This is a genomic window from Escherichia sp. KTE31 (assembly GCF_000407925.1).
GTDB lineage: Bacteria > Pseudomonadota > Gammaproteobacteria > Enterobacterales > Enterobacteriaceae > Escherichia > Escherichia ruysiae.
Window position 1 is genome coordinate 798,117 of the sequence record NZ_KE136722.1, and the last position, 230,686, is coordinate 1,028,802.

Sequence of the window (230,686 nt, forward strand, 5' to 3'; positions counted from 1 at the left end):
CAGGCGCGTCGTTCGATTGGTTCACTGGCAAAACCGGCGACTTATCTGACGGCCTTAAGCCAGCCGAAAATCTATCGCCTGAATACGTGGATTGCCGATGCGCCCATCGCGCTGCGTCAGCCGAACGGTCAGGTCTGGTCACCGCAGAACGATGATCGTCGTTATAGCGAAAGCGGTAGAGTGATGCTGGTGGATGCGCTGACGCGTTCGATGAACGTGCCAACGGTAAATCTGGGGATGGCGCTGGGGCTGCCTGCGGTTACGGACACCTGGATTAAGCTGGGCGTGCCGAAAGATCAGCTGAATCCGGTTCCGGCGATGCTGCTGGGGGCGTTGAACCTGACGCCAATCGAAGTGGCACAGGCATTCCAGACTATCGCCAGCGGCGGTAACCGCGCACCGCTTTCTGCACTGCGTTCAGTGATTGCTGAAGATGGTAAAGTGCTCTATCAGAGCTTCCCGCAGGCGGAACGCGCTGTTCCGGCGCAGGCGGCGTATCTGACACTATGGACCATGCAACAGGTTGTGCAGCGTGGTACGGGTCGTCAGCTTGGGGCTAAATATCCAAATCTGCATCTGGCAGGGAAAACAGGGACTACCAATAACAACGTTGATACTTGGTTTGCGGGCATTGACGGCAGCACGGTGACCATCACCTGGGTAGGCCGCGATAACAACCAGCCAACTAAGCTGTATGGTGCCAGCGGGGCAATGTCGATTTACCAGCGTTATCTGGCTAACCAGACGCCAACGCCGCTGAATCTTGTACCGCCGGAGGATATTGTGGATATGGGCGTAGACTACGACGGTAACTTTGTTTGCAGCGGTGGTATGAGAACTTTGCCAGTATGGACCAGCGATCCAGATTCGTTGTGCCAGCAAAGCGAGATTCAACAGCAGCCGTCGGGCAATCCGTTTGATCAGTCTTCTCAGCCGCAGCAGCCTGCGCAACAGGAGCAGAAAGACAGCGACGGCGTAGCAGGCTGGATCAAGGATATGTTTGGCAGTAATTAACGTTCTCAGGCAGTAATGCGTTGATACTAATGGCAGGTTCTCTGTTGATACAGGGAACCTGCTAAATTTAGTGGGATGCAAATATCAGAAGAAATTGACCTGTTTAATATTCAACGCAATGAATTTAAATATTTTTTGCGTGAAGCATTCTTCCTTTGATGCCAAAAGACATCCTCTCAGAATGGTCGATGAAAGCGTATCGACACAGCCTTTGCCGGACTTAATGAGAAAGCGAATCAAAAAGGTAAATAGTGAATGACTATAGCAGTGCACGCTAATGAGGTATCTCTCAACGTTGTTATTGGTATTAATGAGGGGGGCAAAAGATGATGCGCTCTGGTCAGCAAGTATCACATCCTGAGAATCACTATCAGGCATTATTGCAGGAAATTATGGCATTAAGTGGCCTGGATCCGAAAGGCGTGGCGCAGTATCTCGGCACTTCTTACATTGCAGTTACTCGCTGGATTCGCGGAGATATTGAACCCAGTGCCGATACGATAAAAGAATTGCATGAGCTACTTGCGAAGCTCAATGCGGGTCTGGCGATCGATCTTGCAAATCTGAATACGACACGAACATTCGCCTCTCGTGGGATACGTAAAAAAACCACAGCCGACAAATATGAAGGCACGATTGTGCTGCGCGATGAGCCGGGCCCGGCTCTGCTCTCCCGACTTAAAAAAGGAGAACTTTGGGGCAATGGTGAATACCAGTTGGCTGAAATTCTTTCATCGCATCCTGAAGCCGCGCAGACCGTGAAAGAGGCTGTAGCGGAGGGCGTTTCAGCAGGAAAGAATACGTATACTTATGACGCGCATACATATCACACCAAAGTTCCGCCTCAAGGGATTGCCCAGGTGCTGCAAAAATATTTGCCCGAAGGCGGACTGGTGCTTGATCCCTTTGCGGGAAGCGGTATGACAGGGGTTGCGGCGCTGACGACCGGCCATGATGTCATTCTCAATGAACTGTCACCTGCAGCCAGTTTTATCGCTAATCGATTTACATCGCAATGCGATCCCGCTGCGCTCGCGGCGGCGGTAAAAGTAGTTACTGAGAGTCTGGCGGATCTGCGCAAAACCCTTTACACAACGCAATGCCGTACCTGTGGAAAAGAGGCGGAGTTGCTCTTTACTGTCTGGTCATACAAAGTCATTTGCAGCGAGTGTAGTAAGGAGTTTGTGCTTTGGGACGAATGCCGTAGCTACGGTAACACTGTGCGTGAACATAAATTTTTGCGCGAGTTCCCGTGCCCTCATTGCCATCATCAGGTCAAAAAATCGCGCCTTGCCCGAACGACGCCTGTGCCGGTTCTTGTGGGGTACAAATGCTGCGGTAAAGTTCAGTCTGAGGTGCCGCCTGTGGAGGCCGATCTTAAGCTCATTGCCGCAATTGACGCAGGCAAATATCTTGCTGAGGAGTTCATCCCGGATTTCGAGCTGCCAGATGGGGTGAATCTGGCACAGCCCAAGCGTCATGGTCTGACTAACATAAAACATTTTTATACTGCCAGAAATCTGGCGGCGATGAGCCAGTTGTGGAAAGCGATTCATCGCGTTGAAGATACCAATATTGCCGCATTTCTCGGCTTTGTTTTCACTTCGCTCTATCAGCGAGTGACCCGGCTTTCTGAGTACCGTTTTTGGGGCGGCAGCGGTAATACGGCAAATTTTAATGTCCCGTATATTTTTAATGAAGCGAATATCTTTTTGACCTTCGAACGCAAGGCCAGATCAATTATTGATCACCTTGAAACCACGGCTAAAGCCTACGTTGGTCGTTGTCAGGTTAAAACGGGTTCTGCGACCGATCTTTCGTTTCTGCCGGATAATAGTGTTGATTTAATTTTCACCGATCCGCCGTTTGGAGCCAACATTAACTATAGCGAAATGAATATGTTGTGGGAGTCCTGGTTAATGTCCTATACGGATGCCACGGATGAAGCCATAGTTAATCGCGTACAAAAAAAGGATGCCAACAGATATCAGGAATTAATGACGCAGAGTCTGGCTGAAAGTTATCGTGTGCTAAGACCTGGACACTGGATGGTGTTGGTATTTATGAACTCTTCGGAAGATATCTGGAATCGTCTGCGTAATGCCGTGCTGGATGCTGGTTTTACCATTGAAAGGATCGATATTTTCGACAAGCAGCACGGTACGTTTAAGCAATTTGTTAGCGATAACACCGCAGGTGCTGATCTCATGCTGCATTGTCGTAAAGTTGAAAATGGCAACAAGCGGGCAGTGTCAACGGCGGAGGCGAAAACTATTTCAGTTAAGGAATTTCTGAGCCAGCGAAATGGTACGATCCCCGTACTTCCTTATCTGCACGTTAAACGTGAGGCTGATATCGACTATCGCACTCTCTACAGCGAATATCTGGCTGAAAGTCTTTTACTGCATGGGAAAATGTTGGACTTCGCGACCTTCAGGTCTCAGGCAATTGCTCTTTTGGAAGGTAATAAGGACCCGTTGTAATGGCATACTTACAAGCATTTACTGATACTGAAAAGGTATTTGCTAAACGGTGGTTGGCAACTCAGGTTGCCGCCATGATGGGCAGAAAGCTGGAGGAAGGCGACTGGAGCCGCGTTTACTGCCTGGCAAAAAATATTCCCGATGGTGGCTGGAGCAATTTACATATTGATGTCAATTATCAGGGATTGGGGCTGGAGATGAAACTCTTGCGCATAGCAGGCCTGCGGGACAGACCGATCAAGTCAGTCTGCGGTACTACGCTTATGCACCCAGCTGCAACGCGTTCGATCCGTATTGATGATACCACTCGTGATGCTAACGATGTGATGCATGACGTCTTCCAGCAATACGCAGAGCTTATTGAACGTCGAACGCAAACGGTAAGAGATGCCGCACCTCATAAGACCCCTGATATGCGTACAGGCTGGCTGCTATGGGAGGATAGTCTGACGGAATTCCTCTATTTTGAAGAGCGGATGATCCCACCAAATCCGGAGCAGTACACAGCAGTATGGAATGTTACTCCAGCTAAAGGGGCACGTAAGGCCAGCAAAAGTTTATGGATATATGACCGGGATACAAAGCAGAAACGCTATTCTGTGACGACGAGTGCGGGTATCAAGATCCAGCCATATTTTGACGTGCCGCTGCCGTCAGACGAGAATCTTTGCTATTTTCGCGTGCAGAGTGAACCGGTGAATGAAGAGATCGTCCGCATGTGGGTTTCTGCCTCTACGGCTCAGGCACTAAAAAGCCGTCTGGGTTCGCTCGATACCGCCACCATGAATGAAGCAATTTTCCGTGCCATTGAACAGAGTGAGAACAACACTCAGGCGCCGGAAGTTGATGAAGGACTGGCGGTTTCTATAGATATCAGTAAACAAGCGCACGTTCAGCTCGCGGAAGCCTGGGAGGCCGTGAGCGATGAGCACCGCGCGCAGCTTCTTCTGAAAGCGCTATCCTGACGCTGCTTGTGTAGACTGGGGAATAAATCACTACGCCTTGTGGAGTGAATGAACACAGGGCGTAGATAAGTCAAGTTCAGTAACATCCCGCCTAAACAATTAACCCTTTCTTTTCATCTGATTGTTTATTGACCCTTCAGGGGCGCGCATATTGCGTACCGCTTGCGAACCCGTCAGCCTTTCGAATATTATCTTATCTTTATAATAATCATTCTCGTTTACGTTATCATTCACTTTACATCAGAGATATACCAATGGCGCGTTACAAAACTGCTCAGCCAAAACACTCGCTGCGTAAAATCGCAGTTGTAGTAGCCACAGCGGTTAGCGGCATGTCTGTTTATGCACAGGCAGCGGTTGAACCGAAAGAAGACACTATCACCGTTACCGCAGCACCTGCACCGCAAGAAAGCGCGTGGGGGCCGGCGGCTACCATAGCAGCGCGACAATCCGCTACCGGCACCAAAACAGATACGCCGATTCAAAAAGTGCCACAGTCTATTTCTGTTGTAACTGCCGAAGAGATGGCGCTGCATCAGCCTAAGTCAGTCAAAGAGGCACTTAGCTACACGCCGGGTGTCTCTGTTGGTACGCGTGGCGCATCCAACACCTATGACCACCTGATCATTCGCGGTTTTGCCGCAGAAGGCCAAAGCCAGAATAACTATCTGAACGGTCTGAAGTTGCAGGGTAACTTCTATAACGATGCGGTCATTGACCCGTATATGCTGGAACGTGCTGAAATTATGCGTGGCCCGGTTTCCGTGCTTTACGGTAAAAGCAGCCCTGGCGGCCTGTTGAACATGGTCAGCAAACGCCCGACTACCGAACCTCTGAAAGAAGTTCAGTTTAAAGCCGGTACTGACAGCCTGTTCCAGACCGGTTTTGACTTTAGTGATGCGCTGGATGATGACGGCGTTTACTCTTATCGCCTGACCGGTCTTGCGCGTTCTGCCAATGCTCAGCAGAAAGGGTCAGAAGAGCAGCGTTATGCTATTGCACCGGCGTTCACCTGGCGTCCGGACGATAAAACCAATTTCACCTTCCTTTCTTACTTCCAGAACGAGCCGGAAACCGGTTATTACGGCTGGTTGCCAAAAGAGGGAACCGTTGAGCCGCTGCCGAACGGTAAGCGTCTGCCGACGGACTTTAACGAAGGCGCGAAAAACAACACCTATTCTCGTAATGAGAAGATGGTAGGGTACAGCTTCGACCACGAATTTAACGATACCTTTACCGTGCGTCAGAACCTGCGCTTTGCGGAAAACAAAACCTCGCAAAACAGCGTTTATGGTTACGGTGTCTGCTCCGATCCGGCGAATGCTTACAGCCAACAATGTGCGGCATTAGCGCCTGCGGACAAAGGCCATTATCTGGCACGTAAATACGTCGTTGATGATGAGAAACTGCAAAACTTCTCTGTTGATACCCAGTTGCAGAGCAAGTTTGCCACTGGCGATATCGACCACACCCTGCTGACCGGTGTTGATTTCATGCGTATGCGTAATGACATCAACGCCTGGTTTGGTTACGACGACTCCGTACCGCTGCTCGATCTGTACAATCCAGTGAATACCGATTTCGACTTCAATGCGAAAGATCCGGCAAACTCCGGCCCTTACCGCATTCTGAATAAGCAGAAACAAACGGGTGTTTATGTTCAGGATCAGGCGCAGTGGGATAAAGTGCTGGTCACCCTGGGCGGTCGTTATGACTGGGCGGATCAAGAGTCTCTTAACCGCGTTGCCGGGACGACCGATAAACGTGATGACAAACAGTTTACCTGGCGTGGTGGTGTTAACTACCTGTTTGATAATGGTGTAACACCTTACTTCAGCTATAGCGAATCGTTTGAACCTTCTTCCCAGGTCGGAAAGGATGGTAATATTTTCGCACCGTCTAAAGGTAAGCAGTACGAAGTCGGCGTGAAATATGTACCGGACGATCGCCCAATTGTGGTGACGGGGGCACTGTATAATCTCACCAAAACCAATAACCTGATGGCGGACCCTGAGGGTTCCTTCTTCTCGGTTGAAGGTGGCGAGATCCGCGCACGTGGCGTAGAAATCGAAGCAAAAGCGGCATTGTCGGCGAGTGTTAACGTGGTGGGTTCTTATACCTACACCGATGCGGAATACACCACCGATACTACCTACAAAGGCAATACGCCAGCGCAAGTGCCAAAACACATGGCTTCTCTGTGGGCTGACTACACCTTCTTTGACGGCCCACTTTCAGGTCTGACGCTGGGCACCGGTGGTCGTTATACTGGCTCCAGCTATGGTGATCCGGCTAACTCCTTTAAAGTGGGAAGTTATACGGTCGTGGATGCGTTAGTGCGTTATGATCTGGCGCGAGTCGGTATGGCTGGCTCCAACGTGGCGCTGCATGTTAACAACCTGTTCGATCGTGAATATGTCGCCAGCTGCTTTAATACCTATGGCTGCTTCTGGGGCGCAGAACGTCAGGTCGTTGCAACCGCAACCTTCCGTTTCTAATTTCTCTTTTGGGGCACGGATTTCCGTGCCCGTTTCACAAGTTGGCTGTTATGCAGGAATACACGAATCATTCCGATACCACTTTTGCACTGCGTAATATCTCCTTTCGTGTGCCCGGGCGCACGCTTTTGCATCCTCTGTCGTTAACCTTTCCTGCCGGGAAAGTGACCGGTCTGATTGGTCACAACGGTTCTGGTAAATCCACTCTGCTCAAAATGCTTGGCCGTCATCAGCCACCGTCGGAAGGTGAGATTCTTCTTGATGCCCAGCCGCTGGAAAGCTGGAGCAGCAAAGCCTTCGCCCGCAAAGTGGCTTATTTGCCGCAGCAGCTTCCTCCGGCAGAAGGGATGACCGTGCGTGAACTGGTGGCGATTGGTCGTTACCCGTGGCATGGCGCGCTGGGGCGCTTTGGTGCGGCAGATCGCGAAAAGGTCGAGGAAGCTATCTCGCTGGTTGGTTTAAAACCGCTGGCGCATCGTCTGGTCGATAGTCTCTCTGGCGGCGAACGTCAGCGGGCGTGGATCGCCATGCTGGTGGCGCAGGATAGCCGCTGTCTGTTGCTGGACGAACCGACCTCGGCGCTGGATATCGCGCACCAGGTTGACGTACTGGCGCTGGTGCATCGTTTAAGTCAGGAACGTGGTCTGACGGTCATTGCCGTGCTGCACGATATCAATATGGCAGCGCGTTACTGTGATTATCTGGTCGCCCTGCGCGGCGGTGAAATGATTGCTCAGGGAACGCCTGCGGAAATTATGCGTGGCGAAACCCTCGAAATGATTTATGGCATCCCGATGGGTATTTTGCCGCATCCGGCGGGTGCAGCACCTGTGAGTTTTGTTTATTAATGAGCGGCTTACCTCTTATTTCGCGCCGCCGACTGTTAACGGCGATGGCGCTTTCTCCGTTGTTATGGCAGATGAATACCGCCCGTGCGGCGGCTATTGATCCAAATCGTATTGTGGCACTGGAGTGGTTGCCGGTGGAGTTACTACTGGCGCTCGGCATCGTGCCTTACGGTGTGGCGGACACCATCAATTATCGTCTGTGGGTCAGCGAACCGCCGTTGCCGGAGTCGGTGATTGACGTTGGTTTGCGTACAGAACCTAACCTCGAACTGCTGACCGAAATGAAACCGTCGTTTATGGTCTGGTCGGCGGGATATGGTCCTTCACCAGAAATGTTGGCTCGTATTGCGCCGGGACGCGGATTTAACTTCAGCGACGGCAAACAGCCGCTGGCGATGGCGCGTAAATCGCTGACGGAAATGGCCGATTTACTTAACCTGCAAAATGCAGCAGAAACGCATTTAGCGCAATATGAAGACTTTATCCGCAGCATGAAACCCCGCTTTGTGAAGCGAGGAGCGCGTCCATTATTGCTGACAACATTGATCGATCCGCGCCATATGCTGGTCTTCGGTCCAAACAGCCTGTTCCAGGAAATTCTCGATGAATACGGCATCCCAAATGCCTGGCAGGGTGAAACCAACTTCTGGGGCAGTATCGCCGTCAGTATCGATCGTCTGGCAGCGTATAAAGACGTTGATGTGCTCTGTTTTGATCACGATAACAGCAAAGAGATGGACGCGTTAATAGCGACGCCGCTGTGGCAGGCCATGCCGTTTGTCCGTGCCGGACGCTTTCAGCGCGTACCCGCAGTCTGGTTCTATGGTGCGACGCTTTCAGCAATGCACTTTGTGCGGATTCTGGATAACGCCATTGGAGGTAAAGCGTGAGTAAACGTATTGCGCTTTTCCCGGTGTTATTGCTGGTGCTGTTGGTGATTGCCGCTGCGGCGTTGACCTGGATGAACTTCTCGCAGGCGCTGCCGCGTAGTCAGTGGGCGCAGGCTGCCTGGTCGCCGGATATCGATGTCATTGAACAGATGATTTTTCACTACAGCTTGCTGCCGCGTCTGGCTATTTCGCTGTTGGTTGGCGCAGGTCTGGGGCTGGTGGGCGTGCTGTTTCAGCAAGTGTTGCGTAACCCTTTGGCAGAACCGACCACGCTGGGCGTCGCAACGGGCGCGCAACTGGGAATTACCGTCACCACGCTCTGGGCGATCCCCGGCGCGATGGCGAGCCAGTTTGCCGCGTTGGCAGGGGCTTGTGTCGTTGGCTTAATTGTCTTTGGCGTCGCGTGGGGGAAACGGCTTTCGCCGGTAACGCTGATCCTCGCGGGGCTGGTGGTGAGCCTTTATTGTGGAGCCATCAACCAGTTACTGGTTATCTTCCATCACGACCAGTTGCAAAGCATGTTCCTGTGGAGCACCGGAACGCTGACGCAAACCGACTGGGGCGGCGTTGAGCGTTTATGGCCGCAGCTGCTGGGTGGCGTGATGCTGACGTTACTGCTATTGCGTCCGTTAACCCTGATGGGGCTTGATGATGGCGTGGCGCGCAATCTCGGGCTGGCCTTGTCGCTCGCGCGTCTGGCGGCGCTGTCGCTGGCGATTGTCATCAGTGCTCTGCTGGTGAACGCGGTAGGGATTATCGGCTTTATCGGCTTGTTCGCGCCACTGCTGGCAAAAATGCTGGGGGCGCGGCGTTTGCTGCCACGACTGCTGCTGGCGTCGCTGATTGGTGCGTTGATCCTCTGGCTTTCCGATCAAATCATCCTCTGGCTGACTCGCGTGTGGATGGAAGTTTCCACCGGATCGGTGACTGCGTTGATAGGTGCACCGCTGCTGCTGTGGCTGCTGCCCCGTTTACGCAGTATTAGCGCGCCGGATATGAAGGTGAACGATCGTGTCGCGACTGAACGCCAACATGTGCTGGCGTTTGCCCTCGCTGGCGGCGTGCTGCTGTTGATTGCAGTGGTGATGGCGTTGTCGTTTGGCCGTGATGCGCACGGCTGGTCGTGGGCGAGCGGGGCGCTGCTTGATGATTTAATGCCCTGGCGTTGGCCGCGAATTATGGCGGCGCTGTTTGCGGGCGTAATGCTGGCGGTGGCGGGCTGCATTATTCAGCGGCTGACCGGAAACCCGATGGCAAGCCCGGAAGTGCTGGGGATTAGTTCCGGTGCGGCGTTTGGTGTAGTGTTGATGCTGTTTCTGGTGCCGGGCAACGCCTTTGGCTGGCTGTTGCCTGCGGGAAGTCTCGGCGCGGCGGTGACCTTGTTAATCATTATGATCGCTGCCGGTCGCGGAGGTTTTTCCCCACACCGGATGTTGCTTGCGGGGATGGCGTTAAGCACCGCGTTCACCATGCTTTTGATGATGTTGCAGGCGAGTGGTGACCCGCGAATGGCGCAAGTGCTGACCTGGATTTCCGGTTCGACCTACAACGCGACCGATGCACAGGTCTGGCGCACCGGAATTGTGATGGTGATTTTGCTGGCGATTACCCCGCTGTGCCGCCGCTGGCTGACCATTTTGCCGCTGGGTGGCGATACCGCACGAGCTGTGGGAATGGCGCTGACGCCGACGCGAATTGCGTTGCTGATGCTGGCGGCCTGTCTGACAGCGACCGCGACGATGACTATTGGACCGTTGAGTTTTGTTGGTCTGATGGCACCGCATATCGCGCGGATGATGGGCTTTCGACGGACGATGCCGCACATTGTGATTTCGGCGTTGGTGGGAGGTTTATTGCTGGTATTCGCTGACTGGTGTGGGCGGATGGTGCTGTTTCCGTTCCAGATCCCAGCGGGGCTGCTATCGACGTTTATTGGCGCGCCGTACTTTATCTATTTGTTGAGAAAGCAGAGCCGTTAATTGAATGCCTCGCCCGGTGGGCGAGGCAAAATCATCACAATTTCGCAAACACCCGACGCGCAGCATCGATGGTGTTGTTGATATCTTCCATGCTGTGCGCCACAGACATAAAGCCCGCTTCAAACGCTGACGGTGCCAGATATACACCTTCATCCAGCATCATATGGAAGAAACGCTTAAAGCGTTCCACGTCACAGGCCATCACGTCCTGGTAGCACGTCACGGACTCGGCGTCGGTAAAGAAAATACCGAACATGCCGCCAACATGGTTAACGACCAGCGGAATTCCCGCTTCTTCTGCCGCTTCCAGCAGGCCTTCCGCCAGACGCGTGGTTAACTCGTTCAGTGTTTCGTGAACGCCCGGTTGCGCAACTTCATTCAGACAGGCGAAACCTGCTGCCATCGCAATTGGGTTACCGGAAAGCGTACCAGCCTGATAGACCGGGCCGGTCGGAGCCAGTGCATCCATTACATCACGACGACCGCCGAATGCGCCTACTGGCATCCCACCGCCGATGATTTTGCCCAGGCAGGTGAGATCCGGCACCACGCCGTAATAATCCTGTGCGCCTGCCAGCGCCACGCGGAAGCCGGTCATAACTTCATCTATGATCAGCAATGCGCCAAACTCGTCACACAGCGCGCGCAGACCCGGCAGGAACTCTGGCAGCGGAGGAACACAGTTCATGTTGCCTGCCACTGGCTCGACGATAATGCAGGCAATCTCTTGCGGATACTGTTCAAACGCGGCGCGTACAGACGCCAGATCGTTATAGGTACAGGTTAAGGTATGTTTGGCGAAATCTGCCGGAACGCCCGGAGAGTTTGGCTGACCTAACGTGAGCGCACCAGAACCGGCTTTCACCAGCAGGCAGTCAGCGTGGCCGTGGTAACAACCTTCAAATTTAATGATTTTGTCGCGACCGGTAAAACCACGCGCCAGGCGGATGGCGCTCATCGTTGCTTCGGTGCCGGAGTTCACCATGCGCACCATATCCATCGTCGGCACGAGTTCGGTCACCAGCTCCGCCATTTTTACTTCCATTTCGGTCGGCGCGCCAAAGCTCAGACCACGTTCAGCGGCTTCAATCACTGCATTGCGGATCGCCGGATGATTATGACCCAGCACCATCGGCCCCCAGGAACCGACATAATCGATATAGGCTTTGCCATCAACGTCGTACAGATAAGCACCGTCCGCTTTTTCGATAAACAGTGGAGTGCCGCCCACGCCGGTAAAGGCGCGAACAGGAGAGTTCACACCGCCAGGGATCAGCTCGCGCGCTGCGCTGTAAAGGTTTTCAGACTTACTCATGGAGGGTTCCTGATTCGTAGAAAAAGTGAATGGCTGCTATTCTATGTTATTCATAACAAGTTAAATACTCGTCAAACATCAGGTTGCTTATACTGCTGCAACCTGGATTTCTAAGAGTATAAAAGTTTTGAGTATTTGAAACATTACGCTTTGCAAAGGATTTTCATGGAACGAGCGAGTAAAATGCCGTCATCTTATTTGTATGACCAATATGTGATCATTGGATGAAAACCGAAACTCCTTCTTATGAAATACCGCAGGCCGCGCGTCTGCGACGCAGACAACTGATTCGCCAACTTCTTGAGCGCGACAAAACGCCATTAGCCATTTTGTTTATGGCGGCGGTCGTCGGCACCCTTGTCGGGCTGGCGGCAGTTGCTTTTGACAAAGGCGTCGCCTGGTTGCAAAACCAACGTATGGGCGCGCTGGTACATACCGCTGATAATTACCCACTTCTGTTAACCGTCGCTTTTCTTTGTTCGGCGGTGCTGGCAATGTTCGGCTATTTTCTGGTGCGTAAATACGCGCCCGAAGCAGGTGGTTCAGGGATTCCTGAAATTGAAGGGGCGCTGGAAGATCAACGTCCCGTTCGCTGGTGGCGTGTATTGCCGGTGAAATTCTTTGGCGGGTTGGGGACACTCGGTGGTGGCATGGTTCTTGGGCGTGAAGGACCAACCGTGCAAATCGGCGGTAACATTGGCCGTATGGTGCTTGATATTTTCCGCATGAAAGGTGATGAAGCTCGCCACACGTTGCTGGCAACCGGTGCAGCGGCTGGTCTGGCGGCGGCCTTTAACGCGCCGCTGGCGGGTATTCTATTTATTATCGAAGAGATGCGTCCGCAATTTCGCTATACGCTGATTTCGATTAAGGCTGTATTTATTGGCGTCATTATGTCGACCATTATGTACCGGATATTTAATCACGAAGTCGCGTTAATTGACGTCGGTAAACTTTCTGACGCGCCGCTCAATACGCTGTGGCTTTATCTGATCCTCGGTATTATTTTTGGTATTTTCGGCCCTATTTTTAATAAATGGGTGCTGGGGATGCAGGATTTACTGCACCGTGTGCACGGCGGCAATATCACTAAATGGGTGCTGATGGGCGGTGCGATTGGCGGTCTGTGCGGTTTGCTGGGGTTCGTTGCGCCAGAAACTTCAGGCGGCGGTTTTAACCTGATTCCTATCGCCACAGCGGGGAATTTCAGCATGGGAATGCTGATTTTTATTTTTGTCGCACGGGTGATCACTACGCTGCTTTGCTTCTCTTCCGGTGCGCCGGGCGGTATTTTCGCTCCGATGCTGGCGCTCGGTACGGTTTTGGGAACGGCATTTGGCATGGCTGCCACGGAGATATTTCCGCAATACCACCTTGAAGCAGGGACATTTGCTATTGCTGGAATGGGGGCGTTACTGGCGGCCTCTGTTCGTGCGCCGTTGACCGGGATCATCCTGGTACTTGAGATGACAGATAACTATCAGCTCATTTTGCCAATGATTATTACTGGTCTTGGCGCAACACTATTAGCACAATTTACTGGTGGGAAACCGTTATACTCGGCGATTCTTGCCCGCACGCTGGCAAAACAGGAAGCGGAGCAGCTGGCGCGAAGCAAGGCCGTGGCTGCCAGCGAGAATACTTGAACGAAATACCAGGGTATTAGATAATGGCAGTTATTATTGGGTTAGAATTTGCCCAATTGCCGATGTCGTTTGGAGCAAAATATGAGTGATGACGTAGCACTGCCGCTGGAGTTTACCGACGCAGCAGCCAACAAAGTTAAAAGCCTGATCGCTGACGAAGATAACCCGAATCTGAAATTACGCGTGTATATCACCGGTGGCGGTTGCAGCGGCTTCCAGTATGGTTTCACCTTTGATGATCAGGTGAACGAAGGCGATATGACCATCGAAAAACAGGGCGTTGGCCTGGTGGTTGACCCGATGAGCCTGCAATATCTGGTCGGCGGTTCCGTTGATTATACCGAAGGTCTGGAAGGTTCACGCTTCATCGTAACCAACCCGAATGCGAAAAGCACCTGCGGTTGCGGTTCTTCCTTCAGCATCTAATCTGCTGTTAATGTGCCGGATAAACTATCCGGCACATCTTCTCTCTTCAACGCCCATTCTCATCCAGCGCAAACGTCGGCAATTTCAGATGCCACCGAATAGCCGCCAGCCGTATCAATAGCGTTACAACCATTCCCATCATACTGGCTGTTTCCAGCGGTACGGAGAAGGTGTAATGAGCTGTAGCATGGACAATACCGCCGATAATACAGGCCGTCGCGTAGATTTCTGTGCGTAATATCATGGGGATTTCGCGCGCCAGTACATCGCGGATGATCCCGCCGCCAACGCCGGTGATCACACCCATACAAACCGCGATTAACGGACCGGCTTCCGCATTAAAGGCTTTGTTGACGCCAATACCAACGAACACTGCCAGACCAACAGCATCCAGCACTGGCAGCATCCATTTGGGTAAGCGCCTTGGCTGGCGTACCAGAACGATAGTCAGCATACTGGTCACCATCGCGACAACCAGATCGGTGGGATCTTTCACCCAAAATACCGGACCGTGATCCAGCGCCATGTCACGAATTGTCCCGCCACCTACTGCGGTAACCACGCCCAGAACCAGGACGCCAAAAGGGTCCATACGCAATTTTCCGGCCAGCAAAACGCCGGAGATGGCAAATACCGCTGTACCGACTATATCCAGCCAATAGACGAGCATTTTTCAATCCCCACTGAGCACCTGAAAGGTCAGGCGCTAATCCACTTGTGAAAGCGCATTACAGAGTTGTTGTGCAGCGAGGATAATACGTGGGCTTGCGCGTTCAAACCAGTCACTTGTGAGAGGAATAACGGGAATTTTGAGTTGTTCGCCCCAGTATTGCTTTATTTTAGGAATTTTATCCGCTCCGCCAGTGATGACAATGGCCTGCGGCGCGCGTGCTAATACTTGTTCACGGCTAACCTGCGGCCAGGGAACTCGACTGTCTTTAAAGATGTTTTCTCCGCCGCAAACTTCCAGTATCTGGTTCTGAATCGACTCTTTTCCGCTGGTGAATGGCGGATTAATGCCGAATTGTAAGAAAACACGTTTTTTCGGTTTATCAGCATATTGCGCTTTCAGTTGCGCATACTGTTCCAGTAAGGTTTGCGCGGCTTTTCCGGCCTTGTCAGGTTGCGGACTCCAGGGAGCCAGTTGACGTAACGCATCGGCAATTTGTTCAATGCTTGTCGCATCGACCCACATGACTTTTATTCCCAGCGAAGCAAGCTGGTCAACCTGCCGCTCGGCATTGCCTCCGCGCCAGGCAACCACCAAATCGGGTTTCAGCGCCACGATGCGTTCCAGATTCATCCCTTGCCAGGTGGAAACCTGCTCAATCTTCTGTGCTTCTGGCGGGTAGTCGGAATAACTGCTGACCCCTACCGGCGTGATCCCGGCGGCAAAGGCAAGTTCAGTGTTGGCGGGAGAAAGCGTGATAACGCGCGGCGCGGCGTTGAGCCACAGCGGCGCGAGAAAAGACAGGGCGACCAGCGCCCTGAACAGTGACTTAGCCATGTGCCAGTTTCTGCACCAGTGACTCAACCATCAGGCTGGACTGTTTGGCTGCAACGGCCAGAAATTCGTCGAAGCTGAGATGAGACTGTTGATCGGCCACGTCGGAGATGGCGCGTACCACCACAAACGGTACATTAAAATTGTGGCAGACATGAGCGATAGCTGTCGCTTCCATCTCTACCGCAATGGCCTGCGGGAAATTGTGGCGGATTTTCGCCAGACCAACAGAGCCGTTGATGAACGCGTCGCCGCTGACAATCAGGCCACGTACAGCGTTAAGATTCAGTTCGGCAATGCAGGACTCGGCGGCAGCGATCAGTTTATCATCAGCTTTGAAGCCTGCCGGACAGCCAGGTAACTGACCATATTCATAACCAAATGCCGTGACATCCGCGTCGTGATAGCGTGCTTCGTCAGAGACAACGATATCGCCCACTTTCAGCGTTGGCGCCAGGCCCCCTGCAGAACCGGTGTTAATAATCACATCTGGTTTGCAGTGTTCCAGCAGCAGAGTCGCACCCAGCGCCGCAGCGACTTTACCGATGCCCGATTTCAGAAGCGCAACCTCGGTTCCGTTCAGTTGACCTGTGTAGATTTCACAGCCACCCAGACGGAGAGTTTGACGGTTTTCGATTTTGTCACGCAGCAGCGTAACTTCTTCTTCCATTGCACCAATGATGCCGATTTTCATAGATTTACTCGCGATAAGCCCGATTTGAGGGCATAGTTTATCATGCGCTTACGGGGAAGCGTATTTCTCACGCGGGAGAGGACATGGCACAGATTGATTTCCGAAAAAAAATAAACTGGCATCGTCGTTATCGTTCACCGCAGGGTGTTAAAACCGAACATGAGATCTTGCGGATCTTCGAAAGCGATCGCGGACGTATTATTAACTCTCCGGCGATTCGTCGTCTGCAACAAAAGACCCAGGTTTTTCCACTTGAGCGCAATGCTGCTGTACGCACGCGTCTTACCCATTCAATGGAAGTTCAGCAGGTGGGGCGCTATATCGCCAAAGAGATTTTAAGTCGTCTGAAAGAACTTAAATTGCTGGAGGAGTACGGCCTGGATGAACTGACCGGGCCGTTTGAAAGCATTGTCGAGATGTCATGCCTGATGCACGATATCGGTAATCCACCGTTTGGTCATTTTGGCGAAGCGGCTATAAATGACTGGTTTCGCCAGCGTTTGTACCCAGCGGATGCCGAAAGTCAGCCGCTGACCGACGATCGCTGTAGCGTGACAGCGTTGCGATTGCGGGAAGGGGAGGAACAACTTAACGAGCTGCGGCGCAAAATTCGTCAGGACTTATGTCATTTTGAAGGTAATGCACAAGGTATTCGTCTGGTGCATACATTGATGCGGATGAATCTCACCTGGGCGCAGGTTGGCGGTATTTTAAAATATACTCGTCCGGCGTGGTGGCGTGGTGAAACGCCTGAGACTCACCACTATTTAATGAAAAAACCGGGCTATTATCTTTCTGAAGAAGCCTATATTGCCCGTTTGCGTAAAGAACTTAATTTGGCGATTTACAGTCGTTTTCCATTAACGTGGATTATGGAAGCAGCTGACGATATCTCTTATTGTGTGGCTGATCTTGAAGATGCGGTAGAGAAAAGAATATTTACCGTTGAGCAGCTTTATCATCATTTGCATGATGCGTGGGGTCAGCATGAGAAAGGTTCTCTGTTTGCACAAGTGGTAGAAAATGCCTGGGAAAAATCGCGCTCAAATAGTTTAAGCCGCAGTACGGAAGATCAGTTTTTTATGTATTTACGGGTGAACACCCTCAATAAGCTGGTGCCCTATGCGGCACAACGATTTATTGATAATTTGCCGACGATTTTTGCCGGAACGTTTAATCATGCCCTGTTAGAAGATGCCAGTGAATGTAGTGAACTTTTGAAGTTATATAAAAATGTCGCCGTAAAACATGTGTTTAGCCATCCAGATGTCGAGCAGCTTGAGTTGCAGGGGTATCGGGTGATTAGCGGGTTATTAGAGATTTATCGTCCTTTATTAAGCATGTCATTATCAGACTTTGCTGAACTGGTAGAAAAAGAGCGAGTAAAACGTTTCCCCATTGAATCACGCTTATTCCATAAGCTCTCAACGCGCCATCGGCTGGCCTATGTCGAGGCTGTCAGTAAATTATCGTCAGATTCTCCTGAGTTCCCGTTATGGGAATATTATTATCGTTGTCGGCTGTTACAGGATTATATCAGTGGCATGACGGACCTTTATGCGTGGGATGAATATCGGCGGCTGATGGCGGTAGAACAATAACCAGGCTTTTGTAAAGACGGACAATAAATTTTTACTTTTTGCAGAAACTTTAGTTCGGAACTTCGCGCTATAAAACGAATCTGAAGAACACAGCAATTTTGCGTTATCTGTTAATCGAGACTGAAATACATGAAAAAAACCACATTAGCACTGAGTGCACTGGCTCTGAGTTTAGGTTTGGCGTTATCTCCGCTCTCTGCAACGGCGGCTGAGACTTCTTCAGCAACGACAGCCCAGCAGATGCCAAGCCTTGCACCGATGCTCGAAAAGGTGATGCCTTCAGTGGTCAGCATTAACGTAGAAGGTAGCACAACCGTTAATACGCCGCGTATGCCGCGTAATTTCCAGCAGTTCTTCGGTGATGATTCTCCGTTCTGCCAGGACGGTTCTCCGTTCCAGAGCTCTCCGTTCTGCCAGGGCGGGCAGGGCGGTAACGGCGGCGGCCAGCAACAAAAATTTATGGCGCTGGGGTCTGGCGTTATTATTGATGCCGATAAAGGCTATGTCGTCACCAACAACCACGTTGTCGATAACGCGACAGTCATTAAAGTTCAGTTAAGTGATGGTCGTAAGTTCGACGCGAAAATGGTCGGCAAAGATCCGCGTTCTGATATCGCGCTGATCCAAATCCAGAACCCGAAAAACCTGACTGCAATTAAGATGGCGGATTCCGACGCGCTGCGCGTGGGGGATTACACCGTCGCTATCGGTAACCCGTTTGGTCTGGGCGAGACGGTAACTTCCGGTATCGTCTCTGCGTTGGGGCGTAGCGGCCTGAATGCCGAAAACTACGAAAACTTCATCCAGACCGATGCGGCGATCAACCGTGGTAACTCCGGTGGTGCGCTGGTTAACCTGAACGGCGAACTGATCGGTATCAACACCGCGATCCTCGCACCGGACGGCGGCAACATCGGTATCGGTTTTGCTATCCCGAGCAACATGGTGAAAAACCTGACCTCGCAGATGGTGGAATACGGCCAGGTGAAACGCGGTGAGCTGGGTATTATGGGAACCGAACTGAACTCCGAACTGGCGAAAGCGATGAAAGTTGACGCCCAGCGCGGTGCATTCGTAAGTCAGGTTCTGCCGAATTCTTCTGCCGCGAAAGCTGGTATTAAAGCAGGTGATGTGATCACCTCCCTGAACGGTAAGCCAATCAGCAGCTTTGCCGCGCTGCGAGCTCAGGTTGGCACTATGCCAGTGGGCAGCAAACTGACTCTGGGCTTACTGCGCGACGGTAAGCAGGTTAACGTGAACCTGGAACTGCAGCAGAGCAGCCAGAATCAGGTTGATTCCAGCTCCATCTTCAACGGCATTGAAGGCGCTGAGATGAGCAACAAAGGCAAAGATCAGGGCGTCGTCGTGAACAACGTGAAAACGGGCACCCCGGCTGCACAGATTGGCCTGAAAAAAGGTGATGTGATTATTGGCGCGAACCAGCAGGCAGTGAAAAACATCGCTGAACTGCGTAAAGTTCTCGACAGCAAACCGTCCGTGCTGGCACTGAACATTCAGCGCGGTGACAGCACCATCTACCTGTTAATGCAGTAATCTCCCTTAACCCCTTCCCGCCCAGGGAAGGGGGTCTTCATGCAATCTGTGAACTACCCCACAACTCCATATATATCTTCGTTCCTTTGGGCATTTGCACAATGCCGCGCTTCCCTCACTTCCTTATGCTAAACCGTGCACAACGGAGGGCTTATGGCTGGCTGGCATCTTGATACCAAAATGGCGCAGGACATTGTGGCGCGCACCATGCGCATTATCGATACCAATATCAATGTAATGGATGCTCGCGGGCGCATTATTGGCAGCGGCGATCGTGAACGTATTGGTGAATTGCACGAAGGTGCGTTGCTGGTACTTTCGCAGGGACGAGTAGTCGATATCGATGACGCGGTAGCACGTCATCTGCACGGTGTGCGGCAGGGGATTAATCTACCGTTACGGCTGGAAGGTGAGATTGTCGGCGTAATTGGCCTGACTGGTGAACCAGAGAATCTGCGCAAATATGGCGAACTGGTCTGTATGACGGCTGAAATGATGCTGGAACAGTCGCGGTTGATGCACCTGCTGGCGCAGGATAGCCGTTTGCGGGAAGAACTGGTGATGAACCTGATTCAGGCCGAGGAGAATACTCCCGCACTCACTGAATGGGCGCAACGGCTGGGGATCGACCTCAATCAACCGCGAGTGGTGGCTATTGTCGAGGTCGATAGCGGTCAGCTTGGCGTAGATAGCGCAATGGCGGAGTTACAGCAATTGCAAAACGCGCTGATTACACCCGAGCGTAATAATCTGGTGGCGATTGTCTCGCTGACCGAAATGGTGGTGTTGAAACCGGCGTTGAATCCGTTTGGGCGCTGGGATGCAGAAGAACATTGTAAGCGAGTTGAGCAGCTCATTACTCGTATGAAAGAGTACGGGCAGCTGCGATTTCGCGTTTCGTTGGGTAATTATTTTACCGGACCTGGCAGTATTGCTCGCTCTTACCGCACGGCGAAAACAACGATGGTGGTTGGTAAACAGCGAATGCCCGAAAATCGCTGCTATTTTTATCAGGATTTGATGCTGCCAGTCTTACTTGATAGTTTGCGCGGCGACTGGCAGGCCAACGAACTGGCGCGACCGCTGGCGCGATTGAAAGCGATGGACACTAACGGCTTGCTGCGGCGAACGCTGGCAGCGTGGTTTCGCCATAATGTGCAACCGCTGGCAACGTCAAAGGCGCTGTTTATCCATCGAAATACGCTGGAGTATCGACTTAATCGCATCTCTGAATTAACCGGGCTGGATTTGGGCAATTTTGATGACAGGTTGCTGCTGTATGTGGCGCTGCAACTGGATGAAGAGCGGTAGGTTCATAACAAAATTAAAGCCGGGTGATACTTTACCCGGCTCGCAGAATGACATCAGTTACTATTATTTGCGTGTCAGCTTTTCCAGATCCGCTTCAATCTCACTGATCTTATTGGTTACCACTGACTCCAGGTGACGCAAGTCATCGAGGATCTTACGCTTAAGATCAACTTCGCTACGGTCACGCTGGCAGATTTGATCAAGCTCATCAATGATATAACGAAGATTCGGGCTGATTTCCTGCACTTCTTTATAACCCTGACCCACACCATCGGCGACCACCGTTTTGCGCTGACGCGGATATTTAAACTTCACGCTCTTGGCGAAAAACTCACCTTTGTCTTTCTGAAAATAGATTTTCAGAATATCGTTGTTGGCTTCCTGCCGGAGGCTGTAACGATCAATTTCTTCAGGATTGGTAATACCCAGACTTTTCAGATTGTCGTACATAGCGTTACCTCAAAATGAGTCAGTAAATTGTGCTTATTTTAGCATTTGGCCTGGCCCGCCCGGCTCGACTGTGATCGCAGAAAGCCTTTTTCTTCCAGACTTCTATCATGGCGTAAAAATCAAAAAATTACCTGCTTTATTCTGGCGATATTCCATGGGATGGATTAGCACATTTATCTTCGTTTTGCGAATTACATTACAGTCCGAAACAAGATGAAAAAGTATTTAAAAAAGGGGGGGAGGAAGAATGAGTAGGACGAATTATTCTGAGCCAGAAAGCACACGGGCAGCATCATGCTGCCCGTGTACGTACTCTTAATCGATGGTACGCAGCAGTTCGTTAATGCCGACTTTGCCGCGAGTTTTCGCGTCAACTTTCTTAACGATAACCGCACAGTAGAGGCTGTATTTGCCATCTTTCGACGGCAGGTTGCCAGAAACAACCACAGAACCTGCCGGAACGCGGCCGTAGTGGATTTCGCCGGTTTCACGGTCGTAAATACGGGTGCTCTGACCGATATATACACCCATGGAAATGACGGAGCCTTCTTCGACAATCACCCCTTCAACCACTTCAGAGCGTGCGCCGATGAAGCAGTTATCTTCAATAATGGTCGGGTTAGCCTGCAGCGGCTCCAGCACGCCGCCGATACCCACGCCACCGGAAAGGTGGACGTTTTTACCAATCTGCGCACAGGAACCGACGGTCGCCCAGGTATCAACCATGGTGCCTTCATCAACGTATGCGCCGATGTTGACGTAAGACGGCATCAGCACGGTGTTACGGGCAATAAACGCACCCTGACGCACTGCCGCTGGCGGTACTACGCGGAAACCTTCTTTCTGGAAACGCGCTTCGTCGTAGTTGGCGAATTTCATCGGCACTTTATCGAAGTAGCGGCTTTCTGCCCCTTCGATCACCTGATTATCATTAATACGGAAAGAGAGCAGCACCGCTTTTTTCAACCACTGATGCGTCACCCACTGACCGTCGATTTTTTCCGCAACACGCAGAGCGCCGGAGTCCAGCAGCGAGATCACCTGATTTACCGCTTCGCGGGTAACGGTGTCTGCATTGGCTGGCGTGATTTCGGCACGGCGTTCAAAAGCGGTTTCAATAATGTTCTGTAACTGCTGCATTGTTAAACTCTTTTCATATCAGTAAACACATCACCCTTTATCGTTTGGATTGAGGGCCTCTGTCAACCGCTGATGCACTTCCTGCTGCAACTCATTATTAAGTGCACGTCGGTCGGCGGTGGCGATTATGAATAAATCTTCTACTCGCTCACCAATAGTTGTAATTCGGGCGCCATGAAGCGAAATTCCCAGATCGGCAAAAATTTTCCCCACCCTCGCCAGCAGTCCTGGCTGGTCGAGCGCGATAAGCTCAAGGAACGATTTGCGGTCGGTATGGGTTGGCAAAAACGTCACTTCGGTTTCAACAGTAAAGTGACGTAGTTTAGCCGGTTGACGACGCGGCTGTGGTGGCTGCCAGCTACTTTGTGTCAGTACTTGCTCCAGACCAAACCGAATAACCTCATGACGATCTGCGGATAGCGGGCTACCATCGGGTTCCAGCACGATGAAGGTATCCATCGCCATACCGTCGCGAGTGGTGAAAATTTGTGCGTCGTGGACACTTAAATTGCGGCGGTCTAATTCGGCACAGACGGCGGCAAACAGATAGGGGCGGTCCGGGCTCCAGATAAAAATCTCGGTGCCGCCGCGCGTAGCCTGTGGGCTAAGTAATACCAGTGGCTTGCTTAAATCATGCTGTAATAAATGGCGAGCGTGCCAGGCCAGTTGATTTGGACTATGGCGGACAAAATAGTTAGCGCGACAGCGAGACCAGATCTGGTGTAGCGCCTCTTCGTCGATATTGTCCATACGCAGCAGCGCCAGTGCCTGAAGCTGGTGATGGCGAACCCGTTCGCGCATATCTGGCGTGTTTTGCATTCCGCGTCGTAGCTGTTTTTCGGTGGCAAAATAGAGTTCGCGCAACAGACTTTGCTTCCAGCTATTCCACAGTGTTTCGTTAGTGGCGCAAATATCGGCTACCGTTAAACAGACCAGAAAACGCAGTCGATTTTCCGTTTGTACTTCTTCGGCGAATTGTTTGATGACTTCCGGATCCTGAATATCGCGGCGCTGGGCGGTGACCGACATCAGCAAGTGCTGGCGAACCAGCCAGGCGACCAGTTGCGTTTCGCGTGAGTTCAGACCGTGGAGTTCGGCAAAATGCACCACGTCTTGTGCGCCGAGTATGGAGTGGTCGCCGCCGCGCCCTTTGGCGATATCGTGAAACAGTGCGGCGATGAAAATCAGCTCCGGTGACGGCAGGCGCGGCCAGACGTCCACACACAACGGATGGCGCTGGCGCGTTTCTTCACTGGCAAAACTCTCCAGTTTCAACATCACGCGAATGGTATGTTCATCCACTGTGTAAGCGTGGAACAGGTCAAACTGCATCTGCCCGACGATATGCGACCATTGCGGCATATAGGCGCCCAGCACGCTATGGCGATGCATCGGCAGTAACCCGCGACGCATTGCGCCGGGGTGACGCAGAATGCTCAAAAATAGCTTTCGCGCTTCAGGAATGTTGCACAGTGGTTGTTGCAGATGACGGCGGGCGTGACGTAACTGGCGCAGCGTGGTGGAGTAAATGCCGGTGATCGCGCTATTACGCACCATGGTGTAGAACATACGCAAGATGGCTTCTGGCTGGCGCATAAACAGCGTTTCATCGCGCAGGTCGATAAGCGTACCGCGTAGCTGAAACTCATCGTCAATCGGACGGGGCTTTTCGTCGGCGGGAAGGGCGAGGATGGCTTCATCGAACAGTTGCAGCAGCATCTGGTTGAGTTCACTGACGCGGCGTGTAACGCGGAAGTAATCCTTCATCATCCGCTCGACCGGTTCGTTACCTTCACCACTGTAATTCAGACGCTGGGCGACGCTAAGCTGGCGATCAAACAACAGGCGGTTATCGTAACGGCTGACGACCAGATGCAGGGCAAAGCGAATACGCCACAAAATATGCAGGCACTCGTTTAATTCTGCTCGTTCCGCTGAGGTTAAGAAGCCAAACCCGACCATTTCATCCAGCGATGTTGCGCCAAAATGGCGGCGGGCCACCCACTGTAAAGTGTGTATATCACGTAAGCCACCGGGGCTGCTTTTGATGTCTGGCTCAAGGTTGTAGCTGGTTCCGTGGTAACGCTGATGGCGCTGGTTCTGTTCTTCAACTTTCGCCGCGTAGAACTTGTCGGAAGGCCAGAATCCTTCGCTGAAAATGTGTTTTTGCAGTTCGAGAAATAGCGCCACATCGCCAATCAACAGGCGTGATTCAATTAAATTGGTGGCGACGGTTAAATCCGATAACCCTTCCAGGATGCATTCTTCAAGCGTACGTACGCTATGACCAACTTCCAGTTTCACATCCCAGAGCAGCGTTAACAGCTCGCCTACTTTTTGTGCCTGGTCGTCCGGGAGTTTCTTACGGCTTAAGATCAGTAAATCGACGTCTGAAAGCGGATGCAGCTCGCCACGACCATAGCCACCGACAGCGACCAGCGCCAGGTCGGCAATCTGGCTGAAACCGGCTTCAATCCATAACCGTTGCAGGAGTTGGTCGGTAAACTCGGTACGGGCTTCAATCAATTGTTCTGCGGAGATCCCGCTATCAAAGGCATCGCCCAGCCAACGCTGGAAGGTATCAATATGGGCTTTTATCCCAGAGACGGTTAATTCGTCACGGGGCCAGACGCATGGATTTTGCGGTTGACCGGGCAGGGTGGGGAGAGCGGTATTTGCGTACTGTTCTGGAAGGGTATTCATTGTGCGCCACCCATAGGATTAAATTATCGCATTAAAAAAGCCGGCATTCGCCGGCTTCAGATTGTTGACAAAGTACGCTTTGTTCATGCCGGGTGCTCCAGCCTACAACTCCTTGCAAATGGAGAAGGTAGGCCTCCTGATAAGCGTTGCACATCAGGCATTTTTGCGTTTGTCTGCCTCTTATTCGTCGTGCGAGATTATCGCCGGGATGGTGTCATCCTTGCGTAGCGTCAGAATTTCGCAGCCGTTATCAGTCACCACAATAGTATGCTCGTATTGTGCAGACAAGCTGCGATCTTTGGTTTTTACCGTCCAGCCATCTTTCATGGTGCGGATCTCTTTTTTACCCGCGTTGACCATTGGCTCGATGGTGAACGTCATCCCCGGTTTCAGCACGACATTGGTTTCAGGAGAGTCATAGTGCAGCACCTGCGGTTCTTCATGGAAGCCGCGACCAATACCGTGACCGCAATATTCTCGAACGACGGAGAAGCCTTCTGCTTCGACAAATTTCTGAATCGCCGCGCCGATTTCGCGCAAATTGATGCCTGGTTTTACCATACGCAGCGCCAGGTACAGGCTCTCTTGCGTGATGCGGCACAGGCGTTCTCCCATGATGGTTGGCTTACCGACGATAAACATTTTCGAGGTGTCGCCGTGGAAACCGTCTTTAATTACGGTGACGTCAATGTTAACGATATCGCCGTCTTTCAGCAGCTTGGCGTCGTCCGGGATACCGTGGCACACCACTTCATTAATAGAGATGCAAACGGATTTCGGATAACCGTGATAGCCGAGGCAGGCAGAAACCGCGTGTTGTTTATTCACAATGTAATCATTACAGATGCGATCCAGCTCGCCGGTGCTGACGCCCGGTTTAACATAGGGTTCGATCATTTCCAGCACTTCGGCAGCCAGGCGGCCAGCGACGCGCATTTTTTCGATATCTTCAGGGGTCTTGATTGAGATAGCCATTAATTCTGTCCATCAGCGTCGGTGATACCGACAATATATATGTAAGTGCTGTCAATGGTATCACACCCTGTCAAATTGAGAATCATTCTGAACTTCGCGAAACGTGCCACCGAGGGTTTTCTATAATAGAAAATTCAGCGTCTGATGCTGTACACGGCGCCAACAATTATTGGAGTCCACGGCGTATTTGTGGTATAAAGCGCGCCGGACTTCCGATCCATTTCGTATACACAGACTGGACGGAAGCGACAATCTCACTTTGTGTAACAACACACACGTATCGGCACATATTCCGGGGTGCCCTTTGGGGTCGGTAATATGGGATACGTGGAGGCATAACCCCAACTTTTATATAGAGGTTTTAATCATGGCAACTGTTTCCATGCGCGACATGCTCAAGGCTGGTGTTCACTTTGGTCACCAGACCCGTTACTGGAACCCGAAAATGAAGCCGTTCATCTTCGGTGCGCGTAACAAAGTTCACATCATCAACCTTGAGAAAACTGTACCGATGTTCAACGAAGCTCTGGCTGAACTGAACAAGATTGCTTCTCGCAAAGGTAAAATCCTTTTCGTTGGTACTAAACGCGCTGCAAGCGAAGCGGTGAAAGACGCTGCTCTGAGCTGCGACCAGTTCTTCGTGAACCATCGCTGGCTGGGCGGTATGCTGACTAACTGGAAAACCGTTCGTCAGTCCATCAAACGTCTGAAAGACCTGGAAACTCAGTCTCAGGACGGTACTTTCGACAAGCTGACCAAGAAAGAAGCGCTGATGCGCACTCGTGAGCTGGAGAAACTGGAAAACAGCCTGGGCGGTATCAAAGACATGGGCGGTCTGCCGGACGCTCTGTTTGTAATCGATGCTGACCACGAACACATTGCTATCAAAGAAGCAAACAACCTGGGTATTCCGGTATTTGCTATCGTTGATACCAACTCTGATCCGGACGGTGTTGACTTCGTTATCCCGGGTAACGACGACGCAATCCGTGCTGTGACCCTGTACCTGGGCGCTGTTGCTGCAACCGTACGTGAAGGCCGTTCTCAGGATCTGGCTTCCCAGGCGGAAGAAAGCTTCGTAGAAGCTGAGTAATAAGGCACGCTCGTACGAGCCCTTATAGACCAGGTAGTACACGTTTGGTTAGGGGGCCTGCATATGGCCCCCTTTTTCACTTTTATATCTGTGCGGTTTAATGCCGGGCAGATCACATCTCCGAGGATTTTAGAATGGCTGAAATTACCGCATCCCTGGTAAAAGAGCTGCGTGAGCGTACTGGCGCAGGCATGATGGATTGCAAAAAAGCACTGACTGAAGCTAACGGCGACATCGAGCTGGCAATCGAAAACATGCGTAAGTCCGGTGCTATCAAAGCAGCGAAAAAAGCAGGCAACGTTGCTGCTGACGGCGTGATCAAAACCAAAATCGACGGCAACTACGGCATCATTCTGGAAGTTAACTGCCAGACTGACTTCGTAGCAAAAGACGCTGGTTTCCAGGCGTTCGCAGACAAAGTTCTGGACGCAGCTGTAGCTGGCAAAATCACTGACGTTGAAGTTCTGAAAGCACAGTTCGAAGAAGAACGCGTTGCGCTGGTAGCGAAAATCGGTGAAAACATCAACATTCGCCGCGTTGCTGCGCTGGAAGGCGACGTTCTGGGTTCTTATCAGCACGGTGCGCGTATCGGCGTTCTGGTTGCTGCTAAAGGCGCTGACGAAGAGCTGGTTAAACACATCGCTATGCACGTTGCTGCAAGCAAGCCGGAATTCATCAAGCCGGAAGACGTATCTGCTGAAGTGGTAGAGAAAGAATACCAGGTACAGCTGGATATCGCGATGCAGTCTGGTAAGCCGAAAGAAATCGCAGAGAAAATGGTTGAAGGCCGCATGAAGAAATTCACCGGCGAAGTTTCTCTGACCGGTCAGCCGTTCGTAATGGAACCGGCAAAAACTGTTGGTCAGCTGCTGAAAGAGCATAACGCTGAAGTGACTGGCTTCATCCGCTTCGAAGTGGGTGAAGGCATCGAGAAAGTTGAGACTGACTTTGCAGCAGAAGTTGCTGCGATGTCCAAGCAGTCTTAATTATCGAAAAGGAGCCGCCTGAGGGCGGCTTCTTTTTGCGCCCATCTTGTAAATTCAGCTAACCCTTATGGGGCTGCGCTGAAAAGCGACGTACAATGTCGCTAGTATTAATTCATTTCAATCGTTGACAGTCTCAGGAAAGAAACATGGCTACCAATGCAAAACCCGTCTATAAACGCATTCTGCTTAAGTTGAGTGGCGAAGCTCTGCAGGGCACTGAAGGCTTCGGTATTGATGCAAGCATACTGGATCGCATGGCTCAGGAAATCAAAGAACTGGTTGAACTGGGTATTCAGGTTGGTGTGGTGATTGGTGGGGGTAACCTGTTCCGTGGCGCTGGTCTGGCGAAAGCGGGTATGAACCGCGTTGTGGGCGACCACATGGGGATGCTGGCTACCGTAATGAACGGTCTGGCAATGCGTGATGCACTGCACCGCGCCTATGTGAACGCTCGTCTGATGTCCGCTATTCCATTGAATGGCGTATGCGACAGCTACAGCTGGGCAGAAGCTATCAGTCTGTTGCGCAACAACCGTGTGGTGATCCTCTCCGCCGGTACTGGTAATCCATTCTTTACCACTGACTCCGCAGCTTGCCTGCGTGGTATCGAAATTGAAGCCGATGTGGTGCTGAAAGCAACCAAAGTTGACGGTGTGTTTACCGCTGACCCGGCGAAAGATCCAACTGCAACTATGTACGAGCAGCTGACCTACAGTGAAGTTCTGGAAAAAGAGCTGAAAGTAATGGACCTGGCGGCCTTCACGCTGGCTCGTGACCACAAATTACCGATTCGTGTTTTCAACATGAATAAACCGGGTGCGCTGCGCCGTGTGGTAATGGGTGAAAAAGAAGGGACTTTAATCACGGAATAATTCCCGTGATGGATAAATAAGGGTAAGATTCCGCATAAGTATCGCGGGGGCGTAAGTCTGGTTATAAGACGTTATTGTTGCAGGCAGTTTGGTCACGGTCAGCGCGCAGCAACCGGAGCGTACATAAGTACGTGAGGATGGCGAGCACTGCCCGGGGGCAAAATGGCAAATAAAATAGCCTAATAATCCAGACGATTACCCGTAATATGTTTAATCAGGGCTATACTTAGCACACTTCCACTGTGTGTGACTGTCTGGTCTGACTGAGACAAGTTTTCAAGGATTCGTAACGTGATTAGCGATATCAGAAAAGATGCTGAAGTACGCATGGACAAATGCGTCGAAGCGTTCAAAACCCAAATCAGCAAAATACGCACGGGTCGTGCTTCTCCCAGCCTGCTGGATGGCATTGTCGTGGAATATTACGGCACGCCGACGCCGCTGCGTCAGCTGGCAAGCGTAACGGTAGAAGATTCCCGCACTCTGAAAATCAACGTGTTTGATCGTTCAATGTCTCCGGCCGTTGAAAAAGCGATTATGGCGTCCGATCTCGGCCTGAACCCGAACTCTGCAGGTAGCGACATCCGTGTTCCGCTGCCGCCGCTGACGGAAGAACGTCGTAAAGATCTGACTAAAATCGTTCGTGGTGAAGCTGAACAGGCGCGTGTTGCAGTACGTAACGTGCGTCGTGATGCGAACGATAAAGTGAAAGCACTGTTGAAAGATAAAGAGATCAGCGAAGACGACGATCGCCGTTCTCAGGACGATGTACAGAAACTGACTGATGCTGCAATCAAGAAAATTGAAGCGGCGCTGGCAGACAAAGAAGCAGAACTGATGCAGTTCTGATTTCTTGAACGACAAAAAACGCCGCTCAGTAGATCCTTGCGGATCGGCTGGCGGCGTTTTGCTTTTTATTCTGTCTCAACTCTGGATGTTTCATGAAGCAACTCACCATTCTGGGCTCGACCGGCTCGATTGGTTGCAGCACGCTGGACGTGGTGCGCCATAATCCCGAACACTTCCGCGTAGTTGCGCTGGTGGCAGGCAAAAATGTCACTCGCATGGTAGAACAGTGCCTGGAATTCTCTCCCCGTTATGCCGTAATGGACGATGAAGCGAGTGCGAAACTTCTTAAAACGACGCTACAACAACATGGTAGTTGCACCGAAGTCTTAAGCGGTCAGCAGGCTGCCTGTGATATGGCGGCGCTTGAAGATGTTGATCAGGTGATGGCTGCGATTGTCGGTGCTGCAGGCCTGTTACCTACGCTTGCCGCTATCCGCGCGGGTAAAACCATACTGCTGGCCAACAAAGAATCACTGGTCACCTGTGGACGTCTGTTTATGGACGCCGTAAAGCAGAGTAAAGCGCAGTTATTACCGGTCGATAGCGAACATAACGCCATTTTTCAGAGTTTACCGCAACCTATCCAGCACAATCTGGGATACGCTGACCTTGAGCAAAATGGCGTGGTGTCCATTTTGCTTACCGGGTCTGGTGGCCCTTTCCGTGAGACGCCATTGCACGATTTGGCAACAATGACGCCCGATCAAGCCTGCCGTCATCCGAACTGGTCGATGGGACGTAAAATTTCTGTCGATTCGGCTACCATGATGAACAAAGGTCTGGAATACATTGAAGCGCGCTGGTTGTTTAACGCCAGTGCCAGCCAGATGGAAGTGCTGATTCACCCGCAGTCAGTGATTCACTCAATGGTGCGTTATCAGGACGGCAGCGTTCTGGCGCAACTGGGAGAACCCGATATGCGTACGCCAATTGCCCACACCATGGCATGGCCGAATCGCGTGAACTCTGGCGTGAAGCCGCTCGACTTTTGCAAACTGAGTGCGTTGACATTTGCCGCACCGGATTATGATCGCTATCCATGCCTGAAACTGGCGATGGATGCTTTCGAACAAGGCCAGGCTGCGACGACCGCATTGAATGCCGCAAACGAAATCACCGTTGCTGCGTTTCTTGCGCAACAAATCCGCTTTACGGATATCGCCGCATTGAATTTATCCGTTCTGGAAAATATGGATATGCGCGAACCACAATGCGTGGACGATGTGTTGTCTGTCGATGCCTGCGCGCGTGAGGTCGCCAGAAAAGAGGTGATGCGTCTCGCAAGCTGAGGATAATCCGGCTACAGAGAGTCGTGCTATTTGTTAGCGTAGGGCTTCAGTGATATAGTCTGCGCCATCTGATCGTAAGTAGTTGGCTTTCTAAGGTCAGGTATGCCGTGGTTTTACACGGCTTTTTTTTGTATAGGCTTCAGTATTCCTGAGTACCGTAAACCCTGTCAGGGAATAAGAAACGCGTGATGTTGTCTGCTACTCAACCACTTAGCGAAAAATTGCCAGTTCATGGCTGTCGCCATGTCGCGATCATTATGGATGGCAACGGGCGCTGGGCAAAAAAGCAAGGGAAGATTCGTGCCTTTGGGCATAAAGCCGGGGCTAAATCGGTCCGCCGGGCGGTCTCTTTTGCGGCCAACAACGGTATTGAGGCGTTAACGCTGTATGCCTTTAGTAGTGAAAACTGGAACCGACCAGCGCAGGAAGTCAGTGCGTTAATGGAACTGTTTGTGTGGGCGCTCGATAGCGAAGTAAAAAGCCTGCACCGACATAACGTGCGTCTGCGTATTATTGGCGATACCAGTCGTTTTAACTCGCGTTTGCAAGAACGTATTCGTAAATCTGAAGCGTTAACTGCCGGGAATACCGGTCTGACGTTGAATATTGCGGCGAACTACGGTGGACGTTGGGATATAGTCCAGGGCGTCAGGCAACTGGCTGAAAAGGTGCAGCAAGGAAACCTGCAACCGGATCAGATAGATGAAGAGATGCTAAACCAGCATGTCTGTATGCATGAACTGGCCCCTGTAGATTTAGTAATTAGGACTGGGGGGGAGCATCGCATTAGTAACTTTTTGCTTTGGCAAATTGCCTATGCCGAACTTTACTTTACAGATGTTCTCTGGCCCGATTTCGATGAACAAGACTTTGAAGGGGCACTAAATGCCTTTGCTAATCGAGAGCGTCGTTTCGGCGGCACCGAGCCCGGTGATGAAACAGCCTGATGGGGGTCGCTTTTGCTGAAGTATCGCCTGATATCTGCTTTTGTTTTAATACCTGTCGTCATCGCGGCGCTATTTTTATTGCCGCCGGTGGGGTTCGCTATTGTTACGCTGGTAGTCTGTATGCTGGCAGCGTGGGAATGGGGACAGCTTAGCGGTTTTACCTCTCGCTCGCAGCGGGTATGGCTGGCGGTGCTGTGCGGGTTATTGTTGGCGCTGATGCTTTTTCTGTTGCCGGAATATCACCGAAATATCCATCAACCACTGGTTGAGGTCTCACTTTGGGCTTCGCTTGGCTGGTGGGTTGTCGCGTTATTGCTGGTGTTATTCTATCCCGGTTCCGCGACAATATGGCGTAAATCCAAAACATTGCGCATTATCTTTGGCGTGCTAACTATTGTTCCCTTCTTTTGGGGCATGTTGGCGTTACGAGCCTGGCACTATGACGAGAATCATTACAGTGGCGCGATATGGCTGCTCTATGTCATGATCCTGGTCTGGGGCGCTGACTCTGGCGCATATATGTTTGGCAAATTGTTTGGCAAACATAAGCTGGCACCGAAGGTTTCCCCGGGTAAAACCTGGCAAGGCTTTATTGGCGGACTCGCGACCGCAGCGGTAATCTCATGGGGTTATGGCATGTGGGCGAATCTGGACGTTGCACCCGTCACCTTACTCATTTGCTCTATTGTCGCAGCGTTAGCCTCAGTGCTCGGCGATCTGACCGAGAGCATGTTTAAGCGTGAAGCAGGAATTAAGGACAGCGGTCATTTAATTCCAGGACATGGCGGTATTTTGGATCGTATTGATAGCCTGACGGCTGCTGTACCGGTCTTTGCTTGCCTGCTGTTGCTGGTATTCAGGACGCTTTAACGGAAGGTATTATGCTGAGTTTTCTCTGGGATTTGGCTTCGTTCATCGTTGCATTGGGTGTACTTATCACCGTGCATGAATTTGGTCATTTCTGGGTTGCCCGGCGTTGCGGTGTTCGCGTTGAGCGTTTCTCTATAGGTTTTGGTAAGGCGCTCTGGCGCCGAACTGATAAGCTAGGCACCGAATATGTCATCGCCCTGATCCCTTTGGGCGGTTATGTCAAAATGCTGGATGAGCGTGCTGAACCGGTTGTTCCGGAGCTTCGCCACCATGCCTTCAATAATAAATCTGTTGGCCAACGTGCGGCGATCATTGCCGCAGGTCCGGTTGCAAACTTCATTTTTGCTATCTTTGCTTACTGGCTGGTTTTTATCATTGGTGTGCCTGGCGTACGCCCGGTGGTTGGTGAAATATCAGCCAATTCGATAGCTGCACAAGCACAAATTGCACCAGGAACGGAACTAAAAGCCGTAGATGGTATCGAAACGCCTGATTGGGATGCCGTGCGTTTGCAGTTGGTCGATAAAATTGGTGATGAAAGCACCATCATTACCGTAGCACCATTTGGTAGCGACCAGCGGCGAGATGTAAAGCTCGATTTACGTCAGTGGGCGTTTGAGCCTGATAAAGAAGATCCAGTATCTTCTTTGGGGATTCGTCCCCGTGGGCCGCAAATTGAACCTGTAGTGGAAAATGTGCAGCCAAATTCGGCGGCAAACAAGGCGGGTTTGCAAGCAGGCGACAGGATCGTTAAAGTCGATGGTCAGCCATTAACGCAATGGGTGACCTTTGTGATGCTTGTCCGGGATAATCCGGGTAAATCCTTAGCGTTGGAAATCGAAAGGCAGGGGAGTCCCTTGTCTTTAACATTAGTCCCGGAGAGCAAACCGGGCAATGGTAAGGCGATTGGTTTTGTCGGCATTGAGCCGAAAGTCATTCCTTTGCCAGATGAGTATAAAGTTGTACGCCAGTATGGGCCGTTCAACGCTATCGTCGAAGCCACGGACAAAACGTGGCAGTTGATGAAGCTGACGGTCAGTATGCTGGGAAAATTGATCACCGGTGATGTGAAACTGAACAACCTCAGTGGGCCGATCTCTATCGCCAAGGGGGCTGGGATGACAGCGGAACTCGGGGTTGTTTATTATCTACCGTTTCTTGCGCTTATTAGCGTGAACTTAGGGATAATTAACCTGTTTCCGTTGCCCGTACTTGACGGGGGGCATCTGCTGTTCCTTGCGATCGAAAAGATCAAGGGCGGACCGGTATCCGAGCGGGTTCAAGACTTTTGTTATCGCATTGGCTCGATTCTGCTGGTGCTGTTAATGGGGCTTGCACTTTTCAATGATTTCTCTCGGTTATGAGAGTTAGTTAGGAAGAACGCATAATAACGATGGCGATGAAAAAGTTGCTCATAGCGTCGCTGCTGTTTAGCAGCGCCACCGTATACGGTGCTGAAGGGTTCGTAGTGAAAGATATTCATTTCGAAGGCCTTCAGCGTGTCGCCGTTGGTGCGGCCCTCCTCAGTATGCCGGTGCGCACAGGCGACACGGTTAATGATGAAGATATCAGTAATACCATTCGCGCTCTGTTTGCTACCGGCAACTTTGAGGATGTTCGCGTCCTTCGTGATGGTGATACCCTTCTGGTTCAGGTAAAAGAACGTCCGACCATTGCCAGCATTACTTTCTCCGGTAACAAATCGGTGAAAGATGACATGCTGAAGCAAAACCTCGAGGCTTCTGGTGTGCGTGTGGGCGAATCTCTTGATCGCACCACCATTGCTGATATCGAAAAAGGTCTGGAAGACTTCTACTACAGCGTCGGTAAATATAGCGCCAGCGTAAAAGCTGTCGTGACTCCACTGCCGCGTAACCGTGTTGACCTTAAACTGGTGTTCCAGGAAGGTGTGTCAGCAGAAATCCAACAAATCAATATTGTTGGTAACCATGCTTTCACCACCGACGAACTGATCTCTCATTTCCAGCTGCGTGACGAAGTGCCGTGGTGGAACGTGGTAGGCGATCGTAAATACCAGAAACAGAAACTGGCGGGCGACCTTGAAACCCTGCGCAGTTACTATCTGGATCGCGGTTATGCCCGTTTCAACATCGACTCGACCCAGGTCAGTCTGACGCCGGATAAAAAAGGTATCTACGTCACGGTGAACATCACCGAAGGCGATCAGTACAAGCTTTCTGGCGTTGAAGTGAGCGGTAACCTTGCCGGGCACTCCGCTGAAATTGAGCAGTTGACTAAGATCGAGCCGGGCGAGCTGTATAACGGCACCAAAGTGACCAAAATGGAAGATGACATTAAAAAGCTTCTCGGTCGCTATGGTTATGCCTATCCGCGCGTACAGTCGATGCCTGAAATTAACGATGCCGACAAGACCGTTAAATTACGTGTGAACGTTGATGCGGGTAACCGTTTCTATGTGCGTAAGATCCGTTTTGAAGGTAACGACACGTCGAAAGATGCTGTTCTGCGCCGTGAAATGCGCCAGATGGAAGGGGCATGGCTGGGTAGCGATCTGGTCGATCAGGGTAAAGAGCGTCTGAATCGTCTGGGCTTCTTTGAAACAGTCGACACTGACACTCAGCGTGTTCCGGGTAGCCCGGATCAGGTTGATGTGGTCTACAAGGTCAAAGAACGTAACACCGGTAGCTTCAACTTTGGTATTGGTTACGGTACTGAAAGTGGCGTGAGCTTCCAGGCTGGCGTGCAACAGGATAACTGGTTAGGTACGGGTTATGCTGTTGGTATCAACGGAACCAAAAACGATTACCAGACCTATGCTGAACTGTCGGTAACCAACCCGTACTTCACCGTAGATGGCGTAAGCCTCGGTGGCCGTCTCTTCTATAATGACTTCCAGGCAGATGACGCCGACCTGTCCGACTATACCAACAAGAGTTATGGTACAGACGTGACGTTGGGCTTCCCGATCAACGAATATAACTCGTTGCGTGCAGGTCTGGGTTATGTGCATAACTCCCTGTCCAACATGCAGCCGCAGGTTGCGATGTGGCGTTATCTGTACTCTATGGGTGAACATCCGAGCACCTCTGATCAGGATAATAGCTTCAAAACGGACGACTTCACGTTCAACTATGGTTGGACCTATAACAAGCTTGACCGTGGTTACTTCCCGACAGATGGTTCACGTGTCAACCTGACCGGTAAAGTGACCATTCCGGGATCGGATAACGAATACTACAAAGTGACGTTAGACACAGCGACCTATGTGCCGATTGATGACGATCACAAATGGGTTGTTCTGGGTCGTACTCGTTGGGGTTACGGTGATGGTTTAGGCGGCAAAGAGATGCCGTTCTACGAGAACTTCTATGCCGGTGGTTCCAGCACCGTGCGTGGCTTCCAGTCCAACACCATTGGTCCGAAAGCAGTTTACTTCCCGCATCAGGCCAGTAATTATGATCCGGACTACGATTACGAATGTGCGACTCAGGACGGAGCGAAAGACCTGTGTAAATCGGATGATGCTGTAGGTGGTAACGCCATGGCGGTTGCCAGCCTCGAACTCATCACCCCGACGCCGTTCATTAGCGACAAGTATGCTAACTCGGTTCGTACTTCCTTCTTCTGGGATATGGGCACCGTTTGGGATACAAACTGGGATTCCAGCCAATATTCTGGATATCCGGACTATAGTGATCCAAGCAATATCCGTATGTCTGCGGGTATCGCATTGCAATGGATGTCCCCATTGGGGCCGTTGGTGTTCTCCTACGCCCAGCCGTTCAAAAAGTACGATGGAGACAAGGCAGAACAGTTCCAGTTTAACATCGGTAAAACCTGGTAAGTGTTCTCCACAAAGGAATGTAGTGGTAGTGTAGCGATGACTTTAGGCGATCAATATAAGATCGCCGGGCGACGCAAAGAACTGCACCCTCCGGTGCAAATGGGATGGTAAGGAGTTTATTGTGAAAAAGTGGTTATTAGCTGCAGGTCTCGGTTTAGCACTGGCAACTTCTGCTCAGGCGGCTGACAAAATTGCAATCGTCAATATGGGCAGCCTGTTCCAGCAGGTAGCACAGAAAACCGGTGTTTCTAACACGCTGGAAAATGAGTTCAAAGGCCGTGCCAGCGAACTGCAGCGTATGGAAACCGATCTGCAAGCTAAAATGAAAAAGCTGCAGTCTATGAAAGCCGGTAGCGATCGTACTAAGCTGGAAAAAGACGTGATGGCTCAGCGCCAGACTTTTGCTCAGAAAGCGCAGGCTTTTGAGCAGGATCGCGCACGTCGTTCCAACGAAGAACGCGGCAAACTGGTTACTCGTATCCAGACTGCTGTGAAATCCGTTGCCAACAGCCAGGATATCGATCTGGTTGTTGATGCAAACGCCGTTGCTTACAACAGCAGCGATGTAAAAGACATCACTGCCGACGTACTGAAACAGGTTAAATAAGTAATGCCTTCAATTCGACTGGCTGATTTAGCGCAGCAGTTGGATGCAGAACTACACGGTGATGGCGATATCGTCATCACCGGCGTTGCGTCCATGCAATCTGCACAAACAGGTCACATCACGTTCATGGTTAACCCAAAATACCGTGAGCATTTAGGCTTGTGCCAGGCGTCTGCGGTTGTCATGACCCAGGACGATCTTCCTTTCGCGAAAAGTGCCGCGCTGGTAGTGAAGAATCCCTACCTGACTTACGCGCGCATGGCGCAAATTTTAGATACCACGCCGCAGCCCGCGCAGGACATTGCACCCAGTGCAGTGATCGACGCGACGGCGAAGCTGGGTAACAACGTTTCGATTGGCGCGAACGCGGTGATTGAGTCCGGTGTTGAGCTGGGCGATAACGTGATTATTGGTGCCGGTTGCTTCGTTGGTAAAAACAGCAAAATCGGCGCAGGTTCGCGCCTTTGGGCGAACGTAACCATTTACCATGAGATCCAGATCGGTCAGAATTGCCTGATCCAATCCGGAACGGTGGTAGGCGCGGACGGTTTTGGCTATGCCAACGATCGTGGTAACTGGGTGAAGATCCCTCAGATTGGTCGCGTGATTATTGGCGATCGCGTGGAGATCGGCGCCTGTACTACCATCGATCGTGGTGCTCTGGATGACACTATTATCGGTAATGGCGTGATCATTGATAACCAGTGCCAGATTGCACATAACGTTGTGATTGGCGACAATACGGCGGTTGCCGGTGGCGTCATTATGGCGGGCAGCCTGAAAATTGGTCGTTACTGCATGATCGGCGGTGCCAGCGTAATCAACGGGCATATGGAAATATGCGATAAAGTGACGGTTACGGGCATGGGTATGGTGATGCGTCCTATCACTGAACCTGGCGTCTATTCCTCAGGCATTCCGCTGCAACCCAACAAAGTCTGGCGCAAAACCGCTGCACTGGTGATGAACATTGATGATATGAGCAAGCGTCTGAAATCGCTTGAGCGCAAGGTTAATCAACAAGACTAACGTTCCATCTTTTGTTCGCCAAACTTTACGGCCTGTCTCATTCTTACGATTGCGGCAGGCCGTGTTATTATTGTCGTTTCTTATATTTTGACAGGAAGAGTATCTTGACTACTAACACTCATACTCTGCAGATTGAAGAGATTTTAGAACTTCTGCCACACCGTTTCCCGTTCTTACTGGTGGATCGCGTGCTGGATTTTGAAGAAGGTCGTTTTCTGCGCGCAGTAAAAAATGTCTCTGTCAATGAGCCATTCTTCCAGGGCCATTTCCCTGGAAAACCGATTTTCCCGGGTGTGCTGATTCTGGAAGCAATGGCACAGGCAACAGGTATTCTGGCGTTTAAAAGCGTAGGAAAACTGGAACCGGGTGAGCTGTACTACTTCGCCGGTATTGACGAAGCGCGCTTTAAGCGCCCGGTCGTGCCAGGCGATCAAATGATCATGGAAGTCACTTTCGAAAAAACGCGCCGTGGCCTGACCCGTTTTAAAGGGGTTGCTCTGGTCGACGGTAAAGTAGTTTGCGAAGCAACGATGATGTGTGCTCGTAGCCGGGAGGCCTGATACGTGATTGATAAATCCGCCTTTGTGCATCCAACCGCCATTGTGGAAGAGGGCGCGTCGATTGGCGCCAATGCTCACATTGGTCCTTTTTGTATCGTTGGACCCCATGTCGAAATTGGTGAGGGTACCGTACTGAAATCTCACGTTGTCGTGAATGGCCATACTAAAATTGGTCGCGACAATGAGATTTATCAGTTCGCCTCCATCGGCGAAGTTAACCAGGATCTGAAATATGCTGGCGAACCGACCCGTGTGGAAATCGGCGATCGTAACCGCATTCGCGAAAGCGTCACCATTCATCGTGGCACAGTCCAGGGCGGTGGATTGACGAAGGTGGGCAGCGACAACTTACTGATGATCAATGCTCACATTGCGCACGATTGTACGGTAGGTAACCGCTGTATTCTCGCCAACAACGCAACGCTGGCGGGGCACGTATCGGTAGATGACTTCGCGATCATCGGCGGCATGACCGCAGTCCATCAGTTCTGCATCATTGGTGCGCACGTGATGGTTGGCGGTTGCTCCGGTGTGGCGCAGGACGTCCCTCCTTATGTTATTGCGCAGGGTAACCACGCAACGCCGTTCGGTGTCAATATCGAAGGGCTGAAGCGTCGCGGTTTTAGCCGTGAGGCGATTACCGCTATCCGCAATGCGTATAAGCTGATTTATCGCAGCGGAAAAACGCTCGATGAAGTGAAACCGGAAATTGCTGAACTGGCGGAAACTTATCCGGAAGTGAAAGCGTTTACCGATTTCTTTGCACGCTCAACGCGCGGTCTGATTCGTTAATGGCTGAGCAGCGTCCATTAACGATTGCCCTGGTCGCCGGAGAAACCTCCGGCGATATCCTGGGGGCCGGTTTAATCCGCGCTCTGAAAGAACGTGTGCCCAACGCCCGTTTTGTTGGTGTTGCCGGGCCACGGATGCAGGCTGAAGGCTGCGAAGCCTGGTACGAAATGGAAGAGCTGGCGGTGATGGGCATTGTTGAAGTGCTCGGTCGTTTGCGTCGCTTACTGCATATTCGAGCCGATCTGACGAAACGTTTTGGTGAGCTAAAGCCAGATGTTTTTGTCGGCATTGATGCGCCTGACTTCAATATTACCCTCGAAGGTAATCTCAAAAAGCAGGGTATCAAAACTATTCATTACGTCAGTCCGTCCGTGTGGGCGTGGCGACAGAAACGCGTTTTCAAAATAGGCAGAGCTACCGATCTGGTGCTCGCATTTCTGCCTTTCGAAAAAGCGTTTTATGACAAATACAACGTGCCGTGCCGTTTTATCGGTCACACCATGGCTGATGCAATGCCGTTAGATCCAGATAAAAACGCCGCCCGTGATGTGTTGGGTATCCCTCACGATGCCCACTGCCTGGCGTTGCTGCCTGGCAGTCGTGGCGCGGAAGTTGGGATGCTTAGCGCCGATTTCCTGAAAACGGCCCAGCTTTTGCGCCAGACATATCCCGATCTTGAGATTGTGGTGCCGCTGGTGAATGCCAAACGCCGCGAGCAGTTTGAACGCATCAAAGCTGAAGTTGCGCCAGACCTTGCCGTTCATCTCTTAGATGGATTGGGGCGTGAGGCGATGGTGGCAAGCGATGCGGCGTTACTGGCGTCGGGCACGGCGGCACTCGAGTGTATGCTGGCGAAATGCCCGATGGTGGTTGGGTATCGCATGAAGCCTTTCACCTTCTGGCTGGCGAAGCGACTGGTGAAAACTGATTATGTCTCTCTACCCAATTTGCTGGCGGGCAGAGAGTTAGTCAAAGAGTTATTGCAGGAAGAGTGTGAGCCGCAAAAACTGGCTGCGGCGCTGTTACCGTTGTTGGCGGATGGTAAAACCAGCCACGTAATGCACGACACCTTCCGCGAACTGCATCAGCAGATCCGCTGCAATGCCGATGAGCAGGCGGCACAAGCCGTTCTGGAGTTAGCACAATGATCGAATTTGTTTATCCGCACACGCAGCTTGTTGCGGGTGTGGATGAAGTCGGGCGCGGGCCGTTGGTTGGCGCGGTTGTCACCGCTGCCGTGATCCTCGACCCGGCGCGTCCGATTGTCGGGCTGAATGATTCCAAAAAGCTGAGCGAAAAACGCCGTCTGGCGCTGTATGAAGAGATTAAAGAGAAAGCGTTAAGCTGGAGTCTGGGTCGCGCGGAACCCCATGAAATCGACGAACTGAATATTCTACACGCGACCATGCTGGCGATGCAGCGTGCGGTTGCGGGGCTGCATATCGTCCCGGAATATGTGTTGATTGATGGTAACCGCTGCCCGAAATTACCGATGCCTGCGATGGCTGTGGTGAAAGGCGATAGCCGCGTACCAGAAATCAGTGCCGCGTCTATCCTGGCGAAAGTGACGCGTGACGCCGAAATGGCGGCGCTGGATATTGTTTTCCCGCAATATGGTTTTGCCCAACATAAAGGGTATCCAACCGCTTTTCATCTGGAAAAACTGGCTGAATATGGCGCGACTGAACATCATCGTCGCAGCTTTGGGCCTGTCAAACGCGCACTGGGACTTGCGTCCTGATTCTTGTGTCGAGATTAAGTAAACCGGAATCTGAAGATGTCTGAACCACGTTTCGTTCACCTGCGGGTGCACAGCGACTACTCGATGATCGATGGCCTGGCAAAAACCGCGCCGCTGGTAAAAAAGGCGGCGACGTTGGGTATGCCAGCACTGGCGATCACCGATTTCACCAACCTTTGCGGTCTGGTGAAGTTCTACGGAGCGGGACATGGCGCAGGGATTAAACCCATCGTCGGGGCGGATTTTAACGTCCAGTGCGATCTGTTGGGGGATGAGTTAACTCACCTGACGGTACTGGCGGCTAACAATACCGGCTATCAGAATCTGACGTTGCTGATCTCAAAAGCGTATCAGCGCGGGTACGGTGCAGCCGGGCCAATCATCGATCGCGACTGGCTTATCGAATTAAACGAAGGGCTGATTTTGCTCTCTGGCGGGCGCATGGGCGACGTCGGACGCAGCCTTTTGCGTGGTAACAGCGCGCTGGTAGATGAGTGTGTCGCGTTTTATGAAGAACACTTCCCGGATCGCTATTTTCTCGAATTGATTCGCACCGGCAGGCCGGACGAAGAAAGCTATCTGCACGCGGCGGTAGAACTGGCGGAAGCGCGGGGTTTGCCCGTCGTGGCGACCAACGACGTGCGCTTTATCGACAGCAGCGACTTTGACGCGCACGAAATCCGCGTCGCGATCCACGACGGCTTTACCCTCGATGATCCTAAACGCCCACGTAACTATTCGCCGCAGCAATATATGCGTAGCGAAGAGGAGATGTGCGAGCTGTTTGCCGACATCCCCGAAGCCCTTGCCAACACCGTTGAGATCGCCAAACGTTGTAACGTGACTGTGCGTCTTGGCGAATACTTCCTGCCACAGTTCCCGACCGGGGACATGAGCACCGAAGATTATCTGGTCAAGCGCGCAAAAGAAGGGCTGGAAGAGCGTCTGGCATTTTTATTCCCTGACGAGGAAGAACGTCTTAAGCGTCGCCCGGAATATGACGAACGTCTGGAGACTGAACTACAGGTTATCAACCAGATGGGCTTCCCCGGCTACTTCCTCATCGTTATGGAATTTATCCAGTGGTCGAAAGATAACGGCGTACCGGTAGGGCCAGGTCGTGGCTCCGGTGCGGGTTCTCTGGTGGCTTATGCGCTGAAAATCACCGACCTCGATCCGCTGGAATTTGACCTGCTGTTCGAACGTTTCCTTAACCCGGAACGTGTCTCCATGCCTGACTTCGACGTTGACTTCTGTATGGAGAAACGCGACCAGGTTATCGAACACGTGGCGGACATGTACGGTCGTGATGCGGTATCGCAGATCATCACCTTCGGTACGATGGCGGCAAAAGCGGTGATCCGCGACGTAGGCCGCGTGCTGGGACATCCGTACGGCTTTGTCGATCGTATCTCGAAACTGATCCCGCCCGATCCGGGGATGACGCTGGCGAAAGCATTTGAAGCAGAGCCGCAACTGCCGGAAATCTACGAAGCGGACGAAGAAGTTAAGGCGCTGATCGACATGGCGCGCAAACTGGAAGGGGTCACCCGTAACGCTGGTAAACACGCCGGTGGGGTGGTTATCGCGCCGACCAAAATTACCGATTTTGCGCCACTTTATTGCGATGAAGAGGGCAAACATCCGGTCACGCAGTTTGATAAAAGCGACGTTGAATACGCCGGGCTGGTGAAGTTCGACTTCCTCGGTTTGCGTACGCTCACCATCATCAACTGGGCGCTGGAGATGATCAACAAGCGGCGGGCGAAGAATGGCGAGCCGCCACTGGATATCGCTGCGATCCCGCTGGATGACAAGAAAAGTTTTGACATGCTGCAACGCTCGGAAACCACGGCGGTATTCCAGCTTGAATCGCGCGGCATGAAGGACCTGATCAAGCGTCTGCAACCTGACTGCTTCGAAGATATGATCGCACTGGTGGCACTATTCCGCCCCGGTCCGTTGCAATCAGGGATGGTGGATAACTTTATCGACCGTAAACATGGTCGCGAAGAGATCTCCTATCCGGACGTGCAGTGGCAGCATGAAAGTCTGAAACCAGTACTGGAACCGACTTACGGCATTATCCTGTATCAGGAACAGGTAATGCAGATTGCCCAGGTACTTTCTGGTTATACCCTCGGCGGTGCAGATATGTTGCGTCGTGCGATGGGTAAGAAAAAGCCGGAAGAGATGGCTAAGCAGCGTTCTGTTTTTGCTGAAGGTGCAGAAAAGAACGGGATCAACGCCGAACTGGCGATGAAAATCTTCGACCTGGTGGAGAAATTCGCCGGTTACGGATTTAACAAATCGCACTCTGCGGCCTATGCTTTGGTGTCATATCAAACGTTATGGCTGAAAGCGCACTATCCGGCAGAGTTTATGGCGGCGGTGATGACCGCCGATATGGATAATACCGAGAAGGTGGTTGGCCTGGTGGATGAGTGCTGGCGGATGGGGCTGAAAATCCTGCCACCAGATATAAACTCCGGTCTTTACCATTTCCACGTCAACGATGACGGCGAAATCGTGTATGGTATTGGCGCCATCAAAGGGGTAGGTGAGGGGCCAATTGAGGCCATCATCGAAGCTCGTAATAAAGGCGGCTACTTTCGCGAACTGTTTGATCTCTGTGCCCGTACCGACACCAAAAAGTTGAACCGTCGCGTGCTGGAAAAACTGATCATGTCCGGGGCGTTTGACCGTCTGGGGCCACACCGCGCGGCGCTGATGAACTCGCTGGGCGATGCGTTAAAAGCGGCAGATCAACACGCGAAAGCAGAAGCCATCGGCCAGGCCGATATGTTTGGCGTACTGGCGGAAGAGCCGGAGCAAATTGAACAATCTTACGCTAGCTGCCAGCCGTGGCCGGAACAGGTGGTGTTAGATGGGGAACGTGAAACGTTAGGTCTGTACCTGACGGGCCACCCTATCAACCAGTATTTAAAAGAGATTGAGCGTTATGTCGGAGGCGTAAGGCTGAAAGACATGCACCCGACAGAACGTGGTAAAGTCACCACGGCTGCGGGGCTCGTTATTGCCGCGCGGGTTATGGTCACCAAGCGCGGCAATCGTATCGGTATCTGCACGCTGGATGACCGTTCCGGGCGGCTGGAAGTCATGTTGTTTACTGACGCCCTGGATAAATACCAGCAATTGCTGGAAAAAGACCGCATACTTATCGTCAGCGGACAGGTCAGCTTTGATGACTTCAGCGGTGGGCTTAAAATGACCGCTCGCGAAGTGATGGATATTGACGAAGCCCGGGAAAAATATGCTCGCGGGCTTGCTATCTCGCTGACGGACAGGCAAATTGATGACCAGCTTTTAAACCGACTCCGTCAGTCTCTGGAACCCCACCGCTCTGGGACAATTCCAGTACATCTCTACTATCAGAGGGCGGATGCACGTGCGCGGTTGCGTTTTGGCGCGACGTGGCGTGTCTCTCCGAGCGATCGTTTATTAAACGATCTCCGTGGCCTCATTGGTTCGGAGCAGGTGGAACTGGAGTTTGACTAATACAGGAATACTATGAGTCTGAATTTCCTTGATTTTGAACAGCCGATTGCAGAGCTGGAAGCGAAAATCGATTCTCTGACTGCGGTTAGCCGCCAGGATGAGAAACTGGATATTAACATCGATGAAGAAGTGCATCGTCTGCGTGAAAAAAGCGTAGAACTGACGCGTAAAATCTTCGCCGATCTCGGTGCATGGCAAATTGCGCAACTGGCTCGCCATCCACAGCGTCCTTATACCCTGGATTACGTTCGCCTGGCATTTGATGAATTTGACGAACTGGCAGGTGACCGCGCGTATGCAGATGACAAAGCTATCGTTGGTGGTATCGCCCGTCTCGATGGTCGTCCGGTGATGATTATTGGTCACCAGAAAGGTCGTGAAACCAAAGAGAAAATTCGCCGTAACTTTGGTATGCCAGCGCCAGAAGGTTACCGCAAAGCACTGCGTCTGATGCAAATGGCTGAACGCTTTAAGATGCCAATCATCACCTTTATCGACACACCGGGGGCATATCCAGGCGTGGGCGCAGAAGAGCGTGGTCAGTCTGAAGCCATCGCGCGTAACCTGCGTGAAATGTCTCGCCTGAGCGTACCGACTATTTGTACCGTTATTGGTGAAGGTGGTTCTGGTGGCGCGCTGGCGATTGGCGTGGGTGATAAAGTGAATATGCTGCAATACAGCACCTATTCCGTTATCTCGCCGGAAGGGTGTGCTTCCATTCTGTGGAAGAGCGCCGATAAAGCGCCGCTGGCGGCTGAAGCGATGGGCATCATCGCTCCGCGTCTGAAAGAACTGAAATTGATCGACTCCATCATCCCGGAACCGCTGGGCGGCGCTCACCGTAACCCGGAAGCGATGGCGGCGTCTTTGAAAGCGCAACTGCTGGCGGATCTGGCCGATCTCGACGTGTTAAGCACTGAAGATTTAAAAAATCGTCGTTATCAGCGCCTGATGAGCTACGGCTACGCGTAATCAGCAAATGTTCTGAAAAGGGTCACTTCGGTGACCTTTTTTGTATGTGGTTTATTTAGTCATATTATAAATACATTTAGATAATCTTACTTTCATTTCCCTCATCCCAAAAACGCTTAAACTCATGTTGATAACTCCGATTTCGGAGGCATATACCAATATACACAGTAGTTAGAAATAATATAAATTTATCAGGCTAATAGAATTTTTAAGGATAAAATATGAAAGCAATTTTAGGATTTGATCGTCTTCTTATGCCGCGTGTACTGGTGTTTTTTTACTGGCTGGCTATGGTGCTGACACTGATAGGCGGTGTCTTCTCCATATTTAGCGGAAACTTTCTCTTAGGGTTAGCTTATACCGTCATTGGTCTTATAAGCTGTCGTATGACTTTCGAATTAATTATGATAGCGTTTAAGAATAACGAATATTTGCGCCGCATTGCTGAGAGTGTTAGCAAGAATAGCGCAGAGTAATCTCCCGTAAAACGCTTCACCAAACCGCATCTCAACCGCTATTACAGGCGTTTGAGATGTTGTTTTAAAGTCAGTGTAAATGTCTGATTCATCTTTCCTGCAATTTATGCGTATTATCAATATATCGCGATGCACGTGCGTATCATATCAATGCAGGAGATTCTATGTTGGGTTTAAAACAGGTTCACCATATTGCGATTATTGCGACGGATTATGCGGTGAGCAAAGCTTTCTACTGCGATATTCTCGGCTTCACGCTGCAAAGTGAAGTCTATCGTGAAGAGCGCGATTCGTGGAAAGGAGATTTGGCGCTTAACGGACAATATGTGATTGAACTTTTCTCATTTCCGTTCCCGCCGGAGCGCCCCAGCCGACCGGAAGCCTGCGGCCTGCGGCATCTGGCGTTTAGCGTTGATGATATCGATGCGGCAGTGGTGCACTTGCAAAGCCATAACGTGAAGTGTGAAGCCATCCGTGTCGATCCATACACGCAAAGACGCTTCACGTTCTTTAACGATCCTGACGGGCTGCCGCTGGAACTGTATGAGCAGTAAGGCTTGTCATCGCCGCATTTGCCCGGTAACGTGCCGGGCATTGCTACTGTAAAATCGCACCATCATGACACTCACGCTGAATAGACAACTTCTCACCTCACGCCAGATTCTGGTGGCCTTTAGCGGCGGGCTTGACTCCACCGTTCTGCTGCATCAGCTGGTGCAGTGGCGGGTGGAAAATCCGGACGTCACTCTGCGCGCTATCCATGTGCATCACGGTTTAAGTGCCAATGCCGATGCCTGGGTTACGCATTGCGAAAATATTTGCCAACAGTGGCAGGTGCCACTGGTGGTTGAGCGCGTACAACTTGCGCAAGAGGGGCTAGGTATTGAGGCCCAGGCACGGCAGGCGCGTTATCAGGCATTTGCTCGTACCTTGTTACCTGGCGAAGTGCTGGTTACCGCGCAGCATCTTGACGATCAATGTGAAACCTTTCTGCTGGCGCTAAAACGCGGTAGCGGCCCTGCCGGGCTTTCGGCTATGGGGGAAGTCGCCGATTTTGCCGGAACGCGGCTTATCCGCCCGTTGCTCGCCCGCACGCGGGGAGAACTGGAGCTGTGGGCGCATGAGCATGATTTACGCTGGATTGAAGACGAAAGTAATCAGGATGATTCCTACGATCGTAATTTCCTGCGCCTGCGCGTGGTGCCGTTATTGCAGCAGCGTTGGCCGCATTTTACCGAAGCAACGGCCCGCAGCGCCGCACTTTGCGCTGAACAAGAGAGCCTGTTAGATGAATTGCTGGCGGATGATTTAGCGCACTGTCAAACGCCGCAGGGGACGTTGCAGATTGCGCCAATGATGACGATGAGCGACGCCCGTCGCGCGGCGATTATCCGCCGCTGGCTGGCAGGGCAGAATGCTCCGATGCCTTCCCGCGACGCGATGGTGCGCATCTGGCAAGAAGTGGCGCTGGCGCGGGAAGATGCTTCTCCTTGCTTGCGATTTGGTGCGTTTGAAATACGTCGCTATCAGTCGCAATTGTGGTGGATTAAATCCGTTGCCGGACAAAGCGAAACGGTTGTGCCGTGGCTGACGTGGCAACAGCCGCTGGAATTACCGGCAAGTCTGGGAAGTGTGCAACTTATTGCGGGTGGAGATATTCGCCCTCCGCGTGCAGACGAAGCGGTCAGCGTGCGTTTTAAAGCGTCGGGATTGCTGCATATTGTCGGGCGCAACGGTGGGCGTAAGTTAAAGAAAATCTGGCAGGAACTGGGCGTGCCGCCGTGGTTGCGCGACACTACGCCGTTGCTGTTTTATGGCGAAACGCTGATTGCGGCGGCGGAGGTTTTTGTGACGCAAGACGGTGTGACTGAAGGTGAGAATGGCGTAAGTTTTGTCTGGCAGAGAAACGCTTAGTTAAGTGAAAGCCGGATAAGACGTATCAAGCGTCGCATCCGGCAAAAGTGAATCAGGACTCGCTCACCACCACCGTACCGATTTCCGGGTGGCTAAAGCTGGTAATTTTATCCAGACGTAGCTCGCGGGTTTCGCCAGCGGCTTCGACGACCAGATACTCCACATTTTTGCGGGAGACTAAATCGCTGGCCTTCCCCTGCAATTTTTCACCATCTTTCATCTCAAGTGTCAGCATTAAATGATGCTGGCAGGCGAGCTCAAGATTATCGTAATCATCACAATTGATTGGTTGATACGTATCATTCATTGACATAATCGCTCACCAGTAAGTTTGCCGCAGCGTATGCTGCTTTTTCCCTGACAGCCTCTGAAAGGGCGTCGTCGGCAGCCATTTCATTCAGCACTTTCAAAACGCAGCCCAGCGCGTCCGGAACGTATCCTAAGTCTCCGCTGGCGATTTCCGCGTACCGCTTGCGTATTAACTCACAATATTTTTCCACATGCCCTCCTGCCAGCACTCTGACTTAACCGTGGATGCAAGTCTAAGCCTACGAAGATAAACTCTGTTTCGCAAGGTGACTATACCACACTCATTTCTGCAATATCAGCGTCGCAACTGCACGTATTCCGTTACAATGGCCTCCTGATTCGAAAGGAGTTTTCTTATGGCGCTTAAAGCGACAATTTATAAAGCGACGGTTAATGTAGCCGATCTCGACCGCAACCAGTTTCTCGATGCCTCTCTGACGCTGGCGCGCCATCCTTCAGAAACCCAGGAGCGTATGATGCTGCGCCTGCTGGCGTGGCTGAAATATGCTGATGAACGTCTGCAATTTACCCGTGGCTTGTGTGCCGATGATGAACCGGAAGCGTGGCTGCGTAACGATCACCTGGGCATTGATTTGTGGATTGAGCTGGGGCTGCCGGATGAGCGGCGGGTTAAGAAAGCCTGCACCCAGGCCGCAGAAGTGGCGCTGTTTGCCTATAATAGTCGGGCGGCGCAAATCTGGTGGCAGCAAAATCAGAACAAATGCGCGCAGTTTGCCAATCTTTCCGTCTGGTATCTGGACGACGAGCAACTGGCAAAAGTGAGCGCCTTTGCCGATCGTACCATGACGCTGCAGGCAACGATTCAGGATGGCGTGATCTGGTTATCGGATGATAAGAATAATCTGGAAGTGAACTTAACCGCCTGGCAACAACCTTCATGATTGTGATTTCCCGACATGTCGCTATCCCCGATGGTGAGCTTGAGATCACCGCCATTCGTGCGCAGGGTGCGGGCGGGCAGCATGTTAATAAGACCTCAACGGCTATTCATCTGCGTTTTGACATTCGGGCGTCCAGCCTGCCAGAGTATTATAAAGAGCGCCTGCTCGCCGCCAGCCATCATTTGATCAGCAGTGATGGAGTGATTGTCATTAAGGCACAGGAATACCGCAGCCAGGAGCTAAACCGTGAAGCGGCGCTGGCCCGGCTGGTGGCTGTGATTAAAGATTTAACAACAGAACAAAAAGCCCGGCGACCCACACGCCCCACCCGTGCATCGAAAGAGCGCAGGCTGGTATCGAAAGCACAAAAATCAAGCGTGAAGGCGATGCGCGGCAAAGTGCGCAGCGGTCGGGAATAAAAAGTAAGGAATGGATGGTGAAAAAAGCGATAGTGACGGCGATGGCTGTAATCAGCCTCTTTACTCTAATGGGATGTAATAATCGGGCCGAAGTCGATACGCTTTCCCCGGCGCAGGCTGCCGAACTGAAACCGATGCCGCAAAGTTGGCGCGGCGTGCTGCCGTGTGCCGATTGCGAAGGAATCGAAACCTCTCTGTTCCTCGAAAAAGACGGAACATGGGTGATGAATGAACGTTATCTGGGGGCGCGTGAAGAGCCTTCCTCTTTCGCTTCCTACGGTACATGGGCGCGAACCGCTGACAAGCTGGTATTAACCGACAGCAAAGGTGAAAAGTCATATTATCGGGCGAAAGGGGATGCGCTGGAGATGCTCGATCGTGAAGGTAATCCGATTGAATCGCAGTTCAACTACACGCTGGAACCTGCAAAGTCCAGCCTCCCCATGACACCGATGACTCTGCGTGGCATGTATTTTTATATGACTGATGCGGCGACCTTTACTGATTGCGCGACCGGAAAACGTTTCATGGTGGCGAATAACGCAGAGCTGGAACGGGGCTACCTGGCTGCGCGCGGTAACAGTGAAAAATCCGTGTTACTGTCTGTAGAAGGTCACTTTACGCTTGAGGCTAACCCGGATACCGGTGCGCCGACCAAAGTATTAGCGCCCGATACGGCGGGTAAATTTTACCCGAACAAGGATTGCAGTAGTTTGAGTCAGTAAATCTGCTTGAGGCAGAAACAAACGCAAAATTGCCTGATGCGCTGCGCTTATCAGGCCTATTACATATAGTACAACATTTTGAATTAGCACGATTTTGTAGGCCGGATAAGGCGTTCACGCCGCATCCGGCATTTTGTGCACGAGGCTGGCTTTTATCACCGAGTCAGCCCAACAAAGCGACCCGCTTTGATATAAATTCCTGGCTTCAGGTGCCCAATATACTGTAACTGTGTTTCTGGCTTAAACGCAGAGACATCACCAGCACGCATATGCATTAGATCGGCAGGGCTAATCCAGCCCGACTGCGCCAGCGTAAGCGGATGCCCGGCTTTGGCAAATGCATCAGTGACAAACTCCGAACAAAACCACGACTTTTTGTCTCCTTCTCCCACACCGCTTAACTGCGCTTTCGCCAGGCCGCTGACGCACTGTTGGCGAAAATCTTCGGAGAAAGGATTTAGTGAGCACATCTGGCGGGTCACCATAAACGGAATGAACTCGACAATGCCGCGATAGTTGTAACCGCTATTTTTGATTTTATTGGCGAACGCGGTGATTTCTGTGGCTTGTTGCGGGGTAAGGTCCGGGACTCGTAAGACGAAAAGCTTATCGCTATGCCTCATGGCTTTTTTAAGGGGAACAATCTGGACGCCATCTCCAGTCGCTTCTGCAACGTTATTTTCACCCAAATAGATTGCAACGTGACTTACAGAGGAAGTGCTGAAGACGCGGATACCAAATGAGGTTACCCCAAGGCTTGAGGAGAACAGCAAATCGCCGGGTTTGAGATCAGGTTCGGTTATTTCTTTTATTGATCGTTCGGTGAAAGAGCTTTGATGCTGGAATTTGACTGCCCATGTTTTCGCCTCGGCATCTACCGCTGCGGCTGATGAGTCTGGCTGGCTGATATCAACTGTACAGGCCGAAAGTAAAAGAAAGCAGGGGAGAAGCAGGCGGCAGTACGCCTTTGGTTTATCCATTTTATACAATCCATGTAAAAAAGGGCCCTGAAATTCAGGACCCTTTCTGGCATCAGCCTTTAATCTGTTTCACCAGATAATCGACGATGTCACCAGTCTTAATTAACTGTTTCTCGCCGTTACGACGATATTTATATTCGATATCGTCGTTGTCGAGGTTACGGTCGCCCAGCACGATAGTGTGTGGAATACCGATCAGTTCCATATCAGCAAACATCACGCCCGGACGCTCTTTGCGGTCATCCAGCAGCACTTCGATACCCTGCGCACGCAGTTCGCTGTACAGTTTCTCAGCCAGCTCTTGTACGCGGAAGGATTTGTGCATGTTCATCGGCAGAATTGCGACCTGGAACGGTGCGATAGCGTCAGGCCATACGATGCCGCGTTCGTCGTAGTTCTGCTCAATTGCCGCAGCCACAACGCGCGTTACCCCGATACCGTAGCAACCCATCGTCAGGATCTGGTTACGACCATCTTCTCCCTGTACGGAGGCTTTCAGTGCTTCGGAGTACTTAGTACCCAGCTGGAAGATGTGACCGACTTCGATACCACGTTTGATCAGCAGCGTACCCTGACCATCCGGGCTTGGATCGCCAGCCACCACGTTACGGATATCAGCAACTTCCGGGGTGGCGACATCGCGATCCCAGTTGATACCGAAGTAGTGTTTGCCATCGATGTTAGCACCGGCAGCAAAATCACTCATTGCCGCAACGGTACGGTCAATCACCACCGGAATCGGCATGTTTACCGGACCCAGTGAGCCTGGGCCTGCTTTAACCACGGCACGAATTTCTTCTTCGGTCGCGAAAGTCAGCGGGCTGGCAACCTGTGGCAGTTTTTCTGCTTTAACTTCGTTCAGCTCGTGGTCACCACGCACCAGCAACGCAACCAGCGGGAAGCTACTGCCTTCAACCGCTTTAACCAGCAGAGTCTTAACCGTTTTCTCAATCGGCAGATTGAACTGTTCAACCAGTTCCGCGATGGTCTTCGCGTTCGGCGTATCAACCAGCGTCATTTCCTGGGTAGCAGCAGCGCGCGGTTCTTTCGGCGCGATAGCTTCTGCCAGTTCAATGTTCGCTGCATAGTCAGAGGTGTCGGAGAAGACCACATCGTCTTCACCGCTCTGCGCCAGCACCTGGAATTCGTGAGAGGCACTGCCGCCGATAGAACCGGTGTCGGCCTGTACGGCGCGGAAATCCAGGCCCATACGACTAAAGATTTTGCTGTAGGCCGCATACATTGCATCGTAGGTTTCCTGCAGGGATTCCTGAGAAGTATGGAAAGAGTAAGCATCTTTCATCAGGAATTCGCGGGAACGCATGACGCCGAAACGCGGACGCACTTCGTCGCGGAACTTGGTCTGGATCTGATAGAAGTTCAGCGGCAGCTGTTTGTAAGAGCTAAGCTCGTTACGAATCAGGTCAGTGATAACTTCTTCATGAGTTGGGCCGAGTACGAACGGACGCTCGCCACGGTCAACAAAACGCAGCAGTTCCGGACCGTACTGTTCCCAACGACCACTCTCTTGCCACAAATCGGCTGGCTGAACCACCGGCATCGACACCTCGATTGCACCGGCGTTGTTCATCTCTTCACGCACGATGTTTTCGACTTTTTTCAGAACGCGCACGCCGGTCGGCAGCCAGGTATATAACCCGGAGGCCAGCTTGCGGATCATCCCGGCGCGCAGCATCAGCTGATGGCTGATCACCTCGGCGTCGGCAGGTGTCTCCTTGAGAGTGGAGAGCAGGTATTGGCTAGTACGCATGTTGTTACGGTTCCAGTTGGAAGGTAGAACAGGCTCAAGGCGAGCCTGGGACAAAAAAAGTGATTTAGTTTACCAGTGCAAAAGAAATGTCAAAAGAGAAGGGCGTGAATTTAACGCGGTTCCAGCGCAAAGACTTCAAAACCTGCGTCGGTGACGCGCCAGCGAACGTTAAAATCATGTAGCCAGACGGCATAGGTTTTGCCCGTTTCCTCACCTTTACGATAGGCCGGGCGCGGGTCCTGCGCCAGTACTTCGCGGATAAACAGCGTTAACTGCGGATAACGCTTCTCCAGCGTCAAAAGTTGCTTTTCGACCTCTGCGGTAAAACTCACCGGCATTTCTGCCGCTGGCGCACTTTGCGCATAGCTGGCACTGGCATCGGGAAGCGATTCGGCAAAGGGGAGATACGGTTTGATATCCACTACCGGCGTACCATCGACCAGATCCAGACTGCCGAGCTTCAGAATCACGCTGTCTTTATGGCAAACAACCTCTTTCAGCTCTACCAGCGACATACCAATTGGGTTAGGGCGGAAAGTAGAGCGTGTGGCGAAAACACCCATTCTGGCGTTACCACCGAGGCGCGGAGGACGCACAGTCGGACGCCAGCCGCCTTCCATCGTTTGATGAAAGACGAAAAGGATCCATAAATGGCTGAACGCTTCCAGGCCGCGCACGGCGTCGGCCTGGTTGTAGGGAGCAATGAGATGCAGTTCGCCGTTGGCGCTTTTTACCAGACCTGGCTGGCGCGGAACGGCGAATTTTTCTTTATAGGGCGAGCGAATAACGCCTATTTGCTCAAACTGGAAACTGCTCATTTTGCCGTAATGTTAAGCGCAGAACCGATACATACAGCCTGACGATAGCAGCCTGGCGTACCGCTGGTGATTTCACAGCTATGCAGTAAAACCGCATTGGCTTTCATTTTAGAGGCGTTGATTTGCATTCGTTTGCGCGCGGTCGGGATGCTCGGCGGAGAATCCTGATTAGAGGCCTGGCAAGAATCACCACTGACTTCCCCAAGATCGCGGAATGGCTTACCGACTAATTCTTCAGCATTAGTATAAATTCGGACCGGCGTGGCGCGCGGTGCTTTCGGTTTTGCTGGCTCCGCTTTTGGCTGGGGTGCGGTGCTTTGAACAGGTTCGACAGGGGATCTGCTTAACATGGAACAGCCGCTCAGCATGAGTGCTAATAAACAGATCGGTAAAGCACGCATAGTATTTCCTCAATGTATGATCAAAACGTCAATATTGAATCAGGCGCTTATAAAAATGACAAGACGGGCAAGCGCCCGTCCTGAATGATATTACAAATTGTGGAAACAGCCTAAAAATTACCAGCCTTTAACTGCACCGCCGTTAAACACTTTGTTTGCCGCTTCATAAACTTCGTCAGACTGATAAGCCTGGACGAATTTCTTCACGTTTTCCGCGTCTTTGTTATCTTCACGAGTCACGATCAGGTTTACGTACGGAGACTCTTTATCTTCGACAAAGATACCGTCTTTCGCCGGAGTCAGGCCAATCTGGCTGGCATAGGTGGTGTTGATAACTGCCAGAGCGATTTGCGCGTCGTCCAGAGAGCGCGGCAGCTGTGGTGCTTCCAGTTCAACAATTTTCAGGTTTTTTGGGTTCTCAACAACATCAAGAACGGTCGGCAGCAGGCCAACGCCATCTTTCAGTTTGATCAAGCCCACTTTTTGCAGCAGCAGCAGTGAACGACCGAGGTTAGTTGGGTCGTTTGGAACTGCAACCTGCGAACCATCCTGCAGTTCATCCAGAGATTTGATCTTCTTGGAGTAACCGGCAATTGGATAAACAAAAGTGTTGCCTACAGCTACCAGTTTGTAGCCACGATCTTTCAGTTGCTGATCAAGATACGGCTTGTGCTGGAAAGCGTTAGCGTCGATATCGCCTTTGCTCAATGCTTCGTTTGGCAGAACATAGTCGTTGAAGGTTACCAGTTCAACGTCCAGACCATATTTGTCTTTCGCGACTTTTTGCGCGACTTCTGCAACCTGCTGTTCGGCACCGACAATGACGCCGACTTTAATGTGGTTCGGATCTTTTTCATCCTGACCGCAACCTACCAGTGCCAGTGATCCAATCAGGGCTCCCACTGCCGCAAAGGTTTTGAATTTGAACGCCATACCTTATTCCTTCTTCAATTATTTATGTTGTGTTGAACGTTACTTGCGAGTGACAGCCCGGACGATGCGGTCGCCTGCGAACTGAATTAAATAAACCAGAATGACCAGCAATACCAGTACCGTATTCATCACCGTCGCGTTATAGCCGATGTAGCCATACTGATAGCCAATCTGACCCAAACCACCGGCACCGACTGCGCCACCCATTGCGGAATAACCGACCAGGGTAATCAGGGTGATAGTTGCGGCGTTTACCAGACCCGGCAACGCTTCCGGTAACAGCACTTTACGGACGATCTGCATCGGCGTGGCACCCATTGCGCGGGAGGCTTCAATTAACCCGGTTGGGATCTCCAGCAGGGCGTTCTCGACCATACGCGCAATAAACGGTGCTGCACCAACGGTCAGTGGAACAATCGCTGCCTGCAAACCAATCGATGTACCGACAATAACGCGAGTAAACGGAATCATCCATACCAGCAAGATAATGAACGGGATGGAACGGAAAATGTTCACAATCGCTGAAACGGTACGATACAACTTCGCGTTAGCAATAATTTGCCCCGGACGCGTGACATAAAGCAGGACGCCAACCGGCAGACCAATCACAAACCCAAAAAAACCGGATACGAAGGTCATTGCCAGCGTTTCCCATACGCCACGAACCAGCAGCCACATCATTGGCTCAGACATAACCCAGTACCTCTACTTTTACATGGTGTTCCTGCAGCCAGGCAATGGCGGCTTGCGTATCTTGTTGTGTGCCGTGCATTTCAGTCAGCATGATGCCGAACTTAACGCCACCGGCGTAATCCATCTGCGCGCTAATAATGTTGTTGTTGACATTGAAACGACGCGCGGTTTCAGAAAGCAGCGGGGCATCGACCGACTGGCCGGTAAACTCAAGGCGCAGCATCGGTACGCAGTCTGCGAATGGCTCCGCTTGCAGACGTTCCTGATAATCTTCCGGGATATCCAGATGCAGGGTTGACTGAATAAACTTCTGCGCCAGCGGCGTTTTCGGATGCGAGAACACTTCGCTTACCGTGTCTTGCTCGATCAGTTCGCCATTGCTGATGACCGCCACACAATCACAAATGCGCTTAACAACGTCCATTTCGTGGGTGATCAACAGAATCGTCAAACCCAGACGGCGGTTGATGTCTTTTAGCAGTTCGAGAATAGAACGCGTGGTTGCCGGGTCCAGCGCGCTGGTGGCTTCATCGCACAGCAATACTTTGGGATTGCTGGCTAATGCACGGGCAATCGCCACACGTTGTTTCTGCCCGCCGGAAAGGTTCGACGGGTAGCTATCATGCTTATCGCCAAGGCCAACCAATGACAGCAATTCTGTCACGCGACGTTTAATCTCGTCTTTCGGCGTGTTGTCCAGCTCCAGCGGCAGCGCCACGTTGCCAAAAACAGTACGCGAAGAGAGCAGGTTAAAATGCTGGAAAATCATACCAATCTGGCGGCGAGCTTTGGTCAACTCGGATTCTGACAGCGTGGTCAGTTCCTGGCCATCGACCAGCACGCTACCCTCGGTTGGGCGCTCCAGCAGGTTTACACAACGTATAAGCGTACTCTTACCCGCGCCTGAGGCACCGATAACGCCATAAATTTGTCCAGCTGGCACATGCAGGCTGACGTTGTTCAACGCCTGGATGGTGCGGGTGCCCTGGTGGAACACTTTGGTGATATTCGAAAGTTTTATCATTGATTATTTATTATCGTCATTAAGTTGGTCGTGGCATTTCGACTGCCTGAAACGGTCAAAGCCGTCAATGAAATGGATGTTAAGGCATCCAGACGTCTAAATCAATCAGGTTTATGCGAAGAGCACTTTCTTGCAGGTCGAAACATGCGATACTAGCGTCACATGCCTTATTAAGGAGCTATAAAAGGTGGCGAAGAGCGTACCCGCAATTTTTCTTGACCGTGATGGCACCATTAATGTCGATCACGGCTATGTCCATGAGATCGACAACTTTGAATTTATCGACGGTGTTATTGACGCCATGCGCGAGCTGAAAAAAATGGGCTTTGCGCTGGTGGTAGTAACCAACCAGTCTGGCATTGCTCGCGGTAAATTTACTGAAGCACAGTTTGAAACGCTGACCGAGTGGATGGACTGGTCGTTGGCGGACCGCGATGTCGATCTGGATGGCATCTATTATTGCCCGCATCATCCGCAGGGTAGTGTTGAAGAGTTTCGCCAGGTCTGCGATTGCCGTAAACCGCATCCGGGGATGCTTTTGTCAGCACGCGATTATTTGCATATTGATATGGCCGCTTCTTATATGGTGGGTGATAAATTAGAAGATATGCAGGCAGCGGCTGCGGCGAACGTGGGAACAAAAGTGCTGGTGCGTACGGGTAAACCTATTACGCCTGAAGCAGAAAACGCGGCGGATTGGGTGTTAAATAGCCTGGCAGACCTGCCGCAAGCGATAAAAAAGCAGCAAAAACCGGCGTAATGATTAAAAGATGAGCGGTTGAAATAAAAATGCATTTTTCCGCTTGTCTTCCTGAAACGACTCCCTATAATGCGCCTCCATCGACACGGCGGATGTGAATCACTTCACACAAACAGCCGGTTCGGTTGAAGAGAAAAATCCTGAAATTCAGGGTTGACTCTGAAAGAGGAAAGCGTAATATACGCCACCTCGCGACAGTGAGCTGAAGGCCGCGTCGCAACTGCTCTTTAACAATTTATCAGACAATCTGTGTGGGCACTCGAAGATACGGATTCTTAACGTCGTCGGACGATAAATGAATACCAAGTCTCAAGAGTGAACACGTAATTCATTACGAAGTTTAATTCTTTGAGCATCAAACTTTTAAATTGAAGAGTTTGATCATGGCTCAGATTGAACGCTGGCGGCAGGCCTAACACATGCAAGTCGAACGGTAACAGGAATCAGCTTGCTGATTTGCTGACGAGTGGCGGACGGGTGAGTAATGTCTGGGAAACTGCCCGATGGAGGGGGATAACTACTGGAAACGGTAGCTAATACCGCATAACGTCGCAAGACCAAAGAGGGGGACCTTCGGGCCTCTTGCCATCGGATGTGCCCAGATGGGATTAGCTAGTAGGTGAGGTAACGGCTCACCTAGGCGACGATCCCTAGCTGGTCTGAGAGGATGACCAGCCACACTGGAACTGAGACACGGTCCAGACTCCTACGGGAGGCAGCAGTGGGGAATATTGCACAATGGGCGCAAGCCTGATGCAGCCATGCCGCGTGTATGAAGAAGGCCTTCGGGTTGTAAAGTACTTTCAGCGGGGAGGAAGGGAGTAAAGTTAATACCTTTGCTCATTGACGTTACCCGCAGAAGAAGCACCGGCTAACTCCGTGCCAGCAGCCGCGGTAATACGGAGGGTGCAAGCGTTAATCGGAATTACTGGGCGTAAAGCGCACGCAGGCGGTCTGTTAAGTCAGATGTGAAATCCCCGGGCTCAACCTGGGAACTGCATCTGATACTGGCAGGCTTGAGTCTCGTAGAGGGGGGTAGAATTCCAGGTGTAGCGGTGAAATGCGTAGAGATCTGGAGGAATACCGGTGGCGAAGGCGGCCCCCTGGACGAAGACTGACGCTCAGGTGCGAAAGCGTGGGGAGCAAACAGGATTAGATACCCTGGTAGTCCACGCCGTAAACGATGTCGACTTGGAGGTTGTGCCCTTGAGGCGTGGCTTCCGGAGCTAACGCGTTAAGTCGACCGCCTGGGGAGTACGGCCGCAAGGTTAAAACTCAAATGAATTGACGGGGGCCCGCACAAGCGGTGGAGCATGTGGTTTAATTCGATGCAACGCGAAGAACCTTACCTGGTCTTGACATCCACAGAACTTTCCAGAGATGGATTGGTGCCTTCGGGAACTGTGAGACAGGTGCTGCATGGCTGTCGTCAGCTCGTGTTGTGAAATGTTGGGTTAAGTCCCGCAACGAGCGCAACCCTTATCCTTTGTTGCCAGCGGTCCGGCCGGGAACTCAAAGGAGACTGCCAGTGATAAACTGGAGGAAGGTGGGGATGACGTCAAGTCATCATGGCCCTTACGACCAGGGCTACACACGTGCTACAATGGCGCATACAAAGAGAAGCGACCTCGCGAGAGCAAGCGGACCTCATAAAGTGCGTCGTAGTCCGGATTGGAGTCTGCAACTCGACTCCATGAAGTCGGAATCGCTAGTAATCGTGGATCAGAATGCCACGGTGAATACGTTCCCGGGCCTTGTACACACCGCCCGTCACACCATGGGAGTGGGTTGCAAAAGAAGTAGGTAGCTTAACCTTCGGGAGGGCGCTTACCACTTTGTGATTCATGACTGGGGTGAAGTCGTAACAAGGTAACCGTAGGGGAACCTGCGGTTGGATCACCTCCTTACCTTAAAGAAGCGTTCTTTGAAGTGCTCACACAGATTGTCTGATGAAAATGAGCAGTAAAACCTCTACAGGCTTGTAGCTCAGGTGGTTAGAGCGCACCCCTGATAAGGGTGAGGTCGGTGGTTCAAGTCCACTCAGGCCTACCAAATTTGCACCGCAAATTTGAAGAGGTTTTAACTACATGTTATGGGGCTATAGCTCAGCTGGGAGAGCGCCTGCTTTGCACGCAGGAGGTCTGCGGTTCGATCCCGCATAGCTCCACCATCTCTGTAGTGATTAAATAAAAAATACTTCAGAGTGTACCTGCAAAGGTTCACTGCGAAGTTTTGCTCTTTAAAAATCTGGATCAAGCTGAAAATTGAAACACTGAACAACGCAAGTTGTTCGTGAGTCTCTCAAATTTTCGCGACACGATGGTGTTTTACGAAACATCTTCGGGTTGTGAGGTTAAGCGACTAAGCGTACACGGTGGATGCCCTGGCAGTCAGAGGCGATGAAGGACGTGCTAATCTGCGATAAGCGTCGGTAAGGTGATATGAACCGTTATAACCGGCGATTTCCGAATGGGGAAACCCAGTGTGTTTCGACACACTATCATTAACTGAATCCATAGGTTAATGAGGCGAACCGGGGGAACTGAAACATCTAAGTACCCCGAGGAAAAGAAATCAACCGAGATTCCCCCAGTAGCGGCGAGCGAACGGGGAGCAGCCCAGAGCCTGAATCAGTGTGTGTGTTAGTGGAAGCGTCTGGAAAGGCGCGCGATACAGGGTGACAGCCCCGTACACAAAAATGCACATGCTGTGAGCTCGATGAGTAGGGCGGGACACGTGGTATCCTGTCTGAATATGGGGGGACCATCCTCCAAGGCTAAATACTCCTGACTGACCGATAGTGAACCAGTACCGTGAGGGAAAGGCGAAAAGAACCCCGGCGAGGGGAGTGAAAAAGAACCTGAAACCGTGTACGTACAAGCAGTGGGAGCCTCTTTATGGGGTGACTGCGTACCTTTTGTATAATGGGTCAGCGACTTATATTCTGTAGCAAGGTTAACCGAATAGGGGAGCCGAAGGGAAACCGAGTCTTAACTGGGCGTTAAGTTGCAGGGTATAGACCCGAAACCCGGTGATCTAGCCATGGGCAGGTTGAAGGTTGGGTAACACTAACTGGAGGACCGAACCGACTAATGTTGAAAAATTAGCGGATGACTTGTGGCTGGGGGTGAAAGGCCAATCAAACCGGGAGATAGCTGGTTCTCCCCGAAAGCTATTTAGGTAGCGCCTCGTGAATTCATCTCCGGGGGTAGAGCACTGTTTCGGCAAGGGGGTCATCCCGACTTACCAACCCGATGCAAACTGCGAATACCGGAGAATGTTATCACGGGAGACACACGGCGGGTGCTAACGTCCGTCGTGAAGAGGGAAACAACCCAGACCGCCAGCTAAGGTCCCAAAGTCATGGTTAAGTGGGAAACGATGTGGGAAGGCCCAGACAGCCAGGATGTTGGCTTAGAAGCAGCCATCATTTAAAGAAAGCGTAATAGCTCACTGGTCGAGTCGGCCTGCGCGGAAGATGTAACGGGGCTAAACCATGCACCGAAGCTGCGGCAGCGACACTATGTGTTGTTGGGTAGGGGAGCGTTCTGTAAGCCTGTGAAGGTGTGCTGTGAGGTATGCTGGAGGTATCAGAAGTGCGAATGCTGACATAAGTAACGATAAAGCGGGTGAAAAGCCCGCTCGCCGGAAGACCAAGGGTTCCTGTCCAACGTTAATCGGGGCAGGGTGAGTCGACCCCTAAGGCGAGGCCGAAAGGCGTAGTCGATGGGAAACAGGTTAATATTCCTGTACTTGGTGTTACTGCGAAGGGGGGACGGAGAAGGCTATGTTGGCCGGGCGACGGTTGTCCCGGTTTAAGCGTGTAGGCTGGTTTTCCAGGCAAATCCGGAAAATTAAGGCTGAGGCGTGATGACGAGGCACTACGGTGCTGAAGCAACAAATGCCCTGCTTCCAGGAAAAGCCTCTAAGCATCAGGTAACATCAAATCGTACCCCAAACCGACACAGGTGGTCAGGTAGAGAATACCAAGGCGCTTGAGAGAACTCGGGTGAAGGAACTAGGCAAAATGGTGCCGTAACTTCGGGAGAAGGCACGCTGATAGGTAGGTGAAGCGACTTGCTCGTGGAGCTGAAATCAGTCGAAGATACCAGCTGGCTGCAACTGTTTATTAAAAACACAGCACTGTGCAAACACGAAAGTGGACGTATACGGTGTGACGCCTGCCCGGTGCCGGAAGGTTAATTGATGGGGTCAGCCGCAAGGCGAAGCTCTTGATCGAAGCCCCGGTAAACGGCGGCCGTAACTATAACGGTCCTAAGGTAGCGAAATTCCTTGTCGGGTAAGTTCCGACCTGCACGAATGGCGTAATGATGGCCAGGCTGTCTCCACCCGAGACTCAGTGAAATTGAACTCGCTGTGAAGATGCAGTGTACCCGCGGCAAGACGGAAAGACCCCGTGAACCTTTACTATAGCTTGACACTGAACATTGAGCCTTGATGTGTAGGATAGGTGGGAGGCTTTGAAGCGTGGACGCCAGTCTGCGTGGAGCCGACCTTGAAATACCACCCTTTAATGTTTGATGTTCTAACGTGGACCCGTGATCCGGGTTGCGGACAGTGTCTGGTGGGTAGTTTGACTGGGGCGGTCTCCTCCTAAAGAGTAACGGAGGAGCACGAAGGTTGGCTAATCCTGGTCGGACATCAGGAGGTTAGTGCAATGGCATAAGCCAGCTTGACTGCGAGCGTGACGGCGCGAGCAGGTGCGAAAGCAGGTCATAGTGATCCGGTGGTTCTGAATGGAAGGGCCATCGCTCAACGGATAAAAGGTACTCCGGGGATAACAGGCTGATACCGCCCAAGAGTTCATATCGACGGCGGTGTTTGGCACCTCGATGTCGGCTCATCACATCCTGGGGCTGAAGTAGGTCCCAAGGGTATGGCTGTTCGCCATTTAAAGTGGTACGCGAGCTGGGTTTAGAACGTCGTGAGACAGTTCGGTCCCTATCTGCCGTGGGCGCTGGAGAACTGAGGGGGGCTGCTCCTAGTACGAGAGGACCGGAGTGGACGCATCACTGGTGTTCGGGTTGTCATGCCAATGGCACTGCCCGGTAGCTAAATGCGGAAGAGATAAGTGCTGAAAGCATCTAAGCACGAAACTTGCCCCGAGATGAGTTCTCCCTGACTCCTTGAGAGTCCTGAAGGAACGTTGAAGACGACGACGTTGATAGGCCGGGTGTGTAAGCGCAGTGATGCGTTGAGCTAACCGGTACTAATGAACCGTGAGGCTTAACCTTACAACGCCGAAGATGTTTTGGCGGATTGAGAGAAGATTTTCAGCCTGATACAGATTAAATCGACAGGTCAGAACATGACGTGTTGATAAAACAGAATTTGCCTGGCGGCCGTAGCGCGGTGGTCCCACCTGACCCCATGCCGAACTCAGAAGTGAAACGCCGTAGCGCCGATGGTAGTGTGGGGTCTCCCCATGCGAGAGTAGGGAACTGCCAGGCATCAAATTTAGCAGTAAGCCGGTCATAAAACCGGTGGTTGTAAAAGAATTCGGTGGAGCGGTAGTTCAGTCGGTTAGAATACCTGCCTGTCACGCAGGGGGTCGCGGGTTCGAGTCCCGTCCGTTCCGCCAATTATTAAGAAGCCTCGAGTTAACGCTCGAGGTTTTTTTTCGTCTGTATTTCTATTTTTGCCAAAATCGCAAAAATCCTCTGCATTTCACGCTCTTTTTCCGCAACAGTCTGAAGCCCATAATCATCTCAGTTAACGAACATAGCATTAGAAGAGGCATATTATGGCTATCCCTGCATTTGGTTTAGGTACTTTCCGTCTTAAAAACGACGTTGTTATTGCATCTGTGAAAACGGCGCTTGAACTTGGCTATCGCGCAATTGATACCGCACAAATCTATGATAACGAAGCTGCCGTAGGTCAGGCGATTACAGAAAGCGGCGTTCCACGTAATGAACTCTATATCACCACTAAAATCTGGATTGAAAATCTCAGCAAAGATAAACTGATCCCGAGTCTGAAAGAGAGCCTGCAAAAATTGCGTACCGATTATGTTGATCTGACGCTAATCCACTGGCCATCACCAAACGATGAAGTCTCTGTTGAAGAGTTTATGCAGGCGTTGCTGGAAGCGAAAAAACAAGGGCTGACGCGTGAAATCGGTATTTCCAACTTCACGATCCCGTTGATGGAAAAGGCAATTGCTGCTGTTGGCGCTGAAAACATCGCTACCAACCAGATTGAACTGTCTCCTTATCTGCAAAACCGTAAAGTGGTCGATTGGGCTAAACAGCACGGCATTCATATTACTTCCTATATGACGCTGGCTTATGGTAATGCACTGAAAGATGAGGTTATTGCTCGCATAGCAGAGAAACACAATGCGACCCCGGCACAAGTAATTCTGGCGTGGGCAATGGGGGAAGGCTACTCAGTAATACCGTCTTCTACTAAACGTGAAAACCTGGAAAGTAACCTTAAGGCACAAAGTTTACAGCTTGATGCAGAAGATAAAAAAGCGATCGCCGCACTGGATTGTAACGACCGCCTGGTTAGTCCGGAAGGTCTGGCTCCTGAATGGGATTAAGCCTCTCTGACAGCTCCTTCGGGAGCTGTTTTTACATGCTCGCTAAGGAAATCGATAAAGGCCCGGATGCGAGTACTTACCGCTCGGTCGCTGTAATAAACGGCACTGAATGGCATTTCCACTGGCAACACTTTATCTGCCATTAACTCCACCAGTTTACCACGAGCAATTTCTCTGTCGATCATATAGTCGGACAAACACGCAATCCCGTTGCCACTCAGGCAAAGCTGTTTCAAGGTTTCCCCGCTATTGGACGACAAACCGTACTTCACTTCATGTAATTGTCCATCGCTACAGGCTATCGGCCAGGTATTGAGGGAAGCGGGTTCAGTGAATCCCAGGCAAACATGTTGCTTTAAATCGTCGATAGTTTCTGGCTTCCCGTAGCGGGCAATATAGTCGGGGGAGGCGATAATTTTTCGATAACTGTTAAATAGCGGCCTGGCTCGTAAGCTGGAATCCGTTAACGTACCGGCGCGAATCGCGACATCCACTTTTCTTTCGATCAAATTAATGATCGTTTCGGAGGAGACTAGCGATAAAGTGACTTCCGGATAGCGTTCACGGAAAGGCTTAATCAACGGCATCAGAAAGTGCAGCACCACAGGAGTTGCGGCATCGATCCGTAACAGTCCGCGCGGTGTATTACGCGTCTCCATAATTTCTGATTCTGCCGCTGCCATCTCCTGCAAAATTGACTGTACGCGACGAAAATAACGCTCGCCTTCTTCCGTCAGGCTAAGTTGTCGCGTGGTCCGATTAAGAAGGCTAACGCCAAGTTTCATCTCCAGCTTTTTCACCGCCCGGCTTACCGCTGAGTTTGCTTGCCCTAATTGTTCCGCTGCCCGGCTAAAGCTGCCGCTTTCGACGACCGAAACAAAAATGGCGAGTTCTTCCGACGTGGCTTTCATTTTTGCTCCTGTTGCAAAATAGAAGAGATATTTTGAATTTATTTGTCATTAAACCATCAGGATACGTGATATGTCATCCGATTTAATGTTCTCAATAATGAGCAAAATTCTGTGCGGTGTAAGCACTTGCTTACATAACAATATACAATTGCTCGTTGAAAGAGTGAGCTAAAATCCCTATAACAGTAGAACCCTCCCGAGTGCGGAAGGGTTGACGTAATAGAGGTTTCAAAGTCAAAAGTGCGAAAAAATACCTATGCCATGCGCTATGTTGCCGGACAACCTGCGGAAAGGATCTTACCGCCGGGGTCATTTGCGAGCATCGGCCAGGCATTACCACCCGGAGAACCGTTAAGTACCGAAGAGCGTATTCGGGTCTTGGTGTGGAACATTTACAAACAGCAACGCGCTGAATGGTTGTCGGTATTAAAGAACTACGGCAAAGATGCGCATCTGGTGTTATTGCAGGAAGCGCAGACAACGCCAGAGTTAGTGCAGTTTGCGACTGCTAACTATCTTGCTGCCGATCAGGTGCCCGCTTTTGTGCTGCCACAACATCCTTCCGGCGTAATGACCCTTTCGGCAGCGCATCCGGTGTATTGCTGCCCGTTACGCGAACGTGAGCCTATTTTACGTCTGGCGAAATCGGCACTGGTGACGGTCTATCCATTACCTGACACCCGCCTGTTGATGGTAGTCAATATACATGCGGTCAACTTCAGTCTGGGCGTGGATGTTTATAGTAAGCAGTTGCTTCCTATTGGCGATCAGATAGCCCACCACAGTGGTCCGGTCATTATGGCGGGAGATTTCAATGCCTGGAGCCGTAGAAGGATGAACGCTTTATATCGCTTTGCGCGAGAAATGTCGCTGCGCCAGGTGCGTTTTACTGATGATCTGCGCCGCCGGGCGTTTGGTCGCCCGCTCGATTTTGTTTTCTACCGTGGTCTGAATGTCAGCGAAGCTTCCGTACTGGTTACGCGCGCTTCTGATCACAATCCGCTACTCGTTGAATTCAGTCCCGGCAAGCCTGATAAATAAGGTATGTCAGGTCTGCCACAGGGCAGACCAACGTTTGGCGCTGCCTTTTTATACTCAAACAACAAAAGGACAGTGCAATGACAACACAATCCCACCATGAGCACGTAGAAAAGCAGTTTAGCTCGCAGGCCAGTGAATATTTTACCAGTACCGTGCATGCATCCGGGCGTGACTTACAGCGCCTGGCGGCGTGTCTGACAGAGTATCCTGACGCTTGCGTACTTGATATGGGCTGTGGAGCAGGACATGCCAGCTTTGTCGCTGCGCAAAATGTGCAGGAAGTGGTGGCGTATGACTTATCTTCCCAAATGCTGGATGTTGTTGCACAGGCTGCAGATACCCGACAACTGAAAAATATCACCACTCGCCAGGGGTATGCCGAAAGCCTGCCTTTTGCCGATCACACCTTTAATATTGTTATTAGTCGTTATTCTGCCCACCACTGGCATGATGTCGGTGCGGCATTGCGTGAAGTGAATCGGGTGCTGAAACCCGGTGGTAGACTGATTGTGATGGACGTCATGTCACCGGGTCACCCGGTACGCGACATTTGGTTACAGACGGTAGAAGCATTGCGCGATGCCTCTCACGTGCGTAATTACGCCAGCGGTGAGTGGTTGACGTTAATCAATGAAGCCTATCTGCTTGTCGATAATTTGATCACCGATAAATTGCCTCTGGAATTCTCTTCGTGGGTTGCGAGAATGCGTACGCCAGAAGTGTTAGTAGATGCTATTCGCGTTTACCAACAGAGCGCATCGACAGAGGTGAAAACGTATTTTGCCTTGCAGAATAATGGCTCTTTCACCAGTGATATCATCATGGTTGAAGCACATAAAGCGGCATAAATAAAAAAGGCACCGGGGGAATCGGTGCCTTTCTGTTATCTGGTTTGTCAGGAATCTGGCATATTGTTGTTTTTCACAAACAACGTCAGCTTATCGCCTGGTTGCAGATTCGCAGTATCACTGTTCCAGCGCATCACATCTTTGATGTTTACGCCGTGACGCTTAGCAATGCTTGAAAGCGAATCACCTTTGCGCACACGATACGTAATACTGTCGCTGTTGTTTGCCAACCGCTGTGCGCTACTACCAGCGCCAATTGTCAGGCTTTGGCCTGGTTTCAGCTTAGAACCGCGCAGATTGTTCCACTGCTGCAAATTCTTTGTGCTTACGCCGAGACGTGAAGCGATGCTTGAAAGCGTGTCGCCAGAGCGTACGGTGTAAACGCGGCTATTAAGCGGCGTATTGTCGGCAACCAGTGTCGACTGTACGGCAGCAATTTCGCCTGAAGCCAGAGATTCACGCAGTTGATCTGCATGTTTCTTTGGCACCATCACGTACTGTGGACCACTTGCGCCCAGCGTGGAGCCTTTCACGCCAGCGTTGAAGGTCTTCAGTTTGCTGACGGAAATTCCCGCCATATCTGCAACCTTCGCCATTTCAACCGGGCTACTCAGGTGTACACGCGCCAGAGCACGGCTTTCATCGGTCGTCGGCAGACGTACACCATAACGCTTGCTGTTTTTGAGAATATCACTCAATGCCAGCATCTTAGGCACGTACTGCTTCGTTTCCTGCGGCAACGGTAACGACCAGAAGTCCGTGGATTTCCCACGCGCTTTGTTCGTTTTAATTGCCTTCATGACCCGACCTTCGCCGCTGTTATAAGCCGCTACGGTCAAAAGCCAGTCGCCATCAAACATCTTGTTCAGACGCTGCATCATGTTCAGCGCGGCAGTTGTTGAAGCAACAACATCGCGACGCGCGTCATAATTGCGGGTCTGTTTCAAACCATAATTGCGCCCCGTGCTTGGAATGATCTGCCAGATGCCTGCGGCATTGGCGCCAGACGTCGCGTGAGGATCAAAAGCGCTCTCCACTATGGGTAGTAGTACCAGTTCCATAGGCATGTTACGTTTTTTAACTTGCCCGGCTATCCAGTACATATACGGCTCTGCCCGTAAAGTTACATCGTGGAGATAGCTCTTATTGCGTAAATATTTCTGTTTCTGTTCGCGAATCCGGTCGTTTTCCGGAATTCCCATCTTTAGCTCGTCGCCTATGAAAGCCCACAAGTCACCATCCGGCGCGATAGACGTCCCATCGTCCATCCATCGTGCCTGACTTGTAAACTTTGCTGCTTCCCCTTGACCAGCTGCAGAAAGGCTCTGTGCGTGCTGTTGAACGTTACCAGTACTCTGGCAACCCACGAGCAGGACAGAGGCGAGTAATATCGCTTTTGCCTTCATGTGTGTGTCAATAGTTGCTTAAAAGACGACCGATCATAACGGTGAACGAAGCCGATGACAAGAAAGTTTTATCAGAATCTATCTTTCTTTGACCTTAACCAGGCAAAACGTTCTTCAGGTTGTTGCAATAATGTTTCTTTATTAATTACATTAATTAAATCAATATCTTCTGTTCTCAAAAAAACATTATTTTGCCGCTCATTTTTCAGAATTACGGGTAGTGTTATTTGATTTTTTGCCCGTAACTCCTTAACTTTACGATAATAATCATTTATAGACAAATCGTGCGGAAGAATGCTCAAAGCAAACTTCATATTTGATAAAGTATATTCGTGAGCGCAACACACCAGGGTATCGTCAGGAAGTTCACTTAATTTTTTAAGTGATTGATACATCTGTGATGCAGTGCCTTCGAATAGTCTACCGCAACCGCCAGAAAACAGAGTGTCGCCACAAAATAGATAAGGTTCACTAAAGTAACAGATGTGTTCTAAAGTGTGACCTGGCGTAGCAATTACACTAAATTCATGCCCCAAAACGAAGGCAGTATCACCATCTTTGACTACCTGCGTTGTTCCCTTATCTTGTGTCTCTTCTGGCCCATACACCACAATTTGCGGATACTTTTCTACCAGTTCTTTTACACCGCCAACGTGATCGTGGTGATGGTGGGTGAGGAAAATCGCTACTGGTTGCCAGTTGTTAGCTGAAATCGCCTTTAATACGGGTTCTGCCTCTCCTGGGTCGACAATCAGGCAACGACCTGCTTCATCAGACAAAACCCAGATGTAATTGTCATCAAAGGCGGAAATACTGTTAAGATTCATATATTACCTCTCAGTGCGAAACGGAAGGTTGTGATGAAACCGGCAAGGACCCCTCAAACTGTCGTGGCTCCTGATTGCTGGGGCGATTTGCCCTGGGGAGAGCTTTATCGCAAGGCGCTGGAACACCAGCTCAACCCGTGGTTCGCTAAAATGTATGGTTTTCATCTGCTTAAGATTGGCAATTTAAGCGCAGAAATCAATTGCGAAGCGTGCGCGGTTTCTCATCAAGTGAATGTTTCTGCGCAAGGAACGCCCGTCCAGGTGCAGGCTGATCCGCTTCACCTTCCTTTTGCCGATAAATCCGTCGATGTTTGTCTACTGGCGCATACATTGCCGTGGTGCACTGATCCGCATCGTTTATTGCGCGAAGCCGATAGGGTATTGATTGATGATGGCTGGCTGGTTATTAGCGGCTTCAATCCCATCAGTTTAATGGGATTACGCAAACTTGTGCCGGTATTGCGAAAAACATCGCCCTATAACAGCCGGATGTTTACTCTGATGCGGCAACTGGACTGGCTCTCTTTGTTGAATTTTGAAGTGCTACACGCCAGCCGTTTCCATGTTCTCCCGTGGAACAAGCACGGTGGAAAACTATTGAGCACGCACATTCCTGCGCTTGGTTGCTTACAACTTATTGTTGCCCGGAAACGGACTATTCCTTTAACGCTAAATCCGATGAAACAGAGTAAAAACAAACCGCGAATTCGCCAGGCAGTCGGCGCCACCCGGCAATGTCGTAAACCACAGGCTTAAACTTCGACTTGATAGCCCGTATCTTCCAGCGTGGGATTCATCGCCGCAGCACGAGCCAGTTCATCACAGCGTTCGTTTTCCGGGTGTCCGGCATGGCCCTTTACCCATTCCCATTTGATTTGATGCTGACCCAGCGCGGCATCAAGACGTTGCCAGAGATCGACATTTTTTACCGGTTTTTTGTCTGCGGTTTTCCAGCCACGTTTTTTCCAGTTATGGATCCACTGGGTAATCCCCTGGCGGACATACTGGCTGTCGGTACTCAAAATGACTTCGCAATGTTCTTTTAACGCTTCCAGCGCGACAATAGCAGCCATCAACTCCATACGGTTATTGGTGGTGCGGGTGTAGCCTGCGCTAAAGGTTTTCTCGCGTCCGCGATAACGTAAAATAGCGCCATAACCCCCAGGTCCAGGATTACCCAGACACGAACCATCGGTGAAAATTTCTACCTGTTTAAGCATCTCTGGTAGACTTCCTGTAATTGAATCGAACTGTAAACGACAAGTCTGACATAAATGACCGCTATGAGCACTGCAATTACACGCCAGATCGTTCTCGATACCGAAACCACCGGTATGAACCAGATTGGTGCGCACTACGAAGGCCACAGGATTATTGAGATTGGTGCCGTTGAAGTGGTGAACCGTCGACTGACGGGCAATAACTTTCACGTTTATCTCAAGCCCGATCGGCTGGTGGACCCGGAAGCCTTTGGCGTACATGGTATTGCCGATGAGTTTTTGCTCGATAAGCCTACGTTTGCCGAAGTAGCTGATGAGTTCATGGATTATATTCGTGGCGCGGAGCTGGTGATCCATAACGCAGCGTTCGATATCGGCTTTATGGACTACGAGTTTTCGATGCTCAAGCGCGATATTCCGAAGACCAATACCTTCTGTAAGGTCACCGATAGCCTTGCGGTAGCGAGGAAAATGTTTCCTGGTAAGCGCAACAGCCTCGATGCGTTATGCGCCCGCTACGAAATAGATAACAGCAAGCGTACGTTGCACGGGGCATTACTCGATGCCCAGATCCTTGCGGAAGTTTATCTGGCGATGACCGGTGGCCAAACGTCGATGGCTTTTGCGATGGAAGGTGAAACACAACAGCAACAAGGTGAAGCAACAATTCAGCGCATTGTGCGCCAGGCAAGTAAATTACGCGTTGTTTTTGCGACTGATGAAGAGCTTGCAGCGCATGAAGCCCGTCTCGATCTGGTGCAGAAGAAGGGCGGAAGTTGCCTTTGGCGGGCATAATTAACCGTTAAAGGCGCTAAAAATAGCGCGTTGGGCGATTTTTGCAGCAAACGATTCAAAAGATGAGAAAAAGCGTTGACGAAGGTCGAGGCAATCCGTAATATTCGCCTCGTTCCCAACGGAACACAACGCGGAGCGGTAGTTCAGTCGGTTAGAATACCTGCCTGTCACGCAGGGGGTCGCGGGTTCGAGTCCCGTCCGTTCCGCCAAATTCACTCATAAAAATGAGTCAGAGAGCCTCAAGATTTTTAATCTTGAGGTTTTTTATATTTAAATCCCGCCATTTCTTCGTTAAATGATTTTTCTCGCATGTATAATGCGTTAACCGCACATTATAGTCCATTCATCATTATTCAAAATTATCCTAACTATCCAATTTAAATATATTCATGCATTATGAGTTTTATTTTTATATTGATTTAATGAATTTGTGTTTATCATTATTTTGGTTTGTTCTGATTCAAGTAGAGTATATAATTAGAACTCGTTATCAGTGCTAAACATTATAATTATTATGACAGGCGAGGGATTGTCCGATTATGAATTCAAAAACGGTTTGTTGCATATGCTTATTGATCTCGCTTCTCGCGGGATGTTCCTCTAAATCTCCTATTGATGCAAAGAAAAAAAACTCCCCAGCTACACAAAGTAATATTAATAAAAACGTTCCTCAACAACTGACAGACAAAGATCTGTTTGGTAATGAAACCACTCTGGCTGTTTCTGAGGAGGACATCCAGGCTGCCCTTCAGGGAGAGGAGTTCCGCGTCCCCCTTAATTCTCCTGTAATTCTTGTTCAATCAGGTAGCCGTGCACCAGAAACCATCATGCAGGAGGAAATGAGAAAATATTATACTGTAGCCACATTTTCTGGCATCCCAGACAGGCAAAAACCTGTGACTTGTAATAAAATTAAAGAAGAAAATCAGGATGCTGTAGATACAGAAAATATGAACTGGATGCAGGCATTACGTTTTGTTGCGGCAAAAGGACATCAGAAAGCGATAATTGTTTACCATGATACTTTGCAAGCTGGAAAATATGACACTGCACTGAAATCAATCGTGTGGTCAGATTATAAAAATCAAAAATTGACTGACACGATGTCACTACGTTATTTGGTTCGTTTCACGCTGGTGGATGTGGCTACAGGTGAGTGGGCTACCTGGTCGCCGGTGAATTATGAATATAAAGTGCTTCCACCGCTGCCCGGCAAGAATGAGGCTGGTACGACTGATGTGACAGAGCAGCAAATTATGCAACTTAAGCAAAAGACATATAAAGTGGTGATAAAAGATTTGGTTAACCGCTATCAATAATAAATTATATCTGCCGCCAATAATTTCTGGCGGCAATGATGCGAAATTCTTTGCATAAGAAATTTTTCCTGACAAAGGAAGTACCACAAATAAGAAAGGATATATAACCCTGAGTTCAAAACTATTTATTTTAAGATGGTTAACTATTTTAAGTTCTTAATCACCTCTGTGAGAAATATATTCATTATTACATTTCATGCCATTTTTAATATAGATTGCACCTGAGAAAATTCCTTTGTTATTACTGCAGGGGTGATAATGAGTATTGACATATCCTGTGACAAAGGGGGCCATTAAAGGTGCTATTGCGATAGCTATTAATAAAAAAATAAGAGTTAATTGCATTGTTATTTCTGTGGCGAAATTGATAACCTTCGTTTTCTTGATTAAGAATGATTTTATTATCGTAATTAAAATTATATTAATATTCAGAAAGGAAAACGATATGAAACCAAAGCATAGAATTAACATTTTCCAGTCGTAAAATATTTCCGTGCAGCCTTTTATTATTGAATATAGAGGTTTAATGCCGGTAAAAAACAAAGATGCATTGAATGCAGGGAAAAATAATATAGCCATAAAAAGCATCGAAAGAAAGTCTTTAAATTTAACATGTAAACGCATAGTTAATCCTCATATTACGGGAGTGTTAAGAATATACATAAATGGAGTCATGTTTTCCCTTTTCCATTTCTCAATTTCCTGTTGCCGTTTTAGTCCATCTCTAATCGCATCTTTTAATTTGTCTGATAAATGGTATCGAGCATCGATGTCATTTAAAACAATTGTACACACTATCCCTGTCAGTAAAATTGCTCCTCCTACAAGAATTACTGGAAAGCCAAAACTAAGACAGGCAAAAGAAGCCAGGCTTCCAATAGCGGTTGCAACACCGCCTGCTATCACTGCTTTGACCACATCCATTGAAATATCGCCAAGAAAATTAACCAGATCTCGCTCTGAACTCATAATAAATTCTATGGTTCTCCAGGCTACTGAAAACCATATACAGAACTTAACTCCTTTTATTGATTCTGATAAAGATCCTCGCCAGCCAACAGCGAGTTCCAGCACTTGAGGTGCTCGTGAAGAGAAAATATATTTACCAAGTTTTTCTAAAAGCCAAGGGCTGGATGTTGTGACTTTTATATATTTCTCCCCAAGTATTTCAAAATAACTTGCTTTTGTATGCTTTAACGCATTAAAGTTAAATATAATTTTCCCATTTTTATCAAGCTCGGTCGTTAATTTACTCGCATTAGTTAACCACGCGAGCACATCTTTTATACCTGAAGGATGTGTAGTAATAAAATGAATGTAGTCAAAAGATGTTATTGAGTTGAGTACTCTTTGGGCAACATCAAATGTCAAGAGAATAACATGATGAGTGTTCTGATGCCTTAACTCATCAATAAGTGGGACGTCGTTAAGATAAGGATGCTGTGGTACTAGCTGGTTTATTGGTTGAGTCCCTCGAAGAATGTCACCTACATAATCAGCCCACTGTGCATTCTGTGTGTTTTTATTATTCCTTAAACCAGCCATTTTATCTCTCCATAAGTAAGTTATTATATTATTACAGTATTTTATTGTATTCGTTCCTCCCATTTACTCATTGCATTTGTCCCGGCCAAAGTATGCTCCCATGAAATTGATTCATAAATGAAAGCAATTCTCTCTTGTGGTTCCAGTTCTTTTTCCAGGACAGCATGTGGTGTGACAAAATCAATGCTTGATATTCTGGCTTTTGATAGATTTATTTTATAGTAAGGTTGGTAAATACCCGCTTTACTGGTTCGGTAGAGTATAAATTCACATGTTGCCATTTTTTCATTGTCACTAAGTGCTTTTGCCAGCAATGGTGAGGATTTATCAACAGGTTTGGTGATAATCAATTCATGATGATTGACATTTTGACTTCTTGACATGGAGTGCATTAACGCATAAACCATGATCTGATCTTTATGTTCTGGCTGCGCTTTGTTTCCGACAGAATCAAGCGTTGAGCAACCCGCTGAAATCAGCCCTTGTGTTTCCCCACTCAAAGATAAATAACTCATATTCGCCATGATAATCTCCTTTAATTACTTTCCGTATGTGGGTTCGGTTGCCGCCTCTGGTATCGCGTTATTTTTTAGCAGTAGCCAGCGACTTAAGGCACTATCCAGGCGCTCATTAATTTGTTTTTCCAGCGCATCTGTATTCTGCTTCTGCGCGCGGGCGTCCTGGTACTGTGTCAGCAAGGATTCTAGCGGCGTTTCCTGTCCCAGTCCCCGCTCCGCCTGCCAGATGACATTTTTAATATAGGAAAGGGTTAATCCCTCTTTCTCGCGCTGCATCACGAGATCCGCAAAGGCGTGTAAGTCCTGGCGGGTCTGCAACCAGCCACGTAACTGCGGGCTACTTTGTGCGCGGGTTTTGAGTGCTTCATTCCATTGTGTCGAGGCCTGCTGCTGTTGCAGACTTTTCGGCCAGCGACTGTCGGCCACACGCATCATCTGCATCCCGGTTTCCAGCGGCTGTGCCGGGGAGACGCCAAGAAGTTGTTGCAGCCTGCGTTCATAGTTTTCGAGTTCAGGTGCCGCCATCCACACCGTTGCTGCGCCCTGAGCGGTGTCGGTAACCTGTAACAGCTGCTGCTGCACTGGATATACCAGCCACCACCACAATGCTGAGGCGACAACCGCTGAACAGACGATCCCTGCGATAAACCCTCTTACTGTGTTGCCTTGTTTCACCACACTCTCTTGTAGAGTACTCTCTGACAGACTGCGAACTTCTACCTTCATCTCAGACAGGTTGGGCACGGGAGGAACTACCGCTTCTGGCGTGGAGAATGCCGTTGTTTCCGGGGCATAAATCAGCGTTCTGACTGTAGTCTGTGCGGCGTTCTCAACGTTACTTTTCGGCTGGGGTTCAAGCCGTTTACGTGTGTTCTGCATAAAATAGAGCAGATTCTCCACGCGAGGAACGCGCTTCAGCTCCACCTGCTGGAGCTTGTCGCAGATAAGCTGCAATGCCCGCTCTGTGCGGTAGAGCTGCGGCAGATCAGATTCCGCAAAGGAGATTTGCTGACGCAGAATATTGCCGGTCCGGGAGTTAAACCAGTCCAGCATTTCAGTACGCGCCGAACCGGCCTGCGGCCAGAACTTATCCCAGTCGTGGTTTACCATTGCCGCCAGCAGTTCCGCACCTTCGCAAAAGCCCGCCAGCCCCTGTGTCCGTGTCCGGGCCAGCGTGTAGTAGGTGGCGGTGTGCAGATCCACGCCGTTGGCTTTAAAAATCGCCAGCGCCAGCGACTCCACCAGTTTCCAGTTCAGCTCCGGCTGTGACGGGTGGCTTGCTTTGTTAATTTCCTCGCGGATGGCGCTGAACTCCGGTAGTCCGCGTGGGTCACTGCCGGTAACGATAGTTTGTGTCAGTCCGTTACTATTCATCCCTGCCTCCTCAGTACAGTGTGTCTGACAGGCCAAACTGGCTGAACAACCCACCGCTGAACGGGTTATCTTCCGTATCGGTATGCACGCGGTAAGTCATTGCGCCACCATCCACACTAAAGCGCACGGTAAAATTGCCATCCTGTATTCCGGTTAACTGTCCAGCTCCGAACAGACGGAACTGCGCCCACGGCCCGCTGAAGCTGATACTGCGTGGCGCGTTGCCTCTGGTGCCGATGAGCGTCAGTTTGCTTTCGTTGCCTTCGCGCATATTGTTAGGCCAGACCAGATGGGCGGTATAGTTACGGCCCTGGCTGTAATCGACTAACTGACCGTCAAGGTTCAGGATGCTGCGGCGTTTGTTGCCAGAAAGCGATACCGTTTCCACGGCAAAGGATGTTCCCAGACCGTTCTGTTTGCTGAAGAAGATGTCACGGATTTTCTGCGCGGTTTCCAGTTGCGCGCGAATATCTTCGCGAATAATGACGTTGTTATCGCCATCCTCCAGGCTCAGGTCATTGTCGATAAACAGCTTCAGGTTCTGCTGGTAGAAGGTATCCAGTATGCCATCCGGTTTAAAGAAGCGTTCGAAGGCATCCAGTGAGGCATCCTGTGCAGAACGCGGATTAAACGGAAAGTTATTTGCCAGTTGCTCGTTAAACGGTTTCACCACACTGTCGCGCCAGTCCACTTCCATATAATGAACGGCCTCCACCATCACCACATGCCAGGCCTGGTCAGCCAGCCTGCCCACCCAGCGGTTGAGCGGAGCAGGCAGTGTTTTTGCCATCTGGCGGGTGGCGAATATCGGGTCGCTGCTGTTCTGATCAAGCCGTAATTGCACGGCTTTCAGCGCCGATTTCCCTGGTACAGGCGCATTCTGGATCGCCAGCAGGTAGCGGTGTAATTCGGTGAGTTGCTGGTACACGGCCTGCATCGTACTTTCTTTGTCTTTCTGCACTGTCAGGATACTGTTTTCCGTGGCGAATTCATGTCCGAGGCGGGTGAGCAATTGGTAGTCCGGCTCTGCGAGGGCTAACTCCCGTTCTTTGTCAGAAAGTTTTTCAGAAAAGACGGCTGGCTGCGTGTTGTCACGCAACGCGGTCAGTGCTCGCTGCAAAGGCTGGTCGCCGCTGATAACCCGCTCCAGAGTCCCGGTCAGTTGCCCAATGGACTCAAAATTGCGGATATTCAGATTGTCCATCCCGGCCCGCCAGGTGGCGGTGTAGTCGCTGATATATTGCTCAGTCATCTGGCGCTGGATTTCCGCGCGGTCGGGAGCACTGTATTTCACGCTACGGGTGAGGTTCAGTACCCAGGAATCCATCGCTGTCAGTTCAACCAGTTCATCACGCTGTTTTACAAAATAGCTTTGCAGGCCGTAGCGGGTGAGAAACTGCGGAACAACCAGTTTGTTATCATCGGCTGACGTAAAGACCAGGTCAAATGTTGGCCCCACTTGGTCACGTAGGTTGAGGTCAGCAGGTAGAACGCCCAGCGCCCGCGTTTTCAGGCTCTGATAAACCCGTTGGTAGACGGGTAGTTTGCTCAGTTCTTTCTGTGCTGACACCACGGGCTTGTCATACGGAGTCCAGCGGCTTATGGCATCACCGTCGCCCGCCTGACGCTCAGCGTGCCAGTCAGTATGAGCCAGCGCGTAATCAAGATGGGACATCAGTTGTACCTGGATATCGCGCTGACCGTGGAACTTTTCGCTCCAGCGTTTTGCCATATACTGCTTCACCACCTCATTGTTGCGTCCGCTTTTGTCCTCCAGCATTCGCATTACGCGCAGTACGGCGAGTTTTTCCTCACTCTCAGGCGGCGCGGCGTTCATCGCTTTGACCAGCCCGTTAAACAGCGAGGGCAGGTAACGCTGCTCCAGAAGTTGCAGATAGGTCTGTTCTACATAAGGCCCGATACGTCGCCCCTGGTACAGTCCCATATCGGCCAGACGGCTGCGGTCGCCCCAGTCACCATAGGCCAGTGTGGCATCGCGTACCGGGTTCAGCAGCGGCAGTTGCAGGTTGCCATAGTCATCTTCCCCTTGTGGCGGCGGCACATCCATAAAGGCTTTCGCCTGCTTAAGCACGGTGATACCGGACTGATAGTTACCGTTGTAATAGTGATGCCAGCCGGTGATGAGCAGCAGTGCCGCCGTGCCGCCTGTGGCAGAGAAAATCGTCAGGCGGCGACGGGAACGCATCAGCCAGGTGCGGCTCTCCGTTGCCAGATTAGGCTCTGCGAGTAATGCCTGCGGGAACAGGCTGCGGGTGAAATAGGGCGCGGTGTCCACCAGGGGCCAGGACGCCAGTGGGTTATTGCCCAGCCGGTACTGGCGGGCGGCAGACTGGGTGAAAATATCATCCATCTGTCCACGCTGAAGCGAGGAAGTGAGGTAAACACCACGCAGCATCACGTTCATATTTTCGCCGTCAAGCAGACCCTCAAGTATTGACACCAGCGGTTCACGGCTTCCCTGCATCTGGCGAGAAAAACTAAATAAAGACGCGCGGGCATGATTCTGAGCGACCATCAGATCCGGCAACGCCAGATTCATTCGCTCCACCCAGGTCTGCCAGAAAGCATTCAACTCTGTTCGCCAGTCCTCATTTTCATGGGCGCGGCGGGTGAACGTGACACCCAGAATCGCATCACGATCCTGCCTGTTCAGTGACTGGAACAGGGCGGCAAAACCCTGCAATAAATCAAGCCGGGTCAGTACCACGTAAACCGGTAACTGGCAGTGAAGATGCTGGCGAATATCCTGCAAACGGCTGCGCAGTGTCTGTAACAGATGCTCGCGGCGGCGTTTGTCTGCGGTCAGCAGATCGGGTAAATCGAGTGTCAGAATAATCCCGTTCAGCGGCTGGCGCGCGCGCTTTTCCTTCAGCCAGCCGAGGGCGTGTTCCCACAGACGGCGATGCAGGATATCCGCATCAGCGGGGGCGCAGAGTGTGCCGTCGATATCAAAGATCACCGCCTGTTTACCGACATGGGGCGTGAGGTACAGGCGTTGTTCTGCGCCGCGTGCGCCCTCCGGGGCATAAATAATGTCTGACGGAAATCCTTCCCGCAGTAACGTGGTTTTACCGCTTCCTGCAGGGCCGATGACCATATACCACGGCAACTGCCACAGGAAACGGCGGTTGTCGAGATGGCGTTGCAGGCGCAGTAGCCAGCGATCAAGGTAACGCTGCTGGGCGTTCAGCTCCACACTGAGCGGATCAACGGCTTCCTGGCGCTGCTGTTTTTGCTGTTTTTCAATCAGTTGCAGACGCCTCATCACCCGGGCAGTAAGCCACACCAGGGCAATAATCCCCCACACCGCCGTTGCCAGCCAGCGGTTAGCCAGTGGTTTGAGCCACTGTTCTTCATACAGCGTCCAGGTCGGGCCTTTCCACCAGATCCACACCAGCAAGAAAACCCACGCCAGCATCAGCAGCAAAAAAGCGGAGACTTTAAACCTGGGCATGGCCGGTCGAAGGGCTGATTTGAGTCCGCTGAAGAGTCGCGGGGTTGGTAATTTGAACACACAAACTCCTGTTATCGCTTAGTATTCTGCCGTGAATTTTTGTTCGAGCTGCGTAAGTAAAGACGGCTCCCAGTCAGTAACCATCATTTTTTCAGCCACCCTGAACAGTATTCGGTACTGCTGTTGTGCAAGCTGTATCAGCCCAGCCTCTTCCATAAGCTGCGCACCAAAATACTGCCGATGAAACTGTTTTCGAGGATCACCAGCGGGCAAAGTGTTTAGATACCTTAAGGCGGCCTCTAGCCCATGTTCATCAAAACACGCCCGCGCAGCCTGAATATCGTCATTACTCTCCTGTATGACCGGAACTGCCGAGGTGCCAGGTGCAAGCCACTGTTTTGTTTTTTCTGAAATAAATGGTGTGCAGTCGTTAAACCGCAGCTCTGCAAGTGCGGGCAAACGCGCCAGAAAGCAGACAACTTCATCACGGATAGCATCAGCCACGGCGGTATAGCCAAGACGTTGCGCCGTTTGTGCAGAAATGTAGTGACCGTCCAGCCAGTAGGGGGCCAGAAGCACACTTTTTTCCACCTGCTGCCACAGCGCCATATCGGCGCTACCGAGCTGAGCATGGTAATCCGCAACCATATCGGCGGAGACCGCAGCCAGCGGAGTGCGTCCATCGCTTTCCGCCTGGGGCGTACTGGTGATGGATTGCCACAGGGCATGGCGGCGCAGGCGATAGCCCTGCGGCGATTCTGGTTGGCGTTCGCATAAAATGGCTGCCACTTTTAACAGCGTGTCACGCCAGGCTTTATCGTCGTAGCTGTCGATGGTGACCAGTGGAACCGGATTGCTGGTTTGCGTCGTGCCGCTTTCAGGCGTAACGGTGGTCTGCGGTGTACTACCGGAGGCCGCAGGAGTGGGGGAGGAAGCAGGTTTCGAACGATTAAAAGCTCGCTGGTACAGGGCAAAAAGATCATCGGTAACTTGTGCCAGTTCCGGGGCGTTATGTGTCTGCCAGCACTGTGCCAGTTTCGCCAGTTCACCCAGCAGCGCATCGCGCTGCGCTGTAGGCGCGTTCTGTGAAAAGCCTTCAATACCTGTTTCAAAGCGTTTAATGACCTGACGGGCAAAGCGTTTTTTATGCGCCATATTCTGTGGCGCGGCCACCGCCCAGTAATGCTCCACATACAGCGCCAGCAGGCGTAATGCGAGATGAGGATCACCGGCGTGTTGCAGGGTTCTGAGCAGGTGTGCCAGTAGCCGGAAGTCTTTGCTTTCAGAGGCCAGAAGTTTTAGCCCCCTGCGTTGTAGTTCGGGAATATCAAGCTGAGTGTGCGCCAGAGACCCTAGCTTGACGATTTCGCCGTCAATATACTCCCAGTCCGGGTTGTCATCTTTCAGCGCCGATGCCAGTTTATCTTCCAGAAGGCTTTCCAGCAGATGTGATATCCAGACACCGGGATTGCGTAAATCCATTGCCATATTCTTATTCTCCTGCCCAGTGGCAGGCGTCGCGAAGGGGAGTGATCATCTTTGCCAGCCCGTCAATATTAAAGGTCAGTTTTCCGGCGGCGTTGTCTGCACTTGTGTCCACAGTCAGCGTTTTTGCGCCAAATAGTTGCTTAATTTCATCAATGCCGGATAACCCCCGGCTGGACTCCAGCAGGGTGCCGTTCTCGCGTACAAACCAGTGGCTGCGCAATGCCCGGCTGTCGGCATTCAGGGTGACGGTGATATCGTGGACATCCAGAGGGTGCATCAGCGCCACCTGCATCCGGGTGATATTGTCCACGCAGCTGAACATCAGCACCGGGCGTGGCGGCACATGACCAATAGCCGGGGTGGTGATCACCACCGTTGGGCGTTCCCCCGGCACCTGCGTCACTAACAGCTCCGTGGTGTTGCCCTGGCGGTGTTTTTCCTGCTCTGTGGCGCGGGTCCAGGCTTCGCCCTGGTAACGAGCTTTAACCAGGGCGGCACCACCAAAGCCAGCCTGTTCCGGCGAAAGGATGCGGTCATAACAATCAAGCCGCTCCAGCGCCGCTGACTTGCGGCGACAGGACTGCATGGCCTCTAATGTGACTGTCGCATCAGGTGGTGTCGCTGTGGCGACGGCGACCGCTACACCGGCTACTGACGATGACTCTGCGGGCGCGGCACTGGCGGGTAAGCCCGCCATCAGGCCCGCGATAAACAATCCTGTCTGCTGCAAACCGCGCAACCTGCTCATAAAACCGTTTCATCCTCTATCTGCGGTGTGACGGCATCATCGGGCAGGGCATCTTCCAGGTCTGCCGTGAACGCACCGTCTGCCGCCGACAGTCGGATACGGGCAATCGCCGTGTTGGCCGCCATTTTCTGCAACAGCAGCAGCGAGAGCGGCGGTAGCATGTCGCCATCGATGACCGATTCCAGCATCCTCGCGCCGTTTTCCGCACGGGTGACACGGCTCATGATTTCGTCCGTCACTTCCGGTTCAATGACGACTTCCGCGCCAAACCGGGTACGCAGCACGTTATCCAGACGGGCCAGTTTCCCGACAATGATGGTGGCAAGCGTCTCTTTCGACAGCGGCAGATACGGCACCACTTCCATACGTGCCAGCAGGGCAGGTTTGAAGAAGTCCGACAGCACCGGATACAGCACTTCCTGCATGGTCTCCGGGTCATCGGCGTGTTCGACAATCACCTGGTAGCCAAGGTTGGAAGTCAGGAAGAAAACGATGTTTTTACAGTCAATCAGGCGGCCTTCGCCGTCTGCCATCTCGCCTTTGTCAAACGCCTGGTAAAACAGGTTGAGCACATCCGGATGCGCTTTTTCCACTTCATCAAGCAGCACCACCGAGTAGGGTTTCTGGCGAATCGCTTCGGTCAGCACGCCGCCTTCACCGTAGCCGACGTAGCCTGGAGGGGAGCCAATCAGCCGCGAGACGGTGTGTTTCTCCTGAAACTCAGACATATTGATAGTGGTCAGGTACTGGCGACCGCCGTAGAGTAATTCCGCCAGTTGCAGGACGGTTTCGGTTTTACCTACGCCGCTGGGGCCAGCGAGCAGGAACGCGCCCAGCGGACGTCCCGGACGGCGCAGGTCAGCGCGCGCGGTCAGCAGGTGTTTATGCAGGCTGGCAATCGCCAGATCCTGGCCTTTGATGGTGTCGCCGAGCCATACCGGCAGGTCGGTGATGACCGACATTTCATTCTGCGACAGGCGGTTAAGCGGTACGCCGGTCCATTCGGCAATCACCGCCGCAATCTGTTTTTTATCGACGTGCGGAGAGACCAGCAACCGGTCGTTATGCAGGGCGTCCAGTTCGGCAGTGAGCTGTGCCAGCCGCTGTACCGGGGAAACTGTTTCAGCGGTCTCTTCCGGCTGTGCGCTGCCAGCATCATCAACCGGTACGGTATCGGTATTATCCTGTTCTGACTTTGGCGGCGTATCCACCACGGCATCCGCGTCGTCTTTCGCCACGCCCAGTAACTGCTGGCGCAGCGCGATAATCTCCTGTACCAATGCCTGTTGTTGATGCCAGGCGGCTTCCAGTTCGTCCAGCGCCGTCAGCGTTTCATCGTACTGCACCAGTACCTCAGTCATCCGGGCGGTGCCGGTACGCAGTCCGATGCGAAGTTCGCGCTCAAGCTGGCAAATTTCCGCCTTCTGCTGGTGGCTCTGGGTGGTCAGCGCCGAGATTTGTTTCGGTGGCGATGAACGGTTGATTGCCACGCGGGCGCAGGCGGTATCCAGCACATCAATGGCTTTGTCCGGCAATTGACGCCCGGAGAGATAACGCTCGCTCAGAGTTGCTGCGGCCTGCAAGGCATCATCGTCAATCAGGACGCCGTGAGACTGTTCATAGACCGCCGACAGACCACGCAGAATAATGGTGGCTTCGGCGGCACTGGGTTCGCTGACCTTCACCAACTGGAAGCGGCGCGACAGGGCGGCGTCTTTCTCGAAGTATTTTTTGTACTCGCTCCAGGTGGTGGCGGCGATGGTTTTCAGTTCGCCACGCGCCAGCGCCGGTTTGAGCAGGTTGGAGATATCCAGCCCGCCCTGCTGGTTGCCCGCCCCAATCAGGGTATGCGCTTCGTCGATAAACAGAATGACCGGCACCGGGGAGGAAATGACCTCCGCCATCAGCCCCTTGAAGCGTTTTTCAAACTCGCCCTTCACTGATGCCCCGGCCTGCAATGCGCCCAGGTCAAGGGTCATGATATCGGTGCTTTTCAGCTTGTCCGGCACCTGGCCTGCCACAATACGTAGCGCCAGCCCTTCAATCAGCGCGCTTTTGCCCACGCCCGCTTCACCCACCACCACCGGGTTATTTTTACGGCGGCGGCAGAGAATGTCGATCATCAGGTCGATTTCGTGGTCGCGGCACAGTACCGGGTCAAGCCTGCCGTTACGGGCATCAGCGGTCATGTTTTTGGCGTAGCGGGCCAGAAGCGTGTCGGCTGCGTCTGTTGCTGTACTGGCGGATTTTCCATCCGCATCCGGCACAACCGATTCTGCTGACTCGCGAGTCCACTGCACAAAGTCCTGTTGCAGACGGTCACGGTTAATGCCGGTCAGCAGGCGGGCGGCGGCAGGCGGCACATAACGCAGCGGTGAATGCAGCAAAGTCAGCAACAGCACACCACCGCGCAGTTCACTGTGCTGCATTTCTGCGGAGGCCAGTAGCCAGCCCTCTTTCAGCCACTCAACCAGCATTGGAGAAAATGCAGGGTAGCTGTCCGCAGAACGGGCGGTTGTGTAGTTCTCCACAGTCAGCGCCTGGCGCAGTTCTTCCATGCCAATATCGCCCTGTTGAGTGATAACCCGCAGGTCACTGCGCGGCATGGCGAGCATCTGAATAAGTACATGGCTGACGGTAATTTCCGCTGCCTGCTGACTCATACACTCAGAGGCGGCCATCTCCAGCGCCTGGCGGGAGAACAGGTTAAGCCGTTTTACCAGCGTGGGAAGATCAATCTGGATCATAAACGTCCTTATCGAAGTAATTTGTTTAGCTGGTGCAGAATGTCCTGCGTCTGGCTGTCCAGCCGCAACAGATAGAACAGGTAAAACAAAGCCAGCGCGACGACGCCACCGAAAAAAATATGTTTAATGGTCAGGCGACTGATTAACTGATAACGCCCGCCCTGGGTTTTTTGGTCCTGGTGTAACAGCGGGAAAGGCGCATCGCCGCGCAGTTTATGCAGGACGTAATACAGGCGGCGGTAGATCTGCTCAAATTCCCCCTGATCCTGTGCTGCCACTTTGTAGCGCCCGCGAAATCCCAGAGAAAAACAGAGCCAGAGAAATTCCAGTAGATCCTGGTAACGTTTGGGTTCACGGATCAGGCGTTCCAGCAGGATGAAAATCTTCTCGCCACCCCAGGCTTCGTTGTGGAAATGGACCAGTAGGGATTGTTTGATCCACTCGTTCTTGTTCGACCAGCCGTTACCGAGCGCAGCTTCATCAATAAAAGTGCAGAGAATATAGCGAAACGAGATAATTACACCCGGTTCGTAGCCCTGCTCCTGAAGCAGTTGCTCCACGGCCTGCACATCCGTTACTACCTGAGCAAAAAGATGCTCCGGCATCGTCTGGCTGTTCATGGTTGAAAGGCGCATCACCATACCGAGGAGCGGGGTGGCCGCGTCGATCATCGGATTCAGGCTGTTACCACGAAGCGCGAGATGATAGTCGCGTAGACCTTTTTCTTCGTATCCGGTAAATGGTGGCAGAGACAGTGACCCCTCATCCATCGCCTTACCCTCTTATCGCCCACAGTTGCATATTCAGATCCGGGAAACTGCCGGATACATGCAGCGCAACAGCACCTGCGGCAGCCATTTCGGCCCAGGCCTGCCCGCTCTTGTCGAGTTCGAAATAGCTGAACCCGGAATGGTAGGGAAGTTGGCGGGGGGCAACCATCAGTGCGCGCAGCGGAATACCGGGGATCTGCACACTGACCATATTGCGGATTTTTTCTGGTGAGGAAATTTTCGACTGCTGGATAAACTGACGTTGGATCTGATCAACGGGCATGTTTGCAGCCACTGCCAGCACAAAGGTAGCGGACTGTAGCAGTTCCGTGTCATGAACATCGGCCTGCCAGATGCCGTCACGCAGATGAAGTGGCAGATTGACGGCTCTGGGTGACAGCACGGTATGCAGCGCACGCTTCACTTCCGGTAACAGCGTTTTAAATGATTTCGTCAGGTCATAATGATCATACACATCAAGCGGGCATGGCAGGCGGGACGGCTCGGTAAAGGTCATTAGTTCTCCCAGCAGCCCGGCAAGATCAAGGTAGAAATTTTCCGGATGGAGTTGGGAGCGGCGGGCACGATGGGTAAACCGGGTCTGGTTACGGTTAAGCAACTGCAACATCATAAATTCCGCCACATCTGCGATGCCGCTCTGTGCCGGAGAGCCTATGCGGTTTGCAAGATCGCTTGCCCGTCCACCAATGGCACCCTGTACCTCTTTGAGATAAACACGCAGTTTCTTACTGACCTGAATATTCTGGCAGGAGGGGATAAAATCGTCATCCAGCGTCAGGGAGCCGTCGGCATGGCGATCGCTGATACGGCAAAGCGGGAGCGTGATATAGGCGCTCATATCTTCTGCTCCGCTCATAATGCGCGGCGTCAGTTGCCCCAGCGTCAATGTTCGCGCGTCACCTTCTTCTGAATGCAAATCCCGGACATCGGCATAATTCAGCCGATAACGCCCGATTTGCCGCCCGTCGCTGATTTCATTTCTCACATCACTGGCGACCGGCAGAGCGAGGTAGATATTGCGGCTTCTTTCGTCCGGAAAATTTTGCGGGTGCAGCGGATCGGGCAGTGCGTCCTGGTCGGGGATAGAAAAGACGGTGCCATCGGGCAGTGTGCCTGACGCGCTGTCAATCATGATCTTACCCTGCGCCAGCAGTTCATTGTTGAGGGTGAGTTCGGTAAATCCCCAGGATAAATCATTCATGGCCCGGAAACGCTGGTTATTCAGGTAGTCGTTGTAACGTTGCTGTTGCTGGAAATGGTGTGGGCGCATCAGCATCCCTTCCTGCCACATCACCTTGTTGCGGGTGGTTGCCATAATTATTCATCCTCTTTTTTCATTTCGATGCTGCTTTGACGTACATGCACCAGCAGGCGGTAATGGTGGCCGGTTCCTTCCACCGTCTCGATTTGTTTCCATTCGGTGGCCTGGTCATCGGAGAAATAGGCCACGACACCAATAAACTGCGTTTTCTCATCCAGCTTTACCGGTGGCAGGGTCTTTATGGTGTCCGGCAACAGGTTGAAATCCTGGTGATCGATATAGTTTTTACCCAACACATCCGGTAACGGCGTACTGGCAATCTGGTCATAGTCGGCTGCCTGCAATTTTGAGTCGTCAGTCAGGTACACTAGCTGTACATCCACGGCGGCTGATTCACCCTCCGCATTGGTATTGGTGTCCGGTTCAGTCAGCAGGGTGATGGTTATTTCCGACGGTTGTTCCTTCAGGCTCCCGACCTGGATATCCGGGTTTTTGATCACCTCACTGATTTTTTTCGCCGTTTCGCAGCCGGTTAATATGGCGCACATTAGCACGCAGGCCAGAAGCGCCTTCCTGTTCATGCTTCCGGCTCCCGTTGTTTTTCACGAAGCACCCGGTCATAGACTTGGGCGTAGACCTCGTTAAACAGCATCTCAAACCCCTGCTGGCGATCGGAGGCCAGTTCGTCGTAATAATGGCTGTACATTTGCCATGCTCCGGCATCATCCAGCGGCTGGCGCAGTTCATGGCTGCGGCGGTACTGCACAAAGCGACGCATAAGATTTTGTGGTGAGAAGGCGTCCAGCAGGACACGAAGTGACTCCACAATCGCAGCCCGGTTAGCCTCTTCATGGTGGCGGACATTGCGCAGGCTTTCACTGACGGCGGCGGGAGCCGCCAGATGTACCGGACTTTTACCTTCGGCAAACATCACGTCGAGCGCGGTGGCGTAATCCATATTCAGGCGCAGCGGGTTATCTTCCAGCGGGCGCAAATGTTTGTCTGAGAGGCTGTTACGCTGCTGCTGCAAATCGAGCAGACCTTTTATTGCGGCCTGTAACGTTCGTCCGGCCTCCTCCAGAAAATCATCCGCATCGTCGGAATTGCTCACGGTAAGCGAGCCGCCAAGACCGCGCAGTAAGGGGGTGACCGCAAGGTGGCGTTGCGCCATTTCTGCCGCAGAGACGTCATCATTACGATCGCCGGGACTGGCATAAATGGGTGGCAGATCCATAAACGGAGTATTGATCCCGCCATTAGTTGCTGGATCGGACAGCGGTGTCGAGGGCCGAACAGCCGCAATACCAGAGAGTGGATCGCTCGTGGTAATCAGACTTTCGGACTGAAGTGCCTGGAGTGGATCGGTAGAAAAACCGTTTACCACGGTGTCTGCAAGCTGGTGCCGGTGAGTCATTCCCGGATAGTGTGGTGTACCCTCCGTTGACAGCAGGGTATCCGTGAGCATATCGCGATTGGTGACAATGGTTTCGGGAGTTGCCATTTCCTCATCGTAATGGAGGGTATCTCCCCGGTTCAGATGAACCCTCACCACCAGCCGTCCTACCTGGATCTCATCGCCCTGACGCAGCTGTACCAGGTCTGATGTTGCTGTGACTTTTGCCTGGTTCAGCCACAGTTGTGCTGTCTGCGGGCGCAGACAAAATGTGCCATCGTGCAGGATAACGGTAAAAGCTTGGGCCGGAATGCTCTGCTGACGATCCTGTACCGACCAGTGGCATTCGCTGCCATGGCCGACATTTCCCTGCTGCGTGAACAGACAGCGCGCCGCCCGCCCGCTTTCCAGTTCACTGCTGTTAATGACCTGCAATGAAAGCGTCTGTTGTTTCTCTTCCGCCATATTCAGCTCCGTGATTATCATAATTTACGACCGTACCCTGATGGTGACTGAGGGGCGTTCTTCCGGTGTGCCGAGGAAGCTGGTCCAGCCCAGCAACGCACTTTTGTTATCGCCCAGACGCATTGCGCCTACCTGCTCCGGCGCCAGCCCCAGATGTAAGTCCCAGGCAAGCTGATCACGCAGGATGAAGGACACAAACATCGTCAGCGGCAGGAAGTTTTCGCCAGATGGCAGAAAAGAGAGGAACTGCTTTCGGGTCAGGCTGGTAATACTGAGCTGGAATTTTCCACTGAGGTCGGGCACCCGTGTACCCAGAACAAAGTTGCCCAGTACTGATCTTCCTGCCAGTTTTTCGCCATTTTTAAGTGAATAACTCCCCAGGCTGTTTTGCTGATCCGGTTCAATATCCACCTTGCGACGTTGCCAGTTTTGCAGTGTCACTTCTGACAAATCAAAGCAGTGGGACACCAGGCCGCAGATAATTTCCGGGGATCGTCCCGGATTAGCCAGGATCCCGGAATACGCCAGCATTTTGCTGTGGTTAATCGCCAGCTTATCGCGAAGCTGTCGATTACCCAGCCCGACAAGGGAGTACATGCGCTGCGAGAACGCATCCACACCGCCGTTACGAAAACAGATGTGATAGCGGTACTTGCGCCAGATATGCCAGACAAACTGGGTCAGGCGGTGGCTGAACATATCCAGAAAATCGCCTACCGGACTTTGTTCATGTACCGCTTTCCAGGCCAGGTGATCGAGGTAATAACCGGGGAGAGGCGACTGGCTCCCCTGTAATCCCATAAAGGTGGTGGTCATCCTGAATGCACCTGACGTATCCCGTTTCAGCGAACTGATATCACTACACGGGAAGGCAAGGCTGGCGTCGGCGCTGAAGCGCAGGGTTTCCTGAACGGGATCATCGCGCAGAGATAATTCTGGCGTCCCCTTTTCACCCTGTGCCAGGCGGTGCAACAACTCCGCCATCGCAAAAAAATTGTAAGAGCAGGCGTTATGGAAAACCTGCGCCAGTTGATCATTCAGCTCTTCATCTGCCGGGGGATTTCCCAACATTAGATGAGGGGATGCTGCCCGGTTCTTTCCGTCCATTTCCATGTCTCCTGGCTTTCCATGTTTACAACGGTCAGCATGTGGAATGAGTTAACGCTGGCGTACAGCGACAGAAAGTGCGAAAGCACCGTACCGAGCAGATACATTTCCCCTTCACAGACAAATGGCTCTGGATGCAAATACAGCGTTGAGGCCAGCCCCCGAACGGGAATGCCCGTAAACAGACGGTCAACGGGGCGGGTCTCCAGACGTTCAATGGCATCCAGCTTTTGCTGTGACAACCGCGCTGTCTGTGGGTGATGAATTGCATGGCGGTCAAAATTGGCGATGACCTGCTTCAGCGCATCCGTATCCAGTAATGACAGATAGTTCAGGTTCATGGCGGAGAGCAGGGACCAGTGCAGGCTGCCATCAATGACCGGCCAGAGTGGTTGCGTCGGGCGGGTAATGTTGCGAAATGAAGCGACAGCCGCATTTTTACCGGTGGTGCCGGTGATATCGCCGGAACGAAGTTGTGATGGAAGCTCCCGGTTGGTACAGGTCAGCGATACCGAAACCACTTCATTACTGAGCAGCGATTCGTCTGACGGATAACTGCCATCGGCATGAATAAAAGCAAGGGTATGATCAAAGCCGCGATGGAACAGGGACGTTTTGGTTCGATGATGCCAGTACACCACTTCCCGCTTCCGGCTGTATTCGATCTGATGGCTGAAACTTTCAAAGGCAGGCCATTGGCGTGCGGCCTGCGTCGAAACAGGACGCCCAAGATCTTTTTTCCTGAACATATCCTGGACCTGGCTCACCACACTGTTAACGGAAAATACATCGTAGTGTTCCGGGTAATGCCGACTGGGAATCAGCGGATAGTCTGCCCGTCGGTTGTCCAGCGTGATGGCTTCTGCATGGTGGTTAAATAAATTAATGGCAGGTGCGCAATACAGGCGCAGAGAATCGCTGCGCAACCGGATGTCCACAGGTAAAGGGCGCGAAAAACGCAGTTGCAGGGTAAAGGATTCAGCCAGCAATCCGTCAGGCAACGCCGGACAGCCACAAAGATCAAAAAAGAGAAATGCATCCGGATAACAGAAATACTCCTGAAGGATCCGGTAGCCGCTGTGGACGTTTTTCGGCCAGGGAAGCATGGCATCCTGCGGCTCAAAACCGACAGCTTTCAGCATAAACTCAGGCAGGCGAATATGCTGTTCGCCCACAGTCAGGTCAGCACCCTGCAAGTATTCACAGAACCATAAATAAAGTTGGTCACGGGTATAGTTGTCATCATTCCCGAGCCAGAAGCGAAGTTTGTTCATATCCAGCGTGCGGAGGTCTGTTCCCGGTGCGACCGAAAAGGTGAGGTTGACAACACCATTACGGGTCGTACTGCGGTTTTCAATCTGCTCCAGGCGAACTGGCATCAGCCAGATATCCCGGCAGAGGGTGAAGATACAGGCAGGTGGCTCCTCCTGTTTATCATCAGAAGGCAAAACTTCATCGACTCTGATTTCCCCTGCGTTGGTTATAAACTGCTCATTGCGGGGGATTAATACCGGAACAGAAGATTTATCCATATCCGGCGTATATTCAATAAGGGTCATTGCCGGAACCGGACGCAGGTAATTTGGCCACAGCATCTTGATAAGCCCGTGCGTCAGTTCTGGAAATTCATCCTCAATTTTCTGGCGGAGATTGCCAGTAAGAAAAGCCACGCCTTCCAGCAGGCGTTCAATGTCTGGATCCGCATCTTTTTCGGCCAGAAAGCGGGCAAGATGGGGTTTTTCTGTTGCCAGCAGTTTGCTCAACTGGCGCAGGTAATCGAGTTCTTCCCTGAAATAGCGTTCTTCAAATTCCATCTTTTAGTCCACCCGATAATGCTGGCTGCCATTTGGTGCCATATCAAATTCAAGCACTTCATGAGTTTCGTTAAATGCCACCCAGGCTGTAATATGAAATGTCATATCCAGCGGGCTGGAGGTGGATGAAATCACCGCCTGCACTTCAGCTTGTGAGATTCGGGGTTCATAGCGTTCTATACATTGCGCTATAGCCCGACTCATTGATTCGCGGAAGTTTTTAGCCCCTTCCTGTTCATCAATCCCCAGTTCAGGCGCACTCCGGCAACTACCGGACCGGGTATTAAGAATGTTTCGCAGGTTCTGGCAAATGGACTGCCTGAGCGTGTGAATACTGCCTCCCTGTCGGTTTCTGGCCGGGTAGGCTTCCATACGCTCAAAAAGAGAACCTTTATTTCTTTCCCGATCCGGTATCATGGCGCGTTACTCCCTGTCTAACCGGCCAACCAGGGAAAGTTCAAAGTTTGCCCCCATAAATTTAAAATGCGGCCTCACACTCAGTGCAACCTGATACCATCCGGGTTCGCCTTCCACATCCATAACCTCAACTTTGGCTGCGCGCAGAGGCTTACGGCTGCGCACGTCCGATGGTGGATTTTCCTGGTCGGCAACATACTGACGGATCCAGGTATTAAGCTCCCTCTCTAAGTCGCTCCTTTCTTTCCATGACCCAAGTTGTTCACGCTGCAACACTTTAATATAGTGCGCTAATCTGTTGATTATGAAGAGATAAGGAAGCTGTGTACCCAGCTTATAGTTGGTTTCTGCGTCTTTGCCCGGAAAGTGTTTCGGTTTTTGTACCGAATTTGCTGAGAAAAAGGCTGCATTATCAGAGTCTTTACGCATGGTCAGGGTAATAAACCCTTCTTCAGCCAGTTCAAATTCGCGACGATCGGTGACCAGCACCTCGGTTGGGATTTTGGCCTGAATATGACCCATTGTTTCGAACAGATGTACCGGCAGATCTTTTACTGCGCCGCCGCTTTGTGGACCGATGATATTTGGACACCAGCGGAATTTGGCAAAACTGTCAGCGACATTGCACGCCAGCATCCAGGCAGTATTTCCCCACAAATAATCTTCGTGATTGTGGCTAACGTCTTCGTGGTAGTTAAAATTCTTAACTGGATTATCTGTTGGTGAATAAGGTTGGCGAAGCAGGAAGCGTGGCGCAGTAAGTCCTAAGTAGCGCGAATCTTCCGAGTCACGCAGGGCGCGCCATTTGGTATAAGCCGGACCTTCAAAGATGGCATAAAGATCCTTGATATTCGGCAGTTCAGTCCAGGAATTCAGCCCCATAAACTCTGGGGAAACGGATGACAGGAACGGTGCGTGCGCCATTGCGCCCACGGCACTGACGTATTGCAGCAGCTTCATGTCAGGCGCGGTATTTTTAAACTCGTAGGCACCCAACACGGCAGCGATGGGTTCACCACCAAACTGTCCGAATCCAGACGAATAAACATGTTTATAAAATCCGGACTGAATAATTTCTGGTGCAAACTCAAAGTCTTCAAGAAGCTCCTGCTTAGTGACATGGAGTACGTTGACCTTGATGTTTTCACGGAAATCAACGCGATCTACCATGGTTTTCAATGAGCGCCAGAACGACTCTACTTGCTGAAATGCAGGCGCATGGATGATGGCATCCATCTGGCGGCTGATGCGTTCATCAATATCTGCAATCATGCTGTCCACGACCAGTTTATTGACTGGTTCGTCAGGTGTAGTGGATTGCAGGATGCTGCTAATAAAGGCTGTCACGCCCTGGCGGGCAACGTCATAACCTTCCGAGCCGGGCTGAATGCGGGTCTGCGCCATGATTTGATCAAGCAGCGACGGCGCCTGATCTGCCTGACTGGAAACAAATTCCTCTTCCTGTAAAGACATACTGAAAATCCTTCTGTTTTGCTGTGTTTCTGAAACCGGGTTCTAACCTTCAGTGAAGTACGCTCCGCCGATACAGTGCGCTCTGCTGAAGTTCACAAAGATAGATAAGCGCATCCATTAGGTCACTGATACGGCGATCCAGTTTTATAGTCAGCGCATCCACGTTATCTCGGTTTAATTCACCTGTCTGGCTAAAGCATACCTGGTACATTGCATATCGTATTTCTTCGTTAGACAGGGAAGTGACCCACAGATATTTTTGTGTGCCGCCATGTCTGGATAACCCTGTTTTTATGAAATTTTTTTGGGTTATTTCCCGCTCACCAGGCCGATTTCTTTTAGTAACTGTTCGCGGGACTCCTCATTTTCCAGCAATGCCTGGAGCTGTGTACGGAAGGCAGGAAGGTTACCCATCGGCCCTTTCAGCGCAGTAAGCGCTTCACGCAGTTCCAGCAATTTGTTTACTTCCGGAACCTGTCGAGCCACGCTATCCGGTGAAAAATCATCCAGTGACTTGATGTTCAGCGCCACATTCAGTTCATCACCAGTTCTACTTTCTTTAAGCGTGGCGGGGACAATGAAATTGAGGCCAATGTTTGCTTCAGCCATCACCGCACCAAAATTGTGTTTGTTAATGGAAACAGCCTGACGTTCATCTAAAGAGGATGTCTCCTGTGTATTTCCGGTATCGCCGACAATGAGCATGTTGAGCGGAAGCTCTACTTCAGCCGTCTGACCGTCCGTTTTTGGGACATACGATATATTTATGCGCTCGCGAGGCGCGACGCTGCCTTCAAATTTTTTGCTCATAAAAGTGATCCGTCATGTTATCTCGTACAGGCCATGAATACGGCATATTTGTACCGAAAAATATCGGTAATGCTGCTTTAATGGCGGTTAAAATAAAGTCGTACTCCTTCATTGCCGCGCATTCTACGCTTAAAAATAAATAATAAAAGGACTTTTTATCATTCTTAAATATAGGGTATTCTGAAATAAATAAATACGTGCTATAAGCATGTGTAATTCATATCAGGTATGTCTTGGAACTCGATAAAATATTTATTGTTGCTGTAACATCATGATTTAAATGTATTTTTAATTAAATCATAAGAAATTTTAATGTTTTTTGGTTTATATATTTATCTCGTGATTAATAGAATGGGTGTTTTTTAAGGAATATCTCATAAATTATAAATATGATAATATCTAAAAGGGTGGGGGATATTTATCCATGATGCAGCTTTGCCTTTTAATAGAGCAGATAACAGGCCGTGGTCATTTGAGCATGGCTATTAAGTTATATAACCAGTGTTACCAATTTAGCTCTTAAATGATTGAAACAGATTTTTTACAGTAGCTGTTAATTCAAATTCGGTTTGTATGTAAAAAATACAGAAAAATGATGTAGTTCCAGAGTGATCTGCATCTGCCTGTCGTGGATTAACGGCAGGTTATTGTAAGTGTTAATCAACGAAGTTTACAAGGAGTTTACAAATGCCAACCCCATGTTACATCTCGATCACGGGTCAGACCCAGGGGAACATCACTGCTGGTGCTTTTACTGCTGATTCTGTCGGCAATATCTACGTGCAAGGCCACGAAGATGAAATGTTGGTGCAGGAGTTTCTGCATAACGTTACTGTCCCGACAGATCCTCAGTCTGGCCAGCCTGCTGGTCAGCGTGCTCACAAACCTTTCATTTTTACCGTGGCGCTGAACAAAGCTGTTCCGTTGCTGTACAACGCTCTGGCTTCCGGTGAAATGCTGCCGACCACTGAACTTCACTGGTGGCGCACATCTGTAGAGGGCAAGCAGGAGCATTATTTCACCACCCGCCTGACCGATTCGACGATTGTCGATATGAAACTGCATATGCCGCATTGCCAGGATCCGGCGAAACGCGAGTTTACCCAGTTGCTCGAAGTTTCACTGGCCTACCGCAAAATTGAATGGGAACACGTCAAATCAGGCACCTCCGGTGCCGATGACTGGCGCGCACCACTGGAAGCATAAGTTAAGCCAACAGCATCCGGTCAGCAGGCCGGGTGCTGTTTTTGTATTACGCCGTAAAAAAGGTTGTCAGTAAGGGGTTACGTCCACGGGAGATGGCGGATGCCGGAAACTTTGGCGGTAGCGTACCTGAATGCAAGCGTAACACTGTACTGCCACAACCGCTTTAACAGCGAACTGTCTGTTTTTCTTTAACCCCGGAGGTTGCTATGTCAACCGGATTACGTTTCACACTGGAAGTGGACGGCCTGCCACCGGACGCTTTTGCGGTGGTTTCCTTTCACCTGAACCAGTCACTCTCTTCGCTCTTTTCCCTCGACCTCTCTCTGGTCAGTCAGCAGTTTCTCTCCCTTGAATTTCAGCAGGTGCTGGACAAGATGGCCTACCTGACGATATGGCAGGGCGATGACGTACAACGCCGGGTGAAAGGCGTGGTGACCTGGTTTGAACTGGGGGAGAACGACAAACACCAGATGCTGTACAGCATGAAGGTGCACCCGCCCCTGTGGCGGGCAGGACTGCGGCAGAACTTTCGTATCTTCCAGAATGAGGACATCAGAAGCATCCTCGGCACCATACTGCAGGAAAACGACGTGACGGAGTGGAGTCCGCTGTTCAGTGAGTCGCATCCTTCCCGTGAGTTTTGTGTCCAGTACGGTGAAACTGATTACGACTTTCTGTGCCGGATGGCGGCGGAGGAAGGCATCTTCTTTTATGAGGAGCACGCGCAGAAAAGTACCGACCAGAGTCTGGTTCTGTGCGACACGGTCCGCTATCTGCCGGAATCCTTTGAAATCCCCTGGAATCCGAACACCCGTACCGAGGTGAGCACCCTCTGCATCAGCCAGTTCCGCTACAGCGCACAAATCCGACCTTCTTCCGTGGTGACCAAAGACTACACCTTTAAACGCCCCGGCTGGGCCGGGCGTTTTGACCAGGAAGGCCAGCACCAGGATTACCAGCGCACACAGTATGAAGTGTATGACTGGCCGGGGCGTTTCAAAAATGCACATGGCAAGAACTTTGCCCGCTGGCAGATGGACGGCTGGCGAAACAACGCAGAAACCGCGCGGGGAATGAGCCGCTCGCCGGAGATATGGCCGGGACGGCGAATTGTGCTGACGGGGCATCCGCAGGAGAACCTGAACCGGGAATGGCAGGTGGTGGCGAGTGAACTGCACGGTGAACAGCCACAGGCGGTGCCAGGACGGAGTGGTTCAGGCACAACGCTGGATAACCATTTCGCAGTAATACCGGCAGACAGAACATGGCGACCACAGCCGCTGCTTAAACCGCTGGTGGATGGCCCGCAGAGCGCCGTTGTGACGGGACCAGCAGGGGAAGAAATCTTCTGTGATGAACATGGTCGCGTGCGGGTGAAATTCAACTGGGATCGCTATAACCCGTCAAACCAGGACAGCTCGTGCTGGATACGGGTGGCACAGGCGTGGGCGGGAACGGGGTTCGGCAACCTGGCGATACCACGTGTGGGTCAGGAGGTGATTGTGGACTTCCTCAACGGCGACCCGGATCAGCCGATCATTATGGGGCGCACTTACCACGAAGATAACCGCTCGCCGGGCAACCTGCCGGGGACGAAGACGCAGATGACGATCCGCTCCAAAACGTATAAGGGGAGCGGGTTTAACGAGCTGAAGTTTGACGATGCGACAGGGAAAGAACAGCTCTACATCCATGCGCAGAAGAACATGGACACGGAGGTGCTGAATAACCGCACCACCGATGTGATAAACAACCATGCCGAAAAAATAGGTAACAACCAGGCGATCACCGTTACCAATAACCAGATCCAGACGGTGGGCGTTAACCAGATAGAGACGGTAGGCAGTAACCAGATTATTAAAGTGGGTTCTGTTCAGGTGGAAACGATTGGACTTGTTCGTGCACTGACCGTAGGCGTGGCGTACCAGACGACGGTAGGTGGCATTATGAACACCTCGGTGGCCCTGATGCAGACCTCGCAGATTGGCTTGCATAAATCGTTGATGGTCGGGCTGGGTTATGACGTCAAAGTCGGAAATAACGTTACCTTTACCGTTGGTAAAACGAAAAAGGATGATACCGGGCAGACCGCGATTTACTCCGCCGGTGAACATCTGGAACTCTGCTGTGGTAAGGCAAGGCTGGTGCTGACGAAGGACGGCCAAATTTTTCTCAATGGCACAAAAATTCATTTGCAGGGCAAGGAGCAGGTTAATGGTGATTCACTATTGATTAACTGGAACTGTGCAGCCTCGAAAGCCCCACCGAAGACTCCTGATGAAAAACAGGATACGCCGGATATGAGAGAGTACTGATACCGTACCTGTTCGGTATTCAGTAACAAACCAGCATTAAAAACAAATAGCAGAAGGAATTGAATCATGAGCGGAAAACCGGCAGCGCGTCAGGGAGATATGACCCAGTACGGTGGTCTCATTGTCCAGGGTTCGGCAGGTGTAAGAATTGGCGCGCCCACCGGCGTGGCCTGTTCAGTGTGCCCGGGCGGAGTCACTTCCGGCAACCCGGTAAACCCGCTGCTGGGAGCGAAGGTGCTGCCTGGCGAGACGGATGTTGCGCTGCCCGGCCCGCTGCCGTTCATTCTCTCCCGCACCTACAGCAGCTACCGGACGAAAACGCCTGCGCCGGTGGGGGTTTTTGGTCCCGGCTGGAAAGCGCCTTCTGATATCCGCTTACAGATACGTGATGATGCACTGATACTCAACGACAACGGCGGACGGAGCATTTGCTTTGAGCCGCTGCTGCCGGGTGAGGCGGTGTTCAGCCGCAGCGAGTCACTGTGGCTGGTTCGCGGCGGTAAGGCAGCGCAGCCGGACGGGCACACGCTGGGGCGGCTATGGGCGTCGCTGCCGGAAGATATCCGGTTAAGCCCGCACCTTTACCTGGCGACCAACAGCGCACAGGGGCCGTGGTGGATACTCGGCTGGTCTGAGCGGGTGCCGGGTATGGATGAGGTGCTGCCAGCGCCGCTGCCGCCGTACCGGGTGCTGACCGGGATGGCAGACCGCTTCGGGCGGACGCTGACATACCGGCGTGAGGCCGCAGGCGACCTGGCCGGGGAAATCACCGGCGTGACGGACGGTGCCGGGCGGGAGTTTCGTCTGGTGCTGACCACGCAGGCGCAGCGGGCGGAAGAGGCCCAACAGCAGGCGGTTGTCGCCGGAGCAAAACAGCCGGACATTCCTGATTCACTGCCGGAGAGCACAGAATACGGCGCTGACAGGGGTATCCGCCTTTCAGCGGTGTGGCTGACGCACGACCCGGCCTACCCGGAGAGCCTGCCCGGTGCGCCACTGGCGCGGTACACGTATACGGAAGCTGGTGAACTGCTGGCGGTATATGACCGCAGCGGGACACAGGTGCGCGTTTTCACGTATGACCCGCAGCACCCGGGCCGGATGGTGGGGCACCGTTACGCGGGAAGGCCGGAGATGCGCTACCGCTACGACGATGCGGTGCGGGTGACAGAGCAGCTGAACCCGGCAGGCTTAAGCTATACCTACCAGTATGAGAAAGACCGCATCACCATCACCGACAGCCTGAACCGGCGTGAGGTACTGCATACAGAAGGCGGGGCCGGGCTGAAGCGGGTGGTGAAAAAGGAACTCGCGGATGGCAGCATCACCCGAAGTAAATTTGACTATATGGGGCGACTCCAGTCACAGACGGATGCAGCAGGCCGGACAACAGAATACAGTCCGAATGTGGTGACGGGACTCGTCACGTGCATCACCACGCCGGACGGCAGGAAATCGGAATTTTACTATAACAATCAAAACCAGTTAACCTCAGCCTCCGGGCCTGACGGACTGGAAATGCGCCGGAAATATGATGAGTACGGGCGTCTGACGCAGGAAACCACCCGCAACGGCGATGTCACCCGCTACAGTTATGATAATCCACACAGTGAATTACCGGCCACGACAACGGATGCAACGGGCGGCACCCGGCAGATGACCTGGAGCCACTACGGGCAGTTGCTGGCGTTCACTGACTGTTCCGGGTATCAGACCCGCTATGAATATGACCGCTTTGGTCAGATGACGGCGGTTCACCGTGAGGAAGGTATCAGCCTTTACCGCAGCTATGACAACCGTGGCCGGTTAATCTCAGCAAAAGACGCGCAGGGCCGTGAAACCCGTTACGAATACAACACCTCAGGCGACCAGACCGCCGTCATTGCCCCGGACGGCAACCGGAGCGAGACACAGTACGATGCATGGGGAAAGGCGGTCAGCACCACGCAGGGCGGGCTGACGCGCAGTATGGAATACGACGCTGCGGGACGTGTCACCACACTGACCAACGAGAACGGCAGCCACAGCGCCTTCCGTTACGACGCGCTGAACCGCCTGGTACAGCAGAGTGGTTTTGACGGGCGGACACAGCGTTACCATTATGACCTGACCGGAAAACTCACGCACAGTGAAGACGAGGGACTTGTCACCCTCTGGCACTACGACGAATCGGACCGTATCACTCATCGCACGGTGAACGGCGAAGCGGCAGAGCAGTGGCAGTACGACGCCCACGGCTGGCTGACAGACATCAGCCATCTCAGCGAAGGCCACCGGGTGGCGGTGCATTACGGCTATGACGCCAGAGGCCGCCTGACCAGTGAGCGCCAGACGGTGGAGAACCCGGAGACGGGAGAACAGCTCTGGCAGTATGAGACCCGGCACGCGTACAACGAACAGGGGCTGGCAAACCGCGTCATACCGGACAGCCTGCCGCCGGTGGAGTGGCTGACGTATGGCAGCGGCTACCTGGCGGGAATGAAGCTGGGCGACACGCCCCTGGTGGAATACACCCGCGACCGCCTGCACAGGGAAACGGTGCGCAGCTTCGGTAATAACGCATACGAGCTGACCAGCACCTACACCCCCGCCGGGCAGCCGGAGAGTCAGCATCTGAACAGCATGGGGTTTGACCGTGACTACAGCTGGAATGATAACGGCGACCTGGTGCGCATCAGCGGCCCGCGACAGACGCGGGAATACGGCTACAGCGCCACGGGCAGGCTGGAGAGCGTGCGCACCCTTGCATCAGACCTGGACATCCGCATCCCGTATGCGACGGACCCGGCGGGAAACCGGCTGCCGGACCCGGAGCTGCACCCGGACAGCACGCACACGGCGTGGCCGGATAACCGCATCACTGAAGACGCACATTACCTGTATCTCTACGATGAATACGGCAGACTGACGGAGAAGACGGACCGCATCCCGGCGGGTGTAATACGGACGGACGACGAGCGCACCCATCACTACCATTACGACAGCCTGCACCGCCTGGTCCATTACATCCGTATCCAGTATGAGGAGCCACTGGTGGAGAGCCGCTATCTCTACGACCCGCTGGGACGGCGGACGGGTAAACGGGTGTGGCGTCGCGTGCGTGACCTGACGGGGGGGATGTCGCTGTCGCGCAGGCCAGAAGTGACATGGTACGGCTGGGACGGAGACCGGCTGACGACGGTACAGACAGACACCACGCGAATCCAGACGGTCTACGAGCCGGGGAGCTTCACGCCGCTCATCCGCATCGAAACAGAGAACGGCGAGCGGGAGAAAGCGCAGCGCCGCAGTCTGGCGGAGAAGTTGCAGCAGGAAGGGAGTGAGGACGGTCACGACGTGGTGTTCCCGGCTGAACTGGTGCGGCTGCTGGACAGGCTGGAGGAGGAAATCCGGGCAGACCGCGTGAGCCGTGAAAGCCACGCGTGGCTGGCGCAGTGCGGGCTGACGGTGGAGCAACTGGCCAGACAGGTGGAGCCGGAATACACACCGGCGCGAAAAGTTCATCTTTATCACTGTGACCACCGGGGACTGCCGCTGGCGCTCATCAGCGAAGACGGCAATACGGCGTGGAGTGCGGAGTATGATGAATGGGGTAACCAGCTGAATGAGGAGAACCCGCATCACCTGTACCAGTCGTACCGCCTTCCGGGTCAGCAGTACGATGAGGAGTCGGGGCTGTACTATAACCGGAACCGGTATTATGACCCGTTGCAGGGGAGGTATATTACTCAGGACCCGATAGGGCTGGCGGGAGGATTAAACCCGTACAGTTACGTTATGAACAATCCTGTGCAATGGATTGATCCATTGGGATTAGCTCATACTTCAGGAAAATGGAAGGACTGTGGTAAAGGTTGTCGAATCCGAATAGATGGCGATGCTGTTGGTGACGGAAGACATTTGCATTGGGAGTGTAAAAATGGGAGTGGTGTAATGGGAGAATTTGGAGGTATGTCCCATGGTGAGGATTACTCATCAGCACCAAATAGCATTAAGAAATGTGCAAAAAAATATGGTTTCGAGCCAGAACCAAGTAAAGATCTATCATGCAAAACCTCCGGACTATCAACTACTGATGCGGCTATTGCAACTGGTGCTACAATTGGCGTAGGGTATGTTATATATAGAGTGATTCGATTTATACCTTCACTTGCGCCACCTCTTTGGTGGTCAATACCTGCAAACGTTGTTACTCCATGATTAAAACGGATAATGGAGATTATATAATGAGTGATTTTGATATTGTGAGTTCAATTGACTGGCATGATGGGGTTTTGTTAGAAGTAAAAACGACATTCAAAGAATCTCATTTTAACATGACGTTATTTATTGATGTTTATAAAAATGAGAGCATTAGAGAAAAAATGATAGTTGAATTTTCTGATATAGATGATTTAGTGTTCACTATGGATTCTGCTGAGTTAATCGATAATCACAAGTCAGGTAATGTAAGTAATGGATATATAAAGAAAATAAAAAACAAAAGGATGTATAAGTTTTTTCTTTATTTTTCTGATGGCTTATTAAGTATGTCATTTAAAAATTTACAATTAATAAAAGCATTAGAGTAACCAAATAAAAGGACTGGAGAAATCAGGGGAAGATCATTAAAGTTGTGATTATCATCACAACTTTAATCTTGGTTTTATCTTGTTGACTTGATTAATATCTAATTGCTAAATAATTAAATATATTAGAAAAGGACGTCTGGTGAACATTCAAAGTTTTCTTAATTATATTCCAATTATTCCTGATCTTAATGAACCCGATGGACCAGCAACGGCAGGGATAGATGATTGGAATGAACTCGGAGTTAGGGTCAGGGAAAGATCACATAACGCTGCTTTTTTGCACTAAATAATTCGCACTATATATTCAATAATTTATTAATTCCTTATTGCTCAAAACTGTTTTTCACAGCTTATATATAATCAAATGCTCCTTACATAAATAAGGAGAACAAAATGGAACTTAAAAAATTGATGGAACATATTTCTATTCCTCCCGATTACAGACAAGCCTGGAAAGTGGAACATAAATTGTCAGATATCCTGGCGCTGACAATCTGTGCCGTCATTTTCGGGGCTGAAGGATAGGAAGATATAGAGGATTTTGGGGAAACACATCTCGATTTTTTGAAGCAATATGGTCATTTTAAAAATGGCATCCCTGTTCAAGATTCCATTGCCAGCGTTGTATCCTGTATCAGTCCTGCAAAATTTTAACTGGATGCGTGACTGCCATTCCTCAAATGATAAAGACGTCATTGCAATTGATGGCAAAACGCTCCGGCACTCTTATGATAAGAGTCGCCGCAAGGGAGCGATTCATGTCATTAGTGCGTTCTCAACTATGCACAGTCTGAGCCTTGGGCAGATTAAGACAGATGAGAAATCCAATGAGATTACAGCGACCTCGCGTCAGTCTTTGCGGAGGGCGTCTAACCTCGCCCCTTCCCTAAAAACAATGCTAACTCACAGCAACCTGAACCCATCCGCGTCCTGCCATGCCGGGAATTTTTCACGATATTCGCGTAATGCCACCATCGAAAGTTCTGCATCTATGCGTGTGGCCTGATGTGGTTCGGCGGTAGCGAGAGTTTCGCCTTGCGGATTAATCACCCGACTATCACCGCGATAGTGGCAGCCATTGCCATCGCTACCCACGCGATTACATCCCGCCACATACGCCTGATTTTCAATAGCGCGAGCCGTCAGCAAAGCCTGCCAGTGCAGAGAGCGCGGGGCAGGCCAGTTGGCGACGTAGATTGCCAGGTCATAATCGTTGAAATTGCGCGACCACACCGGAAAACGTAGGTCGTAGCACACCAGCGGCAAAATACGCCAGCCGCGCCATTCCACAATCACTCGCTCATTGCCCGCTTTATAATGCAGATGCTCATCCGCCATGCGGAACAGATGACGTTTGTCATAAAAATGTACCGTGCCGCCCGGCTCAACCAGCAAAAAGCGATTAACCGAACCTGAGTCCGTTTGCAATGCAACACTGCCCGCAATCAACGCATTGCACTGTTGCGCTTTGGCGCTCATCCAGTCCACCACGTTCTCTTGCGATAGCGATGAAACCGCCGCTTCCATGGCAAAGCCGCTGGTGAACATCTCTGGTAGAACGATCACATCGCGCCCGGTAATACCTTCCAGTTGACGATCAAAATGGCGCAGGTTGGCAGGACCATCCATCCACACCAACGGTTGCTGCAAAAGCGTAATCTTCAAACCAGGCACGGTGTACAACTCCTTTATTCGAGGGGTTTTATAACTTTAACACTTTATCAGGCTATTACCTTACTGCGGAATAAATTGATAACAAATGCAGATATTGGAAATATCTGATTTGCAAAATATCGTGTTATCGCCAGGCTTTAGGGTGTTAATAACATGGGCAGGATAAGCTCGGGAGGAATGATGTTTAAGGCAATAACGACAGTCGCCGCTTTGGTCATCGCCACCAGTGCAATGGCGCAGGATGATTTAACAATTAGCAGCCTGGCAAAGGGCGAAGCTACCAAAGCTGCGTTTAATCAGATGGTGCAAGGGCATAAGCTACCAGTCTGGGTGATGAAAGGCGGTACTTATACCCCCGCACAAACCGTAACGTTGGGAGATGAGACTTATCAGGTGATGAGTGCGTGCAAACCGCATGATTGCGGCTCGCAACGTATTGCGGTGATGTGGTCCGAGAAATCTAATCAGATGACGGGTCTGTTCTCGACCATTGATGAGAAAACTTCGCAAGAGAAGCTCACCTGGCTGAATGTGAACGATGCGCTCTCGATTGATGGTAAAACGGTGCTGTTCGCGGCGTTGACTGGCAGCCTGGAAAACCATCCAGATGGATTTAATTTCAAATAATTAGCAGATAAAGAAACGGAGCCTTTCGGCTCCGTTATTCAATTACGCGGCTTCAACTTTCCGCACTTTCTCTGGCAACTTTACCGGCTTCGTCGCCAGCTCTTCCGGTTCAAAGTCATCAACGTTAATACTGCGCAGACGGCTCTCTTCTGCTTTCACCAGAATGGCGGCTTCATCTTTATCAATCAGCCCCTTCGCCAGCGCGTTGTGTGCCAGTTCATCCAGACGGATAAATGGCAGATTTTTACCCAGTTCTTTACAGATCCGCTGATGAATCGGATCGGCGGCAATGACATCCACCAGCGCCTCTTCCAGCAAGCCAACCGGATTATGCTCACTCGGCGTCAGGTACTGACCGCGACCAATGCGTGAACGGGTGGCGTTTGGCACTTGTAAAATCTTCGCCACCTTATGATCCAGCTTGTCAGACGGCGCCAGATAGTGACGACCGGTTGGGAAGATCACCACATTCAGCAGCTCGGCAACCACGCGGTTCGGGAAGTTTTGTAGCAAATCATCCATCGCCTGTTCAGCCTGATACAGCGCATCCTGAACGCCCCAGTGCACCAGCGGCAGGTCAGCTTCATTGCGGCCTTCGTCGTCATAACGTTTCAAAACGGCGGAGGCGAGGTAAAGCTGACTTAAAATATCCCCCAGACGTGCCGAGATACGCTCACGGCGTTTCAGGCTACCACCCAGCACCGCCATCGACACATCGGAAAGTAAGGCGAGGTTGGCGCTCAGGCGGTTCAGGTGCTGGTAATAACGTTTAGTCGCATCGCCGGTTGGTGTGCTACTGGTTAAACCGCGCGTCAAACCGAGCCAGAAGCTACGAACTTTGTTACTACCGACGTGACCGATATGTTTGAACAACAGTTTATCGAACGCGTTGACGTCATTGTTCTTCGCCGCTTCCATCTCTTCGAGCACGTACGGATGGCAACGAATCGCCCCCTGACCGAAGATCATCATACTACGGGTCAGAATATTCGCCCCTTCAACGGTGATGGCAATCGGTGCGCCCTGGTAAGCTCGCGCCAGGAAGTTGCTCTGACCGAGCATAATGCCTTTACCACCAGTGATATCCATCGCATCGATAATCGACTGCTGCCCACGGTGGGTACAGTGATACTTAACGATAGCCGACAGCACGGCCGGTTTTTCACCGAGCATAATGCCGTAGGTAATCAGCGACGCCGCAGCATCCATTACGTACGCATTACCGGCAATACGCGCCAGCGGCTCTTCAATCCCTTCCATCTTACCTATAGAGATTTTGAACTGACGACGAATGTGAGCATACGCCCCCGTTGCCAGCGCCACCGACTTCACGCCGCCGGTTGAGTTGGAAGGTAGGGTGATGCCACGACCCACCGAGAGACACTCCACCAGCATCCGCCAGCCTTGTCCGGCCATTTTGGGGCCGCCGATAATGTAATCGATCGGTACGAAGACATCTTTTCCGCGCGTCGGTCCGTTCTGGAACGGCACGTTCAGCGGGAAGTGGCGACGACCAATTTCCACGCCCGGCGTGGTGGTCGGGATCAGCGCACAGGTAATGCCTAAATCTTCTGCACCACCCAGCAGTTTGTCCGGGTCGGAGAGTTTAAACGCCAGCCCAAGCACGGTCGCAATGGGTGCCAGCGTAATATAGCGTTTGTTCCAGGTCAGACGCATTCCCAGCACCTGCTGGCCCTGCCACTCACCCATGCAAACAATCCCGGTGTCCGGAATAGCGCCCGCATCGGAACCCGCTTCCGGGCTGGTCAGCGCAAAGCAAGGGATCTCCTGACCACGCGCCAGACGCGGCAGATAGTGATTTTTCTGCTCGTCAGTGCCGTAATGTTGCAGCAGTTCACCCGGACCTAATGAGTTTGGCACGCCGACGGTAATCGCCAGAATCCCGCTCACCCCAGAGAGTTTTTGCAGCACGCGAGACTGGGCATAAGCCGAGAACTCCAGCCCACCGTACTCTTTCTTGATGATCATCGCGAAGAAACGATGCTCTTTCAGATACGCCCACAGCTCCGGCGGTAGATCCGCCAGTTCATGGGTAATCTGGAAATCATTCGCCATTCGGCAGGCTTCTTCTACCGGGCCATCGAGAAACGCTTGCTCTTCAGCGGTCAGGCGCGGCTGCGGATAGTTATGCAGCTTTTTCCAGTCCGGTTTACCCTGGAATAGATCGCCTTCCCACCAGGTCGTTCCGGCGTCAATCGCTTCTTTCTCAGTGCGCGACATCGGCGGCATCACCTTACGGAAACCGCGAAACACTGGCGCTGAAATCATCGACTTACGCATTGGCGCAAAGTTAAACGGTACGAGGATAATGGCCAGAGGCACCAGTACCCACGCCGACCACAGACCAGCGACGCCGAGGGCGGCTGTCCAGGCGAGCAAAATCAGACTGCTGATAAATAAGCTCACGCGGTGATAAAACAACGCGCCGAGCAGGACAACCGTAGCGAGAATACTCAAAATCATCATAACGAAAAGCCCCTTACTTGTAGGAGGTCTGACCACTTGTGATGATATGGTTGTAGTGGATGTAAAAACATTTAGCAATGCGTTTACAATATAATTACAACAAAGCTCACATTGTTGCTGTTTTTATCCGCACTTCGGGTCAAAAAGTCCTGGTCATTCCGCCGCGCTGGTCTTCTCGCTTCTGGTGGTATCCGGTACACTGCATTTTGTCTAATTCATTTATGCTGAAGGATATCCTCATGTACCAGGATCTTATTCGTAACGAACTGAACGAAGCGGCGGAAACGCTGGCTAACTTTTTAAAAGATGACGCCAATATTCACGCCATTCAGCGCGCGGCGGTCCTGTTAGCAGACAGTTTTAAAGCCGGTGGCAAGGTGCTTTCCTGCGGCAACGGCGGCTCCCATTGCGACGCCATGCACTTTGCTGAAGAGTTGACGGGGCGCTACCGTGAAAACCGTCCGGGTTATCCGGCGATTGCCATTTCTGATGTCAGCCACATCACCTGTGTGGGTAATGATTTTGGGTTTAACGACATTTTCTCCCGTTACGTTGAAGCAGTAGGTCGCGAAGGTGATGTGCTGCTGGGGATCTCCACCTCCGGTAACTCAGCTAACGTAATCAAGGCGATTGCAGCGGCGCGTGAGAAGGGCATGAAAGTGATCACCCTGACCGGTAAAGACGGCGGCAAAATGGCTGGCACGGCAGATATCGAAATTCGCGTTCCTCACTTTGGCTATGCCGATCGCATTCAGGAGATCCACATTAAAGTTATCCATATCCTGATCCAATTAATTGAAAAAGAGATGGTCAAGTAAGTCTGGCGTAGGCCGGATAAGGCGTTCACGCCGCATCCGGCATTTGTGCGCTGATGCCTGATGCGACGCTGACGCGTCTTATCATGCCTACAAATCTGTACCCGAACCATAGGTCGAATAATGCGTTTACGCCGCATCCGACCTGAAAATTCTTAAATCAATCTTCGCCGGGGGCATTTCCCCCGCTGTTGTGGAGGTTACCCATGTGCGAACTGCTCGGGATGAGCGCCAACGTCCCAACCGATATCTGCTTTAGTTTCACCGGGCTTGTACAGCGCGGTGGTGGAACCGGGCCACATAAAGATGGCTGGGGTATCACCTTTTACGAAGGTAAAGGTTGTCGCACATTTAAAGATCCACAACCCAGCTTTAATTCCCCCATCGCCAAACTTGTCCAGGACTACCCGATAAAATCCTGCTCGGTAATCGCTCATATTCGCCAGGCCAATCGGGGCGAGGTGGCGCTGGAAAATACTCACCCGTTTACCCGCGAGCTATGGGGACGCAACTGGACTTATGCGCATAACGGGCAACTGACGGGCTATAAATCACTGGAAACCGGCAACTTCCGTCCGGTAGGCGAAACCGACAGCGAAAAAGCCTTCTGCTGGTTGTTGTATAAACTGACGCAGCGTTACCCGCGCACGCCGGGCAACATGGCGGCGGTGTTTAAATATATCGCCTCACTGGCGGATGAGTTGCGGCAGAAGGGCGTTTTCAACATGCTGCTTTCAGACGGGCGCTATGTAATGGCGTATTGCTCGACTAATTTACACTGGATCACCCGCCGCGCGCCGTTTGGCGTGGCGACGTTGCTGGATCAGGATGTGGAAATCGACTTCAGCTCGCAGACCACACCGAATGATGTGGTCACGGTGATTGCGACTCAGCCGCTGACGGGCAATGAAACCTGGCAAAAGATTATGCCAGGCGAATGGCGCTTATTTTGCCTCGGGGAGCGTGTAGTTTGATGCCAGTTGTGGTTGCACAACTTCGTGGCTTAACGGCTTGCTGACCACGTAACGGCCATTGACTACAGAAACGGTCGGTGGCTTACGAGTCTGTTCAAAGTAGTCGTAGCCTGGCTTGAGTTGCTCCCAGAAGTCCTTAAAGTTGGAATACTTATGGCGCTTCATATTGGCGTCGGTCATGCGGAACGGGTAAATGCTCACTTGTACACTCGGCTGACCAAACACCAGCGCGCCAGTAACGAACTGGAAGATCTCATCAATACCCTGATTGGTCATCGCGTAGCAGCCGATGGAAACACAATCGCCGTGAATCATCAGGTATTTCCCTTCGTAACCATGCGCTCGGTCATAGGCGTTAGGGAAACCAATATTAATCGCTTTGTAGTAACGGCTGTCTGGTTTTAATTGATTACGCTGAACGCTATAAAACCCTTCCGGACTTTTGAAATCGCCCTGACGCTGTTTTGGTCCTAACCCGCCGGAATATTTACAGATTTTATAACTGTCGAGCAGTTGATATTGCTCGCCCATTTTGACGTAGAGATCGAGCGTGCGCTCTTCCTTGAAGATTTGGATGTAGACAGGAGATCCCATCAACTGCTGCTTATACTCTTTGCTCACTGGCGTGGTGGAACTACCGCTGCCCAGCAAACTGGCAAACGAAACGCACGGGATCAACAACATCGCAAGAATTAATGCGATTTTACGCATACTGCTTATTCCTTGATAAAACGGTTACACACGCCAGGGCGGCAAAATAGATCCCAAATCGGAATAGTCTGGATTTGGAAGGCTCACATTATCACCAAAAGAGTTTTACGCAAGCCTGTCGGCGCAGGGTTTACAAATTTCATCGGAAGCGGGCTTTACCCAAATAGCGCCGCGTGAGTTCCAGTTCTCTCAAATCGTAAAAGTTTATCGGTAAGTTTGTAAATCAGGATCCAGTCCGGTTCGACATGAGCATCGCGATAACCTTTCCATGAACCTTGCAGCGGGTGGTCTTTATAAACAGCTGGAAGCGGTAAAGTATTATTGATAAGAAGCGTCATAAGATATTTCAATTTATTCATATCCTTATGACGCTTTTGTGCAAGTTTTACATCCTTTGAAAATTGTCCCGAGTATTCAATATCCCTTTGAATCATATTTAAATTCCTAATTTATCAAATAAATCATCGGCGTCTTTGGCCTTATGAACATCAACGCCAGCTTCGCTGTTTTTGATTGATTGAATGGTTGATTGATTAGGCTCGCGTAAATCAAACGGCAATGCCTTTTCACGCGCGACTTTTGTGAGGGTTATGCGAACCAGGTCAGAGATGGTCAGCCCCATCCCGGCTAGTACGTCCGCCGCCTGATTCTTCAAATCCTCATCGATTCGGGCGCGAACAAACGCGTTAGCAGCCATTGGGGTATCTCCTGTGCTGTATATTTATTCAGCTTGAATTGTAGCTCAAATGAGCAACAGCGACAATCCATGAGTAATTTAATAAACGGATGTTTTTACATAATTAACTGAAATATATTTATTAATTTTATAATAATGGTTTATTAAGTTTGTTCAGGTACGGGCCGGGATACACTGCAACATCAATGCATGACCAGCCATTATTGAGAATGTCTTTGCCGTCGATTCCCTCTTTTGTGTTGTCGGGATTATTGTTGCTTTGCTTGCCGTTTTCTTCATTTGCCAGCGCCACCACATCACATATCTCTTTCAGCTACGCCGCCCGCCAGCGGATGCAAAACCGTGCGCGTTTATTAAAACAGTACCAAACCCATCTGAAAAAACAGGCCAGCTATATTGTGGAAGGCAATGCCGAAAGCAGAAGGGCACTGCGGCAACACAACCGCGAACAGATAAAACAGCATCCGGAGTGGTTTCCTGCGCCGCTCAAGGCGAGTGACAGACGCTGGCAGGCACTGGCAGAGAACAACCATTTCTTAAGCAGCGATCATCTGCACAACATCACCGAAGTGGCGATCCACCGCCTGGAGCAGCAGCTTGGCAAGCCTTACGTCTGGGGCGGCACGCGGCCCGATAAAGGCTTCGACTGCAGCGGGTTAGTTTTTTTATGCCTACAACAAGATCCTCGAGGCGAAACTTCCGCGCACGGCCAATGAGATGTATCACTACCATCGGGCAACGATTGTGGCGAACAACGACCTGCGCCGGGGGGATTTGCTGTTTTTCCATATTCATAGCCGCGAAATTGCCGATCATATGGGCGTGTATCTGGGCGATGGGCAGTTTATCGAGTCGCCACGCACCGGGGAAACCATTCGGATAAGTCGGTTAGGCGAACCTTTCTGGCAGGATCATTTTTTGGGCGCGCGGCGGATTTTGACGGAAGAGACGATTTTGTAAATGGGTAATATGAACGACAGGTAAAAGGTCGGATGCCACGTGGCATCCGATCTATTTACATCTGGGCTGAAAACTCACGTTCTAAAACATCAACAATGAGCTGGTTTTTTGAAATGGAATGTTGTCTGGCGACGATGGTCAGCCGTGAATCGATGTGATGAGGAACACGAAGCGTCAGGCGTTTTTGCTCTTCTTCTTCACGAAAAGGGGCAATACCGTCCTCTTCACAATCCGCAATCCACTCATCCAGCGCGCTTTCACCTTCGCGGTATAACGCTTCAATGCTTGTCGCCACAAAGTCACAATAACCATTTACATTGAGGAATTTACCGCGAAATGCGTTGATATCGGCTTCAAATGTCACTGCGGCTGGTTGACCTTTAATCGTAATAATGTTCGATGCTTTATTCATAATCTACCCCTACACAGTTAACAAACCACTCCTTAAGACCTGCTACTGCGCCTTTATCCATCACATTTTTTGGATGTGGCTCATGTGTGCTGAATTTGGTCGTTCCAATCTGAAATTTTCGTCTGGAACCATTGTTATTTTTTATTGTTCCACCCACGGCTTTAATGAGTGCAACAACATCATCTTATTTAATTCCAGATTTTGGCGGCTCCGTCATAACATCGTCGAATGTTTTTCTATGGCGAGAGCCTAACGCGCTGACCTTAATCATACTATCAATCCATGATGTCATTGTATGGTGTCATCGTAGTCCGATTATAATATGACGTCAACCAATGGCGTCAGATGCTGCAAAGGGTGAAATAATCCCCCAATCAACTCAACGCCCCCATAATCTTCAACTCCAGCTCATCCGGCACTTCGTTATACGACAGCACATGCAGCCCCGGCGCAAACAACCTTGCGTAGCGCGCCAGCAAAGGACGCAGTTGCGGCGGAACCAGCAGCACCGGATCTTTCCCCGCCGCTTTCATCTGCTCCTTCACTTGCGGCATCGTACTCTGGAACTGGTTGAGCATATTCGGGTCGACCGGCACGCTGTCGAGCATCACTTTGCCGGCCTGCTGTGCCTGATTCACCACGTTGGTGAGCAGATTTTCCAGCTCATTATTCAGCGTATACACCGTCAGCTCCTGCTTGCGAACAAACGGATGGGTAATGCTGCGCCGCAATGCCAGGCGTACATCGGCCGCCAGCAGAATATGATCTTTGGTCACCGCACTACTGGCGACCAGCACGGTGGCGATGGTGACGATATCGCGCAGGGAAACGCCTTCGGTCAGCAGCGCGCGGTACACTTTCAGCAACTGGCTGTAATTCAGCGCCGCGCTTAAATCTTCCGCCAGCCGTGGTGCCATCGACGACAGGCGGTTATGTAGCTGCGTAATATCATCATAATTAAACAAATCAGGGACATAGCTGCGCACAATTTTGTTCACATGGGTGGCAATCACGCTGGCGCTGTCGATCACCTGATACCCCATATTCAGCGCCTTCGCTTTCTGCGCAGGCTGAATCCAGGTCACCGGCATCCCATATGCCGGGTCATTCCCCAGCACGCCGTCAATCTCGCCGTAGGTTTCGCTGGAGGGCAGGGCCATCAGTTTATCCGCTGGAATATCCGCTTCATCAGCCTTTATGCCGTTGATGAAAATAGCGTACTGGCTGGGCTTGAGGCGGAAGTTTTCCCGAATACGGATCTCCGGTAGCAGCACGCCGTTGCCGTCGGAAATCACCTGCCGCACGCCGCGAATCCGCTGGGTGAGCGGGTTACCCTGCGCTTTATCCACCAGCGCCACCAGCTTATAACCGAGGCTTAAACTGATGGGTTCGATCAGCGGGATGGTCTCCCAACTGACCTGTTGCTCGCTGGTTTCGGTGATGGTGCGGGTCAGCGTTTCGAGGCTTTTCTCTTCCGCCTCCGCCGCCTGCGGCTGTTTGCTCATCCGCCAGCCGGTATAGCCAAGCAGGGCGCTGAACATCAGGAACGGGAAGTGCGGCATTCCCGGCACCACCGCCAGCACAAACATAATCCCGGTGGCGGTGTAGAGCACCGACGGGCTTGCCAGCAACTGGTGACGCACGTCGTGGGCGATATCGCCGTTATCGCTGACGCGGGTGACGATAATTGCCGCTGCGGTGGAGAGCAGCAGGGAAGGGATCTGCGCCACCAGCCCGTCACCGATGGTCATCAGCACATACTGCTGGAAGGCGGCATCGGCGCTCAGGTTGTATTTGAAAATCCCGATACAGACGCCGCCAATCAGGTTGATCGCCAGAATCATCATCCCGGCGATGGCGTCCCCGCGCACGAACTTCGATGCCTCGTCCATCGCGCCGTAGAAATCGGCCTCGCTGGCGACATCTTTACGCCGGGTTTGCGCCTGCGCCTGGTTGATCAGTCCGGCGTTAAGATCGGCGTCAATCGCCATCTGCTTGCCGGGCATCGCGTCCAGGGTAAAGCGGGCAGAAACCTCGGAAATACGCTCAGCCCCTTTGGTGACGACGATAAAGTTGATTGTGAACAGCGTCAGTAAATCCGAGCGTGAAAGCATTATGGCGGCGCTGCATGGGCAGTCGATCTTCAACGGTGGCGGGCTGTCGCCGTTAAATAAAATAAGCCCGACTCATCCGCCGAAACCGACTACTGTGGCGGTGCCGGAAGAAACTGAGAAAAAAGCACGTGATGTGAACGAGAAAACGGCGTTACTGAAGAAGAAATCCGCCACTGAACTGGGCGAGCTGGCGACCAATATCAATACCATCGCCCGTAATGCGCATATGGAAGCGAATCTGGAGATGGAGATTGTTCCGCAGGGATTACGCGTGCTGATTAAAGATGACCAGAACCGCAATATGTTTGAACGCGGCAGCGCGAAGATTATGCCGTTTTTTAAAACGCTGCTGGTGGAATTAGCGCCTGTTTTTGACTCACTCGATAACAAGATCATTATCACCGGGCATACCGATGCGATGGCCTATAAAAGCAATATCTATAACAACTGGAACCTTTCGGGTGACCGCGCGCTCTCTGCCCGTCGGGTGCTGGAAGATGCCGGAATGCCGGAAGATAAAGTGATGCAGGTAAGCGCGATGGCGGACCAGATGCTGCTGGACGCGAAGAATCCGCAAAGCGCAGGCAACCGGCGCATTGAGATTATGGTGCTAACCAAAAGCGCCTCGGACACGCTGCATCAATATTTTGGTCAGCATGGAGATAAGGTGGTGCAGCCGTTGGTGCAAAAACTGGATAAGCAGCAGGCGCTTTCGCAGCGAATGCGTTAAATGCTGAATCTTTACGCATTTCTCAAACCCTAAAATCACTGTATACTTTACCAGTATTGAGAGGTGAGCGATGCGTAAAATCATTCATGTGGATATGGACTGCTTTTTCGCAGCGGTGGAGATGCGTGATAATCCCGCCCTGCGCGATATCCCTGTTGCTATTGGCGGTAGCCGCGAACGTCGGGGGGTGATCAGCACCGCCAATTATCCCGCGCGTAAATTTGGTGTACGCAGCGCAATGCCGACCGGCATGGCGCTCAAATTATGCCCGCACCTCACCTTGCTTCCGGGGCGCTTTGACGCCTACAAAGAAGCCTCAAATCATATCCGCGAAATCTTCTCGCGTTACACTTCGCGCATTGAGCCGTTGTCGCTGGATGAAGCCTATCTCGATGTCACCGACAGCGTGCATTGCCACGGTTCTGCGACTCTCATCGCCCAGGAAATCCGTCAGACAATCTTTAACGAGTTGCACCTGACGGCTTCTGCGGGCGTGGCGCCGGTTAAATTTCTCGCCAAAATCGCCTCTGACATGAACAAACCCAACGGTCAGTTTGTGATTACACCTGCTGACGTTCCTGCATTTCTGCAAACGTTGCCGCTGGCGAGGATTCCTGGTGTCGGCAAAGTATCAGCGGCAAAACTAGAGGCGATGGGGCTGCGCACCTGCGGTGATGTACAAAAGTGTGATCTGGTGACCTTGCTCAAACGCTTTGGCAAATTTGGCCGCATTTTGTGGGAGCGTAGCCAGGGTATCGACGAGCGCGATGTTAACAGTGAACGGCTGCGTAAATCCGTCGGTGTGGAACGCACGATGGCGGAAGATATCCATCACTGGTCTGAATGTGAAGCGATCATTGAGCGGCTTTATCCTGAACTGGAGCGCCGTCTGGCAAAGGTGAAGCCTGATTTACTGATCGCCCGCCAGGGAGTGAAATTAAAGTTCGATGATTTTCAGCAAACCACTCAGGAGCATGTCTGGCCGCGTTTGAATAAAGCTGACCTAATCGCCACTGCGCGTAAAACCTGGGATGAACGTCGCGGCGGACGCGGTGTTCGGCTGGTGGGGCTGCATGTGACGTTGCTTGATCCGCAAATGGAAAGACAACTGGTGTTGGGATTATGATGTATACTATTATGTATATTCTGGTGTGCGTTATTATGAGGGTATCACTGTATGCATCGAATTCTCGCGGAAAAATCGGTCAATATCACTGAGTTACGTAAAAACCCAGCTAAATACTTTATTGATCAACCGGTTGCGGTTCTTTCTAATAATCGCCCCGCAGGATATCTCTTAAGTGCCAGCGCATTCGAAGCGTTAATGGACATGCTTGCTGAACAAGAGGAGAAAAAGCCCATAAAGGCGCGCTTCCGTCCGAGTGCTGCAAGATTAGAGGAAATTACACGCCGCGCTGAACAATATCTTAATGATATGACGGATGATGATTTCAATGACTTTAAGGAATAAGGATGCGGGTATTCAAAACAAAACTTATTCGCCTGCAACTTACAGCAGAGGAACTTGATGCGTTAACGGCGGATTTTATTTCCTATAAGCGTGACGGTGTTTTGCCAGATATATTTGGTCGCGATGCACTCTACGACGATTCGTTTACCTGGCCATTAATTAAATTTGAGCGAGTTGCTCATATTCATATGGCAAATGAGAATAATCCATTTCCGCCACAGTTGCGCCAATTCAGCAGAACGAATGACGAAGCGCATTTGGTATATTGCCAGGGTGCGTTTGATGAGCAAGCATGGTTGCTCATTGCCATTCTGAAACCTGAACCTCATAAACTCGCTCGAGATAACAACCAAATGCATAAAATTGGGAAAATGGCAGAAGCGTTTCGTATGCGTTTTTGAATTTATATTATGAATAACATACAAATAAGAGACTATCAGCCTGGCGATTTTCAGCAACTATGCGCTATTTTCATTAGAGCGGTTACGATGACTGCCAGTCAGCATTATTCACCGCAACAAATTGCCGCCTGGGCGCAGATTGATGAATCTCGCTGGAGGGAGAAACTCGTGCAATCACAAGTGCGGGTTGCGGTCATTAATGCACAACTGATCGGCTTTATTACCTGCATTGAACACTATATCGATATGCTATTTGTTGACCCGGAATACACCCGCTGTGGTGTCGCTAGTGCCTTGTTAAAACCTTTTATTAAGTCTGAATCCGAACTTACGGTTGATGCCAGCATAACCGCAAAATCCTTTTTTGAACGTTATGGTTTTCAGGTAGTTAAGCAGCAGCGCGTTGAATGCCGGGGAGAGTGGTTTACTAATTTTCATATGCGTTATAAACAGCAACATTAAATCCGGCTTGCAATGAAAATAACGCCAACCTAGTATGTGCGCGTTTTGTTATTCCACAAACTGCAAGGAGGTAAATCATGACAAATCCTTTATCAATGACTCTTTGCAGACCTTTCCAGGATTAATTCTTTTTTTCTTGCCCTGGATTCGTCTGCCATTTCCTGATTTTTTATGTTTATAAATGGAATGGTACATGGGCAAATATATTCGTCCCTTATCCGATGCGGTATTTACTATCGCATCCGATGACCTGTGGATCGAAAGTTCAGCGATCCAACAATTACATACCACGGCAAATTTACCCAACATGCAACGCGTAGTAGGGATGCCTGATTTACACCCCGGACGCGGCTACCCGATTGGAGCAGCGTTCTTCTCCGTAGGTCGTTTTTACCCGGCACTGGTCGGCAATGATATCGGCTGCGGCATGGCGCTATGGCAAACAGATATCCTTACCCGCAAATACAACGCCGATAAGTTCGAAAAGCGATTATCTGCGCTGGATGACGTTGCTGAAGAAAGCTGGCTGGAGGAAAACCTGCCGTCAGCATTTGCACAGCACCCGTGGCGCAGCGCGCTTGGCTCCATCGGTGGCGGTAACCACTTCGCAGAACTGCAACAGATTGATCAAATCATCGACGCTGAACTGTTTGCACTGGCAGGCCTGGATGCGCAGCATCTGCAACTGCTGGTCCATAGCGGCTCGCGTGGTTTCGGGCAGTCTGTTTTACAAAAACATATTGCCTCATTTTCGCACCATGGTTTGCCGGAAGGCAGTGACGACGCGCTACGTTATATCTCGGAGCATGACGATGCGCTGGCGTTTGCTCGCATGAATCGCCAGATGATCGCTCTGCGCATAATGCAGCAGGTGAAAGCCAGCGGAAGTCCGGTTCTGGATGTGGCGCATAACTTTATTACCGCGAGTCAAATTGGCGATCAACAAGGCTGGTTACACCGTAAAGGGGCTACGCCAGATGACAGCGGCCTGGTGGTTATACCGGGTTCACGCGGTGATTACTCATGGCTTGTACAGCCTGTCAGTAGCGAAGAAACATTGCACTCGCTGGCTCATGGGGCAGGGCGCAAATGGGGACGCACCGAGTGTAAAGGGCGGCTGGCAGCGAAATACACGACGACGCAACTCTCACGTACTGAACTTGGTAGCCGGGTAATTTGCCGCGATAAACAACTCATCTTTGAAGAAGCGCCACAAGCCTATAAATCGGCTGAAAGCGTGGTGCAATGTCTGGTGCAGGCCGGTTTAATTATTCCTGTCGCGCGGCTGCGTCCGGTGCTGACGCTCAAAAACAGTGGAGGGAAAAAAGGATGATTTTGCTACAACTCTCCTCAGCTCTGGGGCCGGAAGAATGTTGTCTCGCAGTCAAAAAGGCGCTGGACAGGCTAATTAAAGAAGCATCCCAACAGCGTGTTGCGGTAACGGTGCTGGAAACAGAAACGGGGCGCTATTCAGACACGCTGCGTTCGGCACTGGTTTCTCTGGATGGCGATAACGCACTGGCATTAAGTGAAAGCTGGTGCGGTACTATCCAGTGGATTTGCCCCAGCCCATACCGGCCTCATCACGGGCGTAAAAACTGGTTTCTTGGTATTGGACGTTTTACCGCTGATGAGCAGGAACAATCAGATGCGATCCGTTATGAGACGCTGCGTTCGTCGGGGCCGGGCGGTCAACATGTTAATAAGACCGACTCGGCGGTGCGCGCCACGCATCTGGCTACCGGGATTAGCGTGAAGGTTCAGTCAGAGCGCAGCCAGCATGATAACAAACGGCTGGCGCGATTGCTGATTGCCTGGAAGCTGGAACAACAGCAACAGGAAAATAGCGCAACGCTGAAATCGCAGCGGCGAATGTTCCATCACCAGATTGAACGTGGTAACCCGCGACGGACATTTACAGGGATGGCATTTATCGAAGGGTAATTGAGGAACGTCTCCCGCCGTTTTCTTCGTGAAAGCGGCGGACAAAAACGAAAGGAATCGTCATGTTTATTGGTCATCTTCCTGCTGGATATTTAATAACTTGTACTTTAGTGAAACGCTTGCCGCTGATTGCTCGTCATGCGCGCTGGGCGATGATTATTGGCTTAGTCGGGGCCGTTGCACCCGATTTCGATCTCTTCTGGTGCTATCTGGTGGATAATGGGCAACGACATCATCATCTTTACCCGTCTCATTGGCCATTATTATGGTTTGCTCTGCTGGCGGCGACATTAGTCTGGGCAGGAATAGCGAAGAATAAACTGCCGGCGTGGTTGGGCGTGGTGTTTTGCCTGAATAGTATCGTGCATTTATTACTCGATACGCTGGTCGGTGATATCTGGTGGCTGATGCCTTTCGTTAACCAACCATTTGCACTCTTTCATATTACGGCGATACATCATCCGTGGTGGCTCAATTTTTTATTACACTGGTCGTTTTTACTGGAACTGGCATTAGTGGCTGCCGCCATTGCCATGTGGTGCAGACGTAATGCCAAAATGGTAAAAGCATGAAAAAATTATTCTGACTTTAAGCGGCGTAACATGTTTCCTGGGGAAATTCTCCAGTGGTTAAGTATGTTCTTCTGACTTTTCCCCAGGCTCTGAACATATAAAAATTCTGCTTTTCACCCTTAAGTTCTTTCACGGATTCCAGCGCAAAATTTTCTTTAGTGATCAGAAATTCCCCCCATGAAATATGGTCGCAACTATATAAATATGCGACCTTTTCCTGGGTTTCATAATGTTTTGTTATTTCGATATAGATAGCCATTGACTTCAAACAGAAGTCCACGCCCGCAGGCGTGGACTTCATCGTTATTACTTCGCAGGAATTTCTTTCAGCAGTTCAGTCAGAAGCCGCCAGTAGTGACCAACGCTTTCGATATGAACTTGTTCATCCGGAGAGTGTGGACCGGTGATAGTCGGCCCGATAGAAACCATGTCCATTTCCGGATACGGTTTTTTGAACAGACCACATTCCAGACCCGCGTGGATAATCTGGATGTTCGGCGTCTTGTTGAACAGACGCTGATAGGTTTCACGTACCAGATGCATCACCGGAGAGTTAGCATCCGGCTGCCAGCCAGGATATGCGCCTTTCGCTTCGGTTTTCGCGCCAGCCAGTTTACCCAGCGAATCCAGCATACTGACCACGTAGTCTTTACCGCTGTCGATCAGAGAACGGATCAGGCAGTGAATTTCTACGTTGTTGTCGGTCATGGTCACCACACCTACGTTCAGTGAGGTTTCAACCACGCCTTTTGCCACGTCGGAGTTGCGGATCACACCGTTCGGGGTGGCGTTCAGCAGACGAATAAAGGTATCGCGAGATTTAGCGGTCAACGCAGTTTTGTCGTTCGCTACTGAATCCAGCATTAATGCCAGGTTTTTCTCTTTCTCTGCCAGCTCGTTTTTCAGGATCTCCTGATAGGTATTCACCAGCGATTTCAGTGCGTCGACTTTATCAGCTGCGACAGCAATGGTTGCAAAGGCTTCACGCGGGATGGCGTTACGCAGTGTGCCGCCGTTGAAATCGATAAGGCGCAGATCCAGTTCTTCCGCATGACCTGCCAGGAAGCGCACTAGCAGTTTGTTCGCATTACCCAGGCCAACGTGGATTTCACCGCCGGAGTGACCACCTTTCAGACCTTTTAAGGTTAATTTAAAGGTTTCAAAGCCAGCCGGAACTGTTTCACGGTCTAAATGCAGGTTGGAGGTGAAGTCGATACCACCCGCGCAGCCCATGTAGATTTCACCTTCTTCTTCAGAGTCGGTGTTAATCAGAATATCTGCCTGTAACCAGTTGCTCTGTAAGCCGAACGCACCGTCCATACCAGCTTCTTCGGTCATGGTCAGCAGCACTTCCAGCGGGCCGTGTACCACGTTGTCATCGGCAAGCACCGCCAGCGCAGAGGCCATGCCAATGCCGTTATCTGCACCGAGCGTGGTGCCGCGTGCTTTAACCCATTCGCCATCAATATAAGGCTGGATAGGATCTTTGGTGAAGTCGTGCACGGTGTCGTTGTTTTTCTGCGGCACCATATCGAGGTGAGCTTGTAAGACGACCGGTTTACGATTTTCCATACCTGCGGTGGCAGGTTTACGAATCAGGATATTCCCCACTTGATCGCGTTCGACATGGAAACCTTTTTCTTTTGCCCAACCTACAATGTATTCAGCAAGCTGCTCTTCGTGGTAGGACGGGTGAGGAATAGAACAGATTTTGGCAAAAATATCCCACAGTGGCTGTGGAGATAATTGAGACAGTTCAGACACGTTAAGTCTCCTTGTCGATCACCCGCAAAACAGTATTGCAGGTCACAGGGTTAGCAGAAAATGTTGTCAGCACAAGTCAGGCTTGCGAGATATGTTTGAGAATACCACTTTATCCAGCGACAGGTAGTAGCAGTGCGCAAAAAGACGCGGACTTATGTGAAATACTGGTTTTTAGTGCGTCAGATCTCTATAATCTCGCGCAACCTATTTTCCCCTCGAACACTTTTTAAGCCGTAGATAAACAGGCTGGGACACTTCACATGAGCGAAAAATACATCGTCACCTGGGACATGTTGCAGATCCATGCACGTAAACTCGCAAGCCGACTGATGCCTTCTGAACAATGGAAAGGCATTATTGCCGTTAGCCGTGGCGGTCTGGTACCGGGTGCGTTACTGGCGCGTGAACTGGGTATTCGTCATGTCGATACCGTTTGTATTTCCAGCTACGATCACGATAACCAGCGCGAACTGAAAGTGCTGAAACGTGCAGAAGGCGACGGTGAAGGTTTCATCGTCATTGATGATCTGGTGGATACCGGTGGTACTGCGGTTGCGATTCGTGAAATGTATCCTAAAGCGCACTTTGTCACCATCTTCGCTAAACCGGCTGGTCGTCCACTGGTTGATGATTATGTTATTGATATCCCACAAGATACCTGGATTGAGCAACCGTGGGATATGGGTGTGGTATTCGTTCCGCCTATCTCTGGTCGCTAATCTTTTCAACGCCTGGCTTTTCCGGGCGTTGTTCTTTTTAACTGCAGGCGAGTTACAATAGCTTCCAGTAAGTATTCCTGGAGGTTGCATCCATGACACAGGCAAACCTGAGCGAAACCCTGTTCAAACCCCGCTTTAAACACCCTGAAACCTCGACGCTTGTCCGCCGTTTTAATCACGGTGCACAACCGCCTGTGCAGTCGGCTCTTGATGGCAAAACTATTCCCCACTGGTATCGCATGATTAACCGCCTGATGTGGATCTGGCGCGGCGTTGATCCGCGTGAAATCCTCGACGTCCAGGCGCGTATTGTGATGAGCGATGCCGAACGCACCGACAATGATTTGTACGATACGGTGATTGGTTATCGTGGCGGTAACTGGATTTATGAGTGGGCCACCCAGGCGATGTTGTGGCAACAGAAAGCGTGCGCGGAAGAAAATCCACAAGTCAGCGGTCGTTACTGGCTGCACGCAGCGACGTTGTACAATATTGCTGCCTATCCACACCTGAAGGGTGATGATCTGGCAGAACAGGCGCAGACGTTATCAAACCGCGCTTATGAAGAAGCGGCGCAACGTCTGCCAGGAACGATGCGGCAAATGGAATTCACTGTGCCGGGGGGCGCGCCCATCACCGGGTTTCTCCATATGCCAAAAGGCGATGGTCCATTCCCGACAGTATTAATGTGTGGTGGTCTGGATGCGATGCAAACGGACTATTACTCCCTTTATGAGCGTTATTTTGCGCCGCGCGGCATTGCGATGTTGACTATCGATATGCCTTCGGTTGGTTTTTCTTCAAAATGGAAACTCACCCAGGATTCCAGCCTTCTGCATCAGCATGTGTTAAAGGCGCTGCCTAACGTGCCGTGGGTGGATCACACACGCGTTGCGGCCTTTGGTTTCCGTTTTGGTGCTAACGTCGCTGTACGTCTGGCTTACCTTGAATCGCCGCGTCTGAAAGCTGTGGCCTGTTTAGGTCCAGTGGTTCACACCTTGCTGAGTGATTTTAATTGCCAGCAACAGGTGCCGGAAATGTATCTTGACGTTCTGGCGAGTCGTTTAGGGATGCACGATGCTTCCGATGAAGCGTTACGTGTAGAGCTGAATCGCTATTCATTGAAAGTGCAAGGGTTGCTGGGACGTCGCTGCCCAACGCCAATGTTATCAGGCTTCTGGAAGAACGATCCGTTCAGCCCGGAAGAGGATTCACGATTAATCACTTCGTCATCTGCTGACGGTAAATTGTTAGAAATTCCATTTAATCCTGTGTATCGGAATTTTGACAAAGCACTCCAGGAAATTACCAACTGGCTCGAAAAGCGATTGTGTTAAAAATTTGCTAAATTTTTTCAATTTGGTAAAACAGTTGCTTCACAACAGGAGATCGCAATGACGTTACCGAGTGGACACCCGAAAAGCAGATTGATCAAAAAATTTACCGCACTAGGCCCGTATATTCGTGAAGGTAAGTGCGAAGATAATCGATTCTTTTTCGATTGTCTGGCTGTATGCGTCAATGTGAAGCCGGCGCCGGAAGTGCGTGAGTTCTGGGGCTGGTGGATGGAACTGGAAGCGCAGGAATCCCGTTTTACCTACAGTTACCAGTTTGGTCTGTTCGATAAAGCAGGCGACTGGACGCATGTTCAGGTAAAAGATGCGGAAGTGGTTGAGCGGCTGGAGCACACTCTGCGCGAGTTTCATGAAAAGCTGCGTGAACTGCTGGCGACGCTGAATCTGAAGCTGGAACCGGCGGATGATTTTCGTGATGAGCCGGTGAAGTTAACGGCGTGAGTGAAAAGTGCCGGATGCGATGTTTGAGCATCTCTTCCGGCCTGAAATAGTGGTTTTCGTAGGCCGGATAAGGCGTTCACGCCGCATCCGGCAATATTATTAAAACTGATATGTCATTCCTATCGCGACAATATCATCATTATTAATATTCAACTTATTATCGCTATCCAGCTGGTTGATTTTATAATCAACAAACGCTGACATGTTTTTGTTGAAATAATACGTGGCACCGACATCAATATAATTGACCAGATCCTCATCACCGATACCTTCAATATCTTTTCCTTTCGATAGCACATAACCTAAAGATGGACGCAGACCAAAGTCGAATTGGTATTGAGCGACAGCTTCAAAATTCTGTGTCTTATTAGCAAAGCCGCCAGAAATTGGCGTCATTTTACGCGTTTCAGAATAGAAGGTTGCCAGGTAAATATTATTGGCATCGTATTTAAGACCCGTAGCCCACGCTTCGGCACGTTTGCCCGTACCACGGCTTTGCAGGTTCTGCTCGTTGGTGCGATCAGAGTTGGTATAGGCTCCACTGATAGCGAAATCGCTGCCGCCAAAGTCATACGTCAGTGAAGTACCAAACCCATCGCCGTTCTGCTTTTTAACATCGCGGTTTTCGTTTTTCCCTTGATATTGCAGGGTTAAGTTCAGGCCATCAATAACGCCGAAGAAGTCGGTGTTCCGATACGTCGCCAGCCCGCTGGCGCGTTTGGTCATAAAGTTGTCGGTCTGCGCCGAGGAGTCGCCACCAAATTCCGGGAACATATCGGTCCAGGCTTCGACGTCATACAGCGCGCCCAGGTTACGTCCATAATCGAAAGAACCTAAATCCTTATATTTCAACCCGGCAAAAGCGAGACGCGTTTTTTGCTGTGCGGTATCACTCTCCGCTTTATTTCCGGCAAACTCCGCTTCCCACCGACCATAACCGGTCAGTTGATCATTAATTTGTGTTTCACCTTTAAAACCAAAACGGATATAACTCTGGTCGCCATCTTTACTGTCATTATCACTCATATAATGCATGGCTTTAACTTTGCCATAGACATCCAGTTTATTACCGTCTTTGTTATATATTTCTGCGGCCTGTACGGATGCAGATGCCACAATACCCATCACCACTAATGCCATAGTGCTCTTTTTCATTTTCATTCCTGATTTTAATTAACGCGCGAATATTCAGCGGGAGAGACCCGTTCAAAACAGGAAAGTTTTTAACCTGAGATTGTTAAAGATATATTACAGATTAATAATATTCTTAAAATGTGGTAATTTATTAAATCTGTAATAAAAACGTAAACAACTGCCGCTACGCTTGCTGATCCCGCGCAACAAAACGCTATGCTTTGCTAGCAGATGGTTGGCAACCGGCGACAGTCCTGCTAAAACGTTCGTTTGATATCATTTTTCCTAAAATTGAATGGCAGAGAATCATGAGTGACAGCCAGACGCTGGTGGTAAAACTCGGCACCAGTGTGCTAACAGGCGGATCGCGCCGTCTGAACCGTGCCCATATCGTAGAACTTGTTCGCCAGTGCGCGCAGTTACATGCCGCCGGGCATCGGATAGTCATTGTGACGTCGGGCGCGATTGCCGCCGGACGTGAGCACCTGGGTTACCCGGAACTGCCGGCGACTATCGCCTCGAAGCAACTATTGGCGGCGGTAGGGCAGAGTCGACTGATTCAACTGTGGGAACAACTCTTTGCAATTTACGGCATTCACGTCGGGCAGATGCTGCTGACCCGTGCCGATATGGAAGACCGTGAACGCTTCCTGAACGCCCGCGATACGCTGCGTGCGCTGCTCGATAACAACATTGTTCCGGTAATTAATGAGAATGATGCTGTTGCTACGGCGGAGATTAAAGTCGGCGATAACGACAACCTTTCTGCGCTGGCGGCGATTCTGGCGGGTGCCGATAAACTGTTGCTGCTGACCGATCAAAAAGGTTTGTATACCGCTGACCCGCGCAACAATCCGCAGGCAGAACTGATTAAAGATGTTTACGGCATTGATGACGCACTGCGGGCGATTGCCGGTGACAGCGTTTCAGGTCTCGGAACCGGCGGTATGGGCACCAAATTGCAGGCTGCTGACGTGGCTTGCCGTGCGGGGATCGATACTATTATTGCCGCAGGTAACAAGCCGGGCGTCATTGGTGATGCGATGGAAGGGATTTCTGTCGGTACGCTGTTCCATGCCCAGGCAACGCCTTTAGAAAACCGTAAACGCTGGATTTTTGGCGCGCCACCAGCAGGGGAAATTACCGTTGATGAAGGGGCGACCGCCGCCATTCTTGAACGCGGCAGCTCCCTGTTGCCGAAAGGTATTAAAAGCGTGAGCGGCAACTTCTCGCGTGGTGAAGTGATCCGCATTTGCAACCTCGAAGGTCGCGATATTGCTCATGGCGTCAGCCGTTACAACAGCGATGCATTGCGTCGCATTGCCGGACACCACTCGCAAGAAATTGATGCAATACTGGGATATGAATATGGCCCGGTTGCCGTTCACCGTGATGACATGATTACCCGTTAAGGAGCAGGCCGATGCTGGAACAAATGGGCATTGCCGCGAAGCAAGCCTCGTATAAATTAGCGCAACTCTCCAGCCGCGAAAAAAATCGTGTGCTGGAAAAGATCGCCGATGAACTGGAAGCACAAAGCGAAAGCATCCTCAACGCTAACGCCCAGGATGTTGCTGACGCGCGTGCCAATGGCCTTAGCGAAGCGATGCTTGACCGTCTGGCACTGACGCCCGCGCGACTGAAAGGCATTGCCGATGATGTGCGTCAGGTGTGTAATCTCGCCGATCCGGTGGGGCAGGTGATTGATGGTGGTGTGCTGGATAGCGGTTTGCGTCTGGAGCGTCGTCGCGTGCCGTTGGGGGTGATTGGCGTAATTTATGAAGCGCGCCCGAACGTGACGGTTGATGTCGCTTCCCTGTGCCTGAAAACCGGTAACGCGGTGATCCTGCGCGGTGGTAAAGAAACCTGTCGCACCAACGCTGCAACGGTGGCGGTGATTCAGGACGCCCTGCAATCCTGCGGTTTACCGGCAGGTGCTGTACAGGCGATTGATAATCCGGATCGCGCGTTGGTCAGTGAAATGCTACGCATGGATAAATACATCGACATGCTGATCCCTCGCGGCGGGGCTGGTTTGCATAAACTGTGCCGCGAACAGTCGACAATTCCGGTGATCACGGGCGGTATTGGCGTCTGCCATATTTACGTTGATGAAAGTGCAGAGATCGCTGAAGCCCTGAAAGTAATCGTCAACGCGAAAACCCAGCGCCCGAGTACGTGTAATACGGTAGAAACGTTGCTGGTGAATAAAAACATCGCTGATAGCTTCCTGCCTGCATTAAGCAAGCAAATGGCGGAAAGTGGCGTGACATTACACGCTGATGCAGTTGCATTAGCGCAGTTGCAAGCAGGCCCCGCGAAGGCGGTGGCTGTTAAAGCGGAAGAGTACGACGATGAGTTTCTGTCATTAGATTTGAACGTCAAAATCGTCAGCGATCTGGACGATGCCATCGCGCATATTCGTGAACACGGCACGCAACACTCTGATGCGATCCTGACCCGCGATATGCGCAACGCCCAGCGTTTTGTTAACGAAGTGGATTCCTCCGCTGTTTACGTTAACGCCTCTACGCGTTTTACCGACGGCGGCCAGTTTGGTCTGGGGGCGGAAGTCGCGGTAAGCACACAAAAACTCCACGCGCGCGGCCCAATGGGGCTGGAAGCACTGACCACTTACAAGTGGATCGGCATTGGTGATTACACCGTTCGTGCGTAAATAAAACCGGGTGATGCAAAAGTAGCCGTTTGATTCACAAGGCCATTGACGCATCGCCCGGTTAGTTTTAACCTTGTCCACCGTGATTCACGTTCGTGAACATGTCCTTTCAGGGCCGATATAGCTCAGTTGGTAGAGCAGCGCATTCGTAATGCGAAGGTCGTAGGTTCGACTCCTATTATCGGCACCATTAAAATCAATAAGTTACACATCATTAGTACCTTCCTTATTTTTTGACTGGGACAAATTTGGGACCGATGGGTTCAGGATCGAGTCTATTTGCCGTGCGTGTTCGGTAAGGTGATTAGGTGCAAGGTGAGCATATCGACGAACCATTTCGATAGACTCCCAGCCTCCCATTTCCTGTAACACTGACAAAGGGACTCCGGCTTGAACCAGCCAACTTGCCCAGGTGTGTCTCAAGTCGTGAAATCTGAAATCATCAATACCAGCCCGTCTCAGCGCCGCTTTCCAGGCTGTGTTTGCGTCATACCGCATCTTCCTTACTGTTGGCGCTTTCGTTCCGTCTGGTTTGGTACAGCTTTCCTTGTACACAAATACCCAACGGTGATGATTCCCGATTTGTTTTTTCAATACGCGACATGCAGTATCATTCAGCGCAACGCCAATTGCGCGGTTTGATTTACTCTCTTCCGGGTTTATCCATGCCACCCGGCGCTGCATATCTATTTGTTGCCATTCAAGGTTGATGATGTTCGAGCGTCTTAAGCCTGTTGCCAGTGCAAATTCAACAACAGACTTTAATGGCTCCGGACATTCATCAATCAGCCTTTGTGCTTCATGGGGCTCCAGCCAGCGGATCCGTTTATTCTTTGGTTGAGGCACTTTAATAATTGGTGCCTTATCCAGCATTTTCCATTCACGCTCTGCGGCTCTTAGTAGGGCCTTTATAAATGAAAGATGCGTAGCCTTCGTTGCAACGGACGCTGGTTTTGGCGTGTATTCTGGAACAGGTTTCCCTTTTTTTCTGCATGCTTCTGCCCTGAGTTTCCAGTTTTCCTCATGACGCCGGTTCGTCATTTTCTGCATTGCTGAATAAATTTTTGATTCAGTAATGTCTCTTAGTTGCATTCCTGCGAAATGTTGAAGCCAGAATCCGATCCGGCTTTTGTCATCGTCCAGTGATTTTTTATGTGCTTTCTCTTCAAGCCACCTGACACAAGCTTCCTCGAACGTTATATCAGGTATTTCACCAAGTTTGCTGACCCGCCATGCTTCAGCCTTTAGCTTGTCATGGAGTTCTGTCGCCTGCCTTTTGTCCTTTGTTCCAAGAGACTGTTTAAATCTTTTACCGTTCGGCAATGTGAAACTGGCGTACCATATTTCACCTCTGCGGAAGAGTGACATTTTCTTTCCTCTGTTATGCCATCACCCGCGCTCACCAGGACAGTATGCAGCGGAGACTGAAGAGCCGCAATGCAGGCTTGTCGTGTTGTGAGGTAAGGAGATTTATTCTTAGTGGGATCTTTGCGTGTTGCCTGAAGACGCCCTGTGCGTATCCAGTTAATGGCAGTCGGTCTGGATATCTTGAGAAAATGACAGGCCTCATCGAGTGTGAGGCTGTATGGCTCCATTATTTCACCTCTTGTTGTGACATTGTTGAAAAATGGATACCAGCTCGTTGCTGCCAGACGATCCAACCGAGAGTCATATCCCATGCCATGTATTCGTTATCGCCGTTTTTTGCTCTCCGACGATCTACTAAGTCACCGAAACGCTTTTCCATGAATAATTCATAAGCTTCGCGTTCATCTGGTTCTACTTCCAGAGATAGGAGTGCGATTTCATAAGCACGGCGCTCAATATCGTCTCGCACGTCAAGGCTGCTGATACGCTCTTTAATTTCTTTAATCAGTTCTTTGTCGGTAAAAGTGGTCATTATGCTCCAGCCTCCGGTGCTTTTGGCATTACTGCCCAGTGAGTGATATTGACGTTTTCAAGGTCCCCGACCTGAAATGTCCACTGCCATTCTCCTGTTTCTTTTTGTCCCCAGGTGTACCAGAGAGAACGCCAGCCAATTAGCCAGCCTTCTCCGTTAGCATCGAATAACAAAACACTTTCATTTGCTGGTGGCAGTTCAGTTGACACTGGTATTGCTTTGTTTTCCTGTGCTGCACATTTAGCTTCAAGCGCATCGAATTTGCGCACCAGGTATTCAGCATCTGTTTCATTCACTTTCAGATCTCGCGGTACATATCTCCCACGAAGAAACCCTTCCATTTCGAAAACATTCATGCGCATTTGCGTAACTCCGATAACTCGTTAAAACGTTCCATAAACATCCCGTAGGCATGGCCCGGTGCCAGTGGAATCACGTTGAACATCTCTGTTGCCGGGATGCCTTCCAGTACAGGCCAGAAAGAGCCATCATCAAGCCCGAGATCGCGGCGTTCGGTTGCCAGCATGATGAGATCGGCATATTTCACAGGCGTGCTCATAACCGGGGGTAACCCGTATTTCTCACGGATTACGGCGTCTATTTTTTCTTCCATCCGTTTATAGTCAGGAAGAAGGCGTTTCAGTGGCGCGGGGATGTCCTGACAATAAGCTTCTGTTGCATCATGCATTAACGCTTCAAAAGCAAATTCCTGCGGTACCAGCTGGCTGCAAAGCACCGCATGTTGGGCGACGCTGTAGAAGTGTGAAAGATGTCCTGCAAAGCGACAGATATTTGAAAGGGAAACCGCGATATCGTTAATATCGATGTTGTCTTTATTTATCCTGTCATAATAAAAATGCTTCCCGGAAAAAGTTTTAATAAATGACATTTTGTTCTCCACGTTATATGCGCTGCACCGCGCTGAAATTTGGTTAAAGAAAAACCTCGCCATCAGGCGAATATTGAGTCAATTACGTTTCCATAAATGCCCCCGCAGGGGCATTTGCAGTAATGAAATCAGGCGGTGAAAGTACCAATAAAGGTTTCTACTTTGCTGTCTTTGAACTTCTCAACAAGCAGATCACGAAATTCGTTAGCCATTTCCTCCTGCACTGCTTCCAGCTGAATAATGCGTAGTATCAGTACAGGACGATCGCCAGTGATAATGCTGAGGCGTAATTTAAACGGACGTTCTTTCAGACCTTCAAACGGAACGCATTTAAATTCAAATGCCACTGGCATAATGTCTTTGGTCTTCGCTTCGACAGACTCCATCAGGGAGCGTTTGCCGCTGAAGTCATTATCTTCAAAATCAGCGGTCTGGTTCGCTTCAATTGTGATTTTACGGATCGCCGCAGCCGCTTTGGTTGCCTGAATGGCGTCACCATTAGCATCAAAGCCCACAAGGTAGTCGGCCCAGTCTTCAATCCATTCTGCCAGTGACTTCTGGGAGTTACGCTCGCCGTTAACAGACAACAGGGCAGAGAACGGTGCTGTCTTTTTCAGTTTGAGAGTGGCGGTGTTATCTGCGTGACCTGGTTCATCAATAGTACCCAGGTTAAGCACACTGACGGCTCGCATATTATCGGCATCGATAAAGCAGCGGGTGCCTTCATCTGCAAGATCTTTAGAATAACGGGTAAAGTCATCGATGCTGGCAGTGGAAAGCGCACCACGGAAACGGAAGCGATTTAAATTAAATTTTTCCAGATCATGAATGCGGAAATTCTCAGGCAATGCCACAGCATCGGCACCAATCTTACTGATAATTTCATTAACACCCTGAGCAGAAATAAGGGCATGGATTTGATTAATTGCGGTTGCGTCTAAGTTCTGAGACATAATAAGTCCTCACTATATAAAGATATTCAGTGATGAGATAAATAATCAGTTTATTAAGAACGATATTAACGACCTGCTGCGCGGAGTTTTCCGTCAGGCTCACCGGCAAGAGTCAGTAATTGTCCCTGGTCTTCCTGCAGAATAGTCAGGCGACCACCGCGATTGACATACATCGGCGTTTCGGTGGTGTCTTCTTCGGAAATTTTCCCGCGGTTAGTCGGGCGAACATATGAGAGTTTGTGTTTGATTTTCACTCGGTTCTCATCAAACGGTTCGATTTCTAGGTTGAGCGAGACCTTACCTTTGGTTTTCGTGTTCATCACACCGGAAGCGACTTCACTGAGAACTGCGCCGATTTTGGTTTCAAATACGCCGCCGTCCAGCTCCCCGATAAATGCCTGCACATCAGTACTGCGTTCGCTAGCCATTTTGCTGCTCCTCATCATATCGACCCTGCAAGGTCGGTTAGTTTCTCCACAAAACAGAGAAGAACACCTGCGGTGGCAGCCGCCCGGATGGATTGGGTTATGAGCCCGTCGTCCGGTGATGCTCTTCTCTGTTTTGTAAAAAGAGCGGTACCAGCCGGAAGCAAGGGTACAAACTGGTACCGCCAGGACTACACACAGCATAAAGTTGTGGTGCCGGGTGCCTCCCGGTGCCTGGCGAAGGTTGCACACCAGGCGGGTGGGTATCCACAGAAGGTCGACTGTCAGCCTCAACCTTAACCCGCGTGCGCTGAGCCGCATTCACCACAACGCTAAGAATTCTCTCTGGTTGAAAATACTTAGCTGTTATGTGCCTGCTTTTAGCCACATCAGGCGAGGTGGACCTGGTTATTCCCCAACAACAAGGATTCGGTTAATCTGGTTATCCCCAACAACAAAAGGATTTTTTTTATGAAGTGCAATGGCTATGAAGAGCGGCACATGCCTCCTTACAAGAGGCCAGAACCACCGCCAAAACCTGATGATTCAGACTGAGGTGAAACATGTCCCGGCGTGACTTGATATTTGATCTTCATTATTCGCATTACCTCGAAAAGATGTTTGCAACATTGACTGGTCGCATCGACCGGTTGATGACTTTCCTAATTATTTTGTCGGGATGTGGTGTTTTTGTTTCTATCACTGGCTACGTTTGGTTTGGCGCATTTATCGCAGCCTTATCGGTTAGCCAAGTTGTTTATCAATTCTCCCGCTCTTCAGGTATTGCAACTGAACAAGCTCGCTTATATCTGGAACTAATCACCGATGAACCTTCTCTTACGGAAGAGGAATTACTCGCGCGTTTTAAACATTTGCAAAACGCCGATTCAAAACCTTGGGGTTGCCTGGAATTACCAGCTCAGAAAAGAGCAACGATTGTACTGGGCCTTACTGATACAACCAGGGAACTCTGCAAGCAAGAGGTGTTCGCCGCATGGTTGGCTGGAGATCTACCGAGGAAAAATCCCCATGGTTGAAAGAGCTGGTGGTCATAAACCGGCTAACCCAAGACCTCCACAACCAGTTGGGCCAAAGCCTAAAGCTTGATTGTTGATGGATACCCAGATTGTTAAAGAGCGAAGCGTCCTGTAGGGCGCTTTTTTGTTGCTAACGAATCATCCTGGACTTCATATGCCCCAGGCGGCTACTTAGTGGGCGTCCTGCCTGTTCATTTTTGACATTTACTGACCGCTTACGACACAGGCACCATGTTGCAACCAGATTTTGTTGTAATCCTGTAGTTGGTCTGGAACAAAAGATAAAATTAAATTGCGAGGCATGCAAGTAATATTTGCGGGATTTGCAAAATGATGGAGGGATAAAAAGCCACCTTTCGGTGGCTGATGGATGGGATATTGAGGTTAATTATGTCTCTTAAGGGTTTGCGACTGACTGATTAAGACCTTTCCAAAGACCATGAATCGGTGTTCGTTTTCGCTAGTAATTCCCCATTCACGGTAAATCTGGTTATCAGAAATCACCAGCAGTTTGTCAGGAATCATTTGAAGTCTTTTAACGTATATTTTGTCATCAAAACCAAAGACATATATACCATCACCATCAAACTGATTGATGCTGACATCAACGAAGATGAGATCTCCTGGCTCAATGGTTGGACACATACTGTCCCCACGAACGTTGATAACTTTGATGTGATTGGCTGGTCGTCCGCCGAACATTGATACAGCATTATCAGTTCTGTATTCGATGGCATGAATCACATCAATGACATCACCGCCCTGGATAAGGCCATTTCCCGCACTGGCACTGATATCCAGCATTTCAATACGGAACACATCCTTCACCTGCGCAACATCCTCATTATTACTGTTTTTATATACAGTATTGCTTTTGAGGGCAGAGGTAAAGAGATCAGCAATATCAACACCTAAGCTCTTGGCAATATTACTCAGTGTTTGTTCGGTAAATTGTTTCTGCTTACCCGTTTCTAAGCGCGAGATGTTCGCCGCATCTACTCCTATTGCTTCAGCGAGATCGGCGATTTTCATGTTCTTCGCTTGGCGAAGTTGTCTGACTCGGTTTCCTATGTTCATGCGTTTATTACATTTCTTTATTGCGTGATAAGCAAATCAACTTGCGCAAAATACTTGCGTGAAATAACATGCATAACGCGCAATATTTGGAGGGTATATGCAATCACCATTACGAAATGTGCGTAAGGCGCATGGTTTCACTTTGCAGCATGTTGCTGCGGGTGTTCAAGTCAATCCAGCGACGTTGAGTCGTATTGAGAGGCTGGAGCAGATTCCATCTATCGAGCTTGCAGAACGTTTAGCCAATTTTTTTAAGGGTGAAATCAGCGAAATGCAGATTCTTTATCCGGCACGTTTTCAATCTAGCCAAAACCAGAATGGGTTTAAACCACAGGAACAGGAGGTGAACCGTGGGTAAGCATCACTGGAAAGTAGAAAAACAGCCTGAGTGGTACGTGAAAGCAGTCAGAAAAACTATCGCAGCGTTGCCGGGGGGTTACGCTGAAGCAGCTGACTGGCTGGATGTAACAGAGAACGCATTATTTAACCGCCTTCGTGCCGATGGCGATCAAATTTTCCCGCTGGGATGGGCAATGATTTTACAACGTGCTGGTGGCACTCACTTCATTGCTGACGCTGTGGCGCAGTCTGCAAATGGCGTCTTTGTGTCTCTTCCTGACGTCGAGGATGTGGATAACGCCGATATTAACCAGCGCCTGCTGGAAGTCATTGAACAGATTGGCAGTTATTCCAAACAGATTCGTTCGGCAATCGAAGACGGTGTGGTGGAACCGCATGAGAAGACAGCAATTAACGACGAGCTGTATCTCTCAATTTCGAAGCTGCAGGAGCATGCAGCACTTGTCTACAAAATTTTTTGCATTTCAGAAAGTAATGACGCCCGCGAGTGTGCAGCTCCGGGCGTCGTGGCGTCGATTGCTTCTGGTTGTGGAGAAACTAACGCATGAACAGTTTAACAACACACTACCGTCGCTCGCAACTGATTGCACTTCCTGTACCAGGTGGAAAAGCGAAGGTGGAGTATTGCTATGCAGTAAATGTACCAGGTGACAGGGAAATTGTAACCCACAGCTTTGCAGAGTGGGCTGTGGGTGATTTCAACCGGCAGAAGGAGGCAGTCCTTTGCGACAAGTTAACCGCTGGTTCAAAGATCACTACGGAGTGCCCGTCAGAGTCATTCGTTGGGAGCCGGAAACACAACGGGTTATCTACCTCCGCGGAGGTTATGAGCATGAATGCTTCAGTCCGCTCGAACAGTTTCGTCGTAAATTCAGGGAAATAGAGGCCGGTCATGAGCACTAAATTAACCGGCTATGTATGGGATGGTTGCGCTGCATCAGGCATGAAGTTATCCAGCGTGGCAATTATGGCCCGCCTGGCTGATTTCAGTAATGACGAAGGTGTGTGCTGGCCATCAATTGAAACCATTGCCCGTCAGATTGGCGCGGGGATGAGTACCGTCAGAACGGCTATCGCACGGCTGGAAGCAGAAGGCTGGTTAACGCGTAAGGCGCGTCGCCAGGGTAACCGCAATGCGTCGAATGTTTATCAGCTTAACGTTGCGAAGCTTCAGGCAGCGGCATTTTCTCAACTGTCAGATTCTGACCCGTCAAAATCTGACGCATCAAAATCTGACCCGTCAAAATTTGATGCGTCGAAATCTGGCAAAAAAGCGGGTTTTCACCCGTCAGAATCTGGCGGGGATCCGTCAGTAAAATCAAAACATGATCCGTCAGATAAAAAACCTTCTCGTCCGGACGCTTCGCAACCGGACACGCAGACGGCTGAACAGGATTTTTTAACTCGCCATCCTGATGCGGTTGTATTCAGCCCTAAAAAGCGCCAGTGGGGGACGCAGGATGATTTGACCTGTGCACAGTGGCTCTGGAAAAAAATCATTGCCCTGTACGAGCAGGCCGCCGAATGTGACGGCGAGGTGGTTCGTCCCAAAGAACCGAACTGGACAGCCTGGGCAAACGAAATTCGCCTGATGTGTGTGCAGGATGGTCGTACTCACAAACAAATCTGCGAGATGTACAGCCGCGTCAGCCGCGATCCGTTCTGGTGCCGTAACGTGCTCAGCCCGTCAAAGTTGCGGGAAAAATGGGATGAGCTTTCCCTGCGCTTATCGCCGTCCGTCAGCACGTACACCGAAAAACGCGAAGACCCGTACTTCAAAGCCAGTTACGACAACGTGGACTATAGCCAGATCCCGGCAGGATTCAGGGGATGATCATGAGTCTGTTAAATGACGTTCAGAAATTCATTGAAGCCCATCCGGGGTGTACTTCTGGAGACATTGCGGATGCTTTTGCAGGTTACTCACGGCAGCGCGTTCTGCAGTCTGCAAGCAAGTTACGTCAGAGTGGGCGTGTGGCTCACCGTTGTGAAGGAGATACACGCAGACATCTCCCGCGCCTGACTGAGAGAGCGCAGGAACCGGAACCACAACCGGTTCGAGAAACCAGACCTGTGCGCAATTTCTATGTCGGCACTAACGATCCACGGGTGATTTTGTGCCTGACCCGCCAGGCTGAAGAACTGGAGTCCAGGGGCTTATACCGTCGTGCTGCAACCGTGTGGATGGCGGCATTCCGTGAAAGCCACTCCCAGCCAGAACGAAACAATTTTCTGGCGCGTCGTGAGCTGTGTTTACGGAAAAGCAGCAAGCGCGCTGTATCGAGTGATGAGTGGTATCTGTCAGGGAATTACGTGGGGGCGTAATGACGACGTTAACTCAATGCCAGCAGCAGGTGCTGGATATGCTGATTTCTTATCAGAAAGAGCGTGGCTTTCCGCCAACCAATCAGGAGGTGGCAACCATGCTGGGATACCGTTCAGTGAATGCAGCGGTAGAGCATCTTCGCGCACTGGAGAAAAAAGGCGTCATCACGATAAAGCGTGGCGTGGCCCGGGGGATAACGCTTCATACCGCGGTGAAGGACGACGACAGCGAGGCGGTCGGGATTATCCGCGCACTGCTTGCCGGTGAGGAAAACGCAAGGCTGCGTGCAACCCACTGGTTACATGAGAGGGGCCTGAAAGTATGAAGCTGATCCTGCCTTTTCCGCCCAGCGTGAACACGTACTGGCGACACCCCAACAAAGGGGCGTTTGCTGGTAAGAGCCTGATAAACGCGGTGGGGCGAAAATTCCAGAGCGCAGCGTGCGCAGCAATAGTTGAGCAGTTACGTCGTCTGCCGAAACCAACGTCGGCACCTGCTTCAGTGGAGATCGTGTTGTTTCCTCCGGATAACCGGATCCGCGATCTGGACAACTATAACAAGGCGCTGTTTGACGCCCTGACCCACGCGGGTGTGTGGGAAGACGACAGTCAGGTGAAAAGAATGCTGGTGGAGTGGGGACCGGTTATCCCGGAAGGGAAGGTCGAGATCACTATCAGTAAGTACGAGAAAACGGCGGGTGCAGCCGCCTGATCAAGAGGAGAAACGAAGTATGAATAATCTGATGGTCATTGATGGTATTGAAGTTCGTCGTGATGCTTATGGTCGTTACAGCCTGAACGATCTGCACAGGGCTGCCGGTTCTCTGGATAAGCATAAGCCTGCATTCTGGCTCCGCAATGAGCAAACTGAACGTTTAATAAGCGAGTTGCAGATTTGCAACTCGGTCAATATAGAGCCAGTTAACGTTATTCGTGGCGGAAATAACCAGGGGACGTATGTCTGCAAAGAACTGGTGTATGCCTATGCAATGTGGATCAGCCCGTCATTCCATCTGAAGGTGATCCGTACTTTCGACATGGTAACCAGCACACCGGAAAAATTATCCGGACAGGCTGCTGACAAGATGCAGGCTGGCGTGATTCTGCTGGACTTTATGCGCAGGGAGTTAAACCTGTCTAACTCTTCAGTGCTTGGTGCCTGTCAGAAACTCCAGGAGGCTGTTGGCTTACCGAATCTGGCACCGCGCTATGCCATTGATGCTCCAGCTGATGCACACGATGGCTCAAGTCGCCCGACACTGTCACTGAGTGCACTGCTGAAACAGTATGGTATCCGCCTGACGGCTAATCAGGCATATCACCAGATGGTGAAGCTGGGGATCGTCGAGCAGCGCGAACGATACAGCCGTACCGCGATTAACAACATCAAAAAATTCTGGTCGCTGACAGCGAAAGGCTGCATGTTCGGCAAGAACATCACCAGTCCCGCAAATCCGCGCGAGACGCAGCCGCATTTCTTCGAATCCCGATTCCCTGAGCTGTTAAAGCTGCTCGATACCGTTCATTGAGGTGACCGTGAGAGCACTACTGACCCCTGAAATTGCCCCGCGTATGGGGATCGTATTGTTCAGGCCAGGTTCAGAGCTGATGCCCCTGTTTATGCAGGGGCGTGTCCTGCTGGAGCCTGAGCCGGAGCGTTATTCATCTTTCGCCAGTGGTGCCGTTCCGGCGGCATCACAACCGCTGGCGGATGATCCTGCCGTTCGGGCCGTGTTCCGCGATGAGGCAGTGATCCGTCGTGCTGGTGGCGTGGAATGTCTTGAAAGCTGGTTACTTCGTGAAAAAGGCTGCCAGTGGCCTCATTCCGACTGGCACAGCGAGAACATGACCACAATGCGACACGCTCCGGGTGCAATCCGTCTGTGCTGGCACTGCGATAACCAGCTGCGCGATCAGTTCACGGAACGGCTGGAATCAATGGCAACGGATAACTGTGCCCGCTGGGTGTTGTCTGTTGTGCGTCGGGATCTCGGTTTTGATGATAGTCACGTTGTGACAATGCCGGAACTATGCTGGTGGCTGGTTCGTAATGACCTGGCGGATGCCTTACCGGAAAGTGCAGCCCGTAAGGCACTGAGATTACCGAAGCCTGTTGTGCCGTCTGTCACCCGGGAAAGTGACCTTGTTCCTTCGGTTCCTGCCACCAGCATCATCCAGGATAAGGCGAAAAAGGTGCTGGCGCTGAAAGTGGAGCCGGAGTCGCCGGAGTCTTTTATGTTACGCCCCAAACGTCGCCGCTGGGTTAATGAAAAGTACACGCGCTGGGTTAAGACACAGCCGTGTGCATGTTGTGGAAAGCCTGCTGATGATCCCCACCACCTGATAGGTCACGGTCAGGGTGGAATGGGAACAAAAGCGCATGACCTTTTTGTGTTGCCTTTGTGCAGAAAGCATCACGACGAGCTGCATGCGGATACCGTGGCATTTGAAGAGAAGTATGGCTCCCAGCTGGAGCTGATATTTCGTTTTATCGATCGTGCGCTGGCAATTGGCGTGCTGGCCTGATTTTGTGGAGAAAGTTGATGCGTGATATGTATGAAGTTTTAGACCGCTGGGGAGCGTGGGCTGCAGCAGATAACAGTGGTGTGGACTGGCAGCCGATAGCAGCAGGCTTTAAGGGGCTTTTACCTCATGGTAAAAAAATACGCCTTCAGTGTGATGATGATGAAGGCATCATGATAGACGGCTGTGTTGCCCGCTTGTGTAAGTATAAACCAGACGAATATGAGCTGATCATTGCTCACTTCGTTATAGGTATTTCACTGCGTTCTATTGCGAAGAGACGCAGATGCTCAGATGGAACAATCCGGAAGCAATTGCAGACTGCGTTAGGTTTCATTAATGGGGTTATGTACATGCTCAAGTAATATTTGGCATTAATTTAAATAAAATACCGATGATGCCTATGAATGTAGGCATCCATGCTAGTGATAATAAACTGTCAAGCACCTTATGACAAAAATCCTCATTGTCATTTAATTTTTTAATAGCCTCTTCTAAGCTCTCTTTAAGATCGCTGGTGTCATCCTTTATTCTATATCTTAATTGTCCAAAAAGTATTTCTTTAGAGTGTGAAATACGAGCGAGTTGTTTTTTTTGTGACACAATCATTGCAGATGTTATTATTGCTGTGATAATCAATCCAATTAAAGCAATAATCCAATCAGTTTTTGTTGTTAATTTGAAAATAGCAATTGAACCAGCTAGTGAAATAGGTATTGCAAGAGCTTTGTTAGAAATTTCTGAAATTATTTTTGACAGTTTTTCTGAGTAATCGAGTTCAGCATCAACAACTTCTTTCCTTGCTTTATGAAAAGAAAATGCCGACATATAAGCAGCTAAGTTGTTCGTATAAAGTTCGCATATGAAATCCCACTTGTTAATTAACTCGACAAAGGAATTTCCATTTTTATTAACATACTCAATAACTGTGTTTCTGAAAGTGTTAATCTTTTCAATGTGATGGGCATCAGTAGTAGCTTCACTACTTACTAATGTTTTAACTAACTGAGTATTTACTGTTTTATCATTAAAAATTTCTTCTGTAATATTTGTTTCAATTACAGCAGAAGAAGATTTAGACTCTGAGTTTAAAATAAAGACTAAACGATAAAATGTACCTTTGCTATCTTTTTTTATATCATGGAAATGAGCAAGCATGGAAAGAGCATTGATTAGCTCACAAATGTCCTCAATTTTTTGGATATAAGAAGGTTTTGGTGTTTCTAATGAATAGAAATCATCCTCTATAATATAGAAATACTCTGGCATTATGCCTTTCTTGAGCGTGTTTATTTTTACAAACTCGTTTTTATTTTTATAAAAACGATTCGCACTTCCTTGTGAAATTTTAAACGAGTATGTAAGAAAATTTCCCTTTTCAGGAAAGTCTTCATAATCATAAATTAAATGACCATCCACCTCTATTTCGTCAGCTGTACCAGCTTGAAAAGTAGGGTTCAAAATTCTTTTGAACAATGATTTTACGTCTGCATTATAAGCTATACGCGCAGAAAACTTAGCCCCGTCAAAATGAGGATAGCTTGATAATCTATACAGATTAACTATTATACTAAAATCATTCATTCTTTATCTTCTTCATTACTCGGGTTATCAGTTTCTTTCAACGCTCTTCTTATCTTAGTTAATGCTTCAACAGGCAAATTATTAAATGTTAGGCTTTGGTTTTCGTCATCATAATATATTTTAGCATCAGTTGTGACACCGAGTAAATCCTTGTCGAAGTGAAAGCTCAATGATGGGGTTTTATATATCACATTGCGGATTTTATCTAAGGAGTTTTTATTGATTACGAACTCTGATGGGATTCTGACTTCCTCACTATTGAGGTGTTTCATTAATTTATCAACAAGTTCTGTTTTTTCTTCCTCTTTTAAATCGGACATATGGCCTGAAGCAAGCGATTCGATATCAGAAAGCCTTGCAGAGTGCTCGTTGTCAAATTGCTTTTCTAAGTATTTGATAACATCATTTCTAAATGACTCTGCTTGATTTTTTAAAAGAGGTTCTTTCTTAAAGAAACGCCTTATTTCATCTGGTAACTTACGGGTTGCACCTGCTGAAGCAATCCCCTTGTCACATCCTAATGCTGCTATAAAATATGCTGCCGCTGACTGTCCCGTAGTTTTGCTTATAAAGCTTAGATAACTTAAGTCTGTTTTTTTTAAGTCATCTGCTTTTTGGTATTCTTCATAATATCTGAAATTTATTTTTGCTGCTTGGTTAATATTGCCAAGTTCTAAGTGAATCATTTCCTCTGGCTCTAAATTTTCACTAATAGTTACGCCATTAGTTTTTTTGATCATTGTAACCAATAGATAACGGAAACCAGATAAAATATAATCAGTAAAAACAACATATCCTCCAGAAGCCCAAATCTGCTCTTGAGCAGATTTATACATTTGTTTCATAACTTCCTTCGATAATTCAATGAAATCACTTGAAACAGATTGTTGAACTAAAGAGTATTTATGAAATAGTTCTGGTATAGGGCCTTGCTTTGTTTTATTTTTAATAAAAACACCATAATGCGCTGAGTTCCCTTTTGAACCATACAAATCAATAACACCGTCTACTAATTTTTTTACTATATCATTTGTTTTATCTAGTTCTGTATCACGAAGATTGTATGGTTTGGAGTGATCGAAGTCTTTATTAGATTCTTTTAAGAGCTCATGAACGATTACGTGGCGTATGCTTACTTTGCTCATTTTTTTGGTCAATTCCATGCGGTTAAGCTAACAATTGTAAAGAGCATAATAAATTACTAACGCGTACGCAAAAACTATCATAATCTGTTAAGAGTGGTTACTTCGCCACACAGCTTAAACCCGCGTCGAGCGGGTTTTGTCGTTTCTGGGGCTGGGGATTCGTTGGTTCTGGCCTATTCCGCAGTTATCCATTGGTTCGGCTTCTTTGACGTTTCCGCTTCTGATTTGCGGTACATGATGTTCCCTCAATTTGCACCTGCTGTATCAGCGAGGTGAGAGATAACTACAAATGCCTCATAACCCAAATACCTGGTTGGAGTTGGTCCAGAGCTGGTGGCGTGGAGACACACCGTTGGGCGCAGTGATTATGTCGATTGTTATGGCTGGCTTGCGCATTGCATATTTTGGCGGTGGTGGGGGCTGGAAACGAAAAACGCTCGAGATTTTGCTCTGTGGTGCTCTGACGCTGACTTTTGCATCCGCTCTTGAGTATGTCGGATGGCCTAAATCTCTTTCTGTTGCCATTGGTGGTGGCGTTGGGTTGATCGGTGTCGATGCTATTCGTGGGGCTGCAATGAGAGTAATCGGTAATAAGTTTGGTGGTTCTAAGGAGTAATTTATGCAGGTGCTAAATCCCCAGCGTAAAGCTTTCCTTGATATGGTGGCTTGGTCAGAAGGAACGGATAACGGACGACAACCGACACGTAATCACGGTTATGATGTTATTGTTGGCGGCGAACTGTTTACTGATTACTCTGATCACCCTCGCAAACTTGTCACGTTAAACCCCAAACTCAAATCAACAGCCGCCGGACGTTATCAGCTTCTTTCACGCTGGTGGGATGCTTACCGTAAACAGCTTGGTTTGAAAGACTTCTCCCCCAAAAGCCAGGACGCAGTGGCATTGCAGCAGATTAAAGAGCGTGGCGCTTTACCGATGATTGATCGCGGTGATATCCGTCAGGCTATCGATCGTTGCAGCAATATCTGGGCGTCGTTACCTGGTGCAGGTTACGGTCAGTATGAACATAAAATCGGTGACCTGATTTCCCGGTTTAAAGAGGCTGGTGGGGTGGTAAATGAAGTTGAGCTATAAGCTGGTTATCGCTGCATTCTTCTTTACTGTCATCGGTTCTTTCATCTGGTCTGCCAACCACTACTACAGCAAATATCAGCACGAAAAGAAACGTGCTGATGAGGCTGTACAAAATGTTGAATCTGCAACAGCCATTACCCGTAACGTCCTGCAATCACTGCAAATCGTCAATACAGTTATAGAGGTTAACCAGCATGCAAAACAGCAGATCGCACTGGAGTCACAGAGAACCCAGGAAGATATCAAAGTGGCTGTTGCGGATGATGATTGTGCTTCACGTCCTGTGCCTGCTGCCGCTGCTGACCGGTTGCGGAAATTCGCGAACGGTTTACGTGAGCGCTCCGGTGGCACCACTGCCAGCCAGCCTGACTTCTGATACTCCTGTACCGTTTATACCCAATCCGCTGACGTATGGTACCAGTCTGGAGTTGAATGTTGCTCTATTGTCAGCCTTGGGACAATGTAATTTTGATAAAACTGGAATCAGAAAGATTGAATCACGGCGCGCTATTTTGCATTCGAAAGACAAATAGCTCGAGTTATATTTTTCATTATCAGTGCGAATGCGCCTAATAAAGCTGTGTATTATGATAATTTTATAAAACTTATGGGCTTAAATTCAGACGCCAGCGTTTTTATAGTGTAATGTAGCAGCTTACATAAAATATGCATCGTGATTAACTATTAGTCCAACCTTTTGGACCAATATGAAAGTGGAAGTTTGTACAAATCGTTTGTAGATGATTAAACATGTGTCTAGTAGAGCTAGTCATGAACAGGTTTATTACGTATCATTTTGTTTAGATTATCGAGAGTACAACTAGTAGAGCAGCTAATCTTTAGATAGTGCCAGTGATGTTCACTTACGATAAACTAACCTTTTCATTCAGTGGAGGTTATGATGTGGCATACATTACTTAACTGGCCTTGGGGAACTGTGTGGTCAGCTGTATCGGCTTTAGGTTCAATTGTAACTGTTACATTAGGTTTTTGGGCAATGAATGTTTGGCGGCGACAGGAGGCTCTGAAGGCCAAAATGGCTCTGAAAATGGCAGTGGCTGATTATTCAAATGCATTATCACAGCTACCTTTATCTCTTAGTCGTAATGTTCGTATTGAAAAAAGGGCCGAGCTACGAGAGTTAAGCCATAAATTAAATGCTATTAATAATGCTTTTTTGATATGCGAACATATGTTGGAAAAATACCCACGTGTAAACAGCGGTTGTCGTTCTTTATCTGTTGCCCACAAAGAATATATTAGAATGAGAGATAATAGTATTCAGGCGAAATATATTTGTCATAATATTCTTTCAGAACAGTTTGTATTCAAATGAAAATGAACGATTGGTATTTACTTGCCGTTTATTCATTGGATTGAAAAGTCTATTTAGCAAACCGTGTTAAAGCGGTTTCTGATTGCAGTTATGGTTAGATATTTAACGAAAACTACAGGGATAATAGATGCCTCCACGAACCCCAAAAGCCTGCCGCGTTCGCGGCTGCCGCCATACCACGACTGACCCATCAGGCTACTGCGAAAGCCACAAAAGCGAAGGCTGGAAGCAATACAAGTCTGGCCAGTCCCGTCATCAGCGCGGTTATGGTTCGAAGTGGGACGTTATCCGCGCGCGTGTGCTGAAGCGTGACAAAGGCCTGTGCCAGTTGTGCCTGCGTGCCGGTGTGGTGCGCGAGGCGAAAACCGTTGACCACATCATCCCTAAAGCGCATGGCGGCACCGATGCAGACAGTAACCTACAGAGTCTGTGCTGGCCGTGTCATAAGGCGAAGACGGCCCGTGAACGGATTAAGTAAGAACCAGTTCCCACTGCCAGAGGGGAGGGGCGGGTCAAATCCCTGTGACCTGACGTCTTCCGGACTGCCCGCCCCATCGTTTTTTTATACCCGCGAAAAATGAAATTTAACCAGGAGTGCCGCATATGGCTGGAACGGCGGGGCGTTCCGGGCGTCGCCCCAAGCCAACGGCGCGCAAGGCGCTGGCCGGAAACCCCGGCAAGCGAGCCCTGAACAAAGATGAACCCGTTTTTACGCCCATCAAAGGTGTTGAGCCACCGGAGTGGTTCGCTGAAGAAGAGCTCCCTCTCGCCACGATCATGTGGCAACTGACAACCAAAGAACTCTGCGGTCAGGGCCTGCTGTGCGTGACTGACCTCGCAGTGCTTGAGCGGTGGTGCGTAGCCTATGAGTTCTGGCGACGTGCTGTGAAAAATATTGCCAGACAGGGCAACACCATCACCGGTGCAATGGGCGGCATGGTCAAAAATCCGGAGCTGACCGCCAAAAAAGAACAGGAGTCCGAGATGAGCAGTACGGGGGCAATGCTCGGACTCGACCCCAGCAGCCGCCAGCGTCTGATTGGCCTGGCGGGGCAGAAGAAAGCCACTAACCCGTTTCTGAAAATTATCGAATCATGAGCCGGAAATCTTACCCCAACGTAAATGCTGCCAATCAGTATGCCCGGGATGTCGTGCGCGGAAAGATTGTGGCCTGCCAGTTTGTGATTCAGGCCTGCCAGCGCCATCTTGATGACCTGATGGCGGAAAAAAGTAAGTCGTTTCGTTACCGCTTCGACAAGGACCTGGCTGAACGGGCCGCCAAATTTATTCAGCTGTTGCCGCACACCAAGGGTGAGTGGGCATTCAAGAGGATGCCCATCACGCTGGAGCCGTGGCAGCTCTTTGTGATCTGCTGTGCGTTTGGCTGGGTCAATAAAGGCACCCGGCTGCGCCGCTTCCGGGAGGTGTATACCGAAATCCCCCGTAAGAACGGCAAATCAGCAATCTCTGCCGGTGTCGCCCTGTATTGTTTTGCCTGTGATAACGAGTTCGGCGCGGAAGTGTATTCCGGTGCCACGACGGAGAAACAGGCATGGGAAGTCTTTCGTCCGGCAAGACTGATGTGTAAACGCACACCCATGCTGACGGAAGCGTTCGGGATTGAGGTTAACGCCTCAAACATGAATCGTCCGGAGGATGGCGCGCGGTTTGAACCGCTGATCGGTAACCCCGGTGATGGTTCATCACCCCACTGTGCGGTGGTGGATGAATATCACGAGCACGCCACCGATGCGCTTTACACCACGATGCTTACCGGGATGGGGGCGCGACGTCAGCCACTGATGTGGGCCATTACTACTGCCGGGTACAACATTGAGGGGCCGTGCTACGACAAGCGACGGGAAGTTATCGAGATGCTCAACGGGTCGGTACCCAACGATGAACTGTTCGGGATCATCTATACCGTTGACGAAGGCGATGACTGGACCGACCCGCAGGTGCTGGAAAAAGCTAACCCGAATATTGGCGTGTCGGTTTATCGCGAATTTTTGTTAAGTCAGCAGCAGCGTGCGAAAAATAACGCCCGTCTGGCAAACGTCTTTAAAACAAAACACCTCAATATCTGGGTGTCGGCGCGTTCGGCGTATTTCAACCTGGTGAGCTGGCAGAGCTGCGAGGATAAATCACTGACCCTTGAGCAGTTCGAGGGGCAGCCGTGCATTCTGGCCTTTGACCTGGCGCGTAAGCTGGATATGAACAGCATGGCGCGACTTTATACCCGCGAGATTGACGGTAAAACGCATTACTACAGTGTGGCCCCGCGTTTCTGGGTACCGTATGACACGGTGTACAGCGTCGAGAAAAATGAAGATCGACGGACAGCCGAACGCTTTCAGAAATGGGTGGAAATGGGCGTTCTGACCGTTACCGATGGTGCGGAGGTGGATTATCGCTACATCCTCGAGGAGGCCAAAGCGGCGAACAAAATCAGCCCGGTCAGTGAGTCACCCATCGACCCCTTCGGGGCGACCGGGTTGTCACATGACCTTGCTGATGAAGACCTGAACCCCATCACTATCATTCAGAACTACACCAACATGTCCGACCCGATGAAAGAGCTGGAAGCGGCAATTGAATCGGGGCGCTTTCATCATGATGGCAATCCCATCATGACCTGGTGTATCGGCAACGTGGTCGGCAAAACCATTCCGGGTAACGATGATGTGGTGAAGCCCGTCAAAGAGCAGGCGGAAAACAAAATCGATGGTGCAGTTGCGCTGATTATGGCGGTTGGCAGAGCCATGCTGTACGAGAAAGAAGACACGCTGTCTGACCACATTGAGTCCTATGGGATCCGCTCGCTTTAACTGAGGTAATTATGATCATGCTGATTCTCGCGCCTCTGGTGGGCGTGCTGGGGGCGCTTTTGCTGGCGTATGGTGCCTGGCTGATTTATCCCCCGGCGGGGTTTGTTGTTGCCGGGGCGTTGTGTCTGTTCTGGTCGTGGCTGGTGGCGCGATATCTCGACCGTACACAGTCGTCTGTCGGCGGAGGTAAATAGTGTTCTTTTCGGGATTATTTCAACGAAAAAGTGACGCACCGGTGACCACGCCAGCAGAGCTGGCGGATGCTATCGGGTTGTCCTACGACACCTATACCGGAAAGCAGATCAGCAGCCAGCGGGCCATGCGACTGACGGCGGTTTTTTCCTGTGTCAGGGTGCTGGCGGAGTCGGTCGGGATGTTGCCCTGCAACCTGTATCACCTGAACGGCAGTCTGAAGCAGAGAGCCGCTGGCGAACGTCTGCATAAGCTGATCTCCACGCATCCCAATGGCTATATGACGCCGCAGGAGTTCTGGGAGCTGGTGGTCACCTGTCTGTGCCTGCGGGGAAACTTTTACGCCTACAAAGTGAAAGCATTTGGCGAAGTGGCTGAACTGCTGCCCGTCGATCCCGGCTGTGTGGTACCGAAGCTTAACAGTAGCTGGGAGCCGGTCTATCAGGTCACATTCCCGGATGGCTCCACGGATGTACTGAGCCAGGAGGATATCTGGCATGTGCGCACGCTGACGCTGGACGGACTGGTGGGGCTGAATCCCATCGCCTATGCCCGCGAGGCAATATCGCTGGCGGCAGCGACCGAAGAGCACGGGGCCAGACTGTTCAGCAATGGCGCGGTGACGTCGGGTGTGTTGCGTACAGAGCAGACGCTGTCAGATCAGGCTTATGAGCGCCTGAAGAAAGATTTTGAGGAGCGTCACACCGGGCTTGGCAATGCTCACCGCCCGATGATCCTTGAGATGGGGCTGGACTGGAAGTCGATGGCGCTGAACGCCGAGGACAGCCAGTTCCTGGAAACCCGCAAGTTTCAGCTTGAAGAAATCTGTCGTCTGTTCCGGGTACCGTTGCACATGGTGCAGAACACCGATCGCGCCACCTTCAACAATATCGAAGAACTGGGGCTCGGATTTATCAACTATTCACTGGTGCCGTATCTGACCCGCATCGAACAGCGGATCAACACCGGACTGGTACGAAAAAGTAAGCAGGGCGTTTATTACGCCAAATTTAACGCCGGGGCGTTACTGCGCGGGGATATGAAGTCCCGTTTTGAAGCCTACGCCACCGGGATTAACTGGGGAATTTACTCTCCCAATGACTGCCGCGACCTGGAAGATATGAATCCGCGTCCCGGTGGTGATGTCTATCTCACACCGATGAACATGACCACGAAACCCTCCGATGGCAGTAAAGCCGGTAAGCAGAAGGATAACGCCAATGCAGACGAAACAACGTCTTGATGTACCGCTGAGTCTGAAATCTGTCAGTGACTCCGGTGAGTTTGAAGGGTATGGCTCCGTCTTTGGTGTAAAGGACAGCCACGATGATGTGGTGATGTCCGGGGCATTTGCTGCTTCCCTGCGGGCGTGGAGTGACAGAAAAGCGTTACCTGCGCTGCTCTGGCAGCACCGCATGGATGAACCCATCGGTGTTTACACCGAAATGAAGGAAGACGATGTCGGGCTTTACGTCAGGGGACGGTTGCTTATTGATGATGATCCCCTCGCAAAACGCGCACATGCACACATGAAGGCCGGTTCGTTAACCGGCCTTTCTATTGGGTACGTCCTGAAAGACTGGGAATACGACCGGAGCAAAGAAGCCTTTCTGCTGAAAGAAATCGACCTCTGGGAAGTCAGCCTGGTGACGTTCCCGTCTAACGACGAGGCGCGGATCAGCGACGTCAAGAACGCACTGGCCCGCGGGGAAATCCCCGAACAGAAAAAAATCGAAAGAGTCCTGCGTGATGTCGGACTCTCCCGTACCCAGGCCAAAGCATTCATGGCCGGGGGCTATGGCGCACTGTCCCTGCGCGACGCTGAGGATGTGGGCTCTGCACTGAATGCACTGAAAAATCTGAACTTCTAATCAGGAGAAATACGATGGCGGTTGATATTAAAGATGTGGAACAGGTCGCGCAGGAGCTGCAGCAGAAGTTTGACGACTTCAAAGCAAAGAACGACAAGCGCGTGGATGCGATTGAGCAGGAAAAAGGCAAACTTGCCGGGCAGGTGGAAACCCTGAACGGGAAACTCAGCGAGCTGGAAAACCTCAAAAGCGATCTTGAAAAAGAGCTGCTTGAGCTGAAACGTCCGGCAGGTGGTGCGCAAAATAAACTGGCCACCGAGCATAAAGAGGCGTTTGTGTGCTTCCTGCGTAAAGGCCGTGAAGACGGTCTGCGCGATCTGGAGCGTAAGGCATTGCAGGTGGGCACCGATGAAGACGGTGGCTATGCCGTGCCGGAAGCGCTGGATCGCAACATTCTCAACCTGCTTAAAGATGAAGTGGTGATGCGTCAGGAAGCCACGGTGATCACCGTTGGCGGTTCCGACTACAAAAAACTGGTGAATCTGGGCGGTACGGCTTCCGGATGGGTGGGGGAAACGGATACGCGATCCCAGACTGCCACCTCCAGACTGGAGCTGATTGAACCTCTCATGGGGGAAATCTACGGTAACCCGCAGGCCACCCAGAAAATGCTGGACGATGCCTTTTTCAACGTGGAGGCCTGGATCAACAGCGAGCTGGCAACCGAATTTGCCGAACAGGAAGAAATTGCCTTTACCTCAGGCGATGGCACCAAGAAGCCGAAAGGGTTCCTGGCGTATGAATCCACTGATGAAACCGATAAGGTCCGGGCGTTCGGCAAACTTCAGCATATTGTATCCGGCGACGCGACTGCGGTGACCGCAGACGCCATTATCAAACTGATTTACACGCTGCGTAAGGCACACCGCACCGGCGCGAAGTTCATGATGAACAACAACAGCCTGTTTGCCATCCGTCTGCTGAAAGACACCGAGGGTAACTATCTGTGGCGTCCGGGGCTGGAACTGGGGCAGCCGTCCTCTCTGGCGGGTTACGGTATCGCTGAAAACGAACAGATGCCGGATATCGCCGCTGATGCGAAAGCCATTGCATTTGGTAACTTCAAACGGGGTTACACCATCGTTGACCGTATCGGCACCCGCATTCTGCGTGACCCGTACACCAATAAACCGTTTGTCGGTTTTTATACCACCAAGCGCACCGGCGGGATGCTGGTCGATTCGCAGGCCATCAAACTGCTGAAGATTGCAGCGGCGTAATCACTCAGGGGCGCGGAACCGCGCCCCCTGTTCTGACGGGTGAAGAATCATGATCCTGAAACAAGATCTGAAATGGTCACCGGACGGTATGCGTGTTGAGGTCATTCGGGCCGGTGAGTATGACGACGGGGCGCTTCCTGCCCGGGTGCAGGAGATTGCACTTCAGGCCGGGTTAGCAGAGCGCGGAACCAGTGCAAAAAGCAGTAAAGCGACAAAAGAGAAAAAAGCCACGACCAGTAAAGAGGGCTGAGTATGCTTCTGACAATGGAAGAGATTAAAGCCCAACTCCGGCTGGATGAGGATTTCGATGCTGATGACCGCCATCTGCAACTGCTGGCCTGTGCGGCGCAAAAGCGGACGGAAACGTATCTGAACCGGAAGCTCTATGCACCGGATGAAACCATTCCGGACAGCGACCCGGACGGACTGCACCTGCCGGATGATATTCGTCTGGGGATGCTGATGCTTATCAGCCATTTTTACGAAAACCGCTCGTCGGTTACGGAAGTGGAGAAACTCGACATGCCGCAGAGTTTTGGCTGGCTTGTCGGCCCGTACAGGTACTTTCCGCAATGAAAATTCGTCAGGCGCAGACCAGCGCAACCTACATTCTGCCGGACCCGGGTGAACTGAATAAACGCGTCCTGATCCGCCTGCGGGTGGATATGCCCGCGGATAACTTTGGCGTGGAGCCTCAATACCCGGTTACGTTCCGGACATGGGCGAAGGTTATCCAGACCAGTGCCACCACCTGGCAGGAAACCGCGCAGACCGGGGACGCCATCACCCATTACATCACCATTCGTTACCGCCGGAGGATCACCGCTGATTATGAGGTGGTCTGCGGTGACAGTGTGTACCGGGTGAAACGTCAGCGCGATCTGAACGGGGCGCGGCGCTTTCTGCTGCTGGAGTGTACGGAGCTGGGCGAATGTAGGCAGAGTCACGGAGGCAGCAATGGCGACTCCCTTTTTTCACGTTGATGTTCAGCAGCCCGCCGAGATGCGCTTTAACCGCGCCCGTGTCCGGCGGGCGTTTGTCACGATTGGGCAGCGTCATATGCGTGATGCCCGTCGGCTGGTGATGCGCCGTGCGCGGTCGGCACCGGGTGAAAACCCCGGTTATCAGACCGGACGCCTGGCTCGTTCGATTGGTTATATGGTGCCGAGAGCCAGTAAAAAGCGAGCCGGTTTTATGACACGCATTGCCCCTAACCAGCGCAACGGGAAGGGGAACCGGATGATCTCTGGTGACTTCTATCCGGCGTTTCTGTTTTTTGGTGTCCGGGGAGGAGCAAAACGTCGTCGTAGTCATCATCGTGGTGCATCCGGTGGCAGCGGCTGGCGACTGGCTCCACGTAATAACTTCATGGTGGAAACTCTTGAAAAGAACCGCAGCTGGACACGCTATTTTCTGGCGCGGGAATTGCGTAAATCACTGAAGCCGGAGCGACGACACAGATGAAACTGACGCCTGTTATTGCTGCGCTGCGTGCCCGCTGCCCGTATTTTGAAAACCGGGTGGCAGGCGCGGCACAGTTCAAAAATCTGCCGGAGGTCGGAAAGCTGAGACTCCCGGCGGCGTATGTGGTACCGGGTGATGACTCTCCGGGAGAAAACAAAAGCCAGACCGACTACTGGCAGGAGCTGAAAGAGGGCTTCTCCGTGGTTGTCATACTGAGTAACGGGCGTGATGAGCGCGGTCAGTTTGCCTCGTATGATGTGGTGGACGATGTCCGGCAGATGCTCTTTAAGGCCCTGCTGGGCTGGAACCCGGAAGCGTGCGGTAACCCGATTACCTATGACGGCGGCACGCTGCTGGATCTGAATCGTCATGAGCTGATTTATCAGTTCGATTTTTCGGTCATCAGCGAGCTGACTGAAGACGATACCCGCCAGCAGGATGATCTGAACAGTCTGGATGAACTGCAAACGCTGGCGATTGATGTCGATTATCTCGATCCCGGTAACGGGCCTGACGGCGATATCGAACATCACACCGAAATAACCCTTCCTTCCTGAGGATCCTCATGTTTGTCAAACCTGTTAAAGGGCGGTCAGTGCCTGACCCTGCCCGCGGCGACCTTTTGCCCGCCGAAGGGCGAAATGTTGACGAGAACAACTACTGGCTGCGCCGTGAAGCAGCGGGTGATATCCGGCGCGTGAATAAAAAGGTGAACACCGATGACGATAAGCTTTAACACCATTCCGTCGAATACGCTGGTTCCGCTGTTTTATGCGGAAATGGATAACCAGGCGGCGAATACTGCACAGGACAGCGGAGCATCGCTGCTGATTGGTCATGCCAATAACGGTGCAGAGATTGTTGCCAACAGTCTGGTGCTGATGCCGTCGGCAGACTATGCACGCCAGATTTGTGGTGCGGGAAGTCAGCTGGCGCGTATGGTCGAGGCTTATCGCCAGACTGACCCGTTTGGCGAGCTGTATGTGATTGCCGTTCCGGAAGCCACAGGCGCGGCGGCAACGGTTACGCTGACGGTGACCGGGGAGGCAACCGAAACCGGCACGGTGAATGTGTATGTGGGACGTACCCGCGTGCAGGCACCGGTGACTAACGGCGATAACGTCACGATGATTGCCAGCAGTATCCAGGATGCCATCAATGCCGTTCCGACCCTGCCGTTTACGGCTTCATCTTCGGCAGGCGTGGTCACACTGACCGCGCGTCATAAGGGGCTTTGCGGGAATGAAATTCCTGTCAGCCTCAATTACTACGGCTTTGGTGGGGGCGAAGTGCTGCCTGCGGGCGTACAGATTGCCGTGGCGACGGGGACCGCCGGAACAGGCTCTCCTGTTCTCACTGGCGCGGTGGCTGCAATGGCGGATGAGCCGTTTGATTATATCGGCCTGCCGTTCAACGACACGGCCTCCGTTAACACGCTGGTGACCGAGATGAACGATACCAGCGGTCGCTGGAGCTATGCGCGTCAGCTGTATGGTCATGTGTATACGGCAAAGATCGGCACGCTGTCAGAACTGGTGACCGCAGGTGACCAGTTTAACCAGCAGCACATTACCCTGGCGGGGTACGAAAAAGACACCCAGACGCCTGCCGATGAGCTGGCGGCAAGCCGTACCGCCCGCGCAGCGGTGTTTATTCGCAACGATCCGGCACGTCCCACGCAGACCGGTGAGCTGGTGGGTATGCTGCCTGCGCCGAAGGGGAAACGGTTCACGATGACCGAACAACAGACCCTGCTGTCTCATGGCGTGGCAACGGCGTATGTCGAAAGCGGGGTACTGCGCATTCAGCGTGATGTCACCACGTACAGGAAAAACGCTTACGGGGTTGCGGATAACAGCTACCTCGACAGCGAGACGCTGCATACCAGCGCGTATGTACTGCGCAAACTGAAATCCGTCATTACCAGTAAGTACGGGCGTCACAAGCTTGCCAGTGACGGTACCCGCTTTGGTCCCGGTCAGGCGATTGTCACCCCGGCGGTGATCAAAGGGGAACTGCTGGCAACCTACCGTCAGCTTGAGCGAGCGGGGATCGTGGAAAACTACGAACTGTTTAAGCAGTACCTGGTTTTGGAGCGTGATGCCAGCGATCCGAACCGCCTGAACACGCTGTTCCCGCCTGACTATGTTAACCAGTTGCGTGTCTTTGCCGTGGTTAACCAGTTCCGTCTTCAGTATTCAGAGGAGTCTGCATAATGGCCCGTATCGGGGGAACCTGTTATTTCAAAATTGACGGTCAGCAGCTATCGCTGACCGGCGGCATTGAGGTGCCCATGAACAGGACGGTCAATGATGACATCATCGGCCTGGACGGTTCAGTGGACCGCAAGGAAACTCACCGTGCGCCTTATGTCAAAGGGACCTTCAAGGTGCCGAAGAATTTTCCGGTGAGCAAAATCACCTCGTCTGATGAGATGACCATCACTGCCGAGCTGGCGAACGGTCAGGTCTATGTATTGTCGTCTGCCTGGCTGCACGGCGAAGCGAACCATAATGCCGAAGAAGGCACGGTTGATCTTGAGTTCCACGGTGAAGAAGGGGATTACCAGTGATTGAGCTTGTACTTAAAAAACCGATCATCGCCCACAAAGAAACACTGCATGTGCTGGAAATACGTGAGCCTACGTATGACGAGATTGAGGCGCTGGGGTTCCCTTTCTCTGTTTCGCCTGATGGTGGTATGAAAATGGACAGTCAGGTGGCGCTGAAATATATCCCGCTTCTGGCCGGGATCCCGCGCTCGTCTGCAGCGCAGATGACGAAGCTGGATATTTTCAAGGCAGGCATGATTGTAATGCGTTTTTTTACCGGCTTGGAGACGGAAGAGAGCTCCGGAAGCGATTCTACAATGTCGCGTGGTTCTGGAAATTAAACCCCCTTGAACTTCGCCGGACGGCTATTTCCCACTTTGCTGATCTGGAGGCAGAGGCTGTCCGTATAAATGAGGAGATGAAGCATGGCTGATAATTTTCAGCTGAAAGCCATCATCACCGCTGTTGACAGGCTGTCCGGCCCGCTTAAAGGTATGCAGCGTCAGCTTAAGGGATTTCAGAAAGAAGTCTCCAGCCTTGCTCTGGGCGCTGCCGGGGCGGGTACTGCAATAATGGGGGCACTGGCACTCCCTGTAAAATCAGCCATCACCCTTGAATCGAAGATGGCTGATGTCCGCAAAGTGGTGGACGGTCTGGATACGCCGGATGCGTTTAAGGCCATGACGGAGCAGGTACGCGCTTTGTCTACTGAGCTTCCCATGTCTGCAGACGGGATCGCGGAAATTGTGGCGGCTGGCGGTCAGGCCGGGATTGCACGTGATGAACTGATGCAGTTTGCCACTGATGCGGTGAAGATGGGCGTGGCCTTTGATACCACGGCTGAAGAGTCCGGGCAGATGATGGCCCAGTGGCGTACTGCGTTTAATATGACGCAGGATGAAGTGGCCGGGCTGGCTGACAAAATCAACTACCTTGGTAATACCGGCCCGGCGAACGCGAAGAAAATCTCCGATATTGTTACGCGTATTGGTCCTTTAGGTGGTGTTGCAGGTGTGGCTTCCGGCGAAATCGCGGCAATGGGGGCAACCATTGCCGGGATGGGCGTGGAGTCAGAAATTGCCGCCACAGGGATCAAGAACTTCATGCTTTCCCTGACCGCGGGAAATTCTGCGACAAAATCGCAGAAACAGGCATTGCGTTTTCTGCGGATCAATCCGAAGAAATTAGCTGCTGATATGCAGAAAGATGCCCGGGGCACCATGCTGTCTGTACTGGATGCGATGGCTAAAGTGCCTAAAGAAAAACAGGCAGCTGTGCTGAATGCCCTGTTCGGGAAAGAGTCTCTGGGCGCGATAGCACCTCTGCTGACTAACCTTGATTTGTTGCGTACCAACTTCAGGCGGGTTGCGGATTCCCAGCAGTATGGCAGTTCGATGCAGAAGGAATATGCTTCGAGGGCAGCGACGACGGAAAACCAGCTTTTACTTCTGCAAAATCAACTTGATGCCATTTCTTCCACGCTGGGGGAAACGTTTCTTCCTGAGGTTAATGATGGTCTTGAAGCGGTAAAACCGCTCCTTGAGGAAGTGAGAACGTTTGTCCGTGAAAACCCGGAGCTCGTTAAGACCATTGCTAAAATCGGTCTGGCTTTACTGACAGTGGGGGCCGCTGCAGGCTCTTTGTCCAGAATCATGAAAGTTCTCGGCGGTGTGATGAATATGACGCCTGCTAAGGGGCTGATTGCTCTTCTGGTTGGTGGCGCTTACCTCATTATTGATAATTGGGAAACCGTAGGCCCTGTCATAAAAAAAGTCTGGCACGTGGTGGATGAAACGGCGCAGGTGATGGGGGGATGGGAAACTGTTCTGAAAGCGATTGCCCTGTTTATGGCAACCAAATGGGTTGCTGACGTTACCAAATCCATTACCGCAGTGACCAGAGAGATGCATACGCTGGGGAAGGTATCGGCAGAAACGGGATTGATGGGGAAAGGCCGCGGCTTTATCGGGAAGGCCGGGGTATATGGTTTTTTGGGAACCCTGATGTATGAGCCGGTTAAAGATACTCTGGAAAGTGTTGTTCCTGAAGATACGGTTAACTGGCTGGATAATAAAGGGCTGTTTCTGGCTTCAGACTGGACGCCTTTTTTTGATCGTAAAGAGTACGAGCAGTATCAGGCCAGCCTGAGCCAGTACAAACCCAATGTTCCGCTGTTGAATCCATCTTCTTCCATGACACAGCACAGCGAGCTGAAAGTCACGTTCGAGAATGCTCCGCCAGGTATGAAGATAATTGATGTACCGGGCAAAGCCGATCCCCTGATGAAAATCACGCACGATGTGGGGTATTCCCCTTTTCGTTTTCCACGATAACGCAGTCCTTTTTGAGGTCAGTCTATGGATTTATCCTCATTTCCCACCCGACCTTCATTACTTTCGTCGTCTTCAGGCTGGCGTGACAGACTTCAGGACGCGTCATTTCGCGGCGTGCCGTTTAAGGTTGAAGAAGAAAGTGCGGGAACCGGTCGCCGTGTGGAAACACATGAATACCCGAACCGCGACAAACCCTATACCGAAGACCTGGGGAAAATCACTTTTCGCCCGTCCATCACGGCTTATGTGGTGGGAGATGACTGCTTTGACCAGCGCGATCGCCTGATTGAAGCGCTGAATAAACCCGGTCCCGGCACGCTTGTCCACCCGACATATGGTGAGCTGAAAGTCTGTGTTGACGGGGAAGTTCGGGTCAGCACATCGAAAAGTGAAGGGCGTATTGTCCGCTTTGACCTGAAGTTTGTCGAAGCAGGAGAACTCTCTTACCCCACTTCAGGTGCGGCGACGGCGCAGACGCTGATGTCATCCTGTTCTGCACTGGATGACTGCATCAGTGACAGCTTCAGTGGTTTCAGTATCGATGGCGTGGCAGATTTTGTGCAGAACGACGTCGTCGGTAATGCCAGCACAATGCTGGGGTATGTTTCTGATGCGATGAAAGTGGTGGATTCTGCCGTATCGGATGCCGCCAGGCTGTTGCAGGGGGATATCTCGGTACTTCTGCCGCCGCCATCGTCAGGCAAAAATTTCGTTGAGCAGGTGCAGAAAATGTGGCGTACCGGGAAACGCCTTTATGGTAACGCCAGCGACCTGGTCACCATGATCAAAACGCTTTCCGGTGTCAGCCTCGGCAGCGATCTGCAACCGCGCGGCGTCTGGAAAACGGACAGTAAAACCACCGCCACGGCGACGCAGCAGCGTAACGTGGTTGCCAGCACCCTTCGTACGACCGCAATCAGCGAAGCGGCGTATGCCGTCACCCGATTGCCTGCGCCAATAACTTCCGCGGTGATGCAGAATTCCGCAGTGGGGCAGGCAACAACACCCGCGCAGAGCACTGGCTGGCCTTCCGTCACGCATCCGGCACTGAACAATGCACCGGCGGTGAAAAACACGGTTGACCTGCCGACGTGGGAAGAACTGACTGACATTCGCGACACACTGAATACGGCAATTGATAAGGAGTTGTCCCGTACAACCAGTGATGCGCTGTTTCTGGCGCTGCGCCGGGTGAAAGCAGATCTGAATGCGGATATCAACACGCGCCTTGAACAGTCTGCACGGATCATTCAGCGCACGCCGGATGAGGTTTTACCCGCGCTGGTGCTGGCGGCGACCTGGTTTGATAACGCGGCGCGTGACGCGGACATTATCCGGCGTAATGCCATTACGCATCCCGGCTTTGTGCCGGTGATCCCTCTGAAGGTGCCAGTGCAATGAACGATAACGTCACGCTACGGGTAAATGGCCGGGAGTGGAATGGCTGGACATCGGTGCGCATCGGTGCCGGTGTTGAACGACTGGCGCGGGATTTCAGTGTGGAGATCACCCGCCAGTGGCCGGGAGATGAGGGTATCACCACGCTTCAGCCGCGCATTAAAAACGGTTCAAAAGTGGAGGTGCTGATTGGTGATGAGCTGGTGATCACCGGCTGGGTGGAGGCGACGCCCGTTCGTTACGATGCCCGTTCGGTCAGCACCGGTATTGCCGGACGCAGTCTGACCGCTGACCTGATTGACTGTGCAGCCGAACCGACACAGTTTAACGGACGATCGCTGGTACAGATTGCGCAGGCGCTTGCTGCGCCTTTCGGCATTGAGGTGGTGAACAGCGGTGCGCCGTCGGGTGTTATTCCTGATGTCCAGCCTGATCACGGTGAAACGGTGATTGAGGTAATCAACAAAATACTCGGTCAGCAGCAGGCGCTGGCTTATGACGACCCGCACGGCAGGCTGGTGATTGGCGGTATTGGCTCAACGCGGGCACATACCGCGCTGGTACTTGGGGAAAACATCCTTTCCTGTGATACGGAGAAGAGTATCCGGGAGCGGTTTTCTGTTTACCAGGTGGCGGGGCAGCGTGCCGGAAACGACGATGATTTCGGTGAGGCCACCACCACCGCGCTGCGGGCCCGCACAGAGGACGCATTTATTGCCCGTTACCGTCCGATGTATATCAGGCAGACAGGGCAGGCTACGGGGGCAGGCTGTATTGCGCGTGCTGACTTTGAAGCCCGGCAACGGGCGGCGCGGACGGATGAAACCACCTATGTGGTGCAGGGCTGGCGACAGGGTAACGGTACGCTGTGGCAGCCCAACCAGCGGGTGATTGTCTTTGATCCGGTCTGTGGTTTCGACAATACCGAACTGCTTGTTTCGGAAGTCACGTTTACTCAGGACCAGAACGGCACCCTGACGGAAATCCGTGTCGGCCCGCCTGATGCTTATCTGCCTGAACCCGAAGCCCCCGGCGCGCGGAAAAAGAAAAAAGCAAGAGTACAGGAGGACCCGTTCTGATGAGGACGATTGAAGCCATGCAGCGACAACTCCTCGGCCTGATTGGGCGGGCAGTGGTGAAAAGCATCAGTGCCGCCACGAAATGTCAGACCGTGGATGTGTCCCTGATTGCCGGTGAACCCAAAGCCGGGATTGAACATCTTGAACCCTACGGTTTTACCGCAAGGGCAAACAGCGGTGCGGAAGCGGTGGTGTTGTTTCCGGATGGCGACCGTTCTCATGCGGTGGTTGTTACGGTGTCGGACCGGCGCTACCGCCTGAAAGGGCTGCAGACGGGTGAGGTGGCTGTCTATGACGATCAGGGGCAGTCTGTGACGCTGACCCGGGAGGGGATCGTGGTGGACGGTGCAGGTAAAACGATCACGTTTCGCAATGCGCCTAAGGCACGTTTTGAAATGGACCTGGAAGTGACAGGACAGGTGAAAGACCTGTGCGACTCCGGCGGCACCACCATGTCAGCGATGCGGCTTGCCTATAACGGGCATCGTCACAGAGAGAACGGTCAAGGCAGTAACACCGACAAACCTGATAAAGCGATGGAGGCATGATGGAACTGTGGCTGACGGTGAACGGTAAACGCACCTGCGCCAGCGCACCGCTGGATCCGCTGACCCGCGCCGTGGTGATTTCCCTGTTTACCTGGCGGCGGGCGGAGCCTGATGACAACGCCGACGTCCCGATGGGATGGTGGGGGGATACCTGGCCTGCGGTACAGAATGACCGTTACGGCTCCCGACTGTGGCTGCTTCAGCGCAGCAAACTGACCAATCAGCTGGTGCAGACGGTAAGGGGGTATATCCGCGAATGCCTGCAATGGATGATTGATGACGGCGTGGTGTCCCGTATTGATCTGGATATCCGCCGCACCGGGATTAATGAACTGGGTAACAGTATCACTCTCTGGCGTCGTGACGGACCGGTAATGATTTCTTTTGATGATCTGTGGAGTGCGATAACGCATGGCGGACAGTGAATTTCAGCGCCCGACGCTGGCAGAAAATATCAGTATGCTCCGTAACGATTTATTCGCCAGGCTGGACGTCAGCGACACGCTCCGGCGCATGGATGAAGACGTGCGGGCAAAGGTGTATGCGGCGGCGCTGCATACGGTTTACGGTTACATCGATTATCTGGCAATGAACATGCTGCCTGACCTGTGCGATGAGTCCTGGCTGGCGCGACATGCTGCGATGAAACGGTGTCCGCGCAAGGGGGCCACGGCTGCCAGCGGGTATATGCGCTGGGAAGGTGTCAGTGATGGCCTGAAGGTGACCGCCGGGAGTGTTATTCAGCGCGATGACCTGGTTCAGTACACGGCAACTGCCGATGCAACCAGCTCCGGTGGTGTCCTGCGCGTGCCGATCGCCTGCTCAAGTGCAGGTGCGGTCGGTAACGCTGACGACGGTACGGCATTAATCCTGGTCACGCCGGTGAATGGTCTGCCGTCTTCTGGCGAGGCAGATACCCTGACAGGCGGATTTGATACTGAAGAGCTGGAAACGTGGCGCGCCCGCGTCATTGAGCGGTATTACTGGACGCCTCAGGGCGGGGCTGACGGGGACTATGTCGTCTGGGCTAAAGAAGTGCCCGGCATTACCCGCGCATGGACATACCGACACTGGATGGGAACGGGGACTGTCGGTGTGATGATTGCCGGCAGTGACCTGATTAATCCCATTCCGGAAGAATCAACGGAAACGGCGGCAAGACAACATATCGGGCCACTGGCCCCGGTGGCAGGCTCTGATTTGTATGTATTCAGGCCGGTGGCGCATAAAGTGGATTTTCATATCCGTGTGACGCCGGACACACCGGAAATACGGGCTGCCATCACCGCCGAGTTGCGTTCGTTCCTGCTGCGTGATGGTTATCCGCAGGGAGAACTGAAGGTGTCACGTATCAGTGAAGCGATTTCCGGTGCGAACGGGGAATACAGCCATCAGTTGCTTGCACCGGCGGACAATATCTCCATTGCAAAAAATGAACTGGCGGTACTGGGGACGATTTCATGGACGTGACAAACGATGATTACATCCGTCTGTTGTCGGCACTGTTGCCACCCGGTCCGGCGTGGTCAGCCAGAGATCCGGCGATTGCCGGTGCGGCACCGTCATTAACCCGCGTTCATCAGCGTGCGGATGCCCTGATGCGGGAGCTGGATCCGCGCACCACCACTGAACTGATAAACCGCTGGGAGCGTCTGTGCGGTCTGCCGGATGAATGTATTCCCGCAGGGACACAGACCCTTCGCCAGCGTCAGCAACGACTGGATGCGAAGGTTAACCTGGCGGGCGGCATCAATGAGGATTTTTACCTTGCACAGCTTGCTGCCCTGGGCAGACCAGACGCTACCATCACGCGATACGACAAAAGCACGTTCACCTGCTCATCTGCCTGTACTGACGCGGTGAATGCGCCGGAATGGCGGTATTACTGGCAGGTCAACATGCCAGTCGCCACCAACACCACCTGGATGACATGTGGCGATCCCTGTGATTCCGCGCTGCGCTTCTGGGGGGACACCGTTGTCGAGTGTGTGCTTAACAAACTCTGCCCGTCGCATACCTATGTGATTTTTAAATATCCGGAGTAATCCATGCATCGTATAGACACGAAAACCGCGAAGAAGGATAAGTTCGGCGCGGGTAAGAACGGTTTTACCTGTGGTAACCCCCAGACTGGCACGCCTGCCACCGATCTGGATGATGACTACTTTGACATGTTGCAGGAGGAGCTTTGCAGCGTGGTGGAGGCATCCGGTGCCAGCCTGGAGAAGGGGCGGCACGATCAGTTGCTTACCGCACTTCGCGCGCTGCTGTTAAGCCGCAAGAATCCGTTTGGCGATATCAAATCGGATGGCACGGTGAAAACGGCTCTCGAAAACCTTGGTTTGGGAGAAGCAGCTAAAAGGAATGTAGGTACAGGGGCGAATCAGATACCTGATATGAGCCTGTTCGCGTCAATTAATACCGTAACGGCTGCTGCGCAAAAATTTCCGTCTGGATTAATTTTACAGTGCGGTCAGTTGAATGGTGCCCCGAATGTATCTTCAACATACGGGATGAGGTTCCCGATGACGTTCTCAAGAGTAATTGCTGTCGTAGTTACATTGAACGTTACTGGCGCAGCTGGGCAGCCGACTGTATCGGCGACAAGTGTCCAGAACACTGGATTTAATATTACTGTGTCGCCCGGTTCAGGATACGGTTCATCTGCTGATGCGTATTACATTGCAATGGGATATTAACAAAATGTCATATTTTTATTCTGCATCGACAAACGGATTTTATTCGACTGAATTTCACGGCACCAATATTCCTGATGATGCAGTGGAAATCTCGGAATCAGAGTGGAAAACACTGATTAATGCACAGAGTGTAACAAAAATGATTACCTGTGGTGAGAACGGTCATCCTGTCATTGTTGACCGTCCTTCTCCAACACCAGAACAATTAGCCTTAATAAATGATGAAAAGAAATCTGCACTGATAGCAGAGGCAACGAATGTAATAGCTCCGCTTCAGGATGCGGTTGATTTAGGTATGGCAACAGATGATGAAACGAAACTGTTACTGGCATGGAAAAAATATCGGGTGCTGCTTATGCGTGTTAATGTAGTAAAACCCGAGTGGCCTATGCATCCAAATAAATAGACTTGTTAATCTAGGATAATTGTTGGAATAATACTCATTTTTCAGTAGGTTCAGGTAGCCTGGGTATAATGCTCACTTCTACAATGATTTCAACTTATTTTATTTAATTGATATTACGAAACTTAACTCATACATAAACAATATGACTCAATACTGTCCTAAATAGCTGCGCAGAAAAGTGCTCCACTTTCGCTCAGCCCTTGCTGGGCGAAGCATCAGGAAGGCGTTCTCAGCTAGGTTGTGTTATATCTGGCTTGAGTTTTGTTGCCCATACGCAACACATTACCCATCTGTAAACGACAAGTGTGGCAGAATTAGGTGCAGCTATTTAGACTATATCGACGCAGTAACGATAATAGATATCGAAACTGTACTAGATATTAGCTACTTATGGTTACCGGGGGGAGTCTTTTGAGCACTGGTGTTATCAATCGGCTTCAAATAATTCACCAATAAATTATATTGCGATAGCTCATCACCTTCCAGGTTGTTTATAGCCAGTTTATCAGCGTCACCACCTACTGTTTATGCTTTTATTTCTTTGATTAATAAGTATATGATATTTTAATTCATCTGGTGTATTTCTTTCTCATGTGTTGGTCGACTGAATATCTGTTCAGTGAAGGGGTAATTTTATGTTTGCACTTCGAACATTCCCTTCAGTTGCTAGGAAAGAAAACCGTAACATTTGCGCATTAATTTTAACAGTATAATCTGAGCATAAATATGCGCTATATATCTATAAAAAGGCGCAATTAATTGCGCCTTTTTATCATTTTATCAAAAATGGCCCACCGACTGTCCTCGATAGCCAATGGCCAATTTTATCTGATACATATACACAAATACAGGTATATATGATTGCGCAGATAGGATTTGGAATAGTCACGCTGAAGCCTATAATTGCTAAAGCCATAGGGATAAATAATTTGGTGATATACTCCATTCCACATATGTTAAGAGTATTTCTTCCAGCTCTTACAATAAAGTCATTTCCACAAATTATTTTTGCTATGAAAATATTAAAGATTATCAAGCCTACCGTGGTGATAATAGTATTAATAGCTTGAATATAACTACTTGATATTATGTCTGCATTGAATATTGAGATAATCTTAAAAAGTAAAGGTTTCTGGTTAAGTAGTTGATACGCACTCATTATAGCGGTAATTGAGAAGACAATGAAACCAATTTTAGATTTTCCAAAAAACCTGTCACGTGTTAATTCTAAAAACATACATCTACCGAGAGGCAATAACCACCAGTATGCCATAGCGGAGTCTATGTTCCAAAACCATTGAGGATCTAGTAATGGGTTATGATTGAGCACTGTTTGTGACAACATGAACGATAACAGTGATATGATTAAAATCACTATATTGTTCTTGACTATTTCTCTAAAGATTGCATCAATTGCTATTATAACAAAAAGGCAGTTTATAAACCATATTGTTCCTACGAATTGGTTATTTCTAACACCATATATTATATCATAAATGTGGTTGTATATATAATCAATCGTCTCACCTGAGTTAATTGTGTTTATTATTAATATAGAAAATGCAAAAGTGAAATATGGAATCATTAATCTGTAAAACTTTGACTTGATATAATCGAAAATAGATAAGTCATTTTTTTTGATAGTAAAAAAACCAGCAGCGAAAAAGAATAGTGGGACGTGATAACTAAAAACAAAAGGATACAATTTGCCAGCCCCCAACCCAAGGTGACCTAAATATATAGCAAAAATACCGAGAAATTTTAAAGCATCAACCCAATCATGCCTTATTTTTCTGTTGCTGTCGATTTTGTTATTATACATTTAAAGTAGGCTCTCCAGTTTTGTGTGATTTTTAAACACTCATTGCAAATATGAATGCCTGAAAGTTTATGATTATTAATCAACGAGTTCAATATTAATTTATTATTTTTCAAAGTCGCACTATATAGGCATTTACTTCCGCAGTACCACCGATAGTATCGATATCAAATCAGCCTGCGGCCGCGATAACTTTCGTAACATTCTGCCAGCGGCTTTGTTGAATAAATCAGGTTCAAGATAATCGTCTCTGCATCAGGTTAGAGTTTCAGGCAATACATCCTCTTTCTGGCATACCTGCCACTCTCGCACCATGGTCATAGCCTTTACGATCTGCATACTCACCAGACCAGAGCCCGCTCCCTTTTAGGCTGAGGAATCCCCAGAAAAGAAGACAGGCATAGAGTTTTGTGATCTACTGATTGCGCTAACAAATTCAATGAGATCACCTCTATGCCTGCCCGTAAAGTATGCCAGACTTTTTTCCGTAATGCTTTAGCTTCCACGCATCAGTATCGACAAAATGCCATTATTGATTCTGCTGCTGCTTTAGTCGGTGGCGCATCTCTTTCTCTTACCAGCATTGGCCGGCATTTACCCGGTCCTGCTCGCGTGAAAGATAAAATAAAACGCGTTGACCGTCTGTTGGGTAATAAACGACTTCATAATGATATCCCTCTGATATTCAAAAATATTACATCCATGATGACAAATAAACTGTCGTGGTGTGTTATCGCTGTTGACTGGAGCGGTTACCCTTTTCAGGAATATCATGTCCTTCGTGCCAGCCTCCTCTGCGACGGTCGCTCTATCCCCCTGATGAGTCAGGTCTTCCCGTCAAAAAAAAATAACGAGGCGGTGGAAATCGCTTTTCTGGATGCGCTTTCCGGGGCCATTTCTCCCCGGACTCGTGTTGTTATTGTTACTGATGCTGGTTTTCAAAGTGCATGGTTCCGTCATATCAAATCACAGGGATGGGATTTTATTGGTCGTATCAGGGGGGTAGTGAAGTTCAGGCTGGATAGTGACAAAGATAAGTGGCTGGACATAAAAATGTGCAGGGGGAGTTCAGAGGCAAAATACCTGGGGACGGGAACCCTGGCCCGGAAAAAACGCTCGCAGTGTGAAGGACATTTTTATCTTTATAAACATTCACCTAAAGGCAGAAAAAGCAGGCGTGCCAGAGGGAGGCCGGGCTTACCAACAACGGAAAAAGAACAAAAAGCCGCAGGCAGAGAACCATGGTTAATATTCAGCAATACAGCTGAGTTTAATGCCAAAAAAATCATGAAACTGTACAGTCGAAGAATGCAGATAGAGCAAAACTTTCGGGATGAAAAAAGTGAACGCTTTGGTTTTGGCCTTCGGGCGAGCAGAAGTCGGAGGGGAGAGCGTTTTCTGGTATTAAGTCTACTGGTTACACTGGCCAGTATCGTACTCTGGCTACTTGGTTATCATTTTGAAAATAAAGGATTTCATTTAAAGTATCAGGCTAATAGTCTCAAAAAACGAAGAGTATTGTCTTTTCTGACGCTGGCTGAAAACGTCCTGAGATTTAACCCTGAACTTCTACGACGAGCACAACCTGAAAAGATATTGTGCCGGTTGGCCAGCACTTACCGAAGTATGGTGCTGGCTTACTGATGAAAATTTTCTGGGGATCCCTCAGCCTTTCGGGGAGGAATGAGGGCTCTGATATTCTTTTGCCGTAGTTCATCGTGAAACCGTCGGATGTCATTTGGCCTGAGTGACCCATGCCTCCCAAAAGCAGAGTCGCTAGTGTTATGTAATTAGGCGGTTAAACTTCAATTCTCAGTGTTAAGTTTGGGTAAACGCTTGTAAATGGTATTGCTAATTTTTTAATTGACTAATATTAGAAACGGTTAGTGTGATTGTATATAGATATTTGAGTGTAAGGTATTTAAAGGGGCATTCAGCCCCTCCGTCTATTTGTGATTGCATCCATTGATGTGTGTATTATTTTGAGCTTGAAAAAGGGAGGCGCTCTTTAATAATAAATAAATCTATCAAAGCTAAATATTAAATGGAAGCCACCCTTTTTTCTCTGATAGTTTTATTATCACCAAACCATTTATTTCAGCTATCGAATCTGGATTCGGCCAGGAAGGTAAACTCTTCACAATTGGATAAATCTTCTCTATTTGTTCTTTATTTGCTGGTTTGCAATTACAGATTCCATAGTAATTCATAAATGCAACCATCCTAAAATAGTTGCCACCATCCCACCAAAAAAAAGATTTTCCAAAAGTGTCTGCGCTCATGGAGAGCATATTTCCTGAGTCGTTTGAACCATGTATATATATATATTTTCCGTTAAGGGAAATGCCTTTTGTTTGAGATGTGTATGATATTTCTTTAGCTAAAGAGATATCTTTCTGTCTTGCGAGAGTATCATTCAAAAATAGATTTTTGGATGTTGAAACGCCATTAAATATAATAAATAAAAAAAACATGCAGTTTAGGTATTTTATAGAGCGAAAATTGCTTAAGCAAGAAAACAAAATTACTGCTACTATAGGCATTAAAACAAACAGGCGAGGTGGCGCCCCTGAGCCAACAACAACGATAAATATAACCGGAAGTATATAAATGAAAATGATTGATGAAATCAAATAAATTGATCTTGTTTTTAATTTATATGTTAGGGTAAATATCAGAATTAATAAAGGAATCAGTAACCACTTGTATAGGTTTAAACCAGTGGGAGGATTGTTATAGAAGTTATATATATTATCTATGGCTGATTTAACAAGCCATTTAATATCGCTTGCATTTTGTATATAATTTGAGATGTACTCGTTCGATTCAAGCGAAAAATAATGCTTGATAGCTTTGGTTAATAGCAGGTAAATTAAGGTAGATAAAGCTATGAGGGATAGAGATAAACATGAACTATAAAAAGATTCACGAATATTTTTCTCATTTCGTATTATCGAATTTATCTGCAACCCAATGACGAATGCAATAATATATGTTACGAATGTTTGGTAGATTGCCATTGAAAGAATGGACAGTACTATACCAGAAAATATCACAATCCTATTTTTTTGCGAGTGAAAAATAATTGCTGATATCGCTGCCAGTAGAAAAGCAATTCCCACAGTATCAGCTTGGTTAAGAAACTCTAATTGATAGGAGATCTGAGGGAAGGTAATAAATACTAACATACCTATCAATAATTCATAAGATTCTAGCTTTAGCGATCTGCAGATTATAAATGCTGAAATGATGATAAAAGATAAGGCTATTAATGGTGTTATATAAAGTGAAAAAGGCTCAGGGAGAAAGTAATGTCGCAAAAAAGTGTGAAACCACCGCCCAAGCGTGATTGTTTGATAAAAATTATTTGTAAACTCGCCATCAATATTAAGTGTTCCATCGTACAACCACCCCCAATAACAATAAATTGATATTGCAAAACATGATATGAAGGCAAGGAGATTTGCATTTTTAAATAAATTAATTTTAATCATGGGTTACCTCGATGAGATTTTTTTATGATGTATTTGGGTCTATTTTTTACTTCAATATAGATTCTACCTATATATTCTCCGAGAACACCAATCCCGATCAGTTGCACGCCACCCAAGAAAAGTATTGATACAAGCAGGGAGGGATACCCGCGTACTGGGTTACCAAAGACAAGGGTGTCTATAATCATCCATGCACCATATAAAAACGAAATGCTTGCAACAAACAAGCCTATATAAGTCCATACGCGAAGAGGAAAGGTTGAAAAACTTGTGATACCTTCCAGTGCCAGATTCCATAATTTCCAGCCATTAAATTTTGAGATGCCAGCAACACGCTCTGCGCGTACATATTCAACGACATCTGTCTGACCACCCACCCAGCTCAGTATGCCTTTCATGAAAAGATTGCGCTCAGGCAACAGTTTAATGTTCTCCACAACCTCACGAGACATGAGTCGAAAATCTCCGACATTTTCCTCGATCTTTGGGGTGCTTATTTTGTTGTGTAACTTATAGAACCACTCAGCTGTCTTACGTTTCAGTCGTCCATCAGTTGAGCGGTCTGAACGTTTCGCAAGCACCATGTCAGCACCAGCCTGCCACTTTTCAATAAGATGAGGGATAACCTCAATAGGGTCTTGCAGGTCGACATCAATAGGAATTACAGCATCGCCGCTTGCATGGTCTAACCCTGCAAATAAGGCTGGTTCTTTACCAAAGTTGCGTGTAAATGACAGCGGAACAACTAGCGGGTCTGAAACAGCCAGCGCGTTAATAATTGACTCTGTGGCATCTTTACTTCCGTCATTTATGAATATAATTTCTACTTCATATGGCTTCAACTCTTGGAATTCACGTACCGTCTTATAGAAAACAGGTATCGCTTCTTCTTCATTGAAGACAGGAACGACAAGAGATATTTTCATTTCGCATCCCTAAAGACAATGAACTTTGAATAGACGAAACCGCACACCAGGCTGATGGCGGAGAAGGTGATAAGAGTGACTATTGGAGGAAGTGAGCATTTATCAGCAGCCCAACCAACAATCGCACTTAATATTCCCATGAATCCCACGTATAACATGTAGCGCATCGCTGTAGTCGATGCTTTGAATGTGAATCTTGCATTCGCGAAGAAGCTAAAGCTCACAGCCACTACGAAACCTGTGAAGTTTGCCAGGGCCTGACTGGTATGTGCGGCATAGATACATACACCAAAAACCACCCAGTGTATAAGTGTGTTCAGCACACCTATAGATGTGTACTTTACAAATAACTTTAACATTTATTTAATCAATGAGCTCTGAAAGGCATGAAGTCTATCATCCAAGTCTCAATTGATCGATACTTGCTATGTCTGATGAGACAAAACTGAGACACATAAGGCCTCACAATGGCTTGCAAGGCTTTACATGTTTTGATGTGGTGGGACGTGTGAGCGCAGTGTTGATGGGATAATTCTTTGAATTACAAGCGGATTCTTATAATTCGTAATGCGAAGGTCGTAGGTTCGACTCCTATTATCACCTAAATCAATAAGTTATATCACATTTACGTAAACCACGTTCTCCTCCTGTGCCGTATCTGGGACATTGCGACCTATAATTGCGTCAATTTTGCTCGTCTGTCCGTTGAGATGCCCGGCTGAAAGGTGAGCGTATCTCTGAACCATCTGGATAGACTCCCAGCCTCCCATTTCCTGTCACGAAGTCTGTTGTCAGTGCAAATTCAACAATCAGCCTTAGTGCTTTGGACTGCACCCCAAAAGTTGGACACCCAACTTTATGGGGTCAGTCCACTTCTTCATGAGGCTCTATCCACCGGAGCTGTTTATTCTTCGGCTGAGACACTTTTATTATTCGTGCATTATCCGGCATCTCGGCTTAGTAACAAGATACTCGGAAAAATGCACACCAGGCACACGTCATGCATGGATTCTGATGGCTCATAATTCACCAATACAGCTGATAAAAATCACAACAAAACCGCAGTTATACTATTGTTACCACCTGCGGAAGGCGGGTGATCTTTCAGTGGTATTTGTGTTTAATGATTAGTGATTCTTATTAATTTGTATATCTGTTTAGATATTATCAGCCAGATAGAATATAACCACGAAAGATTAACTATTGTTGTTTGTAACACTCAGGGAAGTGATAAGTTACGGTTATTTTTGAATTATTTTTTCTTGTTTGTGTGATTTTTATACTTCGCATAAAAAAGCCCACCGCTGAGGTGGGCAAAAGGAATGATTAATTATCTCTGAGAGAAACATCATACTCTCTTTATTATATTTAACATGAAAATGTGGAGAAATTATGGAGTATGCGTTACTTGGTTGTTAAGCAACCTGTTATCAATACAAAACAATACAGTTCTTTACATTTGCGTTTTTTTATGAATACTCCTAAAGAGGTGTTTTAACGTAATGAAATAAACAGGGTAAGTATGAATATATTTGAGCAAACTCCACCGAACCGTAGACGTTATGGTCTTGCTGCATTCATCGGGCTGATTGCTGGCGTTGTTTCAGCATTTGTTAAGTGGGGAGCAGAAGTTCCATTGCCGCCACGTAGCCCGATTGATATGTTCAATGCAGCGTGTGGCCCGGAATCATTAATCAGGGCGGCAGGACAAATTGATTGCTCCCGTAACTTTCTCAACCCTCCATATATTTTCCTTCGGGATTGGTTGGGACTGACAGATCCAAATTCGGCGGTTTATACCTTCGCCGGACATGTCTTTAACTGGGTTGGTGTAACGCACATAATCTTTTCGATAGTTTTTGCTGTTGGTTATTGTGTGGTCGCCGAAGTATTTCCAAAAATTAAACTTTGGCAGGGCTTGCTTGCAGGCGCTTTAGCACAACTTTTTGTTCATATGATTTCATTCCCTCTAATGGGACTTACACCACCTCTTTTTGATCTCCCTTGGTATGAGAATGTCTCTGAAATTTTTGGACATTTAGTATGGTTCTGGTCCATTGAAATTATTCGTAGAGATTTACGAAACAGAATTACTCATGAGCCTGATCCTGAGATCCCTTTAGGTTCAAACAGATAACGTATTGAATGATAAAAATGGCGCAGATACAGCGCCATTTTTATAGGTCAAAGCTGTTGCTTTATTCTTCCTTTCACTCATCTGCAACACCATTTGTATTTAGGTCATTTTCTCCTGGATCATGCAGATATCAATACACATGCGGGGTAAATCTGAGATTCATAAGGCTTCGCATATTTTGAGATCGGGGATAAAAACGTAATTATGATAAACTAACTGGTTGACTTAAAATGATATTTATGACTCTTAATGCGAAGAGCGTAGGCTCAACGTGATGACATAAACCCATGCTGCTCAAGTATTGCCCTGGCATCTGAGGAAACTAAAAAGTTGCAAAGTGGTCTGGCCTTCTCAGTCAGGCAAGCAAATCCATAGATGGCAACCGGATTATAAGGTTCAGGTATTTCTATAACTTTTACTGATTCAATTGATTCTAATCCAGGAGCGTAACTGGCATAACCTATGAACAGATCGGTATAATCATTTTCAATTAGCCACTGCGCGGCTATCACATTTCTTGGAAGAGGTAATGACTTTCTTCCCCCCACCAATGCAACAGCCCGTTGTCTTATTTTTCCGCCAATACTACCCATATTTTCAAAAAGCTGGTGAGTATAATCGCCAGCGGGATCACATCCTGCGGTTGACGTTCCGATTCGCAACGTTTCTCTGTTTAATAAAGAATACCAGTCGTCATTTACATTAATTTTATTAGCCCGAACATACAGACACAAGCGATTGTAGGTAAAAGGTTTAATATACAATGCATGTCCTGCGGCCATTAACATTTGTGGATGGGCCATATTCGCGGATGCAAAAAAATCACATATTTCACCCGCTTCAATACGTTCCCGCAATATACCTGCAGGTCCAAAATCACATTGAATATTATCACCCTGATAATTCGACATAAGTGATTTCCATACCTGGCGTAAGCTACCCGCAGCAAGTACACGCATTATTCTTCACCCTGATAATCAGTACGGTAAAATTTTCTATACCAGTCATTGGCTATTTTATGCATATCGATATCATTGAATTTTTCAGGATACAGTTTTTTCGCCATCCACAACTCTCCAATACCCATAGCTTCTGGCATTGGATAGCCCCATGCTTTTGCATACTCTGGCATCAAATAAACACGATGATTTTTGACCGCATCTATTACCTGCCATTGTGGATTTGACTGTATTTCATTCACCACGCCAGGGTAGCGATTTTGCACAAAAATTACCTGAGGATTCCATGCAATTACTTGCTCCATCGAGACTTGTTTGAACCCCTTAATGGTGGACGCGGCGACGTTTACTGCACCGGCATGTTTCATCATTAATCCTGTGTATTTTCCGGAACCATAAGTTGTCAATTCTGGATTAGCCATATAGGCACGAACACGCTTTTCTTCGGGGAGAGTTTGCAGTCGATCACTCACAATACTGCGACCATTTTCAGTGGCCTTGATTAACGCTTTAGCCTCTCCAGGTTTATTGATTATATTGCCTATCAGCATAATCCCTTCATATAGCCCTTTTACGTAAGCCTGTTCTTCATCAGCCATTGTTGGATTAAGTTTATTTTTCTCTCCCTCGTCATCATGCCGCAAAGAAATTGCTACTGCTGGAATGCCAAGGCTACTGATTTTGTCGAGCATTTCTTGCGGCGCATAATTGGTGACAAAAACGACCTGTGGATGCAGGGCCACCAATTTTTCAGCATCGACATGGGTTAAATCTCCTAATGACGCTTTGCTGACTAATTCTGGTGCAAGTCGTGCATAGTTGCTGCCAAGTTGCTGTTTCCAGTTTGACATAACACCCACGATTTTATCGGTGGCATTCATCTGTACTAAAAGATTCAAAGTTTGATGTTGGAGCACAACGATACGATCAACTTTGTCGGGTACTGTTACCTCCCGACCAATCTGATCGGTGAAAGTTCGTTCAGCTTGCGTAGTAAATGATAAAGAAAGCAAAAAAATCATTAATAAAAACAACTTATTATTTATTTTCATATTCCATCACACTAAAAATCGGTATATAAATGATTATATATCGAAATGGTAACACCAGTCAGGCGCTGGGAAAAGTGATTCGGGGACATTTTTGATGTGGTTATATGAAGAGAATGTGATTTTTATTTGTTCAGCAGAGACTTTCAATTCAGTTATCTGTAACCCCAAAGGCGTATTGCCAGAATAACAGAAACAAAGGAGTCGTTACGTTGCCGTATCCCATCTATTCACAATCGCCTGATACGATAAAGTATCAGTACCATCAACTTGTCCGTAAACGAATTATACTGATTTCAATAATAACTCTGGCGACCCTTCTCTCATTATTTCTGGACATCATTCTGGGTTCTTCCAGTTTGTCAGTCAGTGAGCTATGGCACGCATTAATGCATCCGTTTAGCCCTGATACCAGCATCCATGTCATTGTTTGGGAAATTCGATTACCCTACGCCTTAATGGCTTTGCTGGTTGGCATGGCCTTGGGGCTCGCGGGCGCAGAAATGCAGACGATCCTCAACAATCCATTAGCCAGTCCCTTTACGCTTGGGGTTTCCTCTGCGGCGGCATTTGGTGCTGCTCTGGCTATTGTCCTGGGGATCGGTATTCCTGGTATATCGGCAACATGGTTTGTTCCAGCAAACGCTTTTATATTTTCTCTTCTGTCAGCTTTATTACTCGATAGCATGTCTCGTTGGCTAAGAATAGCTACTTCGGGAGTGATTTTGCTGGGTATCGCATTGGTATTCACATTCAATGCACTTGTGGCAATGATGCAGTTTATTGCGGATGAGGATACTCTCCAGGGACTGGTATTCTGGACAATGGGCAGTCTGGCTCGCGCATCCTGGAGTAGGCTGGGTGTTTTATCAGGCGTATTTATCATTGTTTTTCTATGGTCATTTTCTCGCTCATGGCAACTTACAGCATTGCGCATGGGAGAAGAGAGGGCGATGGGGTTTGGTATCAATGCACATCAACTGCGTCTTTCTTCCCTGTTACGTATAAGTTTACTTGCTGCATTGTCGGTAGCCTTCGTTGGTCCAATTGGTTTTATTGGCCTTGTTTCTCCACATATTTCCCGAATGCTATTTGGTGAGGAACATCGTTTTTATCTGACGGGAAGCGTATTGACTGGAGGTCTGGTGCTCTCTCTGGCTTCAATTGCTTCGAAAAGTATTATTCCTGGCGTCATTATCCCGATTGGTATCGTCACATCGCTTGTCGGTGTTCCATTATTTATTAGTATTATTCTGCGTTATCGCAGGAGTTTGTTATGAAAGGTCTTTCACTGTATAAATTAAACGCGGGTTATCAGAAAAAAAACGTAATATGTGATCTTAGTTTATCTGAACTCCCTCGCGGTAAAATAACCATCATTCTGGGGCCAAATGGCTGCGGAAAGTCGACGTTGCTACGTGCCCTGGCGGGACTGAATAAGGCTAGCGGTAATATATTTCTTGATGGGGTCAACCTTACGCAGATGCCATTTTCAGCCCGTGCCAACAGCACAATATTTTTACCACAGTTCTTACCGCATGACGTGCATCTGAATGTGCTGGAATCTATTTTTGTTGCTCTGCGTGCTTCAAAGATAGGGAGCATAGATGAAAAAACACAATCAATAGCTATTCTCAGACAACTAGGAATAGAGCATCTGGCCTTTTGTTATCTGGATCAACTATCCGGAGGCCAGCGGCAACTGGTTGGACTGGCACAATCATTGGCCCGTAATCCATCTATATTACTACTGGATGAGCCACTGAGTGCATTGGATTTAAACCACCAGTTTCATGTTATGGATTTAGTAAGAAGCGAGACACGAAGTCGTAATATAGTCACAGTCATGGTAGTTCATGATATAAATATCGCATTACGATATGCCGATTATGTCGTAATGCTAAAAAAAGGCAAACTTATTGCCAGCGGAAATCCAGAAGAGGTCATTACGCCAGAGAATCTGGCTAGTGTATATCATATTCGTGGACGGATAGAGCATTGTTCTCAGGGGGGGTTACAATTTATTGTCGATGGTGTTATTCCGGATTAGTCACGCGTATTGAAGATTTTTCATCGTGCGCCTCCCGGCACTTTTTGACACCTTCATCAGTCAGATTGAGTAAATCGGTTTCATCTTTGATGGCACGATTACTTGTATAAAGTATGAGTGTTACCTCGTAATTTTCATAAAAAACGTCCATTAAACGCTATGGATGAGTAGACTCAGTTTTGATTCCTTGTATAACTGTTTCGATACGCTCTTTTATTTCCTCAAGTTGCTGCTGACGACCTTCAGGTGTTAGTGTCTGATCTTCATTAACGTCCAACACCCATCGACGAGGAATCAATGCACCAAAAACAATATCCATTAGCATCCCCGCGCAATTCCCCGTGTTTTTAACAGCAATACGCCCTTGAGCTTGTTGAATATCCAGCCATTCTATTAACAGTTCTCTTGAATGAAGCGTTTTAGTGGCATATAAATAGTCTGAAAGATCTGGAAAGAGAATTGATTCACGTGTCATTAATTTTAAGAGTGCTTCTCTCTCTTTAGCTTCTTCCTGACCTATATCTAATCGGAATATGCGAAACAGAGTTTCATTGATGGGGAGTATCTCGTTTTCCGGTCTTGGGAGATCGAGGAACAGGGTTTTATATTCTTTAATTACTTCAGAAAAAATCTCCTTCTTATTACTGAATACCTCATAAATAGTTCTTTTTGATACTTTTGCCCGACGAGCAATTTCTGTGGTTGAGGTTTGGGCAAAACCAAGCTCAATAAAGGCACTATACGCGCCAATAACTATCGCTTTCTTACGCTCATCAAGCCCGGCACTTTTTGGTCTTCCCCGTCGCACTGGTGTTCTCGTTTCGCTCTTGTTCATCAAAACATTTACTCCTGTATTTCATTTTTGGTACTTGACCAGTACCAGAAATGGTATCACTATACCAATAACATAAGCAATGATCATAACATGGTGTATGAAAACAACCAGGTAACATCACTTCATAAAATACAGGTCCTTATTTATGAGTCGATTAAATAATAGTGTCTGCCCCATTCGTGATCCCCAGGTTTTACGTGTTCTGGAACGCATGAATAATGAACGTAAACATCCCCCGCAGGAGCTGTTTCGCGAAGCTACTGCACTTGATCCTGAAAAATTTTCCAGTTACGGCTTTTCCATAGCCCCAGAGTAGGGGGAACTTATCTACTTACTGTGCCGGGCAATGAAAGCCACTCGTGTTGTGGACTTTGCAACTTCTGTTGGTATGTCAGCACTCTATTTTGCCGCTGCGATGAAAGATAATGGTGGCGGACTGGTGATTGGTTCTGAAATGGTACGGGAAAAGGCTGACGTCGCGGCTCGAAACCTGGCAGAGGCAGGTCTTACGTCTTTTGTTGATATTCGTGTCGGTGATGCGAGAGAAACTCTGAAAGATCTCGGTGGTCCTGTCGATTTTATTCTTATTGATGGTTTTCATCTTGCTGATGGCCCAAGCCTCGCTCGTCAGGTTACTGAGATCGTTGCACCGCAGCTACGAGTGGGTGGATATATATTAAATGATAACGCAGAACCAGATTTTTTATCTTATGTTCGAGATCCACAGAATGGTTTTATTTCTATAACATCGCCGATAAAACGAGGCACAGAGTTAGCACTGAAGATAAGTTAAATATAATTACGAATGATAAAGTTGAAAAATTATAGTCCTTGTTCATACTGATACTCATCTACTTTTTTACCAAAAGTAAAGGGGGCATTTATGCCGACGCGCAGAGAGTTTTTAATTAAAAGTGTTGCGGTGCTTTAATTGTTTCAATGCCTCGCATTGTATTTGCAAACACCAATAACAAAGCAATAAATGCTACAGCTATTACACAAGTTTTTGGTGATGGAGTTCGACTTATTGCGATAGCTGTAGAATTTGAAAAACCTATAAATAAGGAAGAACTTTCAACAACAGAGTTTAGCGTAAAAAATTATCATATCAATAAAATATTTATCAGCCAGTCAACAGCTTTGGTTGAAGCAAAATCAGGTAAGTACGTGATTCTTGAACTGGAACACAGCAAACCACAAAATGAATGGCAAGAAACTATAACGGATCCAACAATACAAAAAGCAGCTCCCAAACAAGGGCAAGGTAAACCCACCTGGGTTGCAGGAGAAAAACTAAACCAAACAATTAGATATAAAGATGCTTCTGCTGCTGTTGTCACACAAAACACTACGCTGAAAACTAACGCCGTTTCAAATCTGGTGGTGGATAGTTTTAGACAAGATGAATATAAAGATAAAGAAAGCGGGAAAATACTGAAATATAATTTCTTTATTCCTGAAGAGCAAAATAAATCATTACCACTGGTTCTTTTTATGCATGATGCAGGGGCTACCAGTGCACAAGTTACAACGACTCTGTTTCAGGGGTTAGGCGCAGTAATTTGGGCAGAACCTGAAGAACAAATGAAACGTCCCTGCTATGTTTTAGCTCCTCAGTATAATGAAATCATTGCTGATGATGACTGGCGTACCTCAACATTGCTTGATACAACAATAAATCTTGTTCAGTATTTGGTAAAAGAATATAAAATAGATCCTGAACGTATTTATGTTACTGGTCAGTCAGGGGGATGTATGCTGGCCATCGCCATGAATATCAAATATCCTGACTTTTTCACAGCGAGTTACTTGGTTGCAGGAAAATGGGATGCGGAACAGGTTGCTCCAATAGCTAAAAACAAATTGTGGTTTATGGCCTCAGAAGATGATTCAGGGGCTTTTCCTGGCTTCAACGCGATTACTGAACGTCTTGAGCAATTTGGCGGAAAGGTTTCTCGCGCGGCATGGAATGGTCAATGGGACCCTGAACAATATCGATTTGCTGCCGACACCTTGTTTGAAGAACAAAGTAATATCCGTTATACCGTTTTTATAAAAGACAGTGTATTTGATGAATACTCTTCGCGAGAAGGAGCAAGTGGGCATCGTAACACATGGCGTATTGCTTACAGCATAGAACCTATTCGTGAATGGTTATTTAACCAACGCAAACAATAATAGAGTAGGCCAGACTGTCATCAGGTATCGTGTTGGCAGTCGTTTTTCCGAGGGACAGAATGAAGGCGTTATTATTTGTAATTCTGGTTTTTTCTGCATCTGTATATGCAGATACGCCATAAAAAATGAATTTTGATGAAATACTTACACGCTCTGCTCAGGGTGATGCTGAAGCGCAAGCCAGATTGGGGGAAGCATACCTGAATGGAAACTACAATCAAACGGTGAATTACGCTCAGTCTTTTAAATGGTTGACGAAATCAGCAGCTAGCGGGAACTCCCGTGCTAAACTGGATTTAGGGATTTTATATCTTAATGGATATGGCGTGCCGTTTGATTATACCAAAGCCTTAAGCCTTTTTGAGCAAGCTAACTTAGCTGGAGAAATGAAAGCCGCACGTTATCTTGGGATTATTTATGAAAGAGGGTTAGGCGTTCCTCAGGATTATAAAAAAGCGGCGGAATATTATAAGAACGGTGATAAAAATAATGATGTTACGGCGCAGTATCGTCTGGCGAAACTTTATGAGCAAGGTTATGGCGTAAAACGTGATTATCAAAAAGCGATAAATCTTTATCTTAAACATATCAACAGAATGGATCATATCACTGCCCCCAGTTTTGTGGCTTTAGGTGATATTTATTCTCTGGGATTGGGCGTAGAGAAGAATCCCCAACTGGCTCAAAAATGGTATCAAAAAGCGATTGATGCAGGTAATACAGAGCATCAGCAGGTAGAAAATCATTAATGAGTAAGAAGAATACGTCTGCCGGAAAGTTAATGCTGGCGTACTGAATACACCAGCATTAATCAGGCATGATTATGCGACCAGCCAGACAGGTGTCGTTGAACCTTCGAACTCAGAGTTAACGCTTTTTCTTGCGCCCCTGAACAGCCTTAAAACGGGGATTAGATTTACAAATGACATATAGGCGTCCTTTTCGCTTCACAATCTGACAGTCTGGGTGGCGTTCTTTTGCTGTGCGCAGAGAGTTAAGGACTTTCATCATGCCCCCTTTTTCGTGCTAACAAAACGACCAAAACGCTGGGTAAATCGCGCTACATTTCCTTCTGATGCAACGGATCTCAGTTTCCCTGTATAGAACGGGTGTGATTTTGAAGAAACATCAATTGTCACATAGGGATAACTCACGCCATCCAGTTCAATTTCACGGTCTGTTTTGATAGTGGAGCCAATTTTAAAGTACTCATCAGCACTGGTGTCGTGGAACACCACAGTACGATATTCAGGATGGATATTTTGTTTCATTGCTTTGCCTGTTACGTTATAACATAACAACTAAGATACATTCTCATCCAGATAATTTCAACAAAATCTCATGACCATCTGGATATGCGGGATTCCTACAACTAACCGACCGTGTCGGAAGTGAGAGATGTTGTTGGCTATCGTTGGTGACGGCACTATTCAGCAGCCGAACTGCTGATTTACGACACTACCCGCTGAGCAGTATGAAAGCATTTAAGAATATGGGCGAGGTTTGCTTTACCGGCTGATTATTCATCACGCAGCCAGAGTAACAATTTGGTGAGCCAACATGCGCATTGGGTAACTAAAATGCTGACTCAATGCGCAATCTCTTTCAGTGCGGCACAAATACGATTTCTTTAAGCTTCCCTTCAAAACAGTACGAATACCTCTCCCTACGAGCATAACTATTACGAAGGAGGTAGAGGGCACATATTTTAAATATCACCTAAGGGAATTATTTTTTGATGTAATTAATAGAAATGGAGGAATAAATAGGCATATTCTACAACTGCAACAAAAACAACAATATTAATCAGTTTATGACTGATTTGCTGTACTTTATTCTCTTTCATTGGTACTTCCTCGCTTTAAAAAAGAGCGCACCTCATAAGCGCCTCTTATATAGATAACGAGTTTGGTCAACCAATTTTTTGAGGTGTATCACAAATTAGAAAATATGTATTACATCAGCCATCACTCATGACAGCAAAGTCATCGATATACGTCACCTGAAATCAGATCCGGGGATGCGTCTGCTCTCATGAGTGACCAATTCTGGCGTTGATTGGCGCAGGGGAAGCATATAATACGGCTAAAATGATTGTATCTATGAACACCCTTCATAAGTACGTTTTGAAGGGAATGCTTCTATAAGGAAATCGCTAATGCTCAAAGAAAACTTCAACGAACTGCAAATCTTTCTTGTGGTGGCAAGGGAGCGAAGTTTTACCAAAGCAGCGGGCAAACTCGGTGTTTCTCAGTCAGCTCTCAGCCATGCGATTAAGGCTCTGGAGGAAAGGTTAAATATCCGCCTCTTAACCCGAACGACTCGCAGCGTGGCTCCCACAGAAGCGGGGGAGAGAATAATCGCCTGTCTTGAACCTCGTATTGACGAACTTGAACAGGAACTGGAATCACTGATTCAACGGGACGGCACGCCCTCCGGGAATATTCGGTTATCTGCCGGGGAACATGCCGCGCGCAGTCTGATCTGGCCGAAGCTAAAACCCTTTCTCAGAGAGTATCCCGAAATCAATGTCGAACTGGTGGTGGATAACGGTTTTGTCGATATTGTCGAAGGTCGCTTTGATGCCGGAGTACGGCTGGGCGAAAGTATAGATAAGGATATGATTGCCGTGAGGATTGGACCAGATATGCGAATGGCTGTGGTGGGGGCACCGTCTTATTTCGCTACAAACCCTGCGCCTGGAACGCCTCACGAGCTACAAAATCATCGCTGCATCAATATGCGTCTGCCAACTGCCGGTGGACTTTATCACTGGGAGTTTGAGCGAGAAGGGAAACCGTTACGGGTCAGAGTTGATGGGCAACTGACGTTCAATTTGCTGCCAGAAAGAATTGATGCAGCATTATCAGGATTTGGTATCGCCTGTGTTCCCGAAAACGCGGTTCAGGATCATATAAAGTCAGGCGAGCTTATTCAGGTTTTACAGGAGTGGTGTCCAACTTTTCCCGGATATTACCTTTACTATCCAAGCCGTAAGCAGCACCCACCTGCTTTTGCGCTGATGATCGATGCACTTCGCTACGCAGAATAACGGAGCCGCATTTTACTGTGGCTCCGTTTGAGCATTAACGGCCTACGCGAGCCTGATGCTCAGGCGAGTAACGTTCACCGACGATTTTAATCGTTTCCAGTGCCTGGGTTATCTGCTGAGTATCATTCTGCGAAAGAACGATGTTGACAGCGGCCAGGTTTTCCTCCAGCCGGTGCAGTTTAGTGGTGCCAGGGATGGGTACAATCCACGGCTTTTGTGCTAACTGCCATGCCAGTGCGATTTGTGCAGAGGTTACCCCTTTCTCCGCAGCCAGTTCACCTAACAAAGTGACCAGTTTTTCATTGGCTTCAATGGCTTGTGCAGCGAAACGCGGTACGGTGCTACGGTAATCATCCTTACCGAAAGTTGTCCCCGGCTTAATCGACCCCGTCAGGAAACCTTTACCTAATGGGCTGAACGGTACAAAACCAATCCCCAGTTCCTCCAGCAACGGCAGGATTTCCTGTTCAGGTTCACGCCACCACATGGAATATTCGCTTTGCAGGGCGGTGACTGATTGTACCGCATGGGCACGACGAATGGTTTGTGCCCCCGCTTCTGACAAGCCAAAATGTTTGACCTTACCTTCAGCGATAAGATCTTTTACCGTTCCTGCAACATCTTCAATCGGGACATCTGGATCGACACGGTGTTGGTACAGCAGGTCAATAACATCTGTCTTAAGGCGGCGTAATGATCCTTCTACGGCTTCACGGATATGTTCCGGGCGGCTGTTTAGAATCTGCTGCTTATTATCATCGCCGAAGGTAAAACCAAATTTAGTCGCAATCACCACGCGGTCACGAAACGGTTTTAAGGCTTCACCGACCACTTCTTCATTCAGATACGGACCATACACTTCGGCGGTATCGAAGAAGGTGACGCCGCGTTCAACCGCAGCACGAATGAGTTCGACAGCCTGACGGGTATCTGTCGCCGGGCCGTAGCCGTGGCTTAAGCCCATACAACCTAGCCCAAGAGCGGAGACTTCGAGCCCGGATTTACCCAGATAACGTTTTTGCATTGAATGAATACCTCTTTTATCGCGGCTTAAACATCAAGTTTGCGGCCAGTCAGCCATTCCACCATCGCCGGGTCGCGGTGAGAGAAGAACGCGCTGGTTGCGGTATCCAGGGCGGTAATTTGCAGCATATCTTCAGGACTAAGTTCAAAATCGAGAATGTTGATGTTCTCTTCCATGCGTTCTTTGCGCACTGATTTTGCCAGTGAAACAATGCCTCGTTGGTAGATCCAGCGCAGAACAACCTGGCCCACGCTTTTGCCATACTTCTCGCCAATTGCCGTTAACACGGGATGCTGGAACAGACCATTTTTACCTTCCGCAAACGGTGCCCAGGCTTCTGGCTGAATGCCACGACTTTGCATCCACGGAACGGCCTGTAATTGCTGGTTGAAGGGGTTAACTTCAATCTGATTGACCGCCGGAACGACTTTATTAAAGGCGATAAGGTCAGCCAGTCGGTCAGGGTGGAAGTTACTGACGCCAATCGCGCGAATTTTACCGGCCTGGTGAAGCTCTTCCATGGCACGCCAGGCTCCGTGGACATCACCGTAAGGCTGATGAATCAAATACAGGTCAACGTAATCAAGTTGCAGCCGATTCAGAGAGCGTTCGAACTGGGCTTTGGCACCTTCGTAACTGGTATCCTGCAACCAGAGTTTCGTTGTGACAAAGAGTTCGTTACGCGCAATACCGCTTTGTTTCAGCGCATTCCCGACCTGAGTTTCATTCTGATATGAGGCGGCGGTGTCAATCAGTCGATAACCAGTATCAATAGCGTCAATGACCGCTCTTTCGCATTCGGTGGCATCGGTCATCTGAAATACACCAAAACCCAGCAAGGGCATTTCAATACCGTTGTTCAGTCTTACAGTTTGCATGGTGTTATCCTTCCGTTATTGTTTATGGAAAGCATACCGTAAAGAGAGTTATTAGATTAGACGGCGAGATTTGTCAGGGGCTATGAACAAAATTCATTAATCTGCCTTAATGCTGGTGAGTAGCACTGTTATCGTGCAGGTCTATTTTATTGATGAATTATTTGCATAAGTGAAATCGAGATTTACATACTAATCGAGAGTCGTATTTTAACTTAGAATAATGATTCATACATGATGGAGGTGCTTACTGTGGAATTCTCTGTATTAAGTAACAATCTTAAAATGCCGATGATCGGTTTTGGGGTTTTTCAGGTTACCGATAAAGAAGAGTGTAAACAGTCGGTGTTGAGTGCTATCCGAACAGGTTATCGTCTTATCGACACGGCTGCGGTATACGGTAATGAAGATTCTGTCGGTGATGCCGTTCGTGAAGCTATTTCGGAAGGATTCTGTACTCGTGAGGAGTTATTTATTACTTCAAAACTGTGGGTGCAGGATATGGTTAATCAGGATACGGCAAAAGCAGGAATTGAAGCATCGTTAAAAAAATCGGGACTTGAATATTTTGACCTCTATTTATTGCACCAGGCGATGCGTGATTATTTCAGTGCGTGGCGAGCCCTGGAAGCGGCTTATGACGAGGGCAAACTGAAAGCGATTGGTGTTTCCAATTTCTATCCTCATGTATTAACAAACTTTTGTGAGACAGTCAGAATAAAACCAATGGTGAACCAGGTTGAGCTGCATCCCTATTTTGCACAACCAGAGGCGCTGGCAACCATGAAGCACTATAATGTGCAGCCTGAAGCCTGGGCTCCGTTAGGCGGCGGAAGACATAAGCCGTTTGAAAACAAAATGCTTCAGAGTATTGCTGATGCCCACCAAAAAACGATTTCTCAGGTGATATTGCGCTGGAATATTCAACGTGGCGTGGTCGTTATCCCGAAATCAACTCATCAACAGCGTATTGAAGAGAACTTCGCCATTTGGGATTTTTCACTGACAGAGGCAGAAATGGAGCAAATTAGCTCGCTTGATTTAGGCTATGTTGGTGAATCTGTAAAACATTTTAATCCTGAATTTGTCCGTGGTTGTCTTGGCGTAAAAATACATGACTGATTTTAGTATTTGTTGAGCTATATTATTTGGATGATGACGTTTTTATCTGATCTTACAGGCTTTGTTTTATAAAATAGCAAATTCAGACAATATGGGTTTTAACCAGCGATTTAAGAATATGATTCTTAAATTATCAATTATTTCATAACGAAGAGGCACTTTATGAAAACTATCGGTTATGCCGCACTCTCTTCCGATGCAAAACTGGTTCCTTATCATTTTAAACGTCGTGAGTTACGTGACAATGATATTGCCATCGAAATTCTTTATTGTGGCGTTTGTCACTCAGATTTACATACAGTTAATGGTGACTGGGGGCCTCAGCCTTATCCGTTAATTCCGGGGCACGAAATTGTCGGTATCGTGAGAGCAGTGGGGCAGGGGGTTAAAAAATATCAAGTAGGCGATCATGTTGCCGTTGGCTGTATGGTCGATAGCTGTATGCATTGCGACCAGTGTAAACAAGGTGAAGAACAGTATTGCCGCCACGGGATGACGCCAACCTACGGTGCTAAGGATCGGATTAGCGGCGAAATTACTCAGGGAGGCTACTCCAAACATATTGTGGTACGTGAAGAATTTGTACTGCGGATCCCTGAAAATATGGATTTAGCCAAAACTGCGCCGATTCTCTGTGCCGGAATTACCACGTTCTCACCATTACGTACCTGGAATGTTGGTCCTGGCAGCCGTGTGGGCGTTATTGGGTTAGGCGGTTTAGGTCATATGGCTGTGAAACTGGCCGTCGCGATGGGGGCTGACGTTACTGTGATTAGCCGGACTAAAAGCAAAGAAGCAGACGCAAAATTGCTCGGTGCAAAAGGCATTCTGCCGTCTTCAGACCCAGAGGCATTACAGATGTCAGCCTGTGCATTCGATTTGATTATCGATACGGTTCCCGTTAAACACGACCTGAATATCTACACCCCATTGTTAGATATTGATGGTGCATTAGTTATTGTTGGACAGGTTGGGCCTGTGGAAGAACCGTCAACAATTCCTCTGATTATGGGGCGTCGCCGTGTTGCTGGCTCACTTATCGGTGGTATTGCAGAAACACAGGAAGTGCTGGATTTCTGCGCGAAGCATAATATCTATCCCGAATGTGAAATGATCAATATTGATCAGATAAACGATGCATTTGCTCGCCTTGCAAAAGGGGATATGGCACATCGTTTTGTTATTGACATGGCTTCACTGAATGCTGAGTAGCGGAATAATTCAGAGCAGAGCGTCGGTATATTTCCCAGCAACTCACAAGAAGGGAGTTCAAAAATGGAACAAGGTGATATTTATCGCATCGTGATCGTTACCCATATTTAAAAATGTGTTTGCGAGCAGGAAATTACGCTGAGCACGAACAGATTTAATTATATTAAAAAGCCAGAGCCTTGCGATAGCCCTGGCTTTTGTCTGCCTGATGTTCAGTTTTTTTTATGATGGCGTAGCGCATCAACAACCAGCTGGAATGCTTTTGAGTGATTTCTGTTTTCCGGGTAATAAATATAATAACCATCCCAATAAGGACACCAGTCTTCAAGTACACTGATCAGTTCGCCGCTGGCGATGTATTTTTCCGCAATATCGCGTGGAACATGCGCCAGGCCGTAGCCCTCTAACGCCGCCTGCAAATTTTGATAGATACGGCTAAACACCAGTTGACCGCTGACTTTGACATTCAGGCTTTTTCCTTCTTTCTCAAACTCCCACGCATACAGATTGCCATGCGTTGGAAAACGAAGATTAATGCAGTTATGACTAATAAGGTCATCTGGATGCTTTGGATAAGGGTGCTGAGAAAAATATGCTGGCGAACCGACAACAGCAAAGCGCACGTCGGGACCAATACGTACAGAGATCATACCGCTGGATATCTGTTCTCCCAGGCGAGTTCCTGCATCGAATCGACCAGATACAATATCCGTTAAAGTATAATCATCAATTAATTCCAGATTTATATCCGGATATTCTTTTAGTAATGGCTCAAGTTTTGGCCAGATGACTGACCTGATAGCATAATCGGATGTGGATATTCGAACGGTTCCAGCAGGCTTCTTATTGAGATCTTTTAGTTGCTGCAATGTTCCCTGAATCCCATCAATATGAGGCCCCAGCTCATCAAGCATTGATTGCCCTACATCCGTTAGCGATATGCTGCGGGTGGTGCGCGTGAGGAGTTTCATACCCAGACGAGATTCAAGGGTGCGCATACTGTGACTCAAAGCCGATTGTGATATCCCCAATTGAGCAGCAGCCCTGGTGAAACTCTTTTCACGCGCAACAACGATGAATGTCATTAAATCATTAAGATTTTCTCGTGCCACTCTCTGCCTCTCATTGCGGAAAAAAGATATCTGTTTATATGTTAGCGTGAGAGATATGGTAAGCCCCAACCTTAAACAAGGAAACATTGAGCATAAAAATAGCGTCAGTCTTACCTGTACAAAGGGAAAACTGACGCCTGAAAAATTAAACAACAGATTCTGTTCTGATTATAAAGAGTTAAATTTTAAAATCTGAACACGACTCATTACTTCGTTGCTTAAGGATTTCCCGAGCCGAATCAGCCATTATCATGACTGCGCCAGCCAGCATCAGGGTATCTTTCAACACCAGACGACCGGCTCCGGATAAATAAGGAAAACCATGATGAGCATCCCCCAGAGCCGGCACCCAGGCTTCAGGAGTGGTGATTAAAAATGAGAGTGTTACCAGTGGTGTGGCAAATGACATTAATGCACCCAATAAACCCAACCACCGGTTAACAGGATTTGCTAACACCAGCAGAGCAATCATCACCTCCACGACGCCAAGGCCATTGGAAAAACCATAGGTATTATTAGCAATTTGCCATGTCCGGGCTTCCGGTTTATATTCGCCTTCGTGAGTCAGATACTGTTTATATTCTTCTGGATGTTCATAGAAGAACGACATTAGCGGACTGTTCGCGACGAATGGTGTAATGCTGTCGGCCTCGTAAGGGACAAACTTTAATAACCCAATCCACATAAAAACAATCGCAATACTCAGACGAATCAATGTCAGGCCAATTTTATCTCCCCGACTTAACAGGTGCAGGTATTTTTCCATTATCAACATCCTTATTTATACAATACTGCCGTCGCGGTTGAGTTGTTATCAATCCGCATGGAGGTAATTTTCCATGATGATGCGTCATGTTTTCTGGCGATATCAGCAATGGCATCCTCAAGAACGGTCGGTGAGGCTGATACTGACGAGACGCTGACATGTTTCAGGACTATTTTGTCATCTGCATTGGTGGAAAAAGCCATAACGCCAGATAATAGCGTTGCAAATAAAACAGTTTTTTTAAACATATAAAATACCATCAATGGAGTGATTAAGAAGTTATAGAATAAGCAAAAATTAATAAAGTTGTTTTCTCTGAGACGCCAGAAGATTTGTCCTGGCGTCTGATTTTGGGTTTATTTGACTAATGAAAATAGATCATTGAGTGATTCGCTCATCGACGGATGAGTAAAAATCTGATCGCGTAATACGCTATAAGGCAATCCGGCATCCATCGCCATTTTCACAATATTGATCATCTCGTGGGAGTCAACACATAGCAGAGATGCCCCTAATATACGTTGGGTTTTATTCTCGATAATCGCTTTTAATACCCCACGGGTATCGTTCATCACTCTGGCGCGCGGAATTGCCGCTACAGGCAATGTAACCACCTGAATATCTGCACCACACTCTCTGGCTTGTTCTTCTGTCATACCAACCCGAGACAGTGGAGGAGTCATGAATACGGAATAAGGCACATTTTTCCGATCATCAGTACTACGTCTGCCTTCTCCCAGTAACTCATCGCGCACAATGCGGTAATCATCCAGTGAAATATAAGTAAACTGCAGCCCGCCGGTAACATCTCCCATCGCCCAAATATTGTCTGCGGTGGTATGTAATCGCTTGTCAACGACAATTGCCCCGCGCTCGTTCACCGCAACCCCGGCATTTTCTGGTTTTAACGAGGCGGTAGCAGGCTGGCGACCGGAAGCAATTAACAGGACATCCACCGCCAGTTGAGCGTGTCCGGTATGCACTTGTACTTTATTTTTATCGTGGCTGATACGCTGCACATGGGCGTTGAGGATAATATCCACTCCCTGCTCACGTAAAATAGTCGCGATATTATCAGCAATATCCCGATCTTCCCGAGGCAAAAACAGAGGCGCGGCTTCGAAAATAGTCACCTTACTGCCAAAATTAGCGAGCATAGAGGCGAACTCAACGCCAATATATCCCCCGCCTAAAATGCCCAAATGTTCGGGTAATTCCTTCAGGTTAAGTAATCCGGTACTGTCATAGACGCCAGGTGTCGTGGTTATTCCTTGAACTGGCGGAACAACAGTTTGTGCGCCGGTATTAATAAAAATTTTCTCACCATGAATCTCCAGATTTCCCTCAGGTCGATGAATACGCAGAATATGATTATTGATAAACTCCGCTTGCCCGACGATCACGTCGATATTGGGCATATCCGCAAGATTATGGAAATTCTTATTGCGTAAAAAATTGACGACTTCATCTTTACGCTGCATGGCATGGGAAAAATCTGTGTGCTGTTGTGCATCATGAACCAATGTTTTGGTTGGGATGCAGCCGATATTAATACATGTCCCGCCATACATTGCATTCGATTGTTCTATGAGAGCCACACGCCAACCCGCTTTAGCCAGCGTGACGGCTAATGTTTTTCCTGCCTTACCAAAACCAATAATAACTGCCTGATATTTATTCATGATAATTTCCTGTCGAAACGTATTCATTTGACGTAATGACTATAGACGTAAATTCGTAAATAACACTTCTTCACAACGCTTGATATTTTGTCTTATCGTCTGATGTTCGTTGTTTTTTAATCAGGGTCACAATATAACGATGATGATTAACTAATTGATGATATTGGCTTAAGGCTTATATAAGATTATTGCTGTCTATAATCAAAAAACTACTCAGGAGTCTGATATGGATGCCCTTAGCCGTTTATTGATGCTTAACGCTCCACAAGGAACGATCGATAAAAATTGCGAGTTAGGAAGTGACTGGCAGCTTCCACATGTTGCGGGGGAACTATCGGTTATTCGTTGGCATGTGTTAACACAAGGTGCGGCAAAACTGGAAATGCCGGCGGGGCAGACCTTTACATTGCGCCCTGGGAATGTGGTTCTGCTAACACAAAATTCAGCTCATCGCCTGAGTCACATTGAAAATGAATCGACCTGTATTGTGTGCGGCACTCTTCGGCTGCAACGTTCGGCGCGTTATTTTTTAACCTCTTTGCCGGAAGCTCTGTTTTTGGCACCGGAAAGTGACAGCGTGGAGTTTAACTGGCTGAGGGAGGCGATTCCTTTTTTACAACAGGAATCAAGAGCGGCAATGCCGGGAGCGGATGCTCTGTGCAGCCAGGTATGCGCCACACTATTTACACTCGCCGTGCGTGGATGGATCGTACAGGCTAATACGGAGAAAAATATCCTCAGTTTGTTGCTTCATCCGCGCCTTGGTGCGGTGATTCAGCAAATGCTGGAAATGCCTGCTCATCCCTGGACAGTCGAATCGCTGGCCAGCATCGTTCACATGTCCAGGGCAAGTTTTGCCCAACTTTTTCGTGATGTTTCTGGAACCACGCCATTGGCTGTATTAACAAAGTTGCGGCTACAAATAGCGGCTCAGCGGTTTTCCAGGGAAACGCTCCCCGTCGTGGTGATCGCTGAGTCAGTAGGCTATGCCAGTGAATCATCCTTTCACAAGGCATTTGTTCGTGAGTTTGGCTGTACTCCTGGAGAATATCGGGAAAGAGTCAGACAGCTTCAGGAGGTTATCTTATAAGCTAAATATGGATAAGATTACCCGTTATAAAAATAGAGCATGTCATACTCAGAGTAGCGGGGAAAAACAGCAGGATGTTCTGGTAGAAATAAAGAACATCCTGGCATTCTAAAGGCAAGATTTCTGTTACTTAATCGTTGCGTGCATCCTTATCCATATAAAAGCATATGGTTAAGAAAACCACTTTATCGCATAAACCAGAAGTAAAAGAGACCTACTTTTAAGCCGAGTATTGCGATGTAGGCACAGCAGTACTTCATGGTGCCAGACATTATTTGATTGGCTTGCCCTTCCATTTTTGTGGCAGAAACGGCAATGGCAATACTTTGTGGTGAAATCATTTTCCCTCCCGTGGCACCGGAAGTATTCGCTGCCGCCAGCCAATTGGGATCGATATGCAACTTACTGGCTGCAATAGTTTGCAGTTTGCCAAACAAAATATTCGAGTTAGTATCGCTGCCTGTGACAAAAGTACCCAGCGCACCAATGACCGGCGCGAGGAAGACGTATGAACTTCCGGTGAGATCGACAATTGACCGAGCCAGCGTAGAAATAATGCCGCTGAGATCCATAACTGTTGCCATGGCGACAATGGCCATAATCGCAATAATAGAATTTTTAAGCTGGAATACGGTTTTGATAAATACTTCCAGCATACCGCGTGCTGATGCCCCCTGAATAAAACCACCGAGAATAGTTGCAAAGATAATCAACATTCCAGGCGTTGTGAGCCATTCTATTTTTAACGCTAAGGTCCCGCCATCGACCAGTGAAAAGTGTAGCACTGAAGCCAGCTTAGATGCTGCTGCTTTTATCGTTGGGAATAACGGTGAGCACAGCAGAATAAAGACAAAAATAAACAGGTAAATAGAACCGACCCGGAACAGCACCTTTGCCGAACGTGGTGCCATTTCACGGGTATGGCTGGCTGCAATACGCCACTCTGGGTCTACTTCACCTTTGCGCAGACGGCTGGCAATCGCGACAGCGAAAAGGCTAGCCAGGCTGCCAGCAAAAGCGGGCAATTCGGCACCAAGATGGATGGCAACAAAGTATTGCGGAATAAGTGTCGCGATGCCACATAGCAGTGTGATAAGGAATACGCCGCGAATCGCTTTCACGCCGCCGCCAATAATACAAATAATGACAAAGGGCAGCAGGAGATTAAAAATCGCTAATTGCAGAATAATTGTTCCACCTAAGGTGTAAACAGACAGGTTAACCTGCTCGGCGAGGATTGAAACCGGAATACCTACCGCCCCAAACGCTGTAGGCACAGTATTGGCAACCAGTGAAGCAATTGCGGCCTTCAGTGGGTTGAATCCCAACGCAATGAGGATACCAATAGGAATGGCGACCGCAGTACCGTAACCGGCAGCAGCTTCAAGAAAACCACCAAAACACCATGAAATAAGGAGTACCTGGATACGCTTATCTTCGCTAATACTGGCGAGAATATCGCGGAGAATATCCAGAGCTTTGGTTGCCTGCATGACGTTATAACTGAATATCGCACCGAGGATCACAATCACGATCGGCCATAATCCTTTGAGTGCGCCATAACCCACTGAGGCTTTAAGATTCTGTATTGGCATGTCCCAGAACAGGACAGATAAAACAGCTGTAAATACCAGTGATATCAGTACTGAATAATGAACAGGCATCTTCAGTTTCAGAATCAAAAATACCATAAGGAGCAAAGGAGAGAGTGCAATAGCAAACATTAAATATCCGTGCATTTCTATTCCTGACTATATTTATTAACCTTGTTTATATATTTTTCCGAGCAAGGCTAGCTCATTATGAAAATAAAAAATGCAAACTGAATCGCTTCAGTAAAATAAAATTACAATTGTTAATATTTGTATATCCATTGTTAATAATTTGATTTTCATAACGATGCGTGTATATTTTAACAGCTCCGAAATGAGTAGCTCTAAATAGGTATTTAAGATTGGGTTTATGAACTTTGTGATCTACTTAAATCAAATTTACGCTCCCATATTGATAGAGGTTGTCTCTATAAAAATGTGAGCGACGCCGAAAGAAATAAAATTAGTTATTGCATCCCGGTATTGAATGAAGGATTATCTGTTTTGTCATACAAATGAGTTTGAAATTGTATTTTAGTACCTAATAAAAAAGAGCCCCTATTTTTATTGATGATTGATAACCCAGAAGGGGTGGTTGCCATCGGGCATAAACAGAAATGAAGTAATGGAGTGTTGGTTGTGAATGTAAATTTCTTTGTTACCTGTATTGGTGATGCACTGAAATCAAGGATGGCACGAGACTCCGTGCTGCTACTGGAAAAACTCGGCTGTCGCGTAAATTTCCCGGAGAAACAGGGATGCTGCGGTCAGCCTGCGATCAATAGTGGTTATATCAAAGAAGCGATTCCGGGGATGAAAAATCTGATCGCTGCACTGGAGGATAACGACGATCCCATTATTTCACCGGCTGGTTCCTGCACCTATGCCGTAAAAAGTTACCCGACGTATCTGGCGGATGAACCTGAATGGGCATTACGTGCCGAAAAGGTTGCCGCGCGTATGCAGGATCTCACCTCTTTTATTGTTAATAAATTAGGGGTAGTGGATGTCGGCGCCAGCTTGCAGGGGAGAGCGGTGTATCACCCATCTTGCAGTCTGGCTCGTAAGCTGGGGGTGAAGGACGAGCCACTTACGCTGCTGAAAAATGTGCGCGGACTGGAGCTGTTGCCCTTTGCCGAACAGGACACTTGCTGCGGGTTTGGCGGCACGTTCTCGGTCAAAATGGCCGAAATATCCGGCGAGATGGTGAAGGAAAAGGTTTCACACCTGATGGAAGTCCGCCCTGAGTATTTAATTGGCGCTGACGTGAGTTGCCTGCTGAACATTAGTGGGCGATTACAACGGGAAGGGCAGAAAGTCAAAGTGATGCATATTGCTGAAGTGCTGATGAGCCGCTGAGGATATAAAGATGTCGATCAAAACCAGTAATACAGAATTTAAGACACGCATCCGTCAGCAAATTGAAGATCCGATCATGCGCAAAGCGGTGGCAAACGCGCAGCAGCGTATTGGTGCAAATCGGCAAAAAATGGTTGATGAATTAGGGCACTGGGAGGAGTGGCGCGATCGTGCTGCCCAGATACGTGATCATGTTCTGAGTAATCTTGACGCTTATTTGTACCAGCTCTCAGAAAAAGTGACGCAAAACGGCGGTTACGTCTATTTTGCAAAAACCAAAGAAGACGCTACCCGCTACATTTTGCAGGTCGCCCAGCGTAAAAATGCGCGGAAAGTGGTGAAGTCGAAATCAATGGTGACCGAAGAGATTGGCGTCAACCATGTGTTGCAGGATGCTGGCATTCAGGTGATTGAAACCGATCTGGGGGAATACATTCTCCAGCTGGATCAAGATCCGCCATCTCATGTTGTGGTTCCGGCCATTCATAAAGATCGCCACCAGATCCGCCGGGTGCTACACGAACGTCTGGGCTATGATGGCCCGGAAACGCCTGAAGCGATGACCTTATTCATCCGTCAAAAGATCCGCGAAGATTTCCTCAGTGCTGAAATCGGTATTACCGGCTGTAATTTCGCGGTGGCAGAAACCGGTTCGGTATGTCTGGTGACTAATGAAGGTAATGCGCGAATGTGTACCACGCTGCCGAAAACGCACATTGCGGTGATGGGTATGGAGCGTATCGCCCCCACGTTTGCCGAGGTTGATGTATTGATCACCATGCTGGCGCGCAGTGCTGTTGGTGCGCGTTTGACGGGATATAACACCTGGCTGACAGGACCGCGCGAAGCGGGGCACGTTGATGGTCCTGAAGAGTTTCATCTGGTTATTGTTGATAACGGACGCTCCGAGGTGCTGGCCTCTGAATTTCGTGATGTGCTGCGCTGTATTCGCTGCGGAGCCTGTATGAATACCTGTCCGGCATATCGCCATATTGGCGGTCACGGATATGGCTCTATTTACCCAGGACCAATCGGCGCGGTGATTTCTCCACTGCTTGGCGGCTATAAAGATTTTAAAGATCTGCCCTACGCCTGTTCTCTATGCACAGCCTGTGACAGCGTTTGCCCAGTGCGTATTCCGCTGTCGAAACTGATTTTACGCCATCGTCGGGTGATGGCTGAAAAAGGGATAACAGCAAAAGCAGAGCAACGGGCGATCAAAATGTTTGCTTATGCCAATAGTCATCCGGGGTTGTGGAAAGTCGGAATGATGGCTGGCGCCCATGCGGCAAGCTGGTTTATCAATGGCGGCAAAACACCGCTCAGGATCGGCGCAATTAGCGACTGGATGGAAGCACGCGATCTTCCTGAAGCTGACGGAGAGAGTTTCCGTAGCTGGTTTAAGAAACATCAGGCGCAGGAGAAAAAGAATGGATAATCGGAGCGAATTTTTGAACAACGTTGCTCAGGCACTGGGTCGCCCGCTGCGACTTGAACCGCAAGCAGCAGATGCGCCGCTTAACAATTATGCTAACGAGCGGCTTACCGAACTTAACCAACAGCAGCACTGTGATGCGTTTATCCAGTTTGCCAGCGATGTCATGTTGACGCGTTGTGAACTGACCAGCGAGGCGCAGGCGGCAGAAGCGGCATTACGTTTGTGTAAAGAGCTGGGAGATCAGTCGGTCGTGGTCAGTGGCGACAAGCGACTGAAGGAACTGGGGATCAGTGGGCGTTTACAGCAGGAATGCAATGCCGTCGTGTGGGATCCAGCGAAAGGTGCCGAGAATATCGCTCTGGCGGAGCAGGCGAAAGTTGGCGTTGTGTATGCTGAATATGGCTTAACAGAGTCGGGAGGTGTGGTGCTTTTTTCCGCCGCCGAGCGCGGACGTTCATTGAGTCTGCTACCTGAGTCCTCTATTTTTATCCTGCGTAAAAGCACTATTTTGCCCCGAGTGGCGCAGCTGGCAGAAAAATTGCACCAGAAAGCGCAGGCCGGTGAACGTATGCCATCCTGCATTAACATCATCAGTGGCCCCAGTTCAACAGCGGACATTGAGCTTATCAAAGTTGTTGGGGTTCACGGGCCGGTGAAAGCGGTGTACCTGATTATTGAGGATTGTTGAGAGAGATTGGCGGCCATTCTGGTAAGAACATCCAGAATGGCGCTGTCATATTGAAAGGAATAACTGCTCTATCTGGGCGTTCAGAAACTGGAGCGCATATACCAGAGTGATGAAAAAACAGGCAGTTAAAACACCCGTTCATTTGTGTTATGTTTGGTGGATAAAAATAAACCGAACGTCGACTGTTTGTGTCATTATAGTTTTACGTTGTAAAGATTTAGTGTGAAAATCCACGCTTATATATTTACAGCATTCAGATGCTTCCTTGTAATAACAGTCAAATCCCGCTGAGATTTTTTCTTTTCTTAATAAGATGTTATATTTTTGCTGAATGGATTCAGTCCTAAAGCAGTATATTATTTTTAATAAGACAAATCTTATATTTATATACTCATTTAGTGTTACCAATTTTTCTTATATTAATATGGGGTCTCAATGCTTTGCTTTGGACTATATTTTGAGTTGATCTGCATTCGTAGATACATATAATGCGCCTGTGTTCAAAACTGGAAGTTAATGTAAGGATGATGTTGCGGTTGTTAATTTGGAAAACGTGTCCAGTGGAGAGTTAGCCCTATATTACCCTCTGAACTGTATGCCTGAATAATACAGTTTTCGATATTATGCAGTCTTTTTGAATTTTTATATCTCTCATGGGCCGAGGTACGGAATTTAATTCACCTCGGTGTATGAGAGCTTGGTTTTGTCTGGATGCATTGCTGGAGAGTCTCATGAATAAAATATATCGGCTAAAGTGGAACAGGTCCCGTAACTGTTGGTGCGTTTGCTCTGAGCTGGGAAGTAGAATAAAAGGAAAGAAGGCAAGGGCCGTTTTAATTAGTGCGATAGGTTTATATTCATCTTTGGCGTTCTCTGGTGATGTCACCGTGAACCAAGACAAGACTATTGATTTTGGCAAGGCCGATCAGAACATCGATTACCGTATAACGGTTACTGATAATGCTAATCTGGTTATCGACGTTACAGACACTTCTCGTCCACGTTTTACGCTCAATTCTGGTGGTGGGTTGGATATCACCGGAGGCAAAGTGTATATCAATGGTCAGCTTGATGTACTGCTGAAAGGGACGGGATTTCTAAACGTTTCAAATGCCGGTAGTGAATTGTATGCTGATGATCTCTATGACTCAAACTCCGGCTCCTGGCACGATCGCGGCTATTTTAATGTCTCCAACGGCGGCAAAATTCATGTTAAGGGCACCAGTCGTCTGACTTATACGCAGGGAAATGTCAGTGGCGAAGGCAGCCAGGTAAATTCCAAAACTTTCTTCATGGGCGTTTACAGCAGTTACGGCGGAGATCAGTACCTGTCTGTTAATAACGGTGGTGAAGTTAATGCCAGTGAGCAAATTAGTCTGGGCTATTATAATCAAAACTCCGATACCACACTTGCTGTTTCAGAAGGCGGCAAAATTTCTGCACCGAAAATTAGTTTAAGCACTAATTCGGAGTTGGCGTTAGGTGCACAGGAAGGGAGTGATGCGAAAGCGGCAGGGATTATTGATGCCGAAAAAATTGAGTTTGTGTGGGCTTCGACATCCGAAAAGAAAATTACATTAAACCACACGGATGATAACGCGATTATTTCCGCTAACATTGTCAGTGGTAGTGAGGGGCTGGGCAATATCAATGCGCTCAGTGGCACGACTTACTTAACCGGTGACAATTCTGCATTTAGCGGCAAAGTAACGATTGGCCAGAATGGAGCTTTGGGGATCACTCAAAATATAGGCACGGCAGATATCTCTAATCGCGGAAAATTACACCTGAAGGCTGACGATAGCATGACCTTTGCCAATAAGATCTCCGGCAACGGTACAATCAGTATCGACAGTGGGACGGTTGCTTTGACCGGTAATAATTATGCATTTAGCGGATATATTGATGTTGCCTCCGATGCTGTAGCTGTTATTACTGAAGAAAAGAACATCGGTAATGCGGATCTGGATGTTGATGGCAAATTGCAAATTAATGCCAACAAAGATTGGGTATTTGATAACGATCTTCAAGGTAAAGGCATTGTTGAAATAGACATGGGGAATCATGCATTCTCCTTCGATGAGTTTGCTTACACCGACTGGTTCCAGGGTTCACTGGCGTTCCAGAACACGACATTTAACCTGGAACAGAATGCTGAGTTTCTGCAGAGAGGCGGGATCACTGCGGGTCAGGGAAGTCAGATAACGGTGGGTAATGGTACTCACTCCATTAGCACTCTGGGATTCTCCGGCGGAACCGTTGATTTTGGTGCTCTGACAACTGATGCACAGATGACAGAAGGAACCGTCAAAGTTAGCAAAACGCTGGATCTACGGGGCGAGGGGGTTATTCAGGTTGCCGACCGCGACGTTGTAAGCTCTGTCTCTCGTGATATTGACTCTGCATTATCGCTCACTGAAGTTGATGATGATAACAGCGCCATTCTGCTGGTTGATGCGCAAGGGGCGGAGGTGCTGGGGGATGCGGGCAATCTGCAATTGCAGGATAAAAATGGACAAACTCTCTCCAGCAGTGCGCAACGTGATATTCAGCAGAATGGGAAAAAAGCTGCCGTTGGCACTTATGACTATCGTCTGACGAGTGGAGTAAATAATGACGGCCTGTATATCGGCTATGGCCTGACGCAGCTTGATTTGCAGGCTACTGACAGCGATGCGCTGGTGCTGAGTGCCAATGGTAAAAGCGAGAATGCCGCCGATCTCAGCGCAAAAATTACCGGTAATGGTGACCTGGCATTCAGCAGCCAGAAAGGCCAGACCGTATCGCTTTCTAACAAAGACAACGACTATACCGGTGTTACCGATCTGCGTAGCGGGACGCTCTTGCTGAATAACGATAATGTGTTGGGGAATACCCAGGAACTGCGTCTGGCGGCAGAAACTGAAATGGATATGAATGGTCATAGCCAGACCGTGGGTACGCTCAATGGTAGCGCCGATTCGCTGTTGAACTTAAACGGCGGAACTCTGACTCTTGCCAACGGGGGCACTGCAACCGGTTCATTAACGGGAAGCGGGAAGCTGAATGTTCAGGGCGGCACGCTGGATATCGCGGGCGATAACAGCAGTCTGACGGCGAATATGAATATTGCTAACTCAGCTCATGTCCTGGTAAGTCACGCGCAGGGATTGGGTAGCGCAAACGTTGAGAACAACGGCACCCTGGTGTTGAATAATAGCGGTGAAAAAAGAGCGGCTGTGCCTGTGAGTTACAGCCTGGGTGGCAATTTGACCAACAACGGCACGCTGATGACCGGGATGTCAGGACAGCAAGCGGGCAATGCGTTAGTGGTGAAGGGGAACTACCACGGTAATAACGGTCAACTGGTTATGAATACGGTACTGAATGGCGATGATTCAGTGACTGATAAACTGGTTGTTGAGGGCGATACCAGCGGCATGACGTCCGTTACGGTGAATAACGCTGGCGGTACAGGCGCTAAAACCCTTAACGGTATCGAACTTATCCATGTAGGTGGTAAGTCCGAGGGGGAGTTTGTTCAGGCGGGGCGTATCGTTGCGGGCGCGTATGACTACACTCTCGCACGTGGTCAGGGGGCAAACAGCGGTAACTGGTATCTGACCAGCGGTGGTGAGTCAGTTGAACCGCAACCGGAGCCAGAGCCGATGCCGAATCCGGAGCCGAATCCGGAGCCGAATCCGACACCGAATCCGGAGCCGAATCCGACACCGAATCCGACACCGAATCCGACGCCAGAGCCAACGCCTGTTCCTGACCAGAATCTGGATAATGACCTGCGCCCGGAGGCTGGTGGTTACATCGCGAACCTTGCGGCAGCAAACACAATGTTTACCTCCCGACTGCATGAACGTCTGGGGAGCACATACTATACCGATCTGGTAACGGGTGAGCAGAAACAAACCACCATGTGGATGCGTCATGAAGGGGGCCATAACAAATGGCGTGATGCAAGTGGCCAGTTGAAAACCCAAAGCAATCGCTATGTTCTGCAACTGGGGGGCGATATCGCGCAGTGGAGTATAAGTGGCAACGACCGCTGGCGTCTGGGCGTCATGGCCGGTTACGGCAACAGTGACAGCAAGACTATCTCATCGCGCACCGGTTATCGAACTAAAGCAAGCGTAAATGGTTACAGCACGGGGTTATATGCGACCTGGTATGCGGATGATGAGTCACATAACGGGGCGTATCTCGACAGTTGGGCGCAGTACAGCTGGTTTGATAACACAGTGAAAGGTGATGATTTACAGAGCGAATCTTATAAATCAAAAGGATTTACTGCTTCACTGGAGGCTGGATACAAGCACAAATTAGCTGAATTTAATGGCAGCCAGGGAACGCGGAACGAATGGTATATCCAGCCACAAGCACAGATTACCTGGATGGGCGTAAAAGCTGATAAGCATCGCGAAAGCAACGGTACTCTGGTGCGAAGCGAAGGAGACGGTAACATTCAAACCCGACTGGGCGTGAAAACCTGGCTTAAGAGCCACCATAAAATGGATGAAGGTAAATCCCGCGAGTTCCAGCCATTTATGGAAGTGAACTGGCTACATAACAGTAAGGATTTCAGCACTCGCATGGATGGCGTGTCAGTCTCTCAGGATGGAGCCCGAAATATTGCCGAGATAAAAACCGGGGTGGAAGGACAGCTAAATGCCAACCTGAATGTCTGGGGAAATGTGGGCGTTCAGGTTGCGGACAAGGGATATAATGACACCTCCGCGATGATTGGCGTTAAGTGGTCATTCTGAACTGAATAATTCGTAAAAGGAGAGGGAGTCGGATGAGTGACAATTCGACTCTCTGTATTATTTTCTTGCAGTCAGCTTTTTCTGCCAGAAAGGAGACAAGCGGATTTAGCTGGCGCACATGATTTAAGCAAGGTGTGTTAAATGGCTTCGCATGATTTGAGTGTTTTTCTTGAAGAGTTCGGGGCAACCGTTAATCTGACGTTGCCTGGTATTGTGTCCGAGAAAGAACGGCTTTTACTCAAGCTGCTGATGGAGGGGATGTCGGTTACAGAAATATCACAATATAGAAACCGCAGCGCAAAAACAATTTCACATCAAAAGAAACAACTGTACGAAAAACTCGGTATTCAGAGTGATATTACCTTCTGGCGGGATATCTTTTTTCAATATCATCCACAGGTAGTCACTGCCACAGGTAATACAAATAAATTTTATATCCCTGACAACCGTTGTCACCATATTGTCACGCCTGAAGCCATCAGCCTGGCGCTGGAAAACCATGAATTTAAACCATGGATCCAACCTGTTTTCTGCGCACAGACAGGGGTACTGACAGGCTGTGAAGTGCTTGTTCGCTGGGAGCATCCGCAAACGGGAATCATCCCGCCGGATCAGTTTATTCCTCTGGCGGAGTCATCTGGTCTTATCGTCATAATGACCCGCCAGTTGATGAAACAGACTGCGGATATTCTGCTGCCGGTAAAACATTTGCTGCCGGACAATTTCCATATTGGTATCAACGTCTCGGCGGGCTGTTTTTTGGCTGCGGGATTTGAAAAAGAGTGCCTGAACCTGGTCAAGAAATTAGGCAACGATAAAATCAAGCTGGTTCTTGAGCTGACGGAACGTAACCCCATTCCGGTAACGCCAGAAGCCAGAGCGATATTTGATAGCCTTCATCAGCACAACATTACCTTTGCGCTGGATGACTTTGGTACTGGTTATGCAACCTATCGTTATTTGCAGGCGTTTCCGGTCGATTTTATTAAAATTGACAAGTCGTTTGTGCAAATGGCGAGTGTTGACGAAATCTCCGGCCATATTGTGGACAATATTGTCGAACTGGCGCGTAAGCCCGGTCTGAGTATCGTGGCGGAAGGGGTAGAAACCCAGGAACAGGCGGACTTAATGATCGGTAAAGGCGTTCACTTTTTGCAGGGCTATTTGTACTCTCCGCCGGTTCCGGGTAATAAATTTGTCTCTGACTGGGTAATGAAAGCCGGTGGTTGATGTAAGCCGCTATTCAGGGTGCGTCGGGAGGTTGGCTGGTATCAATTCTCCCGATGCAGTAAATCCTGATAAATCTCCGTTAATATCCCTTTAGGCATAAATTGTTTTTTAATCCACTGCGTCACCTGGCCGGTGGCAGAGTGTTGGGTTGCCAGTAACATGCGTGAATCCTGGCGCGGGTTATGAATTTGTCGGATAACCAGCAGTGATTGTTCCATCGCTTCACGAACCATGTAATCTGGCAAAAAACCAATCCCTTCGCCCAGAATCTGACACTGACATTTGGTGTTGAAATCTGGCACCAGAATCGACTCCTGCCCATGCAGCAACCAGCCCACCTTTTTATTAATCGTATGCGCGGTGTCTTCCACCATAATATTAGGGTAGAGACGTAGCTGACTTTCAGCGATTGGCTCCGGTACAAAGGCTAACGGGTGATCCGGGGCGATAGCAAAAGCCCAGCGAATCGCGCCAATCTCGGTGTAATCAATGCCGCCACCGTCCAGCAGCGTGTCGGGTGCGCCGATGGCGATATTCGCCTGGTTATTGATAATCGCATCCCAGACGCCGTTATACACTTCAGTTGTTACGGTTATCTGGCAGGTAGGAAACTGCTTTTTCAGCACCTGTAATAAGCGTGCGGTGTGTTTAGGGGTATAAAGTAGCTGATTAATACAAATACGAACCCGTGCTTCTATGCCCTGTGAAATAGTATCGATGCTGCGTTTGATGGCGTGAAAATCATTCAGCAGGTCGGTAGCTTTGCGGAAAAAATAACGCCCGGACTCCGTTAACTCAATGCTGCGGGTATTGCGGGTAAACAGCACCACATCCAGCCCCGTTTCCATTCGCTTGATGGTGTAGCTAATGGCGGAAGTGGTTAAACCCAACTCTTCTGCCGCTTTACTGAAGCTGCCAAAACGCGCAGCGGTAGTAAACGCTAACAGGTTTTCTTCGGTAAAAATTGAGTTCATTAAACCATTCCCGCCATTTTCTAATATGAATTTCTCCAGTCACAACTGTAGAGGTATCGATTAAAGATAGATAATCATTTTTGAATAACTTTTAATACCCGTCGCTTTTAGTCGTCGCTTCGCTTAATTTTTGTCCGCCGTATTCCGAAATTATCCCCACGCAGTTACCCGCCAGAAAACCCAGTAACGTTACTGTCCAGTTCATCCCGCTGGCAAAAAATAGCGTCATGCCGAGAAAGCCACCGGGAATGAATGACAGTAACCAGAAACGTCCTTGCCAGACCACCACCGCCGAGAAGGGCACGGTAGTAATCACGCTTGCCCAGAATCCAGAAAGCCCACTTACAGAAGCCAGCCAGCCGGCAGTCAGCGCGGCGAAAAACGCCCACACCATCCCGGAATAATTAACCGCCAGGCTTCTGATAAACCCCGATTTACCGCCGCCTGCGGCATAAAAACTGCAAAAGGCGACGAAGCCAATCGTTCCTAATAATTCCCATCCCTGAGAGAGCCCGACATGTGAAGACACTAACTGCCAAAGCCCTGCACAAATACCGACGGTGACACCCGTTGCCGTGAGTCCGTTCATCTTGTTCCCCTCTGGTTAGACATGGACGATAGCTGCTCTTACATGTGCAGACTATAGAGAAATAAAACCGGATTGAGTGAAAGGGTATGGCGAGAAAGAGACAAATATTGCACTACCGCACACTGCGAAAAGATTATTGAACATCATTCAACAAAAAGGCGAAATACGGCGAATTAAATTTAAGCGGGTTCTTTTAGCTGAATTTCGTTGCTATTCTCAATTCATCGAAAACAGCCACAAAAACCAGGGAAATGTGAATGACTATAAAAAATCTACCTGCCGACTATTTATTGGCTGCGCAACAGGGTGATATCGATAAAGTAAAAACCTGCCTTGCGCTGGGTGTCGATATTAATATCTGCGATCGTCAGGGGAAAACGGCAATTACGCTGGCAAGTTTATATCAGCAATATGCTTGCGTTCAGGCATTAATTGATGCCGGAGCGGATATTAATAAGCAAGATCAGATATGTTCAAATCCTTTTTTAATTAGCTGCCTGACCGGTGATTTAACCTTGTTACGAATTATTTTAGCTGCTAAACCCGATCTTAATTGCGTAACCCGCTTTGGCGGCGTTGGCCTGACGCCTGCCTGTGAAAAAGGTCATTTAAGTATTGTGAAAGAGCTTTTGGCGCATACGGATATTAACGTTAACCAGACCAACCATGTTGGCTGGACGCCACTACTGGAAGCTATTGTGCTTAATGATGGCGGTATTAAACAGCAGGCGATTGTCCAGTTATTGCTGGAACACGGAGCCAGCCCGCATATGACCGATAAATATGGCAAAACGCCGCTGGAACTGGCGCGGGAACGCGGTTTTGAAGAGATTGCGCAATTGCTGATTGCCGCAGGTGCATAATCCGGGAGGCTTGCTATCGACACACCAGAAAGACGGTGTGTGTGGGCGCTAACTGCGGATGCGGATTTTCTGGCGCAGCGGGGGCAAGGACAGGTTGAACAGGTCTTTGCCAGAGCGGTAAATATCGCACTCCCGGCTCGCCAGCAGTTGCTGACGCTGCTTTGTGAAGAATACGACAATGCGCCAAACAGTTGTCGGTTGGCACTCACTCACTTTGATGGCCTGTTCCATCATGGCGAAAAAGTTCAGTTTGACGAGCACGGAATTACGATTGGTAAATATATTCATATAGATAAGCGTCGTTGCCAGCGTTGGCTGTCCCCAACCTTGCAAATGACCGCTGAGAATTTTCACCTTATCGCCTGGCAACAGTGGCACGACATTATTCATCAGCATCTGGGGGAAAATGAAACCCTGTTTAATTATCGCGGTGATAATCCGTTTTATCAGGCGTTAAATAAAGAATTACATATCAGGCGACGTGCTGTTATTCAGGCATTAAACGATAAACAAAATATCGCGTCAGCGGTCGCTAATATGATGGGGTTAGGGATTGGTCTGACACCTTCAGCCGATGATTATTTAACAGGTCTGGTGCTTGTTTTATTTATTTCCGGGCATCCGGTAGAAAAATGCAAAGAGGAATTTTATCTCGGTCTGCAACGCGGCAGAAATAATACCACGTTATTAAGTGCCATAACGCTGGAAGCCGCATTACAACAACGCTGTCGGGAAAATATTTATCACTTTATCCACGGCATCATTAATGACATCCCTGAGAACGCCACTCAGGCAATAGAAAAAATTAAACATATTGGCTCCAGTTCCGGCTGCGACATGCTGTATGGCATGGCCGATGGTTGTGCGCTGAGCCAAACCTACGGAGGGAATTATGTCAGTTAAAATAGTCATTAAACCGAATACCTATTTTGATTCTGTCTCGCTGATGTCCATCTCCACGCGTGCAAATAAACTCGACGGCGTCGAGCAGGCATTTGTGGCGATGGCGACCGAAATGAACAAAGGCGTGCTGAAGAACTTAGGGCTGCTGACGCCGGAGCTGGAGCAGGCGAAAAACGGCGACCTGATGATTGTCATCAACGGCAAAGCGGGCGCGGACAACGAGCAGTTGCTGGTGGAGATTGAAGAACTGTTCAACACCAAAGCGCAAAGTGGCTCGCATGAAGCGCGCTATGCCACCCTTGCCAGCGCCAAAAAGCATATCCCGGAAAGTAACCTGGCGGTGATTTCCGTTAACGGTCTGTTTGCCGCTCGCGAAGCGCGTCAGGCGCTGCAAAACGACCTCAACGTGATGCTGTTCTCCGATAACGTCTCGGTTGAAGATGAACTGGCGCTCAAGCAGCTCGCTCACGAAAAAGGGCTGCTGCTGATGGGGCCAGACTGCGGCACGGCGATTATCAACGGCGCGGCGCTCTGCTTTGGTAACGCCGTGCGTCGCGGCAACATCGGTATTATTGGCGCGTCCGGCACCGGCAGCCAGGAACTGAGTGTCCGCATTCATGAATTTGGCGGCGGTGTTTCGCAACTGATCGGCACCGGCGGGCGTGACCTGAGCGAGAAAATTGGCGGCCTGATGATGCTCGACGCCATCGGCATGTTAGAAAACGATCCGCAAACTGAAATCATCGCGCTGATTTCTAAACCGCCAGCGCCTGCGGTGGCTCGCAAAGTGCTGGAACGCGCGCGCGGCTGCCGTAAACCGGTAGTGGTCTGCTTCCTCGGTCGTGGCGAAACGCCTGTGGATGAACCAGGGTTACAGTTTGCTCGCGGCACTAAAGAAGCGGCGCTGAAAGCGGTGATGCTCTCCGGCGTGAAACAGGAACATCTCGACCTGCATACGCTTAACCAGCCGTTAATTGCTGATGTGCGCGCTCGCCTGAAACCACAGCAGAAGTACATTCGTGGCCTGTTCTGCGGCGGCACGCTGTGTGACGAAACCATGTTCGCGGTGATGGAAAAACACGGTGATGTCTACAGCAACATCCAGCCCGATCCTGAATTCCGCCTGCAAGATATCAACCGCAGCATCAAACATACCTTCCTCGACTTTGGCGATGACGACTTCACCAACGGCAAGCCGCATCCAATGATTGACCCCACCAATCGCATCAGCCGGTTGATCGAAGAGGCGCGCGATCCAGAAGTGGCAGTGATCGTGATGGATTTCGTGCTCGGATTTGGATCGCATGAAGATCCGGTTGGTTCCACCATCGAGGCGATCAAAGAAGCGAAGGCGATCGCTGCCGCCGAAGGCCGCGAGTTGATCATTCTCGCTTATGTGCTGGGCACCGATCTCGATACGCCATCATTAGAACAACAGAGCCAGATATTGCTTGATGCCGGCGTGATTCTGGCCAGCAGCAGCACCAATACCGGATTGCTGGCGCGTGAATTTATCTGCAAAGGGGAGGAAGCCTGATGAGCCCGTCACTGTTTAGCCAACCGTTGAACGTTATTAACGTCGGCATCGCCATGTTTAGCGATGACCTGAAAAAGCAGCATGTTGAAGTGACCCAGCTCGACTGGACACCGCCGGGGCAGGGCAATATGCAGGTGGTGCAGGCGCTGGACAACATTGCCGATTCACCGCTGGCGGACAAAATCGCTGCCGCTAATCAGCAGGCGCTGGAACGCATTATCCAATCGCATCCGGTTTTGATTGGCTTTGATCAGGCGATTAACGTCGTGCCGGGCATGACGGCGAAAACCATTCTTCACGCCGGGCCGCCGGTCACCTGGGAAAAAATGTGCGGCGCGATGAAAGGCGCGGTCACCGGGGCGCTGGTGTTCGAAGGGCTGGCGAAAGATCTCGACGAGGCGGCTGAACTGGCGGCTTCCGGGGAGATCATTTTCTCGCCGTGCCACGAGCACGATTGTGTGGGATCGATGGCGGGCGTCACCTCGGCCTCGATGTTTATGCACATCGTGAAAAACAAAACCTACGGCAACATCGCTTACACCAACATGAGCGAGCAGATGGCGAAGATTTTGCGTATGGGCGCTAACGACCAGAGCGTGATTGACCGCCTCAACTGGATGCGCGATGTGCAGGGGCCCATGCTGCGCGACGCGATGAAAATTATCGGCGAGATCGATCTGCGCTTAATGCTGGCGCAGGCGCTGCATATGGGCGATGAGTGCCATAACCGCAATAACGCCGGGACGACGCTGCTGATTCAGGCGCTGACGCCGGGGATTATTCAGGCCGGTTATTCCGTCGAGCAACAGCGCGAAGTGTTTGAGTTTGTCGCCAGCAGCGACTACTTCTCCGGCCCGACGTGGATGGCGATGTGTAAAGCGGCGATGGATGCGGCGCACGGCATCGAATACAGCACCGTGGTCACCACGATGGCGCGTAACGGCGTCGAGTTCGGCCTGCGGGTCAGCGGCCTGCCGGGGCAGTGGTTTACCGGCCCGGCGCAGCAGGTCATCGGCCCGATGTTTGCCGGTTATAGGCCGGAAGATTCGGGGCTGGATATCGGCGACAGCGCCATCACTGAAACCTACGGTATTGGCGGATTTGCTATGGCGACCGCGCCCGCGATCGTCGCGCTGGTGGGCGGCACGGTGGAAGAGGCTATCGATTTCTCCCGCCAGATGCGTGAAATCACCCTCGGCGAAAACCCGAACGTCACCATTCCGCTGCTCGGTTTTATGGGCGTGCCGTCGGCAATCGACATTACCCGCGTGGGTAGCAGCGGCATTCTGCCAGTGATCAACACCGCCATCGCCCATAAAGATGCGGGCGTCGGCATGATTGGCGCGGGCATTGTGCATCCACCATTCGCCTGCTTCGAAAAAGCCATTCTGGGCTGGTGCGAACGTTACGGCGTCTGACCTGCGTGTTTATGCCGGATGCGGCGTGAACGCCTTATCCGGCCTACAAGTGGCACGAGAATTTCCAGGCCTGATAAGCGTAGCGCATCAGGCAGTCTGGCGTTGGTCATAACCCCATCACCCTCTGTAGCGGACATAACAACATGAAAGAACTTGTGGTCGTTGCCATTGGTGGCAACAGCATTATCAAAGATAACGCCAGCCAGTCGATTGAGCATCAGGCGGAGGCGGTGAAAGCCGTCGCCGATACGGTGCTGGAAATGCTGGCTTCCGATTACGACATTGTGCTGACCCACGGTAACGGGCCGCAGGTCGGGCTGGATTTACGCCGCGCGGAGATTGCCCACGAGCGCGAAGGGCTGCCCTTAACGCCGCTGGCGAACTGTGTGGCGGATACGCAAGGCGGCATTGGCTATCTGATCCAACAGGCGCTGAACAACCGGCTGGCGCGTCACGGCGAGAAAAAGGCCGTCACCGTGGTGACTCAGGTGGAAGTGGATAAAAACGATCCGGGTTTTGCTCATCCCACCAAGCCCATCGGCGCATTCTTCAATGAAAGCCAGCGTGACGAATTACAAAAGGCAAACCCTGACTGGCGTTTTGTTGAAGATGCCGGACGGGGCTATCGCCGGGTTGTCGCCTCGCCGGAACCGAAACGTATTGTCGAAGCACCTGCTATTAAGGCGCTGATCCAACAAGGCTTTGTGGTGATTGGTGCGGGCGGCGGCGGAATTCCGGTGGTGCGCAGCGAAGCGGGGGATTACCAAAGCGTGGACGCGGTTATCGACAAAGATCTCTCTACCGCGCTACTGGCGCGTGAAATTCATGCCGACATTCTGGTGATCACCACTGGCGTGGAAAAAGTGTGTATTCACTTTGGCAAACCGCAGCAGCAGGCGCTGGATCGCGTAGATATTGCCACCATGACCCGCTATATGCAGGAAGGGCATTTCCCGCCTGGCAGCATGTTGCCAAAAATCATCGCCAGCCTGACGTTCTTAGAACAAGGCGGTAAAGAAGTGATTATCACCACGCCGGAATGCCTGCCAGCGGCGCTGCGCGGTGAAACGGGCACTCATATTATTAAAACGTAAGGACGTAAGATGAAAGAAAGCAATAGCCGTCGTGAGTTTTTGAGCCAGAGCGGTAAGATGGTCACCGCCGCCGCGCTGTTTGGTACGTCTGTGCCGCTCGCCCATGCGGCGGTCTCTGGCACCACAAACTGCGAAGCGAATAACACCATGAAAATCACTGACCCGCACTACTATCTCGACAACGTGCTGCTGGAAACCGGTTTTGATTACGAAAATGGCGTAGCGGTGCAGACCCGCACGGCGCGCCAGACCGTGGAAATTCAGGACGGCAAAATTGTTGCCCTGCGCGAGAACAAACAGCATCCGGACGCCACGCTGCCGCACTATGACGCTGGCGGTAAGTTGATGCTGCCCACCACCCGCGATATGCATATTCATCTCGACAAAACCTTTTACGGCGGGCCGTGGCGCTCGCTCAATCGCCCGGCAGGCACCACTATCCAGGACATGATTAAGCTCGAGCAAAAAATGCTGCCGGAGCTGCAACCCTACACGCAGGAGCGGGCGGAAAAACTGATCGATTTATTGCAGTCGAAAGGCACCACTATTGCCCGCAGCCACTGCAATATCGAACCGGTATCCGGTCTGAAAAATCTGCAAAATTTGCAGGCGGTGCTGGCGCGACGTCAGGCGGGCTTCGAGTGTGAAATTGTCGCCTTCCCGCAGCACGGTTTGCTGCTGTCGAAATCGGAGCCTTTGATGCGCGAAGCGATGCAGGCGGGGGCGCATTACGTCGGCGGGCTGGACCCGACCAGTGTTGATGGCGCGATGGAAAAATCCCTCGACACCATGTTCCAGATTGCGCTGGACTACGACAAAGGCGTCGATATTCACCTGCACGAAACCACACCGGCGGGCGTGGCGGCCATCAATTATATGGTTGAAACCGTAGAGAAAACGCCGCAGCTGAAAGGTAAGCTGACCATCAGCCATGCCTTTGCGCTGGCAACGCTCAACGAGCAACAGGTAGATGAACTGGCGAATCGCATGGTAGCGCAGCAAATTTCAATCGCCTCGACGGTGCCGATTGGCACGCTGCATATGCCGCTCAAACAGTTGCACGACAAAGGCGTAAAAGTCATGACCGGCACCGACAGCGTTATCGACCACTGGTCACCTTACGGCCTGGGCGACATGCTGGAAAAAGCCAATCTGTACGCGCAACTCTATATTCGTCCTAACGAACAGAACCTGTCTCGCTCACTGTTTTTAGCCACTGGCGATGTCCTGCCGCTCAATGAAAAAGGCGAGCGCGTCTGGCCAAAAGCACAGGATGACGCCAGCTTTGTGCTGGTGGATGCCTCCTGTTCTGCCGAGGCGGTCGCGCGTATTTCACCGCGCACGGCAACGTTCCATAAAGGGCAACTGGTGTGGGGGCGTGTGGCAGGGTGATATGCATTTGAAATGTCTGCAACGGTGAGTCGTAAGAGATTTATAGCCCCAGGGAGTGGGGCAGCCTGAATACGGGGTTGTTAGCCTTGATTCTCCTGAGCCGGAGAAATTATGAATGACACCGCTAACCACACCGCAAATATTGCGAGCCGCCTTAAGCATCCGGCAACGCATAACACTTCACTGGTTTACCGTCTTTCATTTCCACCAACATGCGGCTGGTCTGCAACGGCTTGTCCAGCATATTTTGCTGGAATTGATCGAACGCCTGGCTAGCTTCCTTAATTGCGACTTTTTGCGGCATTAGGCGGTTGTTGCTCCATTTTCGCAAAATGACTTTATTGGCGCTGGTGGTATTCGCCTGTTCCGCTACGGCGCTGATGCTATCAATTCGTGACTGTAATTGTTTTTCTACCTTGCTGATAACCGTATCGAACTGCGCGTAATGATGTTCTATAGCCTGCTGGCGGCGCTCTACCAGCATCGTCTGACCCTCACTATGGCTGACCAGATGCAATGCTTGCCCGCGTACCTTCATCGCTAAATCCCACTCCATCGTCCGTTCTTCGATAATTTTTTGTTGCGCCTGAATTTTACTGGTGATTGTTGCGCTACTGAAAAAACTGCCGTCATTTATAGAGGCTACCTTCTCGCCAGCAAAGGCAATATCCGTCAGCAGATGATCCTGGAGCGTTGAAAAATCCTTTTCGATAGCTTCAAGTATTTGCCGTATTTCTGGCGAAGATTGCCCCTCAATGACGACGGGCGTGATTTGCTGTAAATACTGAATAGCGCCGACAATTTCAGATTTGCGGGCATTGTTCTGGAATGCAGAAATCTCCCGAATAGTTTCAATTATCTGCGTTAGTTTGTTGCTGATATCTGCCAGATGTTTTTGCGCCAGTATCGCCGAGGCGACATTCAGTAATATGCCGGCATTGACCAATTGATTCAGTTTGTCAGGGTTCAGCAAAACTGCGTGCGCTTTAATCCCGTTTTCCCCGAGGCTGAAGCCACGATATCCTGAGCCATCTTTCACTTTCGCCAGTGCGCCATCAATAATGACTTCCATATAGTGATGACTGGCAATATGGGCGGCGGTGGCGAGCGAAGGAAGCGTCTGTAAGAGTGGGCCTAACCGTGAAATTTCAGTAATGTCATGCCGTACCAGAGTGTCGGGATGGGTAATTTTATTTAAAGCGATAGACGATACAGTTAAAACGCGCTGCGACTTTTCATTTTCAAACACCCAGCGATTGTCATAGTTTGCGGTTGAAATTGTCGTTGATGATACCGATTCACTCAGACGGTGATGGCGGGAATTTTTTAAGCGAATCCAGGCAATTTGCACCACACAGGGCAAGGTGATTCGGAACGCCGGGTTGGAAATATCATAAGCGGTATATAAGCCGGTGAGGGCTAACCCGACAGGACCGGTGAGAACGCCCAACACGCGACCTATCCCCAGACCCGCAATTAACGGTAGTGCCTTCCCCGTGGCGATCTGCGCCAGACCGCTTGCTACCATTGCCGCACGTTGCAAAAGTGGCAGCTCCATACGTGACAGCTTATCCAGGCTGATACTGGTGTTAATTCCCATATCGCGGAGAAGCTGACGGCGATCGTCATCTGACATTTTGTTCCAGGATGAAGCGAAAACGGCATCAATAATCAGTGATTCTTTTTCTTTTACCGGGGCATTTTTCGCGACTTTAATTTTCAGATGGCTGGCAACATCGTCAACAATTTCGCTATAGCTAACGCCATTGCCTCGGAACAGATTAATCACGGTGTTACCGCCAAAATGTTGCAGTTCGCGAATCAGCAAACGCAATGTTTCCTCATCAATAGCTTCGCTATTTTTACCATCGCGCAAGGCCTTTTTAACGCGGTCAGACTGGGAAAAATTAAATTTTCCGTCTGGGGTAATGTAATCAATCAGCAGATCGATATCGTTTTTGTCGGCGTTCAGTAGCAGAGCAACCAGCGTTTCATCGCCCTTAATGTCAATCTCGCTCATTTAATTGTCTCGTTGAATAGTGACTGGACGTTATTAGAAGCAGCGCGCCCCATGAAAAAGTTTCATACGTAAGTCTGGCGGCGAAAAAATAAAATCCCCAATCTTTGTGTCATAAAGCATAAATTCTGTGAATTATTTTTACCAAGCGATTTAAATTTCTTACGTATGCGTGTGATCAATGTTTTTGTGAGATATATAACGTTTTATTGATGTAAAAATCGAGACTTTTCCTATAATGAGCGGGCGATTTTTTTTCCTTGCTGGTGATGTTCTGCCCTGCAAATTTCTTTTCCTTCACTCAAGGTATTTAGATGTTTTCGCTGACTTCGTTCCTCGACACGTTAACCTCTGTTAATCCAGAAAATGTGCCGATTTATGTCGCTATTGTGGTTGGGGTTTTGTTGTTGGGTTTCATTGTCCGTTACGCGATTCCTTCATTTAGGGTTTCAGCGCGCTTTAAACAAAAAGCGAAAGCAATTCGGGGACTTGGCAATGAAAAACCGGCACAACAACTCGAAAAATTAGACGCGTTATTCTCTGATAAATTTTTTGCGCACCCCTGGAGCGAATTTAAAGAGTCTCTACATCGCCAGTTTGAGTTTGATGAAAATAGCGGGCAAAAAAAAATTAGCGCCATTCGCTCAACGGCTCCAGCGTCAGCATGGTTTACGGAACCGTTATTAGTCGAAATTCCTCTCTATACGGAAGCGTTTAAACATCTTCCAGGCATCCTGACCGGAATTGGGATCATCGGCACCTTTTCGGGGTTGATGATTGGTTTGCACCATTTTGACCCCAGCACGCCAGAGCAGGTCAGCGCCAGCGTCGCGAACCTTTTACGCGACGTTCTGTATGCGTTTTTAGGTTCGGCGTTTGCTATTACGTTTTCCATTCTGGTCACCATGTTTGAAAAATGGCGACTGGCGCAATGCTATAAAAACCTTGAACTCCTTACCGCCAGCATTGACCAGCTTTTTGAAGGCGGCGTCGGTGAAGATTACCTTTCGCAACTTCTTTCCAGTACTAAAGAAAACACCACCCATGCGCGGCAACTTAAGGATGGTCTGGTCACTGACCTGCGTGAAATGCTGCAAAACCTGGTGGATAGCCAGATGCGGGAAAATCAAAAGCTGGCAGAGACATTATCAACAACATACCGCGAGTCAGGCCAACAGTTTGCTGAACAGGTTAGTGGCGCTATCGAAACCAGCCTGAAAAATCCGCTGGATAAAATTGCTGGCGTGGTGCAAACCGCCTCCGGCGATCAGAGTCATCGTGTGCAGTCGATGCTGGAGAACGTCCTGACCGCTTTTATGAGCAAAATGGATAACACCTTTGGTCAGCAGTTCACCACCATGCAGGAGATGATGGGGCGTTCAGTGGAAGCCATTCAGTCTATGCAAAGCGGCTTCTCAACGTTGTTGCAGGATATGCGTCAGGCCGGGGATGACTCACGTCAGGGCAGCGCGCAACTGATCTCTCAACTGTTAAGCGAAATGAAAAGCGGTCAGCAGGAGATGCAGGCAGGGATGAATGAGATGCTGCGCAGCTTGCAGGAGTCCGTAGCCCGTATTGGCGCAGAAGGCGAAGGCGCGGGCGAACGGATGGCGCAACAACTGGAAAAAATCTTTGCCGACAGCGAAGCGCGTGAAAAAGCGATGGCGGAACAGATGCGCGCGTTTATTGAGGCTATCCAGTCCAGTGTTCAGCAAGGGCAAAATGAAACCATGGAGAAAATGGCGGCTTCCGTGGATACGCTTGGCAGCCATATGGCGACGCTCTTTGCACAGCTGGAAAATGGTCAGCAGCAACTTAATCAGCAGCAAAATCAGGCGCAAAATCTGCTGATGGGCAATATGAGCAAAGGTGTCGAAACGCTGACGCAAAACCTGGCGGGCGTATTCAGCCAACTGGAGTCCGGGCAAAAACAGATGAGCCAGACTCAGGAACAGGGGCAACGCGTGCTGCATGAAGAGACTCAGCAGCTTCTGGCACGTAGCGAAGTACGTGAGCAGGCGGCGGCTGAGCAACAACAACAGTTTATGACGTCGTTACAGCAAACCATGCATTCAAGTCAGGATGCCCTGCGAGAGAAAATGACCAGCGGTATCGATCACCTGGGTAGTCAACTTGGCAACCTGTTTGGGCAACTGGAAGAAGGCCAGAAGTCGCTCAGCCAGCAACAGCAATCAGCGCAGAGTGCGTTACAACAGGAAGCGCAGCGAATCATTGGTCAGCTTGAAAGTCAGGTTGAGTCGCTGATGCAGATGCTGCGTGAACAGCAATCGGCTTCAGGCGAGCTGCTGCAACGGATGGCGAAAAATACCACGCGCCATCTGGAAGAGATACAAACAGGAGCCGATAAAATGCGCGTGGCTGCCGACCGCTTTGAAGCTGCGGGCGATCGTGTCGCCGAGGCTAATCAGTTGACCGCCGAGGTGCTCAATGGCACGCAACAGGCGGGACGCACGCTTTCCAGTGCCAGCGCGGAGTTGGGGGCATTGATTGCTGATTATCGTAATACCCGCGAAGTCGTGGCGAATGCCATAACGGCACTCGAAACGCTGATTAACCGTAGCCATGATGAACAATCATCGCGCAGCCGTTTTGTTGACGATCTGAAGGCGTACTCTGAACGCCTGCAACAATATAACCGTGAGGCTCAGGAGTTCCTGCATAACATTGCCGAGGTAATGGGAACCAGTTTTGAATCCTTTACGACCGGAGTGGAAAACGGCCTGAATCGTTCACTGCAAGAGATGGATACGCAACTGACGAAAGCGGCGGGAGCCTTAAGTTCTTCGGTTGAGATTATCGGTGAAAGCGTGGATACGCTGGAAACAGTACTCCGTCATCGTCGCGCGTAAGGAACAGGCTGATGTTTAACCGGGTATTTAATGGCAGGCAACGGCGCAGCGATGAAGCGGAAAAACCCTTCTGGATCTCCTATGCAGACCTGATGACCGCCATGATGGTGCTGTTTCTGGTGGTGATGGTGGCGTCACTTAGCTCTGTTACGCAGCGGATCCAGCAGGCGGAAGCGGGGGAGAAATCGCGCGGGCATGATATCGCTCGCCTGTGTGAAAAACTTGAGCTTCAGGCGAAAAATCTCAACAAGACGATTCAGGTTGATTGTCATGACAACCGTATCAGCTTTGGTGAAGCCGGGCGTTTTGAGCACAATCGCTTTGCGCTTAACGCCGAAGGATTACAGGCGCTACAGGATGTGGTGCCGTTAGTGCTGGAGGCGGCAAATAGCGATGAAGGCAAAAAATGGTTTAAGCAAATTGTTATAGAAGGTTTTACGGATACCGACGGTTCTTATCTCTATAACTTGCACCTTTCGTTGCAACGCTCGGAATGGGTGATGTGCAGTTTGCTGGATAGCAGAAGCGCGCTACAGCAAAAAATAACCCCGGAACAGCAAGTCCAGATCCGCAAATTATTTCTGGCGGGCGGGGTTTCGTTCAACAATGCGAAAGAGAGTAAAGAAGCTAGCCGTCGCGTAGAACTGCGGATGCAATTCTTTGGCCTGAAAGACAAAAAGCACGACGAAAGCATGGATGTTGTTCCTGGCATTAGTCAGGAAACCTGTCAGTTGGGAGCCATGTAATGACTTCCGCTATTGAAAAACTGAAAACCCGTTTGCTGCCCTACCGGGAGCAGAACGTGCAGCCGACGGTAAGTCACGCTTTTCACTATCTTCAGCGCGTTATCGCGCAACTTGAGAGGAAGGTAGATGCTCGTGCAGTGCAGATGGTTCCCCCTCTGGAGAAACGCCGTCAGGCCATTGCCCGACTGCGTGCGGGGGAGATGCCAGGGCCCTTCGAGTGGAAGATGATTTTTTTTGGCCTTAATGACGTGGCAGAAGGCGATCTGTTTGAAATTGCATTGATTGATGATGCAACAAACTTCGCGAGGATTATCGCTGAAATTGAACAAAAAATTGCGCAGCAGCGGTTAACACGCCGCGAATGGCTGGCGTTATGTACCAGCTACTTTGGTCATTCCAGCGATACGCCGGAAAAGAATCCACAGTGGCTTCAGCTACGCACGCAAATTGCTCGCGGCTTTCAGCAGCTAAAAGAGAGTGCGCCGCGTCAGATGTCCTGGATGTCGGTCATTGACACCTATAGCGATATTTTTACCGATAATGCAGGTTTTCTGCTCGGACAACAGCTTGGGCGTGGAGAAATCACGGATATTTCGGTGCTGGAGAAAGTCGCGCAAATTCCGCAAACCAGCTGGTTATGGCGCAAAATTGTTAACCACCTGGTCAATGAGATTTTTTGCCTGACTGACGATGATTTTCAGCAGAAAATTAATTCTCTTATCGCCTTAAGCCGCCAGCTTACGCGGTTTAAAGATAATATTCTGGCAGCCATGCTGACCCGTTATTATCAGTCAGCTTTTAAACATCAAACGCATTTCGAACTCAAACAATTAGCCCTGGAATATTGGGGAAATCCACAGTTAACCAGCCGTAATAAAAGCTGGCAGGTTCACGTTGAAAATCCCGTATTACTGATGGTGCAAGGATGGTTCGCCAAAGACGACCTGAAACTGTTCTTTGAATTGCTGAAAGGCAATCGGGATGTTGACCATGCGCGCCTGTTCTACTGGCTACGTTTTGCCAATCAAATGAGCTATACGCGCATTGTGCTGGGCGAAGATGCACTGCGATCCAAAGATGCCGATTATGTTGAATTCAGGGCGAAAAACGCAGGGCGATTAAGCCGCCTGCAAGGTTCTGGTTCACGCGATAACAATGCCATGATTATGCGCATTGGCGATTATCTGTTTGTCGAATTTTCGAAAGTGGGGGCGATGTATGCCTACCATATGGGGAATGCGCCTTTTAATCCGGAAACCGGCATTCTTGATATTGATTATGATCTGAAAGATAAGCGGAATAACCGCCGTAAAGTCCGGTTGCGTTTACCGCATTTATCGCCGGTATTTCTCTACTCACTCAACCGAATTGAGGGGTGGATGAGCCGATATGATGAAGAACTTCGTAAGCTGGGTATTGATTACGTTGCGGAAGATATAAATCAGTCCTCTGTCACTTTGGATATCTCTCGCTTCAATGCGTCAAAGACCGTGAGTCGGCCTGAACCTGCATCGTTACCTGAACATGAAGTCAGTGATGCAAAGTCAGACCGGGAAGAGCAAATCAAAATCATCGCCTCCTCGTTAAAAGCCAAAAAAGAGCTCCCTGGCCGGGAACAGCAAATCCGGGAGATTATTCGTTCGGTCGATTGCAAAGTGATGGATAAACGAGGGCTGGGGGGCGCAATCCACATTCAGTTCAATGAACCTGACCATGAAGCGGCACAAAAATTACTCAGCCTTGGGTTTAAACCGGTGCTGGGTAAATTTACTTACTGGAGCAAATAGTGTTCAAAAAATTGTTGGGTAAATTTATTAAAGAGAATACTTCGCTACCCACTTCATTTGTGCCGCTGTATGTGATGAAAGAAGAGGGCTTTGCTTTCCCCTTTAGTCTTGCCGATAGCGAAGATAACTGGCCTGTCGCCTCATGCCTGGAACAGCTTCATGAGGAAGATTATGTTTCTCACTGGTCTGATTGCTGGTTTCTTAGCTGGGATGATTTTTATCGCATCCGGAAAAATGACGACTATGCCAGCAGTCTGGCGATTTTTGCTTTCCCTCCACAGCGCAATCTGACGGCTCATCTTGCTGCAACAGGAAGCATTAGCGATGACACTTTTCGCGTTTTCATTGATAAATGGACCCAGCCTGACGACTATCGCCCTGTTGAGATAACTTGCACAGGCGCCAGTTTTTCCTCTGCGGAAGGCACCTTTGTGTTAAGTGAAGAGAACTGGCAACTTCTGGACGCACTACAGCAACTCAGGTTGCAGCAGCGACAGACGCCGGGCGAAACGGTCAACCAAACCAGTTGGGCCAAAATACGGCGGCAGGCCAAAAAAGCAGGGGCAAAACTGGATGACTATCTCGCGAAAACGATCGTCATCAGGCCGGAATCGTTGCAGTTAAAACTGCGGAAATCGCTGGTGGTGGATACTCCGGTGCTGGAAATTGAACCTGTTTTTGATGAGCAGCCTGCCAACTGGTTACAGAGTTTTGACCGCACGCAACAGGTGCAGGATCGTTACTGTGTTTTAGGGGACGATGGTGTCTTAAACCATGTCATTCTTTCTCCTGAAGTCAAAGACGTCCTGACCTCCGTGCACGCTATTACGGGACGTCGCGTGGCGGGGGATGATGCGCTCTCATTTGTTCGCAACCCCTACACCTGGATTGGTGAAGAGGCGAGCCAGGTGCTCGATCCTGACGTTTATGAGCAGAATTTACAGGACGCCGGGATCTACTTTTATGATTTCCGCCTGGAGCCGCAGATTGATGAAAACAGGCAAATTGCGTCGGTAACGCTTCTTCTCAGTCCCAGAACTGAGCAATCTGTGGCGGATGAAACCTATATCTTTAAACGACCAGGTGAACTGGCGGCGTTGCTCTCTGAACTGGAACAAAAGTTAGCGGCACAACTGCCCGCCGGAGTCTGGCAGGGTTACGATCTGGAGCTTTCCAGATTCAGCCAGGAAGAACTGCAAGGTTATCAGGCATTGCTTGAAAACTGGCAGCACCAGGCGGCGGGAATGAATTTTACCCACGTCCTCGATCTGAACAAATACAGCGACCGGGTTATCGGGATCGGTGAATTTGAAAAAATAAGTTCGCCTTATCTGGTCAAAAGTGAAAGTGAAAAATGGCTTCCGGAGAACCTTGCGCAAGAGATGTGCGAGGCCATGTTCTCTGGCTGGGATCTCGATAATCATCAACATTTTCAGGAACTGGAAGAGCGGCTGGAAGAGGCAAAAGCCACGGATGCGCCGGAAGTCGCCATGCCCTGGAACGACAACCTTTTGCCCCGTGAAGAAGCAGAAATTTTCCACGATAAATGGAAAAAGAAAATCGATGGCGAAACAAATGATGGTGTCAGTAGTGAGCCGGTCAGTCGCGCCGTTCTGCTGATAGAACAAAATATCGAGCAGGCGCTGTATGTTAAACAACGGCGGGACTCTTTGCTCGGTGCACATCAGGCAGAAGTCGAACTACCGATGATCCTCAAAACGTCCATTCAGCTACGTGAACACCAGCGTAAAGGGGTAGCGTGGCTCCAGCAGTTGTATCTAAAGTCGCCAACCGAGACGGCGGGATGTTTACTGGCAGACGATATGGGGCTGGGTAAAACCTTACAGATTCTAACTTTTCTCATCTGGCACCGTGAACGTTTCCCGGATGCGCCTCCTTCGCTGATTGTTGCTCCGGTGTCGTTACTCGATAACTGGGAGCGTGAGGTTGGGAATTTCTTCCTGCGCGAGCAGGTGTCGATTTTAAAACTCTACGGTAATGAACTTAAGGCGAAGAAATGCGCGAAAGAGAGCATTCCTCAGGCGCTTAAAAGTAAGGGTATTAAGAACTTACTGCAAAGTGACTGGGTGGGGGACGCGCATATTGTTCTTACCACCTATGAGACGTTGCGCGATCAGGAATTTTCGCTGGCTCGCCAACCCTGGTCCATAATGGTGTGCGACGAAGCGCAGAAAATTAAAAATCCGGCGGCATTAATTACCCAATCGGCAAAAGCCATTCAGGCACAATTTAAAGTCGCATGTACCGGGACACCAGTCGAAAATACCCTTGTCGATCTGTGGTGTTTATTTGACTTCGTTCAGCCTGGTTTGTTGGGGGCTTTAAATAATTTTGGTAAAGATTATCTGCGCCCCATTGAGCAACAGAATGATAATGCTGTCCTCGAATCGCTACGTAAATTAATAGAACCGCAGACGCTGCGCCGCACCAAAGAAGAAGTGGCGAAAGACCTGCCGGATAAGATTGAAGATCAACGCTGTAAGCAGTTGAATATGCTGCCATTGCAACGGGATCTCTATACCCACTCGGTTGCAAGCTGGCAAAACCAACAGGAGATCAGCGAAGGGCTGGATCAACGAGGCTCAGGTATGCTGGGGTTACTGCATCGCCTGAAACTTATTTGCGCATGGCCTTATTCCGTCAGTGCAGATCTGCGCTTACGGAACGATGCCCCGAAAGTAAAATGGCTGCTGGAGACATTAAATACGATTCGCCAGTCATCCGATGACAAAGTGATTATTTTTACGGAACTGCGCGATATTCAACGAGAACTGCAACATCTGATTGCGCAGCATTTTGGCTTTAAGCCTTTTATTATTAATGGTGATACCAGTACCAAATCTGGCAGCGATCAAAATCGTCAGAGCCTGATCGATGCATTTCAGTCAACGCCCGGTTTTAACGTCATTATTTTATCCACCATTGCGGTTGGGTTTGGCGTCAATGTCCAAAAAGCAAATCATGTCATCCACTTTACCCGTTGCTGGAATCCGGCGAAGGAAGATCAGGCGACCGATCGGGCCTACCGTATCGGGCAGCAGAAAGATGTTTACGTCTATTATCCGACGGTGCGTGATAGCCAGTTAATGACTTTTGAAGAAACGCTGGATGAATTACTGAACCGACGCCGGGCATTGGCGAGAGATATGCTCAAAGGGGCAACCGATCTGACCGCCGCAGATTTTGAAGCGGTGCTGGCGGGTACACCGCAGGCGTAGGGAATGCAATGGGTGATGCTAAGACTCAAAAAAGCGTGCGGAGTTGTCTTCGCTATAACCGGGCGAGTAAATCGACAGGGATTCGTTATTGCTTTATTAATGAACAATAAAGACGTTTTGTGAATGTATGAGTTGACATTCATATGAAAAAAATCATAATTCCGTCATGTTTGCGTAGGGCACTTTCTGTATCTTATGCATCGCACCAGGGCCTGACAGAAAATATGCTGTAAGGTTCGTATCAAAAAACCGCCATTAGCTCATCAGGAAGAGCAGACGACAACCAGGATTGTTGTATGGTACGGGGTTCGAGGCCTCGATGGCGGTCCAACTTTTCAATCGTATTAATTACCAATCATCAGCTTATTGCCGCGTCACCCCTTCATAAATCAGCCGTAGCGCGAATACACCAATAATCATCCCAATAATCCGACTGGCGACCTGCTGCATACGTCCATATGCGCGACGCACGGCAGGTAAAGAAAACGCCTGACTAAGAAATACACGCCAGATAACAGACGCGAACACGATCCCTGCCCAGGCCATTAAACGCGCCCAGGTCGGCGTTTCTGCACTTAACGTCACTGAGAAGATACTGATAAAAAATAAAACTGTTTGTGGATTAGAGAGATCGGTAATGAGTCCACGGCGGAAAAATACATACCAGGGGGCACTAAGGGGCTGCTGTAACGCGCTCATCTGTGGTGTTGATTGTCGGCGCATACTGTTCCAGGCAAACCATAAGAGATAAGCACCGCCGACGATTTTAATGAGTGAGAAAATCTCTTCACACTGGGTAATGAGCGTTGCCATCCCAAACAATCCCAGCCCGGAATAGATGGCGTCGCCCAGCGCCACACCAAGCCCGGTGAGTACGCCCGCACGACGGCCGGAAGCCAGACTGGTTTGAACCACGACAAAGAGATTTGCGCCTGGATTAAAAAATGTGATGACGAACAGTCCCACGGTCAGGTAAACGGCGTGCAAAGGATCCATAGTGATTTCATCCATAAATAAGCTGAATTAACTTCATCATATTTATAGTAAAAATGACTGAATGCGAGCGCGATCACAAAGAACGTTGATCTAAAAAGAGTGCCACCCGCACGTGACGGGCGGCAAAGTGGCATTAAAAGAGATATTTCATGCCCAGCATTCCCTGGGTATCGCTGTAACCGTTGTCACCCAACTGCTGGGCGACGTTTCCCCACAGTTGCAGACGTGGATTAAGCTGACCTTCCACCCCAACTTTTAACTCACCGATATTGCGCGTGCCGATGATCTCATCGCTGATGCCATCCATCTTCACGCTGTAATTGCGGGAGTTATAAATCCAGTTGGCTTCCACGAAAGGCTGGAAGGAACGCGCTTTATGATCATCAATAGCATTATGACCTTGCAGGTACGCTTTCACCCCCAGACGCGTTTGCAGGTTACCTTCGGTGCTGTCCTCAACCAGAGTGCCATTGTCTTCAGTATGATTGTCTGCTTTCACATCCATCCACGTCAGTTGCATTTTGGGCTGCAACCAGTAGCTGGTGCGGGCATCTGCGCTTTCACCAAGACGGAAGGTATAACCCGCTTCAATGGCGGCGGTGATACCGTCAGAGTGATATTTTTCACTGGGCAGATACTCACCGGAGACGGTGTTATCAAACCAGTTATAGAGCAACCAGCTATCAACATAAGTCCCTGTTTTATCTGCTTCGTTAGCGTACCAGGTGCCATACACGCCCACACTGTAGCCGTCGATTTGCCCACGTGAGTTGTACCCGGTCAGGTTGGAATGTGTGTGACTCTTGCTGTTGGCATAGCCAGCCATCAGGCCGAGATGCCAGCGATCGAGTGCGTTACTGCTCCATTGCGCAATATCGCCGCCAAGTTGCAGAACATAACGGTTGCTCTGGGTGTTCAGTTCATCCGAGCGATCCTTAAAGCGGTTATGTCCGCCAATGTTACGTAACCACAGACTGGTCGCTTTCTGCTCGCCGGTCAGCAGGTCGGTGTATTGTGTTTCCCCCAGACGGTCATGCAGTCGGGTATTAAACAGGGTATTTGCCGCCTGAATATTGGCCACATAGCTGCCAATCTCCGGGCGATACTGATGCTTTCTTTCCGGCTGCGGAACAGATGGCGTAACAGGCGGCTCCGGTGTCACTGGCGGTTCTGGTGTTACAGGGGGTTCTGGTGTTACAGGAGGCTCAGGATCTGGTTCCGGGACTACAGGCAGTTCCGGTGGGGTATACGGTCCTGCGGGAATTTCACTGGTTAAAAACCAGTTCTGGTTGTCGCTTTTGGTCACGTTGTAATCATAGGGACCGGCAACAATACGCCCCTCTTTACTGAAAACGCCCTCTGACAGGCCGTCAACCTCTACAATTTTTATCCCTTCCAGGGTATCCGCGCCCAGGCCGCCCGCATTGTTGACCATGATGCGGGTGCTACCGGAAGTATCACCTTTTACGACGAGTTTATCCGTTGCGGAATTATCATCGCCTAATACAGTATGCATGACTAACAAACCATCACTAGCAGTATAGTTGCCGTTAATGGTCAGTGTGGTCGGCGTGAACTCGTGGCCTTGTTCATACGAAGACAGCGTTGCTGTTCCAGCCAGCGCCAGCGTTTTTAACGCTTGCGAATAACCGTTTAAATCGAGGTGTCCACCACCGTCGACAATAAAATCGGAGTTGGGGCTGAAGGTATTCTCTTTACCCGCACGTAGGCTGCCTTTGGTTATATAGGTATTACCGGCATAGTTATTCATACCGGATAATGTTGTCGTCCCGGAGCCGACCTGGTTAACCTGGCCGTTTCCCTGTATAGGTGAGGCCAGGAGAAAATCGGTACTGGAGTGATTAAAGTTTACTACCGATGTGGAGGAAGCATCTGCGGCTCCCAAATGAATAAATGGCGTATTAATCGAACCTGCAGGCTGTTCAGCCTCACCTTGCGCACCACCAATATTTAAAACGCCTGTGGCGCCAGGTGCGACAGTAACCCAGATAAACGAATTGGCATTGATTGTTGCACCGTTATTAACGGTAAGGATACCGGTAGTATTAAAAGCAACATCTGGGCTGAATCCACCAAGATAAACATATTCAGCATTCAATGTTGAATTTTTACCGTCAACCAGAACCTCGCCATAACTATTACGATTTTTTGATGTACCATTGCCTGGATAAGCATATCCAATAGCTACCTGAGCTGAGGTAGTGAGTGTGCCGCCATTAGTAATACGTAAATTGCCGGTTCCCTGATCGCCAACAAGAGCAATGTTAGAGGAAACTGATGAGTTTTCCCCATCAATAACCATCAACCCTTTGGCATCACCATAATACTCACCAATCCTGAGTTCCTGCAGGCCACTTATCTTACTGCCTTCTAACACGTATACGGTGCCGGAACCTTCATTTGTACCCAAATACATTTTGGAGGTAGGGGTATCAAACTGCCAGTTGGTATGGTCGGATAAAGTGAGGGAACCTTCAGAGTTATTGCCTACGGTAGCATTAGCAGTAATAAGTGAAATATTTTCAATGAGTAATGAGCCGTTAGAGTTTTGGCCTACATTCAAAGAAGTAAAATGATTCCATCCGGGAGCATAACCCTCAGAGGCAATAACTTTTGCTTCTTCGCCATTATTAATGACAACAGTGCTATTTTCATCTGTGGGTGGGGTTACGGCCAGAGATACGGGTGTGGATAATATTGTTGAAATGGCTATAGCCAGGGTTGATAAAGCATGTTTTGCTAGTTTCATATCACTCACTTTCATCCTTAAATTTAAATGGCGAGATGTTTTTATTGCACTGTTTTTCTTCCCGAAGCCTTGTAAGGCGTAAATATACAAGTTGCTAAATGAGAATATCTGTAATATTAGATGCCATAAATTTATTAAAGTGTTAGTTGTTTATTGCATTGATAGGTTTTAGTGGTTTGTAAGTGGTGTGAATGAATTTTTCAATGTTATTATTAAAAATAATGGCAAATCGTCTTAAGGTTAATAATGGATAAAGCAAATAATGCTTATAAAAATCAACTCAATAGATTGTTTTGTTTTTTTTTGTTCAGAAAAATAATGTGGGTGGCGTAAGTTTTATATTGAATATCTGGCAGAGTGAAAATTTGAGATTTTTATAAAAAATAATTCAAATAACACCAGCGATAATTGCAGTGAAAGTTATTAACCAGTCGGACAAGAGTGGTTCGCATTAAGAACAATACAAATATATTCTCTTTTCCTGTGGATTTTTCCTAACCGCTGAACTACTTATTAATCAACCCTGATGATGACTGTTAGCTTCAGGGCATTAGCCAATCACACATTATGGAGTTCACCTATGAAAACTGGAACTAAGCTCTTAGTTGGTGCGTTAGCTTTTGTTGTCACAAACGTCTATGCCGCTGAATTGATGACTAAAGCGGAATTTGAAAAGGTTGAATCGCAATATGAAAAAATAGGTGATATTTCAACAAGTAATGAAATGTCGACTGCAGATGCAAAAGAAGATTTAATCAAAAAAGCGGATGAAAAAGGTGCTGATGTGTTGGTACTGACCTCCGGTCAGACTGACAATAAGATCCACGGCACGGCAAATATTTATAAGAAGAAGTAATTCTGAAGCCATGTAAATATGCCCGATGTGCACGTCTATCGGTGAATGCAATATATTGAAATTCATGATTTTGTAGGCCGGATAGGGGGTCACACCGCATCCGGCAATTTAATTTTTCAGCCGCCGCCAGAACGTCGTTCGGCTGATGCCTAAATAATTCGCCGCTGCTGTTTTATCACCATTAAATTTCTCCAGTGCCTGTTGGGGTGTCAGCAAGGGAGAGGCGGTAATTTTCGCCGACTCGTGGGCTAATTCCGGCAGTAGCCGTTGCAAAAACTGCGGCGTTAAATCCGGCGTCGGTTCCCCACTTAAAAATAGCGCCAGTCGCTCCATCATATTGCGGAGTTCACGAATATTTCCCGGCCACTCATAGTGCAATAAAACCACCTGGCAGGTATTTAACCCCTCGCGTAACGCAGCAGAAAACGGGGCGGAGAGCGCCGCCAGAGACACTTTTAAAAAGCTTTCTGCCAACGGCAGAATATCCGCACTCCGCTCGCGCAGTGGCGGCAATTGCAGACGTAAAATACTCAGTCGATAAAACAGATCACGGCGAAAACGTCCTTGCTGCATATCCTCTTCCAGATTGCAGTGGGTGGCGCTGATGACCCGCACATCCACCGGAATCGGTTGATGTCCGCCGACGCGAGTAACCTCTTTTTCTTCCAGCACCCGCAGCAGGCGAGTCTGCAAAGGCAGCGGCATTTCGCCAATTTCATCAAGAAACAGCGTGCCGCCGTGGGCAATTTCGAACAGCCCGGCGCGACCTCCGCGTCGCGAGCCGGTAAATGCCCCTTCCTCATAGCCAAACAGCTCCGCTTCCAGCAATGATTCGGCAATCGCTCCGCAGTTAACGGCAACAAACGGATGTGATTTTTTACCGTGGCGAGCGTCATGACAGGCAAAGTATTCCCGATGTATCGCCTGAGCCGCCAGCTCTTTACCGGTTCCCGTTTCTCCCTGAATCAGCACCGCCGCACTGGATCGGGCATAGAGCAAAATGGTTTGCCGCACTTGTTCCATCTGTGGCGATTGACCAAGCATATCGCTCAAAACGTAACGAGTACGCAGGGCGTTGCGGGTAGTGTTCTGGGCGTTATGCCGTAGAGACATGCGTGTCATATCCAGCGCATCGCTGAATGCCTGGCGCACGGTGGCAGCGGAATAGATAAAAATTCCGGTCATTCCGGCTTCTTCTGCCAGATCGGTAATCAGCCCGGCACCGACCACGGCTTCGGTGCCGCTAGCTTTTAGCTCGTTAATCTGCCCGCGTGCGTCTTCTTCGGTGATATAGCTACGTTGGTCGAGGCGCAGATTAAAGGTTTTTTGAAACGCGACCAGCGACGGAATGGTTTCCTGATAAGTAACGACGCCAATCGATGAGGTGAGTTTTCCGGCTTTTGCCAGTGCCTGTAACACATCAAAGCCGCTCGGTTTAATCAAAATAACGGGTACTGACAGGCGGCTTTTCAGGTACGCACCGTTAGAGCCAGCAGCGATGATGGCGTCGCAGCGTTCACTTGCCAGTTTCTTGCGGATGTAGGCCACCGCTTTTTCAAAGCCAAGCTGGATAGGCGTTATGTTCGCCAGGTGATCAAACTCGAGGCTGATATCGCGAAACAGTTCGAACAGGCGCGTCACCGATACCGTCCAAAAAACGGGTTTGTCGTCGTTCAGCCGTGGTGGATGTGCCATAGCACCCCAAAGAATTAAGAAACCGAATATTGGGTTTAGTCTTGTTTCATAATTGTTGCAATGAAACGCGGTGAAACATTGCCTGAAACGTTAACTGAAACGCATATTTGCGGATTAAGTAAGAGTGTTTTTGTTAACAAATTGAAATGTATTGATTATTTTGAGTTTATCAATTGTGGCATAGCCCTTGCTTTGTGTTTATCAACGAAAATAACAAGTTGATAACAAAGGATGGGCTATGTCTCTACACTCTCCAGGTAAAGCGTTTCGCGCCGCACTCTCCAAAGAAACTCCGTTGCAAATTGTTGGCACCATTAACGCCAACCATGCGTTGTTGGCGCAGCGTGCCGGATATCAGGCGATTTATCTCTCCGGTGGTGGCGTGGCGGCAGGTTCGCTGGGGCTACCCGATCTCGGTATTTCTACCCTTGATGATGTGCTGACCGATATTCGGCGTATCACCGACGTTTGCTCGTTGCCGCTGCTGGTTGATGCCGATATCGGCTTTGGCTCTTCGGCCTTTAACGTGGCGCGTACTGTGAAATCGATGATTAAAGCCGGTGCGGCAGGATTGCATATTGAAGATCAGATCGGCGCGAAACGCTGCGGTCATCGTCCGAACAAAGCGATCGTCTCGAAAGAGGAGATGGTTGATCGGATCCGCGCGGCGGTGGATGCGAAAACCGATCCTGATTTTGTGATCATGGCGCGCACCGATGCGCTGGCAGTGGAAGGTCTGGACGGCGCGATCGAACGCGCGCGAGCCTATGTTGAAGCCGGTGCCGAGATGCTGTTCCCGGAGGCGATTACTGAACTCGCCATGTACCGCCAGTTTGCCGATGCGGTGCAGGTGCCAATCCTCGCCAACATTACCGAATTTGGCGCCACGCCCCTGTTCACCACCGATGAATTACGCAGCGCCCATGTCGCAATGGCGCTTTACCCGCTTTCAGCATTCCGTGCCATGAACCGCGCCGCTGAACATGTCTACAACGTCCTGCGCCAGGAAGGCACGCAGAAAAGCGTCATCGACACCATGCAGACCCGCAACGAGCTGTACGAAAGCATCAACTACTACCAGTACGAAGAGAAGCTCGATGACCTTTTTGCCCGTAACCAGGTGAAATAAAACACAACGAAAAATATCTCGACCCTACAAATGACGAGGACAACATGAGCGACACAACGATCCTGCAAAACAGTACCCATGTCATTAAACCAAAAAAATCTGTGGCACTTTCTGGCGTTCCGGCGGGTAACACCGCGCTTTGTACCGTAGGCAAAAGCGGCAACGACCTACACTATCGCGGCTACGATATTCTCGATCTCGCAGAACATTGCGAATTTGAAGAAGTGGCGCATCTGCTGATCCACGGCAAACTGCCGACCCGTGACGAACTCGCTGCTTACAAAACGAAACTGAAAGCCCTGCGCGGTTTACCGGCTAACGTGCGTACCGTGCTGGAAGCTTTACCTGCGGCGTCGCACCCGATGGATGTTATGCGCACCGGCGTTTCCGCGCTCGGCTGCACGCTGCCGGAAAAAGAGGGGCACACCGTCTCCGGCGCGCGGGATATTGCCGACAAACTGTTGGCGTCGCTGAGTTCGATTCTTCTCTACTGGTATCACTACAGCCACAACGGCGAACGCATCCAGCCGGAAACCGATGACGACTCTATCGGCGGTCACTTCCTGCATCTGCTGCATGGCGAAAAGCCGTCGCAAAGTTGGGAAAAGGCGATGCAAATTTCGCTGGTGCTGTACGCCGAGCATGAGTTTAACGCCTCCACCTTTACCAGCCGGGTGATTGCGGGCACCGGCTCTGATATGTATTCAGCCATTATCGGCGCGATTGGTGCACTGCGCGGGCCGAAGCACGGCGGGGCGAATGAAGTCTCACTGGAGATCCAGCAACGCTACGAAACGCCGGACGAAGCCGAAGCAGATATCCGCAAGCGCGTGGAAAACAAAGAAGTGGTGATTGGTTTTGGCCATCCGGTTTATACCATCGCCGACCCGCGCCATCAGGTGATCAAGCGTGTGGCGAAGCAGCTCTCGCAGGAAGGCGGCTCGCTGAAGATGTACAACATTGCCGATCGCCTGGAAACGGTGATGTGGGAGAGCAAAAAGATGTTCCCCAATCTCGACTGGTTCTCCGCTGTTTCCTACAACATGATGGGCGTTCCCACCGAGATGTTCACTCCACTGTTTGTTATCGCCCGCGTCACCGGCTGGGCGGCGCACATTATCGAACAACGTCAGGACAACAAAATTATCCGTCCTTCCGCTAATTACATAGGGCCGGAAGACCGCCCGTTTGTTGCGCTGGATAAGCGGCAGTAAGAAGAACGGAGCAGGAGGTAACAGCGCGCACAATTTGCCCGTTAGGGTGAGGGGGAAAGCCAGCTCAGAAGCAAACACTCACCCTCGATAACAGAGTAAAAAAATAACCACTTTAACTTTATAAAAAATCCGAAGGAAACGTACCCAATGTCAGCTCAAATCAACAACATCCGCCCGGAATTCGATCGTGAAATCGTTGATATCGTCGATTACGTAATGAACTACGAAATCAGCTCCAGAGTGGCCTACGACACCGCCCATTACTGCCTGCTCGACACCCTCGGCTGCGGTCTGGAAGCTCTCGAATATCCGGCCTGTAAAAAACTGCTGGGGCCAATTGTCCCTGGCACCGTCGTACCCAACGGCGTGCGCGTCCCCGGAACTCAGTTTCAGCTCGACCCCATCCAGGCGGCATTTAACATCGGCGCAATGATCCGCTGGCTCGATTTCAACGATACCTGGCTGGCGGCGGAATGGGGCCATCCTTCTGACAACCTCGGCGGCATTCTGGCAACGGCGGACTGGCTTTCACGCAACGCGGTCGCCAGCGGCAAAGCCCCGTTGACCATGAAACAAGTGCTGACCGGAATGATTAAAGCCCATGAGATTCAGGGCTGCATCGCGCTGGAAAACTCCTTTAACCGCGTCGGCCTCGACCACGTTCTGTTAGTGAAAGTGGCTTCCACCGCCGTGGTCGCAGAAATGCTCGGCCTGACCCGCGAGGAAATCCTCAACGCCGTTTCGCTGGCGTGGGTGGACGGTCAGTCGCTGCGCACCTACCGTCATGCGCCGAACACCGGCACACGTAAATCCTGGGCAGCAGGCGATGCCACTTCCCGCGCGGTACGTCTGGCACTGATGGCGAAAACCGGCGAAATGGGTTACCCATCAGCCCTGACCGCGCCGGTGTGGGGCTTCTACGACGTCTCCTTTAAAGGCGAGTCGTTCCGCTTCCAGCGCCCGTACGGTTCCTACGTTATGGAAAATGTGCTGTTCAAAATCTCCTTCCCGGCGGAGTTCCACTCCCAGACGGCAGTTGAAGCGGCGATGACGCTCTATGAGCAGATGCAGGCAGCAGGCAAAACGGCGGCAGATATCGAAAAAGTGACCATTCGCACCCACGAAGCCTGTATTCGTATCATCGATAAAAAAGGGCCACTCAATAACCCGGCTGACCGCGACCACTGCATTCAGTATATGGTGGCGATCCCACTGCTGTTTGGGCGTTTAACGGCGGCAGATTAC

The 230,686-nt window shown here is 49.8% G+C and carries 214 protein-coding genes, 5 tRNA genes, 3 rRNA genes and 7 pseudogenes (2 of these 229 only partly in view); 145 read left to right on the forward strand and 84 right to left on the reverse strand.

From position 1 onward, the window contains the following. The 7 genes from mrcB to fhuB all read left to right on the forward strand — a co-directional run. Positions 1–1,014, forward strand: partial view of a bifunctional glycosyl transferase/transpeptidase gene (mrcB, locus tag WES_RS17105; protein WP_000918199.1) — the end only. It extends 1,491 nt beyond the left edge of the window; only the last 1,014 of its 2,505 coding nucleotides appear in the window; the start codon falls outside the window, past its left edge; it ends in the stop codon at positions 1,012–1,014. Between the two features lie 392 nt (positions 1,015–1,406). Then, positions 1,407–3,497 carry a DNA methyltransferase gene (locus tag WES_RS17100; protein WP_262353843.1) on the forward strand — a complete coding sequence of 697 codons (2,091 nt, stop codon included), beginning with the start codon at positions 1,407–1,409 and terminating at the stop codon, positions 3,495–3,497. Continuing rightward, the gene (locus WES_RS17095) at positions 3,497–4,462 is read left to right on the forward strand and encodes a hypothetical protein (protein WP_000323818.1); all 966 of its coding nucleotides are present in this window, start codon (positions 3,497–3,499) and stop codon (positions 4,460–4,462) included. The genes WES_RS17100 and WES_RS17095 overlap by 1 nt, the downstream gene beginning before the upstream one ends. A 254-nt stretch (positions 4,463–4,716) precedes the next feature. Continuing rightward, positions 4,717–6,960 (forward strand): ferrichrome porin FhuA, encoded by a 2,244-nt coding sequence (gene fhuA / locus WES_RS17090; RefSeq protein WP_016159363.1) that lies wholly within the window; start codon positions 4,717–4,719, stop codon positions 6,958–6,960. 50 nt (positions 6,961–7,010) lie between these two features. Beyond that, on the forward strand, positions 7,011–7,808 hold the full coding sequence (fhuC, locus tag WES_RS17085; protein ID WP_001158929.1) for a Fe3+-hydroxamate ABC transporter ATP-binding protein FhuC: 798 nt from the start codon (positions 7,011–7,013) through the stop codon (positions 7,806–7,808). Continuing rightward, positions 7,808–8,698 (forward strand): Fe(3+)-hydroxamate ABC transporter substrate-binding protein FhuD, encoded by an 891-nt coding sequence (fhuD, locus tag WES_RS17080; RefSeq protein WP_016159362.1) that lies wholly within the window; start codon positions 7,808–7,810, stop codon positions 8,696–8,698. Before fhuC ends, fhuD begins: the two co-directional genes overlap by 1 nt. Beyond that, positions 8,695–10,677, forward strand: a complete 1,983-nt coding sequence (fhuB, locus tag WES_RS17075; RefSeq protein ID WP_016235149.1) for a Fe(3+)-hydroxamate ABC transporter permease FhuB — start codon at positions 8,695–8,697, stop codon at positions 10,675–10,677. The genes fhuD and fhuB overlap by 4 nt, the downstream gene beginning before the upstream one ends. 34 nt (positions 10,678–10,711) lie before the next feature. Here the strand turns inward: fhuB and hemL are convergent, their stop codons facing one another. Further along, entirely contained in the window at positions 10,712–11,992 is a 1,281-nt protein-coding gene (hemL, locus tag WES_RS17070; protein ID WP_016159359.1) for a glutamate-1-semialdehyde 2,1-aminomutase, read from the reverse strand. A gap of 165 nt (positions 11,993–12,157) precedes the next feature. Here hemL and WES_RS24340 point away from each other — a divergent pair, with 165 nt between their 5' ends. Genes WES_RS24340 through erpA form a run of 4 tightly spaced genes read left to right on the forward strand, consistent with a single transcriptional unit; the run spans position 12,158 to position 14,064 of the window. Beyond that, the gene (locus WES_RS24340) at positions 12,158–12,220 is read left to right on the forward strand and encodes a hypothetical protein (RefSeq protein ID WP_212741837.1); all 63 of its coding nucleotides are present in this window, start codon (positions 12,158–12,160) and stop codon (positions 12,218–12,220) included. Further along, positions 12,217–13,638, forward strand: a complete 1,422-nt coding sequence (gene clcA / locus WES_RS17065) for a H(+)/Cl(-) exchange transporter ClcA (RefSeq protein WP_000846360.1) — start codon at positions 12,217–12,219, stop codon at positions 13,636–13,638. Before WES_RS24340 ends, clcA begins: the two co-directional genes overlap by 4 nt. Positions 13,639–13,661: 23 nt before the next feature. Beyond that, positions 13,662–13,727, forward strand: a complete 66-nt coding sequence (gene yadW / locus WES_RS23910) for a small protein YadW (RefSeq protein WP_122998795.1) — start codon at positions 13,662–13,664, stop codon at positions 13,725–13,727. Continuing rightward, complete coding sequence (gene erpA / locus WES_RS17060) at positions 13,720–14,064, forward strand: iron-sulfur cluster insertion protein ErpA (protein WP_001295564.1); 345 nt, start codon at positions 13,720–13,722, stop codon at positions 14,062–14,064. Before yadW ends, erpA begins: the two co-directional genes overlap by 8 nt. A 46-nt stretch (positions 14,065–14,110) precedes the next feature. Here the strand turns inward: erpA and WES_RS17055 are convergent, their stop codons facing one another. From WES_RS17055 to mtnN, 3 genes are read right to left on the reverse strand one after another with little or no spacing between them, the layout of a single operon-like run. Then, positions 14,111–14,734 (reverse strand): TRIC cation channel family protein, encoded by a 624-nt coding sequence (locus tag WES_RS17055; RefSeq protein ID WP_000964220.1) that lies wholly within the window; start codon positions 14,732–14,734, stop codon positions 14,111–14,113. A gap of 36 nt (positions 14,735–14,770) precedes the next feature. Beyond that, complete coding sequence (gene btuF / locus WES_RS17050) at positions 14,771–15,571, reverse strand: vitamin B12 ABC transporter substrate-binding protein BtuF (protein WP_010355224.1); 801 nt, start codon at positions 15,569–15,571, stop codon at positions 14,771–14,773. Then, positions 15,564–16,262, reverse strand: a complete 699-nt coding sequence (gene mtnN / locus WES_RS17045) for a 5'-methylthioadenosine/S-adenosylhomocysteine nucleosidase (RefSeq protein ID WP_000689855.1) — start codon at positions 16,260–16,262, stop codon at positions 15,564–15,566. The genes btuF and mtnN overlap by 8 nt, the downstream gene beginning before the upstream one ends. 83 nt (positions 16,263–16,345) lie before the next feature. On the opposite strand from mtnN, the gene dgt reads away from it, so the two are divergent. The 3 genes from dgt to cdaR all read left to right on the forward strand — a co-directional run bounded on the left by dgt (position 16,346) and on the right by cdaR (position 20,728). Next, the gene (dgt, locus tag WES_RS17040; protein WP_016159358.1) at positions 16,346–17,863 is read left to right on the forward strand and encodes a dGTPase; all 1,518 of its coding nucleotides are present in this window, start codon (positions 16,346–16,348) and stop codon (positions 17,861–17,863) included. Between the two features lie 129 nt (positions 17,864–17,992). Further along, complete coding sequence (gene degP / locus WES_RS17035) at positions 17,993–19,417, forward strand: serine endoprotease DegP (RefSeq protein WP_000753934.1); 1,425 nt, start codon at positions 17,993–17,995, stop codon at positions 19,415–19,417. Between the two features lie 153 nt (positions 19,418–19,570). After that, positions 19,571–20,728: a DNA-binding transcriptional regulator CdaR gene (gene cdaR, locus WES_RS17030; RefSeq protein ID WP_000929428.1), complete on the forward strand. Its 1,158-nt coding sequence runs from the start codon at positions 19,571–19,573 to the stop codon at positions 20,726–20,728. A gap of 63 nt (positions 20,729–20,791) precedes the next feature. On the opposite strand, the gene WES_RS17025 is transcribed toward cdaR, so the two are convergent. From WES_RS17025 to map, 4 genes are all read right to left on the reverse strand, one after another. Beyond that, positions 20,792–21,178 carry a DUF3461 family protein gene (locus tag WES_RS17025; protein WP_000272188.1) on the reverse strand — a complete coding sequence of 129 codons (387 nt, stop codon included), beginning with the start codon at positions 21,176–21,178 and terminating at the stop codon, positions 20,792–20,794. A gap of 315 nt (positions 21,179–21,493) precedes the next feature. Then, complete coding sequence (dapD, locus tag WES_RS17020) at positions 21,494–22,318, reverse strand: 2,3,4,5-tetrahydropyridine-2,6-dicarboxylate N-succinyltransferase (RefSeq protein ID WP_001186663.1); 825 nt, start codon at positions 22,316–22,318, stop codon at positions 21,494–21,496. 30 nt (positions 22,319–22,348) lie between these two features. Continuing rightward, positions 22,349–25,021: a bifunctional uridylyltransferase/uridylyl-removing protein GlnD gene (glnD, locus tag WES_RS17015; protein WP_016159357.1), complete on the reverse strand. Its 2,673-nt coding sequence runs from the start codon at positions 25,019–25,021 to the stop codon at positions 22,349–22,351. A gap of 180 nt (positions 25,022–25,201) precedes the next feature. After that, positions 25,202–25,996 (reverse strand): type I methionyl aminopeptidase, encoded by a 795-nt coding sequence (map, locus tag WES_RS17010; RefSeq protein ID WP_016159356.1) that lies wholly within the window; start codon positions 25,994–25,996, stop codon positions 25,202–25,204. A gap of 367 nt (positions 25,997–26,363) precedes the next feature. Here map and rpsB point away from each other — a divergent pair, with 367 nt between their 5' ends. From rpsB to tilS, 20 genes are all read left to right on the forward strand, one after another. Beyond that, positions 26,364–27,089: a 30S ribosomal protein S2 gene (rpsB, locus tag WES_RS17005; RefSeq protein WP_000246882.1), complete on the forward strand. Its 726-nt coding sequence runs from the start codon at positions 26,364–26,366 to the stop codon at positions 27,087–27,089. Positions 27,090–27,223: 134 nt separating this feature from the next. Further along, complete coding sequence (tsf, locus tag WES_RS17000) at positions 27,224–28,075, forward strand: translation elongation factor Ts (RefSeq protein ID WP_000818112.1); 852 nt, start codon at positions 27,224–27,226, stop codon at positions 28,073–28,075. Positions 28,076–28,221: 146 nt separating this feature from the next. Beyond that, the gene (gene pyrH, locus WES_RS16995; protein ID WP_000224573.1) at positions 28,222–28,947 is read left to right on the forward strand and encodes a UMP kinase; all 726 of its coding nucleotides are present in this window, start codon (positions 28,222–28,224) and stop codon (positions 28,945–28,947) included. A 291-nt stretch (positions 28,948–29,238) separates the two neighbouring features. Then, complete coding sequence (gene frr, locus WES_RS16990) at positions 29,239–29,796, forward strand: ribosome recycling factor (RefSeq protein ID WP_000622418.1); 558 nt, start codon at positions 29,239–29,241, stop codon at positions 29,794–29,796. A 92-nt stretch (positions 29,797–29,888) separates the two neighbouring features. Continuing rightward, complete coding sequence (ispC, locus tag WES_RS16985) at positions 29,889–31,085, forward strand: 1-deoxy-D-xylulose-5-phosphate reductoisomerase (RefSeq protein WP_000811944.1); 1,197 nt, start codon at positions 29,889–29,891, stop codon at positions 31,083–31,085. Positions 31,086–31,273: 188 nt separating this feature from the next. Next, positions 31,274–32,032: a (2E,6E)-farnesyl-diphosphate-specific ditrans,polycis-undecaprenyl-diphosphate synthase gene (gene ispU, locus WES_RS16980; RefSeq protein WP_001517776.1), complete on the forward strand. Its 759-nt coding sequence runs from the start codon at positions 31,274–31,276 to the stop codon at positions 32,030–32,032. Positions 32,033–32,044: 12 nt separating this feature from the next. Further along, complete coding sequence (gene cdsA / locus WES_RS16975; protein ID WP_000922433.1) at positions 32,045–32,902, forward strand: phosphatidate cytidylyltransferase; 858 nt, start codon at positions 32,045–32,047, stop codon at positions 32,900–32,902. 11 nt (positions 32,903–32,913) lie between these two features. Continuing rightward, positions 32,914–34,266 carry a sigma E protease regulator RseP gene (gene rseP / locus WES_RS16970; protein WP_000948225.1) on the forward strand — a complete coding sequence of 451 codons (1,353 nt, stop codon included), beginning with the start codon at positions 32,914–32,916 and terminating at the stop codon, positions 34,264–34,266. A 29-nt stretch (positions 34,267–34,295) separates the two neighbouring features. Continuing rightward, positions 34,296–36,728: an outer membrane protein assembly factor BamA gene (bamA, locus tag WES_RS16965; protein WP_001240898.1), complete on the forward strand. Its 2,433-nt coding sequence runs from the start codon at positions 34,296–34,298 to the stop codon at positions 36,726–36,728. A 121-nt stretch (positions 36,729–36,849) separates the two neighbouring features. Continuing rightward, entirely contained in the window at positions 36,850–37,335 is a 486-nt protein-coding gene (skp, locus tag WES_RS16960; RefSeq protein WP_000758956.1) for a molecular chaperone Skp, read from the forward strand. Between the two features lie 3 nt (positions 37,336–37,338). Further along, on the forward strand, positions 37,339–38,364 hold the full coding sequence (gene lpxD, locus WES_RS16955; protein ID WP_001139274.1) for a UDP-3-O-(3-hydroxymyristoyl)glucosamine N-acyltransferase: 1,026 nt from the start codon (positions 37,339–37,341) through the stop codon (positions 38,362–38,364). A gap of 104 nt (positions 38,365–38,468) precedes the next feature. Further along, positions 38,469–38,924 carry a 3-hydroxyacyl-ACP dehydratase FabZ gene (gene fabZ / locus WES_RS16950; RefSeq protein ID WP_000210739.1) on the forward strand — a complete coding sequence of 152 codons (456 nt, stop codon included), beginning with the start codon at positions 38,469–38,471 and terminating at the stop codon, positions 38,922–38,924. Between the two features lie 3 nt (positions 38,925–38,927). Beyond that, the gene (gene lpxA, locus WES_RS16945; RefSeq protein WP_000565966.1) at positions 38,928–39,716 is read left to right on the forward strand and encodes an acyl-ACP--UDP-N-acetylglucosamine O-acyltransferase; all 789 of its coding nucleotides are present in this window, start codon (positions 38,928–38,930) and stop codon (positions 39,714–39,716) included. Then, a complete protein-coding gene (lpxB, locus tag WES_RS16940) occupies positions 39,716–40,864 on the forward strand; it encodes a lipid-A-disaccharide synthase (protein ID WP_016159355.1) in 1,149 nt (382 codons plus the stop codon). The genes lpxA and lpxB overlap by 1 nt, the downstream gene beginning before the upstream one ends. After that, positions 40,861–41,457, forward strand: coding sequence for a ribonuclease HII (rnhB, locus tag WES_RS16935; protein ID WP_016159354.1), 597 nt, complete (start codon positions 40,861–40,863; stop codon positions 41,455–41,457). The genes lpxB and rnhB overlap by 4 nt, the downstream gene beginning before the upstream one ends. Before the next feature lie 36 nt (positions 41,458–41,493). After that, positions 41,494–44,976, forward strand: coding sequence for a DNA polymerase III subunit alpha (gene dnaE, locus WES_RS16930; RefSeq protein WP_016159353.1), 3,483 nt, complete (start codon positions 41,494–41,496; stop codon positions 44,974–44,976). Positions 44,977–44,988: 12 nt separating this feature from the next. Continuing rightward, entirely contained in the window at positions 44,989–45,948 is a 960-nt protein-coding gene (accA, locus tag WES_RS16925) for an acetyl-CoA carboxylase carboxyl transferase subunit alpha (RefSeq protein ID WP_000055746.1), read from the forward strand. A 221-nt stretch (positions 45,949–46,169) separates the two neighbouring features. Continuing rightward, positions 46,170–46,424 carry a DUF4282 domain-containing protein gene (locus WES_RS16920; protein ID WP_000644313.1) on the forward strand — a complete coding sequence of 85 codons (255 nt, stop codon included), beginning with the start codon at positions 46,170–46,172 and terminating at the stop codon, positions 46,422–46,424. Positions 46,425–46,588: 164 nt separating this feature from the next. After that, positions 46,589–46,978, forward strand: a complete 390-nt coding sequence (locus tag WES_RS16915) for a VOC family protein (protein ID WP_000901104.1) — start codon at positions 46,589–46,591, stop codon at positions 46,976–46,978. Positions 46,979–47,042: 64 nt separating this feature from the next. After that, on the forward strand, positions 47,043–48,338 hold the full coding sequence (tilS, locus tag WES_RS16910) for a tRNA lysidine(34) synthetase TilS (RefSeq protein ID WP_016235150.1): 1,296 nt from the start codon (positions 47,043–47,045) through the stop codon (positions 48,336–48,338). 52 nt (positions 48,339–48,390) lie between these two features. Here the strand turns inward: tilS and rof are convergent, their stop codons facing one another. Then, entirely contained in the window at positions 48,391–48,651 is a 261-nt protein-coding gene (gene rof, locus WES_RS16905) for a Rho-binding antiterminator (protein WP_000062320.1), read from the reverse strand. Next, positions 48,638–48,838 carry a YaeP family protein gene (locus WES_RS16900; protein ID WP_000417058.1) on the reverse strand — a complete coding sequence of 67 codons (201 nt, stop codon included), beginning with the start codon at positions 48,836–48,838 and terminating at the stop codon, positions 48,638–48,640. Before WES_RS16900 ends, rof begins: the two co-directional genes overlap by 14 nt. A gap of 165 nt (positions 48,839–49,003) precedes the next feature. Here WES_RS16900 and WES_RS16895 point away from each other — a divergent pair, with 165 nt between their 5' ends. From WES_RS16895 to nlpE, 3 genes are read left to right on the forward strand one after another with little or no spacing between them, the layout of a single operon-like run. Then, complete coding sequence (locus tag WES_RS16895; protein ID WP_016159350.1) at positions 49,004–49,549, forward strand: YaeQ family protein; 546 nt, start codon at positions 49,004–49,006, stop codon at positions 49,547–49,549. Further along, the gene (gene arfB / locus WES_RS16890) at positions 49,546–49,968 is read left to right on the forward strand and encodes an alternative ribosome rescue aminoacyl-tRNA hydrolase ArfB (RefSeq protein WP_016159349.1); all 423 of its coding nucleotides are present in this window, start codon (positions 49,546–49,548) and stop codon (positions 49,966–49,968) included. Before WES_RS16895 ends, arfB begins: the two co-directional genes overlap by 4 nt. A 14-nt stretch (positions 49,969–49,982) precedes the next feature. After that, complete coding sequence (nlpE, locus tag WES_RS16885) at positions 49,983–50,693, forward strand: envelope stress response activation lipoprotein NlpE (RefSeq protein WP_016159348.1); 711 nt, start codon at positions 49,983–49,985, stop codon at positions 50,691–50,693. 155 nt (positions 50,694–50,848) lie between these two features. On the opposite strand, the gene WES_RS16880 is transcribed toward nlpE, so the two are convergent. From WES_RS16880 to metN, 7 genes are all read right to left on the reverse strand, one after another. Then, positions 50,849–51,673 carry a YaeF family permuted papain-like enzyme gene (locus WES_RS16880; protein ID WP_016159347.1) on the reverse strand — a complete coding sequence of 275 codons (825 nt, stop codon included), beginning with the start codon at positions 51,671–51,673 and terminating at the stop codon, positions 50,849–50,851. Positions 51,674–51,725: 52 nt separating this feature from the next. Beyond that, positions 51,726–53,444 (reverse strand): proline--tRNA ligase, encoded by a 1,719-nt coding sequence (proS, locus tag WES_RS16875; RefSeq protein ID WP_001260711.1) that lies wholly within the window; start codon positions 53,442–53,444, stop codon positions 51,726–51,728. A 110-nt stretch (positions 53,445–53,554) separates the two neighbouring features. Continuing rightward, positions 53,555–54,262: a tRNA (N6-threonylcarbamoyladenosine(37)-N6)-methyltransferase TrmO gene (tsaA, locus tag WES_RS16870; RefSeq protein ID WP_000094017.1), complete on the reverse strand. Its 708-nt coding sequence runs from the start codon at positions 54,260–54,262 to the stop codon at positions 53,555–53,557. Beyond that, positions 54,259–54,663: an Rcs stress response system protein RcsF gene (gene rcsF / locus WES_RS16865; RefSeq protein WP_016159346.1), complete on the reverse strand. Its 405-nt coding sequence runs from the start codon at positions 54,661–54,663 to the stop codon at positions 54,259–54,261. Before rcsF ends, tsaA begins: the two co-directional genes overlap by 4 nt. 117 nt (positions 54,664–54,780) lie before the next feature. Continuing rightward, positions 54,781–55,596 (reverse strand): methionine ABC transporter substrate-binding lipoprotein MetQ, encoded by an 816-nt coding sequence (gene metQ, locus WES_RS16860; protein ID WP_000874226.1) that lies wholly within the window; start codon positions 55,594–55,596, stop codon positions 54,781–54,783. Positions 55,597–55,635: 39 nt separating this feature from the next. Further along, positions 55,636–56,289, reverse strand: a complete 654-nt coding sequence (locus WES_RS16855) for a methionine ABC transporter permease MetI (protein ID WP_001294600.1) — start codon at positions 56,287–56,289, stop codon at positions 55,636–55,638. Next, positions 56,282–57,313, reverse strand: a complete 1,032-nt coding sequence (gene metN, locus WES_RS16850; RefSeq protein ID WP_000593991.1) for a methionine ABC transporter ATP-binding protein MetN — start codon at positions 57,311–57,313, stop codon at positions 56,282–56,284. Before metN ends, WES_RS16855 begins: the two co-directional genes overlap by 8 nt. Before the next feature lie 187 nt (positions 57,314–57,500). Between metN and gmhB the strand changes: the two genes are divergently transcribed. From gmhB to dkgB, 8 genes are all read left to right on the forward strand, one after another. After that, positions 57,501–58,073 (forward strand): D-glycero-beta-D-manno-heptose 1,7-bisphosphate 7-phosphatase, encoded by a 573-nt coding sequence (gene gmhB / locus WES_RS16845; protein WP_001140174.1) that lies wholly within the window; start codon positions 57,501–57,503, stop codon positions 58,071–58,073. Positions 58,074–58,438: 365 nt separating this feature from the next. Beyond that, positions 58,439–59,980, forward strand: a 16S ribosomal RNA gene (locus tag WES_RS16840). A gap of 68 nt (positions 59,981–60,048) precedes the next feature. Beyond that, positions 60,049–60,125, forward strand: a tRNA-Ile gene (locus tag WES_RS16835). Positions 60,126–60,167: 42 nt separating this feature from the next. Next, positions 60,168–60,243 (forward strand) — tRNA-Ala (locus tag WES_RS16830). Positions 60,244–60,424: 181 nt separating this feature from the next. Then, positions 60,425–63,328 (forward strand): 23S ribosomal RNA (locus WES_RS16825). A gap of 100 nt (positions 63,329–63,428) precedes the next feature. Beyond that, positions 63,429–63,544, forward strand: a 5S ribosomal RNA gene (gene rrf / locus WES_RS16820). Together the 16S, 23S and 5S rRNA genes with 3 tRNA genes alongside form the textbook arrangement of a ribosomal RNA operon. 54 nt (positions 63,545–63,598) lie before the next feature. Further along, positions 63,599–63,675, forward strand: a tRNA-Asp gene (locus tag WES_RS16815). A 162-nt stretch (positions 63,676–63,837) separates the two neighbouring features. Beyond that, positions 63,838–64,641, forward strand: coding sequence for a 2,5-didehydrogluconate reductase DkgB (gene dkgB, locus WES_RS16810; RefSeq protein ID WP_000997065.1), 804 nt, complete (start codon positions 63,838–63,840; stop codon positions 64,639–64,641). Here dkgB and yafC read toward each other — a convergent pair. Next, positions 64,638–65,552 carry a DNA-binding transcriptional regulator YafC gene (gene yafC, locus WES_RS16805; RefSeq protein WP_016159335.1) on the reverse strand — a complete coding sequence of 305 codons (915 nt, stop codon included), beginning with the start codon at positions 65,550–65,552 and terminating at the stop codon, positions 64,638–64,640. The genes dkgB and yafC overlap by 4 nt on opposite strands. A 240-nt stretch (positions 65,553–65,792) precedes the next feature. On the opposite strand from yafC, the gene WES_RS16800 reads away from it, so the two are divergent. Continuing rightward, positions 65,793–66,593 carry an endonuclease/exonuclease/phosphatase family protein gene (locus WES_RS16800; RefSeq protein ID WP_024195094.1) on the forward strand — a complete coding sequence of 267 codons (801 nt, stop codon included), beginning with the start codon at positions 65,793–65,795 and terminating at the stop codon, positions 66,591–66,593. Positions 66,594–66,670: 77 nt separating this feature from the next. Next, positions 66,671–67,441 (forward strand): class I SAM-dependent methyltransferase, encoded by a 771-nt coding sequence (locus tag WES_RS16795; RefSeq protein ID WP_016159333.1) that lies wholly within the window; start codon positions 66,671–66,673, stop codon positions 67,439–67,441. 47 nt (positions 67,442–67,488) lie between these two features. Here WES_RS16795 and mltD read toward each other — a convergent pair whose 3' ends face one another. Both mltD and gloB read right to left on the reverse strand, forming a co-directional pair. Next, positions 67,489–68,847: a murein transglycosylase D gene (gene mltD / locus WES_RS16790; RefSeq protein WP_000644688.1), complete on the reverse strand. Its 1,359-nt coding sequence runs from the start codon at positions 68,845–68,847 to the stop codon at positions 67,489–67,491. A 71-nt stretch (positions 68,848–68,918) separates the two neighbouring features. Further along, the gene (gene gloB, locus WES_RS16785; protein ID WP_016159331.1) at positions 68,919–69,674 is read right to left on the reverse strand and encodes a hydroxyacylglutathione hydrolase; all 756 of its coding nucleotides are present in this window, start codon (positions 69,672–69,674) and stop codon (positions 68,919–68,921) included. A 33-nt stretch (positions 69,675–69,707) separates the two neighbouring features. On the opposite strand from gloB, the gene WES_RS16780 reads away from it, so the two are divergent. Continuing rightward, positions 69,708–70,430, forward strand: coding sequence for a class I SAM-dependent methyltransferase (locus WES_RS16780; protein ID WP_016159330.1), 723 nt, complete (start codon positions 69,708–69,710; stop codon positions 70,428–70,430). Here WES_RS16780 and rnhA read toward each other — a convergent pair. Beyond that, a complete protein-coding gene (gene rnhA, locus WES_RS16775; protein WP_000917883.1) occupies positions 70,427–70,894 on the reverse strand; it encodes a ribonuclease HI in 468 nt (155 codons plus the stop codon). The genes WES_RS16780 and rnhA overlap by 4 nt on opposite strands. A 63-nt stretch (positions 70,895–70,957) precedes the next feature. On the opposite strand from rnhA, the gene dnaQ reads away from it, so the two are divergent. The 3 genes from dnaQ (at position 70,958) to WES_RS16760 (ending at position 73,008) form a co-directional block, all read left to right on the forward strand. Then, the gene (gene dnaQ / locus WES_RS16770; RefSeq protein ID WP_024191062.1) at positions 70,958–71,689 is read left to right on the forward strand and encodes a DNA polymerase III subunit epsilon; all 732 of its coding nucleotides are present in this window, start codon (positions 70,958–70,960) and stop codon (positions 71,687–71,689) included. Between the two features lie 132 nt (positions 71,690–71,821). Then, positions 71,822–71,898 (forward strand) — tRNA-Asp (locus tag WES_RS16765). 330 nt (positions 71,899–72,228) lie between these two features. Further along, a complete protein-coding gene (locus WES_RS16760; RefSeq protein ID WP_016159329.1) occupies positions 72,229–73,008 on the forward strand; it encodes a lipoprotein YafT in 780 nt (259 codons plus the stop codon). Positions 73,009–73,164: 156 nt separating this feature from the next. Here the strand turns inward: WES_RS16760 and ykfM are convergent, their stop codons facing one another. The 17 genes and pseudogenes from ykfM to tssB all read right to left on the reverse strand — a co-directional run bounded on the left by ykfM (position 73,165) and on the right by tssB (position 94,434). Then, the gene (gene ykfM, locus WES_RS16755) at positions 73,165–73,632 is read right to left on the reverse strand and encodes a protein YkfM (RefSeq protein ID WP_016159328.1); all 468 of its coding nucleotides are present in this window, start codon (positions 73,630–73,632) and stop codon (positions 73,165–73,167) included. 9 nt (positions 73,633–73,641) lie between these two features. Next, on the reverse strand, positions 73,642–74,553 hold the full coding sequence (locus WES_RS16750; protein WP_016159327.1) for a hypothetical protein: 912 nt from the start codon (positions 74,551–74,553) through the stop codon (positions 73,642–73,644). Positions 74,554–74,594: 41 nt separating this feature from the next. Then, positions 74,595–75,077, reverse strand: coding sequence for an Hcp family type VI secretion system effector (locus WES_RS16745; protein ID WP_016159326.1), 483 nt, complete (start codon positions 75,075–75,077; stop codon positions 74,595–74,597). Then, positions 75,004–76,445 (reverse strand): annotated as a pseudogene (locus WES_RS16740) (VasL domain-containing protein). Before WES_RS16740 ends, WES_RS16745 begins: the two are co-directional and overlap by 74 nt. 10 nt (positions 76,446–76,455) lie before the next feature. Further along, on the reverse strand, positions 76,456–79,890 hold the full coding sequence (gene tssM / locus WES_RS16735) for a type VI secretion system membrane subunit TssM (protein ID WP_147598568.1): 3,435 nt from the start codon (positions 79,888–79,890) through the stop codon (positions 76,456–76,458). Positions 79,891–79,998: 108 nt separating this feature from the next. Further along, positions 79,999–81,408 carry a type VI secretion system protein TssA gene (tssA, locus tag WES_RS16730; protein ID WP_016159323.1) on the reverse strand — a complete coding sequence of 470 codons (1,410 nt, stop codon included), beginning with the start codon at positions 81,406–81,408 and terminating at the stop codon, positions 79,999–80,001. A 4-nt stretch (positions 81,409–81,412) separates the two neighbouring features. Next, the gene (gene vasI, locus WES_RS16725; RefSeq protein ID WP_016235151.1) at positions 81,413–82,156 is read right to left on the reverse strand and encodes a type VI secretion system-associated protein VasI; all 744 of its coding nucleotides are present in this window, start codon (positions 82,154–82,156) and stop codon (positions 81,413–81,415) included. Then, the gene (tssH, locus tag WES_RS16720) at positions 82,153–84,903 is read right to left on the reverse strand and encodes a type VI secretion system ATPase TssH (protein ID WP_016235152.1); all 2,751 of its coding nucleotides are present in this window, start codon (positions 84,901–84,903) and stop codon (positions 82,153–82,155) included. Before tssH ends, vasI begins: the two co-directional genes overlap by 4 nt. Before the next feature lie 8 nt (positions 84,904–84,911). Further along, positions 84,912–85,673, reverse strand: a complete 762-nt coding sequence (gene icmH, locus WES_RS16715) for a type IVB secretion system protein IcmH/DotU (RefSeq protein ID WP_016159319.1) — start codon at positions 85,671–85,673, stop codon at positions 84,912–84,914. Positions 85,674–85,677: 4 nt separating this feature from the next. Then, positions 85,678–87,009: a type VI secretion system baseplate subunit TssK gene (gene tssK, locus WES_RS16710; protein WP_016159318.1), complete on the reverse strand. Its 1,332-nt coding sequence runs from the start codon at positions 87,007–87,009 to the stop codon at positions 85,678–85,680. A gap of 2 nt (positions 87,010–87,011) precedes the next feature. Beyond that, positions 87,012–87,536: a type VI secretion system lipoprotein TssJ gene (gene tssJ, locus WES_RS16705; protein WP_016159317.1), complete on the reverse strand. Its 525-nt coding sequence runs from the start codon at positions 87,534–87,536 to the stop codon at positions 87,012–87,014. Next, positions 87,533–88,813, reverse strand: a complete 1,281-nt coding sequence (gene tagH / locus WES_RS16700; protein WP_016159316.1) for a type VI secretion system-associated FHA domain protein TagH — start codon at positions 88,811–88,813, stop codon at positions 87,533–87,535. The genes tssJ and tagH overlap by 4 nt, the downstream gene beginning before the upstream one ends. A 24-nt stretch (positions 88,814–88,837) precedes the next feature. Then, positions 88,838–89,920, reverse strand: a complete 1,083-nt coding sequence (tssG, locus tag WES_RS16695; RefSeq protein ID WP_016159315.1) for a type VI secretion system baseplate subunit TssG — start codon at positions 89,918–89,920, stop codon at positions 88,838–88,840. Continuing rightward, positions 89,884–91,734 carry a type VI secretion system baseplate subunit TssF gene (gene tssF, locus WES_RS16690; protein ID WP_016159314.1) on the reverse strand — a complete coding sequence of 617 codons (1,851 nt, stop codon included), beginning with the start codon at positions 91,732–91,734 and terminating at the stop codon, positions 89,884–89,886. Before tssF ends, tssG begins: the two co-directional genes overlap by 37 nt. A gap of 3 nt (positions 91,735–91,737) precedes the next feature. Further along, positions 91,738–92,151 (reverse strand): type VI secretion system baseplate subunit TssE, encoded by a 414-nt coding sequence (gene tssE, locus WES_RS16685; RefSeq protein ID WP_016159313.1) that lies wholly within the window; start codon positions 92,149–92,151, stop codon positions 91,738–91,740. A gap of 6 nt (positions 92,152–92,157) precedes the next feature. Beyond that, positions 92,158–93,624 (reverse strand): type VI secretion system contractile sheath large subunit, encoded by a 1,467-nt coding sequence (gene tssC, locus WES_RS16680; RefSeq protein WP_016159312.1) that lies wholly within the window; start codon positions 93,622–93,624, stop codon positions 92,158–92,160. Between the two features lie 309 nt (positions 93,625–93,933). After that, entirely contained in the window at positions 93,934–94,434 is a 501-nt protein-coding gene (gene tssB / locus WES_RS16675; RefSeq protein WP_016159311.1) for a type VI secretion system contractile sheath small subunit, read from the reverse strand. Positions 94,435–95,121: 687 nt separating this feature from the next. Between tssB and WES_RS16670 the strand changes: the two genes are divergently transcribed. The 5 genes and pseudogenes from WES_RS16670 to WES_RS23510 form a co-directional block, all read left to right on the forward strand. Further along, positions 95,122–95,640 (forward strand): Hcp family type VI secretion system effector, encoded by a 519-nt coding sequence (locus WES_RS16670; RefSeq protein WP_016159310.1) that lies wholly within the window; start codon positions 95,122–95,124, stop codon positions 95,638–95,640. Between the two features lie 206 nt (positions 95,641–95,846). Then, entirely contained in the window at positions 95,847–97,955 is a 2,109-nt protein-coding gene (locus tag WES_RS16665) for a type VI secretion system Vgr family protein (RefSeq protein ID WP_016159309.1), read from the forward strand. A 66-nt stretch (positions 97,956–98,021) separates the two neighbouring features. Further along, positions 98,022–102,155: an RHS element core protein gene (locus tag WES_RS16660; protein WP_016159308.1), complete on the forward strand. Its 4,134-nt coding sequence runs from the start codon at positions 98,022–98,024 to the stop codon at positions 102,153–102,155. 26 nt (positions 102,156–102,181) lie between these two features. Next, positions 102,182–102,526, forward strand: a complete 345-nt coding sequence (locus WES_RS16655) for a hypothetical protein (protein ID WP_016159307.1) — start codon at positions 102,182–102,184, stop codon at positions 102,524–102,526. Positions 102,527–102,919: 393 nt separating this feature from the next. Beyond that, positions 102,920–103,367, forward strand: a pseudogene (locus WES_RS23510) (ISAs1 family transposase); the annotation flags it as partial. 62 nt (positions 103,368–103,429) lie between these two features. Here WES_RS23510 and WES_RS16650 read toward each other — a convergent pair. Then, positions 103,430–104,200, reverse strand: coding sequence for an amidohydrolase (locus WES_RS16650; RefSeq protein WP_016159304.1), 771 nt, complete (start codon positions 104,198–104,200; stop codon positions 103,430–103,432). A 180-nt stretch (positions 104,201–104,380) separates the two neighbouring features. Between WES_RS16650 and ivy the strand changes: the two genes are divergently transcribed. After that, the gene (gene ivy / locus WES_RS16645) at positions 104,381–104,827 is read left to right on the forward strand and encodes an Ivy family C-type lysozyme inhibitor (protein ID WP_016159303.1); all 447 of its coding nucleotides are present in this window, start codon (positions 104,381–104,383) and stop codon (positions 104,825–104,827) included. A 42-nt stretch (positions 104,828–104,869) separates the two neighbouring features. On the opposite strand, the gene fadE is transcribed toward ivy, so the two are convergent. Beyond that, positions 104,870–107,314, reverse strand: coding sequence for an acyl-CoA dehydrogenase FadE (gene fadE, locus WES_RS16640; protein ID WP_016159302.1), 2,445 nt, complete (start codon positions 107,312–107,314; stop codon positions 104,870–104,872). A 239-nt stretch (positions 107,315–107,553) separates the two neighbouring features. Between fadE and lpcA the strand changes: the two genes are divergently transcribed. Together lpcA and WES_RS16630 are read left to right on the forward strand one after the other, a co-directional pair. Then, entirely contained in the window at positions 107,554–108,132 is a 579-nt protein-coding gene (lpcA, locus tag WES_RS16635) for a D-sedoheptulose 7-phosphate isomerase (protein WP_016159301.1), read from the forward strand. A gap of 203 nt (positions 108,133–108,335) precedes the next feature. Then, complete coding sequence (locus WES_RS16630; protein ID WP_010346050.1) at positions 108,336–109,103, forward strand: class II glutamine amidotransferase; 768 nt, start codon at positions 108,336–108,338, stop codon at positions 109,101–109,103. Here WES_RS16630 and dpaA read toward each other — a convergent pair. The 3 genes from dpaA to dinJ form a co-directional block, all read right to left on the reverse strand. Then, complete coding sequence (dpaA, locus tag WES_RS16625; RefSeq protein WP_001225687.1) at positions 109,074–109,814, reverse strand: peptidoglycan meso-diaminopimelic acid protein amidase; 741 nt, start codon at positions 109,812–109,814, stop codon at positions 109,074–109,076. The genes WES_RS16630 and dpaA overlap by 30 nt on opposite strands. A 155-nt stretch (positions 109,815–109,969) precedes the next feature. Then, positions 109,970–110,248, reverse strand: coding sequence for a type II toxin-antitoxin system mRNA interferase toxin YafQ (gene yafQ / locus WES_RS16620; RefSeq protein WP_000615979.1), 279 nt, complete (start codon positions 110,246–110,248; stop codon positions 109,970–109,972). A 2-nt stretch (positions 110,249–110,250) separates the two neighbouring features. After that, positions 110,251–110,511 (reverse strand): type II toxin-antitoxin system antitoxin DinJ, encoded by a 261-nt coding sequence (dinJ, locus tag WES_RS16615; protein WP_000729710.1) that lies wholly within the window; start codon positions 110,509–110,511, stop codon positions 110,251–110,253. A 209-nt stretch (positions 110,512–110,720) separates the two neighbouring features. On the opposite strand from dinJ, the pseudogene WES_RS0121005 reads away from it, so the two are divergent. Next, positions 110,721–111,471: pseudogene (locus tag WES_RS0121005) on the forward strand (C40 family peptidase). A gap of 55 nt (positions 111,472–111,526) precedes the next feature. Here the strand turns inward: WES_RS0121005 and WES_RS16610 are convergent. The 3 genes and pseudogenes from WES_RS16610 to WES_RS16605 all read right to left on the reverse strand — a co-directional run. Next, positions 111,527–111,883 (reverse strand): type II toxin-antitoxin system HicB family antitoxin, encoded by a 357-nt coding sequence (locus tag WES_RS16610; RefSeq protein ID WP_001030481.1) that lies wholly within the window; start codon positions 111,881–111,883, stop codon positions 111,527–111,529. Further along, positions 111,876–112,154: pseudogene (locus WES_RS0121010) on the reverse strand (type II toxin-antitoxin system HicA family toxin). Before WES_RS0121010 ends, WES_RS16610 begins: the two are co-directional and overlap by 8 nt. Before the next feature lie 103 nt (positions 112,155–112,257). Next, positions 112,258–113,976: pseudogene (locus WES_RS16605) on the reverse strand (flagellar biosynthesis protein FlhA); the annotation flags it as partial. On the opposite strand from WES_RS16605, the gene lafU reads away from it, so the two are divergent. The 8 genes from lafU to WES_RS16565 all read left to right on the forward strand — a co-directional run bounded on the left by lafU (position 113,942) and on the right by WES_RS16565 (position 119,577). After that, positions 113,942–114,727, forward strand: a complete 786-nt coding sequence (lafU, locus tag WES_RS16600; protein ID WP_064732604.1) for a putative lateral flagellar export/assembly protein LafU — start codon at positions 113,942–113,944, stop codon at positions 114,725–114,727. The pseudogene WES_RS16605 and the gene lafU sit on opposite strands and share 35 nt — an antisense overlap. Positions 114,728–114,797: 70 nt before the next feature. Continuing rightward, positions 114,798–115,853: a DNA polymerase IV gene (dinB, locus tag WES_RS16595; RefSeq protein WP_016159295.1), complete on the forward strand. Its 1,056-nt coding sequence runs from the start codon at positions 114,798–114,800 to the stop codon at positions 115,851–115,853. A 51-nt stretch (positions 115,854–115,904) separates the two neighbouring features. Next, the gene (gene yafN, locus WES_RS16590) at positions 115,905–116,198 is read left to right on the forward strand and encodes a type I toxin-antitoxin system antitoxin YafN (RefSeq protein WP_000554758.1); all 294 of its coding nucleotides are present in this window, start codon (positions 115,905–115,907) and stop codon (positions 116,196–116,198) included. 2 nt (positions 116,199–116,200) lie between these two features. After that, entirely contained in the window at positions 116,201–116,599 is a 399-nt protein-coding gene (yafO, locus tag WES_RS16585; protein WP_001263497.1) for a type II toxin-antitoxin system mRNA interferase toxin YafO, read from the forward strand. 9 nt (positions 116,600–116,608) lie between these two features. Continuing rightward, complete coding sequence (locus WES_RS16580) at positions 116,609–117,061, forward strand: GNAT family N-acetyltransferase (RefSeq protein WP_071599050.1); 453 nt, start codon at positions 116,609–116,611, stop codon at positions 117,059–117,061. 193 nt (positions 117,062–117,254) lie between these two features. Beyond that, positions 117,255–118,394, forward strand: coding sequence for an RNA ligase RtcB family protein (locus tag WES_RS16575; protein ID WP_016159293.1), 1,140 nt, complete (start codon positions 117,255–117,257; stop codon positions 118,392–118,394). Then, complete coding sequence (gene prfH, locus WES_RS16570; protein WP_016159292.1) at positions 118,391–119,005, forward strand: peptide chain release factor H; 615 nt, start codon at positions 118,391–118,393, stop codon at positions 119,003–119,005. Before WES_RS16575 ends, prfH begins: the two co-directional genes overlap by 4 nt. 62 nt (positions 119,006–119,067) lie before the next feature. After that, on the forward strand, positions 119,068–119,577 hold the full coding sequence (locus tag WES_RS16565; protein ID WP_000469796.1) for a metal-dependent hydrolase: 510 nt from the start codon (positions 119,068–119,070) through the stop codon (positions 119,575–119,577). Positions 119,578–119,593: 16 nt separating this feature from the next. Here WES_RS16565 and WES_RS24635 read toward each other — a convergent pair whose 3' ends face one another. Together WES_RS24635 and pepD are read right to left on the reverse strand one after the other, a co-directional pair. Next, complete coding sequence (locus WES_RS24635) at positions 119,594–119,836, reverse strand: hypothetical protein (protein WP_032147818.1); 243 nt, start codon at positions 119,834–119,836, stop codon at positions 119,594–119,596. 47 nt (positions 119,837–119,883) lie between these two features. Next, positions 119,884–121,341 (reverse strand): cytosol nonspecific dipeptidase, encoded by a 1,458-nt coding sequence (gene pepD / locus WES_RS16555; protein ID WP_016159291.1) that lies wholly within the window; start codon positions 121,339–121,341, stop codon positions 119,884–119,886. A gap of 260 nt (positions 121,342–121,601) precedes the next feature. Between pepD and gpt the strand changes: the two genes are divergently transcribed. From gpt to crl, 3 genes are all read left to right on the forward strand, one after another. After that, positions 121,602–122,060 carry a xanthine phosphoribosyltransferase gene (gene gpt / locus WES_RS16550; RefSeq protein ID WP_001291989.1) on the forward strand — a complete coding sequence of 153 codons (459 nt, stop codon included), beginning with the start codon at positions 121,602–121,604 and terminating at the stop codon, positions 122,058–122,060. 92 nt (positions 122,061–122,152) lie between these two features. Then, positions 122,153–123,397: an esterase FrsA gene (frsA, locus tag WES_RS16545; RefSeq protein WP_000189561.1), complete on the forward strand. Its 1,245-nt coding sequence runs from the start codon at positions 122,153–122,155 to the stop codon at positions 123,395–123,397. Between the two features lie 57 nt (positions 123,398–123,454). Beyond that, on the forward strand, positions 123,455–123,856 hold the full coding sequence (gene crl / locus WES_RS16540; RefSeq protein ID WP_000174679.1) for a sigma factor-binding protein Crl: 402 nt from the start codon (positions 123,455–123,457) through the stop codon (positions 123,854–123,856). 99 nt (positions 123,857–123,955) lie between these two features. Here the strand turns inward: crl and phoE are convergent, their stop codons facing one another. Beyond that, on the reverse strand, positions 123,956–125,011 hold the full coding sequence (gene phoE, locus WES_RS16535; protein ID WP_016159290.1) for a phosphoporin PhoE: 1,056 nt from the start codon (positions 125,009–125,011) through the stop codon (positions 123,956–123,958). 287 nt (positions 125,012–125,298) lie between these two features. Here phoE and proB point away from each other — a divergent pair, with 287 nt between their 5' ends. The 3 genes from proB to WES_RS16520 all read left to right on the forward strand — a co-directional run bounded on the left by proB (position 125,299) and on the right by WES_RS16520 (position 127,857). Then, positions 125,299–126,402: a glutamate 5-kinase gene (gene proB, locus WES_RS16530; RefSeq protein WP_001285269.1), complete on the forward strand. Its 1,104-nt coding sequence runs from the start codon at positions 125,299–125,301 to the stop codon at positions 126,400–126,402. A gap of 11 nt (positions 126,403–126,413) precedes the next feature. After that, positions 126,414–127,667 (forward strand): glutamate-5-semialdehyde dehydrogenase, encoded by a 1,254-nt coding sequence (gene proA / locus WES_RS16525; RefSeq protein WP_016159289.1) that lies wholly within the window; start codon positions 126,414–126,416, stop codon positions 127,665–127,667. A 114-nt stretch (positions 127,668–127,781) separates the two neighbouring features. Then, a tRNA-Thr gene (locus WES_RS16520) sits at positions 127,782–127,857 on the forward strand. A gap of 14 nt (positions 127,858–127,871) precedes the next feature. On the opposite strand, the gene WES_RS16515 is transcribed toward WES_RS16520, so the two are convergent. From WES_RS16515 to WES_RS23915, 8 genes and pseudogenes are all read right to left on the reverse strand, one after another. Next, complete coding sequence (locus tag WES_RS16515) at positions 127,872–128,990, reverse strand: tyrosine-type recombinase/integrase (RefSeq protein WP_001132557.1); 1,119 nt, start codon at positions 128,988–128,990, stop codon at positions 127,872–127,874. Next, positions 128,912–129,346 (reverse strand): helix-turn-helix domain-containing protein, encoded by a 435-nt coding sequence (locus WES_RS24460; RefSeq protein ID WP_137272504.1) that lies wholly within the window; start codon positions 129,344–129,346, stop codon positions 128,912–128,914. Before WES_RS24460 ends, WES_RS16515 begins: the two co-directional genes overlap by 79 nt. After that, positions 129,262–129,567, reverse strand: coding sequence for a protein YfdT (yfdT, locus tag WES_RS16510; RefSeq protein WP_000206732.1), 306 nt, complete (start codon positions 129,565–129,567; stop codon positions 129,262–129,264). Before yfdT ends, WES_RS24460 begins: the two co-directional genes overlap by 85 nt. Next, positions 129,567–129,929: a phage protein gene (locus WES_RS16505; RefSeq protein ID WP_016159288.1), complete on the reverse strand. Its 363-nt coding sequence runs from the start codon at positions 129,927–129,929 to the stop codon at positions 129,567–129,569. Before WES_RS16505 ends, yfdT begins: the two co-directional genes overlap by 1 nt. After that, entirely contained in the window at positions 129,920–130,456 is a 537-nt protein-coding gene (gene yfdR / locus WES_RS16500; protein ID WP_000008249.1) for a 5'-deoxynucleotidase, read from the reverse strand. Before yfdR ends, WES_RS16505 begins: the two co-directional genes overlap by 10 nt. 128 nt (positions 130,457–130,584) lie before the next feature. Beyond that, positions 130,585–131,409: a YfdQ family protein gene (locus WES_RS16495; RefSeq protein ID WP_016159287.1), complete on the reverse strand. Its 825-nt coding sequence runs from the start codon at positions 131,407–131,409 to the stop codon at positions 130,585–130,587. 65 nt (positions 131,410–131,474) lie between these two features. Continuing rightward, on the reverse strand, positions 131,475–131,837 hold the full coding sequence (gene yfdP, locus WES_RS16490) for a protein YfdP (protein ID WP_000135682.1): 363 nt from the start codon (positions 131,835–131,837) through the stop codon (positions 131,475–131,477). A 14-nt stretch (positions 131,838–131,851) separates the two neighbouring features. After that, positions 131,852–132,162, reverse strand: a pseudogene (locus WES_RS23915) (hypothetical protein). 235 nt (positions 132,163–132,397) lie between these two features. On the opposite strand from WES_RS23915, the gene WES_RS16485 reads away from it, so the two are divergent. Continuing rightward, positions 132,398–132,871 (forward strand): hypothetical protein, encoded by a 474-nt coding sequence (locus WES_RS16485; RefSeq protein ID WP_016159286.1) that lies wholly within the window; start codon positions 132,398–132,400, stop codon positions 132,869–132,871. Positions 132,872–133,255: 384 nt separating this feature from the next. Here the strand turns inward: WES_RS16485 and WES_RS16480 are convergent, their stop codons facing one another. Further along, entirely contained in the window at positions 133,256–133,948 is a 693-nt protein-coding gene (locus WES_RS16480) for an XRE family transcriptional regulator (RefSeq protein ID WP_001353346.1), read from the reverse strand. A gap of 97 nt (positions 133,949–134,045) precedes the next feature. Between WES_RS16480 and WES_RS16475 the strand changes: the two genes are divergently transcribed. The 10 genes from WES_RS16475 (at position 134,046) to WES_RS16430 (ending at position 139,521) form a co-directional block, all read left to right on the forward strand. Next, positions 134,046–134,306, forward strand: a complete 261-nt coding sequence (locus tag WES_RS16475) for a helix-turn-helix domain-containing protein (RefSeq protein ID WP_001191672.1) — start codon at positions 134,046–134,048, stop codon at positions 134,304–134,306. Continuing rightward, entirely contained in the window at positions 134,299–134,856 is a 558-nt protein-coding gene (gene ymfL, locus WES_RS16470; RefSeq protein ID WP_000515846.1) for a protein YmfL, read from the forward strand. Before WES_RS16475 ends, ymfL begins: the two co-directional genes overlap by 8 nt. A 175-nt stretch (positions 134,857–135,031) precedes the next feature. Further along, a complete protein-coding gene (locus WES_RS22315; protein ID WP_071599046.1) occupies positions 135,032–135,211 on the forward strand; it encodes a DUF4222 domain-containing protein in 180 nt (59 codons plus the stop codon). Beyond that, entirely contained in the window at positions 135,201–136,142 is a 942-nt protein-coding gene (locus tag WES_RS16460) for a helix-turn-helix domain-containing protein (RefSeq protein WP_000104942.1), read from the forward strand. Before WES_RS22315 ends, WES_RS16460 begins: the two co-directional genes overlap by 11 nt. Further along, positions 136,139–136,633, forward strand: a complete 495-nt coding sequence (locus WES_RS16455) for a PerC family transcriptional regulator (protein ID WP_016159284.1) — start codon at positions 136,139–136,141, stop codon at positions 136,631–136,633. The genes WES_RS16460 and WES_RS16455 overlap by 4 nt, the downstream gene beginning before the upstream one ends. After that, positions 136,633–136,959: a LexA family protein gene (locus WES_RS16450; protein ID WP_000210156.1), complete on the forward strand. Its 327-nt coding sequence runs from the start codon at positions 136,633–136,635 to the stop codon at positions 136,957–136,959. The genes WES_RS16455 and WES_RS16450 overlap by 1 nt, the downstream gene beginning before the upstream one ends. Then, positions 136,956–137,345: a RusA family crossover junction endodeoxyribonuclease gene (locus WES_RS16445; protein ID WP_016159283.1), complete on the forward strand. Its 390-nt coding sequence runs from the start codon at positions 136,956–136,958 to the stop codon at positions 137,343–137,345. The genes WES_RS16450 and WES_RS16445 overlap by 4 nt, the downstream gene beginning before the upstream one ends. Before the next feature lie 19 nt (positions 137,346–137,364). Continuing rightward, the gene (locus tag WES_RS16440) at positions 137,365–138,162 is read left to right on the forward strand and encodes a KilA-N domain-containing protein (RefSeq protein WP_016159282.1); all 798 of its coding nucleotides are present in this window, start codon (positions 137,365–137,367) and stop codon (positions 138,160–138,162) included. 7 nt (positions 138,163–138,169) lie between these two features. Beyond that, positions 138,170–139,159: a DUF968 domain-containing protein gene (locus tag WES_RS16435; protein ID WP_016159281.1), complete on the forward strand. Its 990-nt coding sequence runs from the start codon at positions 138,170–138,172 to the stop codon at positions 139,157–139,159. Between the two features lie 17 nt (positions 139,160–139,176). After that, positions 139,177–139,521, forward strand: a complete 345-nt coding sequence (locus WES_RS16430; RefSeq protein WP_016159280.1) for an antiterminator Q family protein — start codon at positions 139,177–139,179, stop codon at positions 139,519–139,521. On the opposite strand, the gene WES_RS16425 is transcribed toward WES_RS16430, so the two are convergent. Together WES_RS16425 and WES_RS16420 are read right to left on the reverse strand one after the other, a co-directional pair. Beyond that, positions 139,514–140,740 (reverse strand): hypothetical protein, encoded by a 1,227-nt coding sequence (locus WES_RS16425; protein ID WP_016159279.1) that lies wholly within the window; start codon positions 140,738–140,740, stop codon positions 139,514–139,516. The genes WES_RS16430 and WES_RS16425 overlap by 8 nt on opposite strands. Then, the gene (locus WES_RS16420) at positions 140,737–141,885 is read right to left on the reverse strand and encodes a nucleoid-associated protein (protein WP_224691776.1); all 1,149 of its coding nucleotides are present in this window, start codon (positions 141,883–141,885) and stop codon (positions 140,737–140,739) included. Before WES_RS16420 ends, WES_RS16425 begins: the two co-directional genes overlap by 4 nt. Positions 141,886–142,174: 289 nt before the next feature. On the opposite strand from WES_RS16420, the gene WES_RS16415 reads away from it, so the two are divergent. The 30 genes from WES_RS16415 (at position 142,175) to WES_RS16275 (ending at position 162,906) form a co-directional block, all read left to right on the forward strand. After that, positions 142,175–142,501, forward strand: a complete 327-nt coding sequence (locus WES_RS16415) for a phage holin, lambda family (RefSeq protein WP_001120496.1) — start codon at positions 142,175–142,177, stop codon at positions 142,499–142,501. A gap of 3 nt (positions 142,502–142,504) precedes the next feature. Beyond that, complete coding sequence (locus WES_RS16410) at positions 142,505–142,981, forward strand: glycoside hydrolase family 24 protein (RefSeq protein WP_016159277.1); 477 nt, start codon at positions 142,505–142,507, stop codon at positions 142,979–142,981. Next, positions 142,965–143,357, forward strand: a complete 393-nt coding sequence (locus WES_RS16405) for a DUF2570 domain-containing protein (RefSeq protein WP_012599940.1) — start codon at positions 142,965–142,967, stop codon at positions 143,355–143,357. Before WES_RS16410 ends, WES_RS16405 begins: the two co-directional genes overlap by 17 nt. Further along, positions 143,242–143,514 carry an Rz1-like lysis system protein LysC gene (locus WES_RS24465; protein WP_122986386.1) on the forward strand — a complete coding sequence of 91 codons (273 nt, stop codon included), beginning with the start codon at positions 143,242–143,244 and terminating at the stop codon, positions 143,512–143,514. The genes WES_RS16405 and WES_RS24465 overlap by 116 nt, the downstream gene beginning before the upstream one ends. Positions 143,515–143,879: 365 nt before the next feature. Further along, positions 143,880–144,317, forward strand: a complete 438-nt coding sequence (locus WES_RS16400) for a hypothetical protein (protein WP_225896238.1) — start codon at positions 143,880–143,882, stop codon at positions 144,315–144,317. A gap of 127 nt (positions 144,318–144,444) precedes the next feature. Further along, positions 144,445–144,795 (forward strand): HNH endonuclease, encoded by a 351-nt coding sequence (locus WES_RS16395; RefSeq protein WP_001135210.1) that lies wholly within the window; start codon positions 144,445–144,447, stop codon positions 144,793–144,795. A gap of 125 nt (positions 144,796–144,920) precedes the next feature. Then, positions 144,921–145,415, forward strand: coding sequence for a phage terminase small subunit P27 family (locus tag WES_RS16390; protein ID WP_000929184.1), 495 nt, complete (start codon positions 144,921–144,923; stop codon positions 145,413–145,415). Then, positions 145,412–147,145, forward strand: coding sequence for a terminase large subunit (locus WES_RS16385; protein WP_000088159.1), 1,734 nt, complete (start codon positions 145,412–145,414; stop codon positions 147,143–147,145). Before WES_RS16390 ends, WES_RS16385 begins: the two co-directional genes overlap by 4 nt. 11 nt (positions 147,146–147,156) lie before the next feature. Next, complete coding sequence (gene ymfR, locus WES_RS16380) at positions 147,157–147,339, forward strand: protein YmfR (RefSeq protein ID WP_000605606.1); 183 nt, start codon at positions 147,157–147,159, stop codon at positions 147,337–147,339. Beyond that, positions 147,339–148,580: a phage portal protein gene (locus WES_RS16375; protein WP_001524100.1), complete on the forward strand. Its 1,242-nt coding sequence runs from the start codon at positions 147,339–147,341 to the stop codon at positions 148,578–148,580. The genes ymfR and WES_RS16375 overlap by 1 nt, the downstream gene beginning before the upstream one ends. Then, a complete protein-coding gene (locus WES_RS16370; protein ID WP_001193631.1) occupies positions 148,558–149,208 on the forward strand; it encodes an HK97 family phage prohead protease in 651 nt (216 codons plus the stop codon). Before WES_RS16375 ends, WES_RS16370 begins: the two co-directional genes overlap by 23 nt. A gap of 14 nt (positions 149,209–149,222) precedes the next feature. Continuing rightward, complete coding sequence (locus tag WES_RS16365; protein ID WP_001524102.1) at positions 149,223–150,428, forward strand: phage major capsid protein; 1,206 nt, start codon at positions 149,223–149,225, stop codon at positions 150,426–150,428. Positions 150,429–150,477: 49 nt separating this feature from the next. Next, positions 150,478–150,678 carry a hypothetical protein gene (locus WES_RS16360; RefSeq protein WP_000601365.1) on the forward strand — a complete coding sequence of 67 codons (201 nt, stop codon included), beginning with the start codon at positions 150,478–150,480 and terminating at the stop codon, positions 150,676–150,678. A gap of 2 nt (positions 150,679–150,680) precedes the next feature. Beyond that, positions 150,681–151,004 carry a head-tail connector protein gene (locus WES_RS16355; RefSeq protein ID WP_000927711.1) on the forward strand — a complete coding sequence of 108 codons (324 nt, stop codon included), beginning with the start codon at positions 150,681–150,683 and terminating at the stop codon, positions 151,002–151,004. Further along, positions 151,001–151,411 carry a phage head closure protein gene (locus WES_RS16350; RefSeq protein WP_001524103.1) on the forward strand — a complete coding sequence of 137 codons (411 nt, stop codon included), beginning with the start codon at positions 151,001–151,003 and terminating at the stop codon, positions 151,409–151,411. Before WES_RS16355 ends, WES_RS16350 begins: the two co-directional genes overlap by 4 nt. Beyond that, a complete protein-coding gene (locus tag WES_RS16345; RefSeq protein ID WP_000224835.1) occupies positions 151,386–151,892 on the forward strand; it encodes a hypothetical protein in 507 nt (168 codons plus the stop codon). The genes WES_RS16350 and WES_RS16345 overlap by 26 nt, the downstream gene beginning before the upstream one ends. Then, positions 151,889–152,449, forward strand: coding sequence for a phage tail terminator protein (locus tag WES_RS16340; protein WP_001569335.1), 561 nt, complete (start codon positions 151,889–151,891; stop codon positions 152,447–152,449). Before WES_RS16345 ends, WES_RS16340 begins: the two co-directional genes overlap by 4 nt. A gap of 8 nt (positions 152,450–152,457) precedes the next feature. Further along, positions 152,458–152,628 carry a DUF2635 domain-containing protein gene (locus WES_RS16335; RefSeq protein WP_000497751.1) on the forward strand — a complete coding sequence of 57 codons (171 nt, stop codon included), beginning with the start codon at positions 152,458–152,460 and terminating at the stop codon, positions 152,626–152,628. Next, entirely contained in the window at positions 152,612–154,108 is a 1,497-nt protein-coding gene (locus tag WES_RS16330) for a phage tail sheath subtilisin-like domain-containing protein (protein WP_016159274.1), read from the forward strand. The genes WES_RS16335 and WES_RS16330 overlap by 17 nt, the downstream gene beginning before the upstream one ends. Next, positions 154,108–154,464 (forward strand): phage tail tube protein, encoded by a 357-nt coding sequence (locus WES_RS16325; RefSeq protein ID WP_000090998.1) that lies wholly within the window; start codon positions 154,108–154,110, stop codon positions 154,462–154,464. The genes WES_RS16330 and WES_RS16325 overlap by 1 nt, the downstream gene beginning before the upstream one ends. Then, positions 154,461–154,784, forward strand: a complete 324-nt coding sequence (locus tag WES_RS16320; RefSeq protein WP_000571712.1) for a phage tail assembly protein — start codon at positions 154,461–154,463, stop codon at positions 154,782–154,784. Before WES_RS16325 ends, WES_RS16320 begins: the two co-directional genes overlap by 4 nt. A gap of 84 nt (positions 154,785–154,868) precedes the next feature. Then, the gene (locus tag WES_RS16315) at positions 154,869–156,776 is read left to right on the forward strand and encodes a phage tail tape measure protein (RefSeq protein WP_016159273.1); all 1,908 of its coding nucleotides are present in this window, start codon (positions 154,869–154,871) and stop codon (positions 156,774–156,776) included. Between the two features lie 24 nt (positions 156,777–156,800). Next, entirely contained in the window at positions 156,801–158,177 is a 1,377-nt protein-coding gene (locus tag WES_RS16310; protein ID WP_016159272.1) for a DNA circularization protein, read from the forward strand. After that, positions 158,174–159,253, forward strand: a complete 1,080-nt coding sequence (locus WES_RS16305) for a phage baseplate assembly protein (protein ID WP_000999527.1) — start codon at positions 158,174–158,176, stop codon at positions 159,251–159,253. Before WES_RS16310 ends, WES_RS16305 begins: the two co-directional genes overlap by 4 nt. Beyond that, positions 159,253–159,801 (forward strand): phage baseplate assembly protein V, encoded by a 549-nt coding sequence (locus tag WES_RS16300; protein WP_001259067.1) that lies wholly within the window; start codon positions 159,253–159,255, stop codon positions 159,799–159,801. The genes WES_RS16305 and WES_RS16300 overlap by 1 nt, the downstream gene beginning before the upstream one ends. Next, positions 159,801–160,226 (forward strand): phage GP46 family protein, encoded by a 426-nt coding sequence (locus tag WES_RS16295; RefSeq protein WP_000424732.1) that lies wholly within the window; start codon positions 159,801–159,803, stop codon positions 160,224–160,226. Before WES_RS16300 ends, WES_RS16295 begins: the two co-directional genes overlap by 1 nt. Continuing rightward, positions 160,213–161,271 carry a baseplate J/gp47 family protein gene (locus tag WES_RS16290; RefSeq protein ID WP_016159271.1) on the forward strand — a complete coding sequence of 353 codons (1,059 nt, stop codon included), beginning with the start codon at positions 160,213–160,215 and terminating at the stop codon, positions 161,269–161,271. Before WES_RS16295 ends, WES_RS16290 begins: the two co-directional genes overlap by 14 nt. Then, a complete protein-coding gene (locus WES_RS16285) occupies positions 161,262–161,846 on the forward strand; it encodes a YmfQ family protein (protein ID WP_001579923.1) in 585 nt (194 codons plus the stop codon). The genes WES_RS16290 and WES_RS16285 overlap by 10 nt, the downstream gene beginning before the upstream one ends. A 3-nt stretch (positions 161,847–161,849) precedes the next feature. Next, the gene (locus tag WES_RS16280) at positions 161,850–162,500 is read left to right on the forward strand and encodes a gp53-like domain-containing protein (RefSeq protein WP_016159270.1); all 651 of its coding nucleotides are present in this window, start codon (positions 161,850–161,852) and stop codon (positions 162,498–162,500) included. Further along, a complete protein-coding gene (locus tag WES_RS16275; RefSeq protein ID WP_001223322.1) occupies positions 162,472–162,906 on the forward strand; it encodes a tail fiber assembly protein in 435 nt (144 codons plus the stop codon). The genes WES_RS16280 and WES_RS16275 overlap by 29 nt, the downstream gene beginning before the upstream one ends. A 772-nt stretch (positions 162,907–163,678) precedes the next feature. Here the strand turns inward: WES_RS16275 and WES_RS0121025 are convergent. After that, complete coding sequence (locus WES_RS0121025; RefSeq protein ID WP_016159269.1) at positions 163,679–164,728, reverse strand: acyltransferase family protein; 1,050 nt, start codon at positions 164,726–164,728, stop codon at positions 163,679–163,681. Between the two features lie 450 nt (positions 164,729–165,178). On the opposite strand from WES_RS0121025, the gene WES_RS16270 reads away from it, so the two are divergent. Next, entirely contained in the window at positions 165,179–166,369 is a 1,191-nt protein-coding gene (locus WES_RS16270) for an IS4-like element ISSfl9 family transposase (RefSeq protein ID WP_016159268.1), read from the forward strand. A gap of 389 nt (positions 166,370–166,758) precedes the next feature. Here WES_RS16270 and gtrII read toward each other — a convergent pair whose 3' ends face one another. The 4 genes and pseudogenes from gtrII to WES_RS24470 all read right to left on the reverse strand — a co-directional run. After that, positions 166,759–168,219, reverse strand: a complete 1,461-nt coding sequence (gtrII, locus tag WES_RS16265) for a glucosyltransferase GtrII (RefSeq protein WP_016159267.1) — start codon at positions 168,217–168,219, stop codon at positions 166,759–166,761. Then, positions 168,216–169,145, reverse strand: a complete 930-nt coding sequence (locus WES_RS16260; protein WP_016159266.1) for a glycosyltransferase family 2 protein — start codon at positions 169,143–169,145, stop codon at positions 168,216–168,218. Before WES_RS16260 ends, gtrII begins: the two co-directional genes overlap by 4 nt. Next, positions 169,142–169,504, reverse strand: coding sequence for a GtrA family protein (locus WES_RS0121030; protein WP_000915847.1), 363 nt, complete (start codon positions 169,502–169,504; stop codon positions 169,142–169,144). Before WES_RS0121030 ends, WES_RS16260 begins: the two co-directional genes overlap by 4 nt. A 255-nt stretch (positions 169,505–169,759) precedes the next feature. Next, a pseudogene (locus tag WES_RS24470) lies at positions 169,760–169,921 on the reverse strand (integrase); the annotation flags it as partial. Positions 169,922–170,667: 746 nt separating this feature from the next. Here WES_RS24470 and WES_RS16255 point away from each other — a divergent pair. Continuing rightward, positions 170,668–171,282 (forward strand): YagU family protein, encoded by a 615-nt coding sequence (locus WES_RS16255; RefSeq protein ID WP_001019913.1) that lies wholly within the window; start codon positions 170,668–170,670, stop codon positions 171,280–171,282. Positions 171,283–171,548: 266 nt separating this feature from the next. On the opposite strand, the gene WES_RS16250 is transcribed toward WES_RS16255, so the two are convergent. After that, positions 171,549–172,241 carry a substrate-binding domain-containing protein gene (locus WES_RS16250; RefSeq protein WP_016159265.1) on the reverse strand — a complete coding sequence of 231 codons (693 nt, stop codon included), beginning with the start codon at positions 172,239–172,241 and terminating at the stop codon, positions 171,549–171,551. Further along, the gene (locus tag WES_RS16245) at positions 172,241–173,293 is read right to left on the reverse strand and encodes an ABC transporter substrate-binding protein (protein ID WP_016159264.1); all 1,053 of its coding nucleotides are present in this window, start codon (positions 173,291–173,293) and stop codon (positions 172,241–172,243) included. The genes WES_RS16250 and WES_RS16245 overlap by 1 nt, the downstream gene beginning before the upstream one ends. A gap of 209 nt (positions 173,294–173,502) precedes the next feature. Here WES_RS16245 and WES_RS16240 point away from each other — a divergent pair, with 209 nt between their 5' ends. Next, a complete protein-coding gene (locus WES_RS16240) occupies positions 173,503–174,570 on the forward strand; it encodes a FecCD family ABC transporter permease (protein WP_016159263.1) in 1,068 nt (355 codons plus the stop codon). Continuing rightward, on the forward strand, positions 174,567–175,340 hold the full coding sequence (locus WES_RS16235; RefSeq protein WP_016159262.1) for an ABC transporter ATP-binding protein: 774 nt from the start codon (positions 174,567–174,569) through the stop codon (positions 175,338–175,340). The genes WES_RS16240 and WES_RS16235 overlap by 4 nt, the downstream gene beginning before the upstream one ends. A 157-nt stretch (positions 175,341–175,497) precedes the next feature. On the opposite strand, the gene WES_RS16230 is transcribed toward WES_RS16235, so the two are convergent. After that, positions 175,498–176,175 (reverse strand): TetR/AcrR family transcriptional regulator, encoded by a 678-nt coding sequence (locus WES_RS16230; RefSeq protein WP_016159261.1) that lies wholly within the window; start codon positions 176,173–176,175, stop codon positions 175,498–175,500. 325 nt (positions 176,176–176,500) lie between these two features. Here WES_RS16230 and WES_RS16225 point away from each other — a divergent pair, with 325 nt between their 5' ends. The 3 genes from WES_RS16225 to WES_RS16215 all read left to right on the forward strand — a co-directional run bounded on the left by WES_RS16225 (position 176,501) and on the right by WES_RS16215 (position 179,102). After that, positions 176,501–176,968, forward strand: a complete 468-nt coding sequence (locus tag WES_RS16225; RefSeq protein ID WP_286132711.1) for an O-methyltransferase — start codon at positions 176,501–176,503, stop codon at positions 176,966–176,968. 146 nt (positions 176,969–177,114) lie between these two features. Then, on the forward strand, positions 177,115–178,353 hold the full coding sequence (locus tag WES_RS16220; RefSeq protein WP_016159258.1) for a prolyl oligopeptidase family serine peptidase: 1,239 nt from the start codon (positions 177,115–177,117) through the stop codon (positions 178,351–178,353). 125 nt (positions 178,354–178,478) lie between these two features. Continuing rightward, positions 178,479–179,102, forward strand: coding sequence for a tetratricopeptide repeat protein (locus WES_RS16215; RefSeq protein ID WP_016159257.1), 624 nt, complete (start codon positions 178,479–178,481; stop codon positions 179,100–179,102). A 118-nt stretch (positions 179,103–179,220) separates the two neighbouring features. On the opposite strand, the gene ykgO is transcribed toward WES_RS16215, so the two are convergent. The 3 genes from ykgO to ykgR form a co-directional block, all read right to left on the reverse strand. Continuing rightward, complete coding sequence (ykgO, locus tag WES_RS16210; RefSeq protein ID WP_000866436.1) at positions 179,221–179,361, reverse strand: type B 50S ribosomal protein L36; 141 nt, start codon at positions 179,359–179,361, stop codon at positions 179,221–179,223. Next, positions 179,361–179,624, reverse strand: coding sequence for a type B 50S ribosomal protein L31 (locus WES_RS16205; protein WP_016159256.1), 264 nt, complete (start codon positions 179,622–179,624; stop codon positions 179,361–179,363). Before WES_RS16205 ends, ykgO begins: the two co-directional genes overlap by 1 nt. A gap of 473 nt (positions 179,625–180,097) precedes the next feature. Beyond that, positions 180,098–180,199 carry a small membrane protein YkgR gene (gene ykgR / locus WES_RS16200; protein WP_000662260.1) on the reverse strand — a complete coding sequence of 34 codons (102 nt, stop codon included), beginning with the start codon at positions 180,197–180,199 and terminating at the stop codon, positions 180,098–180,100. A 312-nt stretch (positions 180,200–180,511) separates the two neighbouring features. On the opposite strand from ykgR, the gene WES_RS16195 reads away from it, so the two are divergent. Next, positions 180,512–181,405 carry a LysR family transcriptional regulator gene (locus WES_RS16195; RefSeq protein WP_010344526.1) on the forward strand — a complete coding sequence of 298 codons (894 nt, stop codon included), beginning with the start codon at positions 180,512–180,514 and terminating at the stop codon, positions 181,403–181,405. 34 nt (positions 181,406–181,439) lie between these two features. Here WES_RS16195 and WES_RS16190 read toward each other — a convergent pair whose 3' ends face one another. Both WES_RS16190 and WES_RS16185 read right to left on the reverse strand, forming a co-directional pair. Continuing rightward, positions 181,440–182,429 carry an aldo/keto reductase gene (locus WES_RS16190; RefSeq protein ID WP_016159255.1) on the reverse strand — a complete coding sequence of 330 codons (990 nt, stop codon included), beginning with the start codon at positions 182,427–182,429 and terminating at the stop codon, positions 181,440–181,442. A gap of 26 nt (positions 182,430–182,455) precedes the next feature. After that, positions 182,456–183,307 (reverse strand): aldo/keto reductase, encoded by an 852-nt coding sequence (locus WES_RS16185; protein WP_016159254.1) that lies wholly within the window; start codon positions 183,305–183,307, stop codon positions 182,456–182,458. A gap of 249 nt (positions 183,308–183,556) precedes the next feature. Between WES_RS16185 and WES_RS16180 the strand changes: the two genes are divergently transcribed. Together WES_RS16180 and WES_RS16175 are read left to right on the forward strand one after the other, a co-directional pair. After that, positions 183,557–184,426 carry an aldo/keto reductase gene (locus WES_RS16180; RefSeq protein ID WP_016159253.1) on the forward strand — a complete coding sequence of 290 codons (870 nt, stop codon included), beginning with the start codon at positions 183,557–183,559 and terminating at the stop codon, positions 184,424–184,426. 162 nt (positions 184,427–184,588) lie between these two features. Further along, on the forward strand, positions 184,589–185,638 hold the full coding sequence (locus tag WES_RS16175) for an NAD(P)-dependent alcohol dehydrogenase (protein WP_016159252.1): 1,050 nt from the start codon (positions 184,589–184,591) through the stop codon (positions 185,636–185,638). A 212-nt stretch (positions 185,639–185,850) separates the two neighbouring features. Here the strand turns inward: WES_RS16175 and WES_RS16170 are convergent, their stop codons facing one another. The 4 genes from WES_RS16170 to rclA all read right to left on the reverse strand — a co-directional run bounded on the left by WES_RS16170 (position 185,851) and on the right by rclA (position 189,198). After that, a complete protein-coding gene (locus tag WES_RS16170) occupies positions 185,851–186,750 on the reverse strand; it encodes a LysR family transcriptional regulator (protein ID WP_016159251.1) in 900 nt (299 codons plus the stop codon). Between the two features lie 178 nt (positions 186,751–186,928). Beyond that, positions 186,929–187,516, reverse strand: a complete 588-nt coding sequence (gene rclC, locus WES_RS16165; RefSeq protein ID WP_010350402.1) for a reactive chlorine species resistance protein RclC — start codon at positions 187,514–187,516, stop codon at positions 186,929–186,931. Positions 187,517–187,527: 11 nt separating this feature from the next. Beyond that, positions 187,528–187,764, reverse strand: a complete 237-nt coding sequence (gene rclB / locus WES_RS0121035) for a reactive chlorine resistance periplasmic protein RclB (protein ID WP_000475159.1) — start codon at positions 187,762–187,764, stop codon at positions 187,528–187,530. A 108-nt stretch (positions 187,765–187,872) separates the two neighbouring features. After that, positions 187,873–189,198 (reverse strand): reactive chlorine resistance oxidoreductase RclA, encoded by a 1,326-nt coding sequence (rclA, locus tag WES_RS16160; RefSeq protein ID WP_016159250.1) that lies wholly within the window; start codon positions 189,196–189,198, stop codon positions 187,873–187,875. Between the two features lie 226 nt (positions 189,199–189,424). On the opposite strand from rclA, the gene rclR reads away from it, so the two are divergent. Then, positions 189,425–190,288, forward strand: a complete 864-nt coding sequence (gene rclR / locus WES_RS16155; RefSeq protein WP_016159249.1) for a reactive chlorine-specific transcriptional regulator RclR — start codon at positions 189,425–189,427, stop codon at positions 190,286–190,288. 185 nt (positions 190,289–190,473) lie between these two features. Here rclR and WES_RS16150 read toward each other — a convergent pair whose 3' ends face one another. Continuing rightward, positions 190,474–192,027: an L-lactate permease gene (locus WES_RS16150; protein WP_016159248.1), complete on the reverse strand. Its 1,554-nt coding sequence runs from the start codon at positions 192,025–192,027 to the stop codon at positions 190,474–190,476. Between the two features lie 492 nt (positions 192,028–192,519). Here WES_RS16150 and WES_RS16145 point away from each other — a divergent pair, with 492 nt between their 5' ends. From WES_RS16145 to WES_RS16125, 5 genes are all read left to right on the forward strand, one after another. After that, positions 192,520–193,239, forward strand: coding sequence for a (Fe-S)-binding protein (locus WES_RS16145; protein ID WP_001102103.1), 720 nt, complete (start codon positions 192,520–192,522; stop codon positions 193,237–193,239). A 10-nt stretch (positions 193,240–193,249) separates the two neighbouring features. Then, positions 193,250–194,677, forward strand: a complete 1,428-nt coding sequence (locus WES_RS16140; protein ID WP_000023939.1) for a LutB/LldF family L-lactate oxidation iron-sulfur protein — start codon at positions 193,250–193,252, stop codon at positions 194,675–194,677. Then, positions 194,670–195,365, forward strand: coding sequence for a LutC/YkgG family protein (locus WES_RS16135; RefSeq protein WP_016159247.1), 696 nt, complete (start codon positions 194,670–194,672; stop codon positions 195,363–195,365). The genes WES_RS16140 and WES_RS16135 overlap by 8 nt, the downstream gene beginning before the upstream one ends. Positions 195,366–196,096: 731 nt before the next feature. Further along, a complete protein-coding gene (locus WES_RS16130) occupies positions 196,097–200,122 on the forward strand; it encodes an autotransporter outer membrane beta-barrel domain-containing protein (RefSeq protein ID WP_016159246.1) in 4,026 nt (1,341 codons plus the stop codon). Between the two features lie 141 nt (positions 200,123–200,263). Continuing rightward, a complete protein-coding gene (locus WES_RS16125) occupies positions 200,264–201,352 on the forward strand; it encodes an EAL domain-containing protein (protein WP_016159245.1) in 1,089 nt (362 codons plus the stop codon). A 41-nt stretch (positions 201,353–201,393) separates the two neighbouring features. On the opposite strand, the gene WES_RS16120 is transcribed toward WES_RS16125, so the two are convergent. Both WES_RS16120 and WES_RS16115 read right to left on the reverse strand, forming a co-directional pair. Next, positions 201,394–202,326, reverse strand: a complete 933-nt coding sequence (locus WES_RS16120; protein ID WP_001084385.1) for a LysR substrate-binding domain-containing protein — start codon at positions 202,324–202,326, stop codon at positions 201,394–201,396. A 91-nt stretch (positions 202,327–202,417) separates the two neighbouring features. Then, on the reverse strand, positions 202,418–202,915 hold the full coding sequence (locus WES_RS16115; RefSeq protein WP_016159244.1) for a DUF1097 domain-containing protein: 498 nt from the start codon (positions 202,913–202,915) through the stop codon (positions 202,418–202,420). A gap of 257 nt (positions 202,916–203,172) precedes the next feature. On the opposite strand from WES_RS16115, the gene WES_RS16110 reads away from it, so the two are divergent. From WES_RS16110 to WES_RS16085, 6 genes are all read left to right on the forward strand, one after another. After that, the gene (locus WES_RS16110) at positions 203,173–203,778 is read left to right on the forward strand and encodes an ankyrin repeat domain-containing protein (protein ID WP_016159243.1); all 606 of its coding nucleotides are present in this window, start codon (positions 203,173–203,175) and stop codon (positions 203,776–203,778) included. Between the two features lie 39 nt (positions 203,779–203,817). Then, complete coding sequence (locus tag WES_RS16105; protein ID WP_016159242.1) at positions 203,818–204,681, forward strand: oxamate carbamoyltransferase subunit AllH family protein; 864 nt, start codon at positions 203,818–203,820, stop codon at positions 204,679–204,681. After that, on the forward strand, positions 204,671–206,218 hold the full coding sequence (gene fdrA / locus WES_RS16100; RefSeq protein WP_016159241.1) for an acyl-CoA synthetase FdrA: 1,548 nt from the start codon (positions 204,671–204,673) through the stop codon (positions 206,216–206,218). Before WES_RS16105 ends, fdrA begins: the two co-directional genes overlap by 11 nt. Next, the gene (locus WES_RS16095; RefSeq protein ID WP_016159240.1) at positions 206,218–207,636 is read left to right on the forward strand and encodes a YlbE family protein; all 1,419 of its coding nucleotides are present in this window, start codon (positions 206,218–206,220) and stop codon (positions 207,634–207,636) included. The genes fdrA and WES_RS16095 overlap by 1 nt, the downstream gene beginning before the upstream one ends. A gap of 143 nt (positions 207,637–207,779) precedes the next feature. Beyond that, entirely contained in the window at positions 207,780–208,730 is a 951-nt protein-coding gene (locus WES_RS16090; RefSeq protein ID WP_016159239.1) for a carbamate kinase family protein, read from the forward strand. A gap of 9 nt (positions 208,731–208,739) precedes the next feature. Continuing rightward, complete coding sequence (locus tag WES_RS16085; protein WP_016159238.1) at positions 208,740–210,122, forward strand: amidohydrolase family protein; 1,383 nt, start codon at positions 208,740–208,742, stop codon at positions 210,120–210,122. A 154-nt stretch (positions 210,123–210,276) separates the two neighbouring features. Here the strand turns inward: WES_RS16085 and WES_RS16080 are convergent, their stop codons facing one another. Next, a complete protein-coding gene (locus tag WES_RS16080; RefSeq protein WP_016159237.1) occupies positions 210,277–212,142 on the reverse strand; it encodes a YaaW family protein in 1,866 nt (621 codons plus the stop codon). A 311-nt stretch (positions 212,143–212,453) separates the two neighbouring features. Here WES_RS16080 and zorA1 point away from each other — a divergent pair, with 311 nt between their 5' ends. The 4 genes from zorA1 to zorD are packed head-to-tail and all read left to right on the forward strand — an operon-like array spanning position 212,454 to position 220,781. Next, complete coding sequence (gene zorA1, locus WES_RS16075; protein WP_016159236.1) at positions 212,454–215,009, forward strand: type I Zorya anti-phage system protein ZorA1; 2,556 nt, start codon at positions 212,454–212,456, stop codon at positions 215,007–215,009. Between the two features lie 11 nt (positions 215,010–215,020). Then, positions 215,021–215,755, forward strand: a complete 735-nt coding sequence (gene zorB1, locus WES_RS16070) for a type I Zorya anti-phage system protein ZorB1 (RefSeq protein WP_000483325.1) — start codon at positions 215,021–215,023, stop codon at positions 215,753–215,755. Next, positions 215,755–217,542: a type I Zorya anti-phage system protein ZorC gene (gene zorC / locus WES_RS16065; protein ID WP_016159235.1), complete on the forward strand. Its 1,788-nt coding sequence runs from the start codon at positions 215,755–215,757 to the stop codon at positions 217,540–217,542. Before zorB1 ends, zorC begins: the two co-directional genes overlap by 1 nt. After that, positions 217,542–220,781 (forward strand): type I Zorya anti-phage system protein ZorD, encoded by a 3,240-nt coding sequence (gene zorD / locus WES_RS16060; protein WP_016159234.1) that lies wholly within the window; start codon positions 217,542–217,544, stop codon positions 220,779–220,781. The genes zorC and zorD overlap by 1 nt, the downstream gene beginning before the upstream one ends. Positions 220,782–221,144: 363 nt before the next feature. Here the strand turns inward: zorD and WES_RS16055 are convergent, their stop codons facing one another. Both WES_RS16055 and WES_RS23520 read right to left on the reverse strand, forming a co-directional pair. Then, positions 221,145–221,777 (reverse strand): LysE family transporter, encoded by a 633-nt coding sequence (locus tag WES_RS16055; protein WP_016159233.1) that lies wholly within the window; start codon positions 221,775–221,777, stop codon positions 221,145–221,147. Between the two features lie 133 nt (positions 221,778–221,910). Next, positions 221,911–224,556: an autotransporter outer membrane beta-barrel domain-containing protein gene (locus tag WES_RS23520; RefSeq protein WP_016159232.1), complete on the reverse strand. Its 2,646-nt coding sequence runs from the start codon at positions 224,554–224,556 to the stop codon at positions 221,911–221,913. A 571-nt stretch (positions 224,557–225,127) separates the two neighbouring features. On the opposite strand from WES_RS23520, the gene yahO reads away from it, so the two are divergent. Beyond that, positions 225,128–225,403, forward strand: coding sequence for a DUF1471 family periplasmic protein YahO (gene yahO, locus WES_RS16050; RefSeq protein WP_000848012.1), 276 nt, complete (start codon positions 225,128–225,130; stop codon positions 225,401–225,403). A 108-nt stretch (positions 225,404–225,511) separates the two neighbouring features. On the opposite strand, the gene prpR is transcribed toward yahO, so the two are convergent. Next, positions 225,512–227,098 (reverse strand): propionate catabolism operon regulatory protein PrpR, encoded by a 1,587-nt coding sequence (prpR, locus tag WES_RS16045; protein WP_016159231.1) that lies wholly within the window; start codon positions 227,096–227,098, stop codon positions 225,512–225,514. 238 nt (positions 227,099–227,336) lie between these two features. Between prpR and prpB the strand changes: the two genes are divergently transcribed. The 3 genes from prpB to prpD all read left to right on the forward strand — a co-directional run. After that, complete coding sequence (prpB, locus tag WES_RS16040) at positions 227,337–228,227, forward strand: methylisocitrate lyase (protein ID WP_016159230.1); 891 nt, start codon at positions 227,337–227,339, stop codon at positions 228,225–228,227. 44 nt (positions 228,228–228,271) lie between these two features. Further along, positions 228,272–229,441 (forward strand): bifunctional 2-methylcitrate synthase/citrate synthase, encoded by a 1,170-nt coding sequence (gene prpC / locus WES_RS16035; RefSeq protein WP_016159229.1) that lies wholly within the window; start codon positions 228,272–228,274, stop codon positions 229,439–229,441. Between the two features lie 147 nt (positions 229,442–229,588). Beyond that, positions 229,589–230,686, forward strand: the 5' portion of a protein-coding gene (gene prpD / locus WES_RS16030; protein ID WP_016159228.1) for a 2-methylcitrate dehydratase. It continues 354 nt past the right edge of the window; only the first 1,098 of its 1,452 coding nucleotides appear in the window; it begins with the start codon at positions 229,589–229,591; its stop codon lies off the right edge, out of view.

Coding starts and splice junctions, on each gene's coding strand:
- WES_RS17100 (WP_262353843.1), top strand. CDS start 1,407: ATGGCATTAAGTGGCCTGGATCCGAAAGGCGTGGCGCAGTATCTCGGC.
- WES_RS17095 (WP_000323818.1), top strand. CDS start 3,497: ATGGCATACTTACAAGCATTTACTGATACTGAAAAGGTATTTGCTAAA.
- fhuA (WP_016159363.1), top strand. CDS start 4,717: ATGGCGCGTTACAAAACTGCTCAGCCAAAACACTCGCTGCGTAAAATC.
- fhuC (WP_001158929.1), top strand. CDS start 7,011: ATGCAGGAATACACGAATCATTCCGATACCACTTTTGCACTGCGTAAT.
- fhuD (WP_016159362.1), top strand. CDS start 7,808: ATGAGCGGCTTACCTCTTATTTCGCGCCGCCGACTGTTAACGGCGATG.
- hemL (WP_016159359.1), bottom strand. CDS start 11,992: ATGAGTAAGTCTGAAAACCTTTACAGCGCAGCGCGCGAGCTGATCCCT.
- clcA (WP_000846360.1), top strand. CDS start 12,217: ATGAAAACCGAAACTCCTTCTTATGAAATACCGCAGGCCGCGCGTCTG.
- erpA (WP_001295564.1), top strand. CDS start 13,720: ATGAGTGATGACGTAGCACTGCCGCTGGAGTTTACCGACGCAGCAGCC.
- WES_RS17055 (WP_000964220.1), bottom strand. CDS start 14,734: ATGCTCGTCTATTGGCTGGATATAGTCGGTACAGCGGTATTTGCCATC.
- btuF (WP_010355224.1), bottom strand. CDS start 15,571: ATGGCTAAGTCACTGTTCAGGGCGCTGGTCGCCCTGTCTTTTCTCGCG.
- mtnN (WP_000689855.1), bottom strand. CDS start 16,262: ATGAAAATCGGCATCATTGGTGCAATGGAAGAAGAAGTTACGCTGCTG.
- dgt (WP_016159358.1), top strand. CDS start 16,346: ATGGCACAGATTGATTTCCGAAAAAAAATAAACTGGCATCGTCGTTAT.
- degP (WP_000753934.1), top strand. CDS start 17,993: ATGAAAAAAACCACATTAGCACTGAGTGCACTGGCTCTGAGTTTAGGT.
- cdaR (WP_000929428.1), top strand. CDS start 19,571: ATGGCTGGCTGGCATCTTGATACCAAAATGGCGCAGGACATTGTGGCG.
- WES_RS17025 (WP_000272188.1), bottom strand. CDS start 21,178: ATGTACGACAATCTGAAAAGTCTGGGTATTACCAATCCTGAAGAAATT.
- dapD (WP_001186663.1), bottom strand. CDS start 22,318: ATGCAGCAGTTACAGAACATTATTGAAACCGCTTTTGAACGCCGTGCC.
- glnD (WP_016159357.1), bottom strand. CDS start 25,021: ATGAATACCCTTCCAGAACAGTACGCAAATACCGCTCTCCCCACCCTG.
- map (WP_016159356.1), bottom strand. CDS start 25,996: ATGGCTATCTCAATCAAGACCCCTGAAGATATCGAAAAAATGCGCGTC.
- rpsB (WP_000246882.1), top strand. CDS start 26,364: ATGGCAACTGTTTCCATGCGCGACATGCTCAAGGCTGGTGTTCACTTT.
- tsf (WP_000818112.1), top strand. CDS start 27,224: ATGGCTGAAATTACCGCATCCCTGGTAAAAGAGCTGCGTGAGCGTACT.
- pyrH (WP_000224573.1), top strand. CDS start 28,222: ATGGCTACCAATGCAAAACCCGTCTATAAACGCATTCTGCTTAAGTTG.
- ispC (WP_000811944.1), top strand. CDS start 29,889: ATGAAGCAACTCACCATTCTGGGCTCGACCGGCTCGATTGGTTGCAGC.
- ispU (WP_001517776.1), top strand. CDS start 31,274: ATGTTGTCTGCTACTCAACCACTTAGCGAAAAATTGCCAGTTCATGGC.
- rseP (WP_000948225.1), top strand. CDS start 32,914: ATGCTGAGTTTTCTCTGGGATTTGGCTTCGTTCATCGTTGCATTGGGT.
- bamA (WP_001240898.1), top strand. CDS start 34,296: ATGGCGATGAAAAAGTTGCTCATAGCGTCGCTGCTGTTTAGCAGCGCC.
- lpxD (WP_001139274.1), top strand. CDS start 37,339: ATGCCTTCAATTCGACTGGCTGATTTAGCGCAGCAGTTGGATGCAGAA.
- lpxB (WP_016159355.1), top strand. CDS start 39,716: ATGGCTGAGCAGCGTCCATTAACGATTGCCCTGGTCGCCGGAGAAACC.
- rnhB (WP_016159354.1), top strand. CDS start 40,861: ATGATCGAATTTGTTTATCCGCACACGCAGCTTGTTGCGGGTGTGGAT.
- dnaE (WP_016159353.1), top strand. CDS start 41,494: ATGTCTGAACCACGTTTCGTTCACCTGCGGGTGCACAGCGACTACTCG.
- accA (WP_000055746.1), top strand. CDS start 44,989: ATGAGTCTGAATTTCCTTGATTTTGAACAGCCGATTGCAGAGCTGGAA.
- WES_RS16920 (WP_000644313.1), top strand. CDS start 46,170: ATGAAAGCAATTTTAGGATTTGATCGTCTTCTTATGCCGCGTGTACTG.
- WES_RS16915 (WP_000901104.1), top strand. CDS start 46,589: ATGTTGGGTTTAAAACAGGTTCACCATATTGCGATTATTGCGACGGAT.
- tilS (WP_016235150.1), top strand. CDS start 47,043: ATGACACTCACGCTGAATAGACAACTTCTCACCTCACGCCAGATTCTG.
- rof (WP_000062320.1), bottom strand. CDS start 48,651: ATGTCAATGAATGATACGTATCAACCAATCAATTGTGATGATTACGAT.
- WES_RS16895 (WP_016159350.1), top strand. CDS start 49,004: ATGGCGCTTAAAGCGACAATTTATAAAGCGACGGTTAATGTAGCCGAT.
- arfB (WP_016159349.1), top strand. CDS start 49,546: ATGATTGTGATTTCCCGACATGTCGCTATCCCCGATGGTGAGCTTGAG.
- nlpE (WP_016159348.1), top strand. CDS start 49,983: ATGGTGAAAAAAGCGATAGTGACGGCGATGGCTGTAATCAGCCTCTTT.
- WES_RS16880 (WP_016159347.1), bottom strand. CDS start 51,673: ATGGATAAACCAAAGGCGTACTGCCGCCTGCTTCTCCCCTGCTTTCTT.
- proS (WP_001260711.1), bottom strand. CDS start 53,444: ATGCGTACTAGCCAATACCTGCTCTCCACTCTCAAGGAGACACCTGCC.
- tsaA (WP_000094017.1), bottom strand. CDS start 54,262: ATGAGCAGTTTCCAGTTTGAGCAAATAGGCGTTATTCGCTCGCCCTAT.
- rcsF (WP_016159346.1), bottom strand. CDS start 54,663: ATGCGTGCTTTACCGATCTGTTTATTAGCACTCATGCTGAGCGGCTGT.
- metQ (WP_000874226.1), bottom strand. CDS start 55,596: ATGGCGTTCAAATTCAAAACCTTTGCGGCAGTGGGAGCCCTGATTGGA.
- WES_RS16855 (WP_001294600.1), bottom strand. CDS start 56,289: ATGTCTGAGCCAATGATGTGGCTGCTGGTTCGTGGCGTATGGGAAACG.
- metN (WP_000593991.1), bottom strand. CDS start 57,313: ATGATAAAACTTTCGAATATCACCAAAGTGTTCCACCAGGGCACCCGC.
- dkgB (WP_000997065.1), top strand. CDS start 63,838: ATGGCTATCCCTGCATTTGGTTTAGGTACTTTCCGTCTTAAAAACGAC.
- yafC (WP_016159335.1), bottom strand. CDS start 65,552: ATGAAAGCCACGTCGGAAGAACTCGCCATTTTTGTTTCGGTCGTCGAA.
- WES_RS16795 (WP_016159333.1), top strand. CDS start 66,671: ATGACAACACAATCCCACCATGAGCACGTAGAAAAGCAGTTTAGCTCG.
- mltD (WP_000644688.1), bottom strand. CDS start 68,847: ATGAAGGCAAAAGCGATATTACTCGCCTCTGTCCTGCTCGTGGGTTGC.
- gloB (WP_016159331.1), bottom strand. CDS start 69,674: ATGAATCTTAACAGTATTTCCGCCTTTGATGACAATTACATCTGGGTT.
- WES_RS16780 (WP_016159330.1), top strand. CDS start 69,708: ATGAAACCGGCAAGGACCCCTCAAACTGTCGTGGCTCCTGATTGCTGG.
- rnhA (WP_000917883.1), bottom strand. CDS start 70,894: ATGCTTAAACAGGTAGAAATTTTCACCGATGGTTCGTGTCTGGGTAAT.
- dnaQ (WP_024191062.1), top strand. CDS start 70,958: ATGAGCACTGCAATTACACGCCAGATCGTTCTCGATACCGAAACCACC.
- WES_RS16760 (WP_016159329.1), top strand. CDS start 72,229: ATGAATTCAAAAACGGTTTGTTGCATATGCTTATTGATCTCGCTTCTC.
- ykfM (WP_016159328.1), bottom strand. CDS start 73,632: ATGCGTTTACATGTTAAATTTAAAGACTTTCTTTCGATGCTTTTTATG.
- WES_RS16750 (WP_016159327.1), bottom strand. CDS start 74,553: ATGGCTGGTTTAAGGAATAATAAAAACACACAGAATGCACAGTGGGCT.
- WES_RS16745 (WP_016159326.1), bottom strand. CDS start 75,077: ATGGCGAATATGAGTTATTTATCTTTGAGTGGGGAAACACAAGGGCTG.
- tssA (WP_016159323.1), bottom strand. CDS start 81,408: ATGGCAATGGATTTACGCAATCCCGGTGTCTGGATATCACATCTGCTG.
- vasI (WP_016235151.1), bottom strand. CDS start 82,156: ATGAGCAGGTTGCGCGGTTTGCAGCAGACAGGATTGTTTATCGCGGGC.
- tssH (WP_016235152.1), bottom strand. CDS start 84,903: ATGATCCAGATTGATCTTCCCACGCTGGTAAAACGGCTTAACCTGTTC.
- icmH (WP_016159319.1), bottom strand. CDS start 85,673: ATGGATGAGGGGTCACTGTCTCTGCCACCATTTACCGGATACGAAGAA.
- tssK (WP_016159318.1), bottom strand. CDS start 87,009: ATGGCAACCACCCGCAACAAGGTGATGTGGCAGGAAGGGATGCTGATG.
- tssJ (WP_016159317.1), bottom strand. CDS start 87,536: ATGAACAGGAAGGCGCTTCTGGCCTGCGTGCTAATGTGCGCCATATTA.
- tagH (WP_016159316.1), bottom strand. CDS start 88,813: ATGGCGGAAGAGAAACAACAGACGCTTTCATTGCAGGTCATTAACAGC.
- tssG (WP_016159315.1), bottom strand. CDS start 89,920: ATGGACGGAAAGAACCGGGCAGCATCCCCTCATCTAATGTTGGGAAAT.
- tssF (WP_016159314.1), bottom strand. CDS start 91,734: ATGGAATTTGAAGAACGCTATTTCAGGGAAGAACTCGATTACCTGCGC.
- tssE (WP_016159313.1), bottom strand. CDS start 92,151: ATGATACCGGATCGGGAAAGAAATAAAGGTTCTCTTTTTGAGCGTATG.
- tssC (WP_016159312.1), bottom strand. CDS start 93,624: ATGTCTTTACAGGAAGAGGAATTTGTTTCCAGTCAGGCAGATCAGGCG.
- tssB (WP_016159311.1), bottom strand. CDS start 94,434: ATGAGCAAAAAATTTGAAGGCAGCGTCGCGCCTCGCGAGCGCATAAAT.
- WES_RS16670 (WP_016159310.1), top strand. CDS start 95,122: ATGCCAACCCCATGTTACATCTCGATCACGGGTCAGACCCAGGGGAAC.
- WES_RS16665 (WP_016159309.1), top strand. CDS start 95,847: ATGTCAACCGGATTACGTTTCACACTGGAAGTGGACGGCCTGCCACCG.
- WES_RS16660 (WP_016159308.1), top strand. CDS start 98,022: ATGAGCGGAAAACCGGCAGCGCGTCAGGGAGATATGACCCAGTACGGT.
- WES_RS16655 (WP_016159307.1), top strand. CDS start 102,182: ATGAGTGATTTTGATATTGTGAGTTCAATTGACTGGCATGATGGGGTT.
- ivy (WP_016159303.1), top strand. CDS start 104,381: ATGTTTAAGGCAATAACGACAGTCGCCGCTTTGGTCATCGCCACCAGT.
- fadE (WP_016159302.1), bottom strand. CDS start 107,314: ATGATGATTTTGAGTATTCTCGCTACGGTTGTCCTGCTCGGCGCGTTG.
- lpcA (WP_016159301.1), top strand. CDS start 107,554: ATGTACCAGGATCTTATTCGTAACGAACTGAACGAAGCGGCGGAAACG.
- WES_RS16630 (WP_010346050.1), top strand. CDS start 108,336: ATGTGCGAACTGCTCGGGATGAGCGCCAACGTCCCAACCGATATCTGC.
- dpaA (WP_001225687.1), bottom strand. CDS start 109,814: ATGCGTAAAATCGCATTAATTCTTGCGATGTTGTTGATCCCGTGCGTT.
- yafQ (WP_000615979.1), bottom strand. CDS start 110,248: ATGATTCAAAGGGATATTGAATACTCGGGACAATTTTCAAAGGATGTA.
- dinJ (WP_000729710.1), bottom strand. CDS start 110,511: ATGGCTGCTAACGCGTTTGTTCGCGCCCGAATCGATGAGGATTTGAAG.
- WES_RS16610 (WP_001030481.1), bottom strand. CDS start 111,883: ATGAATAAAGCATCGAACATTATTACGATTAAAGGTCAACCAGCCGCA.
- dinB (WP_016159295.1), top strand. CDS start 114,798: ATGCGTAAAATCATTCATGTGGATATGGACTGCTTTTTCGCAGCGGTG.
- yafN (WP_000554758.1), top strand. CDS start 115,905: ATGCATCGAATTCTCGCGGAAAAATCGGTCAATATCACTGAGTTACGT.
- yafO (WP_001263497.1), top strand. CDS start 116,201: ATGCGGGTATTCAAAACAAAACTTATTCGCCTGCAACTTACAGCAGAG.
- WES_RS16580 (WP_071599050.1), top strand. CDS start 116,609: ATGAATAACATACAAATAAGAGACTATCAGCCTGGCGATTTTCAGCAA.
- WES_RS16575 (WP_016159293.1), top strand. CDS start 117,255: ATGGGCAAATATATTCGTCCCTTATCCGATGCGGTATTTACTATCGCA.
- prfH (WP_016159292.1), top strand. CDS start 118,391: ATGATTTTGCTACAACTCTCCTCAGCTCTGGGGCCGGAAGAATGTTGT.
- WES_RS16565 (WP_000469796.1), top strand. CDS start 119,068: ATGTTTATTGGTCATCTTCCTGCTGGATATTTAATAACTTGTACTTTA.
- WES_RS24635 (WP_032147818.1), bottom strand. CDS start 119,836: ATGGCTATCTATATCGAAATAACAAAACATTATGAAACCCAGGAAAAG.
- gpt (WP_001291989.1), top strand. CDS start 121,602: ATGAGCGAAAAATACATCGTCACCTGGGACATGTTGCAGATCCATGCA.
- frsA (WP_000189561.1), top strand. CDS start 122,153: ATGACACAGGCAAACCTGAGCGAAACCCTGTTCAAACCCCGCTTTAAA.
- crl (WP_000174679.1), top strand. CDS start 123,455: ATGACGTTACCGAGTGGACACCCGAAAAGCAGATTGATCAAAAAATTT.
- phoE (WP_016159290.1), bottom strand. CDS start 125,011: ATGAAAAAGAGCACTATGGCATTAGTGGTGATGGGTATTGTGGCATCT.
- proB (WP_001285269.1), top strand. CDS start 125,299: ATGAGTGACAGCCAGACGCTGGTGGTAAAACTCGGCACCAGTGTGCTA.
- proA (WP_016159289.1), top strand. CDS start 126,414: ATGCTGGAACAAATGGGCATTGCCGCGAAGCAAGCCTCGTATAAATTA.
- WES_RS24460 (WP_137272504.1), bottom strand. CDS start 129,346: ATGGGATATGACTCTCGGTTGGATCGTCTGGCAGCAACGAGCTGGTAT.
- yfdT (WP_000206732.1), bottom strand. CDS start 129,567: ATGACCACTTTTACCGACAAAGAACTGATTAAAGAAATTAAAGAGCGT.
- WES_RS16505 (WP_016159288.1), bottom strand. CDS start 129,929: ATGCGCATGAATGTTTTCGAAATGGAAGGGTTTCTTCGTGGGAGATAT.
- yfdR (WP_000008249.1), bottom strand. CDS start 130,456: ATGTCATTTATTAAAACTTTTTCCGGGAAGCATTTTTATTATGACAGG.
- WES_RS16495 (WP_016159287.1), bottom strand. CDS start 131,409: ATGTCTCAGAACTTAGACGCAACCGCAATTAATCAAATCCATGCCCTT.
- yfdP (WP_000135682.1), bottom strand. CDS start 131,837: ATGGCTAGCGAACGCAGTACTGATGTGCAGGCATTTATCGGGGAGCTG.
- WES_RS16485 (WP_016159286.1), top strand. CDS start 132,398: ATGTCCCGGCGTGACTTGATATTTGATCTTCATTATTCGCATTACCTC.
- WES_RS16480 (WP_001353346.1), bottom strand. CDS start 133,948: ATGAACATAGGAAACCGAGTCAGACAACTTCGCCAAGCGAAGAACATG.
- WES_RS16475 (WP_001191672.1), top strand. CDS start 134,046: ATGCAATCACCATTACGAAATGTGCGTAAGGCGCATGGTTTCACTTTG.
- WES_RS16460 (WP_000104942.1), top strand. CDS start 135,201: ATGAGCACTAAATTAACCGGCTATGTATGGGATGGTTGCGCTGCATCA.
- WES_RS16455 (WP_016159284.1), top strand. CDS start 136,139: ATGATCATGAGTCTGTTAAATGACGTTCAGAAATTCATTGAAGCCCAT.
- WES_RS16450 (WP_000210156.1), top strand. CDS start 136,633: ATGACGACGTTAACTCAATGCCAGCAGCAGGTGCTGGATATGCTGATT.
- WES_RS16445 (WP_016159283.1), top strand. CDS start 136,956: ATGAAGCTGATCCTGCCTTTTCCGCCCAGCGTGAACACGTACTGGCGA.
- WES_RS16440 (WP_016159282.1), top strand. CDS start 137,365: ATGAATAATCTGATGGTCATTGATGGTATTGAAGTTCGTCGTGATGCT.
- WES_RS16430 (WP_016159280.1), top strand. CDS start 139,177: ATGCGTGATATGTATGAAGTTTTAGACCGCTGGGGAGCGTGGGCTGCA.
- WES_RS16425 (WP_016159279.1), bottom strand. CDS start 140,740: ATGAATGATTTTAGTATAATAGTTAATCTGTATAGATTATCAAGCTAT.
- WES_RS16420 (WP_224691776.1), bottom strand. CDS start 141,885: ATGAGCAAAGTAAGCATACGCCACGTAATCGTTCATGAGCTCTTAAAA.
- WES_RS16415 (WP_001120496.1), top strand. CDS start 142,175: ATGCCTCATAACCCAAATACCTGGTTGGAGTTGGTCCAGAGCTGGTGG.
- WES_RS16410 (WP_016159277.1), top strand. CDS start 142,505: ATGCAGGTGCTAAATCCCCAGCGTAAAGCTTTCCTTGATATGGTGGCT.
- WES_RS16405 (WP_012599940.1), top strand. CDS start 142,965: ATGAAGTTGAGCTATAAGCTGGTTATCGCTGCATTCTTCTTTACTGTC.
- WES_RS24465 (WP_122986386.1), top strand. CDS start 143,242: ATGATGATTGTGCTTCACGTCCTGTGCCTGCTGCCGCTGCTGACCGGT.
- WES_RS16400 (WP_225896238.1), top strand. CDS start 143,880: ATGATGTGGCATACATTACTTAACTGGCCTTGGGGAACTGTGTGGTCA.
- WES_RS16395 (WP_001135210.1), top strand. CDS start 144,445: ATGCCTCCACGAACCCCAAAAGCCTGCCGCGTTCGCGGCTGCCGCCAT.
- WES_RS16390 (WP_000929184.1), top strand. CDS start 144,921: ATGGCTGGAACGGCGGGGCGTTCCGGGCGTCGCCCCAAGCCAACGGCG.
- WES_RS16385 (WP_000088159.1), top strand. CDS start 145,412: ATGAGCCGGAAATCTTACCCCAACGTAAATGCTGCCAATCAGTATGCC.
- ymfR (WP_000605606.1), top strand. CDS start 147,157: ATGATCATGCTGATTCTCGCGCCTCTGGTGGGCGTGCTGGGGGCGCTT.
- WES_RS16370 (WP_001193631.1), top strand. CDS start 148,558: ATGCAGACGAAACAACGTCTTGATGTACCGCTGAGTCTGAAATCTGTC.
- WES_RS16365 (WP_001524102.1), top strand. CDS start 149,223: ATGGCGGTTGATATTAAAGATGTGGAACAGGTCGCGCAGGAGCTGCAG.
- WES_RS16360 (WP_000601365.1), top strand. CDS start 150,478: ATGATCCTGAAACAAGATCTGAAATGGTCACCGGACGGTATGCGTGTT.
- WES_RS16355 (WP_000927711.1), top strand. CDS start 150,681: ATGCTTCTGACAATGGAAGAGATTAAAGCCCAACTCCGGCTGGATGAG.
- WES_RS16350 (WP_001524103.1), top strand. CDS start 151,001: ATGAAAATTCGTCAGGCGCAGACCAGCGCAACCTACATTCTGCCGGAC.
- WES_RS16345 (WP_000224835.1), top strand. CDS start 151,386: ATGGCGACTCCCTTTTTTCACGTTGATGTTCAGCAGCCCGCCGAGATG.
- WES_RS16340 (WP_001569335.1), top strand. CDS start 151,889: ATGAAACTGACGCCTGTTATTGCTGCGCTGCGTGCCCGCTGCCCGTAT.
- WES_RS16335 (WP_000497751.1), top strand. CDS start 152,458: ATGTTTGTCAAACCTGTTAAAGGGCGGTCAGTGCCTGACCCTGCCCGC.
- WES_RS16330 (WP_016159274.1), top strand. CDS start 152,612: ATGACGATAAGCTTTAACACCATTCCGTCGAATACGCTGGTTCCGCTG.
- WES_RS16325 (WP_000090998.1), top strand. CDS start 154,108: ATGGCCCGTATCGGGGGAACCTGTTATTTCAAAATTGACGGTCAGCAG.
- WES_RS16315 (WP_016159273.1), top strand. CDS start 154,869: ATGGCTGATAATTTTCAGCTGAAAGCCATCATCACCGCTGTTGACAGG.
- WES_RS16310 (WP_016159272.1), top strand. CDS start 156,801: ATGGATTTATCCTCATTTCCCACCCGACCTTCATTACTTTCGTCGTCT.
- WES_RS16305 (WP_000999527.1), top strand. CDS start 158,174: ATGAACGATAACGTCACGCTACGGGTAAATGGCCGGGAGTGGAATGGC.
- WES_RS16300 (WP_001259067.1), top strand. CDS start 159,253: ATGAGGACGATTGAAGCCATGCAGCGACAACTCCTCGGCCTGATTGGG.
- WES_RS16295 (WP_000424732.1), top strand. CDS start 159,801: ATGGAACTGTGGCTGACGGTGAACGGTAAACGCACCTGCGCCAGCGCA.
- WES_RS16290 (WP_016159271.1), top strand. CDS start 160,213: ATGGCGGACAGTGAATTTCAGCGCCCGACGCTGGCAGAAAATATCAGT.
- WES_RS16285 (WP_001579923.1), top strand. CDS start 161,262: ATGGACGTGACAAACGATGATTACATCCGTCTGTTGTCGGCACTGTTG.
- WES_RS16280 (WP_016159270.1), top strand. CDS start 161,850: ATGCATCGTATAGACACGAAAACCGCGAAGAAGGATAAGTTCGGCGCG.
- WES_RS16275 (WP_001223322.1), top strand. CDS start 162,472: ATGCGTATTACATTGCAATGGGATATTAACAAAATGTCATATTTTTAT.
- WES_RS0121025 (WP_016159269.1), bottom strand. CDS start 164,728: ATGTATAATAACAAAATCGACAGCAACAGAAAAATAAGGCATGATTGG.
- WES_RS16270 (WP_016159268.1), top strand. CDS start 165,179: ATGCCTGCCCGTAAAGTATGCCAGACTTTTTTCCGTAATGCTTTAGCT.
- gtrII (WP_016159267.1), bottom strand. CDS start 168,219: ATGATTAAAATTAATTTATTTAAAAATGCAAATCTCCTTGCCTTCATA.
- WES_RS16260 (WP_016159266.1), bottom strand. CDS start 169,145: ATGAAAATATCTCTTGTCGTTCCTGTCTTCAATGAAGAAGAAGCGATA.
- WES_RS0121030 (WP_000915847.1), bottom strand. CDS start 169,504: ATGTTAAAGTTATTTGTAAAGTACACATCTATAGGTGTGCTGAACACA.
- WES_RS16255 (WP_001019913.1), top strand. CDS start 170,668: ATGAATATATTTGAGCAAACTCCACCGAACCGTAGACGTTATGGTCTT.
- WES_RS16250 (WP_016159265.1), bottom strand. CDS start 172,241: ATGCGTGTACTTGCTGCGGGTAGCTTACGCCAGGTATGGAAATCACTT.
- WES_RS16245 (WP_016159264.1), bottom strand. CDS start 173,293: ATGAAAATAAATAATAAGTTGTTTTTATTAATGATTTTTTTGCTTTCT.
- WES_RS16235 (WP_016159262.1), top strand. CDS start 174,567: ATGAAAGGTCTTTCACTGTATAAATTAAACGCGGGTTATCAGAAAAAA.
- WES_RS16230 (WP_016159261.1), bottom strand. CDS start 176,175: ATGAACAAGAGCGAAACGAGAACACCAGTGCGACGGGGAAGACCAAAA.
- WES_RS16220 (WP_016159258.1), top strand. CDS start 177,115: ATGCCTCGCATTGTATTTGCAAACACCAATAACAAAGCAATAAATGCT.
- WES_RS16215 (WP_016159257.1), top strand. CDS start 178,479: ATGAATTTTGATGAAATACTTACACGCTCTGCTCAGGGTGATGCTGAA.
- ykgO (WP_000866436.1), bottom strand. CDS start 179,361: ATGAAAGTCCTTAACTCTCTGCGCACAGCAAAAGAACGCCACCCAGAC.
- WES_RS16205 (WP_016159256.1), bottom strand. CDS start 179,624: ATGAAACAAAATATCCATCCTGAATATCGTACTGTGGTGTTCCACGAC.
- ykgR (WP_000662260.1), bottom strand. CDS start 180,199: ATGAAAGAGAATAAAGTACAGCAAATCAGTCATAAACTGATTAATATT.
- WES_RS16195 (WP_010344526.1), top strand. CDS start 180,512: ATGCTCAAAGAAAACTTCAACGAACTGCAAATCTTTCTTGTGGTGGCA.
- WES_RS16190 (WP_016159255.1), bottom strand. CDS start 182,429: ATGCAAAAACGTTATCTGGGTAAATCCGGGCTCGAAGTCTCCGCTCTT.
- WES_RS16185 (WP_016159254.1), bottom strand. CDS start 183,307: ATGCAAACTGTAAGACTGAACAACGGTATTGAAATGCCCTTGCTGGGT.
- WES_RS16175 (WP_016159252.1), top strand. CDS start 184,589: ATGAAAACTATCGGTTATGCCGCACTCTCTTCCGATGCAAAACTGGTT.
- rclC (WP_010350402.1), bottom strand. CDS start 187,516: ATGGAAAAATACCTGCACCTGTTAAGTCGGGGAGATAAAATTGGCCTG.
- rclB (WP_000475159.1), bottom strand. CDS start 187,764: ATGTTTAAAAAAACTGTTTTATTTGCAACGCTATTATCTGGCGTTATG.
- rclA (WP_016159250.1), bottom strand. CDS start 189,198: ATGAATAAATATCAGGCAGTTATTATTGGTTTTGGTAAGGCAGGAAAA.
- rclR (WP_016159249.1), top strand. CDS start 189,425: ATGGATGCCCTTAGCCGTTTATTGATGCTTAACGCTCCACAAGGAACG.
- WES_RS16150 (WP_016159248.1), bottom strand. CDS start 192,027: ATGCACGGATATTTAATGTTTGCTATTGCACTCTCTCCTTTGCTCCTT.
- WES_RS16140 (WP_000023939.1), top strand. CDS start 193,250: ATGTCGATCAAAACCAGTAATACAGAATTTAAGACACGCATCCGTCAG.
- WES_RS16135 (WP_016159247.1), top strand. CDS start 194,670: ATGGATAATCGGAGCGAATTTTTGAACAACGTTGCTCAGGCACTGGGT.
- WES_RS16130 (WP_016159246.1), top strand. CDS start 196,097: ATGAATAAAATATATCGGCTAAAGTGGAACAGGTCCCGTAACTGTTGG.
- WES_RS16125 (WP_016159245.1), top strand. CDS start 200,264: ATGGCTTCGCATGATTTGAGTGTTTTTCTTGAAGAGTTCGGGGCAACC.
- WES_RS16120 (WP_001084385.1), bottom strand. CDS start 202,326: ATGAACTCAATTTTTACCGAAGAAAACCTGTTAGCGTTTACTACCGCT.
- WES_RS16115 (WP_016159244.1), bottom strand. CDS start 202,915: ATGAACGGACTCACGGCAACGGGTGTCACCGTCGGTATTTGTGCAGGG.
- WES_RS16110 (WP_016159243.1), top strand. CDS start 203,173: ATGACTATAAAAAATCTACCTGCCGACTATTTATTGGCTGCGCAACAG.
- fdrA (WP_016159241.1), top strand. CDS start 204,671: ATGTCAGTTAAAATAGTCATTAAACCGAATACCTATTTTGATTCTGTC.
- WES_RS16095 (WP_016159240.1), top strand. CDS start 206,218: ATGAGCCCGTCACTGTTTAGCCAACCGTTGAACGTTATTAACGTCGGC.
- WES_RS16090 (WP_016159239.1), top strand. CDS start 207,780: ATGAAAGAACTTGTGGTCGTTGCCATTGGTGGCAACAGCATTATCAAA.
- WES_RS16085 (WP_016159238.1), top strand. CDS start 208,740: ATGAAAGAAAGCAATAGCCGTCGTGAGTTTTTGAGCCAGAGCGGTAAG.
- WES_RS16080 (WP_016159237.1), bottom strand. CDS start 212,142: ATGAGCGAGATTGACATTAAGGGCGATGAAACGCTGGTTGCTCTGCTA.
- zorA1 (WP_016159236.1), top strand. CDS start 212,454: ATGTTTTCGCTGACTTCGTTCCTCGACACGTTAACCTCTGTTAATCCA.
- zorB1 (WP_000483325.1), top strand. CDS start 215,021: ATGTTTAACCGGGTATTTAATGGCAGGCAACGGCGCAGCGATGAAGCG.
- zorC (WP_016159235.1), top strand. CDS start 215,755: ATGACTTCCGCTATTGAAAAACTGAAAACCCGTTTGCTGCCCTACCGG.
- WES_RS16055 (WP_016159233.1), bottom strand. CDS start 221,777: ATGGATCCTTTGCACGCCGTTTACCTGACCGTGGGACTGTTCGTCATC.
- yahO (WP_000848012.1), top strand. CDS start 225,128: ATGAAAACTGGAACTAAGCTCTTAGTTGGTGCGTTAGCTTTTGTTGTC.
- prpR (WP_016159231.1), bottom strand. CDS start 227,098: ATGGCACATCCACCACGGCTGAACGACGACAAACCCGTTTTTTGGACG.
- prpB (WP_016159230.1), top strand. CDS start 227,337: ATGTCTCTACACTCTCCAGGTAAAGCGTTTCGCGCCGCACTCTCCAAA.
- prpC (WP_016159229.1), top strand. CDS start 228,272: ATGAGCGACACAACGATCCTGCAAAACAGTACCCATGTCATTAAACCA.